Origin of the sequence: Streptomyces sp. Inha503, assembly GCF_047215865.1 — a bacterium.
Classification (GTDB): domain Bacteria; phylum Actinomycetota; class Actinomycetes; order Streptomycetales; family Streptomycetaceae; genus Streptomyces; species Streptomyces lycopersici.
The window spans coordinates 11,978,423-12,200,804 of record NZ_CP178360.1; the positions used below are offsets into that span (position 1 = coordinate 11,978,423).

Consider the following 222,382-nt stretch of genomic DNA (forward strand, 5'->3'; position numbering starts at 1 on the left):
ACGACTTGGCGTCCTGCGCGCTCGCGGAGCTCCGGTTCGTGATCGTGATCTGGATTGAGCGGGCCTGCCACCGGGGCTGCGGACAAGCCTGTCTCGGCCGGCTGACCCTCGTCGAATTCGAGACCATCATGGTTATGCTGGCTCTCCTGGCCGTGTGACCGGACCTGTCACCTAAAGCGGTATCAGGCCTCTGGCACTGCGCGGGGGCTTTCCTGTCACTGAACGACTGTCGGCTTGAGTCCCGGCCGGAGGAGGTTGTGGCTGTGGTGCGCCGGGGGGCGGGGGAGGGGGTGGGCTCACCGCCGTGGCCGCCGGCCCGGCATGTGCCGGGCCGTGGCTTGCCTCAACTCCGGCCGCACGATCAGCTGCTGACGGCAGGCAGCGGCTGGGCCGAACATGTCTGGTCTCCCGTCACCCGTCGGCTCGTCAGTCCGGCGGTGCCGTCTCGTCTCGGGGGTCCGGCGGCTAGACCTGAGCCATTCCGCCGTCGATGCAGAGTTCTGTGCCGGTCATGAAGCTGCTCTCGTCTGAGGCGAGGAACAATGCGCCGTTGGCGATCTCTTCGGGGCGTCCCAGACGACGCATCGGGACGAGGGTGCTCATCGTGGTTCGGAGGGCTGCCGGGTCCTGTCCGAAGTAGTCGGCTTGTCCGTCGATGATGGGCGTGTCGATCGGCCCCGGGCTCAGGACGTTGACTCGAAGGCCGCGGTCGGCGAACTCTGCCGCCCATGTGCGGGCGTAGGAGCGTACGGCGGCCTTGGCCGCGCTGTATGTTCCTGCTCCGGGGTCTCCCTTGAAGGCGATGATCGAGCCCAACAGAACGATTGAGCCGCCCGTGCGCAGCAGCGGTAGCGCCTTCTGGACGGTGAAGAGTGTGCCGCGGGCGTTGAGGTCGAAGGTGCGGTCGAAGTGATCCTCGGTCACCTCCCCGAAGTTCATCCGCTCGATGTTTCCCGCATTTGCGACCACCACGTCGAGGTGTCCGCTCTCTCGGCGGATGGTTTCGGCCAGATCATCGAGATCATCCGACGAAGTGGCGTCGGCAGCGACGGCGGTGACGCGTCCTTCGATAGATGCTTTCGCCGTCTCGAGTGCATCCTTGCGTCGGCCCGTGATGTAGACGTGGGCGCCCTCAGCGGCGAATCTTTCGGCGATCGCCAGACCGAGGCCCGTGCTCGCGCCTGTGACGAGGGCTACTTTGTTCGCGAGACGCATGTCCTTCTCCTTGGGTCGGAACGGCTGGAGCCGGATGTGGGCTCCGCGGCTTCCTGGATCCGCACCGAGCGTCACAGGACTGTGCAGGCCGGTGTGATGAGACTGCCGGCTCGCGCCCGCCCGCTCCTGGTCGCCGTCGGTGCGTGCGCATTACGGTAGGACGGATCGGCTATAGAGAAAAATAGTGAGCCTGCATATACTGCATTGATATTCTCTATGTCCATCGAAGGTCGATGTGTATGAATCTGCGACAGTACGAATACGCTCTCGCCGTTGCCGAGGAGGGCTCCATGACCGCGGCAGCGGAGCGCCTGCGGGTCACACAGCCGTCTTTGTCGCAGCAGATCGGCGCCCTGGAAAAGCACCTGGGGGTAAGACTGTTTACCCGTACCCCGAGCGGGGTCACGGTGACGATGGCCGGGCGAGCCTTCCTCGCGGAAGCGGAGATCGCGACGACAGCGTCCCGGCGGGCCTTCGCAGCCGCCCGCGCCGCCGACGGCGAGTTGGCAGGCGAGCTCGTCATCGCTGTCCACATGGGCCTGGGCGCACGTCAGTTGCCGCAAGCGCTGGGGCAGCTACGCCACCGACACCCCAAGCTACAGGTGACTCTCCACGAGGAGCCCGACCCCGCAGACATGGAACGCCTGGCCCGCCAGGGTGCCCTCGACATGGTTCTGGTGCACCGCATTCCCGACGGCTGCTCATTCGACATCCGCGTTCTGGGCGAGGAGGCCTACGTAGCCGTCCTGCCGGAAGGACACCCCCTTCTGGAAGACGGCTCGCCCCTGCGCTTGGAGGATCTGGCGGCAGAGGGTTGGGTCAGGTTCCGGCGCGCCAGCCTCCTCGATGAGTACCTGGCTCGCAAGCTCGCCGACGCGGACCTGAGCCCTCGCACAGTGGCCCGGGCCTCACAGATTTCCACCGCGGTACGACTGGCGGCGCAGGGCCTGGGGGTTACTGTCGCCCCGGCTTCGGCCCTCCCCGAGGGCTTCGAGAAACTGGCCCGCCCGCTTCTGCCTGCACTGGCCGAACCTGTCATTGCCGGGGTACGACGCCATCCGAGTCCGGCGGAGACGGCCGTACTCGATCACCTGAACCAACAGAATTGGTGCGGCATAGGTCTTCTGACCTCGACTGCTTGTGCCTGAGTGCTGAGTCGTTTCCAGCTTGAGGGGGTGGGCGGGTGACCCCGGCGCTGGGCATGAAGGAAGGCTCTGGTAGGTGGGTTCAGGGCCGAGACCACGCGTCTGCCAGGAGTTTTCGCGTGCTTGTCTGCTCGTTCGGTGTCGACCTGCCCAGCCGAGCCCTGCCGCACCTCTCCGGTCTCCTCGCGGGTCGCCGCCGTCATATCGGCTGCCGGTGGTGTGGCCTGATCTGTGGTCGGCAGGTTTTACTCGTGCTGGCCCCTCTTCGCTGCGGCGACGCCTACGCCTGCCTTGCGGCAGGGTTCGGTGTCGGGGTCACGGCGGTCTGCCGGTGTATACGCGAGGCTGTCGACCTTCTGGCCGCTCGGGCGCCCGCGCTGGAACAGGTCGCCGATCGACCGCATCACCGCCGGCCAGCCCTGCTACTTGGGAGAGAAGAAGCACCACGGTATGAGCGCGCAGGTCCTCGCGGATGCAGTCGGCCGTCTTATCCGGGCCTTGGGCGCGCTACCCCCAGCCGTGCGCGGTCTGACCGCGGCTCGGACCCATGGCTTCGTTCACTTCAAGTGGTTCTGGCTCGGCTTCCGGATGCTGTTGGTGATCTCTATGTCGTGAGTCTTTGGCAGATTCGCAGGAAGTGGCTCGTCGGTCGAGGCTCGCGGGACGGGGCCGTGCTGGGTGGGAAGCACTCGCTGAGGCGGATGATGTTGGCTCCGGCGGCCGTCAGCACGTGCTGGACATGAGTCTTGGCCAACCCTCCGTAGCGGCAGCGGCGGAGTCCATGAGCATGGACGGTCTCTGAGACAGTGGCCTCGCAGCCCGCACGGATGGCAAAGCGCCGACGCCACTGATCGGTCTTCTGCTCCTTCCGGACCGTCGTCGTCTGGATCTTCTGCTGGGGCTCTGGCAGAAGGAAGATGTGGCGTCCTTTGCCGTTGACGTTGCCGGTGCACTGAAGCCTGTCCTCGCACTCGACGAGAGCGGATTTCCACGGCGGGCTGGTCACACCGCGCGGACAGGTCAGGGTGCGGGCGGTCGCAGGTTTCACTCTGGTGGTCGCGGTAGCCGATCCAGTCGCGCTGTCCGGCTGCTGTGACCTTCTGGCTGTAATGAGCCTCGGGATCATGCGGGGTAACGATCTCCATACTGGACCATGGCACTCGTGCCGAGGCGGGATCAGGCCGACCGTCTGCCTTGGTCTTGCCGGTGTTCCTCTTCTCGGTTGCCCGTCGGCTGGCCCGGTCGCGAGTGGACTTCGGTCCGCGCCAGCGCAGTTGGCCATCGCCGTCGTACCAGTATTGCTGAACCCAGACCTGCCGCAATACCCGCACGGCGGGCAGGTCCCGCACTCCGGGCGGCGCGTCGTCCTGGTAGGCGGCCCGCAGGATGTGCATGCCGTCCTCGCCGACCTTCAGGACGTAGGCGATCAGCGCGTCCCCGCCGCGAGGCAGCCGGTCATAACGCACCGGCCGGCCATAGCAGTCTGCCCAGTCCCGGGTGACGAGCCGGGCCAGCCATTCCTCACCGTGCTCCGAGAACTCCTCCAGCGCGGTCCGTAGGGTCTCGGCGACCAGCTCTCCCCGGTTCAGGCGACGGACCGCGGCGAGCACATGGGTGGAGTCCGTCCGTACACGGCCGCGGCGTTTGACCGGCCCGGCCGCCACAAGAGGGTCGACCATAACGGCCAGCAGCCGGTCGGCCCGGTCGCCCTGGGCCATCCGGTCCCTGAACTCGCTGAGTACTGAGAAGTCGAACCCCGGATCGTCCAGCTCCAGGCCCAGGCAGTACTTCCCATCGAGACGGCACCGCACGGCCTCAGCGGCCTGCCGGTCGGTCAGGTTCTCGGCGCACTGCAAGCACGGACACCAACGCGAGCCGGCCTGGTGACAGCCCCTTTCTCCCGTCAGCCGGATACCAGCCCGTGAAGTCCTCATCGGCGAACAGTTCATCCAGCCGGTCCCGCACCCACATCGCGGGCGTGCCTCCCGGATTGCTCGCCCGAGCCATCCGCACCGTCAACGGCGGAACCACCCGCCCCGCACCCGAGCCCATCGCCATCGCGGCCCTCCGAGCGCTCGATCCGCCCCGCTCAGACAAGAGCGGCACACCCGAACCAAGCGAGAACGGAAGACCGCACAGCTTCACCCCAACGAGCGAAGATCACCAACAGCATCCTTTCAGTGAGCCATGGAGGGTCATCACACCGGGCTGCGTGTCCTGCCTGCGGAACCGTCTCGGCTCGGGTGCACAGCCGGTACGTACGCCGACTTGCCGACACCGCGGTCACCGGGCGTCCGATCGTGATCGAGTTACAGGTCCGGCGGTTCCGCTGCCGCGAAAGTGCCTGCTCGCAGGCGAGATTTGCTGAGCAGGTCGACGGACTGACCTTCCGGCACCGGCGGCGGCGCAGTGCTGGGCTGCACACCGACCTTGGCGCCACTCGGCGTTGTGCTGCTGGGCGCGGTGTCCGGCGTCTGCTGACCGCCGGACGTGGCGGCGCCGCTGGAACCGGCGCTCTTCGTGGCCGCGGCCTTGCCGCTGTCCCCGTCCGAACCACCGCACGCCACAAGGGTGGCGGCGAGCACGACGGCTGCGGCGGCGGACGCGATGGAGCGGTGCATGGAATTCCCCCGTAGTTGCCAGTGAGTCTGGCGGGTGTGGCGACACAGGAATTCTGAGGGCTTGTATGGGCGTGAGGTGTCTTTCCTGTCACCAAACGGCATCAGAGGGCTGCGGCAGGCGGCGGCACGGCGCGGGCCCGGGCGGCCCGCCGCATAGGGCGCGCCGACGCCGTCCTGCCTCGTTGGACTGAACGAGTGAATCCGGCGCTGATAGGGGCGCTGCGAATGCTCGACGGGTCAAGTGTTCTGGACCTGTTGGGCGCGGGCGGCGATCAGCGAGGCCAACTGCTCGAACTCCGTGTTCCATCCCGGGTCATCCGGCACTGGGTGGTATTCCACGTGTGCGAGGACGGTGCCGACACGGAGCTGCGCGTCGGCTGTCGTCTCGTCGAGGTCGACGTCGTAGTGGGTGATCGCGGCGCGCTGGTCGCCGAGCTCCGGGAAGGAGATCTCCGTCGCCTTGTTGTTGTCCGCGACGTTCGACCGGAGTTCCTCGAAAAACTTCGCGGTCAGCGCCGCGGTGGGGCAGGACCCCACAGTGAATTCGGCCCAGACTGTCCTCGTGCTGCCGTCGTTCCAGTTGTTCGTGGCGAAGCGCGCCTCGGCCGCTGAGCACCCGTTGTCCCTGTCCTTGCCGGCCGTGACGGACCCGGATCTCTGCCAGCCGGACGGCATGCTCGTCAGGTCCGGTACGACCCGCTTGACCTCACTGACGTTCAGGGCTTTCACGGCATGGCGGGCGCTGTCGTCCTGCGAAGACTCGGGGGAGTCATCGACCACGATCAGGTTTATGCCCCCGTACACGGCCAGCACGACCAGGGCCAGCAACAGAGCGGCCACCAAGGCGATGACGGATCGCCCGCCCCGGGTGTTGTTGACGGTCAGCGGGCCGAGGGCGATGGAGCTGCGCGACACCTGGCTGCCGGTGATCAGCAGACTGCCCGTGGCGTTGCTTCCCGGTGCAGTCAGCTGCAAATGCAGCTGACGCCGCAGTTCCGGGTCCGCCTCGATCTCCGCCTGGACCACGGACCGGGCCGAGCCCTGTGCGGCCGGGTCCTCCGGGGCGTGATCCAGCGTGTCCAGGGCCGCCCGTCCCCGCTCCGTTGAGGCCAGCCGGGTGCGTAAGGCATCGGCGACCGCGGTCCCGGCGCTCTGGCCGACCGCGCCCGCCGCTCCGGTCGCCGTCGCCGCCATGACCGCGACGGCCATGGCCGCCAGTTCAGAAGTCTCCATGCGCTCCCCCTTCCGATGCACGGCGCCCTCGAGGCTCCGTGCCCGGATTCCAGTATCGCCACGCACGCGACATTCAGAGTGGTACTCGGGCAACTTGCCGGGGCGTGGACCAGCCACGCCCCGGGGCCCACTTCCAAGAGGACGGGCTCGACGCACAGCTCGACTCCCTCGCCGAGGCCGGGGCCACCCACGTCTTCTCGCGGTATCACCGCCGTTGGCGCGACGGCATCGGAGCACCTGGTCATGGGGGCGTCACCGAGGGCAGTGGCCTGGTGTCCGGCGGCAGGTGAGCCACCTTCCACGCGTGCAGGCCCTGGTCGCCGCCCGCGAACAGGCGAAGAAGAACGGGTCCACCCGCAAGAGGAAGCTGAAGCGGCGTACCGGCCAGGTCGTACGGCGGGGCGGCCGCGAGCCGCTCGGACTCGGCACCGCGATCACCTCGATGATGACCGAGCGCGGCATGGTCGCCCCGGCCGCCGGTGGCGGCGTCCTCGCGCAGTGGGACGACATCCTCGCTGCGGCCGCGCCCGAACTCACCGGCCACGCCCAGGCGGTGAAGTTCGATATGGACGCCGCCCGCCTGGACGTCGTCCCCGACGCCCCTGTGTACGGAACCAAGCTGCGCTGGAGCGCACCGAAGCTGATCGCGGCCGCCAACACGGAGGTGCCGGGTGCGAACGTGCGCAGCCTGCATGTTCTGCCGCCCGCATCTAGCGACGCTGGCTCCGCCTCGGCGGCCGCCGACCCGGACCTGCGGTCGGCTGCGCCCGAGGTGCCGGTCCGTACGCGGGAAACCGTGTCGCCCGGCTACCAGCAGGCGCTGGCCGCCCACCAGGCCAGCAGGCCGGAGCGTGCCCTCAGCCGTGTTCGCGCGCTGCGGAGGGTCCGTGCTGAGCGAGGTGGCTTCGCGGCTGCGGCCGCGCCTCGAGAGGCCCGTACCGCGTGATGACTGTGCGTGCGGGAGATGTGTACACGCCGGTGATATCGGAGGTGTTGAGGTGATTGGATGGCCGGGTGTCGGCATCGGAGCAGTTGCCGGCGACGCGGACCAATCGGACAGGGGCATCTCGGTGGGTGACCAGCACAGGTAGAAGGCGAGTTCGCCGTTGGACCGGTTGCGTCGGACGGGCAGGTGCCGGTGGCTGCCGGCGCCGATGTGGATCCAGGCCCGGTCGTAGTACCGCGGCCCTTTCGCGCCGTTTCCGGCGCTCTGACGGTGCCAGGCCGCAGCGGGCAGGCGGCCGGCGACGATATCCGCGCGGACCAAGGTGCGGCCGTGGTTGATCCGCCCCCGCATCGGACGGGCAACGGCCAGAACGTAACCGGTGCCGTGTGCCTCGAGGGCGGCGCGGAGCTGGGGGTCCTGGCTGTAGGCTTCCCCGCCGGTCACCCAGGAGGCGGTGAGCCTGGCGTCCAGCGTGGCCTTGATCATCTCCCCGGCCGGACGGGGCTCTGTGGCGAAGCGCACCGTCTCGGGTATCCCGGCCGTGTTGCGGCGTTCGGGATCAGTACACCAGGACTGCTCCGGAAGGTGGAGCCGTCGGTCGATCAGGGCACGTCCCCGGTCGGTGGCCAGGGCGAGGAACACGCCGGCCTGTGCGTTCTCGATGCGTCCTGCGGTGCCGGTGTACTGCCGCTGTACTCCTGCCCAGGAGCGGCCCTTCTTCGGAAAAGCCGGTCTCGTCGACAACGAGAACGCCGTCATCGGCGTCAAGGTGTTCGGCGGCATACGCACGTAAGTCGTCGCGGACCGCATCGGCGTTCCAACTGGCGTAGCGCAGCAGGCGCCGCATGGGCCCGTGCCGCGCAAGGCCCGCCTGCTCGGCCAACTGCCAGCAGTCTCCCGTTGGACATCCGGCAACAGCCCAAGCACGTAAGCGCGGGCAGTGGCCCGGGCTCAACTCGCCCGAACCTGCCTGCGGTCCGGGCCATGGCCTGGTCGGACATGGCCCCCCAGCGGGCAGGGTCTACGCTCTGGCCTGCGGCCACCGCAAGATCTTCAGGAGTCCACACAACCCCCGATGATCACGCGGTGGGCCTTACCCGTTTCCAGCCGGGTTCCCTCCAAGATCGCGAGGTCAGACTGGAGTACTAGGTGGGCGCTGCTCCTCTTAGCGGCAGACTCAGCGGACCGTCGGAGCTGGCGGCTCGACCGCCTCGCACAGCTCAGCGACGGCCTGGGCGACGAGCTCGGAAAGCGTCGCGTCCGGCTCGGCCAGCCAGCGGGACGTGGCGCGCCGGGAAATCGCAATCGCCACGTCGATGATGAAGCGTGCCTTGCCGGGCTCGACGCCGCGGCGCTCGAGCGCCCGCGCCAGCGCGTCGGCGATGTCGGCGAGCTTGATCAGATCGCGCTCGGCCAGTGCCGGGTTGGCGGCGATCACCTTGATGCGGCGCAGCAGAAACTCGCGCGGGCGAAAGATCTCGTCTGCGGTCCCTAGCGCGGTCAGCAGCGCCTCGATCGGCCTGAGACTTCGGTCGGCCGCCTCGACCTGGGCGACGAGGTGAGCCTCTAGCTCGTTGCCGGCGAAGAGGACTTCCCGCTTGTCGGGGAAGTAGCGGTAGAAGGAGCGCTCAGTCAGACCGGCGGTGCGCGCGATCTGCGCGACCGAGGTGCGCTCGAACCCCTGGGTCTCGAACAGCTCGAGCGCCGCGCGCTCGAGCCGGCCTTGCGCGTCGGATTCCCATCGTGGCATGCCCACCAGGATATGACAGCAGACGCTGTCGTCACGGTGCTAGGGTCAATGACAGCAGATGCTGTCATCATGCAGGAGATCATCATGAAGGCTCTTCAGTTCGACCGATTCGGATCCCCGGACGTGATCGTGCTCCGCGATGTCCCGAAGCCGGAGCCGGGCCCCGGCCAGATCCGGATCGCCGTGCGGGCGTGCGGCCTGACCCCGTCCGGCTGGGCGGTGGTCGACGGCCTCTTGGCCGATCAGCTGCCGCCGCTGCCGCGTGGGCTCGGCTTCGAGGTCGCGGGCACCGTCGACGCGCTCGGTGAGGGCGCCGTCGGCGTCGAGATCGGCGACCGTGTGTTCGGCCCGGCGACCTTCGATGGCCCGACGGCCGGGGCCGCCGAGTATGCGCTGATGCCGGCCTGGGCACGCATTCCCGAGAGCGTCACCGCCGAGCAGGCCGCCGCGCTGCCAATGGCGGCCGAGACGGCGTGGCATGCACTCGACGACCTCGGTGTCCAGCCGGGTGAACTGCTGCTCGTCCACGGTGCGGGCACCACCGTGGGTGAGGCGGCGGTGCGCCTTGCGCTGCACCGGGGTGTCCGGGTGATCGCCACCGCCGGGTCGACCCGGGCCGCCGCCCTGGAAGAGATCGGCGCCCAGGTGACCGGCTACGGCGACGGCATGGCCGAACGCGTTGCCGCACTGGCCGGAGGCCGCGTCGACCGCGCCCTGGACGCGGCCCCGACCGGCGGCCGGATCGACCGCGCCGACCAGGCCAGCCCGGCCGGCGGCTCGCTGCCGACCCTGATCGACCTGACCGGGGACCCCGACCGCGTCCTCACCGTCTCGGACTTCGCCGCCGCAGCCGAACTGGGCACCCGGATCACCCAAATCGACATGCGCTACGACCTGATGGATGAGTTTGCCCGGCTGGCCGGCGAAGGCGTCCTGGTCACATCGGTCGCCCGCACCTACACACTCGACCAGATCCAGGAGGCGGCGGAGCTCAGCCTGTCCCGCCGGCCCGGCGGCAAGCTCGTGCTCGTCCTGTGATCGCCTTGCTGGCCTGTTCGGGCGAAAGGAGTCCACACCCCCCGGTGATCACGCGGTGGCCGTACCCGTTCCCGACCGAGGTCCCTACAAGATTGCGAAGTCACACTGGAGTACTAGTACTCCAGTCGCAGATCGCTATCGTCGCTGGTCAGGAGCGTGTCTGTGAGTGTACTTGCCTGACGTTCTGTCAGGTTGTGTGAGTTCGTGACTTCGGGTGCGACGGGCCGTTGTACTGGTCATGCAAGACGATGTGCAGCTCGATGCCTGGGCGGCTGAACTGGAAGAACTGCTCGTGCGTATCGGCCACCGGTTCGGGCGGGTGGACTTACGGCGGCGGATGCGGGCGTATGTGCACGGCTTGCTAGGGCCGGTGGGCCGGAAGAACAGCTGGCAGTTGGCCGAGCATGCTGGTCACCGCACTCCCGCCGGGTTGCAGCATCTGCTGAGCCGGGCCTGCTGGGACCCCGACGAGATACGTGATGACCTGCAAGAATACGTCGCAGAGAAGCTCGGGGCTCCGACGGGGGTGCTCATTGTCGACGACACAGGGTTCCTCAAGAAAGGCACTGTCTCGGCCGGGGTCCAGCGGCAGTATTCCGGCACCGCCGGACGCACCGAGAACTGCCAGATAGGTGTCTTCGCCGCCTACGCATCACCCAAGGGCCGGGCCCTGGTGGACCGGGAGCTGTACCTGCCGAAGTCCTGGACGTCCGACGCGGGCCGCTGCCGGGCGGCGAAGATCCCCGAGGAGCGGGGGTTCGCCACCAAGGGCGAACTGGCCAAGGCGATGGTCGCCCGAGCCCTGGCCTCTCCGCTGCCGATCACGTGGGTGACCGCGGATTCGGCCTACGGCCAGGAATGGCGCTTCCGCCGCATGCTGGAGGAGGCCGGCGTCGGCTATGTCCTGGCCGTGCCGAAGTCGCAGCAGGTACACGCCCTGGGGCGCATTGACTTCGCCATCGCCCAGGCGCCCGAAGAAGCCTGGGAACGCCACTCCTGCGGCAGCGGCGCGAAGGGGCCACGTGTCTATGACTGGGCAGCGGCCCAACTGCCCGCCATCGAGGAATTCGACGGCGATCAGCCCACCCATCAACGATGGGTACTGGCCCGACGCAGCCTGGCCCGCCCGGAGGAGATCGCCTACTACCTCGCCTACGCAGCCGGCGGCACCGCCGTCGCTGAACTGGTGCGCGTCGCCGGAACTCGCTGGGCGATCGAGGAAGCCTTCCAGGCCGCGAAGAACGAGTGTGGGCTGGACCAGTACGAGGTCCGTCGGTATCCGGGCTGGTACCGGCACATCACCCTGGCCATGCTCACCCACGCCTTCCTCGCCGCCATGGCAGCCGCCGCGGGGCCGGAAAGGGGGGCCGCAGAAACGCTTCCGACTTCCTCGCACCGCTCACCGTGGCAGAAATCCGGCGACTCATGGCAGCTGGTCACTCCTCGTCGGCACACCTTCAGCACACCGGCCACGCGATGAGCTGGTCCTGGTGGCGACGCCGACACCAGGCCATCGCCCGCCACTGCCACTACCGCCGTCGCACCCGAAGTCACGAACTCACACAACCTGACAGAACGTCAGGCAAGTACACTCACAGACACGCTCCTGACCAGCGACGATAGCGATCTGCGACTGGAGTACTAGGTCGCCCCTATTGGATCATGGGCCGTGCATCGACATGAACTCACCGACCAGGAGTGGGAATTACTCACTCCGCTGATACCCCGGGCTGGAACCGGCCGCCCCCGAGTAGACGACCGGTGAATCCTCAGCGGCATGGTGTTCAAAATCCGTACCGGGATCACCTGGCGGGATCTGCCCGAACGCTACGGTCCTTGGAAGACGGTCTGCACACGCTTCCGGCGGTACGCCCTACGAGGCGTGTTCACCCGCGTCCTACAGCAGCTCCGGACCCGGGCGGATGCGGTCGGGGAACTTCGACTGGCTGGTACAGATCGACTCCACCATTGTCCGCGCTCACCAGCACGCCGCCGCCACGGGCCGAACAGCCACTCAGCCACAGCACGAAGAACGGGACCATCACGCCCTCGGTCGGTCTCGCGGAGGACTGACCACGAAAATCCATCCAGCCTGCGACGGCCGCGGCCGCCCCCTGGCCGTGCTGCTCAGCCCCGGTCAGCGCAATGACAGCCCGTGCGCTCGCCCTTTGCTGGAACGCATCCGCGTATCGTGAACCGGATACGGCCGCCCACGCTGCCGCCCGGATCACCTGATCGCGGACAGGGCCTACAGCTCCCGCGGTTTCCGAGCCTACCTGCGCCGACGCGGGATCGCTCATACCATCCCCGAACGCTCCGATCAGAAAGGCCATCGTCGGCGCCGTGGCAGCGTCGGCGGTCGCCCGCCGGGCTTCGACCAGGAGATCTACTGTCGCCGCAATACCGTCGAGCGGTGCTTCAACCTGCTCAAAGGCTTCCGTGGCATCGCTACCCGGTACGACAAGACCGCCACCAGCTACGAAGCAGCGGTCTGCCTGGTCTCATGCCTGCTCTGGGCAAGATCCTTTTGAAGACGGACCCGTACTTCGCGGGTCACTCGTTCGTGACGGCCAAAGCCATGATCGACAACCCTGTCTGACTGGGGCTGATCGAAACCCGGTCAGCATGCGAGGCCCGGGCGCGCGGCTCTGTTTGACGCCGGTTGAGCGTATGCGATTGATCTTCACGATCGGGTGACCTGCGGATGACGGGCCTAGTGGGAGCTGCGGGCGTGTCCGCACCGGCCGCAAACCCGGGTCAGGCGGTCACCGCTGGTCTTCAGCATGTTCGTCTGATGGCTGGTGGGGGCCGATGGCAGCGGCATCATCCTGTGCGGGGCCGTTGCGAACGCGCCTCCGCGATCGAGCATCCGCCCGAATGCGGTTCTGCTGTGCGCACTTGAGGGGAGGGGACGGTCAGTGTCCGACGCCGACCAGGCCCGGCGCCAGCATGCTTACCCGGGTCATGCCCCCAGGTCCTCCGTCACGGACAAGCACTCGGCGAGCAGGTCGACGACGTCGCGCCAGGCGCGCTGTGCGTGCCGTGGGTGGTAGCCGACGCCGGGGACTGCGGGGTGGTCGACCGGCGGGTGGTGGAAGGCGTGCAAGGCGCCGCCGTAGACCGCGAGGCGCCAGTCGACGCCCGCGGCCTGCATCTCAGCGGCGAACGCGTCCCGTTGCGCGGGCGGCATGATCGGGTCTTCCGACCCGACCCCGGCCCACACCGGGCAGCGGATGCGCGCCGCCTCGCCCGGTCGGCCCGTGGTCAGTGCGTTGACTGTCCCGATCGCGCGCAGGCTGACGCCATCACGCCCGAGTTCCAGCCCGATGGCGCCCCCGGTGCCGTAACCGACGGCGGCGATCCGGTCGGGGTCGGTCCGCGGTTCGGTGCGCAACACGTCGAGCGCCGCATGGCCGATGCCCCGCATCCGGTCGGGATCAGCGAGCAGTGGCATGCAACGGGCCAGCATCTCCTCGGGGTCACCCAAATAGCGCCCGCCGTGAAGGTCGAAGGCCAGCGCTACATATCCCAGCTCGGCGAGAGCATCGGCCCGGCGGCGCTCGACGTCGCTGAGCCCCATGCCCTCTGGCCCGACCAGCACCGCGGGCCGGCGGTCGACACCGGCCGGGAGCGCGAGGTGCCCGATCATCGTCAAACCGTCGGCCGGGTATTCGACCGTACGCGTCGTAATCGTTGTCATGAGACTGGACTGTAGTGATCGTCAAGCCCGGTCCGGCCGCTGTTCTGCCGCTGGCAGAACAGCGCGGGTGTCCCTCTGAAAGGCTCTGGCTCAACTTGTGTGGTGACACCACTGTGCGTGACGACTGAGATTCCGTATAACAGGCCAAGAGCTTGGCCCACCGCGTTATAGGGCGATCAGTCCGGCTGCCGTCTCCTTGAAGCCACAGGCATTGAAATAGAAGGAACGCAGGTGCTCCTCGAAGTCGACGTGAAGCCACTCGCACTTCGCGGCACGGGCTTCTTTGGCGGCAGTTGCGACGAGCGCGGCTCCGACTCCTCTCGACCGGCAATGCTGCGCGACCACCGTGTCCAGGATGAAGGCATGAGCTCCGCCGTCCCAGACAACGTTGACGAAGCCGATCAGAGAGCCGCCTTCCCCTGCGCAGACCCAGCCGAGGCTGTGGCGCTCAAGTCGTTCTCGCCAGTCGGTCTGAGCGACTGGGTGACCGAAGCCGTCGGCGTGCAGCGCGTTGAGGGAGGCGTTGTCGAAGTCGCCCCGCCATTCGTACTTGATCGTCACGCCCCGATCGTATGTCCGTGCCGAGCCTGGTACTGACCGGATTATGGGGTGAGGAGAACCCGCTTGCGGAGCAGTTGAAATCCGGCGCGGCCGAACATCTGACGCTTGAGCATCGTAAAAGTTACGTGGAATCTGCCGGGGCGATCATGTCTCTCCGGTGCAACCACGGACTTGGGAGATGGCTTGAGCGGCATGACGGTGCTCACGGAGAAGTGGCCGGTGCTCGGCCGGTACGAGCAGGGCGTCACCTGATCTCGCAGTCATTGGTCACGGTCGTCCCCGTGGTCGTCTGGCAGCCACTGGCCTGGGGCCAGGTTGAGCGATCGCCGGATCCCCGGGTCGGCCACCCTGCGCTCTGCCGCTCGCTCAGGCACATGGCTACGCTGCCAGGCATGTCGAAGCGCGACCACCAGGGGCCGGGCCCGAGTCGGCCGCCAGGCGGCACCCGCTAGGCGTGTCGGTGCGGTCACCGCCGAAGGGTAGAGCGGGCGGAAATGGTCTGTTCACCCACGGGGGCGATGTCCTTCGGTGGTGTGTCTGATTTGGCCGAGCCACGCGTGGAAGGTGTAGGTGAGGGCAAGCAGTCCCGGGGTGAAGATGCTGGCCCATGCCGTTGCCATGGCGAGGGGATTGATGTCGATGTCGTGCATGTCGCTGTCGGCCATCCCGAAGGCCACCGTGGACAGGAGTACCAAAGGCGGCAGGGCTATGGCGGTTTCGTCATTCGCCGCGTTGTCCGGCTCATCTTCGCCCGGGTCGTCGGGCCCCTCTTCCAGATCGTCGTCCGTGTCAGGCGGATATGTGTCCGGCTGTCTCAGCGGTGGGCTCGTCACTGGAGTGGCGAAGTAGTCGTCGAGCCCGGTCTCAAGGCAGGTGAGGGAGGTGCTGACCATATCGGCGGCCCAGGCGCAGGCGCCCGCTTCGGCGTCCGGCTGTTGTGCCTGCTCGGTGATTGCGTCTTGCAGGCCGCGCAGCCACGAGCGGGCGACTTCGGGATCGAGTTCGGCGGTGACGGTCTTGGCTGCGAGGGGGGAGGAGCTTTTCCGGGGCGGCGGCTACGGCGCGTGCGGCGCTGGTGGCGAGCGTGGGCTGGGTGGGAGCGGAGCGGGCGAGGACGGTGAGTCCGTGGTGCTGCTGCTCCTGATCGAGGTGGGGATGGGGCAGGAGTTGTTCGACGAACTGCTGGTCGCTGGTGTCTTCGACTTCGGCGAGCAGGGCTGCGGTGAGAAGGTCCGGGTCCATCGCGCCCCAGTGGGATCCGTTACCGGATGGGTAGGCGGTGGTGAGAATGTGCTCGTACGCGGCAAGCAGCCGAGCATCGTGAGGTGCGGTGTCTGGAAAGCCGTGGTGATGGAAGTCGAAGCCGGCGGCGACCGCGTTCTTGGCGTTGCGCTGCTCTTCGGCGCCGGTGACGGCTTGGACGGCGACCATGGTCCGCATCAGTTGTTCGTCGAAGAACTGGCCGCGGGCTTCGACGATCCGGCGCCAGTAGCTCATCTCGTGTGCGAGTAGCACATCCACGGGGTTGTCGTGGCGGGCGAAGTCGTCGTTGAAGCTGGCGAGGACGTCGGAGAGGGCGGCCATGTCCAGGGAGATGATCGCATCGCCCGTCGGCTCGGTATCAAGCGGGAGCGGTCTCGCTGTGCTGGTATCGGGCGAAAGAGGGAAGGTGGCCCATTCATCGCCCAGGCCGGCATGCCGCAGTTCGTGGATGCGGTCGGTGAAAGCGTGCTTGGCGTCCGCAAGAGCGCGCTCGGTGCTGGTGCCGTCCAGAGCGTCGGCTGGGCTGATGTCGACGCTGGTTCCCGTACTCATCACGGCTGTGCCTTGGCGGGGACGGCGCGGGGACGGCCACCAGTTGTCTCGGCCGCGGGCCAGGAGCAGGATCCTTACGCTTTGGCCACCGCGGCGCGCGGCCAGGATGTCAAGGATCTCATCGACTTGGCTGCGGCGGGTCTCCGCGTAGTCGATGGCGAGTGGCAGCGGGTACTTGCTGGTGGCGAGCATGCCGTAGTGGGGCGGCTGCTGGAGAGGGGTTTCTGCGAGGAAGCCGCCGGTCCATCCCCGAGCCGTGGCTTGGCCCGGGCTGGGCTGGGTGAGGCGGCGCGGCAGCTCGGTCACCAAGCGGGTCTTGCCGATACCGCCCGTTCCGGTGATGGCCGTGACTCATCCGCGTGGGTGACCCAGGTCCTCATCCCGCGCTTGAACATCGAAAAAGGAAGACGTTCGACGTTGTGCCAGTTGGCCCTAAGGGCCGCCCCCTCAATCGGAGGGATGGGCCTGGCGTACTACTCGCCTGTCGCCCCGTCGATGAGCTCTCGGGCAACATCGAGTTGGCCGACGTGGCGGGCGTACTCCTGGAGCAGATGGAAGAGGATCCGTCCGAGGGAGGGAGCCTGGCCGGGTGTTCGGAAGCGACCGCCGACGCTGGCCTTGTCGGCCAGGTCAGCAGTCGCGACCAGCGAGGTCGTCGTGGTCACTTCATCCCAATAGGCGGCCATGATCTCCGCGGTAGGTGTGCCGACGGGGATCGCCCATTCGGCCTCATCGCCGCCGGGTGGGTACGCGAGGACGTTCTCGGCGGCGAATCCCCAGCGCATCCAACGGCGTTCGACCCAGCTGAGGTGCTGGACCAAGCCGAGTGGTGACCAGCCCAGCGGCTGCACCGGCGTCCGGAGCTGGGCGTCGGACAGCCCGGAGAGCTTCCGCATCAATGCTTCGCGATACCACGCCAGGTAACCGAGGAGGAGTTCACGGGCATCGGAGACGTTGACGCCGGGCCCGTCAAGGAGCGTGGGGACCTGTTGCGGAGACTGCTGCATCCCTCGAACGTAGCGTGGCAGGCGGACCGCGGAGCACCGGCTGACCACCCAGCTCGCCCGGTTGCGCAATGACCCGTCCGACACCTGCGCCCGTGGCCGATGGTCCGATCTGCGCGGGCTGCGGGAAGGACGTCCGACGGGTCGCCGGACGGGTTGTGTCTGGGCCGTGAGCAGGTTCGTTTCAACCGTGAGGTACGTGGCCGGGGGATGCCGCATGAGGACAGCACAGCCGCGGCCAGCCATGGCCTGGGGCAGCGCTTGGAGCACACCTCGGTGCGCGGGCCGGGCACCGGGTGGGATATGCACGAGTACCGCCATTCCGCCCTCACCCGCCTCGGAGAACAGGGCGCCTCCCTGCTGATGCTGATGGCGAAGTCCCGGCACAAGAGACCGGAGAACGTCCGCCGCCACTTCAAGCCGTCCCCCGGGGCGATCTCGGAGCTGACCAGCCTCCTTGCGCCCGGCGATGCACGCCGCTGACGCCACGGCAGCGAGCAGGGCTCCGGGAGGCCAGGCGAAATCGAAAAGGCACGACGCCACTGGGACGGTCCGTCGAATACCAGGCGGTCTTGCAGGATTTGATTCCCTCGGGCGGGCGACCAGCTTCGACAGCGGCATCTACAAGCGCCGCAGCGATCTGCTTATGGCTCCGACCGTCTTCCGCCGGATGGAACACGGCCGAGCGACTGGACGGCGCGCTTGAGGTGATCGCGCAGCCATTGCGATGCGGGGTCTTCGTCGACCCGCCGGTGCCAGCGGAGTTCCACGTCGGTGGTAGGCAGTGCGAGAGGGACTTCGTGGCGGCGCAGGGGGACGCCTCGTTCGATCAGGTGCGCGGCGGTGAGGTGGGGGATGAGGCAGATGGCGCCGCCTTCGAGGGCCGCGAGGGCTCCGGCGGCGTAGGAGGGGACGACTGCCGCGACGTGGCGCGAGCGGCCGATTTGCTCAAGGACGTCGTCGAGTGGACCTGCGGCGAGGCCGCGTCGTGAGGCAGAGATGTGGGGATGAGCGCACAGGTCGTTGATGGTGAGCTTTGCCGCGCGTCCCAGGTCGGAGTCGGCCGCGACGACGGCCACGAAGCGGGCGGTAAACAGCTTTGCGGTGTGGATGTCCACGGGCGGAGGACCCATCGCACCGACGTCGAGGTCGATGGAACCGTCGCGTAGGAGATCGGGCTCCTTGGAGTTCTGGGCCAGAAAGCGGAGCTGTACTCCGGGCGCGTCCGCGGTGACACGGCGGAGCAGCCGGGGCACAAGGATCGGCACGAGGGCGTCGTTGAGGCGGATGGAAAAGGCGCGCTGCCAGGATCGGGGGTCACGTTCGGCGGTGTCGGCCCGCAGTTCGGCGGCAGCATCGAGCAGGGCTTTGACGCGGGACGCCGAGCGCTGCGCGAACGGCGTGGGGACGAGACCCTGACCGGCCCGGACGAGGATTGGGTCGTTCATCGCGCGTCGCAGTCGGCCGAGTGCCCTGCTGGTTGCCGGCGCGGACAGGTGCAGCCGTACCGCGGCCTCCGCGACGCTGCCGGTGTCCATCAACGCGTCGAAGACGCGCAGGAGGTTGAGATCCAGGTCCTCCGCCACAGGCATCCTCTCCGTGCGTTTGGCGCAATTATTCTCTTACGAGAATGCATTAGGAATTATGCCAAGGGTGACGGAAGCTGGTCCTCGGAGGGGGAAACGTCTCTCCGCAAGCCATCGGTCGCGCCGCCCTCCCTGCGGGTGCGGGCCGGCCTCAATCAGGACCGGAGTTGGAGAACCATGCCCAGGATCGTGCGCCCGACCGCCTACGGCACGCCCGAGGTGCTCGCCGTCTCCAGCGTGGCGGTCCCGCTAGCCGCCGCCGACGGCGTCGTCGTCCGGGTCCGGGCCGCTGGGGTGAACCCCATCGACTGGAAGCTGTACAGCGGCGCGTTCCACGCCGTGGACGACGACCACAAGGACGCCGCCGGAATCGCCGCCTCGATGCCCTCGATCGGTCTGGAGTGCGCCGGCGTCGTTACTGAAGTCGGCGCGGAGGTCGCCGGGGTGGGCATCGGCGACGAGGTCATCGTGTATCCGGTGACGGCCGCCTACGCCGATTATGTGACCGCCCCGGCCACGTCGGTCTTCCGCAAGCCCGCCGGCCTCGGCTGGGCGGAAGCGGGGTCGCTGATGCTGACCGGCACCACTGCGGTTCACGCGCTGGAGGCGGCGGGGGTGGGCACCGGCGACACGGTCCTCGTCCACGGCGGGTCCGGTGGGGTGGGGTTGATGGGGGTGCAACTCGCCGCCGCTCGGGGAGCCACGGTGATCGCCACCGCCGCGGAGCGCAATCATCCGCTGCTGCGCGATCTCGGCGCCACTCCCGTCGTATACGGTGCCGGGCTCGCCGACCGGGTGCGCGCCGCCGCACCGCGGGGCATCAGTGCCGCGGTCGACTTCGCCGGCACCGAAGAGTCACTCGACGTCTCGCTGGAGCTGGTGGCCGACAGGCAGCGGATCGCCTCCATCACCGGTTCCCCGCGACGCGAGGAATCCGGCATCAAGCTGCTCGGCTACGGGCCGGGACAGGACGCCGGCACCGAAGTCCGGGCAGCCGCCCGCCGCGACCTCGTCGAGCGCGCCGGCTCCGGGGAGCTGCGGGTCGTCGTGGCCGCCGTCTACCCGCTCGCCGAGGCCGCACAAGCCCACCGGGCCGGCCTCGCGGGGCACGCACCGGGCAAGCTGGTCCTCACCCCCTGAACATTCGTGGGTCCGCGCGCCGAGCCTCACGATGTGGAGCTTTACCCGGCGGCCGTTGTCCCGCATCTCGATGCTGACTTCAGCGGTCGGGCAAGAACGGCCGTCCTGGGAGCCGGTCCACGGCTACGTCCTGGCCTGTGGCGGTGATCCCGCTGAGTGGCGTGCGCGGTGGCAGCAATTACGGCTGGAATCCGCTGCGGCACCAGACCCGGTGCACGAGGTGATGCGCTACTGGGCTGAAAAGGGAAAGCTCATACCGCCCGCGGGCATCGCCGACTGCGACGCGATGCGCACGCTGGTCCGAGCCCTGCTGGACTTCCAGGGACTGAGCTTGCGAGCGGTAGCCCGTCAGGCACCGGGCTCTCCCACACCAGCTGCACCGCCATGCTGCGGGGTGTTCGACCGCTGACCGCGCAGATGCTCAAGAGTTTCCTGGTGGGCTGCGGAGTGCGCTCGCTGACCTCGCTGGCTGCATGGCTGGAAGAGCTGGGCAACATCGTCCCCGGACAGGGATATACGGGCGCCGAGCTTCTACACGATATGAAGGAAGGAAGCGGTGGCTGGCCGGCGCACCGAGCAGGTCCGCGAGTGCCTGACCCTTGCCAACGCCACCGCCGACCACGATCGCACCGAGGACGAAGACCGGATCGCCCATGCGGCCGCCGACCACCTCGAGGCCCAGGCCAAGGCGGTGGCAAAGAATCTGACTCACCTCCTCACAGAGCTGAGCCGCAGCCGCCGCCCTCTGTCGCCGACCGCACTGCGCCATCGTGTGGAAGCGCTCGTCCAAGCGGCGGCCGAGGCGGGCAACCATGTCAACGCCCGCCAGGCAACGCAGACCAAGCTCTGGTAGGAGCGCGGGGGGCTTCAACAAGCCGGCCACGCCCACCCCAGCGGCACAGCCCCCGACGCCGGCCAACAAGGGCATCGACGACGGGACCGGCACCGGCGAAGTGCGCCCCGTCCCTCACGATGAGCGACTGCTGCCGATCGTGGAAGAACGCAAGATCAAAGCCCGGCAGGCCCCCTGCCCCTGGCGGGTCTACGAGGTCACCTGCCCTGACTGCGGCAAAGCACCCGGCGCGCACTGCGCGTCGCCGAGCGGAGGCGTGCATCGGTCACGCGTCGACCTGGCACGGGAGAATACCCGCAAAGGGCTATGGCGGCCGCCGCCGACGGCAGACGCATCGCTTCAGGCCGATTGCGGTCCGGTGGCAGGCGGGACCTGGTCGGCGGGCTGGTCCAGCTGCTGCTGGCGGCGCCGCTGCTCGCGCCGAGAGCACGGAACGACACCATCCCGGTCGCTGTCTGTGCTTCGACCCTGGCGCAGTACCGGGCGCGGCAGGCGTCCGGCGAGACCACCGGCGTGCCGCATGAGCAGGTGCGTGCCCAGCTCGGGCTGGGGCACGTTTCCTGACCTACGCGATCATCTGGGACGAGGGCGCGGTAAACGCGGCCGCCCGGTTCCTCAAGGACGACCCTGACGGCTTGCGGTAGCTGATGGACGCTGTCGACCTGCTCGCCGACACCCCCCGACCGGCGGGCACCGCGGAGTACGGCTCCCCGGACCTGCGCCGCATGCACGTCGGCCGCTACCGGGTCCTGTACGAGATCACAGAAGCCACCGTCACCGTCGTGGTCATCCACATCGGTCGAACCGGCTTACCGACGCGCCCGGACCGTCTAGTGCTGTGACCGTGATGGTTCACCGTGATCGGAAGGCGGCTCGCGGGACGAGCGCACGCGAACGGCTGGTATTACTGGGGCATGCAGGAAGAGATTGCACGCTCCGCGATTGACACGTTCATCTCCGCGTTCAACGCCTCGGACAACAGCTATGTGACTGCCCTGCTCTCCCAGGCTCTGACCTCAGACGTGGTCTTCTGGGGGCCGTTGGGTCGCAGCGAAGGAATCGCGGCGGTCGAGCGGTTCGTGCTGGACATCCGGCGCCACCCGGCGGGGACCGGCACGATGGTGCGCTGCTCGGCGGTGGACATGCCTGGCGAGTGGGCCCGGTACCAGTGGGTCTTTACCACGCCGGATGGAGGTCCCCGCCTGGCGGGAACGGACGTCGTCCATCTGCGGCGGAGCCTCATCGACCAGGTCATCGTCTTTGCGGGGGAGATCGAACCGTCCGCCTCCTGAGTTTGGTCAGGCTGCGGTGTTGAGGGGCGTCCGCCCCAGCGGACGCCCTTCTCGCTGCGGACGCGGGCGCGTTCCTTGCGTTGGGCGGTGAGTACGTCGGGGTGGCGGGTGTTGGTATTGCGCCGGCGCAGGTCGCGGTGCAGTGCCTGGGTTTGCGCGGGGCCGCTGCGGTGGTGGGAGTTGGCCAGGGTGAACTGCCGCAGCGGGCCGAAGTGGGCCTCGATCGGATTGGCCCAGGAAGCGTAGGTCGGGGTGAAGCACAGCTCGACCTTGTTCTTCTTCGCCCAGCGGCGGATGTCCGCCTTTTCTTCGCGTTCGCCGGGTACGCGCGCATCGCCACCCTGGGTGAGGAGGTCCGCGACACCGCCCGCACCATCCCCCGGGCCATCCCGATCGCACTCGGCATCACTCTGGTCGTCTACGCCGCCGCCGCCGTCGTCGCCGTCGCCGTCGCCGTCCTGACGGTTCTCAGCCCGAAGGGGCCGGCGGATGCCGCCGCGCCGCTGTCGGACACGACCCGGGCGGCGGGAGCCGACTGGCTCGTACCGGTCGTGCGTGTCGGTGCGGCGGTGGCCGCGCTCGGCTCGCTGCTGGCGCATCCTCGGTGTTTCCCGCACCACGCTGGCCATTGCTCGCGACCGGCACCTGCCGCACGCCCTGGCCGCGGTGCACCCGAAGTTCAAGGTGCCGCACCGAGCCGAGCTCGTCGTCGGTGCCGTGGTGGCGGTGGTCGCAGCGACGGCCGATGCGCGCGGGGCGATCGGGTTCTCCTCCTTCGGTGTGCTCGCGTACTACGCCGTCGCCAACGCCTCTGCCTGGATTCTCACCGTGGACGAGGGCCGCCCGGCGCGGGTCATCCCGGCCGTTGGGCTGGCCGGCTGCCTCGCCCTGGCTTTCGCTCTCCCGGCGTCCTCGGTGTTCTGGGGCGCCGCGGTCCTGGCCCTCGGCGCCGCCGCCTACGGGGTCCGGCGTGCAGTGGCCGTATGCACGCTGTGCCCCGGTGGCCGTCAGACGGGCATCCGATCGGCGGGCCGGTCGGCGCGGTGGCATCGGGTCAGCGCCCGGCGGCCGAGGAGCACGGCGCCCAGCCCCAGTGGGATGGCCACGATGGCGCCGACGAGTCCATTGCCGGTGCCGGGACCGCCACTGGAGGTGGCCAGGTGCAACACCGCAAGGGCCATGCCGGCCATGCCCACCGCGCTGGCCGACATCCCGCCGGTGCGCGCGTTGCCGGTGCTGATCCGGCCGCCGGCTCGGGCCAAGGCCAGCCAGCCGATGGCCAGGCCGAGCAGCCCCACCCCGAGGGCCAGGTTGGCCCCGGTCCGTCCGTCGCCGATGATCCCACCCTCGGCGGCCGCCAACAGCGCTGCTGAAGCACTCATGCCGCTCTCCTCCTTCTCCGTCGCTGACTGCGGGGTTCGATGTGCCTTGAGCATGCGAGCCGGACCCCCACCGGTCATCCAGCAGGTGCAGGCACTTTCCGCTGCTGCCGCTGCGGGATGCGGATACCGCGGATGCGGCGGACGGCTCGGTAGTACCGCGCACGCGGTAGCCGACTGCTCGTCCATGAGCTGGACTCGCCCACAACCACATCCGGCTACGGTGGCCCCCATGGGCAAAGGACGGCTTGCTGCCCCGGCCGGGGTCACCGACTGGGCGATCGCGGTGGGCGTGGCGGTGCTGCTGCTGGGTACCGGGCTGTCGGGGACACACCCGTCCGGGGGCCGCGAGCTGCTCGGCTGCGCGCTACTGGCGGGTGGCGGGTTGGCGCTGGCCGCGCACCGCCGGGCGCCGCTCGTGGTCCTGACGATCACCGGGCTGTGTGCGGTGGGCTACCTGGGGGCCGGGTTTGAGGTGCTCTCCGTCGCGTACCTGGTCGCGGTCTACGGCGCGGTACGCGCCGGGCACCGTGCCGTCACGCTGGCTGCCTCTGTGGGCTTGCTGGCCGTGCTCCACCTCACGGCCCTGGTCTTCCATGACGGTCCCGCGCGCGAGGTCGTGGCGCAGGCCCGGAACACCCTTGAGATCGCCTGGCTGATCGCCGCCTTCGCCGCCGGGGAGGCAGTGCGGCAGGCCGAACGGCGGGCGGACGAAGCCGAGCGCACCCGCGAGGAGACCGCCCGGCGCCGGGCGGATGAGGAGCGGCTGCGCATCGCGCGGGAGCTGCACGACTCGCTCACCCATCAGATATCGGTTATCAGGGTGCAGTCCGAGGTCGCGGTCCACGTGGCCCGGCGGCGGGGCGAGCAGGTGCCGGAGGCCCTGCTGGCGATCCAGGAAGCGGGCTGGGAGGCGAGCCGGGAGCTGCGCGCGACCCTTGAGGCGCTGCGTGACGACGACACCACCCCGCCGCACGGACTCGACCACATCCCCAACCTGGTGAAACGGTTCCGAACGACCGGCCTGGAGACGACGCTGACGATCGAGGGAAACCCGCACGCCGTGCCGGCCGCGGTGGGCCGTACCGCTTACCGGATCGTTCAGGAGTCGCTCACCAACGTCACCCGGCACGCCGCCGCAACCACTGCCTCAGTGCTCATCGATTACCGGCCGGACGCCCTCGGTATCCATATCGACGACAACGGAAAGGCCATCTTGCACCCCGCCCCGACGCCCGGCCTCGGACTGCTCGGCATGCGCGAACGCGTTACGGCCTTGGGCGGGCGACTGCGCACCGAGCCGCGCAGCGCAGGTGGCTTCACCGTCCAGGCCGAACTCCCCACGAACGGAGCCTCGTGATCCGGGTCCTGCTGGTCGATGACCAGCCGCTCATCCGCAGCGGTTTCCGCGCGCTACTCGACCTCGAAGACGACATCGAGGTGGTGGCCGAGGCGGCCGATGGCAAAAAGGGCTTGGCGCTCGTCAAGGAGCAGCTGCCCGACGTCGCTCTCATCGACATCCAGATGCCCGTCATGGACGGCATTGAAGCGACCCGGCGCATCGCCGCGGACCCGGCCCTGGCCGGCGTACACGTCGTCATGCTGACCAACTACGGCATGGACGAGTACGTCTTCGACGCGCTGCGCGCCGGCGCCGCTGGTTTCCTCGTCAAGGACATCGTGCCGGAAGACTTCCTGCACGCCGTACGCGTCGCCGCCCGCGGCGACGCCCTGCTCGCGCCCGCGATCACCCGCAAGCTCATCGACCGGTACGTCACCCAGCCGCCCCTCACCCGTACCGGCACCGGGCTGGCGGAGCTGACCGGCCGCGAACGCGAAGCGGTCGCCCTGGTCGCCCAGGGCCTGTCCAACGACGAGATCGCCGACCGCCTGGTCATCAGTCCGTTGACCGCCAAGACCCACATCAACCGGGCCATGGCCAAGCTCCAGGCCCGCGACCGCGCCCAACTCGTGGTCCTCGCCTACGAATCCGGCCTGGTGGCCCCACGCACCTCCTAACCCCCGCGCGCCGTTGACCGGCCAGGGCGCTACGGGGCTTCGTCGCCCAGGACTTCGCGGGCCAGTTCCTTCAGCGGCATGGTGTCCATCACCGCCCGCCCTGCCGAGGTCGAGGACCGCAAGGTCGGGCCACTGGGAGGGCGACCTCGTGATGGGCGCCCGGCCCTCGGCGGTCGCCACGCTCGTCGAGCGCACCAGCCGCTTCACGGCCATCGTTGCGCTGCCCGACGGCATCAAGGCTGAGCGGGTCACTCCGCACCTCACCAGGAGTCTCCTCGGCATCCCGCCCCAGCTCCGGCGGACGCTCACCTGGAACCGGGGCCGGGAGATGGCCGGGCACCAGGCCGTCACCGCCGAAACCGGGATGCCGATCTACCTCTGCAAGCCGCGCGGCCCGTGGCAGCGCGGTACCAACGAGAACACCAACCGACTGCTTCCGCAGTACCTCCCAAGGGCGTGGACCTCCGCACGTTCAGCCAGGCCGACCTGGACGCCATCGCCCACGAACTCAACCATCGTCCGCGTAAGACCCATGGCTATCGCACTCCGGCAGAGGTCTACGCTGGCCTCCTGAACAGCGGTGATGCGCTGACCGCTTGAGCTCGCCATCGTTTGCCGACAGGGTGAGGAGTGGCAGCCGGGACGGTGAAGAGGCGTTGGCCACCGGTACCGGGCCCGGAGGGCGGCTTCCCGAGCGACCACTATCCCGGTCGAGGCCCGCCTTGAGCTCCCCTGGAAGGCCCATGCCGTTGCGCAGGGACTGCGGCCGTGCGGGCATCCGCTGCCCGCACGGCCCACGGTGTGCGCGTCATCCCGGCCCCGAGGCTTGGGCCACCCGGAATCCGTGTCAAATCCTGCTGTGTTGCATGGGTGCCCAGGGCCTGCTTCCGGTACCAGCCCCCATGGCTCGGCTCAACCTTGCTTGAGATCCGCCGTTGCTTGGACGTCGAGGTCGAGAATTGCCCGTCGCATCGCGCGAAGGTCTTGGACCGAAACGTCGAGCCCGATGTGTTGCTCCTCGCTGTCGTCGCTTTTGAAGGGCAGGAGACCTTGGGGAGCGTAGTTGGTGTGGAGCAGATCGACGAAGGCACCGTAGTCGATCACCCAGACGTCAGTCGGTCCGGCTCGGGATACGCGCGGAGAGCACGCGCCTTGTCGGACTGATACCAGGCTCGCGCTGCGTCCTGGACGATCGGAACGGAGATCTTGCGGTCTCGGGCCCGCATTGCGGCTTTCGCTGCGATGTAGATCGCATCGCGAGGAACGCCCTCGGAGGCCCGGACGAGTTCGTCGGAGGCGGGCTCGGACGGGACCCCGGCGCCGGCCTGGCAGGGTCAGGTGCCGGCGCTCAACGCGGGCTGCGCCGGCTCCGGTAGGCCGCGACGCTGGCCCGGTGTGCGCAGGTTCGGGTGCAGTACTGCTTCGAGCCGTTGCGCGAGAGGTCCACGAAAGTGGCCCGGCAGGTCGGCCCGGCACATACGCCGAGACGAGCGGGACCGAGCGTGGCGATCACGGAGGCCAGTGCGCTGAGCGTAGTCGCGGCAAGGTGCGCCGAGCAGCGGTCGGTGTCGGAGGTCACCTCGGTCCACCAGCGGTCGTCCTCGTGGCGCAGTACCGGGGTGGCGCGGCTGCGACGCAGACCGTCGTTGATCAGAGCCGCAGCTTCGACCGCGTCCGCGTTCGCCCGTTCGAGCACCTCACGCACCGTCTCGCGCAATGCGCGGACTTCCGCCAGGTCGGCGCGGGTGAGATGCCGCGGACCGGTCCCTTGGCTCGCGGCCGAACTCGGAGGCTCAGCCGCGGGATGGTCGTCAAGGAAGTCCCGGAGCTGCTCCACGGTCTCGAGCGCGTCCTCTCCCCTGATCGGCCTCAAGGTGTTGGCCAGGTCGACGGCTGTCTGGACCACCAATGGGCTGTAATACGCATCCTGCATTTGACGTGTCTCCTTGCTGCCCCATAATGTTACACCCAAAGGAGCTTTAGCATGTCACAACATACTCGGCAGGGGACGACGCCGCAGACGATCCCGTCTGGAGGGGCCCCGGCACCGGAGCGAACCGACGCCCCGGACGGGCGTCGGCTGGGGCTGACTTTGGGGATGCTGGTGCTGCCGATGTACGTGGCACTGGGAGCGCCGTCGGTGGCCCTGCCGGCCATCGGCCGCGCACTCGCGGTGCCGTTCGGGGCCACCGCATGGATTCTCGCCGCGTGGTCGCTGACCTCCGCGCTCGCGATGCCGGTCGCGGGTCGGCTGCTGGTCCGCTGGAGCCCCTTCCAGGTCCTCGTCGCCGGGGTCATGGCGCTCGCCGCGGGCTCCGTGCTCGCCGGAGCCGGGCCGACACTGTCCGTCGTGATCGTCGGCCGACTGATCGGCGGTGCCGGGGCGGGCGCGACCGTGATCGCCGTCTTTGCCGCGGCCACCGCCCTTCCCGGGCGGCAACGGATCCGCGCCCTGGGAATCATCGCGGCCGCCAGCGCGACGGCGTCGGGGTGCGGAACACTGTTGGGCGGGGCGGTGACCGCATGGCTCGGGTGGCGTGCCGTGCTCGCGATCCCGGCCCTCGCGCTGCCCCTCCTGCTGGCCGCATTGCCGAGTAGGCGCGCGCTGACGCGGAGCGGTAGCGGCGAGCGAAACGGCTCGACCGGGCGACTCGATATCGTCGGCGCGGCCGTGCTGTCTGTATTCGCCGGCTCCTTGATCACGTTGCTTCAGGCACACTCGGTCGGCCTGCCCGCTCCGGTCACGCTCGTCGTGGCTGCCGCCGGGGCGCTCGCCGCCGTGGGACTGTGGTGGCGCATGCGAAGCACGCCCGACGGGTTCGTGCCTCGGCGGGTGATCGCATCCCGCGGCTTCCTGGCGGCCGGGCTCATCGGCGGGACCGTCTTCGCCGGCTACTACGGGGTGCTGTTCCGCGCCCCGTCCCTGATCGAGCAGGCCACGGGCGGTGGCCCCCTGGAAGCCGGCGTGCTCTTGGTCCCGGCCGCCGCCTGCTCGGTGCTGGCCGGGCGGCTGGTCGGTACCTTGACCGACCGGTTCACCGGCTGGCAGGTGTCGGCCGGGCTTGCGGCACTCACCGTCGTCGGCGTGCTCGTGGTCGCGATCTTCACCGGGCCGATCCCGATTGTCGTCGGCACGGCGTTGACCGTGTGCGGGTTCGCCGGCGCCCAAGCCGTACTGGTGAGCCTCGCGCCGGACCTGGTCGCCGCGGACGACCGCGACACCGCACAGGGCCTGCTCAACTTCATGAACGCCCTGGGTGGCGGGATCGGTCCGGCCGCTGTCGCGGGTCTGTCCGGCATCGTGCCGGTGTCGGTGGCCCTCGCCGTGCTCGCGGCACTTCCCCTGGCCGGACTCGTCCTCAGCCTGACCCGGCGCCCCACCGCCGACCGCCGCCCCGAACCCGACGCCACGCGTGGGAACCCGCGATGACGGTCCACCTGCATCTGATCCGATAACGCCGTGACCAGTAAGGAGCCTTGCCATGTCCGCCGAGCCATTCGAGGTCGGCATCACCGAAGCCGAGATCGCGGACCTGCGTGAACGATTGCGACGGACACGGTGGCCCGAGCGCGAGCCGGTGGACGACTGGTCACAGGGTTTGCCGCTGGCGTATGCGCAGGAGCTTTGCCGCAGCTGGGCCGAGGACTACGACTTCGGGTTCGCCGAGCGGCTGAACGTGTTCCCGCAGTACCGCGACACGATCGACGGGCTGGGCATCCACTTCCTGCACGTCCGCTCGCCGGAGCCGGACGCGTTCCCGCTCGTGCTCACGCACGGGTGGCCGGGTTCGGTGCTCGAGTTCCTGGAGGTCCTCGGCCCGCTGACCGACCCGCGCGCGCACGGCGGTGACCCGGCGGACGCGTTCCACGTGGTCGCGCCGTCGTTGCCCGGGTACGGCTGGAGTGACAAGCCGTCGACGACCGGGTGGGGCATCACTCGCACCGCGCGCGCCTGGGACACGTTGATGGTCTCGCTGGGTTACGAACGGTACGGCGCGCAGGGCGGTGACTGGGGTTCGGCGGTGTCCGCGGCGCTGGGCGAGGTGGCGCCCGAGCGGGTCGCCGGCGTGCACCTGAACCTGGGATCCGTGGCGGCGGGCACGTTCGACGACCCGACGCCCGCGGAGCTGGCGAATCTCGAGGCCGAGAAGGAGATGCAGCGCACCGGCCGGGGGTACTCGGCGATCCAGGCGACCCGGCCGCAGACGCTCGGCTACGGCCTCACCGACTCCCCGGCGGGACAGGCCGCTTGGATCGCCGAGAAGTTCTGGGCGTGGACGGACAACGACGGCCATCCCGAGGACGCGTTGCCGCGGCAGACGATCCTCGACGAGATCTCGGTCTATTGGTTCACCGCGTCGGCCACGTCGTCGGCGCGCCTGTACTGGGAGAGCTTCGCCAACTTCCGGGACAAGGTGACCGCGCCATCCGGGCTGTCGGTCTACCCGCGCGACATAACCCGCCCGTCGAGGCGGGAGGCCGAGCTGCGGTTCACCGACCTGCGCTGGTTCGAGGAACTGCCGCATGGTGGCCACTTCGCCGCGCTGGAGCAGCCGGAGTCGCTGGTCAAGCAGGTGCGCGGGTTCTTCCGCCTGTTCCGCTGACTGTCCGTGCCATCCCCTGGGAAGCCCGCCCCCAGGGGATGGTCCTGTCCGTCCCCCCGGGTTACCGGCAAAACGACGGCCGCGCTCGGCGAGCGGACGCCAGCCACGGGTTCAGCCAGATGGGGTAGATCCAACGGCCCGGCACTCACGGCGCTGATGGAGGTCAAAGGACAAGCTGAGAAGCTGTCCTACGTTTTAAAGGTGGAGGCCTGGCGGACATCACCGCCGGTGACGCGATCCAGTTCTCCATCGAGCTTCGGAAGTCGGAGATCGACAACTCGGGTGGCACCCTCTTCTATGCGTGGCTCCGTGAGCTCGGCCATCTGCCGTCCGACGCACCAGCGACCCCGCGTTTCCTGGACCGGGTCACCGGCCAGCTCACCTGCGAGCAACTCGTCGACCGCCACGGCGTGGCCTGCGCACCGATCCGTCGACTCCTGATCGACTACCTGGAAGAACGTCGACCGAAGCTCGACTACAGCACCTTGGACAACCTGGCCCGCGCCCTGACCCGGAACTTCTGGTCGGACCTGGAACGCCACCACCCCGGCATCGACTCCCTCGACCTGCCGCCCGGGGCCGCCAGTGCCTGGAAGGAACGCTTCCGCGCCCGGAACCAGCGGCATGAGCGCCCCCGACGGCACCATCGAGACCGTATCGCCGGGGCCCACCTTCACCCTCAACGATGTCGTCTACACCCGTACCAAGAACCAGACCACCGCCAACGCCCGCGACGCCCGCGGCACCCTGCTCCGCTTCGACCAGGCCGAGCACCGCGCCTTCTGGGCCTGGGCCGCGGCAAAATTCCTCCCCCACACTGGCGCCCGCATCGAGGAGATGCTGGAGACCAGCCACCACGCTCTGATCCAGTACCGGCTCCCGACCACCGGCGAGATCGTCCCCGTTGACCGTTCCTCGGTGGGGTCGGCTGGTGGAGACCGGCGCCCGGTACGAGCCCTACCGGCTCGTCGACGCTGACGGTGCGACCGTGGCGCCGGTCGCGGTGTTCTTCCAGGAGCTGCTCGCAGCCGGGAAGACGGCGGTGACCGTCCGCTCCTACGGCATGGACCTGCTGCGGTGGTGGCGGTTCCTGCACGCGGTCGAAGTGCCTTGGGACCAAGCGACGCGCGTGGACGCTCGGGACTTCAGCTGCTGGATCCAGCTGACGGTCAAGCCACGAGCGACCGCAGCCAGGCGGCGGTCGGTCCGCACAGTCGGCGCCCCGAATCCGGTGACCGGGAAAACGACCCCGGGGCCCGGCTATGCCGCGTCGACCGTCGCCCACAGTGAGACGGTGCTGCGCAGGTTCTAGGACCTGCACCGTGATGCCGATCCGGGCCGGTGCTCAACCCGTTCCCGCTGGACCTGGCTCGTCGTACCGGCCGCGCGCACGGACATCACAACCCGATGGACGCCTGGGCGCCAGAGCGGACGGGCCGCTACCGGCCCACGGTTCCGCGCCGGATTCCCGCTCCACGATCCGCCGCCGCACCGGTACCGGATCCCACGGCGACTGGTTCACGAACTGCCGCAGGTTCTGCTCATTGCCGTCCGGTAGCCGGGCGGCCATGGCCTGGATGGACTTGCGGCGGCCGTCCAGCATCAGTCCCCGCAGATAGCAGTCGCTTAGCAGCCGCTCTTGGCCCGCTGGTCCTTGCGCGGTACCGAGGCGAACACATCCGCCACGAATAACGCCAACGACGCCCGAACACGATTGACTTCATTTGCGTCCATACACCCCGTGTGCCACCGAAGACGGCCGACACACAGACATAACGGAGTCCTACTAGACGGACCCTAGTGCAGTTCGGTTACAGAACGGCCGTTCCCCGCACTACCGATCTGTACAAGGATTCCAGGCATCGACACACTGACCTGGATCAGTCGTCATACTCACCTGGTCCATCGGGAATGTACGGGGGGATTCCATGCGCCGTTCCATCGCGGCTGCCGCCGCGGTCGTCACGCTCACCGCCACCCTTGTGGCATGCGGGGGTTCGGACGGGGGCAGCGACAAGGCCGGGCCCACGGGGCCCACGAAGGGCGCCGGCTCCAGCAGCACCGCCCAGCCGGCCGGCGAGCAGTCGCCCGGCGCCACCACCGGCAGCACGCAGGCGCCGGTCGGCAAGCTCGGGGACACCCTGAAGCTGGTGGGGATGGAAGGCAGCCTGAACGGCACGGGTACGATCGAGGCCGACTTCACGCTGGAGAAGTTCGAGAACCACGCCAAGTCGGCGATCGGCGTACTCGAGCCTGCCGCCGGGAACCGCCTCGTGGCCGCCAAGTTCACCATCGTCGAGACCGGCACCGGCACCTACCAAGACTCCGGATATGCGGAGGCGAACGTCTTCGACGCGAACGGGCAGGGATATCAGGGCAAGCCCGGAACCCCCACCGCCGGCGACTCCCTGGGCCCCAACATGATCATCAAGCCGGGCGAGCGGGTCACCGGCTGGATCGTCTTCGAGGTGCCGAAGGACGCGAAGATCACGTCCGTGACGTACCTGATGGAAAAGGTCGGGCCGGACCCCGAGCGCACGGGCAAGTGGACCCTCGACTAGGCCCGTACTTCGCGGGTCACCGTTTCAGGTGTGTGGCCAGCGGGTTTGCCCGATGTCGGTGTTGAGGAGACCGGGGAGGTGGAGTTGGACGCCGCGTGTGATCTGGACGGTGGGCGGGTCGGTGACGTTGCCGGGCCTCAGGGTGAGTTCGCCGAGGTGGTAGAAGATCATGCGGCCGGTGGGACGGACGCGGCGGTTGTCCGGGTAGAGGCCGGTCATGGTCTGTTCGGGGCCGACGCCGCGGAGACCGCCATGGCCGAGGCCCGGTCCGACACCGAGCGGGAGCGGGCCATATGCGCGCCTACACCAGGGCGCAGGATGAGTTCGATGTCCTTGGGGGATACGCGGCCGAGGCCGGCGCCGCGCAGGTGACCGCCGGCGTCGGACTGCCCGACCGGGCACTGACACAGCGGCTCGGCGAACTGTCCGGCGGGCAGCGCAGACGGGTGGAGTTGGCGCGAATCCTCTTCGTCGAGCAGAACACGCTGCTGCTCGACGAACCAACCATCCACCTCGACGCCGACTCCGTCGCCTGGCTGCGTACCTTCCTTTCGGGCTTCCCCGGGGCCTGCTGATGAGCAGCCATGGCACCGGCCTGATCGCGGCCGTGGCGAACCGGGTCTTCCACGTCGACGCCGAACGGCTCGCGATCGAGGTGTACAACACCGGTTGGCGGCGCTACCAGGCCGACCGCGAGGCCGCCGAGCGCAGGAGGGTCAGGGGGGCGCGCCAACGCCGAACGCAAGGCGGCGGCGCTGCGTGCGCAGGCGGAGAAGATGCGATCACACGTGGCGACCGCGGTGGCCGCGCGGAACATGGTCCGGCGCGCGGACACCATGCTGCGGGGAACCGGAGCCGGCCCGCAGGGCCGAACGCGTGGCCCGGGTGCCTGCCCACCCCGAAGCCCTGCGGTCGCATCCCGCTGGCGGCGGTCGGCCTGGCCAAGTCGTACGGGAGCACGCGGTCTTCGACCGGGGCAGCCGGCTGGTCGTGCTGGGGCTCAACGGTGCGGGCAAGACCACACTGCTGCGCGTCCTGGCAGGCGAGGAACGGCCCGACCGGGGGCGGGCGGTGCCGGGACACGGCCTGCGCCTGGGGTACTTCGCCCAGGAGCACGACGCGCTCGATCCCGCCGCGACGGCGTTCCAGTCGCTGTCGTCCCCGGCCCCGGGGCTGACCAACGGCGAGGTGCGACAGGTGCTCGGCGCGTTCCTGTTCCGGGGCGACGACGCCGACAAGCCCACCGGTGTGCTCTCCGGCGGCGAGAAGACCCGGCTGGCGCTGGCGTGTCTCATCCACTCCGGCGCGAACGTGCTGCTGCTTGACGAACCCACGAACAATCTGGACCCGGTCTCCCGCGACGAGGTCCTGGCCGCCGTGGGCGAGTATCCGGGCGCGGTCATCATGGTCACCCACGACTGCGGCGCGAGGCACTCCGCCCCGACCGGGTCCTCTTGCCGGTGGGCCGCTTCACCCTCACCCGCTCCCGCCGCGCCTGACCCGCCGGCGGGGGCCGGTCCTCCGGCTTGACTTCGAGCGCGCTCCAATTCCTAGTGTCGGAGGCGTTCGTCAGCCCTCGAGGTACCGCCCGGTCCGCCGGGCAGGAGGAGTATCCGCGCATGATCACCCGAACCACGCTCGGCTCGCCCGGTCTCACCGTCAGCGCGATGGGCCTGGGGTGCATGGGGATGAGCGAGAGCTACGGCGCCGCCGACTGGGACGGCGGCCTGGCCACCATCGGCCGGGCCCTGGAGCTGGGCATCACGTTCCTGGACACCGCCGACGCCTACGGCACCGGGCACAACGAGGTGCTGGTGGGCCGAGCCATCCATGGCCGCCGGGACCAGGTGCAGCTGGCCACCAAGTTCGGCATCGACCGCAGCGCCGGCGACCGGGCACGCCGCATCCGCGGTGCCCGGGACTACGTGCTGCGCTCCTGCGACGCCTCTCTGCTGCGGCTGGGCGTCGAGGTGATCGACCTGTACTACGCCCACCGCCCGCCCCAGGACGTGGAGATCGAGGAGACCGTCGGGGCGATGGCCGAGCTGGTCGAGGCGGGCAAGGTCCGCCATCTGGGCCTGTCCGAGGTCGACGGCGAGCTGCTGCGCCGGGCGCATGCGGTGCACCCGATCACCGCGGTGCAGAGCGAGTACTCGCTGTGGACCCGCGACGTCGAGGCGGTCACCCCGGTGATGGCCGAGCTGGGGGTCGGGCTGGTGCCGTACTCGCCGCTGGGGCGGGGGTTCCTGACCGGCACCCTGGACCGCTCCGCGCTGGGCGAGAAGGACTTCCGGCGGACCAACCCCCGCTTCGCCGGCGAGGCGGGCGAGGCCAATGAGAAGATCGCGCAGACCGTGCGCGAGGTGGCCGACCGGCTGGGTGCCACCCCGGCCCAGGTGGCGCTGGCCTGGGTGTACGCCCAGGCCGAGCGGCTCGGGGTGGCGGTGGCGACCATTCCGGGCACCCGCAGCCCGGCCCGGCTGGAGCAGAACGCGGCCGCGCTGGAGCTCACCCTGGACGCCGAGGCGCTGGCCGCGCTGGCCCCGCTGAGCGACCAGGTGATGGGTGAGCGCTACACCCCCGCGCACACCGCTGAGGTCGTTCGGGGTTAGCCGGTGGGCTCGACGCGCACGACGGCAAGCTCGACGACGTCGTTGATGTCGCGCCCACCGGTGACCTCGCCGGTCACGACCAGCCGGGGTCGGGCCGGCGGTGCCCCGTCCTGCTCGACGGCCAGGATCGCGCCCCGGTTGCCGGAGCCCGGGGCGATCTCGCCGTAGGGGACCAGCGCCCGGTACCCGTCCGCGCCTACGGCGAGCACGCCGACGCTCAGCTATGTGTCGTCAACCGATGGCGAGCTCAAGCGGTCAGCGCATCACCGCTGTTCAGGAGGCCAGCGTAGACCTCTGCCGGAGTGCGATAGCCATGGGTCTTATGCGGACGATGGTTGAGTTCGTGGACCACGTGCATCTCCGGCCGGTCGGGAAGCTGGGCGCGCAGCGCCTGGCAGATCTGCTCAGGGCTCCACCGTAGGTCCAGGGGGCGGCGGGCAGCGGCATGGAGGCTCTGGGTGTCGAGTGCCACCAGGCTCGGGTCGGCTAATCGGCCCCTGCGCTCCCTCGTCTGCCAGCGCAGCAGGTCGTGGGGGAGGTAGTCCCACTGGCAGCCCGTGCGGGACTGGTACAGCAAGGCGTTGACGATCTCCCGCATGTCGTAGTTGCCCTCGTGGCCGCTGACCGAGCGGTGCTTCGTCTTCCATGCGGTGATGACGGGCTCGATCAGGCCCCAGCGTTCGTCGGATAAGTCGCCCTTGTAGGACTGACGGTCACTCACGCGGACACTCCAGCACGGCCTGACCCTACGGTCAGCGCGGATGCCACGACCCGATACCTTTCAGCGACGACAGAAGCGGCATCATGTCACATACCGCCCTCTTGGAACTCCTAACGAAATGATCTCTGAGGTGGTTGGATCACTCCGGAACTGGTGTTCTGGGGGTGCGGGGTGGCGCGGCCGAAGCCGTGGGAAGTCGACGACAAGTTGTGGGCGGTGATGACCTGCTGGCGCCGTCTGGCCGAGTGGACTGAGGCCGGGCTATGGCGCCGACTGCACGTGGCGCTCTTGGCCAAGCTCCGCAGCGTGAACGCCCTGGACTTCTCCCGGGCGGCGGTCGACGGCTCGCATATCCGAGCGTTAAAGGGGGCTCCAAGACCGGACGAAGCCCCGTCGACCGGGGCAGGACGGGCACCAAACACCACCTGATCACCGACGCCACCGGAATCCCACTTGCCGTCGCGGCTACGAGCACGACAAGTACCGCCGCCTCGTCTGGGATCTCGGCGTGAAACCGCTGATCGCCCGCCGCAGCACCGAGCACGGCTCCGGTCTGGGTACCCAACGCTGGGTCGTGGAGCGCGCATTCGCCCATCTGCACTGGTTCCACCGCCTTTGGATCCGCCGGGAGATCCGCGATGACATCCACGAACCTCCTCACTCAGGGATGCGGCATCATCTGCTGGCGTCGGCTCAAGAACCATCACCTGTGAGGCCAAGCGACAGCGGCTGTCTACAGCGAGACCTTCCGCTCCTCGGCCTTGAGGCCGCGGAGTGTCCAAAGTCCGTACAGAGCCAACAGCGGTTTGACGACCATCCACTCGCCAGGGCGGTAGTCATCCGCGCGCACCAGCCTCTCTGCAAGATCGGGGCGCTGCCGCCGCAAGTACGCACGGGCCTTGAGCGCATGAGCTGGCTGGGAGGCGATCTTGATGCGATCCACGTCTTCAAGCAGTGGGATTACGTTCGTGATGTTCTCCCACGTCGTCGCGCTTTGGTCTTCGAGGAGCACCGTGCCATCGAACTCGAGCACCGACTTCGCGTAGTCAGCCATCAGCTGGGCCTCCGCAACACCGCCGCCAGCCGCACCGCCGCTGAAGATCACGCAGGTCCCATTCGCACCGTCAGCGGCGATGGAACGGATTCCAGCACGGACTCGCCATCGGTTGATCAAGTTCGCCGTCGCTTGGGGATTCCGGTACCCGCACACCACCACGGCCGTGGAGGCGCCCCCGCTATTCCCCACGAGAGCTCGAGACCAACGCCAGTTCAGCCACTCGCCCCAGGCCAGGGCTGCAACCCCAGCTATCGCCAGTCCCGTCCTTCGCCGCATGCGGCGACTCTAGGACACGGCCGTCCGGGCTGCATGCCCGCTGTCGCCGATGCGGACGCGCGCATCTCGTGCATACCTTCCAGGATCGCGATGACGGCGGCTTCGGTCCGGTCCAGAGCTCGCCGGGATTTCTCGACGTCACCCTGCTCGAACACCAGGTGAACACTGAACATGCGTGCCCGGTGGCACTGTCGCGACCACGAACGCCTGCCTGAGATGAGCGAGTCCCTGATCTCGTGGGCGGCGATCACTCTGATGACGCGACGGCTCACCCTCCGCAAGGAGCCGAAACCCCGCGCGACGCCAGTCCGTAACTACCTGGCACCGAAGGCAGCCTGATCTACCCAGGCGTTCCGCAGTAACCTCGCTGGAAGGCAGACCAGAAGTCCTCGTCGATCCCAGTGTCAGCGAACGAGTTCCAGTTGGTGTGGGCGACGAGTTGGTCGCGCCCGTCGCGGCTGTTGAGGGCGAAGGTCAGGTACCCGAGTGCACTGCCGCCGTGGCCGTACGCACGGCCGCAGCCGGGCCGCCGGCCACCTCGCCACCTACGCCGGACTCGCCCCGGCGACCCGGAGCTCGGGTTCCTCGATCCGCGGCGAACAGCCATCCAGGAGAGGAAACATGCAGCTCAAACGGGCGTTCTTCCTCTCCGCGTTCGCCGTCCTGGGCGACCAGGCATCCCGGGCCTACTACGACGGGATCGGTGCCCAGACCGCTGGATCGTCGACAACGCGACTGAGGTCCGTCATCTGGAGCTTCTCCAGCCAGTGCGACAGCACCAGTGCCTCGTCACTCGTGAGCTTGATCGTGACCTGGCCATCCCCCATGCCCACCCCTACGGCTGGACCCACTCTCGACCACACGAACCTACTGGCCTTCGACCTTGACCAAACGCATAGGGGCACCCCCGGGCGTAGAAGGGGAACCGACGAAATGCGGGGGGTGGGGTGACGAAATGAGCGACGGGCTCAGCACCGAGAGTTCGGCGGTGCTTCTCGGCCGACGCGAAAGCATCGGTCGGCGATTCGGGTGGGAACCTGCGGCCTCCGGGCCGAGTTCTTCTGGGCGTGACTGAATCGCCCGGCCTCCCCAGCCCTGACAACTGCGCGAGCTCTGATGGCGACGAAGCGTCCCTGCGGCCTGGTCCGCTATGGCGCCATGCCTTGTGGGTGGCGGGCGTCACCATTCTCGGGGTCGGCCTGGGCTGGGCCAGCGCGTCGTTCCGTTCCGGCCCCGATGAGTTCGGGATGCCGCTCGCCGCTCCGGGGCAGGTGCGGCCGTATCTGCTGGCCTGGACCGCGACCGGTCTGACGGCGGCAGCCGCGCTGCGGGCTGTCGCCGCCAGGGTTCCGCTCCACGGCCCGGATGCGCTCGTAGCCATACTCACCTTCATGGGCACCCGGCTCTCCCTGGGCTTTCGGCCGGAGCCACCGGTGCTGGCCGCCTCCGCCGCAGCCGCACTGACGGCAGCGTTCATATGGTGCGCCCTTGCGCTGCGCCGCGGCTTTCGTGGCTACGGCGGACGTCGTTGATCCACCGTAACGCCCCGCTGACCCCGACTGGCAGGCTGCGTCTGGCCCGGTGTGTCGTCGACGACGGCTGGCCGCTGCGGCGGGCGGCCGAGCGGTTCTCAGGTCAGCCACACCACCGCCGTCCGCTGGGCCTCCCGCTACCGCCACCACGGGGTCGCGGGCATGAGCGACCGCTCCAGCCGCCCCCACCACTCACCACGCCGGACACCCGCCCTCGTAGAAGAGCGGGTGCTGCGGATGCGCCGTGAACACCACATCGGCCCGCTGCGGCTGGCCGCCCGCACCTCCGTCGCCGCCTCCACCGCCCACCGCGCCGCGGCCTGCCACCGCTGACCGCCTGCGACCGGGCCACCGGCGATCCCATCCGGCGCTACGAACGCTCCCGGCCAGGCGAGCTGGTCCTCATCGATGTGAAGAAGCTCGGCCGTATCCCCGATGGCGGCGGCCACAAAGCCCTGGGCCGCGCGGCCGGCCGCAAGAACAAGAGCGGGACCGGCTATGCTTTCCTCCACACTGCACTGGATGACCACTCCCGCCCGGCCTACACCGAAGACCTGCCCGACGAGAAGGCCGCTACCTGCGGGGCCTTCCTACGACGGGCCGTTGCCTGGTTCACCGCACGCGGCGTGACCGTCGAGCGGGTACTGACCGACAACGCCTGGGCCTACAGCAAGGACACCTGGCGGCAGACCTGCCGAGACCTGGGCATCAGCCCCCGTTTCACCCGCCCCTGGCGGCCCCGGACCAACGGGAAGGTCGAACGCTCCACCGCACCCTGCTGGACGAATGGGCCTACCAACCTCTCCGGACAACACACCTAGCCGGGGACCGGCGCGAGTATCCCGATCGTCCCGCACGCCAGACCCGTGACCGGCAACTTCACGATGCTCGGGTCTCAATGGTGAGCTTCTCGATCCGCCTACCGAGTGAGACGTTGCCGCCCCTAGCGGTATGGTCGGCCCCAAGGGTCGGGGTACCGGATTCCCTGATGCGTTCGACCGCACGCAGGGTTAGGACATTTCAGTGTTTCGGATGCAGGATCCGGAGATGGCCACTCATAGCCGCAGTAGGCGCAGGAGAGCGTATATGCCGGATGCGGCGCTGGCGCGATTTTCCTTCGAGGTCTCTCCGTGGACTCATCCGGGTCACGCACGCGACATACCCATGACCAAAATTCCCATATCAGCAGCATCCCGAAAATGACGCCTAGTACGATCCAGGCGACGGTATCCCCTGCCATGGCCCCGTCCCTTCTCTGTCACCTTCTCGCTGCGAGGGGCTAACCAGCTCAGACGCCAAGAGGCGTGGGTCAGACGTAACTTCCGCGAAGTCGTTAAATGTGCCCGTTCCGTGAGCGTTTCAACAGTGGGCAACGGCGCTGATTCTGGTGGGCCGTCAACCGACCTGTTTCGGTCGGAAGATGCCTCCGCAGCTTTGGTGCTTGGCCGGCCGCCGGCCGTGCCCGGTAACCTTGTCTACGCACACATGGCACATCCAGGAATTGCAGCGATCACACCGCCGTGCGTAGAGCTGGGCGCTGACATCGGCTATCGGCCCAGCCAGATCCTCCCGGGTCAGACCGAGGTTCGCGGCGATGTCCCACAAGCCCCGCTGCCCTATCGGGTCGGGACGCAAGTCCTCAGGATCGACGTATCGTCGGCAACTCACACATCTCGGATGCGGTTCAATGCGGTGGGACTTCTTCGTTCTGACCTTGCCCGACGAAGTTCCTCGTGGGGCGGGCTTCGGCTGCGGTTCTCGCTGCTCTGTGGCCGTCGAGTCAACCCTGGGGTTCCTCCGCTTGTGCCTGGTTCTGGGCGCTCCGCCGCGCCCCGACGCTTGCTTCGGGGCCGGCTCAGGTTCGGACTCCACTTCCGTCGTCGGTTCGGGTTCCGATCCCTCCTCGGGAGCTGCTATCTCCCGCGATTCGCCGGATAGTTGACTCTTCTTGCCTCTCCTGCGGAACCATCGCATGGGCGGATAATAGTGGCGGGGATCGGGACCCCTCCCGAAGCTGGGGCAGGGCGTTCAGTGCGCACGTGACTCAGGGGCCCCACCAGTCCCACGCGCGGCCGGGGTCGCGGTCGGCAGGGGTGCGGACTTCGAGGTCGACCAACGGCGGTCATCACGCATCGGGTCCTCGTCGACCCTGGCATTCAGGGTTTCGCGTTTTCCGTAACGTACTCTTCCAGTCTTTTCACGTAGTCCGATGTCGAAGATGCGGTGATGACATCGTGACTCTTCGTTCCCTCCAGGACTGTACTTTCGCACTTCAACTTGTCCGGGCCGGAAAGCCGGAACTCGTCAACCGGGCGACCGGTTCTCGCCTCGTACACGGTGACGTCCACCTTGCCCGGGTATTGATCGACGGTGACGCTCCCGCTCAAAGCCGGAAGAGTCGGTTTCGCCGCCGACGTATGTACAGGACTCGCTCACATTTTCCGACGCGCGGGCAGGACGCGAGGCACACGCGACCAACTGCACGTCCTTCGGGGCCGGTTCCCCGTTCTGGCCGTCAGTGGCGCGAGCGGGAAAGTCCGTGTCCCCGGCGAAGAGGACCAGCGGATGTGGTCCGCCCCCACCATAGGGTGGCGTTTCGCCGAATCCCTCGTGATTCTTACCGCAAAGGCGATGTAAATCCGACAGCTCTTGCAGCCCCTCGTCGTCATCGAGGACCGACCACACCAGCACCCCCAAACCACCGAGCACGACGACTGGTACGGCCAGCACCATGATCCAAACGCCTGAGAGGGCCAGCCAATCGACTACCGCTTTCCGCATGCCAAGGAGGTGAGTACTCCAGTCTCAACACCGTTGATTTAGCGCTTTGACCTGGCCTTCAAGCCGTCTTCTATCACCGTGACCTCGGTTGCGAGGGTGTAGTGCTGAGCGGTGGCGGGGCGCTGGAGGGAGTTCTTGCTGTACTTGCTGGTCGGGTTCTTTCGGGTTCGGGCCTTGGCCCGCTGCCGGCGGCGGGCTGGCAGGAGGCTGTCCAGGACGGCGTGGCCGATCGCACCGACCAGGGTGACCTCGCCGGGAAGGATCCCAGCGGCAGTGGTGACCTGGTCGCGGGCGGTCTCCAGGGCGATGGTGAAGCTGATCCGGTCCGGGTCGAGAGCCGGTCGGCTGGCGGCGGCGTCGGCGGTGATCCGTATGAGGGCCTGGTAGGCGGTCAGCAGGGCGTACACCTCCTGGTCGACCTCCGGCGGGCGGTGCGAGCGCAGGATGCGGCCGTCCAGCATCGTGGCCTTGACCGAGAAGTACGTGGTCTCGGCCTGCCACCTCTCGTGATAGAGAGCGACGAGTTCGCGGGCGGGGTAGCGGGCGGGGTCCGTGAGGCTGGTGGCCAGGCGCCACTGCTCACGGCGGACGGTGCCGTCGGCGTAGGTCACGGTGATCCAGGCTTCGACGATCCGCACCGGCAGCTTCCCCATGCCGAAGGTCGACAGGTAGGAGCCGTCAGGCAGCCGCTTGATGATCAGCGGGATGCGCCTGGCCCCGGACCGGCACAGGAACTCCGCCCCGGTGGAGTGGAGTTGGAGCAGGAAGGGGTAACCGTCGAAGCCGGTGTCCAGCAGTACAAGCATCCCGCTGGTCAACCGATCGAGCATCCTCTCGGCGTAGGTGGTCTCGCCTGTGGTCTCCGGGCCGAAGGCGGCGGCGAGCACCGCCCGGGTGCCGCACTCGATGAGCACGAGCAGTCGCAACAGCGGGTAGCCGAACTCCACGTCCTCGCCCTTGCGCTTGCGTTTGGCGTGCCGGGCGGCGATCGGTTCGCTGTCGGGAAGGTGCAGGCTGGTGCCGTCGATGGCCACCGTCCGCAGGCCCCGCCAGAACGCGCCGGGAGTACGTGGTCCGGCCACCGGCCCGGCCAGCGTCTCAAACAATGCCTGGAACGGTGCGGCTCCCACCCGGCGACGTGCCCGGCACAGCGCCGAGGTACACGGCCGCACCAAGGCGAGGGCGTCGAGGCTCGCGACGAGTTTGCCCCACACCGCCCGGTAGCTGCACCGCTCGAACAGGGCCAGCGCCAGGACGAAGTACACCACCACCCGCGAGGGCAGCAGCCTGACCCGTTTCTGGACCGTTCCGGTCTCCTCCAGCACCGCATCGACCAGGGCGAAGTCCACCACCTGGGTCAACTCCCCAAGGTGTCCCGGCGCGAACACGCCCTTGGCTACCGCGATCTCGCGGGTGATGACAGACTGCTCCTGCAACGGAACTCCTTGATCAACTCTCTTGGCCGAAAGTTGATCTACCGGAGTTCCGTTGCGCCGTTCAACCCCCTTGACACGTCACTGCCAGGCCAAAGTCAACGGTGTTGGGACTGGAGTACTGAGCGGGCGTCAGCGCCATCCGGGGCACAGGCTGTGCGTTTCCGCCAGAGCGCAGTGACGGACTTCTTGGGGCTGCCGCAGACACAACCCGGTGAACGGGCGTCGTTCAGGACGACTCCTGATGGCGTGTGCATACCGGCCGCGGCAGTGTGCCTTCAGCCGTTGTGGGGCGGCTCCTTCCCCAGTTCGAAGACCCGCTTCTTCACCGCGTCAGATGCCTTGGCCAGCGAGCCGGAGTCGAAGGGGGGCTGTGGGTCGTACTCGATCCACAGCTGAATCGCCTGGGCGGTTACCTCGTCGGTCAGCAAGGCGGCCAGAGTGAGGGCCATGTCGATGCCGGAGGATACGCCGGCCGAGGTGATGACCTTGCCCTGTCGGACCGTACGTTGGGGGGTGTAGACAGCGCCGTACGACGCCAGCGTCTCCGCCCCGCTCCAGTGGGTGGTGGCGGTCAGGCCCTTCAGCAGGCCTGCGGCGCCCAGCACCAGGGACCCGGTGCAGACCGAGGTGGTGAATTGGGTGCGGGCGTGGATGCGGCGCACCCAAGCGAGGAAATCGGCGTCGGCCACCATGGCCTCGACGCTGCTCCCGCCCGGGATCAGCAGGACGTCACAGTGCTCCACCTCGGAGTACGCGGCCGGGACGTACGTCGGCAGGGACCCCAGCGCATCCTTGACCGGGCCCTTCTCTGCCCCGACGAACCGTACGGAGGCGCCGGGCATGTAGGCGAGGACTTCGTAGGGTCCGACCACGTCGAGCGGCTCGTAGTCGTTGTAGAGCGGGATCACGATGTCCATGGCGGCTTCCTCTTTCCCGGATGACCTCACGGTGCGGATGTCGGATTGCGGCGCGGACGCTGCCGCTGCACCGGCGGCGAGCGGCAGCGCGGCCGCAGCGGCCATGCCGGTCCCGAGAACCGTGCGCCGGGACACGGCGACTGTCCGAGCGCGCTTGAGTTTGCTTGTCATGGTTGGGTAGTCGGCCGCGGCTCCCCATCAGTTCCCGTACGCACCTGGCTGAGTCCTCGGATCCCAAAAGTGAAAGGGGACCTGTGGACCACGGTAGTCAGGGCCCTGAGCGGAGGCCGCCCAAGCCGGAGGAGAAAACCACCCGCTGAGGACTCCTGGCGAAATGAGCGGCGGTTGCCTTGGAATGACGGACCGTCAGTCGCCGTTGTGCCTACATCTGATGGATCGGGGTGGGGCATGGAGCAGCGGAGGCCGTGGGAGGTCGATGACGGGCTGTGGGAGCGGATCGCTCCGCCGCTGCCGGTGATCGAGCGTCGGCGACGCTACCCGGGGCGCAGGCGGCTGGCGGACCGGCGGGCGGCCGGGGTATGGCAGGCCCTGCACGAGCTGCTACTCGCCGAGTTGCGGCGGCTGACCTGCTGACTTCTCCCGGCTCGCGGTCGACGGTTCGCACCTGCGGGCGGGTGAAGGGTGGTGGTGCTAGGACCGGGCCTTCTCCGGTGGATCGAGACAGGACCGGCAGCAAGCACCACGTGATCGTGGATGCCCACGGCATCCCACTCGCCGCTACGCCGCCTTCGCCCCACTGCACTGGTTCCGGCGCCTGCGCATCCGGTGGGAGGCCCGCGACGACATCCACCAGGCCTTCATCGCCCTCGGCTGGGCCATCATCCGCTGGCGACGGCTGAAGCCCTCACTCTGACCCCAATCCTTCGGGCTGGGCGTCGTTGTCGCTGCCGAAGTCGGGCACATCGGCGGACAGCAGATGTTCGGCGCCGCCTTCGAGGGCCTTGGCCGTCTCGGTGGAGCGGGGGAGCATGGTCTTCTCGTAGGTGCGGATCGCGTCGTCGACGGTGGCGGCGTTCGCGAGAGCGAGGGCGAGTTCGCTGGCGTCGAGCATGGCGAGGTTGACGCCGACGCCGAGCGGGGGGATGAGGTGGGCGGCGTCACCGAGCAGGGTCACCGTCGGGTTGTGTTCCCAGATATGCGGGACCGGGAGAGCGAAGATCGGGCGGTCGACGTAGGGGCCGTCGTTTTCGGTGATCATCTGGCGCATGCGGGGCGACCAGGAGGCGTACTCGCCCAAGAGCAGGGCGCGGACGCCGTCGGCCCTGGCCGCCCCCAGCCGTCCAGCTGGCCGACTCGGCACCATCCAAGTCATCCCGTACAGACCCGGGCTCTGGACGCCAGTCTGCGCTGGCCCACTGCCCACGCCCGCCATCCCGTCGCGGCTCACCGCACTGCGCATGGAACCCGCCCGCGTGTGCGGCCGGGGGGAAAAGCTACGGGCCGCTGTCGATCCGGCCATGTCCCGTTCGACGCCCTGGTGTGGGGCACCGCGCCACACGAGGATTCGACAGGACTTGACGAGGAAACACATGGATCAGCTGCTGAGAGTCATGAACTTCAACGTCTCAAGTGATGGATTCGGTGCCGGTGAGCACCAGAGCCTCGAGAGCCCGTTCGGCCATGCCAATTCCGAAAGGCTGTTCGCCTGGGCCGGTGCCACGGCGAGCTGGCCCATGCGCACCGACCCCGGAGGGAGCCGCGGCCTCGACGACTACTTCACGCGGGACTTCGCGCGCAACGTCGGCGCCGAGATCATGGGCCGCAACAAGTTCGGCCCCCAGCGCGGACCCTGGCACGATCATGACTGGCGCGGCTGGTGGGGCGAGGAGCCCCCGTTCCACACCCCGGTGTTCGTCATGACCCACCACAAGCGTCCCTCGATCACGCTCTCCGACACCACCTTCCACTTCGTCGACGGGGACCCGATCACGGTCCTGGAACGGGCACGGGCGGCAGCGCAGGGCAAGGACGTCCGACTCGGCGGCGGGGTCACCACCATCCGGCAGTTCCTTGAAGCCGACCTTGTCGACACCATGCACGTGGCGGTCTCGCCGGTGAAGCTCGGATCCGGCCTCCGCTTGTGGGAGTCGCCCGATGAACTGCTCGACCGGTTCCATCTCGAGGCCGTGCCCAGCCCAAACGGCGTGACGCATCACCTGTTCTGGCGAAAATGATGCGGGGGACCCACCTCAAGGGATCTCAGCGCGGTCGATGCGAGTGTTTCGGCACATGAACGCGTAGGTGTGGGCGAGTCACCAGGACGGACCGCGGTACTCGCCCCTGACCACAACAGGAACGCCCCGGGGGCCACTGCCCGCCTGAGCACCCCCGCCGCCGAAAGGCTGACCGGCAGCGGGCCGCTGGAACGGCCCGCTGCCCGGCATCACCGGCCGGACCCGGCACGAGTGCGGTGAAACCTCTCGTCCTGCGGAAGCCGTGGAGCTGGTAGGTCAGGATCGGTCCGGTGTTGCCGGGCAGACTGCGGGACCGGCAGATTCACCCTTCCCGCCCCCGATGCCCGCCCGTCTACAAGCGAAGAGACACGGCCCAGCCGCCAGTCGCCGACCATCAGCCACAAGCCACCGGCCACCCAGCAGCCCTCGCCAGCCGTCAGCCGCGCAACCACGGCCGGTGACCATCGTGCAGACGGTCAGGCGTTAAGTAACGCGACCCGATATACCTGGTGCCGGACGTGGTCGGGGATGCGGAGTACGGCGACGTCTGCGGTTTGTGAGGGCGGACAGGCGTGTCGACACCTGCCCAGCCGTCGTACGGATCGCGGTGGCGCCCGGCCGGGGGCGGAGCGAGAGAGCCGCCGCGTGAGACAGACATAAGAGGTCGCGCGGATAGGTGCTCCGCGACGACCTGCTCCCAGAGGCCATGAAGCGGTGGCGAACGGCGTGCGAGTGACAAGCGATGTCAGGACTTGTGGATCGGCCTGACGGAGGGAGGCTGGGAGGCGTTACCTTCCCTATGGGTCGATCGGTAGGTCATCGAGCAAGGCCGACGTTGCCGCGTCGGCCGGGAAGGGACGCCCGCGCTTACGGGAGTCAACGAGGACGCCAGCACGCCAAGTGGCAGTTCGCTGCTGGACGAGATCGTTCGGGAGGGCGCGCGGCGGATGCTGGCCGCCGCTGTGGAAGCCGAAGTCAACGCCTACCTCGCCGAGTTGACTGGCGAGCTGGACGAGGCCGGGCGGCGGATGGTGGTGCGCAACGGTTACCACCAGGCGAGGGCGGTGACCACAAGGAGCTGATCGCCCTGGCCGATGGCCACCGCGAATCGCCCGAAGCGTGGGGCTGGACCGCTGCGCGGCTGCGCCAGCCGGGGTATGCGCGCTCCAGTGCTGGCCGTCGACGACGGCGCGATCGGCTTCTGGAAGGCTCTGGCCGAGGTGTTCCCCGATACCCGCGAACAATGGTGCTGGGTACACAAAACTGCCAACGTCCTCGGCGCTCTTGCGAAGTCCGCCCAGCCTGCGGCCAAGCGCGTGATCCAGGACATGCCGAGTACTTGATCCATCTGCGGACCGCGAACCCCGTCGAGTCGACCGCGCGGCCAACCCGCCTCACCTCGTCGCCCTGGTCCGCGCCGGAGCCCGGTTCGAGCACGGCCACCTCGTCGAACGACCCGAGACCCTCGCGGCGTGAGCAACCTTACTCAGGTTGAACTCGCCGTGTCCCCAGGCTCGTGACGGTTCTTGATCGTTGCGGTAGGAGGTCGTCGTGCGGTACGCGCATCGAGGTGGGCCGACGCCCAAGGAGGCGCAGCCCCGGCCGCGTGGTTGGGCGTCGGGTGCCGGACACCAGACCCGCAGCACAGGTATTGAGGCGGCCGCTGAAACGGGATCCTGGACCGGAAAAGATCCTCCGCAAGCTACAGGGACAGGGGAGACTGCGGGACAGTCCTCCGCGATGTGATCAGGAGTCCCCAGTGGACGACATGGAATTCGCCGAAACTCTGGAGACGGTCCTGCGGGACCTCCAGGCGCAGTGCGCGGTGCAGCCGCGCATACGTGTGGACGACACGTACGGGATCATGCTCTTTGCCCCGGACGGTTCGGGCCAGGGCCTGACTTCACCACCTGGTGGCACCGCCGCGGAGCGGTTGGCGATCCTGGCAGATCAGGTCCAGGAATGGGCGGTGGAGGCACTGTGGTCCGAAGGCGCATCGGCGGTCTGGCCGCAGTGCCCGACACACCCGGACACGCATCCGCTGACGGCGACAGTCCGCACGGACACGGCGGTGTGGGTATGCCCGAAGAGGGGAACGACGCTGGCGCGGATCGGGGAACTGGAGAGCGGGCGGGGCCCGCGGCCAGCGACAACGGGGGCCAGCGGCGCAGCGGCTGTGGCCCCGGTTCCCGTACGTGGGGTGACTGCCAGTAGAACGTGCCCCCTGTCTCGTCACGCTCGGTGCACCGCTCACCTGGGGACGGTACGGAAGACATGCTGCCAACCTACTGGACGTATCAGACCCTGATCCGCCGGACAGACCCCAATGAGCCCCCGGCTGACCGAAGAAGGAGGTCTCCCTCAGACGCCTCCGACACCGATGACAAGCGCTGTCCTTGGAGGCGAACGAAGCCACCCGTGTCGCGCCGCCCGGCAGCACGGCTCTGTGTGGGATCAGGGCGACTGTCCAGCCGCGTTGTCGGCGTCCTCGACGCGCTGCACCAGGCCGTTGAGGATGAGGGACAGCCCCGCTTCGAACGCTGATCCGTGATCGATGACCGGGACGCCGGCCGGCAGGCCCACGTCGTCACCCGGGCCGGTATCCGCCTGCTCCTCAAGCACGCAGCCGACCGTGAACCGACTGGCGGCCAGCATCGCCATCTGCGCATCACTCTCGGGCACACCGGAGGCGACGAGGAAGGCCATCTTGCGACGGATCCGGTCGAGGTCACCGGTCGGTGCGCTGCCGGCGTGAAGGCGTGCGCCATCGCGACGCGGCAGCAGCGTGCGCCGGAAGCTGCGCGAGTTCTCAAGGAACCACTCGCGCCAGTCGTCCTCGGGCGACGGGAGCGGTGCGCCGGCATGGGGCGCCATGACCGCCTCCGCCATGGCCGCGAGGAGGTCCTTCTTGGTCCGGAAGTAGCAGTACAGTGACGGCTGCTCGACGCCGAGGCGCGGCCGGCCGCCTCGTGTTGACGGTCTCCAGGCCCACGCCGTCGAGCGAGCCGAGCGCCTCGGTGACGACGGTCATCCCGAAGCGCCCACTGCGGGTTCTTGTAGCCGGCCGCGGGTCGCGGGGCAGGCGCCGGCCTACTGGCTCATCCGCGGTGGTCACCACGCGACGGTCGTCGAACGGTTTCCGGCGCTGCCCAACGTTCGTCGTACGGACAAGTCGCTTGGGTACGGCTTGCGCCCACTCACCCCGCCGCTCTCGCCGAATGGAGCAGCCCCGCCAGAGTTGCGTAGGAGCGGTCCCAGGTCCATTCCGTTCGGACCCAGTGGCGGCCCCTCTCGCCCATCTCGTGGGCGAGTTCGGGGCTGCGGAGGAGTCTGGTCAGACGGTCCGCCGTCGCCGCCACCGAGCGGCCGTCGACGACATGCCCGGTCTCGCCGTCGCGCACCGCGTCGGGGGCGCCGCCCGAGTTGCCTGCCAGGACGGGGAGTCCGGACGCGGCGGCCTCGAGGTAGACGATGCCCAGGCCCTCCACCTCGAGGCCGCGTCTGCGGGTGCGGCAGGGCATGGCGAAGGCGTCGGCGGCGGCGTAGAAGGAGGGGAGGGTGTGGTGGGGATGGCCGCCTGCGAAGACAACCGAGTCCAAGACGCCCTCGGCCAGGGCAATTTGGCGTAGTTCGCGGGCGTAAGGGCCGTCGCCGACCAGGAGGAGCATGGCGTCCGGGACCGCCCTCCGGATCCAGGGCAGCGCCCTGATCAGGGTGTCCTGGCCTTTACGCGGGACCAGCCTGGCCGCGCACAGGATCACCGGGCGGCGGCCCAGGCCGTAGCGGGCCCGCATCGGGCCGCCGTCCAGGAAGGGGTGGAAGGCCGTGGTGTCCACGCCGGGGACCATACGTGCGGTGCGGGTCCCGGGAGCGAGGCCCGCCTCGATCGGCCGGCGGGTGCTCGCGCCCAGCCAGGTGAGGGCGTCGACCTCCGTGCCGATGCGGCGCAGCAGGGCCCTGGCCCCGGGGGTGCGGGCCCACCACACCTCGTGGCCGTGCGTGGTGGCGACGGCGGTACGGATGTCCGTCGTCCGCCGCAGTCGGCCCGCCATCAGGCCGAGCGGCGCCGCCGCGCCGAACCACACCCGGTCACAGCCGTACCTGCGGGCCACGGATGCGGCGTGCGCCGTGGCCCGGGGTGTGGGCAGGAGGGTCCGTACCCGGTGACGGATCACCGGGTACGGAAAGGACTCGTCGGGTGCCGGCTCCGCCGTGGCCGGGTTCGACGCCGAGGTGAAGACGACCACCTCGTCGGGTGGGAAACGGTCGGCCAGTTCACGGACGAATGTCTCGATGCCGCCCTGCCTTGGCGGGAAGTCATTGGTGACGATCAGCGTACGAGTGCGGGAGTGGTTCGTCATACGAGGGCCTTCTCCCTGGAAGGGGCGACAGGGGCGACAGCGGTGACAGTGCTGCTGCCGCGCTGCGACCCCCGGTACGCCAGCGCCCCGAGTACCAGCGGATAGACCAGGTAGCCGAAACGGGTCGCGGGCATCAGGGCCATCGCCAGGCCCAGACCCAGCGCGAGCCGGGCGGCCGCCGCCCGTGCCGTCCCCGGCGGCCGCACTACCAGCGACACCGCGGTCAGCAGCGCGCTCACCGCGAGGAGCGCGAGCGCGATCACCCTGCCGCCGGGGACGTACGTCACGAGCAGATGGCCGGGCAGCGGGCTCGCGGCCGGCGAGGTGGTGTCGGTAAGGCCCAGCGGGAAGGCTATGACGCTCCGGTAGAAGCCGGAGGGGTCAGCGAGGGCGAAGGGCAGCACCGCCACCGTCGCGATGGACAGGACCACGGCCGCATACCGCAGCGCGGGGCGGACGCCCCGCCGTACCGCGATCAGCGCCAGCGCCACGGGCGGCGCGGTCCACGCCGTCCACTTGAGCGTGGCGGCGGCGCCGAGCACCAGCCCTGCCCTGCCCGGCCGTCCCTGTCCGGCGAGCACGACGCCAAGGCACATCAGGCCGACGACCGGGAGGTCGATCCCGCCTACCGCGAGGGGCAGCGCGACCAGAGGGCAGGCGAGCAGCCAGGCTCGGTACAGGCCGGCCGCAGTGAGCGCCGCCGCGAAGGCGCCGCCCAGCCACCAGCGCGCATCCCCGGGCAGCACCCCGAAGAGCGCCATCCCGGGCAGGTAGGGGTTGAAGTCGGCGATGGCCGTAGGGTCGGCGATGTATGGGCTGCCGGTCGTGAACAGCAGCTGCCCTGACCGCTCGACCACCGTGACCTCCAGCTGCCCGAGCCCTGCCGTCACCAGCGAGACGAACGGCACCACGACGGCCCCTGCCACCGCGACCACCCGGGCGGCGGGACGGGAGCGCGCACCGCACGCCAGGACCGCCGCGACCGCATAGCCCGCCCCCGCCACCACCCCCCACATCCGGTGCGGCCCCAGATCCGAGGCCAGGGCGAGCCCCAGCGCGACGACCGCGCAGCCAGCCCACGCGTACTGCTCGTGACGTACGTACTGGATGTGTCGCACGTACCGTTCAAGACTCTTCGTCATGTCCATCGACGGTAGGAATCCGCAGGTCGGAGAGCGTCAACCGAGACTCCGGACCTGGGACTCAACCCGTGGCACGACATCCGGCCGCAGGCTCAACCCGTACGGTGACGCGCGCGCCCGCGCCGGCACGGACCATGGATGTATGAGTACGTCCCTTCAACAGGGGTTCCGCGCCTGGATCGCCGCGCCCGCCTACCCCTGGGTCACCGGCGGTGCCCTGACCGTCGGTGCCATGGCGGAGCTGATCGCCTTTCCCGGATCCGTGACCACCACGATCGGGGTCCTCGTCTCCTCCGCCTCGCTGATGTGGCGGCGGTCGTTCCCGCCCGTCGCGGTGCTCACGGTCGCGGCGGGGCTGATCGGGTTCGCCGGGGACGTCAACCTGTACGTCTCGATCACGGCGAGCGGGTTGATCGGCTGCTACACCCTGGGCCGCGACCGGGTACTGCACCCCGCGGTGACCGTCGCGGGCGCCGCGCTCGGGGCCCTGTGTGTGAACCTGGTGCACATCAACACCTGGTCGCGGATGGACCTGCCGGTGCCCGCGCTCTGGGAGAAGGGATCGCTCAGTCTGTTCGCCGAGTCGTTCCTGCTGACCGTGGTCATCTTCGGGGCCGTGATGATGGGTGACGCGGTACGTTCCCGGGAGGAGACCCGCGAGGAACGGAACCTGGCCCAGGCCCAGTTGATCGCCATGGAGCGGCAGCAGGCCGCCGAGGCCGAGCGGGCCGCTATCGCCCGTGAGCTGCACGACATCGTCTCGCACTCGGTGTCGATGATCGCCGTGCAGGCCGAGAGCGCCACATACACCACCCCCGGACTCACCCCCGAGGCCCGCGACGGCTTCCAGCAGATCGCCGGCACCGCCCGCTCCTCGATGGCCGAACTGCGCCGCCTCCTCGGTGTCCTGCGCACCCCCCAGGGCCAGGGAGACACGGCCCTCACCGCTCCGCAGCCGACCCTCGACCATCTCACCGAACTGGTCGAGCAGCACCGGGCGGTGGGCGGCGAGGCCGATCTGAGGGTCACTGGGGAGCGGGTGCCGCTGCCCGCCGCGTGGGAGCTGTCCGCCTACCGGATCACTCAGGAGGCGCTGACCAACGCGCGCAAGCACGCGGCCGGCGCCCGTACCGTTGTGGAGATCGACTACGGCGCCGACCGGCTGCTCACGCTGCGCATCCACGACGACGGCCCGGGCCCGGGTTCCGGTCCAGGCTCCGGCGCGGGCCACGGCCTGGCCGGGATGCGGGAGCGGGCGGCCCTGGTCGGCGGTCGGCTCAGCGCGGGCGCGGGCCCGGACGGAGGTTTCCTGGTGGAGGCGGAGCTTCCCTGGGGGACCGGGTGATCGGCAGGGAGAAGAGAGGGAGTTGGGTGTGATCAGGGCACTGGTCGCCGACGATCAGGCGGTCGTCCGCACCGGCTTTGTGAACCTCCTCAACACTCAGGAGGACATCGAGGTCGTGGGCGAGGCCGAGGACGGTGTGCAGGCGGTACGCATCGCCGCCGAGGTCCGGCCCGATCTCGCGCTCCTCGACATCCGGATGCCGCACAAGAACGGCATCGAGGCGGCCCGCGAGATTCTGGCCGGGGCCGAGGGCACGACGAAGGTCCTGATGCTGACGACCTTCGGCCTCGACGAGTACGTGTACGAGGCGCTCGCGGCCGGGGCGGGCGGCTTTCTGCTCAAGGACGCCACCTTTCCCGAACTGCTGCACGCGGTGCGGGTGGTGGCGGCCGGGAACGCGCTGCTCTCGCCCGAGATCACCAAGCGGGTGATCGACGAGTTCGTGCATGCGCGGACGCCGCGGCTGCCGGTTCACTCCGTGGGCGAGCTCACGGCGCGTGAGGCGGAGGTGCTCACCTTGATCGCTCGGGGGCTGTCCAATGCGGAGATAGCGAGCCGGCTCACGATCACGGATCACACCGTGAAGACCCATATCAACCGGCTGTTCGCGAAGCTGGAGCTGCGGGATCGGGCGCAGGCCGTGATCGCGGCTTATGAGTTGGGGCTGGTCCGGGTGGGAAGCGGGGCCGACTGAGGTGTGGTGGTGAACGGGGGAGTGGTGCGCCTCGGCCGCGCTGTCGCGGTGTGGGGCTTGGTACTGATCGGATGTACGTCCGGCGGAGGCGAACCGCCCGGATCGACCGCCAAGGCCGGTGCCACGAGGACCACCGACCCGTCGCCGACCGCCGTCGTGGACATCGATCCCGCCGAACTGCCCACGACCAGAGACCAGGCCGCCGCGCTGATACGGAACGTCATCGCGGACCCGTCCGACTTCGGCCCCGGGACCGTCCGCCGGACCGTACGAGAGCGACGTGCGGCGCTGGTCGGTCCTCGACGATGACTGTGCCTGGCACCAGCAGCCGCTCCCGAGGGACGTCCTCGCCACGCTGACCCGCTCCTACGAGATACCGGCGAACGGTGCCAAGGGCCCGCTGCGGCTGAGCGCCGTCGTCACGGTGCACCGCACCCCCTAACAGGCCGACTGGGAGAACGCCGAGGTCCTGGAGGAGATGATGCGCTGCCACACGCAGCAGCTGCGTTCGACGAGGTGACCACGAGCCTGAACGACGTCCCGGGCTCCTACAGCGACTCCGGGAACGACTCGCCGATGACTCCCTCACCGAGCTGGGCAGCTACACGGGGGCTGAAGCGGGTGGGCCCCACCCGTACATCTGGGAGCAGACCCGTATCGGCTCGTTCATCCTCGCCCTCTCCGCAAAGGGCCCCAAGGACTGGTCCCGGGCAGACCTCTTCGACCGGCTAGCGGGATCCGCACATCGGCATGCGCACCCGTCTCAGAGCCGCGATCGGACGGAACACGCCGGAGCCCAGCGGCACGAAGGGCGACCGCTGATGACCGAGAAGCTCGCCCCCACCGCCCCGGCCCGCATCGGCGGCCACCGTCTGCTCGCCCGGCTGGGCGCCGGCGGCATGGGAGTCGTCTACCCCGGCCGGGCCGACTCCGGGGAACTGGCCGCCGTCAGGGTGATCCTGCCCGACTACGCCGACCAGCCCGAGTTCCGTGCGCGCTTCCGCCGCGAGGTGGCCGCCGCGCGGCGCGTGGACAGCCCCTGGGCCGTGCCGGTCACCGGCGCCGACCCGGACGCGCCCGCGCCCTGGCTCGCCACCGCCTTCGTTCCCGGCCCCTCGCTCACCGAGGCCGTCGCCACTTGCGGTCCGGTGCCGCCGCGCGGTGTCCGCGTCCTCGGCCGGATGCTGGCCCGCGCACTGACCGCCGTACACGACGCCGGGCTCGTCCACCGCGACGTCAAGCCAGGCAATGTGCTGTTCGCCCGTCGACGGCCCGCGCCTCATCGACTTCGGCATTGCCCGGGCCACCGAGGAGACGGCCCATGCCTCGGCCGACATGGTCATCGGGACACCCGGCTTCCTCGCCCCGGAACAGGTCCGGGCACAGCCCGCCTCACCCGCCAGTGATGTCTTCGCCCTTGGCTGTCTTCCCTCCTACGCCGCCACCGGCCGCCCGCCCTTCGGCACCGGTGCCGTGGACGCTCTCCTGTACCGCACGGTGCACGACGAGTCCGACCTCGACGGCATCCCCGACGACACGCGCGCCTTCCTGGAGCGCTGCCTCGCCAAGGATCCGGCCTCCCGGTTCACTGCCCGCGAGGTGGACGAGACGCTGGTCGAGGACGCACCCAACGACACCGCCGACTGGCTGCCCGACGCCGTCGTACCGCTCATCGCGGACCGCTCCGCCACCATGCTCGCCCTCCCGGACATCGAGGCGACGGCCCTCGATGCGAGGGCGGACGGGTAGCCGGCGGATGTTCCCGAAGGGACGGCCATGTCATGCTCCTCCAGCCGCCGGTTCTTGCTGCTCGGCGGCGCGGTCCTGCTCGTGGCCGGTGGTGGCGGCGCCCTGTGGGCCGCCCGGCACGACGACCGCATCGCGGCCCCCGCTTCGTCCCGTGCCCGCCGCTGGGTCCTCGGCGTCCAAGCCGATCTGGGCCATCGGCTGGTGTTTCGTTGACTTTCTACCGCCCCGGGTGGGCGGCACTTTCGTCTCGTCGCGCGAGGGCTGGATCCCGAGTGTGTCCCGGTGCGGCGTGGTCCGCGGGTGGCCCAGCGTATGGCGATCGTGTCGCCACCCCGGGCGAGGTGTGCTCCGGGCTCGGCCTGCCGTGCTCCGGCTGGGCGGTCACCGGGGTTTGCCGCCGTGATACCGAGTGCCCGGTGCGGACGAAGAGAGCGGACCCGGCAGCATGGCGAAGCCTGCCCGATGTCGGGCTACGCGTTTCGGGCGTGTTTTGAGGCCGTCGGTTGCGGATGTTCGCCGGACCCCACAGCCGGCCGGACGGCCGCTTCCGGCATCCTGACATGACGTCGGTGGGTCAGAGGTCAGATCACGGCGAAGGACTGGCGGTACTCGCGCGGTGTGATTCCTGTGGTGCGGCGGAAATGGTGCCGGAAGTTCGCCGGGGTGCCCAGGCCGTACATCTGGCTGACGTGGCTGATGGTGGCGTCGGTGGTTTCGAGGAGTTCGCGTGCTCGGTCGACACGTGCCGTGTTGAGCCATTTGATCAGGGTGGTGCCGGTCTCGGCCGCGAAGCTGCGCACGAAGGTCCGGGTGGCTTGGCGGGCGTGTGCGGCCAGACCGGCGACCGTCAGTGGCTTGTCGGGGCGGGTCAGGGCCCATTCCAGCGTCGGGCCGAGGCTCGTCCTCTTCGGTGGTGCCGGCGGCCTCCTGATGAATTGCGCCTGTCCGCCTTCCTCGATGCGGTGCGGCGACGATCTCTCGTGCCACCGCGTTCGCGAGGGCGGGTCCGTGGTCGCGGCGCGGGAGGTGCAGGCACAGGTCGATGCCCTGGCCACACCCGCAGAGGTGAGGACGCCCTCAGCGTCGACGCAGAGCACGTCGGGGTCGACTTCGACCGTCGGATGGAGGCGGGCGAGATCGTCGGCGTAGCGCCAGTGTGTCGTCGCGCGCCTCCCGTCGAGCAACCCCGCGGAGGCGAGCGCGAACGCTCCGGTCAGATCGAGGCGATGCGAGCGCCGTTGCGGCGTGCCTGGCGCAGTGCGGCCGCCGCGTCATCCGGTGCGCCACCAAGGTATCCGCGGAAGGTGGGCACGATCACGGTGCCCGCGGCGCGGACCGCGTCGAGACCATGTGTGGCGACCAAAGGCCATCCGTTCTCCGTTTCGACGGGACCCGGGACCCGGGACGCGACCGCAGAGCATCACCTCGTAAGGCAGCTCTGGCAGACCGAGGACGCGGAACGGCATGCCAACCTCCATCGGCAGTACTCGGTCAAGTGCGGGAGCACGGCGACGCGATGCTCCCGGACGGGGCCTTGTGATGTCATCGAAACTGTCACGGCAGAAATCTATCGGCATCCTCACTGGAGCGTTCTCGACGACCTCGCGTCGCGGTATCCGGACGTCGATGTGCTCACCGGGCAGCGATGGGTCGATGCCGGACCCATCGTGACCAGCGCGGGTGTGTCCGCCGGGATCGACATGGCGCTTCACCTCAGTCGACCGCCTTGAACCGGCGCGGAGAAGGCCGCGACCGGCGAGATGACCAGCACGGGGAACGATCACCTTGCCATGTGCCGGCAGGCTCGCGGGGAGCTCGTCTCATGGGGCGTAATCGTCACTACGCTTCAGGCCATCGGCATGGTGGAGCAACTGGCGTCGGACGAATTGCGGGAGCTGTTCCACGGGGTCGTGCCGCCCTCGCCGACCCGCCCCGGTGGACGGGAGTGTTAACCGTAGTATTCGACGTTGTCCCAGAAGTCGGTCCGTGGGTCGACGGCGCGCGGGTCGTCGGTTCGGAGCATCCAGTTCTGGAGCTGTTCCCGGAGCCGGGTCTTCACCGCGGCATATTCGGGATAGTCCGTGAGGTTTTCCAGGCTGTGCGGATCGGATTCGAGGTCGTAGAGCTCTTCCTTCGGCCGCTTGCCGGTGGCCAGCTGGAATGCCATGGCGAATTCCGGCCGGTGCCGGTTCTCCAGGAGCTGTGTCTTGGTGGGGCCCGCGTCGATGTCGCCGAAGACCCCACGGTCGGGCGAGGGGGGCTGCGGGTCGCCGGCGGGCCAGCGCTCCGGGAAGAAGTTGCGGATATACAGCCACCTGTGCGTCCGTAGGGCGCGGATGGGATACGAGAGATTCCCTTCCCGGGCGAAGGAGTGTCGCTCGCGCTCGAGGACGACGAACTCGCGCGGGGCGGCTGTGCCCGAGAGCGCCGGCAGCAGCGACTGCCCGGTCATCGCCGGCGGCGTGGGCAGCCCGGCGGCGTGGAGGAAGGTGGGAGCGAGATCGCTCAGCACCGTCAGGCGATCGATCACTGTTCCCGGGGCGGCCCGGCCCGGCCAGCGGATCGCAAGCGGCACGTGGGTACCGGCGTCGTAGGTGTTGGCCTTGGCCCGCGGCCAGGGCCAGCCGTTGTCGCCGGTCATCACCACGATCGTGTTCTCGGCGAGCCCTCGCTCGTCCAGGAGTCGCAGGGCATCGCCGACCTCGCGGTCGAAGCGTTGCACCTCGGCCAGGTAGTTGACGGCGTCGGCGCGGACCTCCGGCGTGTCCGGGAGATACGGCGGGACATCCACGGCGGCCGGGTCGATGCCGGAGTGCTCGCCCAGCTCGGGGTCGTACGGTCGGTGTGGATCGGAGGAGCCGAACCAGAAGCAGAACGGCGTCCGCTCCGGCTGCTGTTGGAGAAACTCGCCGAACGACGGGAAGCCCGGGCCCGCCGGGTCGTGCGGCCACTGCGGAAACACGCCGGGGCCGTAGCCCTTGCGTATGCGCCCGATACGGTATCCCGCCTGCTCAAGGAGGTCCGGGTACACATCGAACGTGGCCGGGAGCTCGGACCACAGGTTCGCTCCCGCCCCGAGGCGGTGCGGCGCCTGGCCGGTGAGGAGCGCGTTCCGTGACGGCGTGCATGAGGGGGCCGCGCAGAAGGCGCGCGTGAACAGCGCGCCTTCTGCCGCGAGCCGGTCGAACGTCGGCGTCCGCGCGGCGTGGGAACCGTAGGCGCCCGCGTCCGGGAAGCCCCAGTCGTCCGCGATCGCGAACAGGATGTTGACCGGTGGGTCCGGCTCGCCCCTTGCCGCCCCGGCCGGCGTGCCCAGCGCCAGCGCACCGGTGATCCCGGAGATCAGCATCGTGCGCCTGCGCACGTCATTGCCGCCCAGGTGCCTTGAGCTCATCGAAGGCCTCCGCTCCGGTCGTCATCCGCCATCGGCCGCGTCGTGATCGCACCGTCGCCTCGCAAGAGCGGCTCGTCATCCGGTGTGGCTCCACACCGCCTGGGCCGCAGGAGCGGCGAACCGACATCTGTTACGTGTACCTCGCCAGGCCCAGCATGCCCTCAACTGGTCTGAGGAAACACTGAGTGGAGCCAGGCCCGGGTGTGGGCCAAGCTGCACCGTCTGATCTTCGATGAGCTGGGCGCGCGAGGTGAGCTTCACTCCGCCGCCAGCCGCCCGCTGCCGGTCCGGCCGCCCGCTGCCTGCTGTCGGCCCGTGCCCGTCGGCCGTCCAGCCGCTGGCCGTACAGCCGACCAGCACCCACCGCCGGCCGTCAGCCGCGCAACCACGACTGGTGGCCATCGTGCAGACCGGTCAGCCGGTCAGAGGGTCGGGTGTTGGTCTGGTGAACGGTCCCGGTCCGCGTTGCTGGACAGGGTCGGGGCGTGGATCCCACTGCCGGACACCGCGACGATACACACGCTGGGCAACCGCGGGGCGGGCTGGGCACTTCGGTACTCGTTGCCGGCACCGAACACGGCCGACGGTTCCCCGCAGCCGTGGCCGTGGCTCTGGTCCTGGTGCAGACCGGCGCCCTGGGATGGCAGATACGCGTCCCGGTCATGGTCCTGGCCGTGAACGCGGTGACGGGGCTCGTGGTGTGGGTGCTGCTGCCCGCGGTGACCTTGACCGGGGCCCTGCTCGCGGCGCAGGTGACCTTGTGCGTGCTCTCGGCCACCCGGCCGCGCCGGGTCTCGGTTGGGGCACTGGTGGCGATGTGTCTGCCGGCGCCGGCGGCCCCCATGCAGGCCCGTAAGGCATTGCGCGCCATCGAGGCAGCCGCCCGCTCCGCGCTCGGCGAACTACGCCTGCTGCTCCGCGGGTTCGGTCCCGACACGCAGGACGACGGGCCAGAGGCGGAGGGGCCGGAGGCGGACGCTACGGGGGCGGACGGGACAGGGGCGGACGGGCCAGGGGAGCGGCGGGAACCGGAACCCTGACTCGGGCACCTGGAGGAACTGGCCGACACCGTACGCGCCACCGGGATGACCGTCCACATCCACCACGAGGGCACCACCGGCAGCCTGCCGCCCGCGGTGGCCCTGGCCGCCTACCGGATCGTCCAGGAAGCCCTCACCAACACCCTGCGCCACGCGACCGGCGCCGACGAGGTAAGCGTGCACATCACCGCCCAAGCGCAGCACCTGAAGATCACCGTCACCGACAACGGCCCCGCACCACAGCGCGGTCCGGCGCACCGCAGCCCGGCCACGGCGGGCGCCGGACGGCCTGGTGGGCATGAAGGAACGCGCCCGGCTCGTAGGCGGCCACCTCCACGCCGCCGCGCTCCCCGCAGGCGGGTTCGAGGTGGCGGCACAGCTGCCGCATGATCATCGACGCCAGGGACGACCTCGAGGTGGCCGGTGAGGCCTCCGACGGCCAGGAAGCGGTGCGACTGACCCGGGAGGTGGCCCCCGACGTGGCGCTGATGGACGTCGCATGCCCCCGGCCTGGACGGCATCGAGGCCACCCGGCAGATCGCCGAATGCGGCAGCCGGGCGAAAGTGCTGGTACTGACCACCTGGGACGTCGACGCCCACGTCGTCGCCGTCCTGAACGTCACCACACCCGACTACGCACGACCGCCCCGCCCCCGCCCGGTGATCGTGTGGCTGCACGGCGGCGGCTTCACCACCGGAGCGGGCAGTTCCTACGGCGCCACCGCATGGCCACCCGCGGTGACGTCGTGGTCGTCACCGTCAACTACCGCCTCGGCAGCATGGCGACCTGCCTGGTGCCTCGGCTCCAGTAGGGTCCGATCATGACTACGGGACACCCGAACTCGTGGGCTGCCGACGCGATCCGGCGGGTACGGACAGGCGGCCTGCATCTGACACCGACGCCCCTGCGTCCGCTTCCGCTACTCGCGATCCGGGACGTCGAGATCTACATCAAGGACGAGTCCGCGCATCCCACAGGCAGCATGAAGTATCGCCTGGTGCGGGCCATGTTCTGTGAGGCGATCGCCAGCGGCGCTATCAGGTCGGACACACCGGTGATCGCGGCTACGAGCGGAGCGGTTGCTGTCGCCGGAGCCCACTTCGCGAGGCTGCTGGGCCTGGTGTTCACCGCCGTCGTACCGGCGAAGACCTCTGCGGACGTCCTGGCCAGGATCGAAGGGGAGGGCGGACGGTGGCAGGTGGGCGAGCAGCCGCCCGCCGCGGTGCAGGAGGAGGCGAGGGCGTTGGCCGAGCAGCTCGGCGGCCACTTCCTGGACCACTTCAGCGACGCGGAGCGAGCGGTGGCCGGGTGTGGTGAGCCGACGATCGCCGACGAGATCTTCGATCAGATGAGCGGGGAACCGCACCCGATCCCGGAGTGGATCGTCACGGGTGTCGGAACCGGGGCGACTTCGGCAGCGATCGGACGCCACCTGCGGCGGCACGGTCATCCGACTCGGCTGGCCGTGGTGGACCCGGAGAACTCCGCCTACTTCCCCGCGTGGGCGAGCGGGTGTGGCGACTACACCACGGGGATGCCCTCGCGGATACCTGGCATCGGTCGCCCACGCACCGAGCCCGGCTTCCTGCCGACGGTGATCGACTTGATGATCCCGGTACCGGACGCGGCGTCCATTGCGGCCATGCGGTGGCTTCGCACTGCTGCCGGTATCGAAGCCGGACCGGCGACCGGCACCAACTTCTGGGGAACGTGCCACCTCGTGGCACGGATGCACCAAGCGGGGATGCGGGGCAGCGTCGTCACCATCATCGGTGACGTCGCTGATCCGTACCGGAACACCCACCTCAATACGGAGTGGGTGCGTGCGCGGGGACTCGACCCCGCGCCGTACGAGGCCGACATCGAGCTGTTCGCCCGTACCGGGGACTGGCCGGTCGGGTAGCGACCCGCGTGACGGCCGGGCGCGGATGCCCCTCAGACCTCTATCCCGGCTGGAAACTCCGGCTGGTGCCGTCCATGAGCTGGGCCGTCTGAGTCGGGGACATCGTTGCCCTCCAGGCGTTGCTGGCCACTCGCCCAGGCGCACGGCATCGACGTCTCGTCAGACCGCTCCCCGGTGGTGCTCCACCTCAGCGCCAGTCACGGCCCACGCTGGCCGCAGTCGGCCTCGCTCTGGCCGGCCGGGCTGGCGCCCGGCTGGTTGCTCTCCTTGGCGTGTCCGTCAGCCGGCGCACGGTCTGGCGCCTGGTCGACGCGCTGCCCGAGCCGGAGGTGCCCGCACCGCGGGTAGTCGGTGTCGACGAGTACGCCACCCGCAAGGGCCGCCACTACGGCGCTGTCCTGGTGGACGTCGAAACCCGCCGTCCCACCGATCTCCTGCCTGATCGGGAGGCATCGAGCCCGACCGCCTGGCTCGCCCAGCGGCCGGGCGTCGAGGTCGTCTGCCGGGACCGCGCCCCGTTCTTCGCCGAGGGCGCCGCGGCTGGAGCGCCGCAGGCGGTCCAGGTCGCGGACCGATGGCACCTCTGGCACAACCTGAGCGAGGCCGCTGAGCGGAGCGTCGCCCAGCACCGCCGCTGCCTGCACGTTCCGACGCCCGCAGCACCTCGACCCGAGCCCGAGTCAGCCCCGGCTGCGGACCCGTCCGCATCACCTTGGCCACGAGGGCACCGGTTCGCAGACCGGATCCGGGCCCGGCATGCCGCCATCCACGCCTTGCTGAAGGCAGGACACAGCCGACGCGCGGTCCAGCGGCAGCTCGGGATGACCTACCGCACCGACCGCTGGAACAAGGGCTGCACCAACGCGTGGAAGCCGTGGGAGGAGATCGTGCCGCTCGGCTACAAGGGCAGCTACCAGCGCGTTCGCGCCTACCTGCACGACAAACGCACCTCACCACGGCCGGTGACCGCCAGGCCGCCCTCGCGAAGCACGGTCCTCGTCGCACATACTGACCCCCCTGTAGCTATGAGGAGCAGCCCTCCCTTCGCGCAAACCGAACATTCGGTTAGCACGTGGAAAGTTGAAGCAACCAATGGTCGAGGCTGCTTGTCAGCGTGTCCGCAGACAGGGTCCGGGGGATCAGGTGAGGCGGTGGCAAGGGTCGAGGGTCTGCTTAATGCTCCGGACGTGATCGTGGAACGGATCGGCCCTCCCTCATGCGCAGGATCAAGGTGACCGCGTCCTCCGAGTCGGTTCCGGGAGTCAGGACTTCCTGCAAGAGGAGGCCGCGAATCGCGGCAATGGTGACGGTGGCCACATCCCGCGCTTCCTTCGTGTCGAGCCCTTCGCGTTCCGCGAGTGAGGACAGCATCACGGTCAGGTCGCCGATCGACTCTACGAACTCAGGGAAGTCCTCGGGGCCGTACGCGGCCAGTCCGACGACGTAGAAGAAGCCGCGGGCACGCGACAGCTGCTCCGGCCGGGTGTAAGTACGCCAGATCGCCACAACGAAATCGTCGAAGGTGCCCTGCTGGGCGGCCTCCAAGAGTGCCTCGTTGTCACGCGATCGCTGCGCGTTGAGCATGGCGGCCAAGACGCCCGGGAGTGACCCGAAGTGGTATCGCAACAGGGCGTGGCTGGTCTCGATCCGGGCGGCGATCTCACGGAGTGACATCTCCGGCGGGGGAAGGGCCTCGCCGAAGGCGTCGAGAAGCCGTGCCAGGAGTCGCTCGCGCGCGCTGCCCTTGCGTTCCGAGGTTGACAGGATCACTCCCACAGTTTATCCATTGGAAAAGAAAGATGGCGGTTCCGTGTTGCTTCACACATGGTCGCAGTCAGCTCGCAACGGCGGAGGATCGACTATGGGACCTGCTCATGTCGTCGGCGCGGCGGTCATCGACGGATCGGGGCGCGATCCCAGCAACCTCGACATCACTATCGAGAACGGCCGCATCACCCAACTCGGTGCCTCCAGCGCGCACGGCGAGCGTCTCGATGCCGAGGGATTGACGATGACGCCCGGCCTGATCGACGCTCACGTCCACCTGGGCCTGTCGAGCCCGATCCAGCCGCACTTCTCGTTTCAGATGAGCGCCGCCGAGATCGCGGCGGACATCTTCGCCACGGCCGGCGCGACGCTCGACGCCGGCTTCACCACCGTTCGCGACACCGGCGGGATCGACGGCGGTGTCGTCACCGCGATCGCGAAGGGCAAGGTCAGAGGGCCGCGCGTCCTGTCGTGCGGACCTGTTCAGTGCCAGATCGGCGGCCACGGCTACTACGGAGCCGAATGGGAGCCCACCGAGCTGTGGAGCAGCCACCACATCCCGGGCCTGTGCGCCCTGTCCATGATGGCGGGCAACGCGGACGAGCTGCGGCACAACGTCCGCGAAGCCTTCCGTCGCGGAGCCTCCTTCCTGAAGCTCTGCGTGACCGGCGGAGTGGTGGGCGCACATGATCGACTGACCGACACCCAGTTCACCGTCGAAGAGATCGCTGTCGCAGTTCAAGAAGCTGCGGCACGGAACACCTACGTGACAGTCCACGCCCACAACAATCAGGGCATACGCAATGCGGTCGAGGCCGGGGTGCGCTGTGTCGAGCACGGCACCAGCCTCGACGAATCCACAGCGACCCTGATGGCCGCTCGCGAGGTTGCCCTCGTGCCCACGTTCGCTGTCGTCGAGCAACTGCTGCACGACACCGCCGGAGCCGGTCTCGCCGAGTCGACCCGCGACCGAGCCCAGGGCACACACGAGCAGATGACGAAGGCGCTCGCTGTCGCCAAGCACGCAGGAGTACGGATCGGGCTGGGTTCCGATCTCATCGGCCCGGCCCAGGAACGTCGCGGCAGAGAACTCAGCCTGCGCGCAGCCCTCGAGACGCCGATGGAAGCGCTCGTGGCGGCGACCCGGACCAACGCCGGGATCCTCGGCCTGTCCGGCCAGGTGGGTGTCATCACTCCCGGCGCGCAGGCAGACCTCGTTCTCTGGAACGGCAACCCGCTCGAAGACCCAGAACTCTTCTCCGACCCCACCAACGCCGTCCTCGTAATCCAGGCCGGCCAAATCGTAAAGGACCTCAGGTGAGCACCATGTGGCAGGGCTGCCTCGCCCACACCGACTACTTCGAGATGCGCTCCAGGGGTGGGCACGACTACGGCGTCTGGGTCACCACGCCACCGCGCTACGACCCTGCCGCGGCGCAAGCGCCTGTCGTGTACGTGCTCGACGGCAACTGGGCCGTGGGCATGACCGCCCCACTCATCGTCACGCAACTGGACCCCATGCAGTCGATTCAGCCCTACGTGCAAGTCAGCGTGGGTTACGCAGGCGAGGAAGCAGAGCACTGGGACCGGTTGCGCAACCGAGACCTCGTGCCCCCCGGCGAACCCATCGCGAAGGAGTACATCGATGCGGTGGAGATGGGGGTCGAAGCGGGCACGATGACTCGCGAGCAAGCCGACGCCCACCTCGCCGAATTGAGCGACAGCCGCGGGGATATGTTCCTGAACTTCCTTACCGACGACCTGCACCCGCGGATCGAACGCGACTACGGCACAGCCCCGAGCGGTCACGGCCTCTTCGGCTATTCCTACGGCGGACTCTTCAGCCTCTACGCCTGGCTCACCAATAGCACCTTCTTCGAGAGCATCGGCGCGGGCAGCCCCGGCATTGTCAGTGCAGACAGTCAGGTCTTCGCTCGTCTTCAAGCAATGGGTGACACCCTGCCCGCTACCAAGCTTCACGTGACCTTCAACGACCGAGAGATCCTCGGAGACCTGGCGGTCTACCAGAATCTCACGAAGAACACGGCCACGTTCCTTCACCGACTCACCTCACGCAGCGGATCCGTCACCAGCGCACTCATGCACGAAACGCACGTGACTGGGCTCCAGGCATCGTTCCTCAGCTACCTCAGGACCTGCCGTGCCCAGTAAGCCTGGACGCCGCGGCTCTGCCTGACCGCCGCGCTGGGCGGCCGGGCTTGCCTCGGTCGTCCGGCCGGTCGGCCGAGCGATGCGACCTGCCCCGTCTGGTCGCCGAGGAGGTGAAGCTGACCGGGGCGAAGAACGGTGCCGGACGCCGACCATCGGCTGGCTGTCCACTGCCCACGGCGGGCGCGTGCCAGACTTCGTGGACGATGACCACGCCAGTATGGGGAGAACGACCCGTGACCGACGCTCCGGCCCGACGAACGCAGGAACAGCGGCGCGCCGAGACTGAACGCCGGGTACTTGACGCGGCGATGGAGCTCATCGCGCGCTCTGGGTCCCGCGGTGTCACACTCGCGCAGGTGGGGGAGGCCGCGGGGTACAGCCGCGGCATTGTGTACCACCAGTTCGGGAGCCGGGAGCGGTTGCTGGAGGCGGTACTCGACGAGGCGCAGCGGTTCGGCGTACCGGAATATCAGGGCAACGGCCTTGAACACCTTGCGCGGATCGTCGAAGCGTACCTGCGCAACGTCGCCCAGCGGACGCCATCGGCCCGGGCGTTCCTTCAGCTGTGGGGCGAGGCGATCGCTGCGGATCCCGCCCTGATGCCGCTGTTCGCTCAGCGCGACGCGGACTTCCGCCAGTTCCTCGTCACCGTGGTGCGCCAGGGCGTGACCGACGGATCCATCCGGGATGACGTGGACCCGACCGCGGCTGCGGTGCTGATCCTCGCCCTGGTTCGGGGATGCGGGCTGCAACTCATCGCGAATCCGCCCGTCCGGAACCTTCCCGCCCTGGTCCGGGAGGCGAAGCGATCAGTACGCGCGGCGTTTGGCACCACGCCGTAAGCATCCGGCCCCACTGGGCGAGACCACACACAAACAGCCTTGAGGAGTGGCGTATTGGCGGCACTTGCGGCTACATTTACTTGCGTACATGCACGCAAGTAAATAACTGAAGGAGAGCACATGTCGGCACGCGTCCCCCTTGTCCTCGTCCATGGCAATCCGGAGAACGCCACCGTGTGGGGCCCCCTGCTCGCGGAGTTGCGCCGGGACGACGCGTTCGCCCTGTCCCCGCCGGGCTTCGGAGTGCCTGCGCCGGACGGATTCGCGGCAACCGTCGACGGCTATCGTGAGTGGCTCGTCGCACGCCTTGAACAGTTCCGGGAGCCTGTCGATCTCGTCGGGCACGACTGGGGCGGCGCTCATGTCGTCCAGGTCGCGATGGAGCGGCCCGACCTGATTCGGAGTTGGGCCTCTGACGCCCTCGGCCTGTATGCGCCCGACTACGTGTGGCACCAGCGCGCCCAGGTGTGGCAGCAGGAAGGCCCGGGAGAGGAGTCCGTCAAGGAGATCTTCGGCGGTTCACTCGAGCAGCGCCTCGCCGTGGTCGCCGGGCTCGGGATGACCGGGCCGACGGCGGAGCGCGTCGCCGCGAGCATGGACGACGGCATGGGGCAAGCGGTCCTCACGCTGCTGCGGTCGGCCGCCCAGCCCGTCATGGCCGAGGCGGGCCGCCGTCTCGCGAACACACGACAGCGACCCGGTCTTGCGCTCATCGCCTCCAACGACATCGGCCAGGCCAGCGGAACGCCGGCGCAGCACCGGGCCGCAGCCGAGGCGAGCGGCGCCGAGATCGCCGAACTCGCAGACGTGGGGCACTGGTGGCCGGTCGAGAGCCCGCGCCCGGTCGCCCGGGCACTGACCGCCTTCTGGTCCCGGCTCGGCGGGTAGCGACCCGACGCCCCCAGACGGCGCTCGGCACACCCCCGGGCATGACACACGCTGTGTCCGGGGGCAGAGCGAAACTGTCGCGACACCGGCACCAGACGCCTTGGAGAGGCTGTCAGTGCGACATCCGGCTTGAAGTCGGTGGCCAAGGGCCTCCGCAGTGAGCTGCTTGCAGGGAGCCGTTGTGGCGGGGTACCGGTTCCGCAAGCGATTCGGCACCTTGGCCACCTTCGGCATCGCGCTGGTCACCCCGTTACTGGTGGGCACATTCCGCCAGCGGCCACCGGGTTGCGGTTGGTCCAGTGCCTGGACAAGAAAGTGGAGATGCGCCCTGACCTGGGATCTTGCCGACTTTGTCCACGGCGAGCGCCGGTCATCGCGGAAGCCCACCAGAGCGTCACTGGATCCGCCGAGCTTGCCGTCCGGGTCGCCATAGATGTCCACGGGCACCCGCCAGATCAGCTTGCCGTTGTCCGCCCAGGCCGCGAGACCTTCACGTACCGGACTTCTCATCCCGCTCTCCGCGTTCCGTGGTCCTGCACTCCTGATGTCAGCAGATTCGACCACCGGCGGAACGGGACGCGTCCCGTCATCCGAATCAGGGCGTCGTCGGGAGTGAGCCAGGCGGTGTGGGTGAGGTGCGGGACCCGTCCCGTCACAGGGCTGACACAGTGTCTCCGGATTTTGATCACAACCGTCCGGCCCCGACCAGCCGTCTCGGTGGCCCGGGGCTGTCAATCGAAGCGAGGCCCTATGAGACGCATGTTTCATGCGCTGTTAGTGGGTGCGGTCGCCGTCGGAGTCTCGGGTGTGTTCCACCCGGTCGCGTCGGCCGCCGCCACCTCTCCGCTGGAGGTCAAGAGCGTCACGGCGAGTGCCGATGACGGCAACGTTCCCGCCAACACCCTGGACAACAATCTGAGCACTCGTTGGTCGTCGGAGGGCGACGGGGCGTGGATCCGCTACGACTTGGGCTCGGCGCGGACCGTCGGGTCGGTGTCGGTGGCCTGGCACCAGGGGGACAGCAGAAAGAACACCTTCGACGTCCAGCTGTCGGCCGACGGATCGTCGTGGAAGACCGTCCTGGAACGAAAGACCAGCAGTGGCGGCACACGTGAGCAGCAGAAGTACGACTTCGCCGATGCCCCGGCCCGCTATCTGCGGATCGTCGGTCATGGCAACACGGTCAACGACTGGACCAGCATCACCGAGACCGACATCAACGGGGCCGACAGCGGCGGAGACGACGGCGGTGGCGGCTCCTGCGCGTACCCGGCCGATGTGCTGGACCTGACGGACTGGTACATCGGGCTGCCGGTGGGCGAGGAGGAGTCCCCCAACAACGTCTACCAGCCAGAACTCGCCACGTACGCGAACGACCCGTGGTTCACCACGGCCGACGACTGCGCGGCCGTCCGGTTCCGGGCCCCGGTCAACGGGGTCACCACCAGCGGCTCCAAGTATCCCCGCTCGGAGCTGCGGGAGATGACGGACTCGGGGGAGACCAAGGCGAGTTGGTCGTCCACGTCCGGCACTCACACGATGGTGATCGACCAGGCCATCACGGACCTCCCCGAGGAGACCCCGAACGTCGTCGCCGGGCAGATCCACGACGCCTCCGACGACGTCAGCGTCTTCCGCCTGGAAGGCAGCAAGCTCTACATCACCGACGGCGACGAGAAGCACCACAAGCTGGTGACGGACGACTACGTGCTGGGCACGAGGTTCCAGGCGAAGTTCGTGGTCAGCGACGGCAAGATCAAGGCCTACTACAACGGCGAGTTGCAGACCACGCTGTCGAAGGAATTCTCCGGCGCCTACTTCAAGGCGGGCGCGTACACGCAGGCCAACTGCGACAACTCGGAGCCGTGTAGCGACGGCAACTACGGCCAGGTGAAGATCTACGGGCTGAACGTCACGCACGGCGATGATGGGGGAGACGAGGGCGGCAACGGCGGGGGTGACGGGGACTCGACCGAGGCCGCCAAGCGGTACGGCTGGGGCACACCGCTGCCGGTGTCCGACGAGTTCGGCTATACCGGCCCGGTCGACCCCGCGAAGTGGGACGTCCCGTCGGGCAACGTCGGCGGCACGGCCCAATGCTGGGAAGGCCACGACGAAAACGGCCGCCGGTGCGCCAAGAACAGCACCGTCGCCGACGGCATGCTCACCATGCGCGGTGAGGCGAACGGCGACACGGGATGGATCAGGCAGAGCCGTGACACCCAGTACGGCCGGTGGGAAATCCGGTCCCGCTCACGGAACATCGGCTCGGAGGGCGGGCTCTACCATCCGCTGCACCTGATCTGGCCCACCGAGGACAACCGGCTGGAAAACGGGGAGTACGACTGGGTCGAGTACTCGGACCCCGACGCGCAGTGCCTCACGGCGTTCCTGCACTACCCGAAGAGCCCGTCGGACAAGAAGGAACGCCGCGACCTCTGCCCCCTGGACATGACGCAGTGGCACAACTTCGCGTTCGAGTGGACGCCCAAGGCGCTGGTCGGCTACGTCGACGGTGTCGAATGGTTCCGGCTGGCGGACGGCGCGAACGCCGACCGGGGGAACATCCAGGCGATGCCCCTGGGGAACCTCGTCATTCAGCTGGACAACTTCACCGGCGACAGCGGCCTGCGTCCGGCCGTGTTCGAGGTCGACTGGGTCCGGACGTACGACGTCGAGCCCGCGGAAGAGGATCCCACCGATCCCGGCGGGGGTTCTCCGGTCCAGGTCAAGAGCGTCACGGCGAGTGCCGATGACGGCAACGTTCCCGCCAACACCCTGGACAACAATCTGAGCACCCGTTGGTCGTCGGAGGGCGACGGGGCGTGGATCCGCTACGACTTGGGCTCGGCGCGGACAGTCGGGTCGGTGTCGGTCGCCTGGCACCAGGGGGACAGCAGAATGAACACCTTCGACGTCCAGCTGTCGGCCGACGGATCGTCGTGGAAGACCGTCCTGGAACGAAAGACCAGCAGCGGCGGCACACGTGAGCAGCAGAAGTACGACTTCGCCGATACCCCGGCCCGCTATGTGCGGATCGTCGGTCATGGCAACACGGTCAACGACTGGACCAGCATCACCGAGACCGACATCTACGGAGCCGACGGCGGCGACGATGGAGGCGGGGGCGACGACGGAGGTCAGGACCCCGTCCGCACCGTCCGGGTCGCGAACTCGGACCAGTTGAAGAGCGCGTTCGGGGACGCGCGGCCCGGCGACCGCATCGTGCTCGCGGACGGCACGTACTCGATCGGCAAGATGACCGGCAAGAACGGAACGGCCGCCGAGCCCATCACCGTCGTCGCGGAGAACCGCGGCAAGGCGGTGATCGGCGACGGGCAGCTGGAGGTGGCGGGCTCCTCCTACGTCACCTTCGAAGGGCTGAAGTTCACGAACAGCAACACACTGAAGATCACCAGCTCGAACAACGTGCGGCTGACCCGCAACCACTTCCGGCTGACCGAGGAGTCCTCGCTGAAGTGGGTGATCATCCAGGGTGAGAACAGCCACCACAACCGGATCGATCACAACCTGTTCGAGGAGAAGCACCAACAAGGGAACTTCATCACCATCGACGGATCCGATTCCCAGCAGTCACAGCACGACCGCATCGACCACAACCACTTCCGCGACATCGGCCCCCGCGCGGACAACGAGATGGAGGCCATCCGGGTCGGCTGGAGCGGAATCTCCCAGTCGAGCGGATTCACCGTCGTCGAGTCGAACCTCTTCGAGAGGTGCGACGGCGACCCGGAGATCGTCTCCGTGAAGAGCAACGACAACATCGTCCGCTACAACACCTTCCGCGCCTCGCAGGGCGTCCTGTCCCAACGGCACGGGAACCGCGGCGAGTTCTACGGCAACTTCTTCCTCGGCCAGGGCAAGGCGGGAACTGGCGGGATCCGCATCTACGGCCAGGACCACAAGGTCTACAACAACTACTTCGAGGGTCTGACCGGCACCGGCTACGACGCCGCGCTACAGATCGACGGCGGGGACGTGGACACCTCGGGCGCGCTGAGCGCCCACTGGCGTGTCTACCGGGCGACCGTCGTGAACAACACCTTCGTGAACAATGTGTCGAACATCGAGATCGGCGCCAACTACAACCTCGCCCCGGTCGACTCGGTCATCGCTGACAACGTCGTCACGGGCAGCCGGGGCAAGCTGCTCAACGAGGTCAAGAAGCCCGTGGGCATGACCTACGCCGGGAACATCGCGTGGCCGACCGGATCGGCGACCGTCGGCGTGTCCCTGCCCTCCGACTCCGTCAGGGCGGTCGACCCGCTGCTCGCCTCCGACGGATCGCTGTACCGGATCGGTGCGGGCAGCCCGGCGATCGACACCGGCACCGGCGACCACACCTTCGTGACCGATGACATGGACGGCCAGGCTCGAGTCGGCGGCGTCGACGTCGGCGCCGACGAGCGGTCGTCGTCCACGGTCACGCGGGCCCCGCTCAGCGCGACGGACGTCGGCCCCAGCGCCGCGTAAGACGTGCGAAACGGCCGGTGGCGGGTCGGTCCCGCCACCGGTCGTCCAGTTCAGCAGCGGCCTCGCCGATGCCACGACGGCCTGGGCACTCGCCGACCCGGAGCACCGGACACCGATCAACGCGCTCGGCCGACTCGTCGACGCCGACCGGCCCCGGCACCTGCCCGTCGAGGCACTCGACTTCGCGACCGGATATCAGATCGCAGCGGCCGCCATCCGGAGACTGACCCGCCGAGTGACGACCGGCGAAGGCTCGATCTCCCGTCTCTCGCTCGCCCGGACCGCTGCGATGCTGATCGACGAGGGCCACGTGCCCGGGGAACCGGGGATCCGCCTGCCCCTCGACGGGCCGTACGGGGACCGCATCTTCGTCAGCGGCGACGGCCGCCCCGTGAAGCGGCTCGCGTTTCCCGTGACGATCGAGGGGGCCCCGCTCTTTTGGGAGCGGCCGTACGAACCAGCGGGGTCGTCCACGCCCCAATGGGCCACCACGGGCTGATACGGCTCTCCCTCGCCGACCGCCGCGGCAAACCACGCGGCGGCCGGGGCCACTGCCGACCCCGGCCGCCAGTGACGGCGCGCGCGAGATCCGTGTCGTGCCCACCGGGCCAGGTGCCAAGAGCTCAGGATGTGCGCTAGGCGTCCGAGTGACCCTTGACGTTGTCTCGTTGCCGACTGCGGTCACGCCTGGGAGCGCACTGGTTCTGTGGCGGGTGTGTGGTGGCCGGGGTCGGTGCGGGAGTCGAGGGTCAGGCTGAGAGCCGCAGCGGCGAGGTAGAGGCCGACGAAGGTCCAGATGAGGGTGATCATATGGGCGGTTCCGCCGAGCAGGCCGACGAGCGCCGGGCCTACGAAGGCGGAGAGTCCGGCGGCGAGGCTGTAGACGGCGAGTGCGTTGGCGCTGTCGGCGGGGCGGACGAGGCCGGGCATCAGAGCGGTGAGGGGCACGAAACCGGCGAGGCCGATGCCGTATACGCCCCAGCACAGCAGGGTGACCCAGAAGTTGGGGCCGGTGAGCTGCGGCACGTAGTAGAGCAGCAACATACCCGCCGCACACAGTACGCAGCCGAACCAGGTCACGGTGCGCCGCCAGCCCAGCCGGTCGCCGACGATGCCGAAACCGAGGTTGGCGAAGATGTTGGCGGTGTAGACGCAGGTGACGAGGAGGAGGTAGGTGCTCTGCGAGAAGCCGATGGTGCGCGTGAAGTACAAGGGAGCGACCACGAAAAGCGCGAAGTTCGGGGCGGTGTTCACCAGACGCACGAAGGCGCCGACGGCGACGCGCGGCTCGCGCAGGATCGTGATGCCGCGGAGGAGTTCACGCAACGGGGAGGTCGGCTCGTCGCGTGGGGCCGGTCCGGCATGGCTGAGGTCGCGTACGCCGAGCAACGCGGTCAGCGCGCCGAGGGCGACGAGGACGGTGGACACCCAGAACGTGCCGAACTCGCCGACGATCGGGATGGTAGCGCTGGCGACCAAGGAGCCGAGAGTGGGCAGGCCGGCGCCGAAGACGAACCAGAACCAGCCCACGGACGTGCCCCGCTGTTCTTCCGGGGCGGCCTGAGTGACCCAGACCAGGAAGGCGTAGGCGAAGAAGGGGTATCCGATGCCGCGCAGACCGTAGAAGACGGTCACCAGAGCGGCGGAGTGGCCGGGGATCGCCCAGGCGAGCAGGGCGAATTCGAGGATGATCCATGAGACGGCGCCGTAGAGCATGACTCGCCGGGGTCCCAGGACCGCCGAGAGCGTGCCGGAGAGCCATGAGCCGATGGCGACGAACACGCCGTAGACGCTGATGGTGGTGGCGACGTGGCCGGCGGTGAAGCCCTCGTCTTCGAGGAACGGGGAGAGGTAGTTGCTTTCGACCCCGTCGCCGATCATGAAGAGCAGGACGCCGAGGTAGCCGAGCAGCAGGGGAGCGGGCAACCCGATCCGGTCCAGGCTCGGGATCTTGGGGGAGGGCATGGTGTTTCCTTCGCCGTCGAAGGGCATGGTCGGCCGAGGCTCGTGAAGGCCGTGGGCGGGGTGGGTACCCGGGCGGCGCGGAGCGGGTCGAGCCGCCGGGGACGTGGGAGGTAATACGCCGACGAATTGTCCGTACAGCTCGTACCGTCCGGACATTAAGCAGTCCTGCGGTGAAACGTCAACAGTCGTGCGACGTTACAGGGGCTCGAGGAGTGCTTTTGCTTCGAAGAGTCTTGTACGTACAGTCCGTAGTGTATGGACAGTACGGCATGGGCGGCCTACCTTGCTAGGTGTTCGCCGGTGCGCGGAGACCATCGGCGGCCAGTCCGGCTGAGTCTTTTCGCTCAGCACGAACCAGCGAGAGGACGCGACGATGCGCGCGGTTGTCCTGGATGGACGGGGATCACCGGAGATCCACGAGCTGCCTGATCCTGAGCCGGGACCCGGCGATCTGGTGATCGCCCCCGCCGCGGTCGGCATCTGCGGCACGGATCTGCATCTGGCCTGCGGGGACTATCCCACCGGCCGGTTTCCCGTGGTGCCCGGCCACGAGTTCTCGGGCACGGTGGTGTCGGTCGGCCGTGGCGTGGAGGACTTCTCGCCCGGCGACCGGGTCTGTGTGGATCCGAATGTGGCGTGCGGTGCCTGTGAGGAGTGCCGCGCCGGGGCGACGAACCTGTGTCCCGAGCTGGTGCCGATCGGTGTGACGACCGACGGGGCCTGTGCCGAGCTGGTGCGCGTACCGGCGAAAGTCGCCTACCGGCTGCCCGACGGTCTCGACTTCGCGACCGGCGCCCTGGTGGAGCCGCTGGCCTGCGTTCTGCATGCCGCCTCACGCATCCGTCCGGTCAAGGACCAGCGGGTTCTGGTCTACGGAGCCGGATCGATCGGGCTGCTCGCGGTCGCCTGTGCCCGTGCGCGGGGAGCCCGTAGCGTCGATGTGATCGAACCCAGCGCGGTGCGTCGGGGAGCGGCTGTGGAGTTCGGGGCCGACGCCGTGTACGCTCCCGGGCTCCGGCCCTCAGGGCATGACGTCGATCTCGCCGTCGAGGCGAGCGGACATCCCTCCGCGGTGGCCGACGCCCTGGACCGGCTGGCCAAGCGCGGCACTCTGCTCCAGATGGGCGTGGTCAGCCCGGAGTCCTCGGTCGACCTGTTCCCCTACGACCTGTTCGACCGCGAGCTGTCCCTTGTCGGCTCGCAGTCCTTGGCCACCGCCTTTCCGGACGCGGTGCGCGAGGTGCTCGACCTGCCGCGCCTGGCGGAGCGCATGGTCACCCACACCTTCGCGCTGGAGGAGTACCCGGCCGCGCTGGAAGCGGCCCGTTCCGACTCCGCCCGCAAGGTCCACATCCTTCCGCAGCAGTGATGCCGCGTCCGCGTCGACATGATGGGAAAGACAAATGTCCGCATCCGTTCCACCGGCCTCCGGTGAACACGGCCTGATCGATCGCCTCGGCCTGCCCCGCCCCTTGCTGTGGGGGTTCGCCGGTCTGCTGCTGTTCATGATCGGTGACGGTGTCGAGTCCGGCTACATATCCCCCTACCTGCGCGACAACGGTGCGGACACGGCCACGCGGGCCGCTGTCATCATCACCGTCTACGGCGCGGTGGTCACCGCCGGATCCTGGCTGTCCGGCGCCCTGTCGGACGTGTGGGGGCCACGCCGGGTCATGTGGCTGGGCCTGGCCGTCTGGGGCGGTCTGGAGGTCGTCTTCCTCGCCGTGGCGCTGCCCACCGAGAGCTACCCGCTGTTGTTGCTCTCTTATGGGCTGCGCGGTTTCGGCTACCCCTTCTTCGCCTACGGCTTCCTGGTATGGGTGCTGGCCGGTAGCCCTCCACGCCGGCTCGGCTCGGCGGTGGGCTGGTTCTACTTCGCCTTCACCGGCGGCCTGCCGACCCTGGGCTCACTGCTGGCCAGCGGCAGCGAACCGCTGATCGGCGAGTACGCGACGCTGTGGCTCTCCCTGGCGCTCGTGGTGGCGGGTGGGCTCATCGCCCTCGTCGGCATACGCAAGGCCCAGGGCGGGGAGCGCCTGGCGGCGCCGGGAGTGTCGGCAGGCCGTTCCATCGTCAACAGCGTCGCGATCATCTTCGCGCAGCCGCGTATCGCGGTCGGCTGCCTGGTGCGGATCGTGAACACCGCCCCGCAGTTCGGGTTCCTGGTCTTCCTGCCCGACGTCTTCTCGGACGACCTGCACTTCGGCACATCCGGCTGGCTACAGCTGGTGTTCGTGCTCGGTGCGGCGAACATCTTCGCCAACCTGTTCTTCGGGATGCTCAGCGACCGGCTGGGCTGGCACCGCACCCTGCGCTGGTTCGGCTGTGTCGCCTCGGCGATCAGTTCCCTGTGCCTGTACTTCCTGCCCGCGCACGTCAGCGGGGAGTACTGGGTGGCCGTGGTGTGTGCGGCCCTGTACGGAGTCACCCTGGCCGGGTTCACCCCGATCTCCGTGCTGATGTCACTGATGGCGCCCGGGCAGAAGGGCAACGCCATCGCGGTGCTCAATCTGGGCGCCGGCGCGGCCACCTTCGTCGGCCCCCTCATCGTGGCCGTGTTCCTGGACGCGTTGGGTCCGGGTGCTGTGACCGTGATCTTCGCTGCCCTGTATCTGCTGGCCGGGGTGGCGGTCCGCCGGCTGACGATCCCCGAGGAGTCCCAGCAGGCCGTCGAGGAGGACAAGCCCCTCATGGACGTCACGGGCCCCGCCGTGACATGACCCGTCAGGCCCCGACCAGGGAAACGAGGGCGGCCGCCGTGCTCCCACGGCGGCCGCCCTCAAACGTCGGACCGGGTCGATCCCACTGTCAGTGGTCAGGAGCCGGTGGCGTCGACGTTGACCTCCAGCGGCACGACATCGCTGCGTACCCAGGTGTTGTATACGTCGTAGTGCTGCCCGCTCGGGGTCCACGAAGTGGAGCGGATATGGAGCACGGGAGTGGTCGGCCGGATGTCGAGGGCCGCGGCGATCTCAGGTGTGGGGGCGACCGCCCGCACGGAGCGGTGCGCGCCTCCCAGCGTGTACCCGGCCTCCGCCAGCGCCTGGCTGAGGGATGCCCGGCCCTCCAGAACATCGTCGCTGGCGGCGATGACCGGCACCAGCTCGGAGGGGCTGTAGTTGATGCTGTACAGGGCCGGCACCTCGTTGAGGGTGCGCAGCCGCACCAACTCGTAGCCCGCCGTCTTCTCCGGCACCTTCAGCAACTGGCACGCGAATGCCGGGAGAACGGTCGGCCCGTGCCTCAGGACCTGCGTGGTCACCGAACGGTTCTGATGGCTGAGCGCATTTTCCAGGAAGCCCTGCGGCTGCTGGATGGTCCATCCCTCGTCAGCGGCCGGGGTCCGGTTGGCGAAGACTCCGCGGTTGGCGATCCGGGTCACCAGCCCCTGCGATTCGAGGACCTGCAACGCCTGCCGGACCGTGGCCCTGGACAGGCCGAACTCCTTGCACAGCTCGTTCTCGCTGGGCAGGCGGTGGCCTTGCGGGATCTGTCCGCTGGAGAGCCGCTGGTCCAGCGTGTCGACGAGTTGCTGATAGTAAGGCGTCGACGACTGACGGTCGATGGCCCCCGATAGCGTCACCATGCGCTCCTTCCACTGGCCGCGGCGGCCTTCGGCCGCCGGATGTCCATCGTAATCCGTCGTACGTACTGTCCGTACGGAATCGTGGTGCGGCTGGACCGCTGGGCGAAGCGGGGTGCGGCCCCGCGGGCCGCACCCCTGCCGCGCGGGTGTCAGGTGTTGATCCACCCGGTGTCCACATCGGTGGCCGTGCCCGACTGAGCGGCCACGGCCGCCTGGAGCACGATGGCCGCGGCCGCCGCCCCGGGATCGAGCACTCCGCGCGCCACTTCTCCGACGTAACTGGCGCGACCGCGGCGGGCTACCAGCGCGGCGGTGCTGCGCGCACCCTCCACACCCGCCTCCGCCGCACGGCTCAGGGCCTGGGCGGCGTCGGTGGCGTGCGGTGCCAGGTCATGAAGCGTTCGCGCGGCGGGCACGAGCGCGTCGATCATGGTCTTGTGGCCGACTTCGGCCTTTCCGTAGCGCTGCACGGTTGCCACCGCGGCGTCGAGACCCCGCGCCAGCTCGGCGAGGGTGGGCTCACCGTCGCCCGCGCACCGCGCGAGATCGCGGAAGAACATGCCGAACAGCGGGCCGCTGGTCCCGCCGGTCCCCAGGAATCCCCTCGAAACGGCGGTCAGCCAACCCCGGTAGGCGGCCGGGGGATCGATGGCGACCGCCCGCTGGGCGCGGCCCAGCGCTGAGGCGATGTTGTTGCCGAAGTCGCCGTCACCGGCCAGTTGGTCCAGCTTGCCGAGTTCCTGGGCCCGGCCGCCCAGGAAGACTTCGAAGAGCCCCTCGGTCCATCGGCGGCCGAAGCCCTCGGCCAGGGTGAGGTCCATGGTGGTGCCGGTCATCGCAGATCCTTGTCTCGTACCAGGTCGGGGCGGTGTCGTCAGGTCGGGGCGGGTGCTTTCGGTCACCAGGTGAGGGCGGGAGTCCGCACGGAGGCGTCCCACAGGGGCAGAAGGCCGGCGTCGACTGGCAGCAGCGTCACCGATACGCCGTGCATGTCCAGCGAGGTCACATACGAGCCCGCCAGGGACCGGGCGATGGTGACCCCCTGCCCGGCCAGGCGCCGGTGCACCGTGCGGGCGCACACCGACAGTTCCAGCGGGCATGCCCCACCCAGGCCGTTGACGATGGCGATCACCGAGGAGCCGCGGCCCAGCTCCAGTGCCGCGGCCAGCGGGTCGACCAGCTCGGCGATGAGCTGATCGGCATCGGCGAAGGCGATGCGGCCGGTGCCGCGCTCACCGTGAATTCCCACGCCGAGCTCGACCTCGCCCTCGGGCAGGACGAAGGCGGGCTCGTCGGCTCCCGGATGCGTACCGGCCCGCACCGCGAGGCTGAGGGTGCGGGCCCGGCTCGCGAGGCGGCGGCCCAGTGCGGCCACCTCGCCGAGCTCGGCACCCGCCTCGGCGGCCGCACCGCAGATCTTCTCCACCGCCAGCACCGCGGCGGTACCGCGCCGGCCGGGTCCGTCCCCGTCGCCGTCGGTGGCGAGATCGTCGTCGACCAGGATCACTTCGGTCTTGACCGCGTCGTCCCCCGCGAGTTCACCGGCGATCTGGAAGTTCAGGACATCGCCGGTGTAGTTCTTCACGATCTGCACGACGCCGCGTCCCGAGTCGGCCGCGACAGTGCCGTTCAGGACCTGAAGGGCGGTGGGGCTGGCGAACAGCGCCCCGGGGACAGCGGCGTCGAGCATCCCGTGTCCCACGAACCCGGCATGCAGCGGCTCGTGTCCGGAGCCGCCGCCCGAGACCAGCCCCACCTTGTCCCGGGCGGGCTCGGCGCGGGTGACGATGCCCAGTTCACGGTCGTGGGCGACCAGCTGGGGGTGGGTGAGAGCCAGCCCTTCCAAGGCTTCCTCGGCTGCGCTCTCGGGGCGATTGACGATGTGCCGGTGCATGGCGCCGTGCTCCTTCGGCTCGGGTCTTGACCGGCCCCACGCTAACCCCTACTGTTCGGACAGTACAGACTGTACGTACAATTTCCTGGCGTGCGGAACCACTACCCGTTCCGCCCGCGATCACGCGCCCCACAACCGAGAGGGATCAGACAGTCATGTCCATGGAATACCGGATGCGCCGTACACTCCCCAGCGACCGGGTGGCCATCATCATGCCCGTCGACCACGGCCTGATCTTCAACCGGATCGAGGGCCTGGAAACCCCCTCGGCCCCCTTCGCCACCTGGGGCGACAAGGACGTCACCGGCTTCATGATGACGCCCGGCCAGGTCAAGCAGACCGAAGCCTTCTTCGCCCGCAACCCGCACCTGACGCGCGTGCTGACCATCGACACCTACTACGACTACACCCGGCTCGACGGCGGCGGCTCCCACAGCCTCATCACCACCGTCGAAGAAGCCGTCCGCATGGGCGTCGACGCCGTCAAGATGCTCTTCCCCTGGAACATCTCCCGCGCCGAACAGGCCGCTCTGGCCAAGCGGGCCGGGGAAGTCGTCACCGCCTGCGACGACTGGGACATCCCGCTCGTACTCGAACCCGTCCTCATCGGCGCCCCCCGCACCGAAGAGACCATCATCGAAGAGGAGAAGGTCGCCCGCATCGCCTACGACCTCGGCGCCCACATCATCAAGATCGCCTTCCCCGGCGAGGAGCGCACCCAGCGCCTCGTGGAGGAACTGAAGGTCCCCCTGGTCATCGCCGGTGGCCCGCTGGCAGGCGGCCCCGCCGAAACGGTCGACGCGGTCGCCCAGACCATCCGCGCCGGGGCCCGCGGCGTCATCGTCGGCCGCAACATCTGGCAGCGCGAGCCCGACGTCGCAGGAAAGGTCCTTACCGAGATCGCCGATCTCACCCGCAGCGTCAGCTTCGACGACTGACCTCTCAGGAGGGGAACGAGCCGCGTCGATCGAAGGAGATGACAAACGCGTGGGAACCTTGTCGCAGCGGGCGGATGCCGTCCTCGGCATCGACATCGGCAGCACGAACGTGAAAGTGGTGGCGCTCGACCCTGTCGGCCATGTTGTCGCCCGGGTGCGCCGTGCCACCCCGCGGCCCGTCGATGATCCCTCGATCGACGCAGCACGGCTCTTCGACACCATTGAGGAGATGGCGCTCGAAGCGTGTGGCGAGCGCTATGCCGTGGCAGCCGCCTGCGCCGCCGGTGTCGGGGAGGACGGCGTCCTCGTCGACGCCGGCCTCGCCCCACTGACCCGGGCCCTGGCCTGGTTCGACCCCCGCCGCACCGACCTCTTCGAGGTGCTGCGGCCACGGCTCGACGACGCCGACGACGTCGGTACGGCCACCGACGCGGCCCGCACCCTCGTCGGCTGGGCCTGGGCACGGACCCAGCCCCACGCCGAGCGCGCCACCGCGTGGGTCGCCCTGACGGACTACGTCGCCTCCCAGTGGGCCGCCACCACGTTCCTCAGCGACACCCTCGCCGCACGGACCGCCGCATGGCGACCGCTCTCCCGCACCTGGCACTCCCCCCGCGTCCAGGCCACCCTCGGGTCCACGAGCCTGCTGCCCACGGTTCTGCCCACGGGATCGACCGTCGGCGAACTGCGCTCCGAACGCCTGCGCCAGGCCGGTGTCCTGGCGCCCGGTGCCCTCGTGGTGGCAGGAGGGCACGATCACCCCGTCGGCGGCTGGGGCGTTCATCAGCTGCACCCCGGCGCGATCCTCGACTCCATGGGCACGGCCGAAGTGGTCGTCACGCAAACCCCCGCACCGCCCGACGCGGTCCCTGAGTCCGTCGACGTATCGCCCGGGATCCACAACGCTTCCGGCGCCACCGTGCTGCGCGTGGAGGAACTCGCCCGCAACGTTCAGTGGGCTTCCCAAGACCCCGCTGTCGCCCACGCCCTCGGCCAACTCATCTCCGGCGACGCCGCCCCCGACGACCATCTCCTCTCGCGGACCTTCCAGCCCGGTGCGGCCGGCGGCCGACCTCCGTCCTACGCGCCGGGGGCGGCTGCCGACCCCCACTCGCGCGCCTGCGCCGTGCTCGGCGCACTGGCCGAACTCGGCGGCCGGGCCGTCGAGTCGGTCGCTGCCCTCACCGGACCGGGCGCCTCGGTCTACAGCGCAGGAGGTTGGGCCCGTTCCCGGGGCTGGACCGACATCAAGCAGGCCGTCACCGGCAGGACCGTCCAGGCCATCGCCGAACCCGAGGTGACAGCCGTGGGCGCGGCCCTGCTCGCCGCTCGTGCCCTGGACTGGAAGCCCGACGCCGCGACGGGACTGAATCCCCTGCCCTGCTAGATATCAGGGCGGTCAGCTTCGCCGGGCCGCTCGCAGGCTGCACCGTAAACGCTATGCGGGCGATCACCCTCTTCACCTGATGGGTGGTGGGGTCTGCTGGTGACTGGCGTGTTGGGGTGCGGGGCCGGAGGATGCGCGGACCTGTACATGCGCGGGCAGGGTCAGCTTCTGCGGTGGGCCGGGCCGGGTGGTGGCGGTCAGCAGGTCGATGGCCTGACGGCCGGTGGCGTCGAGGGGCGCGGCCAGTGTGGTGAGCGGCGGGACGCAGAAGTCGGCGCCGAAGATGTCGTCGAACCCGGTCACGCTGATGTCGTACGGCACGATCACGCCACGGGCGGTGAGCCGCCGCAGTGTGCCTATGGCGAGCAGGTCGTTGTGTGCGATCAGCGCGGTGGCTTCGGTGCTGAGGGCGGCGTCCGCGGCCGCGGCGCCGCCTTCGACGGCTGCGGGGAACGGGCCGAGCCGGGTGGTGATGATACCGAGGTCGCGCGCCGTGGCGTCGATCGCCGACCATCGACTCGTGGCTGACCACGAGTCGCGAGGGCCGCTGAGGAACGCGAGGTGCCGATGGCCGAGGGAGTACAGGTGCGCGACGATCTGGCGTGGCCCGTCGGTGTGGTCGGTGACGACGCTGCTCAGCCCTTCAGCCTCCCGGTTGACCAGTACGATCGGCTTGATCTGCGCATAGTCGGCGAGCTGCGCCGTTGGCAGTCGGCTTGCCGCGACGACCAGCCCGTCGACGGAGGTCAGCGTCCGTTCGATGACCTGTCCTTCGACTTGCCGGGACAGGCGGGCGTCACCGAGGAGCAGCGTGTAGCCCGCCGTCATGGCCTGGTGCTGGGCGCCGCGGATGAGTGAAGCTTCCCCTTGATCTGCATCAGGTCCGGTGCGGCTTGGTGGGCGAGCCGGTCGATCTGCTGGTCCAGGGTGGATGTCTCCTGGGCGAGTTGCTGGTAGCGGACCGCCAGGCTCTTCAGCGCGAGTTTGGCGGCGGCCTCCAGGGAGGTGACGGTGCCGGGGCGGAACCTGGCCGCGGTTGCCACCAGGTGCGCCAGGGACATGCCCCGCAGCCGGTCGCGGAGTTCCTGCGGGGCGGTGACGACGACGGCGTGGAACTGGTTGGCGGCCTGGGTGCGGGCCTTCATCGCAGACCGGCGGGCCAGTCGCAGAGTTAGGCGCCCGTGCCCTCGACCCCGAAACGGTGAGGTGTGCCCAGCGCGCGTACCCATTCAAGGAGGCGGCGGTGCCCGGGCCCGCGGTGGGGATGCTGAGCATGTCCAGCTTGCGGCCGAACTGGTCCAGCGCGACGGCGACATGCACGTCCACGTGCGTGTCGATGCCCACCGTGACCAAGACCTTCTCGTCGACCTCCGCTACTCCGGCCTTGCCCGTCCTCGCTCCTTGCACCGTGCTGGCAGGAAGGCGGTGCCGGCCGGAGCAGCGCGGGCAAGACTGCGATGGGATGCCTCATGCCCCTATCAGGCCACAGCGCACCCGACCGGAACCGCGAAGCGGTGTCCTCCGGCTGGCCGACGCGTCGCTAACAAGGCACGAAGCCGATCTGTCTTTGGGTCCGACCAGCCGGAGAACACCGCTACCACGATGATGCTCCCAGTCTGTTTTGCCCTGGCCTCGGTAGGCGGCCGATGCCTGGTGGACAGCGAGCCCGGTGAGGTAGACCATCGGCTGGTCGTGGCCGAGCAGCAGGCCGATGAGCAAGGCGGCTCCGCTACGTCGCTGATCAGCTCAATCAGTGCGGACTCGTCGTTCAGGACCCGCCTCGACAAGAGGCGTTCACCTTGCGCGTCGATCACCACGCAGTCGGATGACCGGCTCGCACCCACGCTAAAACGGAACGGTAGGACAAGCTAAAAAGACAACCTCAGAGGGATGCCGGGACCCCTCCCGAACGGCGTGAATATCATCTCGGCCATGTCCGCTCCCGTGTATCCGCCGCGCTGTGTTCTAGCACGTCGCAACCCCGGGCTGGTTGTACGCGACCTCGCGGCGGCCACGGCAGACCTGGACCAGCTCGTCAGCACCCTGGGGGACCCCCGGACGTATGTCAGTGGCAGCCGGACTGACGCGGCCCGCGACCAGGCGAAGACAGTCACGCGCCAGTTGCGCCGCATCAGCCGCCGCCTGTACGTGGGACCGTGCGCACGTGTCCGAGGGCACAGTCGGCTTGGCAGATTCGTCAGCGTCCATGACCGCGATGCTCTCGATGATGGTGGTCTCGGGGCGCTCACCCGAGATGTCGCTTACATCTCCCGGGCGTTGCGGAAGGTGGGTCCCTGGTCCGGCGCCTCCATGTTGGTGCGCGACAGCTCCGGGCAGAACACCGCAACCCGCATGGGCGAAATTGGCCAGTCACTTCAAGCCGTACTCCGCACGACTGTCCTCGACTTGACCGCTGCCGACCTCACCGGCATTGAACCCGGCGAGGTATACGGAATCAGCGCCATCTGGGCATCCGGCACTGTATGGCCCTCCGGCATGGCTCAACGGGTACGCGCGTTGTCTCGCGAGGTTGGCCCCGGTGTCTTCCGGATATGACTCTGGCTGCCGAACCCCCTGACGAGGAGTACAGGGATTGCTGCACGCTCCAGCTAGCCGGTCGCCTGAGCCCGCTGCTGCGCACACTCAGCGGCATCCACATCGGAGACGCCGGCGCCCGCGGCCTGGGCCGCACCCTCACGCGGCGGCTGGCCGCCGCGGGCGAGTACGTGGTGGACGTGCCCTTCACGCTGGCGGCCCGGGCCCGGCTCCTGGCCACCGGCGGCGACCGAAAGACCGACGCGAACGACGCGCGCCACGTCGCCCAGGTCGCCCTGTTCCGCCATGATCTGCGGGTCGTGGAGCCCGAGGACCAGACGACGATCCTGCGGCCGCTGACCGAAACGGCACGACGACCTGGTCCACGAACCCACCCGCGTCCTCGAAGCCCGAGACCTGCTGGCCGACCTGCGGCGCCTGGACCGGCAGGTCAAGGACAACGAGGCCGAGATGCGCGACGCCCTCGCACACCGGCGGCCACCGCGCGCTGAACTCCGTGTTGCACATCATCGCCGTCTGCCAGATCCGCGACGGCGGGCGTGGACAGGAGTACCACCTGCGCAAGATCGCGGAAGGCAGGACACCGCCGGAAGCCCGTCGGGCCCTGAAGCGGCGGCTGTCCAACGTGGTCCACCGGACCACGAAACGAGATCAACAAACCCACCTCGCTCAGGCCACTTGACACACAGAGGCGCTATGAAGGCACAGACGCCCAACCGGCGACGCGCACGGTGGCTCCGCCTATGGGGCGCCCGTTGAGCTGTCTTGCCGTCGAGCGACATGGTTGGTCCTCCGTGCTGGGGGCGGGTCTGTCAGCGGATCCCGTAGCGTCGCAGGCGCTGGTAGAGCGTTCCGCGGGAGATGCCGAGGCGGGCGGCCGCGCTCGACTTGTTGCCGTCGCTCTCGGCCAATGCCTCGAGGATCACCCGCGCCTCGGCCTCCTCCAGTCGCGACAGAGACGCCTTCGTGGATCGCGGGATGCTGCCCGGCACCGTTCCGCGGCCGAGGACGAGCACCACTCCGTCGCCGAGGCTGCCCGGGACAACGGGATAGATCCGGGCGTGGACGTCACCGAGGACGATCTCCTTCGCGGCCGGACCCACCTCGTTCACAGCCGCCCAGAGCGTGGCCCGATCGAGCCCGAGCGGCGCCGCCTCGTCCTCGGTGATCATGTGCCGGGCATCGATGCTGACCACCGTGCCTGCGCGCGCTGCGCAGAACGCGAGGTGCGAGTCGAGGAGCCGGTGCTGGCGTGCGGTCATCCGCCGTCCGATCGCCGTTCCCACATCGGCGGCGAGCCCGCGCGCGACGACGACGAGCAGCCGGTTCGCGTCGGGGGCCGGGCAGGCGATGTTCACACTGCCGGCGACCGTGCGGGTCGCCGGATCGATGACAGGGGTCGCCACACAGGCCCACCCGTGCCACGCCTGCTTGAAGTGCTCCGCACCCACCACGACCGAGGTGCGAGCCGTCGTCGCCGCGACGCCGATGCCGTTGGTGCCGGCGCTGGTCTCACCGACGTCGGAGCCGAGGGCGAAGTCGATGCCGTCGAGGGTCCGGCTCAGCTGGTCGTGGGCCTCCCACCGCCACACCACCGTGCCCGACGGGTCGGCCAGCGCCAGTGCGGTGGACGTGCCCACGAACCGGTCGGTCACGCCCAGCAGGATTGGGGCGCCTGCTCGGACAATCAGCTGCTCGGGATCGATGTCGGTGTGGCCGAGATCGAGCCGTTCGGGATCGATGCCGTTCAACCGAGATCGGCGCCACGACGCGTGGATCTCGGGTCGCACCTGCACCGGGTCCCCGGCCTGAAAGCGCTCCCACATGGCGATCTGATTGCCGGGCGCGGTCACCGCTGCCCCAGTATCGTCGACCCGGCCGCGGCGACGGCCGGGCGCTGCGATATCGGGGTGAAGGCCACGACGGCGTCCGCCGCCGCCACCAGCAGCGGCAAGAGCCCCAACAGCGACCACGGCGACCAGCCGGGCCCCAGCAGCACCCCGGCGAGCACCGGCGCGGTCAGGGCGCCCACGCGGGCGGTCGCCACCGTCCACCCGACCCCGGTCGCCCGGGTCGAGGTGGGGTACAGAGTGGGCGCGAGCGCGTGGAGCACGGTGCCGCCGAGGCACGGCCCAACGGCGACCACCCCTGCCAGTGCCAGTCCGGCAGAACTCACGTGTGAGCTGAGCGCGAGGTAAGCCGCACCCGCCGCGAGCAACACCACGGCGGCCAGCACCCGCGGTGTGATCCGCCGTGCCGGACCCGCGACGCGGAGGGTGCCGCCGTCCATCTCGACGACGTCGCCGGAGTCGAGCTCACGCAGCCGCACGAACGCCGCCCTCTCGTCCTGCTCTCACGACACGAGCTCGCTCCGCCGGTGCATCCGCACGCCCGGACGCGCGGCGAGCTCGTCCGACAGTGCCTCCTCCACCGCCTCCTGGGCGACGATCGCCCGCGGCGGCGGTGTGCGCTGGTTCAACGTGGGTTGCGTGTAGGCCACCATCGGGTCGTGGAGGCTCTCGCACCAACGGGCTACATCCGACTCCCGCGCAAAAGCGGTCTTGCCCACGCATTCCTCGATCCTCCACATCCTGAAGTGCTCCATCGTGCGGGCGTGGCGCCCACGGGACTTGGGAGCCGTGGTCATGGAGGGCCGCGGCGTTGACGTCCTGCTTCGCGCGCTGGGCCTGCGGCGGGCGGGCGCGAGTGACGTCACCGTCCCAGTCGACCTTCAGGTCCATCGCAGTGGTTGCCTTTCTCGGATCCGTCGGGGCTGCTCAGGAAAGTGTGTGGCGCCCGTCGCCCGCTCGGCGGTGCGGTGTTCAGGATTCGGAACATCGCGACGATCAGGACACCGGGTGTCCGCGCCTGCGCGCGCGGTGGGCTCGCAGGTTGGCGGCGTTCCCGCAGGAACGGACGTCGTGCCACACCCGGCTGTTGTTGCGGGACCGGTCGTAGAAGGCGATCCCACAGTGCGGATCACGGCAGGTCTTGAGGCGACGCCAGACGCCGGCGACCTGCGCCTCCCGCGCGGCGGCCAGCACGAGGAACGCGATGCGGCGCCAGCCCGTGCCGTCGGGGACGAGTCGCACCTCGCCGCTCGGCTCCAGCTTCAGCGCGGCCGGGAGTACGGAAGCGGCGCCTGCGCGCCCGTCGCCGCCGATCAGGCCGTGCAGATCGTCGCGGAACCGCCGGAGGTGCTGCACGTCCTCCTCCTCCAGCACGACCGCAGCGACGTCGGCGACCGACCGGGCCCGGTCCAGCCACCGCTGGGCCGATGGCAGATCGGCGAGAAGATCCGGGTGCTCGCGGCGCTCGACCGACCGGGTGTTCAGCAGGTCGTGGACGAACGCGAGACCTCCGGGCGCGGAGCGCATACCGTACCGGTCGCCGGCCCGTTCGGCGCCGTCGGCCGGCTCGTCCAAAGCGGTCGGATCCCGGCGTCGCGGGGCGAGGTCGATGAGGGTCTCGGCGGCGGACCGGGCGTGCCGCCCATAGTGGCAGTCGTTGAGCACCATCGCGCGGCTCGACGCGCCGTCGGCGAGGGAGACCAACTGCTCGGCGAGCACATCCGGATCGGCGACGCCGAGCCGGACCGTCTGCTCACGCACCAGTTCGAACATGCGCACCTTCTGCTGCCGGGCGAAGGCGTGCACCTGGCTCGTCGGTGCCGGGAACTCCGCCGCGGCGTCAATGAACGGGCATCCGCGTGCGATCCCGCCCACGTCCGGCGGCGGATCGAACATCCCCAGCAGCCGTTCCCGCGGCGAGAGCTCCGTGCTGCCCAGGACCTCGAGGAGGGTCTCTCCCGCGTCCAGGACGTGCTGAAGCTGCCCGAGGACGAGGGCGTCCTTGGTCGGGAAGTGCGCGTAGAGGGTCCGTTTCGAGACCGGCGCCTCCCGTGCGACCTCCTCCATGGTGGTGGCCTTGATGCCGCGGACGGCGAAGAGCCGCTGTGCGGTGGCGAGGATCCGTTCCCGCGCTTGCTGGGCTGGCATAATAACAGTGTACGGCACCGTTTACATGAGTTGCATGTTCAAATCTTGCACATACATAGCCAGATCGCTTCTCCGGTGACGACTCTTCATGGGAGTGCGCCCCGATGGCGCACCGACATAGATGTATTAACTACACCTCTTTCGTTACATCGAGAAGGAGAGATCATGAGCTCGACGGGACACGCCACCCGGATCAACCAACTGCTCGGCAGTCCGTTTACCGTCGGCGACCTGGAGCTGCGCAACCGGATCGTGATGGCGCCGATGACCCGCATGGCGTCCCCGAACGGGGTGCCGGGCAGGGACATCGCCGAGTACTACGCGCGGCGGGCCGCCAACGAGGTTGGGTTGATCATCACGGAGGGCGTCCGCTTCAGCCCTGACGGAGCCCGTGAGGACGACGGTGTGCCCCACTTCTACGGTGCCGAGGCCCTGGCTGGTTGGGCGCACGCGGTGCGGCGGGTGCATGAGGAGGGTGGACGTATCATCCCACAGCTGTGGCACCCGGGGACCGGCCGCACCGACGCTGAGCCGCCCGCCGACGGCTCCTCGCTCGCGCCGTCCGGGCACGCGCCGGACGGATCTCCGCTGGGCCGCGCTATGACCCAGCAGGACATCGACGCAGTGATCGCCGATTACGCCACCGCCGCGTCCGACGCGGAGCGGATCGGCTTCGACGGGGTCGAGCTCAACGGGGCGCACGGCTACCTCATCGACACCTTCCTGTGGGACCGCACCAACCGGCGTGTGGACGCCTACGGCGGCACCCCCGCCTCCCGGGCCCGGTTCGCGGCCGAAGTGGTGGCCGCCGTACGGGCAGCCGTGAGCCCCGGCTTCCCGATTTTTCTGCGGTTGTCACAGTGGAAGCTCGGCCACTACCAGGCCAAGCTCGCCGAGAACCCCGCCGAGCTGGACCAACTGCTCGCACCGATCGCCGCCGCGGGCGTTGATGGCTTCCACGCCTCCACCCGCCGTTACTGGGTGCCCGAGTTCGACGGCAGCGACCTCAACCTCGCCGGCTGGCTCAAGAAGCTGACCGGCAAGGCCGTCGTCACTGTCGGATCAGTCGGGCTGGACCAGGAGTTCCTGACCGAGGGCGCCGTCGGCGAACTCGCCGGCAAGGCGAGCATCGACCCGTTGCTGGACCGGCTCGAGCGCGACGAGTTCGATCTGGTCGCCGTGGGCCGCGCTCTGCTGTCCAACCCCGACTGGGCCACAAAGGCCCTGCGGGACAGGCTGGCCGAGACCGTTCCGTTCGACCGCTCCGTTCTCGAGGTGCTGACCTGACGTCATCGACGGGATGATGACGACCCATGCCGCGAAGTCGAGGAGGACAAGGTGGCGAGGTCGCCGGACGCCCGCACCCACAGACCGCGCCAAGCATCACGACGAACAAGCCCTGCACCCCGCTCAGCAGCGCTTGCTGCGGTCTTCTGGCTTCGCGCCTTGAGAGAATCCGGTATAGGCTCAAGGCCGAAATCTGGAGCGTCGCACACCACGCCGAATCATGCCCAGGGTGGCATCGATCACCTGAGGACATGGGTCATCTCACCGATGCCGTCAATGCTTGTGCGGATCTCATCGCCGCTGGCGAGGTAACGGGCCGGGGTCCGTCCCATACCGACCCCGGCCGGAGTACCGGTGAAGACCAGATCTCCCGGGTAGAGCGTGCACACCGAGGAAATCCGTTCGATGAGGACCGGCACGGGCATGATCATCTGCTCTGTGCTGCCGTCCTGGACGAGCTCGTCGTTGACCCAGCATCGCAGCCGGCGCGGGGTATCCGGAGTGATCTCGTCGAGGGACACCAGCGCCGGTCCGGTCGGGCCTCCGACGGCATCGCCTTGGCTGCCGCCAGACCGGTCTCCGCCGCGTGTTCGGCGTAGTTCAGCCCGACGGCGAAGATCTGGCCCGGACGGGGAACCGGCGCGCCCAAGTCCTCGCGTCGATACGCCCGGCCGGGCGGACACCATCGGTGCGGGCCCAGGTACGGAAGGCGTCCCAGTGGGCGAAGAGATCCATCGGGTCGGGACCGAACCGCCCGTCGCGGCCCAGGCGATGTCGATCGCACCCGGGCCGCTCAACAGGTGGGCGCGGCCGTTGAGATTGGCGATGCGCATGAAGCCCTCTTCCTGGGTACGAGAGCGCGGTTGATCAGGTGGCGGTCTCGGCGGTCGCGGTCAGCACCGCGCGGCCCAGGACGTGGCCGGAGATGTGGAAGCCCGGCATGGCGGGTGTGGTGTTCGTTTCCACTCCGATGTCCTCCACGCCGAGGGCCTGCACCACGATGAAGTAGCGGTGCGGGCCATGACCGGCGGGCGGCGCGGCGCCGATGAATCGGGCCGCTCCCGTGTCGCCGGGGAGTCGCACGGCACCCGGCGGGAGGAGTTCGTCCGTGCCGTTGCCCGCGTCACTCGCCAGCTCGGTCACGGAAGCGGGGATGTTCGCCACGGCCCAGTGCCAGAAGCCGGAACCGGTGGGGGCGTCCGGGTCGTACACCGTCACCGCGTAGCCCTTCGTGTCCTCCGGTGCACCGGACCAGGACAGCTGCGGGGACACATCTCCTCCACCGGGGACACCGAAGATGCCTGACCGCTGGGGGAGGGGCAGGGGCTCGCCATCGCTGACGTCCTTGCTGCTGAGTGTGAAGCTCGGGACCTCGGGCAACCGCGCGAAGGGATCGTTGAAGTACATGGGGACCCGCTCTCACGTCGTGGCACCGTACGGCGGGCCGTCCCGCCCCGGCGTGTGGTGGGGGCGGGGTTCAGGGGACCAGGATCGCGCGGCCCCGGACCCGGTCGTGGGCGAGGTCGTCCAGCGCTTGCGCCGCCGCGTCCAATGGGTACTTCTTGGTGTGCAGGGTGACCCTGCCGGACTCCACGAGGGCCATGAGCTCCACGAGGTCGTTGTAGGTGCCGACGATGTTGCCGATAACTTGTTTGCCGCCGGCCACCAGGTCGAGGGTGGGAATGCGCAGTTCGCCGCCGTAGCCGATGACGTACTGGGATCCGGCCGGGGCGGTCATTGCCCAGGCGTCGTTCTCCGCGCCCTGCTCGGCGACGAAGTCGAAGACGACATCGCCGCCCCGGCCCCCGGTGAGGTCCTTGACGGCCTCGACATGGTCGCCGCTGGCCAGCACGGTCGCGTCCGCACCGAGTTTCTCGGCCAGCTTCAGTGCCTCCGGGTTGCGGTCCACCACGACGATCTTCGCGGCGGTGAGCGCGGCCACGGCCTGGATACCGACGTGGCCGAGCCCGCCGGCGCCCTGTAGGACCGCGACCGCGCCCGGGGGGAGTAGCGGTACGGCCTGACGCACCGCGTGATAGGCGGTGATCCCCGCATCGGCCAGCGCCGCCACGTCGGCCGGGTTGGTGTCCGGGCTCAGCTTGACGCAACCACGCGCCGTGGTGCGCAGGTATTCAGCCATGCCGCCGTCATGGTTCGACACCCCGGGGAAGACGGCGTCGGAGCACTGCATGTCCCGGCCGGCCCGGCAGGCCAAACACAATCCGCAGGAAGGCTGCGGATGCAGGATCACTGTGTCGCCGACCTTGACGTTGGTGACCGCCTCGCCGACCTCCTGTACCCAGCCGGCGTTCTCGTGGCCGAGCGTGTAGGGGAGTCGCGGCCCCATCGCCTCGGCCCACTGCCCCTCGATGATGTGCAGATCGGTGCGGCAGACGCCGGCGCCGCCGATCTTCACGATCACATCCATTGGGCTGGAGAGTGTCGGCTCCGGTATGTCCTCAACCGTCGGCGGCTTCTGGTAATCGTGCAGCCGCACAGCTCGCATGAGTTCTCCTTGATCGATATGGGGGGAGTCAGTTGACCGGCGAGAGCGATTCCGCGGGTTCGGCGTAGGTCCGGCTCCGCCTCATGGAACCGACGATCACGGCGATCAGCGCCGCGACCATCATCAGTGGCAGTACGAGCAGACCGAACAGCGAGCGAGCGGACCACCCGTGGTCGAGGAGCAGGCCCGCGAGGGCGGGAGCGCTGAAGGCACCGAGCCGTCCGACCTCCATGGCCCACCCCACGCCGGTGGCGCGAACGGATGCCGGGTAGAGGCCGGGCACGATCGAGTTGAGGCCGTTGCCGCTGGCGTTGACGAACAGCCCGATGGCGACGGCCGGGCCAGCGCGACGCCGGTCGAGCCGAGGAAGAGGCTCATCGCCAGGTACGACAGCCCCGCGCCCACGAACGCCAGGACGGTGAGGGTGCGCGTCGCCACCTTCAGGGCCAGAACGCTGAGCAGCAACGTCCCCGCCAGCCCACCGAGGTTGAGCAGCAGCCCCGCGTCCATGCCCCGCGCGGCGGACGAGCCGTTGTGCTGGAGAAGCAGAGGCGTCCAGCTTTCGGCGAAGTAGAAGCTCGTCATCATGAAGAAGTACGCGGTCCACAGCGCGACGGTGCGAACGGCCTCACGACCGCGCAGGACGTTCGCCAGCACACCGCGCTCCTCCTTGGGCGGGACGGGCGGCAGTGCCTCCACCGCGGGCAGCCGCATCCGGCCCAGCAGCTTGTTGACCTACTCCAGCGCGCCTTCCGGTCGTCGGCTGATCAGGTAGTCCAGCGACTCGGGCAGGGCCAGGGAGACGACCACGAGAATGGCGAGGGTGAGCACGGCGCCGACGAGGAAGGTGGCTCGCCAGCCGTATTCGGACGTCATCAGTACGGCGACCGAGCCGCCCAGGATCCCGCCGACCGGCAACCCGCTCCCGTACAGGGCGATCATCGTGCCCCGGAGGCGCCGTGGTGAGTACTCAGTGATGATCACGGGGAGACCGGCGACCATGCCGCCGACACCGAGCCCGGTCAGCAGGCGGCACACCCCGAGGAACCAGAAGCCGGTGCTCACCGTCGCGAGCAGCATGCCCACCGCGCAGACGGCCAGGCAGATCAGCGTGTGCGGTCGCCGGCCGATGCGGTCGGAGAGCGGGGCGACGAGGGCCGAGCCGAGCGCCATACCGACAAGGCCGCTGCTCAGCAGCAGCCCGACCATCGATCTATCGATTCCGTGATCGACGACATGGCGCCTCGTCTCTCACTGGCGACAGGCTGTGGCGTCGAGCTCGACCAGCAGGTCCGGACGGACCAGTCCCTTGACGATCAGCAAGGTGTTCGGCGGGTACTCACCGCCCGGGTAGTGCTCGGCGAAGTACTCCTCGCGTGCCGCGTAGAACTCGGCCACATGGTCCGAGGACGTCAGGTAGGTCACGAAGCGCACCACCTCGCGCAGCGACGCGCCCTGGGACTCCAGCGCGGTGCGCACGTTGGCATAGGCGCGCAGGGTCTGGCTGCGCACATCCGGCCCGGCCACGGAGTTGTCCTCGACAAACCCACATTGTCCGGCGACGAAGATCAGATCCCCGGTACGGGCCACATGTGCATAGGCACTCAGAGGATCTGAGAGACCCTTCGGGTTCTCATACGTCGGCAAGGGAGACATGGTTCCGCCTTTCTGACTTACTGAATGAGGTGGCAGCCGCAGGAGCGGTGCGTGGCGGCCCGGCCGGGGCGCACGGCATCCACGCGGTGGCGTCAAGCGGCGAGGCCGGTCACCGACGGGGCACGCGTGCCGCCCGCCAGGACACGGGTGAGCGCGTCGTGCAGCAGCTCGGGGTCACCGGCATGGGTGGCCCGCCAGGCGACATGGCCGTCCGGCCGGACGAGTACCGCGCCATCGCGCCCGATCGACACGGGCCCCAGGAGATGGGGCAGCCTTCTGACCTCCAGCGGCACCGCGCCGTCCGCGCGCAGTTCCTCGCCGGCCTGCTGCCAGCCTTTGCCGTCGGGTCCGCAGACGAGCACGAATGAGGTGTCGAACCAGTCGATGGACGATTCCGTCTTTTCGACGTCCATCCAGAAGTGCGGGAACCGGGCACCGGGCCGGTCGGTGGGCCAGTAGTGGCGCGAGTCGTAGGGCGGCAGGAACGAGCCGTCATCCACGATCGCGCCGTCGGTGTAGATGTAGCCCATCGACTGGCCCTCGCTGTGCAGCTGGTTGTCCATGTCGAGGAGTAGGTCACGCCAGGCTTGGGGATCCTCATGGCGGTGGCGGATCGCCTCGTCCATGGTGTCCATGCGTTCCTGGTTCCGTATCGCGAAGTCGGTGTTGGAACGCGCGACCGGCCGGCGCTCGGACTCGTAGGTGTCGAGCAGCGCGTCCCGGCCCCGGTGCGACAGCGCCATGACGAGTTTCCACGCGAGGTTGTGTACGTCCTGAACTCCGGAGTTGAGTCCGTTGCCGCCCGCCGGGGGAAAGCGGTGGGCGGCATCCCCGGCGAGGAGCACCCGCCCTTTGCGGAAACATTTCGCCACTTGGGCGCTCATCCGCCAGTTCATGACGTTGATCCGCTCGACTGGGAGATCGGGAATCTCCCAGTATTCGCGAACGAGCTCGATCAGCCGCTCCTCGCTGATGGGTTCCTCGCCGTTCTCCAACTTCTGGACCGCGAGCCAGCGATCGCCGTCCGGGCCGGTCGCCAGCACATTGACGTCCGGCCGTGACCGGTCACTGGGACGCACCAGGAAACCGATGGCGCTGCGCACGTGCGGAAGGTGACTGACGTCCGCGCGGTAGTAGTGGTTCGCCATGAGGTGCAGGAGCTCCGGACCGTCCATCTCGACGCCCAGCAGGCCGCGAACCCTGCTGTTCGCCCCGTCACAGCCGACGAGATACTGAGCGCGTACCTCGAACTCGTCGCCATCGGCGAGGGATCGGACGAGCGCCGTCACACCGTCGTCGTCCTGGACGAACGACAGCAGCTCGGTCAACCGGCGCACCTGAGCCCCCGGCCGAGTGGACAGCGCGTGATCGAGCGCCTCCTCCACGGCGTCCTGCGGCACGATCGAGCGGGGTGCCGGGGTGTTCACGCTCGGCGCGGGCTGCGTATAGGCCACCAGCGGCCCGTTCAGGCTCTCGCACCAACACGCCACGTCGGATTCCTGAGGGAGACCGGCCCGACGGATTCGATCCTCGATGCCCCATACGCGGAACTGCTCCATCGTACGGGCGTGGCAGCCGCGGGCCTTGGGATGTGTCGTGGTCGACGCACGCCGCTCGACCAGCAGGCTCGGTACCCCGAAGCGATCGAGAAGCAGCGCCAGACTCATTCCGACCGGTCCGCCGCCGACGACGAGAACGGGGACATTAATCATAGGGGATCTCCATTTCACCTGACGCGTATGGGACCGAATTCAGTCGACGTACGAGACGCGGTCCGCAACCCGGTCGTCGAGCTCAGGCAGAAGGAAAACGCGTTCCTGTTCCAGCGCGTCGGTTCGCGCGGTGGCGAACGAGGCGGTGACCGTCCGACTGCGGTTGTAGGAAACGTGCGGGCAGAACGGCGGGATGTACAGGAAGTCGCCCTCGCCCACGATCGCCTGATATTCCAGGTCCTTGCCCCAGAAGAAATGCACGCTGCCACTGATCCCGTAGAGGGCCGACTCGTGGTCGATGTGGTAGTGCGCGGCCGACTTCTCGCCCGGCCGGAGGGAGGTCACGATCAGGCAGAGATGCTTCGACGGAGTGGTGATGCCATTCACCCCGAAGAGCGCGTTGACGTGCTGCTTCGCCAATTCCTCCTGTTCCGGGCGGACCAGGGTCACATCGCCGTCCCAGCTAACCTTAAGGTCCATGCCTAACCTTCCCTTCCATCGATCGGTGAACATTGCGCTATCGGGACATCCGGGGCCGGTCGGCAAACATGGCCGGCGCGGGGGAAATCGCGTGGTCGAGCTCGGGAATTCAGGCAGCAGTCGATTCCACAGGGTCACGCCCTCTTGTTCGCTGGAGCGGTTCGGCCTCCCGGCCCGAGAGGGTCGGATCACATCTCGGGTTCACCGGATTTACCTCAGAACTCCCTCTATCGGATGCATTCGATATCCTGCATCATCGCTCTCAACCCCGACAAGGGTGGTGTGCAAAAGCTGCACAGCTCTCACGTCACGGAGCAGCTCAGCACGCCGACGGCACGCATGGGAAGCGCGATGAGACCACAGAGCACCAGGGACGCCTGGGAAAGCTTCCAGTCAGGGGAGGCCGCGACCGTCCGTCCGCAGATCCTCACGTCGTGGCGCCGGGCACGGAGTAACGGCGTTGATCCACAACGGCTGGAACTCACCCGCGCGGACATCGACGCGCAGTCCCCGTTCGTACGGGCCGCGCGGCCGGTGCTCCTCAAGATGGCCGACCTGCTGGTCGGGAGCTCGACCTCACTGGCGCTCGCGGACGCCGACGGAACCCTGACCTGGCGGTGGGAGTCCGAAAGCGCCCTGTCGCGGGCCCTGGAACGGGCCGAGTTCGAGCCCGGTTCGCGGGTGGGCGAGCCGACGGCCGGGACCAATGGGATCGGGATGGCACAGATGACCAACCGCACTTCGCTCGTCATCGGTGCCGAGCACTACAAAGAGCCATGGCACGAATGGGCCTGCGTCGCCTCGCCCGTGGTGGAGCCGATCAGCCGCCGCGTCATCGGCACGGTCAACGTGGCCTGCCATGCCGAGGACGCCAATCACCTGCTTCAGGTCGCCGCCCGGACCCTCGTTGACGGGATCACCGCCACGCTGCGCGCGGCGGCCACCGCGCGCCAGCTACGTATGCTCAATACGCACCTCTCGTTTTGCGGCGCCGCCGGCCCAGTGGTCACCGTCGGCCAGAGGACCATGATCGTCGACAACGCGCCGACGGAACTCCGGCTGAACCGGGCCGGGTTGTGGTCGATCGTGGTGGCCGCGGGTCCGTCGGCCACCGAGGTCACCCTGCACGACGGCTGGAGCGCCCGCCTCCACCCGGTCACCCGGGGACGCCTCCACGACGGAGTCGTGCTCGTCCTCGAGCGCGACCGGCGGGGCAGTTGCGCCGAGCAACACGGGATCTCGCCCTTGGCCACGCTTAGCCCCCTCGAGCAGGCGGAGTTCAAGGTCATCAACGAGACCCTCGCGGATTGCGGCGGCAACAAGTCCGAGGCCGCGGCCCGCCTCGGAATCTCCAGGGGCACGCTCTACCACCGCGTCCGGCGCTACCGCCTCGGCTGACCGACCAGCGCCCTATCGGATTCCCTGCCCCTATACGATTCCCCTACCGCGGATCGTTTGTGGTGTTGGAGATGGTCGAGCATGGCCTCCACCGCACGTTCGGGGTCCCCGCTCGCGAAGCTGTCGACCAGATGCGCTTGTCCGGCGTCGATCCAGGGTCTGCTGGACGCGTCTTCCCTGAGGGACAGGACGATCTGCGGGGTGGCCGCGTCGGACAGGCTGGTGACGATCGACAGCAGTCCGAGACGAGCGGGCGGTGCCGAACAGGAGAAGGTGAAAGGCACGGTGGAGGAATACCCGGCCGGCGACGTCATCGGTGTCGGCCATTTCGCTGGCCAGCGAGCGGGCCTGCTCCAGTTCCACCTCGGTGATCCGCTCGGCGGCCCTGCGTGCCGCCATCGGGGCGAGTCCGACGATCACGCTCACCTATCACGGCGCCGGGGCCTTCGACACCGAGTATTCGGGCAGGCCGCAGGTGGAGTAAGTGCCTGATTGCCAAGTGCCACAGGCCGCTCAGCGGCCGTACTCCCTACTTCGGCCAGTCCCAACTTCGGCCAGTCCCAGCTGGGGCCACTGACGGCCCAGGACGAAAGCCTGTTCCTCGATGGAGAGCGGGCTGACCTCGTTTTACCTGTGCAGTCGGGTCCGCAGCAGCTTCTTGTCCGGCTTGCCTGCGTCCGTCAGCGGCAGTTGGTCGGCGAAGGTGATGCGCGTCGGTTCGTACATGGCTCCGCGCTGTTTGCGGACCATGGCCCGCAGTTCGCCTGCGTCCACCTCGGCCTCCGGGGCCCGCACCACCACCGCGTGCACCTGTTCCGTCCGGTCGCTGTCGGGCACGCCGAAGACCGCGCTCTGGAGTACCTGGGGGTGGGAGTTGAGGAGGTCCTCCAGTTCGGTGGTGTAGACGTGGCCGCCGACCACGACGATCATGTCCTTGATCCGGTCGACGATGGTCAAGTAGCCCTCGTTGTCCAGGAATCCGACGTCGCCGGTGTGCAGCCAGCCGTCCCGCAGTACCTCGGCTGTGAGTTCGGGCTGCTTCCAGTAGCCCTGCATGACGTGCTGGGAACGGACGCAGATCTCGCCGTGTTCGCCGTGGGGCAGGTCGTGGCCGTCCGGGTCGCGGATGGCCACCTCGACGCCGTCGAGGACCCTGCCCGCGGAGCGCAGCCGCTCGGGGCGGTCCGGGTCGTGGTCCTGGGGCCCGAGGACGCTGATGCTGCCGGACTCGGTCTGGCCGTAGCCCTGCTGGAGGACGGGGCCGAAGCGGCGTATCGCATCGGCGATGCGGGCCGGGGACGCCTGGCAGCCGCCGTACATCAGCTGACGCAGGCTTGAGGTGTCGGTACGGCCCGCGTCCGGGTGATCCATGAGCCGGTACAGGAGCGGCGGCAGCAAGTAGAGGTGGGTGATGCGCTCGCGTTCGATCGCCGCGAGCACCTGGCCCGGGTCGAAGTCCTCCAGCAGGACCACGGTGCCGCCTTTGGCCAGCAGGTGGTCAGCGATCAGCCCGGCACCGTGCGCGAGGGTGGTGGCCACCAACTGCCGGGGCAGGGCGGCCTCTTCCCCGCCGGGCGTGCGGGGCATCCGGCCGGCCCTCTCGAAGCTGGTGCAGATGCCCTTGGGGTGGCCGGTGGTGCCGCCGGTGTGGCGGATGGAACAGATGTCCCCGGGGCGGGCCAGGCCCGATATCGGCTCAGCGGACTCGGCGGCAGCCAGCTCCAGCAGGTCGGTGCCCAGCTTGCTGACGCCGAGCGTCAGGACGTGCGGCACCGGGGCCTGGGCGATGACCTCGGCGGCCTGCTCGGCGTAAGCGGGATCGACGATCAGCGCCTGGGTCTCCACGTCGCGCACGATGGCGGCCTGGGCGTCGGCGGAGAGCTTGTTGTAGAGGTGGTTGACCTGGCAGCCGACCAAATTGGCGGCATAGCGGGCGGCCAGGGCCTCGGGGAGATTGCCGCTGAGCAGCGTCACGGTCTGCCCGCGCCCAAGGCCCTGGGCGCGCAGTGCGTGTGCCAACCGGTGGACCAGGTCGCGGAGTTGCCCGGCGGTGATTCGTCGGCCTTGGTGAACCAGCGCCTCGTGTGCGGGTGCGGCCCCGAGCGAATCCAGGATGTCATCCACGAACGAGCGGAAGGGCAGGGAAGTTACGGACATATCAATTTCCTCCTGATGTGCGTTGTACTGTTCTTGCGCACTCACCCGACACGACGGCGAGCAGGGCGGGCGAGTGGCTGTGCTGGTGCATCACATCCGTCACTGCTCTGCTTGGCGAAGACCGAAGAGCTCCTGATTCTCGGCCCGGTACAGGGCTCGCGGGCCGGGTGCTCCAGGAAGCGACGACCCGGGGCGGCGGGCTTGCCCGTGGTCTGCGCCGCCGAGGCCCCGAGCGACAGCGACGGTCGCCGCGACTGCGGTGGTGACAACGGCACTGGTGGTAACCGTGCGCCGGACGTTCGTTCTTGTCGTTGCTTCCCTCATGCTCTGTGAGCCCTGCCCACCCCCGGCGGGGGATGGGAGCAGCGGTCAGGCGGTGGTCCAGGTACGGAGAAGGCGGTCGAGGGAATCGATGGTCCAGGTCCACGACTCGCCGGGATCGGGGCTGCTGTGGGCGTAAGATCCGGCGAGCTCCAGGTCGGTGAAGCCATGGAGGACGGCCCCGAGCAGGCGGACCGCATGGGTCTGCTCGGGCTCGGGCAGGCCGTAGCCGCGCAGGACGGCCCGCATCATCTGCGAGTGCCGCACCGCGGCGCTGGAGGCCGCGGTCTGCGAGTCGAGCTGGAAGCGGGAGGCTTGATACCGGCCTGGGTGCTGCCGGGCGTAGTCGCGGTACACGGCAGTGAGTGCGGCCAAGGCGTCCCTTCCGGAGCGCCCCGCCACCGCGTCGGCGGCCCGGTCGGCCATCTCCTCCAGGGTAAGCAGGCAGATGCGGGTCTTCAGATCCTGCGCGTTCGCCACATGGGCGTACAGACTCTGGACCTTCACGCCGACATGCCGGGCGAGGGCCGACGGGGTCACCTGGCCGAAGCCGATCTCGTCGGCCAGTTCGGCGCCGACCTGGGCCAGTCTGTCCAGGTTCAGTCCTGCTCGGGCCATGATGTGCTCCTCCGCTCCAACGAAGGCCATCATGCAATTACCTGAAGTCTTCAGGCAAGTCGGTTCCCGGCTCCGCCTCCGCACCGCCGACGCCACCGGGACCGTCGACTCGCCCGAGGGGTGCAGCCATCCAACCTGGCGACGCCATCCAGAGGTGGCCTCCGGGTTCTCGCACCTGACCACATGAGAAACCGCCACACCGGCCCCGCCCGGTGTCCGGTTTGTGTGGCCCGCGTCACCCTTCAATTCGAGAAGGACGGCCCGTCCTCCAGCGGCTGGTGGACCAGCGCTATCCACACTCGTCCGCAACCCGCATGGTCCCAGGCAGCGAACGGAATTCCTGGTCAGCCGTCCCTGCCGCTGCTGCACCGCCCGACGCAGCCCCACCGCTTCCGTGGTCATCACCCTCTCGCTCGCCCACGTCCACCTCTGCATGCGACATCAGCTCTGGATCCGCTCCACTCATGACATCCCGCTCGGCGTCCTACCGGAAGTCATCGAGGCCCAACGACGACTCGACCAGCTCGCCCGACGTCACCGGCAGACGAGGCGAGCCCTCGACCTGGCGCGGAAGATCGTCGAGGACTGGTCCGCTTCCGGAATGCCAATCAACCTCGGGAAAGAGTGGACCGATCGCCTTGACCGGGTCGAAGCACTCGCTGTCAGCAAGAAGATCTCGGCTGAGGACCGCAGCCACCTCGCGGCGTTCCCCGAGATCGTGGTGCTCACGCACCTGATCCTCGACCCACCCACAACCGCCTTCGGCCCCAAAGAGCTCTACCTGGCGACGACCGCCGAGCTGAGCCGACGATTCGCGCGGGTCTACACCACCCTCGGAACCCAGGACCCCCTCTACCGGAGGTTCTGCCTCTACCGAGATCGCGACTTCCGCGAAAGCCAGGTCGCCTGAGAACCCCGGGGCGCCGTCTTCTCAATCGACCTGGCATCCCAGCAGGCCAACGGCTCGCTATCTGACACATGCACTTCGACAGGACACACGTCATCTGCCACGATCATGGGACCGTCCCGGGGCCGCCGTAGCATCCGTCGAAAACCGGGCGGATTGGCTGATCGCCTGGTCAGGGACCGATGAGGGCTTGGTCGAATGCACGGGCGCGGTCGGCTTCCGAGGACCGGGTGTACGAGCGAGTGGTGTCCAACGTCGCGTGTTCCATCAAGTCGGCGACCACGACGATGTCCACGCCGTTGCGCGACAGTACCGTGCGCCGCGCGGCGCGGACATCAGGTGACGTGCCTGTGTAGTCCGGCGAGTGCCGCGTCAAGGATCGGCTGTCGGTATTCCGGGGTGCCGGGGATCTTTGCGATGGCTACGACGAGGTCGAGGATCTGGTCGAGGTCAAGGTCGCTGGCGATCTGGTGTGCGTCCTGGGCGGCGGAGAGCAGCGGCTGGCCGGCTGCGAGCATCCTGCCCCGGCTTTGGAAGACGGGGTCGGTTCTGTCGGTGTGCTCGAGGAGCCCGATGACGACCGGTCGCTTGGTGGTGACGTAGTGAAAGAACCGTTGCAGCCAGGTCGTGAGCCGGTCCGCTGGGCTGCCACCCTCGACTGTCGCGGCGGCGGCGCAGACCTCATCGACCTCGTCGACCAGTAGTGCCTCCAGGAGTTCGTGGCGGGTCGCGAAGTTGCGGTACAGGGTTGCCGAGCCGACCCCGGATCTCCGGGCGATCTCGGCCATTGACGTCTCGGCTCCGGTGGCGGCGAAGGCGGCGCGTGCCGCTGCGAGGATCCGCTGGCGGTTGCGGGTCGCGTCTGCCCTCTTCGGGGGCGGATTGTCAGCCATTCAAGTGTCCTTGCGTAAGTGGGGAGGGTCCCCGTATAGTGATGTGGGCACCCTCTCCGTTTCTATCGGAGACTCTACCGAATCTGGTCAAGGATCCGCCATGAGCACAGCAGACGCCCCTGGGGCGACCGGCCCATCATGTCCCGTTCACCGCCGGCTGGTGCTGGCGATCTGCTGTCTCAGCGTGGGCGTGACCGGCATCAACCTCACCATCGTGAACGTGGCGCTCCCATCGATCGGCAAGGACCTGCACGCCTCGGTCAGCAGTCTGCAGTGGACGGTCTCCGCCTACGCACTGGTCATGGCCTGCCTGCTCATGCTGTCCGGGTCGATGGCTGACCGCTTCGGCCGTAAGCGGATCTTCCAGCTCGGGCTGTCGCTGTTCGCCCTCGGCTCCCTCCTGTCCGGCCTGGCGCCCAGCGCCGGCTGGCTGATCGCCTTCGTCAGCGTGCAAGCGGTGGGCGGCTCGATGCTCAACCCGGTCGCGATGTCGATCATCGTCAGCGTATTCACCGACCGCGGCGAACGGGCACGGGCGATCGGCGTGTGGGGTTCGGTCATCGGGATCACGATGGCGGTCGGGCCCGTGCTCGGCGGCCTGCTGGTCAGCGGCATCGACTGGCGGGCGGTGTTCTGGATCAGCGTCCCGATCGGGATCGCTGCTCTTGTGCTCACCCAGAGGTTTGTCCCCGAATCGAAGGCCGCCCGGGCCCGCGCGTTCGACCTGCCCGGCCAGGTGCTGATCGTCGCCCTGTTCGCCTCGATCATCGCTGCGACGATCGAGGGCCCCCGCCTCGGCTGGGCAGACCCGTGGATCATCGGGCTGATCGTCCTCGCGGTCCTGGCGCTGGCCGGGATACTCGTCGTCGAGCCCCGGCGCGCCGAGCCACTGATCGACCTGCGGTACTTCCGCAGCCCTCCGTTCTCCGGCGCGAACCTGATCTCCGTGGTGATGACGGCCGGTCTCGGTGGGTTCCTGTTCCTCAACACCCTCTACCTTCAGGACATCCGCGGCTTCAGCCCCCTGCGCGCCGGACTGATGATCATCCCGATGGCCGCGGGCCAGGCCGTCGCCGCGAATCTCTCCGCACGGCTCGTCGCGTCCCGGCGCGACCGGCTCCCCCTCACGCTGGGCGGCGCGCTACTGGCCGTCGGCGCCTTCCTCCTCGTCCCCCTGACCGAGCACACCGAGAGCGTCTACCTGCTGGCCACGTACGCCATCTTCGGCCTCGGCGCGGGCATGGTCAGCCCACCGGTCAACCACACCGCCGTCTCCGGACTGCCGCCCGACCAGGTCGGTGTCGCCGGCGCGCTCGCCGCCAGCGCCCGCCAGTTCGGCAGCGGCATCGGCGTCGCCGTCACCGGCTCCATCGTGGCCGGCACCGGCACCGGCACCGGCACCGGCACCGGCTTCGTCCACTCAAGCCACACCGCCTGGGCCGTCCTCGGAGCCTGCGGACTCGCCACGCTCGCGCTCGGCGTCATCTCCACCAGCAGCTGGGCCAAGGCCGCCGCGGTGCGCAACGGCCAGCAGCTCGCTGCCGCATCGATCCCCGAATCTCGGGGCCACCCCGCGCCCAGCCGATTCGCGGACCCCATCGAAGCGAGGAAAGAGTAACGCGGTGCCAGTCACGACCAGTGGCCCCGAATCCGCCTGGTCGAGGAAGTCGCCGCCACCCTCGGGAATCCCGGACTCGATGCGGCGACCTGAACACGAGCGAGCACGCCCTCCAAGACCGCGGACCGTGGGCGCCTAACCGGGCGTCCGCGCATAGATGCCTGGTTCCTCCGTATCCGGTTAGCTACAGCCCATCCTAAGTGGACGGAATTCGTCCAACCGTACTGTGAGGTGGTCTTATGACGGAAACTGTTTCCAGCGAACTCCCCGGCCAGGAATTCCCGGTCGCCCGCGGCTGCCCGTTCGCCGAGCCCGAGGAATACACGCGGTTGCGCGAGCGGAAACCGGTCAGCAAGGTCCGTCTGCACGGCGGCGAACAGGCCTGGTGGGTGTCCGGGCACACCGAAGCCCGGGCCATCCTCGCCGATCGCCGGTTCTCCTCGGACCGCCGAAAGGACAACTACCCAAACCCCAGCGGCGACCCCCGGTTCCGGGAACGGTTCCGCAACCAGCCGCCGCCCATGGTCAGCCTGGACGGCGCGGAACACGCCGCGGTCCGGCGGTCGGTGCTCAGCGAGTTCACCGCGAAGCGCCTGGCCGCGCTCCGGCCCCGCATCCAGCAGATCGTCGACGGGTTCATCGACGACATGCTGGCCTCCGACTCCCGCCCCGTCGACCTGGTGCAGACACTGTCCCTGCCGGTACCGTCGCTGGTGATCTGCGAAATGCTCGGCGTGCCCTACCGCGACCACGACTACTTCCAGAGCCGCACGGCCGCGATGATCCGCCGGACCGCGCCTCCGGAGGAACGGCTACGAGCCTTCGACGAATTGCAGGCCTACCTCGCCGACCTGCTGGCCCGCAAGGAATCCGAACCCGGCGACGATCTTTACAGCCGGCAGATCGCCCAGCAGCGCGAGCAGGGCGCACCCGACCACGAGAGGCTGGTGAGCACGGCCACCGGGCTGCTCGTCGCCGGCCACGAGACCACCGCGAACATGATCTCCCTCGGCGTGCTGGCACTGCTGGAGCACCCCGGGCAACTGGCCCTGATCAAGGCCGACCCAGGCAACACGCCCCTGGCGGTCGAGGAACTGTTGCGGTACTTCACCATTGTGGAAACGGCCATCTCGCGGGTCGCGACCGAGGACGTGGAGATCGGCGGGGTCACCATCAAGGCGGACGAGGGAGTCATCGTCTCCGGACTGTCCGCCAACCGGGACCCGGCGGTTTTCGAGAACCCCGCCGAACTGGACCTCACGCGCGGAGCCCGCCACCACATTGCCTTCGGCTACGGCCCGCACCAGTGCCTCGGCCAGAACCTGGCCCGCGTCGAGCTGCAAATCGTGTTCGACACGCTGTTCCGCCGCATCCCGGGCCTGCGGCTCGCCGCGCCGACCGATGATATCCCCTTCAAGACCAACGCCCCCGTCTACGGCGCTTACGAGTTGCCGGTCACCTGGTAAGGAGAATGCGATGCGGATCAAAGCCGATGCCGGAGTCTGTGTCGGGTCCGGGCAGTGCGTGCTGGCCGAGCCGGCCGTGTTCGACCAGGACGACGACGGCATCGTCGTTCTGCTGACCGACCAGCCCAACAACCAGGTCGCCGCCCGGGCACGGGAGGCAGTAACCCTATGCCCGTCCGGCGCCCTGTCGCTCGTGGAGGACTAGTTCCAAGGCCGTGAGCTGCGGAACCGCGCCGGATATCCGGGCTGGGAACCACGCTCACCGGTACCCCGCTGGCCTGGCCTCCGGCCGCGACGGGCGACACGGAGTCCAGGCCACCGCCGCTGGCGTCGAGTCCCCAGACCGCGATGGCGAAGGTGTTAGGGCCGTGGTCGTTAAGGATGCCGCGGGCACTCAGAACTGGTGCTGCGACCCGACGTTGTTGATGTAGCGCCCGATCAGCCAGCCGTTCACGCTCGACGAAAATCCGCGAACGCGGCCTGCAAGTCGTCGACTGCGGTGGTCCAGGCTGGGCCGCGGACATCTTCGGCGTGGACTATCCGGAGTTCCTCCGTCTCCTGAGCATCGGCGCCGACGACGCGGTCGCAGCCCTTCTTGTCGGCCTCGGCCTTGTCGACGATGCCGACCATGATCAAGCCGCCGTAGGTGTTGGCCATGGCCGCGATGGTCTCAGCAAGCTGGTGGAGTACTCGCGCTTGAACTCCGGCGTCAGGCTTTCCACCTGCTCCGGCCGCTCTGCGAAGGCGCGTATAACGTCGGAATATACCCCCGGCTGGATCACCATCTGTAGTGCCGGGTTCAACGTGCAGAACGACAGCGGTAAGAAGTACATGATCACAGCCGGGCATTGTATGCGGAACGGCGCGGTCAACTGGCACCGTAGAAGCGGTGACATTCCCATCGGAAGGGCCATCGACTGGGCCTACGGCAACAACACGGACCAGTCCGACTACGGGGTAGTGGAGTACAGCAACAGCAACGTCACCCCGTACGGGACCATCCAGTACAAGGACGGCTCGACAGGGCAGATCTCGCGCTCCGCCTCTGTATTCAAGGGGGAGAAGGTGAAGCGCTTAGGGACCATGAGCCAGGACCTGGAGGGCATGGTGCTCGCGACGAACGCGACGGTCACCTATGACGACGGCACCACTCTCCGCCACATGATCGAGGCGAGTAACTACAGCATGCATGGCGACAGCGGAGGGCCCCTCTTCAGCGGCGAGACGGCACTGGGCATCGATTCAGGCGGCAACTATAGCGACGAGCCCTGCGGAATTCGGACCCCCCAACAGGATCGCTCCAGTTGGTACCAGCCGCTGTACACGGTGCTCCTCTGGTAGGGACTGAAGGTCTATTAGGTCACGCACCATCCCTCGCCGCCTGCGGCATGGACGCAGATGCAGCAGGCGGCGCGGGAGGCCGTGAGTGAATCCGGACGCGCCCCTGCGCGTCGAAGGTGTCGATCTCGGTCAGCACCAGGCGTTGAGAATCTCCGCGTCATGCATTCAGCAGGGAATCCGTCGTCGCCCCCAAGAAAGGGGACTCCATGCACACGTACGCGAAGCGCCTCGCCAGCCTGCTGCTGGCACCTCTCCTGAGCACCTTCCTCCTCGTCGGCTGCGGCAACGATCCGAGCGCCGACGACGACTATGCGAAGAGTCAGTCGCCGCGGGAGCAGCAGGAGCGCGCCCGTCAGGTGGCCGACGCCTGGAAGGGGTCCACAGCCGCCGCTGCCTGGAACCGGGGCTACTACACGATGGCCAACGTGATACAGAAGCCGGAATCCGGGTGGCACAGCACGGCGGATCAGCGGGCCTTCGAGACAGAGAACTTCGTCCTGCGTGGCAATCCGCCGACCATTGCCACCGGGGACGGGAAGGTGGACTGGGGAAACGGCAATACTCTTACCCGCCCTTGTGGGGAGCGAAGAAGGCGTATCAGTCGTCCGCCCGCAATCGCAGTAAAGGAGCCCGGCTGACCGTGACGGGGGCGAAGCTCGGCACGACGACGATCACGACGAGCCGAGGCAGGGCGTCCGTGCCCGCTTGGCTCTTCACGCTGGAGGGCTATGACACCCCGCTCAAGCGTGTCGCCGTCACCCCGTCCAAGCTTCCGAGCTCGCCGATCGGACAAGCTCGGCAAGGGGCTGCGGGCGGTTGACCTGTCCACCAGGCCGTCTTGCCGCGATGCAGAACAGTACGGCGGTCGGCGCAACAGCACGACCGGTGCCCACCGTGCGATATCCCCTTCGGACAGCCGCTGCCCGGCCTGGCAGCCACACCAGGTACAGGTCGGCGATCGCAGTCCGCGTAACGCTCGCCGCCCGCCTATCGGCCACCCCTGACCTCCGTCCGGCCGCGGCCTAGCGGCCCGACGACCAAGGCGCCGTCACCCGCAAGGGTGGAGATCAGCCACGAAACTCAAGCTCAGGGCCCCTGCGGCGGGCCAGGGCCGCTCGGTGCCGGGACTTGCCCTGGGAGCGGGGGGCGAGTACCCCGTCAACCGCCAGGTCAGGGCGCTGCGGGTAGCACGGGTTGCGGGCTGGGTGGGGAGTGTTTGCATGGTGGTGGCCCTCATGGTCTTGCGTGCCGAGGGCTGTTCTCGGAAGGAGAGCGCACGATGACGAAGGTTATTCGTCACCCGCCGGGCAAGGGGCGACCGCGCAGTGCACCGATGGCCACCTTGGATCTGAGTCGGGCGGGGAAACGGTTCAGGCACGCCTTTCTTGGCTATTGGCACATTTTGGCTATGCGTCTGGAAGCGCGCCGCGCAACCACCCGCCCTAATGAGTGCTTTCAAAACGCTGGGAGTCTGCGGGCGAGGATCATGCACTGAGCGAGTTAGAGGAAAGCGTCGTACATGTCGTCCCGGGACTCCCAGGGCACACGTAAGCGACGCGGGGCAGTTCTTCGCCCACCGCCACTCTCGTCCCCCTTGGACACGCCCTTATGAACACGATCTCCCGCATCGCCGTGCTCGGTTGCGGCCTCATGGGTTCCGGCATAGCCGAGACCGCGGCCCGCCGCAGACTGGATGTCCTGGTCGTCGAAGCCGGTGCGGCCGCCGCCGAGAAAGGTCGACGCAGGCTGCTCGCGTCCCGCGTCTGGACACGATCGAGCGCGTCCTGCTCGCCCTTGCCCGCGCGCAGGGCATCGACCCCGACACCGCTCCCTGACCCAGCCGAACGAGGTCATCGCCTGGCGGGCCGTTAGGTCGCGGCGGCGCAGCTCGTCGGCCAGGATCCGAACGCCGGCTGGGGAAGCTGACGGGAGTCAAGATCGACACGGTGCGCACGGAGTACCTGGATCCGATCCGGCGCGAGTTGGGCGAAGGTGGGTCCTGAGGACAACGGCACAGGGCCGCGATCAGCGTCGCCGCGGCGTTCACACGCCGGTACAGTCACGCGGAGGTGCCGGAGCCACTGGCATTGGCTCCGGCACCTCCGCGTACGGGACGGTGTCAGTCGGTGTTCTCATGCATTCGAGCAGTGCGAAGTACGTCTGCCGCTGCTGCTCGGTCAGCTCGCCGTCGAGCGAGAGTGCTGAGCGCAGTGCAGCGTAGCGTGTCTGCGGCGGGCGCGTTCCACGTGGTGTGGGCCTGCCGCTGGAACTCCCCGATGGCGGAGTACGCGTCGCTGGGGAAGTGGCGGGCGTACCAGTCGAGCATCTTGGCCGCCGACGGGGTCAGGTTGAAATGCCACCAGGGCTGCTGCCCCTGATTCTTGGCCTCGTCGGCGAACGGCGCCCCGCACAACGTGCGGGGCGCTTGTGGTGCACCGCGTTACTTGTTGCTGATTTCGTCCAGCGCGATCGGGTACTTCCAGGAGTCCGTGAACTGCCAGCCGGGCTTCAGGGTCTCCCAGTAGTCCGAGGAGTAGTCCAACTTCACGTGGTACTTGACCTTGTAGCCGCAGTTGTTCCACACCTTGAGGTGGTCGGTGACCCCGGAGGTGGACAGCTTGCCGTGGCGCGCGCACTTGGGCAGGCCGGACCAGGCGATACCCTTCATGGTCTCCGCGCCGCCCCCTGCGTGTGGCTGACTGTGGCTGCTGGCCGTCCTTGCGGCCGGGGGGTGTCCTTCTGCGGTTGCAGTCGGTGCGGCGAGCCCCGCGAGCATGAGCGCGGCGCCTGCGCCTGCGGCCACCTTGGCGACCGTGAAAATCTTCTTTGTGCGAGTCATTTCAACTCCTCAAGGTGAGACGAGGTTGAATGTCCGGGCTGCGGTGCGGCACGCCCCCCGTCGTGCCGCACCACAGCCGGAACGTCATCGAGTTCACCCGCCGCGGAGTTGTTTGGCAGCCGGTCTGAGCTGCTCTAATCAATCCGGCCGTTCTTGGCCCTTCACTGGTGGCGGCATTGCCGTGGCCGCGAACCGATCTTTACGGTGGTTGAAGGGACAGGCGGGCTGTGCCGGGGAGGGACGGGACGAGTGGGGCGTCCGGAGAAGCCGATCGATCCGCAGGACGGGCCCATCGCGCGGTTCGCCTTCGAGTTGCGCAAGCTCCGTGACGAGGCGGGTGCTCCGGGCTACCGGGCCATGGCGCGGCGTGCGGGGTATTCGGCCGCGCCCCTGTCGCAGGCGGCGGCAGGTGAGCGTCTGCCGACCCTGCCGGTTGCTCTGGCTTACGTGCGGGCCTGCCACGGAGACGCCGAGGAGTGGCGGCACCGGTGGGAGCATGCGGACGCGGAGTCCACGGCGGTGCCACGCCCGCCCGAGGAGGACAATGAGTCGCCCTACCGGGGGCTCGCGCGTTTCGACCCGGGCGATGCGGAACTGTTCTTCGGCCGCGAGGAGACCACGGCGCGACTGGAGGCGATGGCCCGCCGACATCGGTTAAGCGCCGTGGTGGGCGCGTCGGGCAGCGGCAAATCCTCCCTGCTGCGTGCCGGCCTCATCCCACGGCTGCGCCGTTCCGGTCAGGACGCGGACGACACGCCTGCCGCAGTGCGGGTCCTCACCCCCGGCGCTCAGCCGATGGACCGTGCCGATCTGCTCGCACCGGCCGAGGGCGCGGGGGATACCTGGGTGCTGGTGGACCAGTTCGAAGAATTGTTCACCCTCTGTGCCGATCCCGCCGACCGTGATGCCTTCCTGGAGCGTTTACTGGCTGCCCGGGAGCCCGGAAGCCGGTTACGGGTAGTCCTTGCGCTACGCGCCGACTTCTTCGCCCGGTGCGCCGAGAACCACGCCCTGGCCGCCGCTCTCAACGACGCCACCCTCCTGGTCGGCCCGATGACCACCGAGCAACTGCGCACGGCCATCGTGCGCCCGGCACAGGTACGTGGGCTGAACGTGGAACGCGGCCTGACCGCCCACATCATCGACGAGGTCACAGACGAGCCCGGCGCGCTGCCGCTGATGTCCCACGCGCTGCTGGAGACCTGGCGCCGCCGCCGCGGCCACATCCTCACCCATGACGCTTATGAGGCGGCCGGAGGGCTGCGCGGCGCCATCGCCCGCACCGCCGAGCACGCCTACCACCAACTCACCCCCGCCCAGGCCACCCTCGCCCGACGCATCCTGCTGCGCCTGATCGCCCCCGGCGACGGCACCGAGGACACCCACCGCCCCACCCCCCGCACCGAATTCACCGCCGCCGACCCCAGCACCAGGGCCGACACCGAGGCCGTCCTGGACCGGCTGGTCCGGGCCCGCCTGCTCACCGTCGACGACGGGCAGGTCTTCCTTGCCCACGAAAAGCTGATCACCGCATGGCCCCGTCTACAGGGCTGGATCAACGACGAGCGCGACCGCATCCGCCTTCACCGCCAGCTCACCCACGACGCCCTCGCCTGGCACAAGCTCGACCGCGATGCAGGGGCTCTCTACCGCGGCGCCCGACTGGTCCAGGCCGACGAAGCTTTCACCGGCCGGTCGCACGAGGTACTCAACCCGCTGGAAGCCGCTTTCCTCGACGCCTCGGTCACCGCCGGACGCCGTAATGAGCGCCGTACCCGCCGCGCCGTGATCACCCTTGCCACACTGCTCGTCCTTGCCCTCACCGCGGGCGTGGTTGCTTGGGACCAGTACCGGACCAGTGAGCAGCAGCGGCACAAAGCGGTGACTGCGCAGCGGGTGGCAATCTCCCGTCAGTACGCCGCCCAATCGGGGGAGCTGCGAGACCAGCAGCCCGAGGCAGCCGCACTCATGGCACTGAAGGGTTACCAGATGGCTCACACCGCTGCGGCCAGGGGCAGCCTGCTCAGCGCCGATGCCGCCTTCAGGGCGAACCAGCTCACCGGACATACCGGATTCGTGGATGCGGTGGCCTACTCGCCCGACGGCCGGACCATCGCCACCGGGAGCGAGGACCGCACGATCAAACTGTGGGATGCGCGCACCCATGGGCTGCGCGGCACACTCATCGGACACACTGAGGGAGTCTCCGCGCTCGCCTTCAGCCGAGACGGCCGCACCCTGGCCAGCGGTGGAAAGGACCGGACCGTGCGGCTGTGGAATCTGCGCACCCAGCGAACCACCGCCATCCTTCAGGGCCCCACGGACGCGGTGATGTCGGTGGCGGTCTCCGCGGACGGCCATACCGTGGCTGCGGCCACCGGCTCGGCTGTCCGTCTGTGGGATGCGCAGTCCGGGCGTGTAATGGCCGACCTGACCGGCCACTCCGCCTACGTGGCTGCCGTGGCCTTCTCGCGCGACGGACGGACATTGGCCAGCGCCGGCGGTGACAGCACCGTCCGCCTGTGGGACGTGGCCGAGCGGCGGACCACGGCCGTCCTCCGCGGCCACAACGGACCCGTCAACGCCCTTGCCTTCACCTCTGACGGACGCACTCTCGCCAGCGGGAGCGCCGACCGCACCGTGCGGATCTGGGACGTCGGAGCTCGCCGCACATCCGCCGTCCTCACCGGCACGCGTGCTGCGACGCTGGCGATCTCTCCGGACGGCCGCACCTTGGCCACCGGCGGCGCCGATCAGATACGGATCTGGGATGTCAAGACCCGTCGCAGCACTGCACTCACCAGTGCGCGCCTCGGCTGGACCAGCCTGCTTGCGTTCTCCCCGGACGGCCGCACCCTGGTCATCCCCGACGGCGAAGAAGAGGGAAGGGTACTGCTGTGGAACACCCGCTCCCACCGCACAGCCGCCACCCTCGGCGGTCGCCGCGACGCGGTGAGATCGGCGGCACTCTCCTCCGACGGCCGAGTGATGGCCACCGTCGACCACTCACTGCGCCTGTGGACGGCCAGGAACCCACGACCGCTGCGCACTCTCACCACTTCCGCCGAGCGCACCAATAGTCTTGTGTTCTCCCCGGGCGGTCGGAGACTCGCCTCCGTACAGAACGACGGCACCGTGCGGCTTTGGGACGTGGCCACCGGTCACGCGGTGGCCACGTTCAAGGGGCACACCAGAGATTTCGACGCCGCGGCCTTCTCACCGGACGGAAAGACACTCGCCACACTTTCCGACGACCGTACGGTGCGGCTGTGGGACGTCGAGACCCACCAGGAGAAGGGGGTGCTGAGAGGGAAGACCGGCGGGCTGTCTGCCATCGCCTACTCGCCCGACGGCCGGACGTTGGCCGCCACGTACAACGGAAGCGACTACGGAACCCGCAGCACGGTGCGCCTGTGGGATGTTGCCAAGCAGCATCCCGTGGCCACCTTCTCCGGCCGTGCTCCCGCCCTGTTCACGGCCGCGTTCTCACCGGACGGCAAGACCCTCGCCACCGCGGGAGCGGGCTTCGTGGTGCGCCTGTGGGACGTGCCCTCCCGCCGACCGGCCGGCACCCTGGAAGGCCACTCCAACAACATCCCCTCAATCGCCTTCAGCCCAGACGGGCGGAAACTGGCCAGCGCCAGCTACGACAACACCGTCCGCCTGTGGGACGTGACAACGCGGCGGACCACAGCCGTCCTCAGCGGCCACAAAGACTGGCTGGAGTACGTGGGATTCAGCTCGGACGGACGCAGCATCGTGACCACAAGCGACGACGGTTCGGCCCGGCTGTGGGACACCAACGCGGACCGGGCCGCAGCGGACATCTGCGCCCTCAGCCGCACCAACCGCTGGAGAGACCTCAACCCGGAGCTGCTAGAGAAATCCCTCTGCGGCCGCGCCTAATCCCTTGCTAGGGCGTGTTTCGAAAGTGCTGGTCACAGCCATTCGTTGATGGCCGCGACCAGCACGGTCGCCTCATAGCGGACGGCGAGCTTGTCGTACCTCGTCGCCACCGCGAAGAATGGCCGCATCACGGCCTGCCGAGGCTACTGGTGCCGTGGGAGAGCCTGTGCCTTCTGCGCCGAAAGCGTCTTGTAGACGGTACCGGCGAGGTCGGGCAGCGTGTCCCCTTCGCCAACGGCGCTGTTGACAGCAATTGCGATGATCATGCCAGTCTTCGGGAAGTACATGTGCAGCACCCGGTTTCCAAAAGTGGCCCCCTCATAGGCCCAGACCGTCCCGGCCACAGGATGGACGAACTTCACGACACCGAGCCCGAAACCGATGGGATCGTCGGCCGTGACGCTCTTGATGGGCTTACTCGTCTTCGCCGAGACCAGGGACTCCAGCTCGCGCTGCTGCGCTGAGGGCAGCAGTCGACCGCTGTACAGCGCCCTGTCCCAAGCCGTCATGTCTCTCAGTGAACTCACCAGGCCACCCGCCCCCTGCGCCCAGGACAGGCGGAGCCGAGGAAGTGACTTGTTGAGATGCTTCGGCAGGACGGAATGGGTGGAGTACGGCGTCGGCATGCGCGAGGCCGTGTCCGGAGGGCAGTCCGGGGGGAGGCAGGTGTCGTTCATTCCGAGAGGTTCGATGATGCGCTCGGCGAGCCGCTCATGGTAAGTATCGTGCGACGCTCGTTCGACAATCATCTGCGCGAGGAGGTAGTTCGTATTCGAGTACTCGTACTTCGCGGGACCCAGTGGCAGGCCCTCCACATAGGACATCAGGCGATCCAGCGTGAAGCGCGTGGAGGGATTGGCGTCGAAATCCTTCAGGAACGCATTCTGCTCGGTGTAGCTGGGGATGCCGCTGGTCATCGACAGCAGTTGCTTGATGGTGACATCGCGCCACGCCGGATACTGGGGAAGCCACTTTCCCAGCTTGTCCCGTATGGACAGCTTTCCTTCGGCCTCCAGTTGAAGCAGCAGCACGGACGTGAACGCCTTGGTGTTGCTGCCTATCTGCCACAGCGCCTTGTTGTTCACCGGTCGACCACCGCCGTAGCGGGACGTCCCCGCATCGACCGAGATATCAGGTCGCTGATCGGCATAGGTCACCCGAAGGGAGACCGCTGAGAAATGATCCTTAGTGCCCTGAGCGTCCAGATATTTCTCGAGGTCACTTCGCAGTGACGCGGTGGCACTGCGAACGGATGGCTCCACCACTGCGTGCGCGACGGCCGGCCCACTTCCCGCCACCATCATCCCCGAAACAATCGCCGCGGTGACCGTCGCCAGGGCCACGAGGCGCTTCCCTTGCTGACCACCCCGCCGACGAAGCCTGTACCTCACTGTCGCTATTCCTCCATCGAATCGAACAGAACTGGGAACGACGATCACGCTACGCGGTGGAGGCACGGCAGGTAATGGGGGTAACCCCCCGCTTGGTAGTGGTGCTGACCCCCTGAGTGAGGCCAATTACAGCTTCGAAGGCAGCCATCTGCCCGTCGGAAGAGGAGAGACCGCGACGGTCATTGACTCATAACTGAGGTGCGACAACTGACTCCTCAGAAGACATAGAGCCCTTTAGCTCTGGTGGATCTCGTGTTTCAGGAACCTCCCTATGCGATTGTCAAGCCGCGGACGCGGCTGGTTGTGCGGCTTAGGGCGTTTTCAGAAGTGGATCTTGATGTGTCAAGATCCACTTCATGGAGAGGCACGATCTGACGAATGCGCAGTGGGCGAAGCTGGAGCCCCTGCTCCCTGCTGGGAAGAAGTCCGGACGACCGCCGGTACACACCAAGCGGCAGCTGACAGACGGCATACGCTGGCGCACCCGCGCCGGTGCTCCGTGGCGGGACGTGCCCGAGCGGTACGGCCCATGGGGGACGGCGTACGGACTGTTCCGCCGTTGGCAGCGGGACGGCACCTGGCACCGCATCTTCGAGCAACTGCAGGCCCGGGCCGATGCCGAGGGACTGATCACCTGGGACGTCTCGGTGGACTCCACCATCGCCCGCGCCCACCAGCATGCGGCCGGTGCCCGCAAAAAGGGGATCTGCAGATCGAGCCGCCCGGTGGTCTGTTCACCGAGCCGGACGACCATGGTCTCGGACGCTCCCGGGGTGGGCTGACCACCAAGTTGCACCTGGCGGTCGAGCAGGCCCAGAAGCCGATGTCGCTGGTGATCACGGTCGGACAGCGCGGTGACTCCCCGCAGTTCCAGGTGGTCCTGGGCCGTATCCGGGTGCCTCGGCTCGGGCCGGGCCGTCCGCGTACCCGGCCGGACAAGGTTCGCGCCGACAAGGCGTACGGCTCCCGCGCGAACCGCGCCTACCTGCGCAAGCGCGGCATCCGCTGCACGATCCCGGAGAAGCGCGACCAGACCGCCAACCGCAAGAAGCGCGGTTCCGGCGGTGGCCGGCCACCGCAGTTCGACGCTGCCGACTACAAAGAGCGCCACGCGGTGGAGTGCGGAATCAATCGCCTCAAGCGCCACCGCGCGGTGGCGACGAGGTACGACAAGCTCGCCGTCCGCTATGAGGCGACCGTGCTGGTCGCGGCCATCAACGAATGGCTGTGACCAGCACTTTCGAAACACGCCCTAGGCCATCGCCCCCGTCGGCACCGGCTGTGCCGCCGTCGAGGGTCGACGCCGACGCGGGCGGGAGGCGCTCAGCGGTGCTCGAGGTTCTTACGAAGAGGTGACGTGGACTGCGAATCCCCCGTGGCCACCCTGGCGGCTTCGGAGGATGGGCCCTGTCGTAACCCTACGAGGAGGCAACAGATATGAGCACGCGCCGCAGGACCCGTACGAAGAGCCGTGTGATCGGCCTATCCGCAGCCGTGACCACGGTGGCCGCTGCCGTGGCGACGTTCAGTCTGGCCAACGCCAGCGAGGAAACCGCCCCGGCCGCAGCCGGGGCGGACCACGCGGTGTTCGTGCAGGGCAACGAGGTGTCCGGGAACACCATTCATGCCTTCAAGCGCTCTGATAACGGCGAACTGACCGCCGCCGGCACGTACAAGACCGGAGGAAAGGGGGCGGTTGCCACGGGCGCGCCCACGGACGCGCTCGCCTCCCAGGGGTCCTTGGTGTACGACGCGCGCCACCAGATGCTCATCGGTGTCAACGCGGGCAGTGGGTCGGTCACCTCGTTCAGCGTGTCCGGCCAAAAGCTCTCCGACCGCCACTCGGTCTCCTCGGGTGGTGACTTCCCGTTGTCGGTCGCGGTGTACGGCGATACCGCCTATGTGCTCAATGGCGGTGGCGAGGCGTCGGTGCAGGGCTTCACCATCACCGAAAAGGGCCTGAAGCCCATGCCCGGATCGAAGCGGTCGCTGAGTGTCAAGGGTCCTGCGGTGCCGGTTTTCAGCGACAATCCCGCGCAGGTCTCGTTCACGCCCGACGGCAAGAACCTGGCGGTGACTGTCAAGTCGACCAACTCGATCGAGGTCTTCCCCGTCGGGTCCGATGGCTCGCTCGCCCGGAAGGCGGTCTCGAACAAGTCGGAGGGCAACGTCCCCTTCGGCTTCGTCTTCGACCAGGGGGGCCGGATGGTCGTCACCGAGGCGGAGAAGTCGACGGTCAGCAGCTACGAGGTCGGGGCCGACGGCAAGCTGACCACCGTATCGGCTGCGGTGCCGAACGGACAGAACACGCTGTGCTGGATCCAGGCCGCGGGGGGCTTTTTCTACGGCTCCAGCACCGGCAACTCCGCGGTGTCCGCCTACCGCGTGGACTCCGCCGGAAAGGTTGAGGTGGTGGCCAAACAGGCGGTGCCGCAGTCGGCCGACTCCCGTGGGGCGATTGACATGGCAGCCTCTGCCGATGGCGCGTTCCTCTACGTCCAGAACGGCACGACGGGCAACATCGACGGGTTCCGGGTCGAGGCCAACGGGAAGTTGACGCTGGTCACCAAGGCCACCGACGGTCTGCCCCGTTTCTCCGCCGAGACCGGTGGCATGGAGGGCATCGTCGCGGCGTGACCCTCTCCGCTGTCCGATCGCGCCACGTCCCCACAGACGGCCGCCAGCGGCGTCCGCCAGGGTTGAGCCGCTTGAGCCCGATGTCGGCTTCGATTGCTTGGCAGTCGGCCTGGGCGCGGGGGAAGCCGTTGTACGGCACGCCTGAACGGGCAGGTCGAGCCGGTCGGAGCGCCGGTAGGTGCTATGCGGCGTGCTCGCCGGATCTGTTGACGTCGGACGGGCCGCCGACCGCCGCAGTGATCTTTCGCCGCAGCGGGCCACCGGTGATGTGCGGGAGTGGCGGGGGCCTGGCGCCCTCCGGCCCGTGGAACTCCGCCCAGTCCGGCGGTGTGTCCCCGTCCACCATGAACTCCAGCAGCACCGGCCCCTCGACGGCGAGCACGTTCTCCCAGGCGGCACCCACCTCGTCCGGTCGCGCACAGCGGGCGCCGGGCCGTCGCGATGATCGGCGGACCGCTGGTCGGCGGCACCATCACCGACAACTGGGGCTGGCGCTGGGCGTTCTACATCAACCTGCCGCTCGGTGGGGTGGTTCGCAGTACGCCTGGACATCGGCGCGGATCACGGAGCTCATCGCCGTCGGCGTGGCCGCGCTCGCCGGGCTCGTGTACTGGCAGACCAGGGCCGCGGAGCCGGTGGTGCCGCTGCCCACGGTCGCCGTGATCGCGCTGGTGGCGGCGGTACTCGTGAAGGAGGTCGCGCTGCGGGAGGCAGAGGCGGACGCGGAGGGGTCTTCCGTACAGCCGGCGTTCGCCGAACCCTTCTGACCTTCATTCCGGTACAGAACGAACGATCCAGGGCCGGCGTATGCAGGCGGCGCCGGCCCCGATCACTCATCGGACACCCACGGAGGTACCCCCGCCATGAAGCTGCTCATCCTCGGTGGGACCGGCCCGACCGGCCGCCACCTCGCCGACCTTGCTGCGCTCCGGCGACTCGGTCACGGCCCTCGCACGCAACCCGGCAGCCCTCGCCGATCTGGCGGACCGGATCACCGTCGTCGCGGAGACGCCACCTCGCAACGTGATGTCTCGGCCGCCGTGCTCGGGCAGGACGCCATCATCTCCGCGCTTGGTCAGGGCAGGTCCCTCAACCACCACGCACTCTTCGACCGTGCGTCGGCCACGGTGATCGGCGCGGCCAAGGCGACTGGTGCCGGATGAGCTGTGGGAGTTGTTCCAACGGGTGGTGCCGGGCGCCGACACGGCCTCAAGGAGGCGGCCGAAAATACTCATACCCCGACTCCCGCACGGTCGCGGGAGTCGGGACCTTCCTTGACAGCTTGCTCCGTTACGGGTCCCGCACCGCTCCCGCGCGGCCGCGAGAGCGGTGCGGAGAGCACGGCAGCAGGAGCGATCAGTAGAAGCGGCGGACGAAGACGTCCGACTTGCCGTTGGTGTCTCCGGGCACGATGTCGTCGGCCGTGGACTGGAAGACCACGTCGCGCCCACCGGCGCTGACCGCGTCGGTCCCGGCCGAGGCGGGCTGGTTCGAGACGATCTCGTCGGTGCCCGTCTTCAGGTCGCGCAGCGTGAGTGACGGTCCGTTCGTGTCGTGCGGAGCGTACAGCAGATAGCGACCGGTGGGATCAATGGCCACGCCCCGCACGTTCGGCACCAGTTGGTCGGTGCCCGAGCTCACGTCGTGGACGTAGGTGTCGGAGTCCGAGAGGTAGACGACCTTGCTGCCGTCCTCGCTGAGCTGGACGAGAGTCGCCGCCTTGGACGGGCCCTCGATCGGGTCGGAGGTGGTGCCGTCGGTCCGGTTCCATATGAAGACGTCCTCAGCCTTGCCGTCCTGGTAGGCGAGATAGCGGCCGTCACCGCTGATGGACGGCCAGGACGGGAGGGTGTGGTCGAAGTTGGCGATGGTCTCCTTGGTGTTGTAGTTGTCATAGTCCAGAAGCTCGATGCTCTGGCTGGACGACTGTGGCTTGTAGCGGCGTTCGACGAGGGCGATGTAGCGGCCGTCCGCGCTCAGCGACGGCTGGTTGCAGTTGTACCAGCAGTTGGCGGATATCTCGGATGTCGTCCTCACCTGAACCTGGCGAATCCGATTGTTGTTGAACCACACGTGCGGATAGGCGAGATATTCCCCGTTCCCGCTGATCACCGGGGGCTGGAGTGGGCTCTGGGCCCCCATCTGCTTGGTCTGCCTCGTCCGCTGGTCGCGGAGGAACACCCTGTCGCCTACCGTCGTGTCGCCGGGTATCAGGTTCTTTGCCGACGACGTGAAGACGATACGGTGGCCGTCGGTCGTGATCGAGGCGCCCGCGGAGTTGTCGTCGGCCTGGGTGCCGTCGGCCGCGACACTGATCCTCTCGACACCGGCACCGCCGTCGCCCGCGATGCCCGTGGACTCGGCTGAGGCCGCTCCGTGCGGCACCGCCGTGACCGCGCAAACCGCGACCGCCGCGGTCAGGCCGGCCCGCACACGTCTGGTGGTGCTCCAGTTCGCGTTTCCCCTCATCTTCCCCCCATACAGGACACGGTCTCTCCTCCAGTTCCCCACCGGAGGCCCACAAGCATGCAACCGTGATGGCGCTGTGGGGTCAAGGTGTCACATGACGTATTGAGAGGCGTGGTTTCGGTCATGTGAGAGCGGTCCGCTTCGCAACGGCCCATAAGGACCCTCGCAGGCCCATGGGGCCCGAATCAGACGCCGGACGGGAAGGCCGGGCAGGGGCGCATCGAGCGACGAGCGGAGACGACACGACGAGCCGGGTTGGCGCTGGCACCTGGGCCCTCGGGCGAAGCGGCCGCGGCCGTTGAAACTCCTCACTCAGTTGAACTCCAGACCAAGTGGGGCGACGAGCAGCCCTGGTGATTTTCAAGGCTCTGCCCGCGGTTCCGTGAATCCCCAGGTCAGGGACCGGAACGGGGGATCGTTTCAGCAGGGTGTTTCCTGCCATGGCGAGCAAGACGGTCGAGCATGTGCTGTTTCCCGGGATCGATGTGCGAGTGGAGCGTGTCAGCGACTCCTCCGGCGGCCTGGTGGTGGAGGCAGTGTCCACCGCGCGCCCGAGCCGCTGCCCGGACTGCCGGAAGCAGGCGCGACGCGTGCACAGCTCGTACCAACGCACCCTGGCAGAAGGACCGTTGGGATCCCGCCAGGTCATGGTCAGGCTCCGGGCGCACCGGTACTTCTGCGACCGTAAGAGCTGTTCCCGCAGGACGTTCGTCCAGGAGGTCGGCGGTCTGACTGAGCGGCACCGCCGGTCGAGCGTCGGCCTGACGGACTGGCTGCGGGCGATCGCGGTCGAACTTGGCGCCGTGCGGCCGCGCGGTTGTGTCACCGCCTGCGGCTGGCCCGCGGCCTGGCTGGCCGGGCATCCCGGCGCCGAGATCATCTGCCGTGACCGGGCCACCGCCTACACCACGGCGGTCAAGGAGGCCGCCCCGGACGCCCTCGAAGTCGCCCCGCTGGCATTTGCTTCAGAACCTGTCCGCCGCGGTGGAGAAGACCTGCCACCAGCACCGCAACTGCCTGCGCATACATACTGAAGAGGAGGTGGCGGAGACGGTGACCGACGTGCCGGAGCCGCAACCGATGCTGTCACCGCCCGCCGAGCTGCCCCGCACGCAGATCATCGAACGCACCCGCCACCGCTACGAGGACGTCCACCGGCTGCTGGAGACGGGCTGGACGATCAGCGCCATCGCCCGGAGGCTGAACCTGGATCGCAAGACCGTGCGCCGCTTCCGCGACACCGACCTCGACCAGCTGCTGGCCTCCGCCCGCGACCGTCGCCCGAATGGCGTTCTGGAACCCTTCAAGGCATACCTCAATGCCCGCTTCACCGAGGCACAGGCCAGGTCAGCGGCACCCGCCTCTTCCTGGAGATCCGTGAGCGCGGCTACCGAGGCAGCCGCCAGGTCGTCCGCAAACACCTCGCCGCCCTGCGCGCGGGCACCGCCGAACCGGTCCGGCCGACATCCCCAGCCCGCGCAAGATCACCTCCTGGATCATGCGGCCCCGCGACACGCTCACCGAGAGCCAGGAGGAGCGGCTGCTTCAGACCCGGCTCGCCTGCCCGGACATCACCCGGGCCTGCGACCTCGCCCGAGCTTTCGCCGATCTGGTGCGTCACCAGCGCGGATACCTGCTGCCGCAGTGGATCCGTCAGGCAGAGCAAGCCATGACCTTCACGGAACTGCGGACAGAGTCCCGCAATCGGCCAGGGACGCTCTGCCCTCCACTCGAGTCGATCGCCAAGCTGCTCGGCGTCATGCCGGGCACGCTGCGCAACCACATCCCGGACCTGAGGGAACTGCGCTCCGGCGCCATCCCTCGCCAGCTTGAAGCGCCGGTAACCGGACGGGTTCAGCGAGATACGCGGGCATCACTTCGTGCTCTGCCACCACGGAAGGCCGGGGCGTTGGTCATCACGACCCCGCCGAGCACGACCGCGCCTCCCATCGCTTCCGCGACGGTGAACGACTTCCCGAGCGCGACGGAGATGAGCACGGTGAAGACCGTGATCAAGTTCAGGAACACCCCAGCGCGCGCGGGCGGGATCGTCGTCAGGGCTCGGTTCCACAGTGCGGTGGAGATGACCGACGGGCACAACCCAATGAACAGCAGCGCCGTGGTCGCGTTCGAGGTCACCGGCAAGTGCGGTCCTCCGGTGAGGAGGACGACAGGTGTGAGCGCGATCAGTGACACAAGCGCTTGTATGGCGGTACTCGTGACCGGCGGGATGCCGGTGCGGCGGCGGCCGCTCAGGGTGTAGGCGGTCCATACGACGATTGCGCCGAGCATGAACACGTCGCCGAGGCCGAACCCGTTGGACAGCAGCGCGGTGGGGTGCCCGTCGCACAGGACCCACAGCACACCGACGAGTGCGACGATGACTCCCGTGACAGCCGTCGGGGTCATGCGTTGCCGGAGGAAGATCGCGGCGGCAACACCGATGAGTGCGGGGTTGAACGCGTTGATGAGGGAGGCGTTCACCGCGTCGGTGTACTGCAATGCCGTGTACAGCAGGTAGTTGTATGCGACGAGCCCGAACAGGGCCGGGAAGAGTACGCGGTGCCACGAGCGGGCGACGTGCCGCCAGTCGGGGCGTTCGACCAGTTGTGCAAGGGCCAGAAGCGGTATCACGGCGATGGCCCATCGAAGTGCCACGAGATCGAGCGGTGGTATCGCGGACACGGCGGCACCGCCGACGACGTAGTTCCCGGCCCAGAACAGTGTCGCGGTCAGCAGCGCGCCGAACGCGGCGGTGGTGCCGGTGAGCGCGGCGGTCACCCCTTGCCCCGGCCGTGCGCGCCGGGCGTCGCCAGGTCCGTGTTCGAGCCGCACACGATGACCGGCCGCGGCCTCCTCCGCGCTCATGGGCCGGTGACGGCTGACACGGGGGTCTGTCCGCGTAGGCACCAGGCGAGTGCGGCCGGCCATGGGCCGTATCCGTCTGCCGGTGTGATGTGGCCTGCGGCGGGGAGGACGTCGCACTCCAGGCCGTGCGCGGCGCTCCACGCGTGCGGGTCGGCGGGCGCGTAGGGATCGGTCGCCGAGACGACCACATGCGGCGGCTTGCCCGACGCGGCGGCGAGGAGCTCACGGTCGATGCGCTCGAGCTTGAACTCTTCATTGCCGTTGGCCACGGTGAACGCTTGGTCACCGAGCGGGGACACCATCAGCACCCGGGTGACGCGCAGGTCCTCCGGCAGGGTCTGGGCGGCGCGCAGCCACAGGGCGCAGCCGAGGGAGTGACACACCACGACGCGTTCTTCGTCGCCGAGTTGGGCCAGCTCGGCGTGCAGCAGATCGATCCATTCGCTCATCGACGGCTGCTCGGGCGTGGGGAACTGAGGATAGAGCACCTGCTCGCCCCGCTGACGCAGGGCCTCGGTCAGCCACCACAGCCAGTGCTGCCGCGGGCGACGGTGCTGCACTCCGTGGACCATGAGAAAGCGCCGCGCCGGCGGAGGGGAGCTGGGCATCTCAGTCATCTGTCTCTTTCGTCCTGGTCCTGATCATCAGGATGTCGGTGAACTGGTATAGCCACTTAGTACACATGGTGTCCAACGGTGTTCTGGCCTGTCAGTCGGGCTCATGGGTGGGGCCGGATGGGTGCGGGCGAGGTGCCTCGGTGCCGGCGAGGGTCCAGCTGACCAGGAGGTCGAGTGCCCGCTTGGATGGCGATTCCGGTTGTGTGGTGTAGACGTACAGGCTTGTGTCGGGGTCTCCCGGCAGGGTCAGCGTTTCGTATTGCACGGTCAGTTCGCCGACCAGCTGATGATGGAGGCGCTTAAAGCCATGGGTGCGCTGGTGGACGCGGTGCTGACTCCACCAGTGGTCGAAGTCCGAGCTCTGCCCGCGCAGTTCCGCGATGAGAGCGGTCGTGGCCTGGTCGTCCGGGTCCCGACTGACCTCGAGGCGCAGGCTCTCCACGGCTGCCCGGGCTTGGTCTTCCCAGTCGACGAACAGCGAGCGTGCCTTTTCGCTGAGAAGTATCCAGCGGGCGTAATTGCGCTGCCGCGGCGGGATCTTGTCGAAGTCGGCGAAGAGTGCCTTGGCCATGCGGTTGGCGGCCAGGACGTCGCTGCGGCGGCCCAGTACGAGGGCGGGTTCACCATCGAATGCATCGATGAGTTGGCGCAGGCCGGGGCGGAGGCGCTGGACACTGTGGCTGCGCTGCCGTGATGGAGCAGCTCTCACCCCGGTGAGCTGTTCCAGATACGCGCGTCCTGCGGAGTCGAGATTCAAAGCACGGCACAGTGCGTCGACGACGCCGGGGGAGGGAGCGATGGGGCGTCCCTGTTCGAGCCGGGCGTAGTAGTCGCTCGACACGCCGGCCAGCAGGGCGACTTCCTCCCGGCGCAGACCCGGCACGCGGCGTACGCGGTTGTCGGGAGGGAGACCGGCCTGCTCCGGATCGACCTGGCTGCGTGCCTGGCGCAAGAAGTCTCTCAGTTCACGGTTGATGTCAGCCACGCTACTCAGTCTTGCGTGCGTCGGTGTTTCCCGCATGGACCTGCGAGTCCTAGTCTCCCGGTTCCTTGGTCCCACAGGGCGCGATATGCGCGCCAATGACGGCCTGCGGCGGGCCAGTCTTGATGCAGGTCCTCCCGACGAACGGTCGAGGACGAGGAAGGAAAACACGTATGAGCAAGCGCAAGGTCCTGATCGTCATGTCGGCTGCCAGTGTCTGGGAGCGCACTGACGGGTCGCAGTACCCGACGGGCTACTGGGCCGAGGAACTGGCCGCCCCGCACGCGAAGTTCGTGGAAGCCGGTTACACGGTCGACTTCGCTTCCCCGGGCGGGGTGCTGCAACCGCTGGACGAGCACAGCGCGGACCCGGCGGTCGCCGGAGAGGACTGTAGCCGCCACGTGGAGCACGCCCAGCAGGCACTGAAGGCATTCGGTCCGCTGCTGAAGCTCCACGAGGTCGACATCGACGACTACGCTGCGGTGGTTCTGCCCGGTGGCCACGGCCCGGTCGTCGACCTCTTCGAGGACGCCGACCTGGGCGGGCTGCTGGCCCAGGCGGACAAGGACGGCAAGCTCATCGGTGCTGTCTGCCACGGTCCGGCCGCACTGCTGAGTGCCAAGGACGCGGAAGGCAACTGGCTCTTCGCCGGCCGCAGGATGACGGCGTTCACCGACGAGGAGGAGCAACTGTTCGGCACCGCCGAAGGAGCCCCGTGGCTGCTCGCCTCCCGCCTGCGGGAGATGGGCGCGATTCACACCGGTGGTACGGCCTACCAGCAGCACAACGTCACCGACGGCAACCTGTTCACCGGCCAGAATCCCGCCTCCAGCGCCAAGATGGCCGAGGACATGATCGCCGCACTCCGCTGACACAGCTCCGCATCAGCCGTCCGCACTCGCCCCACCTGAGATGCCCGGACACACGAGTGGGCCCTTGCCCCCACGAGGGCCCATTCTCCAAGCATCACCGGCGGAATCACGCTCTCGATTCCAGAAAGAAGCGTTCCATGGAGACAACCGCACCGCATGACGTCATCGGTCGTGTGGAGAAGGGGCTGCTCGTCGCCGGCCAGTGGCGGCCGGCAGCGGGAGACCCGAAGTTCGCGGTGGAGGACCCCGCGACGGGCCAGACGCTGTGCGAGGTGGCTGACGCCTCACCGGTCGATGCGGCAGCCGCCCTCGATGCCGCCCATGCGGCGCAGTCCGCATGGGCTCGCGTTCCGCCGCATCGCCGCGGGCAGATACTGCGCCGGGCTCACGACCTCCTGCTGGCGCGCAAGGAGGAGTTCGCGCTGCTGATCACCCTGGAGATGGGCAAGTCACTGGCCGAGTCCCGGGCGGAAGTCCAGTACGGCGCGGACTACCTGCGCTGGTTCGGCGAGGAAGCCGTCCGTATCGACGGCACCTGGAAGGTCAGCGAAGACGGCACGGCCCGGGTCCTGGTCACCCGGCAACCGGTGGGCCCCTGCCTGCTGATAACACCGTGGAACGCACCGCTGGCCATGCCCGCCCGCAAGATCGGGCCGGCGGTGGCGGCCGGCTGCACCATGATCGTCAAACCCGCCCCGCAGACACCGCTCACGACGGCCGCACTCGCCGGTGTGCTCACCGACGCGGGCCTGCCCGACGGCGTCCTCAACGTCCTCCCCACCACCCGTGCCGCCGCCGTCACCGAGCCCCTCATCCAGGACCGCAGGCTGCGCAAACTGTCCTTCACCGGGTCCACGCCCGTCGGGCGCCTGCTGCTCGCGCAGGCTGCCGGTACCGTGCTGCGCACCTCGATGGAGCTGGGCGGCAACGCGCCGTTCGTCATATGCGAGGACGCCGACCTGGACGCCGCGGTCGACGGCGCAATGACCGCCAAGCTGCGCAACATCGGTGAAGCCTGCATCGCAGCCAACCGCTTCCTCGTCCATGCCGACATCGCCGACGAATTCACCGACAAGCTCGCCGCGCGCATGGACACACTGACCCTCGGCGCAGGCACCGACTCCGCCTGCGACCTCGGGCCACTGATCGACCAACGCCAGCGCCGACGCGTCGCCAGCCTGGTCAACGAGACGGTCGCCGCCGGCGCCCGCGTACGGACCGGAGCGGTGCTGCCGGACGGCCCCGGTTACTTCTATCCCCCCACCGTCCTCACGGACGTCCCCGCCGGCGCGCGGATCACCCGTGAGGAGATCTTCGGCCCGGTCGCGGCGATCCAGACCTTCACCACCGAGGACGAGGCTCTTCACGCGGCCAACGACACAGAATTCGGCCTCGTCAGCTACCTCTACACCCGGGACCTGAACCGGGCTCTACGGATGACTGAGCAACTGGAGACCGGGATGGTGGGTCTGAACCGCGGGTACGTGTCCGATCCCAGCGCCCCATTCGGGGGCATGAAGCAGTCCGGCATCGGCCGCGAGGGCGGCAACACCGGCATCGACGAATACCTGGAACAGAAATACATCGCCATCGATATGACACCCCCCGCACACACGAGCGGCGCCCGCGAGGACCGGGCGAGGCCGGAGCGCAGTCAATGAGCAGCACCGCATTCGACTCCATCCTGTTCCGTGACATGTTCGGAACGCCCCGGATGCGGACCGTCTTCAGTGATGAGACGTATCTGGAGACGGCGACCCGCGTCGAGGTGGCACTGGCACAGGCTCAAGCCCGCGTCGGAATCATTCCCCGGGGTGCCGCGGATGCCATCGCCGCGGCCTGCGACCCTCATGGGCTCGACCGTGAGCGGTTGCGCCGCGAGGCGGACAACGTCGGGTATCCGATACTTCCGCTCGTCGCTCAGCTCGCCGAGCAGTGCGGCGATGCCGGCGGATATCTGCACTGGGGTGCCACCACCCAGGACATCATGGACACCACGACCATGCTGCAATGCGCGCGTGGACTGTCCCTCATCAGCACCGCACTCGACGAACTCCGTGATCGACTGCGCCGCTTGGCGGCCACGCATGTCGATACCGTCGCCGTCGGACGGACCCACCTGCAGCACGCCGTGCCCATCACCTTCGGATACCGCGTCGCGGTCTGGCTGTCCGCGCTGGACCGGCATGCGCGACGCCTCGCCGACGTTCAACGTCGCGACCTGATGGTGCAGCTCGGCGGCGCCGCCGGCACTCTGGCATCCCTCGGGCCCGGCCCCGAGGCCCTGCGCGTACGCGCCGAACTCGCCGCGCAACTCGGCCTGAGAGATCCGGAGATCACCTGGCACGTCGCACGTGATGGCCTCACCGAGATCGTCGGACTCCTGGCCGCCGTCGGCGCGACCATCGCCAAAATCGGCACCGATATCGCCCTCATGTGTTCGAGCGAGTTCGCAGAAGTGGCGGAGCCCTACACCACCGGGCGTGGCGCGAGCTCCACCATGCCGCAGAAACGCAACCCCATCTCCAGTGAGCTCATCATCGCCGCTGCCAGGCTTCTGCGCGACAAGTCCTCGGCGATGCTGGACGCGGCAGTGCAGGACTTCGAGCGCGCCACAGGGCCCTGGCACATGGAATGGGTCGTCATCCCGGAAGCATTCCTCCTTCTGTCCTCCTCTCTCGCGCAAGCCGTCCATGCGGTGTCCGGCCTGGAGGTCGACACCGCGCGCATGCGCTCCAACGTCCACCTGACCGGCGGGCTCGTCCTCGCCGAGGCCGTCATGATGGCGCTCGCGCCCCGTCTCGGCCGCCAGCGAGCCCACAGCCTCGTCTACGAGGTCTGCGCTCAGGCCGCGGAGAGCGGAACCCCCCTCGTCGACGAACTGCTGAAGAACCCGGACATCGTCGCCGACCTTGGCGAACAGCGCATACGTCGGCTGGGCGACCCCACCGCCTACCTCGGTAGCGCACAAACCATGACCCACGCCGTCATAACCCACGTCCCGGAAGCCGCCAGCACACCAGGATCAGCACGGTGAGCCCACTCCAACCTGACCGCAGCGTCCGCCAGTTGGTCGGATCAGCGACGCCATGAAGCTCCGGGTAGGAGGCGTCACGACCAAGATCCACCATGCCCCACCAGGAGCTTCGCGGGCTTGTCCTCCGTCAGGGATCGATCTGTCCACCGCGGCACCTGCGCTGCCTCAGCCGTGAACTGGCGGCGCGGCGTCAGAAGATCGGGACCCGGTGGCAGCGACTGAATCCGGGACGTCAAGCCCCACTCGCCCTGGCTCACCTGCGGTGCGGTGACACCTACGCCCAGCTCGCGGCAGAGTTCGACGTCGGGATCACCATTGTCTGCCGCTACCTACGCGAAACGATCGAGACGCCGGCCACGCAAGCCCCGACGCTGCCGTTGTACCGTCGCTGGACACCACGGCATGCGTGCCCTTCTTCAAGTCCCCGGTCTCGTCGGCCACCAGCACCGCATCCTTGTCGCGCAGATGCTCCAGCACGTACTCGCGCACGTCATCACGCACCCGGTCAGCATCTCCCCTGGCCCGGCCGAGCAAGTGCTGCATGCCGTCCGGACTCGCCTCCCCGGCCCACTCGGCAATCGACCATCAGTTCTTGAGCGGCAGGTCCGACAATAGCCCCCGCGCCAGGTCCCTCACCCGGCGCCGGGGTTTTCACCCGTGCGAACCGGCCCGCTGTCCGGCTCATCAGGGCCTCGAATGCCTTCTGCCAGCGAGCGGTGTCTACGCTGTGACCTGTGGCCACCGCATGACCTTCAGTCTTCACACACCGATGATCAGCGGTGGCCGTCGTGGTCCCTCAGCCGCCCCTGTCGGGGCTCGGTGAGGATCCGACCCTCGTCCTCACCTGGTGGCGGGCGCAATGAGAGAGTCAGGTCCTGGGCTTCAGAGTGCTTCCGGTCTTGGGCTTGAGAGTGCTCCCGGGGCGGAGTTTGCCGTCCTCGTCCAGATCGTTCAGCACGGCGGACAGGCCGACGCGCAGCATCTTCCGCCGGACGTGACCCAGGATCTGGGTCATCAGGAGCCCGCCTACACCGGTGAAGCCCGTGTGGTCGTAGGTGAAGCGCGTTCCTGTGCCATGAGGTTCGATGTGGTAGGCGACCTCGGTGGTCTCGCTGCCGCCATGGTCGGTCCACGAGTAGCGCAGCAGCCGGGGCTTGTCCACCTCCAGTACGACGCAGTCGACGATGCCGCTCCAGCCGGGCTTGGGTTTGGCGATGAACTGGAACTGGGAGCCGACGGTGGTGGTGAATCCTTCTGGGCGTGCCCCGGCCCCGGTGGCTGTCCATAACGGTATGAGCCGGGGGTCGGTGACGGCGTGCCAGACCTTGGTGGGGGAGTGCGGGTAGTCGCGGACGACGTGGATGGCGCTCATGGGGCTCCTGAAGTAGTCAAGTGACCGACAGAATATACAGTCACTGAAAATTTACAGTAGCAGTAAATGTTCTGCTGCTGTACTACTCTGTCGTCATGAGCACGGTGGACTGGACGGCATGGCGCCCGCAGGCCGCGGCGCCCGAGGCCGAAGGGCTGCGGGAGCGGAAGAAGCGCCTGTTGCGGCAACGCCTGTCCGATACCGCGACCGAGATGTTCCTGGAGCGCGGCTTCGACGCTGTTCGCGTATCGGAGATCGCCCAGGCATGCGGAGTCTCGGAGAAGACGGTCTTCAACTACTTCCCCACCAAGGAATCGCTCATCCTGGACCGAGGCGAGTCCACGATGGCTGCCCTGCGTGCCGGCCTGGCCGACACGGACCACTCCGCGGTCGAAGCGGCGCTGCGGATCCTCTCCGATGAGTTGCGAGCCCTAACCTCCTGGATCGCCGCGCAGGACGACTCCAACCAGGCCGTCGCCATGATCAGGCGCTTCGGCGCGCTGACCAGGTCCACGCCCTCACTGAGGGCCTACCACCGGGACATGACCGACCGGCTCGTCACCGCGGCGGCCGAGGCGCTGGCCCAGCGCACCCGCGGCAGCCCGGACGACCCGGAACCGCAGATCGCAGCGACTGCCCTTCTTGGACTGTGGTTCATCCAGTTCCAAAGCCTTGAGAGACATCTGGACAGCGCCCGCACGGCGACACAGATTCATGAGGCAGTGACCACCGATGTCCGCCGCGCGGCCAAGCTCATCGACACCGGCCTGACCTCATTCGAAGGCGCCGCTCCGACCCGCTGACGTGCTCAGCCACAGATCGCGTGAGAACCCCAGCAAGATCACGATCTACGGCTGGCGAACTGCCTGCCGCCTGGCTGGTGGCTTTGTTTGTGCGGCACCGTCTGGTTCTGGATTGTAACTATGTGATGACTGTGCGTTTTCGGTCATTGTGGCTTGCAGGGGTCCGCGTGAGCATTGCGGAGAGCGGATGAGTCTCGGGGCGGTCTCGGATTGCGACTCGCTCGCGCGTGCGACCTGGATGGATGCGGCATCCAGCTCTTCGGTAGAGCGAGGCGGTCGCTTACGAGTGGATTCGAGCGATGCGAAAAGTGGTGCGACACTCGCACGCTTTTGGTCGTTATTCAGCGTGATCATCGCTGTGAATCGGTGATGTGGATATATGTTCGTGTGGCGATCGTGAGCACGACAGCGCTGCATCCGGGGGGATGCGAAAGGTGCTTCGTCCGTCATGCCTGCATGACTGATGTCATGCGCAGGACACATGAGCAAAGAATGCACATGCACCGGAAAGCCGTTGGTCTCGTCGCTGGGGCCGTGTTGCTGGGATTCGCCGGCGCGGTCCCGGCCCACGCCGAGGGCAGCCGCACCACGTACTTCACCGGCTGGCACCCCGGCAACGAGTCCTCCCGCTGGACTGACAACAACACCGATGGTGTCAGCACCTCGGTGACCCTCAGCGGCTGCCACACCGACGGGGCCAACGGGTTCCAGAAGGCCAACCTGAAGCTGTGGAAGAACCGCGACCTGCTGCCCGACGACGACAAGGGCACCCGCAGCAACAGCTGCGGCAAGTCCGCCTGGGGTGACCAGTCGTCTGGTAAGTACTACTTCGAGCTCTTCAGCTTCACCACGGGCGGCACCATGAGCGCCAACAAGGTGGTCATCGCCTACCAGAACCCGAAGACAGTACGGCACGTCTTCACAGGTGCCCGGGCGCAGGCGTGTTCTGCCTGCGCCCGGGCACCTCCCTGCTCCGCTCCTCTACAGCCTCCTCGGGACCACCCTGGCGGCGGATTGTGCGGCTCATGGCCCTGGAATTCCGCGGTGTCTCCTTCCGGTACAACCGGAAGACGACCGTTCTCGACAGCTTCGACCTTCGCGTCAGCAGCCCGGCAACGGTGCTGCTCGGCCCGAACGGGGCGGGGAAGTCCACGCTGATGGCGCTGGCCGCCTCCCAGCTCAGGCCCCTGGACGGCACCGTCACCTGGAGGGGCCGCAACCCCGCGGCCCGCAAGGACGTGACGGCGTACCGGAAGGCAGTGGCCTGGCTGCCGCAGCACATCACGCCCGTACCGGGCCTGACCGTACGGGAGCAAGTCGCATACGCCGGGTGGCTCAAAGGCATGAACCGCACCGACGCCTGGAAGGCATCGGCCACCACGCTCGGCCGGGTCGGCCTGGACAAGCTCGCCGACCGCCGCAGCCACCAGGTCTCCGGCGGTCAACTGCGCCGGATGGGCATCGCCGGCGCCCTCACCCACCACAGCGAGCTCATCCTCATGGACGAGCCGACCGCAGGCCTGGACCCCACCCAGCGCAAGGTCTTCCGGTCCTTACTCGAACAGCTCGCCGACGACGTGCACATCGTCGTCTCCACCCACCAGACCGAAGACCTCGCCGACCTCTACCAGCACGTGATCGTCCTGGACCGCGGCACGGTGCGCTTCCACGGCACCACCGCCGAATTCCACGCCATGGCCGACAACGCCGACAACGCTCACGGCCGCCGCGAGCGCGCGGAAGCCGCCTACACCCAACTCGTAGGCGAGGAGATCTGACCCGTGCTGCTCCGTACCATCGTCCGCGTCTCCTCCGGCACCCGTCTCCTGCCGTTTCTGGCCGGCTTCATCGTCATCGCCCTCAGCGACAACCTCTCCGAGTGGGGCACACCCCACTACTGGCTCTCCGCCACCGGCACCGCGAGCCTGGCCCTGTCCTTCGTGGGCCCCGCGTGCGCCGGAGCCGGCGCCTGGGAGGGAAGCCGGCTCAGGCGCGCACGCATCTCCGAGCAGAACGCGGTCCGCTCACCGCTGGCCATCGCCTTCCCCCTCCTGCTGCCGGTGTTCGTGATGGGCGTGGCCGGCATGACCGCAGCCCTGCTCGTTTCCGCGGCCGCCGCCGACGTCGGCTTCGGCATGCCGAACCCCGGCATCCTCGCGGTCGAAGCAGTGCTTCTCACGGCCAACACCCTGGTCGGCTTCGTCCTGGGCCGTCTGTGGGCTCCGATCGTCGCGGTGCCGGTCACGCTGGTCGCGAGCTTCGTCGCCAACGCCTACCCGGTCTCCTGGAGCATTGTGTGGATCCGCCACCTCGTGGGCGGAGGGCTCCAGGACTGCTGTGTGCTCGACCAGAGCCTGGACGGATGGGCGCTGGTCAGTGCGGGAGCATTCGGTACGGGGGTCTGTCTGTCCGCCGCCGTACTGATCCAGTATCGGAAGGCCGCTCCCGCCGTCGTCGCCGCGGCCGCGCTGCTCGCCGGAGGGTTCGCGGGCGGTGCCGCCTCCGCCCATGGCATGGGGGCCGACCCGGTGACCTCCCGTCCGGCCGGCGACCTGGTGTGCGACCACGGCTGACCCCGCATCTGCCTGTGGCCCGAGATGGACGACCAAGCGGGCACGGTCCGCACAGAGTCGCGCAAGGCCGTCGCACGGCTTCGCCGGGTCGGCGTCGCGGTGCCCGCCACACCGACCATGGCCGACCGGCCAGGCCCTGACCAGACCAAGCTCGCCATCGGGCCCGGCATCAGTGCCGCCGGTGTGCCCACAGGCGTAGCAGCAGGGCTCCTTCCGCAGTCTCCTGCCTGCGCGGACAACGGAGAGCGCTACCCGGCCGCCGACGCCTACGGCCCCGTCGGAGCGTGGCTCTCCCTGACCGCCGGCGCCTCGCCCCGGACCCTCACCAACCGGGTGGCACCGCCAGAACTGGCCTTGGCCCAGCACGTCCTCAAACAATCCCGACAGGCCCAACTCGCCTGGTACGAGCGCAACACCCGCGCCATGCGATCCTGCGACGTACGCCCCCAGCTGGGCATCGACGGGAGGCATGGATGAACTGGTGGCTGAAGGCCCGCGCCGTTCCCGCGCTGAGCGTGTCCGTTGTCGCCACCAACGCGGTGGGACTCCTCATGGGCGACGCCGAACTCCCTGTGCCCGTGCTGACCGGCCAGTCCGGACACCTCCTCGTCGGCCACCTCATCACACTGCTGCCGGCGGTGATGCTGCTCCACGGCATGGGACGTGGCGACCTGCGCACCGAAAGCATCGCCTGCCGGCCCGTTCGGAGGTGGGACGCCGCACTCGGCTCGGCGGTCGCCGCCACCGGGGCGGGGATGGCAGCCCTCTGCTACGCCATGGGGGCTGACAACATCGCCTTGGTGCTGGGGCGCAACATCGCCGGATATGTCGGCCTGGCGCTCCTGCTGTTTCCCTTCCTCGGCCACCGCATCGCGGCTGTCACCGTCGCCATCGTGCCTCTTCTTTGCGCGGCGGCCGGCTGGCGAAGCGGCGGCCGCCCCGAGCCATGGGCCTGGATCCTGTACCCGGCGAACTCCCTGGTCGCCCCGCTCATCACGGCAGCCATCGTCCTCGTGGGCATTTTCGTTTGTCTCACCCGACAGGACCCGTTGCGGTCCGCTCACTGAGGAAGCCGTCAGTTACGGCCCAAAGGTTGCCCAGCCCACAGGCTGGGCGACAGGAGGCGATGGAGGAGGAGTGGGTGCCTCCGTCCGGGCGGCGAGTCTTATCGTCCGGCCTCGCGCCGGGCGAGCTCCTTGAGTTCCATGCGCGCGGCGGGTGTGCCCGACGGTCCACACCAGTACGGGTGCCCGGCGATCTGTTTCGACAGTTGTTGCAGGCGTCGACGGTCCGTGGTGGTGCTGGCTGTCGGGCCGGATTCGGCGAGCTGCCAGTATGTGCGGTACCAGGCGGTCTGCGCCTCCACGAGGTCGAGGGGGAAGTCACACTGGCCCATGCCCCGCATTAGATCGTTTGTTTGAATTCTGAGGCAACCGCAGAAGGTACCAGGAGTTCCAGGCGGGAGGTCCCCGGTTGATATTGCCTGCGGGCTCGAGGACAGCCGGAGCACTGGTGCTGCGTAGCCCCTTTCGGGTGACAGCCCTGGGAAATGAGCGTTCGGCCCGGTGGGGCGGTCCGCGGTGACAGTCATGATGATTCGACGCCGGGCTGCTGCGGCGGCCGCCATGCTGGCAACCGCTGGACTCGTGGATTCCGCCACTTCCAGCTGGGCTGTGCCGAGCGCGACGGGTACGGCGTTCTCCGCCGCCCTACCTGTATCGACGCCCGTATCGACGATGGAGCTCCCGGAGCCTCCGACGGCCGAGGAGGCTCGGGCAGAGCTGGACGAGCTGACCGTCGCGCCCGAGGACGATGTCCCCGGCTACAGCCGGGCGAAGTTCCCCACTGGGCCACCCAGTACGGCACCTGTGACACCCGCGAGATCGCCCTCGCCCGGGACGGCGATGAGGTCGCCCAGGACGGGCAGTGCCGGGCCGCGGTCGGCAGCTGGCGCTCGGCGTACGACGGCGCGGTGCTCGACGCGGCATCCAAGGTGGACATCGACCACGTCGTGCCGCTGAAAGAGGCGTGGCGGTCCGGCGCCTCGCAGCGGACGACCGCGGACCGCCGGGCTTTCGCGAACGATCTTGCCCATTCCCAGCTCATCGCCGTCTCAGCCCGCTCCAACCGGGCAAAGAGCGATAAAGACCCCTCCGATTGGCAGCCGGACCTGGTCAGTTACCACTGCACGTACTCTGACCAGCTCGCGCACCATGGCCCTGACGTCGGCCGTGCCCCGCTCAGCGATCTCGTCTGCGGTGACGATGGTGACGCCGTGGCCGCGGGCGAACGCAAGCGAATTGGGGGCCGGAGTGTGCCCCCGGATTCCGACCTGTACCAGGCGTGCGGGGTCGATCAGTCCTTCCTCGATAGCGTGCCGGAACGGCGTGCCGTGGTGGTAGGTGCCGCCGTACACGGGCGGGAACGTGTCACTGTGCGCGTCGAGATGGAGGACTGCTACGCGCCCGTGGCGCGCGGCCACGGCCCGCAGGGCCGCCAGCGTCAGCGAGTGGTCTCCGCCCAGCACGAGAAATGCGTCGTTCGCGGCGATCACCTCGCCAAGCCCCTCGGTGGCCTGACGCATCGCTAGGTTCATCGAGAAGGGCGATAGGCCCAAGTCCCCGCCGTCGGCTACGTCGACGAGGTCGAAGGTGCCGGGGCCACGTTCGACGCCGGTACCGTGGATGAGGCTGGACTCGGCACGGATCGCCCGTGGTCCGAAGCGGGCGCCGGGCCGGTAGCTTGTGCCGCCGTCGTAGGGCACGCCGATGATGACGACTGGGGCCGGCAGGGACAGACGGCCCTGGCGGTGCGCCGGGTCAGCTCTTTGACGTCGTCAGACAGGTGCCGGACTCTGCGGGCGGGCAGGCGCATCGTGAAGACAGCCTCGCTCTGGTCATCGGCATCGAGGGCCGCGCAGGTGGCGACCAGCGCAGGATTGCTCAGGCCAGTGAGCAGTTCCCGCAGAGGGCAAGCGGCTACGCCTGCCCAAAGCCGAATTTTCTTCGGTTTTTGTATTGACGGCCACCCAGGCGCCCTTTAGGTTCATCCCCGCTCCCCGAAGATGAATCGTTTCACCAGGAGTCGACATGACCCCCATTTCCCGCAGGCGCCTGTGCGCGGACGTCGCAGCGCTGTCGATCGCCCCGCCCGTACTCCTTTCCGCAGCCGGGACTGCTGCCGCAGGTACGACCGGTTCGGCCGTGACCGCGGACCACCCCACAGTCCCGGCGATCGCTCGGGAATTCGCCTCAATCAGCGAATCCGTCCGGCCCAAGATCCGGTACTGGTGGCCGTGCGGTGAGATCTCCGCGGAGGCCGTCGAGACAGAGATTCGTCAGATTGCCGGCCGGGGCTTCGCTGCCGCCGAGATCCAGTGCATCTTCACTGCCGACCCGGGCCGGTTCGGATGGGGCAGCGCGATTCTGACCGAGCGGCTCGAGCAGGCTGTCGCAACGGGTCGGCGGCATGGGCTGCGCATCGATCTGACCGTCGGTCCGGCCTGGCCATTGGTAGTGCCAGGGCTGGGCCCGGACAGTCGGCAGGCCGCACAGGAACTGACGTACGGCAAATCGGTCGTCGCGGGCGGCAGCACGTACTCCGGTCCGGTACCGGCCGCTCCCGAACCGCACACGGGCGTGACCAAGCAGACGCTCGTGGCAGTACAGGCGTTCCGCTGCACCGGGTCCGCCGAGGCGAAGCCCGTTCGGCTGGAGCGGAGTTCACGGGCGGACCTGACCAATTCTGTGCACGATGGGGTCCTTTCCTGGACGGCTCCGGCCGACGGGCAGTGGCTGGTCCTTGCCTTCTGGCAGCGCGGCACCGGACAGGCGGCCGTAACCGGGCAGACCATCTCTGCTCGACCGGCCTACGTGCCAGACCACTTCGCCTCCGCGGGCGTCCGTGCCGCAACGGGCTATTGGGACGACCATGTACTCACTCCCCGGCTCCGACGTCTGCTTCGGGACAACGGCGGTGACCTGTTCGAGGACTCCCTGGAACTGGACTCCGCTCTGCACTGGACCTGGGACCTGCCGGAGCGATTCGAGAAGCTGCGCGGCTACTCGCTGCGCCCCAACCTGCCGGTTCTGTTCATCGACGGCATCCACCGGCAATACACGTCAGTGACCCTCGATGCCACACCGGACTTCGAGTTCACCGACGGCAGCGGCGCCCGCGTCCGCGAGGACTACTGCCAGACCTTGACGGACCTCTACATCGGCAACCACGTCGAGCCGCTGAAAAACTGGGCGCACACCCTCGGCCTGCGATTCCGTGCCCAGCCCTACGGGACGACCATCGACACACCCACCGTCGCTGCCGCGCTGGACGTGAACGAAACCGAGTCGCTCGGCACCAGCGCCGGCTACAACGACGATCCCTCCCGGTGGATCTCCTCCGGCTCCGTACACCTGTCGGGCCAAAAGATCTTTTCACTGGAGGGCTGCGCGACCCTGAACGAGGCGTACGCGCAGACCTGGCCAGACATGCTGAAGCACTTCAACACCGCCTTCGCGCACGGCGTCAACCAGATCGTCTACCACGGGTTCGCCACCGGAACGGGTATGGGTGTGACGGGCTGGCCCGGATTCTCACCGTTCACCATGGAGGACGGTAACGGCTTCTCCGAAGCGTGGGGGCCGCGCCAGCCCACCTGGGCCGACACCAACATCATCACGGACTGGACCGCACGCATGCAGTGGGTTCTGCGACAGGGGCGCCCCTCGGTAGACCTCGCGGTCTACCGGCAGAGCTACGGCCCCGATGTGCGCGTGCCTGACGGTGCGGCCGGGTACACCTACGACTTCACCGGCCCCGCGCAACTGGAGGGCACCCGGGTCAGTGGCGGCCGCCTCGCCCCGGACGGGCCCGCCTACCGAGCGCTGATCCTGGACCGCCAGCCCACGCTTCCCGTGGCCACTGCACGGCTCCTCCTTTCCCACGCCCGAGCCGGACTGCCCGTGGTCATCGTCGGGAACCTACCGACGCGAACCCCCGGTGCCCATTTGGCCGACCAGCAGACCGCCCGGCTCATCCGCCTGCTGGACCAGTTGCTCGACGAGCCCTCGGTCCGCCGGGTCGCCGACCAGCGTGACCTTGCCGACGCACTGAAGGCCCTCGGTGTCAGGCCCAGCGTTGACGTCAGTGCCGCTCGAGGGCTGCTGACCGTGCGTCGTACTCTCCCGAGGGGGGAGCGGTACTACCTGTACAACCCCACGTCCTCCTCCGTCACCGCCGATATCCGGGTGGAAGGAACTGGCCGACCGTACGAACTCGACGCGTGGTCCGGGAGGGCCACGCCGCTTGGCCTCTACCGCACCACTCGCAGCCACATCACCGTGCCCCTCCACCTTGCCCCCGGAGGCTCCACGGTGATCGCTCTCGACGGCCACCATGCCCGTCACGCCACCGCCACCACGGGCGGGACGGTGACCGTGAGCGAGAGCGGACGTCTGCGGCTGCGGGCGACCGCCTCCGGTAGCTACACCGTCACCCTTCACGATGGCCGCAAGCAGCACGTTGTCATACCGTCCATGGGCGAAGAACAGCGGCTGGACTCCTGGCATCTCACCGTCGAGGACTGGCGCCGCGGCCCCGACGGCGAGCGCGCGGTCACCACGCGCGAGCTCGACCTGAACGGGCTCAAACCCTGGTCGGACATCCCTGGCTTGCAAGACGTCTCCGGCATCGGCACCTACATCACAACCGTCCGCCTGGGCCGGTTGGACGGGGCCTACCTCGATCTCGGCCGGGTCACGGACACCTTCGAGGTGACGGTCAATGGCCGCCGCCTGCCTCCGCCGGACCAGATCAGCCACAGGCTCGACCTCACAGATCGCCTCCGAGAGGGCGCCAACACGATCACCATCCGTGTCGCGACCCCGCTCCGCAACCGGCTGCGGGCAACCGACGGCTTCTCCGGGCAGGCCGGGATGCCCCGTCAGGAATACGGCCTCATCGGCCCGGTCAGCCTCGTCCCCTATCGCGAGGTACCGATCGCGGACTGACTCGCCCTCGCCGTCGGGAGCGAGCTCGGTCCAACGCTCATCATCACCGCCCCGGCCATGTCCGGCTGCCCAGACCAGGGGCTGGCCGGGCCTGGGCAGCACTCCGGGCGACTGCCCGCGTCGGAGGGCACCAGGCGGTCTGTGCTGCTCGCGCACGCCAAGGCCGCTCTCGACTACGACTACGCCGAGTCGACGCGCAGTGGCCGGCAGACGATTGCTGCCGTCGATGTGGACAGTGCGGTGGGGCGGTGGCGGCCCTCGGACGAGACGTCTGAACTGGATGCATCCCTGGACGAGTTAGCCCGCCCCCATCCCCGTATCTGTCGAAGGAGCGGCATCACCCGCACGGTTGCCAAGCCGTCTTGGGGATGAATCAGAAGTTCCGTTACGGCCACGGCGAGGGGCGACACACTTGACGAGATCAGCCTGCGCTCGACCGACGGGCAGAGCCCCTCGCTGGTCCGGCTGCACTACCCGCACCGGCCCAATTCTGCGCCCGGCGAGGCCGTCCTCGGTTTTTGCGTGCCCGATCTCAAGGACGCCGTGCGCCGCGCGCGACAGGCGAGCGGAACCGTTGTCCACCCGGTCTTTGAGTGACCGAGCTGTCCCTCACGCCCGTACTGCGGCGGGTGGCGCGTCGTCGGCACAGCGGGGCTCCCGATCAGTGGGCGTTTCGCTGGAGCGGACGTTCGGACGTTCGCACGTCGCGAGGAAACCGGCGTCCCGCCCGTGTGGAGCGGCAGGCGGGCAGCCAGGCGGTAGTCCGCCCCGGAGGGGGCAGGCCCGTCCCGCACACCGGGACCGGCGCTTTCCGACCCGGCCGTCCCGTACGACACTCACCGCACCGTGCAGGAGCACCACGAGGAGACCGTCATGCCCGACAACGCACTCGCCCCCGTTCCTGCCGTCGACGGCACCACCATCGACCTGTTGGTCATCGGAGCGGGCACAGGCATGGCCGCCGCCCTCGCCGGGCACGAGGCGGGCTTGAAGACTCTGATGGTGGAGAAGACCGAGTACGTCGGCGGTTCCACGGCCCGCTCCGGCGGCGCTTTCTGGATCCCGGCCAGCTCCCTGCTGACCGCCGAGGGCGCCGGCGACACGGCCGAACGCGCCCGCACCTACCTTCAGGCCGTGGTCGGTGTGAGCACTACGGAGGAGCGGTGGCGCAGCTTCCTCGAGCATGGCGAGGAAACCCTGCAGATGCTGCGGCGAACCACCCCGATGCGCTACTTCTGGGCCCGTGGCTACGCCGACTACCATCCGGAACTACCCGGCGGCTCCGCCGTCGGCCGTACCTGTGAATGTCGGCCCTTCAATCTGTCCGTACTCGGCAAGGAACGGACCCGGTTGCGCCCCTCCGTCATGGGAGCGCCCGTGCCGATGCCGATCACCGGCGCGGACTACAGGTGGATGAACCTGGTGGCCCGCCTGCCCCGCTCCGGCGTCCCGCGCATCGCGAAGCGCGCGGTGCAGGGTCTCGGAGGCAAACTGATCGGCCGTGAGTACGCCGCCGGTGGACAGGCCCTGGCCGCTGGCCTGTACGCCGGGGTGCTGCGCGCCGGAATCCCGGTGTGGACGCGGACCGCGCTGCGTCACCTGATCATCGACGGCGGCCATGTCACCGGCGCTGTGCTGGAGCAGGACGGCCACGAGGTGACAGTGACGGCTCGACGGGGCGTGATACTGGCCGCCGGCGGGTTCGACCATGACATCGAGCAGCGCCGCACGCATCAGTCCAAACACCTCGAGCCGGGCTGGAGCCTCGGCAGCGCGGGCAACACCGGCGATGCCATCCGCGCGGCGCAGGACATCGGGGCCGCCACCGACCTGCTGGAGCAGGCCTGGTGGTTCCCCGCGGTCGCCCCGCTGCCCGGCGGTTCCCCGCAGGTCCTGCTCGCCGAGCGTGCCCTGCCCGGCTCCTTCATCGTCGACGCCAGCGGCCGACGCTTCATCAACGAGGCCACCGACTACATGAGTTTTGGGCAGCGCCTGCTGGAGCGGGAACGCGCCGGTGACCCGGCCGGCCCCCTGTGGCTGGTGTTCGACCAGCGGTACCGCAACAGCTATGTCTTCGCCGGTGCCAGCTTCCCGCGGATGGCGCTCCCCAAGGAGTGGTACGAGGCGGGCATCGCTCACCGGGCCGGCGACGTCGCCGCTCTCGCCCGCGGTGCCGGACTGCCCGAGGACGCCCTCACCGCGACGCTGCGCCGCTTCAACGTCCTGGCCGCAGCGGGAAACGACGAGGACTTCGGCCGCGGCACCAGTGCCTACGACCGGTACTACGGCGATCCGACAGTCACCCCCAACCCCAACCTGCGCCCGCTGGAAGGACAGTTGTACGCCGTCCGTGTCGTCCTGAGCGACCTGGGCACCTGCGGCGGACTGCGGGCCGACGGCGACGCCCGTGTCCTGCGGCCGGACGGCGCCCCCATCGAGGGCCTGTACGCCATCGGCAACACCGCGGCCAACGCCTTCGGCACGGTCTATCCCGGTGCTGGAGCCACCATCGGTCAGGGACTGGTGTACGCGACCGTGGCCGCCCGGCACGCCGCCGGACGGAAATGAACGGCCCGACGGCGGGCAAGGACAGCGACGAACCGGATCCGGGCACGCATCGGAAGGCCGCTGTGAGCACGGGCTCAGGGCCGGGGTTGGGGACCAGCACGCCGCTGTCGCCCTCCATACGCCCGGAGTCCCAACTGCCGGTGCGGATCCGGTAGGCGGACTTGCAGGGTGCTCCCGGTGGGCAGCCACCAGGACAGGCGGGGCCGGAGCCGGTCCGTGCCCAGGACAGCGCCGTCTAGATGAATGAGTCCGATGTTTGTGCTGGCCGCGGCTATGGCGAAGGGCGCCCGTTGGCTTGGTTGTGACTCCTTGCCTGGACGCCCTTCTGGCGGCACTGTACGTGTTCATCGACGGCCATGTGGCTCCCCGTCGCCGGATCGGGCGACCTCCAAAACTGACGGACGCCGAACTGCTGTGCCTGGCGGTTCCCCAGGTCCTGCTGGGCTTCCCTTCCGCACGGCACTGGATTCGCTTCGCCCACGCCCGGCTCGGGCACTTGTTCCGCTACCTGCCCCAGCAGTCCGCCTACAACAAGCGGCTCAACGCCGCCGGACCGCTGATCAGCAGGACCCGGAGCTGACCGGCATGACCCGCCAGCAACTCAGCGACCTCATCGACACGCTGACTCCCGCGATGGAACTTCAACGCGAGCACGTGCTTCGCACACGCCGCGGTCGCGAACGCTTGGCGGCTCCCGGCACAGGCGCCAAAGCCAAACTCACCCCAGCCGAGCGAGTCCTGGTCACCGTGCTCCACCTGCGCAAGATCGCCCCCATGGACCTCCTCGCCCAGCTCTTCGGCGTCACCACCCCAACCATCAGCCGCGCGAGCCAGGAAGTCCGCCCCCTCTTGGAAGCACACGACCATCCCATCAGCGCCTCCACCGCTCGCTTTCGCACACCATCCGACATCGCGGCATTCCTGAACCACAGCAAGATCAAGAAAGCATGTTAATGATCTGCACGCCCTAAGGGTCGTCTCAGGTTCGCTCGTTAGGAAGTAGGCATCAGATAAGCGATGTAACCCGTATGTAGGAGGCTAGTGATGGCAGTCAACGCAGCGCCGTCCGGGGAAGCGCCGGCCGGTCGGTTGGCAGGCCGGTGGGTGCCGTGGTTAGTGATTGGCTTGTGGTTGGTGCTGGCGGCGTTCATGGTGCCGCTGAGCGGAAAGTTGAGTTCGGTCACCACCGACAGCGCCGCGGACACCCTGCCGGCCAGCGCCGAGTCCACCAAGGTCGCGGTACTGGAGGACAGTCTCCCCGACGGTGACGACAACACGTTCGTCTTCGTGTACCACCGCGCCGGCGGCATGACCGACGCCGACCGCGCGACAGTCGAGCGCCACTACAACACCCTTGCCAAGCGGTACCCGCCGAAGGTGGCGGCCCCGGCCGGCGACGATGAGGGCCCACCGACGAGCCCCTCCACCGACGGCAAGGCGATGATGTTCACCCTCGAGGTGAGCACGACCTACGGCGCACCGGAGGACATCGTCGGCCCGTTGCGTGACGCCGCGAAGGACCGCCCCGCCGGCCTGGAACTCGACGTGACCGGCCCGGGCGCGATCGACGGCGACATGGACGCCGTCTTCGACGGCATCGACGTGCAGGTCCTCCTCACCACCATCGTCGTCGTCACGCTCCTGCTCATCCTCACCTACCGCAGCCCGGTGTTGTGGATCATCCCGCTGGTGGCCGTTGGCGCGGCCGCACTGACCTCGATGGGGACCGTCTACCTGCTCGTCAAGGGCTTCGGCATCGTGGTCAACGACCAGAACTCGGCGCTGCTGACGATCCTGGTATTCGGCGTCGGCACGGACTACGCGCTGTTGCTCATCGCTCGATATCGGGAGGCACTGCATCACCACGAGAACGTCCGGGTCGCGATGGTCCACGCGCTGCGCTCCGCGGCGCCGGCCATCGTCGCGTCCGCGGCCACCGTGGTCGCCGGCCTGCTCTGCCTGCTCGTCGCGGACCTGAACAGCACCAGCGGGTTGGGCCCGATCGGTGCGGCCGGCATCCTGTGCGCGCTGGTGGCCATGCTGACGCTGTTCCCGGCGGTGCTCATGGTGCTCGGCAGGCGGATCTTCTGGCCGGCCATCCCGCGGTTCAGCACGGCCGTGGAGGAGAAACCGGGGCTGTGGGGACGGCTTGGCGCCGCCATCAGCCGCCGCCGGTGGGTGGCGACGCTCGGCTCGCTCGGAGTCCTCGGCGTGCTCGCCATCGGGCTGGCGGGCAACACCGGCGCCCTGCGGGAGCAGGACCAGTTCCTGTCCGCGCCGGAGTCGGTCACCGGCTTCACCGTTCTCCGCCAGCACTTCCCGGAGCTCGGCGGCCAGCCGATGACGATCTTCACGCGGCCGGCGCACCAGGAGCGGGTGCTCGACATCGTCAAGGACACTCGCGGTGTGGCCCTGGCCATCCCGGAGCAGACCAGCGGTGGCTGGGCCAACATCTCCGTGTTCCCGACGGACGCGCCGGACACCGTCGCAGAGTACGACACGATCAAGCGGGTGCGCACCGCCGTGCACGCGGTGAGCGGGGCGGAGGCGATCGTCGGCGGGCCGAGTGCGGAGAACCTCGACACCGAGGTGACCACCAAGCGCGACGAGAAGCTGGTGATCCCGCTGGTGCTCGCCGTCGTCCTGATCGTCCTCGGGCTGCTGCTGCGCGCGATCGTGGCCCCGCTGGTCCTGATGGCCACCGTGATCGTCTCATTCGCCGCGGCCTTCGGCGGCAGCGTGTTCGTCTTCGACACGATCCTCGGGTTCAAGGGCGTCGACTATTCGGTGCCGCTGCTGGCCTTCCTGTTCCTGGTGGCGCTCGGCGTCGACTACAACATCTTCCTGGCCAGCCGGGCCCGGGAGGAGACCGTGCGCCTCGGCACCAGAGAGGGCATGCTCAAAGCCCTCTCCGCTACCGGTGGCGTCATCACCTCGGCAGGCCTGGTCCTGGCGGCCACGTTCGCGGTCCTCGCCTCACTTCCGCTGGTGATGCTGATCGAGGTCGGGTTCCTGGTCGCCTTCGGCGTGCTGCTCGACGCCCTGCTGGTGCGGTCGGTCCTGGTGCCCGCCCTCACTCTGCTGATCGGCCGGCGGATCTGGTGGCCGAGCCGGCTGTCCCGTTCAGCGGCGGAGCTGCCGGACGGTCAACAGTCGCTCGCCGACGACGAGGAGCCCGCGCTGCAACGGTGAGCGCAGCGGCACGGACGAGATCCGGGACGGGGACCCAGGCCCGTCCCGGATCTTTTCATGGGCCCGACGGTCGCCGCCCTTTGGCCCTGAGCCACGCGCCGGGGCTGGGGTCGGCGCGGTGTCCTGCCCCGACGGTGAGCCGCGCGGGGCCATGCCCGAGGGCCGCCGTCCCTTGTCCTGCGCCGCGCCGCCGGGGCGGGTCAGCGCACCGCGGTGTCCTCCCCGGCGGCGAGCCGCGCGATCGGGGCGGGCGGGGCCGCGGCCGGAAGGTCGACCCGAAGCAGCGCGCCACCGCGTGCGGAGCGGGCGACGGTGGCCCGGCCGCCGTGGGCGTCGACGACCCGCTGCACGATCGACAGCCCCAGACCGGATCCCGGCAACGCCCGGGCGCTGTCGGCACGGTAGAACCGGTCGAACACCCGCGGTACGTCGGCGGCGTCGATGCCCGGCCCGGCGTCGTCGACCTCGAGCACCGCCGACGCGCCCTCGGCACGGAGCCGGACCTGGACCGGCTGGTCCGCGGGGGACCACTTGCCGGCGTTGTCGATGAGGTTGAGCACCGCCCGCTGGAGCGCAGCGGGACGCCCGCTCACCCACACGGAGGTCACGTCGAGCGCGACCTCGATGTCGGGCACGCGGGAACGCGCCCGGGTCGCGGCGGCCACCACCACGTCGGCGAGGTCGAGCAGCTCGGTGTTCTCGTCGCTGACGTCACCGCGCGCCAGGTCGGTCAGCTCGGCGGCAAGGGTGCTCAACTCGGCAACCTGGGCGCCGAGATCGTTGAGCAGCCGGGTCCGACTCTCCGCCGGCAGTGCGCTGTCCAGGGTGCCGCGCCGATCGAGCCGGATCAGCAGCTCGACGTTGAGGCGCAGGCTGGTGAGCGGGGTCTTGAGCTCGTGGGCGGCGTCCTCGGCGAGCAGCCGCTGGGCCCGCCGGGAGTCCCGGAGCGCGGCGAGCATGTCGTTGATCGACTGGATCAGCCGCCGGATCTCCCCACCGCCCTCATCCGGGATGTCGGCGTCGAGCTCCCGGGTGTGCGCGACACGTACCGCGGCGGCGGTCAGCCGGTCGATCGGTGCCAGCCCGGTCCGCGCCACGGTCCGCCCGACAAGGGCGCCGCCAACCACGCAGAGCAGCCCGATCAGCAGCATGCCCAACCCGAACTGGTTGATCGGGCTGTCGTCGGCGACGCGGGCCACCTGGACCGCGCCGTCGCCCGCCCGCAGCGTGTAGATGAGGTAGCCGTCGTCGTCGCTGTCGTTCGACTCCATCAGGTCGGCCGACGCGCCCCGCGCCACGCGCCCGGCGTGCTCGCTGACGGGGGGCAGCGCGGGTTGGCCGGCCGGCGTCCGGGTCGAGCCGTCGGGCAGGATGACCCGCACCAGCCGACCGGATCCGGGATACGGCGGTAGCTGGACCTGCGCCAGACCGGCGCGCTGCGCGTTCGTCGCCAGGACGCGGGAGTCGGCGCGTAGCTGATTCTCGGCAGTGTCCTGCAGCTCCCAGCCCAGTAGCTCGCTGGCCACCTGGAAAGCAACGAACACGCTGACCGCGATGGCCGTCGCCGCGATCACCGTCAGCCTGGTCCGCAGGGACCGCCGGCGCCACCATCGGGTCAGCCGGCGCGGTTCCCGGCCGGCGGGCCTGCTCACGGAGGAGTCTCCCGCAACGTGTATCCCAGGCCGCGCAGCGTGTAGATCAATCGCGGCTCACCCTCGGCCTCCATCTTGCGGCGCAGGTAGCTCACGTATACCTGGAGGTTGTTGGCGGTGGCGCTCATGTCGAAGCCCCAGATCGCCTCGAACAGCGCGTCGCGGGTCAAGACCCGGGTCGCGTTGCGCACGAGGACCTGTAGGAGGGAGAACTCGGTCCGGGTCAGGCGCAGCGGCCGCCCGCCCCGCCACGCCTCGAACCTGTCGGGATCGAGCCGGACGTCGGCGAACGACAGGATCTGCGACTCCCCTTCGATCGGCGTGCGCCGGCGCAGCAGGGCCCGCACCCGGGCCAGCAACTCCTCGGTGGCGAACGGCTTGGGCAGGTAGTCGTCGGCGCCCGCGTCCAGCCCCGTGACCCGGTGGGAGACCTGGTCACGGGCGGTCAGCATCAGCACCGGCAGATCCCGACCCGCGGCCCGCAACCGCCGGCAGGTCTCCAACCCGCCGAGGCGGGGCATCATCACGTCGAGGATCAGCAGATCCAGCGTGTCACCGCCGACCCCACCGACCCCGTCGAGCACGGCGAGACCGTTGGCGACGGTGCTGGTGTCATAACCCTCGACCTGGAGCACCCGCTCCAGCGACTCACGGATGGCCGCTTCATCATCCGCGATCATGATTCGCACGCCGGCCCGCCCCCTTCCAGTCGATGCTTTTGCCGCTCATTGTCCCCGATCAACCTGAGGCCAGGATTAGAGGGACTCCGTTAGGTTCGTCTCGATCTTGGTGTGGTGTGTGCCCTGCTGGACAGGGGTTTGGTGGAGGTGGTGCAGATGCCGGTCCAGCACCTCAGGGTGTCCTGGAGGGCGTCGAGGATCTGGTAGAGAGTGAGCCCGGTCCGGGGAGTTTTGGGGCCAGTCGTTGTTCGGTGAGGAAGGCGTGGGCGGCGGCCTTCGAAGTGGTCCAGGCCCAGGCCGTGTTTGAGTTCGCGGTAGTCGTGCTCGATGCGCCAGCGGACTTTGGCCAGACGGACCAGGTCGGTGATCGGGGTGTCGGCGGGCAGGTTGGACAGCCAGTAATCGGTAGGTGCCTCGGCCTCTTCGGGCCATTCGATCAGTAGCCAGCAGTCGGGCAGGATCCCGTCCCACCATCCCTGTTCGGCCGAGGCAGCGGCCCGGACAGGGCGCTCGACAGCTGTGCCGGCGGGCCGCACGCGCAAGGCGGCGAAGCGGGAGCGTAATTCGCCTCGTGAGCCTTGCCGCCAGGTGAGGGGCGTGAACGCCTCCCGTCCGAGACCGGTGGCCAGGGCTGCCACTGAAGGTGCGGGACGGCGGTAGCGGGGCTGGGGCCAGCAGCCGATGTCCCCCTTACGGTCCGGCGCCTCGGGCTGGGCGTCAAAGGGGTGGGCGGTCACATTCGCCCGGATGGCGAGTACGTAGGCGATGTGGCGGTCGTCCAGGGCGGCCCGCAGGCGTGCGTTGGTGCCGTAGGCGGCATCAGCGACCACGGCCGGCGGTGTCATGCCCCATGCGGCGAGCGTGTCGAGCATGTCTGCTGCCAGGCGCCATTTCTCCCGGTGCGTGACGTCGGACGGGATGTGGGTTGCGGCCCGGCGGCCGGTGTCCGAGGCCCACTCTTCGGGCAGGAACAGGCGCCATTGCAGCGGGCAGGAGGCGGTGTCGGTCGCGGCGCGGACGCTGACCGCGACCTGGCAGTTCGCCCGTTTCCCCAGTGCCCCGCGGTACTGCGGGGCACCCCAACCGACATCCGGCCGTCCTTGGGCACCGAAACATCATTGATCACCCAGGCCGTCGGCCCGATCAACGGCAGTACCCGCTCGCAGATCCGCCGCTGCACCGGCACCGGATCCCACGTGGACTGGTTCACGAACTGCTGCAGGTTCTGCTCATTGCCGTCCGGCAACCGAGACGCCATGGCCTGGATGGACTTACGGCGACCATCCAGCATCAGTCCCCGCAGATAGCAGTCACCCTTGGCCCGCTGATCCTTCCGCGGAACTCAGTCGAACACATCCGCCACGTATAACGCCAACCTGGCCCGTACACGGTTCACTTCGTGTGCATCCACACATCCAACATGCCCTGGAACAGCACGAACCGGAAGACCTAACGGAGTCCTACTAGTGCTGCGTTCCTCAAAGGGTGTACACAAATCGGCGTCGTCGTGGGCGAGTTGGTAGCGGCGGTCTGCGTCAGATCCAGGGTTTGGCGCGGGAGTTGAGCTGGTCGGTGGCCAGGGTCGTGGCGTGCGTGATGTCGTCGCGGTTGGCGAATGACCGGCCGGCGAGGGCGGCTTTGCGGAAGATGCGCCACCAGCCTTCCTGGAGGTTGAGCCAGCAGGCGCCGACGGGGATGAAGGCGTGGTGGATGCGGGGGTGGTCCTCCAGCCGGGTCCGGGTGGACAGGCTGTTGTGGGAGGACGGGTTGTCGGTGACGATCCAGATCTGCCCGTGCGGGTTGGCGTCCTCGAGCTGTTGGAGGAGCTGCCTGGTAGAAGACGCTGTTGCGGGAGGAAGCGGTCATGGTGACGGCCTGGCCGTCGAAAGGGGCGCAGACCACCGTGGACCCAGGTCTTCTCCGGTCCGCGGGTGTAGTCGAGTTCCGCTTTGATCCGGTGCCCGTCGGGTGACCAGGCAGGTGCGGGCGGGAAGGTCCGCGGGACCCCGGCCCCAGCTTGGTCGGCACAGATCACCGTCGCGTCGTCGGGTGGGTGGGTGTAGAGGCCGATGATCCGTGTCTTTTTGGGACGAAGTCCGGGTCCTTCGACCTCGTCCAGGACCGGGTGCGACGCCAGCGCACGCGTTCGGCGAGCAGGATACGGCGGACCTGACTGCGCCCCACCTCGATCCCCTGGGCCCGTGCTGCCGTGGTCAGGGAGTCCAGGGTCTACTCGGGTGGCCCGGGCTCGTCGCAGGCCCACAGCTCTCCGACCGGTTCCCACCTCAGCCGTCCCGGCGGCATGGTTTTCACCAGAGACAGGCCTTGCAGACATGAGCGATTGAAGCGGTGCAGCCAGCACCGCACGGTCTTCTGGCTGCAGCTCAGCTCAACGGTGATCGCCGGCACCCGCAGGCCCAACCAGCTCAGCTCGATCATCCGGGCCCGCATCACTGCATCACTGGGAGCCTTCCGTGCCTGCGACAACCGGCGAACGACGGCTCGTTCGTCCTCATCACGCCCCGGCCGTGCCCGTAAAACCATCGGCAAACACCCGCCCCCGAGCTTCACCAACTACCCCGCCATCAGGACATATACCCAGCAAAAGCGGAACGCAGCACTAGTACTGCAACGGTGCTTGCCGTGACTGCTGGCCAGCTCAGTCGTTGGTCTGGTTATGGGTGGGGACCTTGCTGATGTCAGGTTGTGGGCCGGTGAGCTGAGTGCGGTCCACGAGCGGTTCGTGCACCGGTTCAGCCGGGAGGAGCCGCGCCAGTCGGCGCTCGCCTATATGCGGGGGTTGATTGCTCCGCTGGAGCGGGAGAACGGCTGGGCGCGCGAGCCATGCTCAAGACCTGTGGATCGAGCTCGGGGAGCACGCGAAGGGCGTACCTTCCCGAGTGATCGACTGATGGTCATCGAGTAGGCCGGTGTTCGCAGCACCGGTCGGGAAGGCACGCCCGTGCTCAGCGTAGTCAACGACGACGGCACCACCGCCAACGGCTCCTCCTTGACCGACGAGATCGTCCGGGAGGGTGCGAGGCGGATGCTCGCGGCAGCCCTGGAGGCCGGAGTCAACGCGTACATAGCCGAGTTGGCCGACCAGCGGGACGAGACCGGCCGGCGGCTCGTGGTCCGCAACGGCTACCACCAGCCCAGGAAGGTCACCACAGTGGCCGGGTCGGTCGAGGTGAAGGCCCCTCGAGTGATGACAAGCGCGTTGACGAGGCCACGGGCGAGCGCAAGCGGTTCTCCTGCGCGATCCTGCCGCCGTGGTGCCGCAAATCCCCGAAGATCAGCGAGGTGCTGCCGCTGCTCTACCTGCACGGCCTGTCCTCGGGCGATTTCGTCCCGGCCCTGGAGCAGTTCCTCGGCAACACGGCTGGGCTCTCGCCCGCCACCGTCACCCGGCTCACCCAGCAGTGGCAGGCCGACCACACCTCGTTCATGGACCGCGACCTCGCAGGCGTCGACTACGTGTACGTGTGGGCCGACGGTATCCACCTCAACGTCCGCCTGGAGGAGGCCAAAGCCTGCGTCCTGGTGCTCATCGGAGTCCGCGCCGACGGCTCCAAGGAACTGGTCGCGCTCAAGGACGGATACCGCGAGTCCGCCGAGTCGTGGGCCGATCTGATGCGCGACTGCGCCCGCCGGGGCATGCGTGCCCCCATCCCGGCGGTCGGCGACGGCGCCCTGGGCTTCTGGAAGGCCCTGGCCGAGGTGTTCCCCGCTACCCGCGAGCAGAGGTGCTGGGTTCACAAAACGGCCAATGTCCTCGACTCAATGCCGAAGTCCGCGCAGCTGGGCGCGAAGAAGGCCATCCAGGACATCTACAACGCCGAGGACCACGACCACGCCGAGGCGGCGGTCAAGACGTTCGCCAAGCTCTACAGCGCGAAGTTCCCCAAGGCCGTCAAGAAGATCACCGATGACCAGGAGCAGCTCCTGGCGTTCTTCGACTTCCCGGCCGAGCACTGGATTCACCTGCGGACCACGAATCCGATCGAGTCCACGTTCGCCACCGTCCGGCTGCGGACCAAGGTCACCCGAGGCGCCGGCTCCCGCACCGCCGCCCTGGCCATGGTCTTCAAACTCGTCGAGTCCGCCCAGCAGCGGTGGCGGGCCGTGAACGCACCCCACCTCGTCGCCCTCGTCCGCGCCGGAGCACGCTTCGAACGCGGTCACTTTATCGAGTGGCCCCAGGAGAGGGCGGCATGACGGCCATCGGCCTGCGGCTGGCCACCGCCGCGGACAGCGAGTACTGCTTCCGGCTACACAAAGCGGCCATGGGCGCCTACGTCACGGCCATCTGGGGCTGGGACGAGCAGGTCCAACGCGACGTCCACGCCCGCGTGTTCAGCCCCGGCCAGTGGCAGATCATCACCACCGAAGGCGCCGATGCGGGCATGCTCCACGTCGAGCACCGGCCGACGGAGATCTACCTGGCGCGGATCGAGCTCCACCCCGACCACCAGGGACGCGGAATCGGCAGCCAGCTCATCCGCAGCCTCCTGCTCCAGGCCCGCCAGCAGGGCCGAGACCTCGCCTTGGACGTCCTCGTCGTCAACCAGCGGGCCCAGGCCCTCTACCAGCGACTGGGCCTGCACGAAGTCACTCGCCACGGCGCCAACGACATCAAGATCAGGATGTCCACCAAGCCGCCTCAGCCTGGCCCGATCCACAGATCTTGACAATGACTCTCTCCACCCCAAGGATCCGTACAACGAGGCCGTTGCCGCGTTCTGCGTCCAGGCATCCGGGGGTCTGGGCATCCTCTACGCCCCGGTGCTCTCCCTCACGGTCGGCGACACCGAGCAGACCGGCCTCCTCGCCTACATCCACGGACTGCGGTTCATCACGATCGAGCCCTTCGACACACAGGCCGCGCTCACCGCCACCGAACTGCTGCATGCCGGGCACTCCTGGGCAGCCGTCCACGCCATCCACGCCGCCCGCCCCTCCGCCGACTTCCCCGCCGGGCGCTTCCTGCTCACCCTGGCGCCCGAACTGTGCGAAGGGACCGGCGTCCAGGCGGTCCACCCCGACCAGTAGCAGGCCGCTTCCGTCGGACTCGGAGCGATAGAGCGTCTTGACGCCGATCCGGTCGACGGGATGGTCCGGGGCGCGGCAAACTCGGGACAGATGGAAGGGGCAGCATGAGTGCACAGCCGATTCACTCGCATCCGGAGCCTGACCGGGTGCCGCGGAACGCCGAGGGCATCGCGGCCGCGCTCGAGGGCGAGCGGCGGATGGAGTTCTACCGCGAGCTCCTGGCGGCCGCGCCGGAGGACGCCGAGGGGGTCCTGCGCCGCTGGTGGTGCGAGGCGATGCTGGACACCGACCCGTCCGGTGGGCGGTTCACCGATGCCGCGCTGAACGGCACCCTGCCCACGAAAAGCGTCGCGGCGGCCATCGCGCGCCGCCGAGCGGCCGGGCTGCCGTTGAGTGAGTCGCACGGCCAGGAGCCGGAAGGCTGGCCTTGTGAACTGTCCGAAGAGGTCGACGCGCTCCTGGCGGACTTATCCCTGCCGGGTGAGGTCTTCGGAGCGATCATCGCGGCGACCGTTCAGATCAACGAGACGCGACGCATGCCGCTCGGCCGGGATGGAGTGCTGGGCGTCGCCGAGTACGTCATCGTTGCTGACGCCGACCCGCCGTACATCGTCCTCACCCGTATCCAGCTGTACTGACCGTCTCTGAGGTTGAGTTTTAACCTCTGCCGGGCGCGAGAGAACTACGCGGAGTTCGGCGTAGCAGGCCCTGGGTGCCGCTCATATGCTCGGTCCTTCGCGCACGGAGGTTTCGTCACATCGGCGACGAGACCCGTGGTAGGAGTTTGTGTTCCGAAACCCCCTCACCCGCGTTGCGACGGTTCACTCGCCTTGATCGGATGGGGCTTTCCCGGCGAAGGACTGGGAATCCTAGCAAGGTGTCTCACCCCGGAGTCCCACCGCTGGCAGTCGACGATCACGGTAACGCCCTGGTCTCCTTCGGACACGGGCCGGAAGGCTCGCCACCGTCTGACGCGCCGTTGCCAGCGGCGTTGGTCGCCATCTGGCGCGGCGATCGTGTCCTCATGGTTTTCGATCGTTTCCGCCAGTCGTGGGAGCTACCCGGTGGCCGTATCGAGGCAGGCGAATCCCCTCGTCAGGCAGCCGCACGCGAACTGCTGGAGGAGACTGGCCAGGAGCCCGACGGACCTTTAGGCTTCGTCGGCTACGCAGCGTTCGTGCTCGCCCCCGATCGGCGAGCTGAGTACGCGGCGCTGTTCGCCGGTCATGCCATCACCGTCCGCGGCTTCCAAACCAACGAGGAGATCGCGGCCATCCGCTGGTGGAACCTCCAGGAAGCCCTGCCTGGACGTGTCCAACCCCTGGACGTCCACCTCGCCCGACTCACACGAGAGCTGGGCACTGGCCTCTCCCACCATCCACAGGAAGGTTAAAACTCAAGCTGAGAGGTCGTTTCCTCCCGATGTTTCATCCCGGAATTGTCGTTTGATCCCGTTGTATCGGGTCGCGCCAGGAGATGGTGGCTTCGCCGGTGAGGCGGCGGGCCATCAGGTCGGTCATGGCGAGGTGGATCATGGCTTCGGAGCGGGCGGGCAAGGTCTCGTAGTCGCGTGTGAGGCGGCGGTGGAACATCCGCCACCCGTAGGTCCGCTCGACGGTCCAGCGCTTGGGCAGCGGGTGAATCCCCTGCTCCCGTGGGCGCGTCGGACGATTTCCATGTCGATGCCGAGGGTGGCGGCGTGCTCGACGAGGTGCTGGCGGTAGCCGCCGTCCACCCAGACTTTGCGGATGGTGGGGTGGGCGGCGGCGATCTGGTCGACCAGGTGGGCACCGGCGACGGAGTCCTGCACGCTCGCGGCCGTGACCAGCACAGAACACGCATGCGGACGGCTCCGCTTCCTTGCCCTCCTGCCGCCGTAAAACGCCGGTGAGCTGGGCGAACACGCCGTCCTTCTGCCACTTGGCGAAGTAGCCGTACACGGTTTCCCAGGGCGGGAAGTCGTGCGGCAGGTAGCGCCACTGCACCCCGGTGCGGTCTACGTACAGGATCGCGTTCATGATCTCGCGCAGATCGTGCTCGGGCGGACGTCCGATGCTCAGCGCATGCCGACGCCGCTCGGCCCGCCAGGCGCTGAGCACCGGCTCGATCAACTCCCAGCGGGCATCGGACAGATCACTCGGATACGGACGACGTTCGGCCATGACCTGGACGTACCGCCGGTCAGGGGCGTGCGCCCAGGCGTGCACCGCAAGCGGTGGAAGCACGGACCATGCGACGGGCCTCTTGGGATGAGACAGGCGCAAGCCGCATCCCACCCCAGCCGTCACCCCATGCGGCGCATCCGCCACAGCCACTCCACCAGGCCCGCCGAGACGATGACACCCGACCCAAAGGTTCAGGATAAAGCGCGCTTCATAGACGAAAACGACCTCTGAGCTTGTTCCTTAACATCGGGCCCGGCTGTGTGGTCACTCTTTGGAGTGATCGCAGGGTATGAGGGCGGCCTTCCTCGTGATCCTGAACTCTGCGACGAGATTCCGGAGTTCACCAGGAAGGCCGTGAGGATGCGTGTGCTGGCATCGGCCGGCGAGCGGAACGTGCTTGAGGAACTGTCACGCTTTCGGAGGGCCTTCTACGGGTGCTTGTCCGCGCGAGCGGATGCGTTCTTCGAACTTTCCGACGCGCTGCTGTGCGCAGATGGGCCGACGCGGACGCCGGTCGAGCTGTCCCTGCTCGCCGAGCACCGGCGCGGCTACGGTTCGTTGTACGGTGCTCTGAACCATGGTCGGCTTGACCTGAATGCCCTGCGTGACCTGCTGGTTTCCTTGCCGCTTCCGCGGTTCGACGGGCGGATCGTGCTCACGGTGGACGTCTCGCCGTGGCTGCGGTCGGACGCCGCCTGCTCGCCGGAGCGGTTGTTCTGCCTGGTCCACGGCCGCAACGGCCGCTCATCGGACCACGTGGTGCCGGGCTGGCCGTACTCGTTCGTCGCCGCGCTCACCCCGGACCGCACGTCGTGGACCCAGGTTCTGGACGCGGTCCGGCTCGGGCCCACCGACGACGCCGCGGCCGTCACCGCCGACCAGCTGCGGGCCGTGGTCGAGCGCCTGGTCGCTCTGCGTAATGGCCGATGTTAAGGAACAAGGTCAGAAGCTGTGTCAGAACCGGTGATCTGCGACGTTCCGTGACTGATCGGCGGAGCGGTCGGGCCGGACGTCGCCCAGGCCGTCCGTGCTCAGCGACAGTGTCGTCCGGCACGCCCCGGCGGTGTCAGCTGGTCGGGCGCGCGATCAACGGCGTCGAGCTGCCCGACTACGCGGGGGTGCCGGACTCCGCAGTCCCGGCCGGATCGCCGATCACCTCGTCGGCCAAGCCGTAGGTGTCACATAACGTGTCGAGAGGGGCCACGCTTCGGTAGGACACCGCCGGACCACCTCCGCTCATGCCGCATGGTGCGCGTTGGAGCGCCTGTTCGGCGGCCAGGCCTCGTTCCGATGAGGCGGTGTTGCCTTGAAAACTGGCAAGATCAGCGGTGCGTTCTGAGAGGCGGCGTTACGTCGTTCGTGGATGCTCACATCTTGACGAGCTGCTGTGGGACGTCCCCCTGAGCACAGGCGCATTCCAGGTTGGTACGGGCGGGTCCCGCCCGGTGACCGGCTCGTGGAACGACGTGAAGCATGCAGAGCCGAGGCCAATTCTCTGAAGCTCTCGGCTACTTCGGGCGGCGGGAGAAGCGGCAGGAAGGCGACCCACGTCACCATGGGGGGGGTGGGCCGCGCTCGCAGTGGGCCATCACCGCTCGTCACGTACGGTGCGGTGACGGTGACGGCCCACGTGGACACCGATCCGGGCCCCCAACGTGACGAGGCCCGCCACACAGGCCCCGACCAGCCACGACAGCTGCCCGGCCGTCATCTGCACCTCGCGCCGGGCAGTCACCCGCCCCTCCGGATCCTGGTAGACGGTCAGCCGGTCGCCGATCCGGCTGTCCTCGTCGCACCTCGAACCGACGACGTCCGCCTCGGTCCCATCCGGCAGACGAACCCCGCAGACATGGCTGGTGGTACCACTGGGCTGCGAGACGGACACGCGGAGCTCTGAAACCACGGCCGTCACCTGCTCCCCCCGCCGGTCGAGGACGGCGTCACCGTAGAACGCGAGCGGCATCACCATCAGGACGGTCAACACCGCCACCGCGATCGAGTAAGGCCAGGGGAGGCCCAGGATCCCCACGGTGATCATGCCGACGAGGCCCGTCATGAAGATCACGACGCCCAGGATGGCCGGGCCTTCCGCGCCGGATGAGTGGCCAATCGCCAACGCGCTCGAGCCGATCCACAGCGCGGCCAGCCCCAGGCCGCCAGCCGCTCCCAGCAGTCCCTGGCCGACCTTCCCCCGGCTCATCGTGAACCGCGACATCCGTGTCGCTGCCACAGGCCCTCCCCACGCGTCCGTGCCCGGATTCCGATGCCCGAGCGGCCTTGGCGGAACCGTATCCAGGCGAGCTCGGGAGGGGTCCGGTCGATGGCGGACGCCTACGGCACGAGCGAACCCTTCTGGGCGTACGCACCTGTCCGCTCTCGTTCTGCCTTGCCGGGCCGCTCGGCCCGGCCGTGTCGATGTGTCGCGGCTGCCGGTCCCGCCCTCACCGCCCTGGGAAACTAAGCGGCGTGGTGTATGCGGTCGCTCGTACCGGGACTGCCGTCATCTGCCTTGTGAAGAGCGCATGGCCACGCACGGTGGAGACCCGCCGCGTGGAAACTGTCTACCCAAGCGCGATTTCCGCGAGAGCCGGGTAGGTTGAGAACGCCGAGCGCTGGCGTTCTCAAACGACCTGACACCTCCGCAGGCCAGCGAGCCGCTATCTGACAGATTCACTTCGACAGGACAGCCGAGGGCCACAGGTCCGGTGATGCCGGTCGTGTCCCGTCTCTGTCGATCTGGCCTCTGTCTCAGGTGATCTGGTCCGATTCGCCTGCGGTCTCAGGTGATGTGGTTCGCCTACGTGGTTTGGTCAGGGGCTGGTCGGCGGTTCTGCGATGCCGATGAAGTTCCCGGCCGTGGTCCGGATGTGGACCGACCACCCCAGCGTTGTGAGGTCGTCCGTGAGGGTCTGGGCATCGTGGAATACCTTCACGATGCGGTACTGGCTGCCGTCATCGAGCCGACGCAACGCCGCCGGGGATGGCTGGTTCGCGAGGACTTCCTCGTATGCCGCTGCGGCGGGGCCGTCGTCAATGAAGATCGCTTTGCCGCCCGGCGCGAGCGCGGCGGCGACAGTGTTCCAGAAGTGGGGGAGCCGTGCCGGCGGGACATGAGAGAGCCAGAAGGCGAAGAACACGGTGTCGTAGCGTCGTGGCGGCTGCCACTGGAACAGGTCGGCCTGGAGGAATTGGACGGTGGGGGATGCTGTGCGCGCACGAGCCAGGGCCAACACCTCGGCTGACGCATCGACAGCCATCACCGACTGCGCCCGCGCCGCGAGCCTCGGGGTCCACTGGCCCGTTCCGCAGGCCAACTCCAGCACATCTCCGGCAATCGGGAGGTCATCGACGACAGTCAGTAACTCCTGCAGGGCTTCGTACTCTGCATAGGGCCGGTCGTATTGGGCCGCGCCGGCCCGGTAGTAAGCCATCTGCTCTGTCAGCAGAGCGTCGTCGTCCATGCGGGTTCCCCTCGTCCGGGTTCGGGCAGAGCCGAACGCACTCAGTTCGTCGGCTTGGTCGCCACAGACACTGTCGGCCTTCACCTCTGGGCAAGGTCAAGTGTCTTGAGGGCCTGGAAACGTCCCTGCCGAGCGGCGGGCGTCGCTCGTTGAGGTGACGTCTTCCGCGTTCGGGTCATGGGGCTCTCCGGGGTGCCCCACTCTCACAGTGCAGGGCCGAGCGTGGTGGGGAGGTGTTCGTGGGCGAGCCTGCGGAGGCGGTACCTGGCTGGGGATACGCATCGGCCGTCCACGTGGGGTTCGTTGGGGTCGACGGCGTTGAGCAGTTCGGTTCACTGGCCCGCTATTGGAACGAGCCCTTCGAGCGTGCCTCCCCGGCCCGGAAGTTCATCGCGTTCAAGGGGCAGAAGAACTTCACTGGTGACTACTGGGCAGCGACCTCGCGTGACCTGGTGGGTTACGAGTCGTGGGTGGAGCGGGACGCCGCGATGGCCCTGGACTTCGATCCCGCCGTCATCGCTCTGGCCTCCCAACCCTTCCATCTGGTCTGGGCGGATGGCGACCGGGATCGTGAACACAGCCCGGACTACTTCGCCAGGTTGTCCGACGGCACCGGTGTGGTGGTCGATGTCCGGCCTGAGAGCCTCGTCGATGAGGAGGCTGCCGAGGTCTTCGCGTTCACCGCGCGAATCTGCGCGACGGTGGGGTGGAAGTTCCGGCTGGTCGGGGACTTGGATCAGCCGTTCCGGGCGAATCTGCGCTGGCTGGCGCGTTACCGCCATCCGCGCTGCCACCGGGCGTCGGTGGCAGCGCTGTTGCGAGAGGTGTTCGTCGAACCGCAGTTGCTGTTTGCGGGGGCCGATCGGATCGGAGATCGGATGGCGGTGCTGCCGGTGCTCTATCACCTGCTCTGGCGGCACGAGCTGACGGCGGACCTGGTCTCGGGTCCGCTCGGTGGGGGGACGGTCGTCAGCCTGGCGGCGAGGGGGTGGTCGTGAGCTCCGCGCGTCCGGGGCGGCTGTGTCTGGGGGACCGGGTCAGGTTCGAGGAACGTACGTACACGGTCGTCGCGCTGACCGGGATGCGGGTCCGCCTGGCCGACATCCACGGCACGGGCATGCTCATCGACCAGGTCCATCTTCAGGCGGCCGAGGACTTCGCTGTCCTCGGCACCGGCGAGCGGGCCGTGCTGGGCTCGGCCGCGCTGCTGGATCACCTGCCCGAGAAGGCCGCGGAGCGGGCACTGTGGTGGCAGCAGCACGTGATCGAGATCCTGACCGGCCTGCCGCCGGATGCTCCGGCGGGGATGCGGCCCCGGCCGGAATACGACCCCGGCTGCCGGTCGCTGGCTGAGCGCGAGCGGGCCAAGGCAGCAGAATTGGCCGCGCTGGGTGAGGAGATCAGCGCGCGGACCGTCAAGCGCAAGCGGCAGCGCTACGAGGCCGGCGGTGTCGAGGCGGTGGTGGACCACCGACTCGCCCCGCACGCCACGCTGCTGGGCCAGGCCGACCCACACGTCGTGGCGGCGATCCGCCAGGCCATCGCCGAGAGCGTGGAGGCATCCACCCGCACGATCGAGTACGCGCGCTGGCGGACCGAGCAGATCCTGGCCGCCGAGCACCGCAAGGACGTGGTGGAGATGCCGTCGCGGGCCACGTTCTACCGGCTCTTCGGCAAACTGTCCCGCGGTGTCCACGTGACCGGCTCGGCCCGAACCCGCCGGTCCCTCGCCAACCAGCCCGAGGGGCCGTTCCGCTACGAACAGGTCGCGGTGCCGGGTGAACTGATGCAGATCGACTCCACGCCACTGGACGTGCTGGTCCGGCTCGACGAGGGGATGCCCGGCCGGGTCGAGCTCTGCGGCCTCGTCGACGTCGCCACCCGGACCATCACCGCCGTGGTGGTCCGGCCGACCACCAAGTCGGTGGACGCCTCCCCTCCTGCTGGCCCGCGCCCTGACGCCGGAGCCGATGAGGCCCGGCTGGGTGGACGCGCTGAAGATGTCCCGGTCGGTCTTGCCGCACCGCAGGCTGCTGTCCCTGGATGAGCGCCTGGAACACGCTGCCGCGCGGCCGCTGATCATCCCCGAGACCATTGTCTGTGACCGGGGCAAGGCGTTCATCTCGGAAAACTTTCGCTCCGCCTGCCGCACTCTGGAGATCAACTTCCAGCCCTGCCACCTCCGCTCGCCCGCAGAGAAACCCCACATCGAACGCTCACTCGAATCGGTGGCCACGCTGTTCTGCCAGTTCCTCCCCGGCTATCTGGGCCGCACGGCCGAACACCGCGGCCGGCGTATCGAGGACGAGCCGCTGTGGTCGATGCAGGAGATCCAGGAATTTCTGGACGAATGGCTTGTCGCGAAGTGGCAAAACAGGCGCCACGACGGGCTCAGGGACCCCGGCAGCCCCGGCCGGACTTTCACACCGAACGAGAAGTACGCCAGCCTCGTCGAAAGCGCCGGCTACATCCCCCTCGCGTTCGCCGGGGACGAGTACGTCGAACTGCTGCCCGCGACCTGGCGGGCCGTCAACTCCTACGGTGTCAAGATCAACCACCGCATCTACGACTGCCCGGAGCTGGGACCTTTGCGGCGCCAGCCCTCCGGCGTCACCCGCAAGCGGGATCTATGGGAGGTTCACCGCGACCCCTATGACGCCAACTGGATCTGGGTCCGCAACCACCGGGAGGGCGGCTGGATCCCGGTTCCCTGGAAACACCTCGGCTCCGTCTCGCAGCCCTTCGGCGACCTGGCCTGGGACCACGCCGCAGCTGACCTGCGCCAACGGGGCGAGAGCGACCCGACCGAGGAACAGATCGCCCAAGCGGTCACGGAACTCCTGACCAGAGCCAGTCAGGGCCCCAGCGGCGACGGGAAGGCTCGCCCCTCCCGTCGCGACCGGCGGGTCGCCGCCCGGACTCGCGCCGCCGCCGAGAACCCCGGTCCTCGGCCGCCCCAGCCCGAGACCGCACCGGCCGGCACAGACGGCCCGCCGCCCCACGACGAGGAGGGCGGCGACGCCCGGGACGAACCGGTCGCGAAGGTCATCCCGCTCGGCGTTTTCGACCCCTTCAAGGAGGCTGACAAGCGATGGTGACCGCGACCGGACCCACCCCGGCGGGCAGCCTGACCCGGGTCGGCAGCACGGCTGGCGACGGGCTCTGGACCGGGAGGAACTGCACCGCTACCTCACCACCCTGGAAGGCTGGAGGGAGTTCGCCGTCCGGGATCCGGCCCCGCCCGACCTGCTGCCCGACCGCGTCCTGGACGGCCTGGACGCCGACGAACGGCTGGACTACGACGACGGCCGCATCGACTACCACACCCGGCTGACCGTGGCCGAGACCTCCACCCTGCGCACCGTCGTCCGCACCGGCAGACGCCTGACCCTGCTCAACCGGCATGCGATCAGCGCCCGCCGGGGCCTGATCCTGTCCGGCCCGGCCGGCACCGGCAAGACCACCGCACTCACCCAGTTCGGCAAGACCATCGAGGCCATCGACCGACGCCGACCCCCCGGTGTCGACGGCCGGATCCCGGTGGTCTACGTCACCGTCCCGCCCGCCGCGACCTCGCGCATGCTAGCCGTGGAGTTCGCCCGCTTCCTGGGCCTGCCCGTCACCCGAGCCAACATCACCGACGTCATCGAAGCCGTCTGCGGTGTCCTCATCGACGCAAGGGTCAGCGTCGTGTGTGTCGACGAACTGCACAATCTCTCCCTCGCGACCCGCAACGGCGCTGAGGTCTCGGACACCTTGAAGTACTTCTCCGAGCGCATCCCGGCGACCTTCGTCTACGCCGGCGTCGACCTTGAGGCAGGCGGGCTGTTCGACGGCACCCGGGGCCGACAGATCGCCGGACGGTTCGGCGTCATCGAGACCGTCCCCTTCCCCCGCACCGAGGAATGGACCGGACTGGTCACCACCCTCGAACAGGCCCTGCGGCTGCACCACCACCGATCCGGAACCCTGGAAGGACTGGCCCACTACCTCCACGACCGCACCGGCAGGATGATCGGCTCCCTGTCCCACCTCATCCGCGGCGCGGCCATCGACGCCATCCTGGACGGCACCGAGAAGATCACCCGCAAATCCCTGCAGAGCGTGAAACTCGACCGCGCAGCCCAGAACCGCAGAGCCCGACCAGCCTCATGACCACCGGCGCGAACGACGACGGCCGACTCCGCCTGCTACCGGTCCGCCCCCGGCCAAAACCCGGAGAAAGCACGGACTCCTACGTCCGCCGCCTGGCCCGCGCCAACCACCTCAAACCCAGCTACCTGCGCGGATACCTCGTCGGCCCGCCGGACTACGGACGCGGCAAACGCCCGCGAGCCGACCGGCTCGCAGCGGTCATCGGACGACGGCAAGACGCGCTGGAACGAGCTCTACCCGACCTGGTCAGACAGAACCCCGCGAAACCCGACAAGCCCAGGCGCCGCGTCACGAGGGCTGAAGACAAGCCCGCGCTCTTCGCGGCGATCCGCAAGGACGCTCAAGCCGAACAACTGCCGGTCTCTCATCTGGCGAGGCGTCACCACGTCAGCCACGCCACCGTCCGGCAGGCCCTCAAGTCGCCAACGCCGCCGCCCCGAAAGAAACGACCCCCCATCGTGGGCCCTGCCAAGGAACGCGTCGCCCCCACCATCGACGCGATCCTCGACGAGTACGCCGCCACGCACGCCGGCCAGCTCCCCACCGTGAGAGAGGTCTGGGAGAAGCTGCTGGACGACCACGACGCCACCGTTTCCTACGGAACGGTTCACCGCTACATGTCCAGCCACCCGCTCAAGAACCCGGACACGTTGACCAGCCACACTGAACTCACCGCAGGGAACTACCTCGCCGCCACCCAGCAGACCTTCCACGCCGCCGTGTTCAAGCAGTACCGGGCACTATTGACCGCAGTCCGCCGCGAGCCCGCCCGGCACGGCCTCGACGGCACCTTCACCACGACCACCGCCTTCGTCCTCGGCCTGGACGCCGGGAGTAACTGGAACATGCTCGCAGGCTTCCAGGAATGGCTCGTCGTCCGCCGCAGTGCAGGACACGACCTGACCTGGCCCATCCTCATCCGCCACCTCGCGCCCGGGGGATGGACCCACCCCCTTACCCAGCAGGCCGACACCGCAGCCGTGACCACGCTCCACCGCCTCATCGGCGAGTTCTTTGACGCACGAGAGCAGCCCGACGGCCTCGGAAAGATCTTCAGGGGCTACCAATCGTGGCTGACGACCCAGGCGTGGTATCAGTTCGAAACGGCGGAGCCGGACCAGATCAGCTGAGACAACATCCGGCATCCATCCAGCCAGGACCACATCACCCGAGATTCCCGGCATCCCCACGTCTCAACTGAACTGGTCGCCGCACGTCAGCGGCCCGATGCCGAACCAGATCATTTGAGACGGAACAGGTCGGGTGCCCAAGGGTCGCCGCAGCCGTCGCCGGAGTCGGGGAACGGGCGGACGAGTCAACCACGGTCACGCGATGGCTCTCACCGGTCCACGCCTCCCATCACCGGGTCGATGCCGGCCACGGCGACGATGACGTCCGCGACCTGCCCGCCCTCGCACATCGCGGCCATCGTCTGCAGGTTGGTGAAGCTCGGGTCGCGGAAGTGCACCCGGTAGGGGCGCGTGCCGCCGTCGGAGACTACGTGCACGCCCAGCTCGCCCCTGGGGGACTCGACCGCCGTGTAGGTCTGCCCCGGCGGGACGCGGAAGCCCTCCGTCACCAGCTTGAAGTGGTAGATCAGCGCCTCCATGGACTCGCCCATGATCTTGCGAATGTGGTCCAGCGAGTTGCCGAGCCCGTCCGCGCCGAGCGCCAGCTGGGCCGGCCACGCGATCTTCTTGTCCGCGACCATTACCTCGCCGCCGCCGCCCGTGAGCTGTTCCAGGCACTGCTCGACGATCCGCAGCGACTGCTCCATCTCGTGCAGCCGGATCAGGAACCGCCCGTAGGAGTCGCAGGTGTCGGCGGTCTCGACCTCGAAGTCGTAGCCCTCGTAGCCACAGTACGGCTGCGACTTGCGCAGGTCGTGCGGCAGGCCGGTGGCCCGCAGGATCGGGCCGGTCGCGCCCAGCGCCATGCAGCCCGCCAGGTTCAGATAGCCGACGTCCATCAGCCGGGCCTTGAAGACCGGGTTGTTGGTGGCGAGCTTGTCGTACTCGGGCAGCCGCGAGCGCAGCAGCCTCACGCCCTCACGGATATCGTCCAGCGCGCCGGGCGGCAGGTCCTGCGCCAGCCCGCCGGGCCGCACGTAGCCGTGGTTCATGCGCAGGCCGGTGACCAGCTCGAAGATGTCGAGGATGACCTCGCGGTCACGGAAGCCGTAGACCATCAGCGTGGTGGAGCCGATCTCCATCCCGCCTGCGGCCACGGCGACCAGATGGGAGGAGATCCGGTTGAGCTCCATCATCATCACGCGGATGACGCTCGCCCGCTCCGGGATGTGGTCGGTGATGCCCAGCAGCTTCTCCACCGCCAGGCAGTAGGCCGTCTCGTTGAACAGCGGCATCAGGTAGTCCATGCGGGTCACGAACGTCGTGCCCTGGACCCAGTTGCGGAACTCCATGTTCTTCTCGATGCCGGTGTGCAGGTAGCCGATGCCGCAGCGGGCCTCCTTCACCGTCTCGCCGTCGATCTCCAGGATCAGCCGCAGCACACCGTGCGTGGACGGGTGCTGCGGACCCATGTTGACGATGATCCGCTCGTCGTCCGCCTTCTCCGTCGCGGAGAAGATCTCGTCCCAGTCGCCGCCGGTGATCGTGTAGGTGTGACCCTCGGTGGTGTCGCGGGCGCCTGCCGGTTCATGCTCGGGGCTGCTCATTGGCCGTAGAACCTCCGGTGTGGTCGCCGATCGCGTCCGCGTGTGCGGGCTGCGCGCGACCAGACATATTATCCAGAATTGCGCATCTTCGGCAGGAATGCCCACCCGTCCTGGACCTGGCCCACAACGCCGCCCCCGGCACCCTGTACGCGATCTTCCAGCTCCTCACCGCGCTGCTGCTGCTCTCGGCCGCGTCCTCGTCCTTCCAGGCCGGGCCCGGCCTGCTGAAAGCACTGGCCTGCCACCACGGCCATGGCGGCACCGATGCCGGAATCCTGCCCGCCGTGTAGGGACGTACCAACTGCACCACGCCCCGTACTGCTCTTCCTGGCCGTCTCCGCGGTCTTGATCATCGCGGCCGGCGGTGACGACCAGCGGCTGGTCCTGTTCTACGCCGTTTCGGTGTTCATGGCCTTCCTGGCCAGACTGATCGCCATGTCCCGCTTCTCGCTGCGCGAACGCCGCTTCGGACACGCGGCGGTCAACCCCGTGGGCGCGGTCGCCGTCGCCTTCGTGCTGGTGGTCAACCTCTCCCGGGGCGAGCCGATCGCCTCCCTGGTCGCCGCGGTCGCGATCGCCGCGGTCCTGCACCGGATGTGGGGCAAGGCCGGACGCCCGCGCGGCATCCGCGACGTCACGGCCGAGGCCGAAGCCGGCCACTGAGCCCGCCCGGTCGCGTCAGGTCAGGGGATTCGGAGCGAATACCTAGCCGCCCATGACGGGGTGCAGCATCCGGCCTTGGCGCCACTCCTCGCCTGTCCCACACGCACGGCGCGTTCACGATCGAAGCAATCCACTGACACTTCCTGGCAGTACCACTGACGTTCTCGTGGCAGACGACACCAGTCGCGCCGACCGGCGGCTGCCGCCGCGCATTGAGGCCAGGCCCATGGGCCGGAGCGGTGACCCGGATGAGGATTTGCAAGCGCGGCTTCTGGGGCTCGTGTCCCAGCGCGATCACGAACTACCGCAAGCCGCTTGCGCTCCACGGCCGCCGCCGGGTGACGGAGCACAGCGGCCCTCTCCGGGGTGGCCGGCCCGCGCGTCGAGCGGCTGGAGGCGGCGGGGTCCGCGCGTACCGCACCCGTCGCCAGCTGCTGCGGACCTACCGCGGCCTCGGGGATGTCTCGTCAGGGAGCACCCTGCGGCCGGTGGCGCGGGCAGTTTCCAGCACGGTGCGGAAGTGCTGGACGATTCCGGCGGCGTCCTCGCTCATGTCCTGGATCTCCGCCAGTGCGAGGTCGTCGGCGACTCCTCGCGCGGCAAGGCCGAGGAGAGCATCGTCGCCGCCGTCGGCGAGTTTCGTCAGTCGGGCGTGCTCGGCGAGCAGTGCGTCGGCCTTTACCGCCGTGGTGGCGTACTGCTCCAGCCCCGTGACCCGCTCCTCCTCCCCGTCCAGGGTCGCGGCCAACTGCGCCTTCCTGGTCGCGAGTGCCTCGGCGTGTCGTCCGGCACGCCGAGGCGGTGTCGGCTGGATCGAGGACCGTCACACCCTGCCCAGCAGGTCGACACCAGTCTGGCGACGCCTGCGCTGGGGGGTTATCCCCCGTTCCGATCTTGGGGTGCGCCGGATCGCGCCCCGTTGGGGGCGAAACTAGCTTTCAGCCATGATTTCGACTCTGCGAAAACCCCTCGCCGTGGCACTCGGTGTCGCTACGCTGCTCACCGCCGATGCGGCCACTGCCGTCGCCCAGCCCGCCGGTTCCTCCCCTGTGCAGCAGTTACGCCGGGACACCGCGGCGATCCACGCCCTCGGTGTCAGCGGTGTGCAGGCCCGCGTGATCGCGTCTGACGATCGGCAGTCAGTCGCCACCAGCGGCACCGCCGACCTGGACACCGGTCGCCCGGTCCCTTACGACGGCCACTTCCGCATGGCCAGCACGTCCAAGACGCTGGTCGCCACCGTGGTCCTCCAACTGGAGGACGAGGGGGAGCTGTTCCTGGACGACACGGTCGACCACTGGCTGCCAGGAGTAGTCCAGGGCAACGGCAACGACGGCAGCCGGATCACCATCCGCCAACTGCTCCAGCACACCAGCGGCATCCACGACGACCTGCCCGGATACACCACACCGGAGGAGTACTACCAGCAGCGCCACGACGTCTACGGCTCCGAGCAACTGGTCGCCCGCGCCATGGCCCACGCGCCGGACTTCCCACCCGGCGAGGGCTGGGCGTACTCCAACACCGGCTATGTCCTGCTCGACATGATCATCCAGAAGGCCACCGGTCAACCCGCCCATCAGGAGATCGAAGACCGCATCCTGCGCCCGCTTGGCCTCGACCAAACCCGGTGGATGAGCACCTCACCCACCCTGCCCCGGCCCCACGCCCATGCCTACCAGTTCTTCGGCCCCGGTTCACGGGTGGACGTCACCGACCAGATACCGGTGGACTACGAGAACCTTTCGTGGGTCACGACCACGCAGGACGAGAACGACTTCTTCCGCGCGCTGCTCGCGGGCCGCCTGCTACCGGCTCGGCAGATGGCCGAGATGAAGCAGACCGTCCCCGTGAGCGCGGAGGTCCAATAGCTGTGGCCTGGCGGCCGATACGGGCTCGGCCTGGTCGAACGCCCTCTGGGCTGCGGAGGAACCTACTGGAGCCACGAGGGCGGGGACGGGGGCTACATCACGCTCAACGGCGTCACCGACGACGGCAGGCGAAGCGCCGTGGTCTCCATGTCCGAGGCACGCGGCGACACCCTAGGGCACATCCTGGCCCAGGAGAATGCGGCCAGTGCCCTGATCGACCATGCACTGTGCGCCGGGGGCCCAGCACCCCGTGAACGAAAGCGTCACCGCGGTGGCCGGTGAGCTCGGTGCCATGAGCGCCGGCGCTTGGGACCCCTACCAGAGGCGTAAACACCTCGTGAGATAGCACATCTAGGACAAGGCGGTGGTGGCGAGGCGGATGGCGTTCGGCTGCTGCATTCGGATGCGTATGGGCTTGGGTTTGTCGGCCGCACTCCAATGTCCGGGACGGTCAGCCCTCTAACGTGCGGCTATGGAAGACACTCCGATGCCCGAACCGCTGTGGCGCGCGGTTCACCAGCTCGTATCCGAGACGGTCCAGCAGTGCCAGGAGGTGCTGCGGTACACAGAGCCCGACCAGGCATACGACTGGCAGCGCATGACGTTGTACCGGGCTACGGACGCGGCGGACACGATGGACATGGCGTCCATGCTGATCGCGGCGTACTGCCAGCACGCCGGCATGTCGAAGGACAAATTGGAGTCGTACCTTCAGCTCAGTCAGCAGCACACCCGGGCGGCTGGGCCGACGGGCGCCGACCGGGCCCATGTGGCGGGCCTGCTGAGCGAAGATCCCCCTGCGGGCGCAGACCGGCCGGGACTGGTACGGATGCGGTACGGCCGCGGGGAGCGCCAGGCTGAGAAGGCGCACCGGCCGGAGGATGACCCGTAAAAGCTGTTCACCGAGGCATGCCTGCATGGGCTGCGGGCCAAGCTGTGCGACGATGTCGAGGCTCTGGACAGCTACCTGCCGCCCCACGTCGCAGAGCTGGCCCGAAAGGTCGCCAGCGTCCTGGAGGAGCCGCAGCCAGCACCCGCGTGACGTCTAAGGCCATGTCCTACGTGGTGAGGCGGTCGTTGATTCGGTATGGGGCGGGGAACGTGGAGTTGGATCGTGCCGGACGGGCTGTGGGAGATCGCCGAGCCGCTGATCCCGGAGCAACGGGCACGGCCGCAGGGTGGCGGGACGTCCAACACGCCTGATGAGACGCTGTTCGCGGCCATCATCTACGTACTGGTCAGCGGCTGTGCGTGGCGGTCGTTGCCGCCCTGCTTCGGCGTCTCGAAGTCCACGGTCCACCGCCGGTTCCTCATCTGGTCCAGAGCCGGAGTATGGGGCCGCCTCCACGAAGCGGTCCTGCACCGGCTCGACGACGCCGGCCTCGTCGACGTCACCCGCGTCGTCCTCGATACTGCCCACGTCAGGGCGAAAAAGGGGGCGAACACACAGGCCCGAGCCCCGTGGACCGAGGCAAGCCGGGTTCCAAGATGCACATCCTGTCGGACGCGAACGGACTGCCCCTGGTCGTCGGCGTCTCGGGCGGCAACACCCACGACAGCGAAGGGCTGAAGCCCATGGTGACGGGTCACCAATCGAGACACGACCCGGACCGCGGCCGCTGCTTCAAGCCCCAGCGCCTGCACGCGGACAAAGCCTATGACCGGCCCGACCTGCGCAAATGGTTACGCGGCAAGCGCATCGGAGTCCGTATCGCCCGCGAAGGCATCGAGTCCAGCGAACGGCTGGGCCGTCGCAGGTGGGTGATCGAGCGGACGATGTCATGGCTGTCCGGCTACCGCAGGCTCAGTCCCCGCTACGAGCGCAATCCCCGCAACTACCTGGCCTTTCTCGGACTTGCCGCAGCCATCTGCTGCTACAAGCGACTCGTCCGCCTCACCACGTAGGACACGGTCTAATACTGCAACGGTGTTTGCGGTGACTGCTGACCAGCTCAGGGGCTGCTGCTGGCGTCGGCGGCCCATGTCGACCAGTGCAGGATGTGGTCGGGGTGGGGTGGCGGTTTGTGAGTCGGGCGATCAGGCGTCGGATCTCGGCGAGGCTGAGGTGGATGAGCTGGGAGGATCCGTTTCTGCTTTCCCGGCATCCAGCGCGCGGGCGCGCAGGATGGTAAGGCAGGCGTGGGCGGCCATGGCCAGGGTCATGTGGCGGTGCCAGCCGGGGTAGCGGCGGACCTGGTAGTCGTCCAGGCCGCATTCCTGCTTCGCGGTCTGGAAGCATTCCTCCACGGCCCATCGGCTGCCCGCGATGCGGATCAGCTCATCCAGGGTGGTCCCGGCCGGGCAGTAAGCGATGTAGTAGGAGATCTCCTCGGGCCTGCTGACGCTGCGGCGGGCGATGACCCAGTGCCGGCGGTCCTCGCGGTGCCAGGGCCGGACCTCGACCCGGGCCCAGTCATAGATCCGCCGGCCGTGAGCTCCTTCACCGCATGAGCGGCGTTTCCACTTCTGCCGTGGGAGGCCGGGGAACAGGTCATGGACGGGGTGGTCGATGGCCCAGCGGGTGACGACGGTGTCGTGCCGGGTGGTGGCCATGACATGGAAGACATCGGCCTGCTCCAGCTCGGAACGCCAGCCCTTGCTGAAGCCGTAGGCGGCATCTGCCGTCACCCACCCGAACGGGATCTTGTCCCTGATCGCTCGTCTGATCATCTCCTTGGCCATGGCCACCTTCGTGGCGAAGGCGACGCTGTCGTCGATGCCGGCCCGCCGGCACCTTTCCCGGTCCTCCGTCCATGACGTGGGCAGATACAAGCGGCGGTCGATCAGCGTGCGTCCGCGGTCGGTGGCGTACGCGAGGAACACACCGATCTGACTGTTCTCGGTGCGTCCGGCAGTGCCGGAGTACTGCCTTTGCACCCCGGCCGAGCGGATGCCCTTCTTCAGGAAGCCGGTGTCATCGACGATCAGAACGGCATCCCGGTCTCCGAGGTGCTCGACGACGTAGTCACGCACGTCGTCCAGGACTCCGTCGGCGTCCCACTCGATCCGGTTCAGCAAACGGTGGATGCGGTCGGGCCCCGCGTGTCCGGCTTCTTCCGCGAGTGTCCAGCCGTTCTTCCGCTCCAGCGGAGCGATGAGTCCCCGCATATAGGCCAGCGCCGACTGGCGCGGCTCCTCCCGGCTGAACCGGTGCACGAACCGCTCGTGGACCGCACTCAGCTCACCGGCCCACAACCTGACATCAGCAAGGTCCCCACCCATAACCAGACCAACGACTGAGCTGGCCAGCAGTCACGGCAAGCACCGTTGCAGTACTAGTACTCCAGTCGCAGATCGCTATCGTCGCTGGTCAGGAGCGTGTCTGTGAGTGTACTTGCCTGACGTTCTGTCAGGTTGTGTGAGTTCGTGACTTCGGGTGCGACGGCGGTAGTGGCAGTGGCGGGCGATGGCCTGGTGTCGGCGTCGCCACCAGGACCAGCTCATCGCGTGGCCGGTGTGCTGAAGGTGCGCCGACGAGGAGTGACCAGCTGCCATGAGTCGCCGGATTTCTGCCACGGTGAGCGGTGCGAGGAAGTCGGAAGCGTTTCTGCGGCCCCCCTTTCCGGCCCCGCGGCGGCTGCCATGGCGGCGAGGAAGGCGTGGGTGAGCATGGCCAGGGTGATGTGCCGGTACCAGCCCGGATACCGACGGACCTCGTACTGGTCCAGCCCACACTCGTTCTTCGCGGCCTGGAAGGCTTCCTCGATCGCCCAGCGAGTTCCGGCGACGCGCACCAGTTCAGCGACGGCGGTGCCGCCGGCTGCGTAGGCGAGGTAGTAGGCGATCTCCTCCGGGCGGGCCAGGCTGCGTCGGGCCAGTACCCATCGTTGATGGGTGGGCTGATCGCCGTCGAATTCCTCGATGGCGGGCAGTTGGGCCGCTGCCCAGTCATAGACACGTGGCCCCTTCGCGCCGCTGCCGCAGGAGTGGCGTTCCCAGGCTTCTTCGGGCGCCTGGGCGATGGCGAAGTCAATGCGCCCCAGGGCGTGTACCTGCTGCGACTTCGGCACGGCCAGGACATAGCCGACGCCGGCCTCCTCCAGCATGCGGCGGAAGCGCCATTCCTGGCCGTAGGCCGAATCCGCGGTCACCCACGTGATCGGCAGCGGAGAGGCCAGGGCTCGGGCGACCATCGCCTTGGCCAGTTCGCCCTTGGTGGCGAACCCCCGCTCCTCGGGGATCTTCGCCGCCCGGCAGCGGCCCGCGTCGGACGTCCAGGACTTCGGCAGGTACAGCTCCCGGTCCACCAGGGCCCGGCCCTTGGGTGATGCGTAGGCGGCGAAGACACCTATCTGGCAGTTCTCGGTGCGTCCGGCGGTGCCGGAATACTGCCGCTGGACCCCGGCCGAGACAGTGCCTTTCTTGAGGAACCCTGTGTCGTCGACAATGAGCACCCCCGTCGGAGCCCCGAGCTTCTCTGCGACGTATTCTTGCAGGTCATCACGTATCTCGTCGGGGTCCCAGCAGGCCCGGCTCAGCAGATGCTGCAACCCGGCGGGAGTGCGGTGACCAGCATGCTCGGCCAACTGCCAGCTGTTCTTCCGGCCCACCGGCCCTAGCAAGCCGTGCACATACGCCCGCATCCGCCGCCGTAAGTCCACCCGCCCGAACCGGTGGCCGATACGCACGAGCAGTTCTTCCAGTTCAGCCGCCCAGGCATCGAGCTGCACATCGTCTTGCATGACCAGTACAACGGCCCGTCGCACCCGAAGTCACGAACTCACACAACCTGACAGAACGTCAGGCAAGTACACTCACAGACACGCTCCTGACCAGCGACGATAGAGATCTGCGACTGGAGTATTAGGACGACGTCGGCCTTCTTGCCCGGGGTGAGGCTGCCGATCACGTTCTCGAGGCCCACGCAGGCTGCTCCGCCGAGCGTCGCATATTCCAGCATCTTCGCCGCCGGGAACCGGGCGCTGCTGGGCAGCCCACCCGGGGCGGTCAGCTCGTTGTCCCGGAACCGGATAGCCTGCAACATCAGGCGCATCTGCGTGAACATATCGCCGCTGAAGGCTGAGACGATGTCGACGCCGAGGGATGGCAGACGTCCAGACTTCACGACCCGCTCCAGGACCGGGAACGCGCCGGACATCGACAGGCTCTGGATGACGTTGACGTCGTCGTTGATGCCGATGGCCGCGTGGAAGGTGATCCGGGCGGGCTCCAGGGTCCGGCTCCAGGCGAGCTCTTCGAGGACTGGCTCCATGCTCGGGAAGGTGAAGAACTCGCTGCTAGCGATGCCGAAGCGCAGGAGGCCGTCATTGCTCGGGTAGTGTTCCTCCCGCACCCGCGCGGCGTTGTCCCGGTGGAACTTCTCGATGGGGCCGGCAATCTCCTCGATGATCGAGGAGGGGTCGATAGCCTCGCCTGGGGTGTAGCGCGGGTTGCGGTAGACACCGTAGCCGAAGATGCCGCGGATCCCAGAGTCCTTGAGCCCCTTGACCAAGGTGTCCGAGTGCTCCGCGGAGACCTGCAAGTGCGAGTGGTCCACCAGAGTGGTGACGCCGGCGTTGATTGCCTCCAGTGCGCCGTAGTGATTGCCAAGGTAGGCGTCCTCGACCTGGTAGCAGACGGGGTACATGGTCCGCATCTCGACCATATATTCGAACAAGCTCCAGTTGACGGCGACACCGCGCAGCAGCGACTGCCACACGTGGCGGTGGGTGTCGACGAAACCCGGGCTGGCGATCGTCCCGGCCGCGTCGACGATCTCGGCCTCGTCGGCCTCGATCACCGGCGCGATGCGCTCGATGCGGTCGTCAACGATGAGGATGTCGCCGCTTGTGAGGTCGTGGGTCGACGGGTCCATCGTCGCCAGCATGGCGTTTTTGATCAAGGTCTTCTTCATCGCGCCGTGGTGCCTTTCGTTCATCATGGAGTGCGGTCGTGGCGTGGCCGCGTGGCGTCCACGCGCAACGGGGCCAGGGGTGAGGAGTCGGGCTTGACTAACCTCTCGCGGACCGGGGCGCGTCCCAGGGACGGGGTCGCCGGCTCGTCGTTCGGGCCGGGGGCAGGTCGACCGGCTCGACCCCGGGCACGACTCGGTTGGACAGCGATCCGATGCCCTCGGCCACGAGCGTCACGACGTCCCCGGGACGCAGCGGCGGCGGTTCGTCTCGGCCGGTTCTGGCCCAGTACTCCAGCAGGCACCCGCCGCCGCACGTGCCCGCCGCCAGGACGTCGCCGGGCACGAGCTCGGCGCCTCGGGAGGCGTGGGCGACGATCTCTTCGAACGACCACGACATGCTGGCTGAGTTGTCACCCCCGCCCGGCAACGGGGTGCCGTTGATCTCGGCGTGCATTTCGAGGGCCAGGCGGTCGCCGCGGCGATAGGGCTCGAGCTCGTCTGCGGTCACGATCCACGGCCCGAGGGTGTTGGCGAAGTCCTTGCCCTTCACCGGCCCCGCGCCGATGGGCAGGACCGCGGCCATCAAGTCACGGGCCGACCAGTCGTTGAACAGTGTGTAACCCGCGATATGCTCGCCGGCCTGCTCGGGCGTGAGGTCCTTTCCGCGCTTGCCGATGACGGCCGCCAGCTCGAGCTCGAAGTCCAATCGGTGACATCCCGGGGGCACCTCCACCGGGTCGTCGGGGCCGTTCACGGCGTTGGTGTTGGAGAAGAAGACCGGCTGTTCATACCACCCCGGGTGAACGGTAATCCCGATCCCTTTGAGACTGCCCTCGACGTGCTCCTCGAAGGTGACGTAGTCGCGCAGGGTCTTCGGCTGGACGGGGGACAGCAGCCTGACCGAGGAGAGGTCAAGCCACTGCCCCGTCGCCTGGCGCTCCACCATCTGCGTGCGCTCGGACGGAGTAGCTGTCAAGAACTCGTCAAGATCTTGAGTCGGCGCCAGGGGCTGCACTTGATCCCCATCGACAATTGCGATGGCGGTACCCTCATCGCGCTGGATCCGGGCGATCTTCATGCTGCTCCTCCGACACTGCCGTGCGGACGGGTGCCAGCCGCCTTGTGCAGGTGAGCCATGTGTGTGAACTGCGCCAGGCGGTCGGCGCGCGGGCGCGCGGGGTCGAGCTCCTCGTAGACGTTCAGCACGTTGGCCGCGATGCGCTCGTGCTCAGCCATGTCGGCAAAGCGGCTGAGGTCGATGGAGGCGATCGCCTCCTCCAGGCTGAGGCCATCCTCGAAACGCGCAACGGACTCCGCCTCGACGTACGTCAGGTAGTCGCGGACTCGCTGTACACCGGCCTTGTCGGTGACCGGGCCGTGGCCCGGCACGATGGTGACGACGTCGAGGTCCAGGACGAGGTCGCACGCGGCGGCGCAGCGCGACACCGGGCCCTCCCACACCAGTGGCGCGGCTCCGATGAACAAGATGTCGCCTGTGAACAGCACCCGTGCGTCCGGCACGTGGACGATGACGTCGCCCGGGGTGTGCGCCGGGCCCACCTCCGTCAGCCGTACCTGCCTACCACCGACATCTAGGTCCAGCGACCCGGAGAACGTGCGCGTCGGCGGGGTGGCGGTGATTCCCGACGGGTCGAAGCTGGAGGCCACGGCGCGGACGAAGTCGCCGACCTCATCTTCCCGGTGCCACAGGTTCGCCAGCTCCATTGCGCCGGCCGGGGTCATCAGTTCCGCTGCGGCAGCGGAGGCGACAATGTCGACACCCGGCGTGGCGACAAGCTGGTTGCCGAACCAGTGGTCGCCGTCGGAATGAGTGTTGACCACCGTCCGGATCGGGCAGTCCTCGGTGAGCGCGCTGAATGCCTGGAGCATCTGCGCGGTGTGGGCCAGGTCGAGGTGGGTGTCCACGAGTAGCGACTCACCGTCACCTCGAATGAGTCCTGTGTTGCTCTCCCCCCAGTGCCCCTCGGGCAGCAGCCAGGCATGACAGTCGCCGCCCAGGTCGTGGGGGCCGTTCGAGTAGCTGTTCATCGCGTCCCATCTGGCGAAAAGAGTGGGCTGGCGCGCGCTCGGGTACAGACAACGGGTCCCGCGCGCCCAGGTGCTGGCGACGCCGGGGTCAGTGCGGCTCACATGAAGTTGCACCCAAGTGCAACATGTCGCGTGGACTCTGCAATCAAGTGCAGGCAGTGTCAAGTGTCGCGTCGCGATGGATTCCGCAGCCCATGCTTCGCCGGCCTGACTCGCACGTGGGGGCGGCTCGACGGCTGGGACCAATCGGGGTTGCCACCAGACTGCACTTGAGTGCAGCATGGCCACCGCAGGGCGACCCGAAAGACCACACCGTGGTCCCGGAGGGGCTCAAGGAGGCAAGTGATGCGTGCGGTGGTGTGCGACGGCTTCGGCGGACCCGACCGGTTCGACGAGCGTGAGGTGGACCGGCCGCCGCTCGGGCCCAACAGCGTGCTGGTCAGGCTGACCCACGCAGGGGTCAACCCCGGCGACTCCCGAATCCGGCAGGGCCAGTTCGCGCCTCGGGCGCGGCACCACTTCCCGCTCGTGCTCGGGCTAGAGGGTGCGGGGTTCGTGGAGGAGATCGGCGTGTCCGGCTCGCCGTTCAAGCCAGGTCAGGCGGTGTTTGGTTTCTTCCTACACGACTATGCGGGCGACGGGACGTACGCCGAGCTGGCGCCGGCCCGCTCGACGCAGCTGGCGCCGGTGCCGCCCGGGGTGTCCATGCGCGACGCCGCGGCGGTCGCGTGCGCGGGCGGCACAGCCATGGTCCTGGTGGAGGAGCTTTTGGAGATACGCTCCGGGGACACGGTCGTGGTCCTGGGTGCAGCGGGTGGCGTGGGGCACTTCGCCGTCCAAGTGGCGGTCGCACTGGGCGCGGAGGTCATCGCGGTGGCCCGGGCATCGAACCACGACTTCGTCCGCGAGCTGGGTGCCGCCCACACGATCGACTACCGCACCGAGGACGTCGCTTCGGCCGTCGCGCGCCTGGCTCCTACCGGCGTCGATGCCGCCGTCGACACGGTCGGTGGAAACGCCCAGGCGCAGTTGTCCAGGATCGTTCGTCCGGGTGGGCGGGTGGCCTCGTGCGTCCACGCACCCAAGACCGACGACTTTCGCGCCCGCGGCCAGCAGTTTCAGTACCGATTCTTCGAGGCGACCCCCGCCCGTATGGCCCGGCTCAGCGAGTACCTTGTCGGCGGCGGCATCCGTCCGCGGATCACTCGCGAGCTGCCGCTGTCCGAGGTCGCCGCCGCGCACCGCGCGATCGACGCCGCCGAGGTGCGCGGCAAGATCGTCCTGCGAATCGATGACTCCCGGTGAAGCACGGGCTCCAGCTCCGCGTGCGTCCGGCCCCGAGCACGTGCCCACCGTCGACGACGGGATGCCGTCCAGCACTCGCAGGAGGTTCTCCATGTCCGTGATCATCACCGTGGCACCGACCGGCCCCATCGCCACCAAGCGAGACAACCCCAGCCTGCCGACCAGCCCCGAAGAAATCGCCACCGCCGTCGCCGAGGCGTACGCCGAGGGCGCAGCAGTCGCGCACCTTCACTTCCGCGACGTCGGGGGCCGCCCAACCGCCGACCTGGCCACCGCGGAGCGCACGGTGAGGCTGATCCGCGATGCCTGCCCGATTCTCATCCAGATCTCGACCGGGGTCGGCTTGGGCGTGGAGTTTGAGGACCGCGCCCGCCTGGTCGAACTGCGACCGCAGATGGCGACGCTCAATCCGTGAAGTATGAGTTTCGGGGCCGGAGAGTTTCGCAATCCTCCGGCCGACGTACGTCGGCTCGCGGCTCGGATGCAGGAGCTCGGCGTCAAACCGGAGATGGAGATCTACGACACCGGCCACCTCGACGCCTGCCTGCGGCTCATCGACGAGGGGCTCATCTCCGGCGACCCCCAGTTCAGCATCGTCCTCGGAGTACGCGGCGGCGCCGCGGCGACCCCGGCGAACCTGCACACGCTCGTCGGGCGACTGCCAGACAATGCGGTGTGGCGGATCATCGCAATCGGCAAGGCGAACCTGCGACTCACTGCCATCGGGCTGGCCATGGGTGGCAACGCCCGCGCCGGTCTCGAGGATACGTTGTTCCTCCGCAAGGGCGAACTCAGCCCCGGCAACACCCCTCTGGTCCGCCGCGCCGCCGACCTCGCACAAGCCCTCGACCTGCCGATCGCCTCAGTCGAGGAGGCCGCCCAGCGGCTGCGGCTGGCCGTACCTGCGAACACCTGAGGCGGCAGGACAGGGCCAGGACTCTTCACCTGGCCTTCGTAACCCGTCCTCTCACGGGCGTGGCCGGGTTGGCTCGAGTGACTCGTTGGTGCCGCAGTGAGTGATCGGGCCGTGCGCTCGGGCGAGGCCGACCTGGCGCCCCATGCACGGCGCCGCAAGCCCGTCACCCACCCACCTGTCAGCAACCTGCCGCTCAGCAGCCAGGTCGGGTTGGCATCGCTGGAGGACGACGACGACGCGGCGCGCAACAGGGACCTGAGAACGCACGAAGACGTCGCGGACGAGCGAACTCGGTGAGGCGACCGACGCACGCCGGCCAGGCGTTCGTAGAACTCGGTCGAGGCCACGGCACGCGAAGTCGGCGGTCCAGCCGCGCGCACGCGGGACTGGCCCGGGCACAGGTCACCGGAAGTGCATTCCACGCCGCCACGACAGCGGTCGCCCGGCCAAGTCGTCGCCCACCCTTTCCTTCGGGGTGAGCGACCCGCGGCTGAAGCGGAACGTCTGCGCGGGCCGCCGACAGTCACGTAGCCCTCGGCAAGCTCGGCAGGTCGATCCGACAGCGGAACCAAGTGTCCATCAAGACCGCGGACGCACTGCGGCGAGGACCAGTTCGACGCCTTCGTCGACCGTGTCCTGGAGCAGGCGGTCGCGCTCGCGGACCCATCGGAGGGTCGCGCCCATGAACATGTCGCTGAGGGTACGGGCTGCCACATCAACGTCGATGCCTCGGTCTACCTGGCCCCGCGCCTGGCCCTCCCTCAGAAGGGGGGTGAGGTCCGCCAGCAGCTGGGACTCGTAGCGGATCGGCCCGAGCGCCGCGGTCCAGCCCAACATCATCTGCCGCGAGAGCTCAGGCTCGGCCTGCACCATCTCGCAGATCAGGTGCAGGTAGGCACGAATCCGCTCGGGCACCTCGTCGGAGGCGCCTGTTGCCTCGACCACGGCGATGTCGGCCATACGGCGTGTCCACAGCATCGGAATGTCGCTCTTGCTGGGGAAATGGTTGAACGCGGTGCGGCGTGAGGCACCGGCGCGCTCGGCGATGTCAGCCATTGTGGTGGCCTCATAGCCACGCTCGACAAACAGCGCGGCCGCCGCCTCGTAGAGCCGGTCGCGAGTCTGAGTGCCGCGGTGCCGCGCACCCCCCTGCACGGTCTCCGGCACGTTCGCCACCTCACGGCCCCTGCACTCGGATGCATTGTGTGTGGCTCATCGTATCTGGCGGCGCGCCCAGCAGCAGGACCGCCCGCACTCCTGATGACTGGCAAAAGGCGAAGGCCGAGGCCAGCAGTCGGCTCTGCCTGCCTGCTGTGGACGCTCGCGAGGTAAGGAGCTGTTGTCTTTCCGGAGTTGAAGACTGCGTTTCCGCTGGTCGGGCGTAGGGTCGGCGGCCTCGTGGGAGTAGTGACCTGTCGTGCTGTCGCTGCCCGGGAGGTCGTGGAAGCCGTCGGCGGTTGGGTTGTTGGAACAGCGTGAGCTGGGTGCTCGCCGTCGCGTGGACGAGCTGCGAGAGGAGGCCGACCGCATCGAGGCCGAGCTGGATTGGAAGGAGTGGATCATCGCCCGCTCTCGGGTCGGCGAGGTGCTGGCCCCCGGCGGACGAACCCACGCAGGACCACGCCCGGGCCGTGCAGGCCACCGAGGCATTCGTGCTAAGGGTGGAGGGCTTTTCGTTGGCCTGTGGCGGCGGACCGTACGATCGCGTCAAGGAGTCTGTGGCGCTTGACGGCGTGGGTGAAGTCCGGGGCAGCGGCTGTTCCGTGGATGAGGTCGTCCCGAATCGCGGCGTAGGCGTGCACCAGCGTGTGGATCACTGTTCCGGCCAGGCCGGGATAGTCGTCGTAGCCGCTGGGCAGCGTGACCTTCGTAGGCCGACCGCCGCTGCGTGTGCCACACACCGTGACCGGACCGATGTGCGGGAACTCGGCCGCAGTAATCTCTAGTCTGCCCTCCGTGCCGTCGATGATCAGAGAGAACCCTGCACCCGATGCCGCGCCTCCACGGTGGTGGACGGACAGGATCGCCCCGCCCGCCACGGTGCCCGAGATCGCGATCTGGTCCTCGGCGGTCATCGGAACGACCTGCCCGGTGCGCCCGAGGGGAACCTGGCGGCGCCGGGTCGCGGTCGTAGCAACCACTTCCTGAAGCTCTCCGACGACCATCGACACCAGGTCGATCGCGTGTCCGAACGCGATGGTCAGCATCGTGGCCCCGAGCTTGCGGTCGAGCGTGTAGACCATGTTCTGAGACACCGGAGTGCCCCATTCGGTCGAAGACGCCACGACGGTGGCGGAAAGCACTTCCCCCACGAATCCTTCGGACACGAGGTCGGCCAGCCAGCGGAAGGTAGGCGAGGAGCGTCCCTGAAGACCGACGAAGGTGCGCGTCGTCCCGGCGGCACGCTCCATCTCCTCGGCCTCGCGCAGGTCGACGGCGAGCGGCCACTCGGAGAGCACCGGCACTCCCGCCTTCAGCACGGGCAACACGAGTTCGCGATGCTGAGGCACTTTGACGGCGACAACAACGAGGTCGACGTTCTCGTCGCTGGCGAGCTGCTCGACCGACGTGTACGCGGGTACGCCATACGCCGCTCCCGCGGCCTGGGCCGAGGCTTCGGAACTCGTCGCCAGCGCGCGAAGCTCGATCCCGTCGAGGGCGTTCAGCGCGGGCAGGTGAGCCCCGGCCGCCCAGCCTCCTGTGGCGCTCAGGCCGACGATGCCGACGCCGATCGGCTTACGGGGGTCAGGCATCGAGCTGCCGCCTTAGGGTCTCGGTGTCGTGCAGGGCCGTCATGTGCACGAACCGCCCGTCACGAACCTGATGGATGGCGTACTCGTCGATCTCGAACGAGGCGCCGGTGGGAGCCACGCCGAGCCACTCCTTGGCGGGCGTGCCCGTGTTGGTCAGACGGGCGGCCAGGCGATCACCATCGACCGCGATCTCCCGGGGCTCCCAGTGGAAGTCCGGGACCGCGTCGATGGCGCCGTTCAGCACAGCGATGACCTGGTCCCGAGTGCCCGGCTCGCCATTCAGGGTGGTCTCGTCGTTGACGAACTCGTCCATGCGGTAGATCTCGTGGGCGTTGAGCGCCCCGATGTAGCGCAGGTAGAACTCGCGCAGGTCGGTGTCGGACATGATCCACTTCTTCGACCCCCGGAGCGGAGGTCATGCTCGGTGTTTCGCTACGGCCCTTGACGGTTCCGTCGCGCTGATCGTCGGCAGGGGGAGGAACCACAGCTCGAAACTTCTGCACCGAACGGTACCGAAGTTTTGCCGCACCGTCACGGCCCTCATGCGCGGAGAATGTCTCACCGGGGCGAGCGAAGGGGTGCAGCCGCTATGCAGGCCGGCCGAGCAACGCCGTGTCGACGATCTCATCGAGCTCAGCAGGACCGAGGCCGTTGGCGGCCTGCACTGCGATGCCGAAACCCATCGTCATGATGAACCGGGCAAGACGCCGAGGGTCGGCGTTGCGCGGAAGATCACCCTCGTTGACGGCACGCCGGAAGCGCTGCTCAAGGCGGACCCCCGCGTCGTTGCGCCAGTCGACAAGCAGGTCGTGGACGGCCCGGCTCTCGTTGCTCGACGCCAGCGCACCCTGGACGGTCAGGCACCCGGAGGGGCCGTCGGGAGGGGTCGGCGTTGGAGGGCCTTGCGGAAGAACTGCTCCTTGTTGCCGAAGGCCGCGTACATGCTCGTCTTGGTGATCCCCATGGCGCCGGTCAGTTCAGCGAGGCTTGCACCTTCGTAACCTCGCGCCCAGAACACCCGCATCGCGCGTTCCAGCGCCTGGTCGATGTCGAATTCTCGAGGCCGACCCATGACGGCCCTACGGGAGTTACCTATGCCACAAGCGTACCTCTCGGTACAGATCTACGCTGACCAGTAGTTTCACCCTACCCAGTTGGCGAGCGCAGTTCAGTACCGGTCGGTCTTGATGTACTAGGGTTGCGGTTCTGCACCGACCGGTACTTAATTGATGGGAAGGGAAGTCCGCGCCGTGAAAACCGTTTCGCTCGGCAGCCTCAAGGTCTCGCGCATCGGTCTCGGAGCCATGGGAATGTCGGCGTTCTACATCGGCGCCGGCCAGTTCGACGACGAGTCGATCCGCACGATCCACCGCGCTCTGGACCTCGGGGTCACCCACATCGACACCGCTGAGGGGTACGGCCCCTTCATCAACGAGGGGCTGGTCGGCCGGGCCGTGCAGGGGCGCCGAGACGAGGTTGTGCTGGCGACCAAGTTCGGACTGATCTCCCACATCGGTGGCACGGCTCCGGACAGCACCCCGGCCAACATCCGCCTGGCCGTGGAGGGATCGCTGAAGCGCCTGGGTGCCGACTACATCGACCTCTACTACCAGCACCGGGTGGACCCCGGCACGCCCATCGAAGAGACCGTTGGCGCGCTGGCCGAACTGGTGGCCGAAGGCAAGATCCGCCACATCGGCCTGTCGGAGGCCGGCCCCGCCGCGCTCACGCCGTGGCGGTGACCGGTGAACGTGGCGATGGCGTGCAGTTCCCAGCCCATCCGGGCCAGGTCGGTCAAGCAGAGGTGCCGCGTGGTGTGGGTGGAGAACCGCCTGAACCTTCCCCAAGGCCAGGTAGTTAAGGGATTTCCGCCGCTGTCAAGGGGGGGAGGGTGTAGGCCGCAGGGCTGACCTTGGTGATGAGACGGCGGTCGGCCAGGCGGCTGAGCTGGCGGTAGATGGACTGGACGGTGATGTCACCGAGGAGGCGTGAGAGCTCCTTGGCACTCCAGGTTCGGTCGGGTTCGGAGTGCAGGAAGGCGATGATTTTCTCGCTGCGACGCTGGGGTGAAGCCCTGGGCAGGGTGCGCTCGTCCGTGGTGGTCTCGGGGTACTGGCTCCGTTCTGAAGGGGGCAGGACTTCCGTGGTGAGAGGGGTGATCGGGGTGGAGCGGTCGGGGCGACCGTCGTTGAGGCGCTCCGCGTTGCGGACGGTGGTGGACTTGACCTTGCGAGTGCTGACGCGTGGGCGACGGGCCGGGAGCAGGGAGTCCAGGGACGCGGCGTCCGATCTCGGTGGCTCGTCCGAGGCCGCCCGTGGCGGGTGCGGCGAGGATGAGCTGGTCGCGAGCTGCCTGGAGGGCGATGGTGAAACCGGCCCGGTCAGGATCGATGTCCGGACGGGTCTGGACGGCGTCGACCGTGGCGGTGCGCAGGAGCTGGTAGAGGGTGAGGGTGGCCCACACCTCCTGTTCGACGCCGGCGGGGTCCTTCGAGCGCAGGACGCGGCTGTTCATCAGGGTGTGACGCAACGCGTAGTACGCGGATTGATGTTCCCGGCGTTCGTGGTAGAGGGAGACGAGGGTGCGGGCGGGGTGGTGCCAGGGGGTCGGTGAGCGTGGTGATCAGCCGGTAGGAGCCCGTGAAGGTGGTCTTGTCTGCGCAGGTCACGGTAATCCGAGCCTCGATGACGCGGACTGTCACGGTGCCGAGCCGGGAGAGGTGGGAGTTGTCGTCGAGGCGGGCCTGGACCGGGGTGATCCGGCTGGACTTGAGTCTTCCCAGTACCTTCGCGCCGGTGGCGCAGGTCTCGGCGAGGAAGTCGTTGCCATCGAAGCCTTTGTCCCACAGCAGGAGCGTGTCCGGCGTCAACAGGTGCAGCAGGCGGCGGGCGTAGGCCGCCTCGCCCTCGCTGGGTGGACCGAAGCACGAGCCGATCAGTGCCCGGGTGCCGGTCTCGACCAGGGTCATCAGCCGGAGCATCGGCCAGCCGCCGTGCCGGTTCGAAGGCCGCCCGGTTCGCACCGCTGTCGGGGAGCCTGATCGCGGAGCAGCCGTCGAAGGACACGGTGCGGTACCGACCGTGACGTACTCCCGGGGTGGAAGGCTGGGCGAGCGGTCCCGCCACGGTCTCGTACAAGGCTCGCATCGGGGCGATGCCGATGCGCCGGCGTAGATCGCGCAGGGCCTTCGCCGTCGGACCCACCATGGACAACGAGCCCAGAGCGGCGGTGAGCTTGCGCCACACAAGGCCGTAGCCGACCTCAGGGAACAGGCACATCGCGGGAACGAAGTACACCCCACAGCGCGAGGGAAGATCGCGGAGCCGTGAGTGCCGGCCTCCGTGCTCCTCCAGTACCGCATCGACCAACTCCGGCGGCAGCAACGCACCCAACTCGCCCAGGTGCGCGGGCGCGTATCGCCCGCGTGACGAAGCGATCAGCCCCTCCGGAACACCGTCTGCCACAGGTGGTACGCAATATGGGGCCAACGGGACTCTCCTGTCCGCTGTCTTAGACGACGAGCAGTACAACGAGAGCCCCGTTGCTTCAGGCCTCAGACTTGCACCAACCCCCTTGACAGCGGCGGAAATCCCTTAACTACCTGGCCTTGGGGAAGGTTCAGTGAAGAGCTTCACCGAGCACGGATACAACGGCGCCTCGATGCGGCAGATCGCCGCGGACGTCGGCGTCTCGCCAGCGGCTCTGCTACGTCACTTCGACGGCAAGGAAGAACTCCTGACCGCCGTCCCGGAGTGGTGGTCGAAGCAGACCACGAGCATCACCGGTGACGCCGAGGGCGGCCTGGCGTATATCGACCAACTCCGCGCCGTGATGCGCTACCACGTCGAACACCGGGGCTTGCTGGAACTGTTCATCCGCCTGACCGGCGAGTCCTCCGACGAGAAGCACCCGGCGCGACCCTTCATCCAGCAGCGGTACGCCACCCTGGTGCGCACCCTCGTCCAGCGACTGCTCGACGTCGCGGCCACCGGCCAGATCCCGCCGCTCACCGACGCCCAGGCGGAAGCGGAGATCCGCACTCTTTTCGCCACCATGGACGGCCTGGAGATCCAGTGGCTCCTCGACCGACGGTCGATCTTGTCGGCCGCTTCGACCGGCACCTCGACCAGGCTCTGGAACGCTGGTCCGCGGGGCGCTACTACCCTTGAGCCCGGCCCGCCCTCGCAGCCCGGAAACAGGTCGCGAGCGACACCGCCCTCGACAATAGACCGGCGGTCCCATACGTTGTGGCGGTCGATGCCCCCGTACGGGAACCTGTACCGCTCTGAGCACATGGCCGACCAGTGGCGGCAGCCGGGCGCCGTAACGGTCCGTGAGCACCCCGCCCCAGATGCTGGGCAGCGGCCCCACGACACAGGTGAGCACGGAGGCCAGCAGCGACAGCGAGGTGGGGAATCCGGCGGTGATCAGGGCAGTGCTTCCGGTTTCTCATCCGCACTACAACGCGGGACGGGCCCACCGTAGCCTCGGCCTACGTGCTCCTGACGACGACCCGAACGTCGTTCCTCTTCCCGCTGCCGGGGTCCGGCGCCGCCGGCTACTTGGTGGACTGCTCAACGAGTACCGCGCCATGGCACCCCGGCTGCCTTAACATCCACAGGGAACGCCCAGCTCAGTAGCCTGATCGCGTGCTACGTCCGGCCGGGCACCCCGAACACGCCGAGGTGATCTCCACCGTCGACCCGGCCACGCTTGCACCGCAACGATGAACGGGCGGGTGGCCGACGTGGACGCCGCTCCGGCGCCGGGACCGATTCTTGACGCGCGCGAGCCGACGTTTGTATCCTCTTTATGAATCGAAGTCACTTCACCCGTTGGGCGTCGGGTGTGCGAGCGGGGACGATCCGGTCCGTTATGTGGGGAGGCTCGCGATGGCGACACTCAAACGGAGGCGCTTCTTCGGGGTTGCTTCGTCGGCTGGAGTCGCTGCGGCGGCGTCGCAGGGTGTCGCTCTGGCGAGCGGCCGCGATGCGCGAGGTCCGAACCTGGTTGGAGTCCAGGCCGAAATTGGCGCGAGCGTGATCGCGCAGGACTATCTTGATCCGTGCACGGTGGACGTTGCGATCGACTCGGTCGCGCTTGGCCACACCGCGTCGGTACGCATCAACCTTCCGCATCGGTTCGGGTCGAGGCCCCGAGCCTCATGGCCGGTCCTCTACCTCCTCCATGGCGGTTGCGGCGACTATCTGGACTGGACGCGGCACCATGACATCGTGCGCCTCTCGCGTGAGCGCGACGTGCTGGTCGTCATGCCGGACGGCGGAGAGCTCGGTTTCTACACGGACTGGTGGGCCCGTGGCGTGGGAAACAAGCCGGGCTGGGAGACGTTCCACCTGGTGGAGCTCTCGCAGATCCTTGTGCGGGGGCTCCGTGCCGCCGACCGACGCGCGATTGCCGGCCTGTCGATGGGGGCTTCGGCGCGATGTCGTACGCCGCTCGCCATCCCGGTCTCTTCCGGGCGGCGGCGTCCTTCAGCGGCACGCTCGATACGCTCCACCCGACCGTCGAGCCAGTCTCCTCCGGCCGGTATGCTCCTTGGCTTTTGCGGACGCATATCGCGCCGAACGGGTATGACCCGCTCGGCCTCTTCGGCGATCCAACGGCGCAGCGCGCCGTGTGGGCAGCGCACAACCCGGCGGATCTGGTCAAGAACCTGCGTGACACGAAGTTGTTCGTGTCCTGCGGCAACGGACGGATCGGACCGTTGGATCCACCTGGAGCCGACCCTTCTGACGTCTCCGTCCGATTCGAGGCCTCTCAACTGCTGCAAAACCGGGAGTTCGTCAAGCGGGCATCCAGCCTCGCATTCGACGTGACCTTCGAGACCTACACCGGTTCCCACACGTGGCCCTACTGGGCGCGCGAGTTCGACAAGGCGGGCGTTCCCGCTCCTCATGGAGGCGATCGAGGCGGGGTGAGCCCGCGGCTGTGCCGTTCGGACGGCTCGATCTTCTGCCGTTGTGCGTCCGTGCCCTCGTCTTGCCACACGATGAAGCGCACCTGCCCGGCCCGAGAACTGATCCGCCCATCACAGCAAGGGCCATCAGAAACTATAGGCTGCTGATATGAATTCAGTTAAGCTCCCTGTCGTGGCTTAGGAGGTCGCGCATGTCTTTCGTTCTCATTCACGGCGCCGGCTTCGGCGCGGACTGCTGGGACGAGCTGATCCCACACCTGAACGCGGAAGCGCTGGCAGTCGACCTTCCTGGCCGCGGGATGAGGGCTGACGTCCCACTGGGTACGGTCACGCTCTCGGACTGCGCCGATGCGGTCCGAGAGGACGTCGAGGCGAGGGACCTCCGGGACCTGGTGCTGGTCGGCCACTCCTTCGCGGGGGTTACGGTACCGCGCGTCCTGGACCTCATATCCGAACGGATCCGTCAGGTCGTCCTCGTGTCGGCAGTCGTACCTCCCGACGGATCCCGGGTGCTCGATCAGATTGATCCCGGCGTGCGGGATCTGGTCGAGCAGTCCATCACCGCCGGGGTCTACCAGCAGACCCGTGAGGGCGCTGCCACGATGCTGTGCAACGACATGGACGAGGCGACTGCCGCCTCCGCTCTGGACCGGCTGGCCGACGATTCGGCCGCGCTGCTGAGCGAGACCGTGGACCTGAGCGGCTACCGGAGGGATATCCCACGGACCTACGTCCACCTCACCCGGGACCAGTGTTACGTCGAGGAGCTACAGCAGCGATCCATCGCGCTGCTCCGGGCGGAGGTTATCGATCTCGACACTGGTCATATGGCAATGATCAGCGCGCCGGGAAAGCTCGCCGCCGTCCTCAACGCCGTTCACGGCTGAGTATTGTGTCCACACGGAGATCCACCAGTGGCGCCTTGGGCCGTTTCGTTCGGATCACGCCTTGCTGCACGCCGGGCACGTTGTAAGGCCACGGCTCTCATGGGCTGATCGTGCCGTGCTCTCCGCTCTCGCACGGCACCTGCCATCCGCCTTGCGCCGCTATCGGCTGGTCACCCCGGGGACGCTGCCGGCCTGGCACCGCCGTCTGGTGCGCTGGAAGTGGCGTCAGACAGCGGTCGGACCGGGTCGGCCACCGCTGGCAGAAGAGATTGCGGCGCTCATCCAGCGCCTGGCGTGAGAGAACCCGACCTGGGGATACGTCAGGATCCAAGGTGAGCTGCGACGGCTTGGCCATCGGGTGGCCGCCGCTACGATCCGGCGCGTCCTGCGCCGCTCCGGTCTGCCGCCCGCACCGCAGCGAGCAAGCCAGCAGACCTGGCGTTCCTTCCTGCGCTCTCAGGCTCACGCACTGCTCGCTTGCGATTTCATGCACGTGGACACCGTCTTCTTCAAGCGTCTTTACGTCTTCTTCGTTATGGAGATCGCCACCCGGCGTGTCCATGTCCTGGGCGTCACCGCCCGCCCGACCGGCGGGTGGGTCACGCAACTCGCCCGCAACCTGCTCATGGACCTCGGCGACAGGGCCGGATGCTTCCGGTTCCTCATCCGGGACCGGGACAGCAAGTTCACCGCCGCCTTCGACGCCGTCTTCTCCGGCAACGGCACAGCCGTCATCCCGACTCCGCCGCAGAGCCCACGGTCCAACGCGTTCGCCGAACGATGGATACGCACAGTCCGTACCGAGTGCCCCGACCGACTCCTGATCACCGGTGAACGGCACCTGCGTACTGTCCTCAACCAGTACGCCGAGCACTACAACGCGGGGCGGGCCCACCGCAGCCTGGACCTATGTGCCCCCGACGACGACCCGAATGTCATTCCTCTTCCCGCTGCCACGGTCAGACGCCGCCAGGTACTTGGCGGGCTGCTCAACGAGTACCGCAACCACGTCGCCCCGGTTGCCTCATCATCCGCAGAAAACGCCCAGCTCAGCAGCCTGATCGGAATATTGACACCCTTCACGGGTAGCCGGAGCCCATTGCTGGGCCCCGGCCCCCTCAGAACCGGCCGTGCGGGCTTTCCCCGCAGCTCGGCTCAAGCAAGCCCCATGGGCTTCGCAGGTCAGCAGGGTGTGGTCCGTTTGCCGTCGCTCGCATGGTGCTGGCGATGGCATTCGGAGTGCACGAGGCGGAGATTCGTTCGCTCTCCGAGCCGCCGTCGCGCCGGTAGGTGAAGTGATGCTTGTGGAGCATCTTCCTCGTGGCCGCGAACCAGGCCATCCACTCACGTAGATTGTCCGGCTCGTATTCGGCCCCGGCGATCAGCGCCTGCTTGCAGAGAGGGCACAGCCCTCGCTGTCGTGCCGCCAGATAGAGACTGGTCCTGTCCATCGGCGGCGGCGCCTTTGTTCGGCGGCGGTTGTCCCAGTAGTCGGTCAGGGACGGACCATCCGGGGATGCCGCTCCTTTGACCATCCGGTGTCGGACGATGCCTGTCCAGGCCAGCTTGGGGAGGAAGGCGCCGGTGTCGCGGTCGCCGAACACCCAGCCGTCGTTTCTGGACGGGTTGAACTTGTCGAAGTAGCGGGCCTTGACCCACGACCTTGACTTCCTCGGATGGCGTCGCCTTCCCCACTTAAACGTGAGGTGCCACGTGTAGTGGTCGAGAGACGCGAAGGTCTCCGTGGACACCACCGTCCGGTAGTAGGCCGCCCAGCCCCGCACGAGGGGGACGACTCTGCGCAGTACGGCCTCGGTGTTGTCCCCTTGCAGGGACCTCATCTCGGTCCGTAACCGCTCCCGGAACCTCATGACGGCTGCCTTGCTGGGTTTGATGATCAGTTTCTCTCCGAAACGGCGCACGGTGAAGCCCAGGAAGTCGAAGCCCTCACGGAGGTGCACGACTTGGGTTTTCGCGTCGTTGAAGCGAAGACCCCTGGGCTCCAGCCATTCGTCTAGCCGCGTCCTGACCAGGTGCGCTTGATCTTCGTCGTGGCAGAGCACGACGAAGTCGTCGGCGTAACGGATCAGGACTGGAGAGTCCGGCATCGACCAGGACTCGCGCCCCTTTTCGGTCGAGTACCGGCATCCGGCAGCCTTCTCCAGCCCATGCAGAGCAATGTTCAGCAGCAGGGGGCTGATCACGCCGCCTTGAGGGGTTCCCTCGTCGGTCGGCGCGAATCGGCCGCGATCCATCACTCCCGCCTTCAGCCATCCCCGGACCTGTTCCCTGGCGGGGAACTGCCCGATGGACGACATCAGGTGTTCGTGATCGATGCGGTCGAACGCCGCTGCCAGGTCTGCGTCGAGAGCCCACAGGCGTCTCGCAGCCTTCCCTTTCGCCGTGGCGAAGATGGCGGCTATCGCGTCATGACAGCCGCGGCCGGGCCTGAAGCCGTAGGACTTCCGTTCGAACCGCGCTTCCCACTCGGGTTCCAGGGCATTCTTCACCCGGGCCTGGAGGACCCGGTCACGGATAACCGGAATGCCGAGCGGTCGTTGCTTCCCCGTTGCTCTTGGGGATGAACACTCGCTTGACCGGCCTGGCCTTCCAGGGCGTGGACGACCGGTGGACCTCGGTCGCCAGCTTGCCCCTCTCCGCTGGGGTGAGGGCTCGCTTCCCGTCGATGCCGGCGGTCTTGCGACCACGGCTCTGCTGCGTCACCCGCCGCACGCTGACCAGCGTGTTGCTTCGGCTTCGCAGCATGAGCTTCTGCGGGCTGCGGACCTTCTTCCAGTCCTCTTCCTGCGTCGCCTTGAAGATCCTCCGCCTCAGCCGCCGTACATTTTCCTCGGTCTGGCCCCAGTCGATGCCGTGCCAGTCGAGTGCTTCGTCCTCCGGTCCGTTCACCGCGGCCGCGTGGGATGCGGCCAAGGCCGTCTCCTGCATCTGCGGCTTCGGCATCCAACTTGCCCTTCGGTTCAGACGTCTTCGCTTCGGAGCTTCATAGGCTCACCTGATCCACGTGGGCACCCTTTCGGGCCGGGCCACCGGGGCCCGTATCCGGCGGGTTATACGAGGGCGGGTGAAGCGCCCGCCTCCCGGTTTCCCCTGGCCTTTCGGCCTACCGGCCTTCGCTTCTTGGATCATCCTGTCCCGCCGGGGAGATCGGCTCTCCTTGCGGTCGGCTCACCAGGCCGCAGCCTGGTCCCCGACGGGGTTTCCACGTTCCGCAATAGGAAGGTGCGGCTGGGGTGGGCGCCCTCTCTACCCCGGGACCAGCGGTATCCGCCTCCTGGAACGAGATCCCCAGGAGTCGCTTTACGCTTCCCAGCGTCAGGTCCTGCGACTGCCGTCTGCATGCCATCGCACAGCCTCAACCTCACTGGGCGTCGTCAAGGGTTCACTTGCGTTCGCCCGTCCAGCCTTCCCCTCACCTGTGGTTCCTCGATGGCCGAGTCGCCCTTGGGCTTGAACGCTCAGCTTCATACCCCGCCGTTGCCAGCGACGCATGTGAGCGCGGGAACGAGCCTGGACACTGGCTCGAAGGCCAGCCGTTCTATCTCTGCTTCATTGGCTGTCCTTACTTCTCTACTGCGACTTCGTGTCGCACTCCCGGGACCTTGGTTACACGAAGTCCTCGAACGTGAGCTGCTGCGGGATGTCCGGGATCGGTTCAGGCGGCTGGTCGAACCTGGCCAAGTGGCACGCCCGCTGGCGGGCGCACGGCGAGAACGGCCTGCTCGACCACTCCTCCCGGCCTGCCACGTGCCCGGCCCGCACCGCAGAGGACGTCGCGGACCTGGTCGAGGCGCTGCGGCGGCAGACCAAGCACGGGCCAGCCCGGCTCACAGCCGACCTGAAGCGGCTGCACAGCATCACGGTCGGCCGTACTTCGCACAGCGCTCCTACGGCGGCAACGGCGAAGACCTCCCGGGACAGATCGGCTGCGAGGACTCGCCGGAGGCGTATCTGGAGGCGATGTGGGCGTGCACCACGGAGTACGGCGGTGAGGTGACGATCAGGTCCACCGACGCATCCGGCAGCGGCAGGCGTCGGGCGTCGGCGAGCACCAGGTGCGCGCCCGCCATCGCGGGCAGCGCCCGTCGGCGCCCCGGCCTTACGCGCCCGGTAGGCATCAGCGCTTGAGACCTGTCCTCTGAGCGTGTGACGGATGCCCGGAACCCCCGCGGTTGGTGGTCATCGTGGTCCCGGCTGCTGAGGGCGCGCGGCTCAGGTGCGAGGAGCGTCCCCACGAAGCCGGAGCCGGTCTGCGCCCGGGGGCCGCGTCGTGACGGACGCCCGTGGGCAATGCGACAGCACCGGACAACCGGGACCACCTCGCTGCTCGCCGACCAAGACCGAGTGCTTGGCCAACCGGGCCTTCGGGGGTGCCGCCCCACGGGTCTATCGGAGAGCAGCTGGCCACTTTGTCTCCTCATCGGCCATGACAAGCTTGAGCTGTGCCTTTGAAAGGTTCTTCACGCCTTTCAGGTTCGCGCCTCTCAGGTCCGAGTGCCTCTCAGGTCCGCGCCGGCGAGGTTCGCGTCTTCTAGGTTCGCGTGGGTCAGGTTCGCGTGTCTGAGGTTCGCGCCGCTCAGGTCCGCGGCGATCAGGCGCGCGAAGGTCAAATCCACATTCCACAGGCGTGCGCCCTTCAGGTCTGCGTGCATGAGGTCCACGAGCTCCAGGTCTGCGTATGTCAGGTCCGCGCCTTTCAGGTCCGCGCTTTTCAGTTGCGCGCCCTTCAGGTGAGCGCCTGCCAGGTAAGCGTGGGCTAGGTGCGCGCCCTGGGCGGGTGCTGAGCCGTCGACTTCGGCTGCGGGGAGCCAGGCGCTGCTGAGGTCGGGGACGAAGCCTTGGTCGTGTGCGGTGTTGCGGGTGGTGAGGACGGTGAAGGCTGCCTGGACGTCAGCGGGAATGTCCTGGCGTTTTGCTGGTGGTTTGTTGGCGTGGGTGCGTATGTAGGTGCTGAGGACGTTGGCGATAGTGGGGTGGTCGCGGGTGGAGTCCTGCATGATGCGTTGGAGGGCGTAGACGCCGCCCAGGCGTACGTCCATCTTGTCGTCGCCGAGGTTGGTCACTGCTGCGGTGTATCGGTCGGTGACCTGGGCGTCCTTCGCCAGGGTCCTGTCCTGCCGGGCTTGCTCGGTAGCCTGTTGCGTCTGGACGTTGGAGTACCAGAGCCCGGCTACCGCCGCCAGGGACGTCAGGAGGACCGACGCCAGTTCGATCTGCCGTGCCCGGTCCAGGCCTCCAGCTCTGCCTTGTGAACCTCGGCTGGCTGTTCGTGTTCGGCTGGCTCGAGTGGTGGCAGTGCGGGTGCTGCGGCGTACCCGCGAGCTCCGTGAGGACCTAGGCGTAGAAGGCATACCGGCATTCTCGCGGCACTGGGCCTGCCCGCGGCTCGCGCTCCGGGTCGGGCGCCGGAGTTACTGGCGGATGCCCAGGTCCAAGCCATCCGGACTGGCTCGACAAAGGCCCCGCCTGACCAGCGGCTAGTCGGTGGGCATGCTTGATTCATTTGAGCAGTAACTGGTCTATTTCCGGAGGCAGTTGGGAAAGCTCTCCGTAGTGCCAGCTCGGCGGCGGTCAGGCGGCTCCGAGCATCACGTAGTCGTGGGCGACGTCGCGGCGTTCGGCGGGATAGCTGCGGCGTCGGGCGAGTCGCCTGGCCATGAGAACGTCGCGGGCCGTGGGTGACAGGCGCGCGTTCGGCAGAACCTCGAAGATCTCCGGGTTGTGGAAACCGGGGACCTCGCCGCTCCTTCCAGGTCAAGTTGTGCTTGCTCAGCTGCCCGATCGCCCGGGAGATCTTGGACTGCGAGCAGCCGAACTTCACAGCCAGGCTGGCCTGAGTCATCTCCACCAGCGCCTGGTCATCGTGGTGCACCGTCAGGTGGTCCACCACGTTGCGAGCCGTGTCAGCGCTGCGACTTCCCCGACGTCGCCGAACTCGTTGTAGGGGCCGATGCCGAGGGTGACGGCGTTGGCCTCCCGTGCCACGGGCGGGTCAGCCGGTGAACGCTTCGGCCAGGCGCATGCTGGAGCCGTCTTCTTCGGCCGGGGTGAGGGCGAAGTTCACTGCGGCCTGGATTGGCGCCACCAGTTCGCTGCCGGGCGACGGCGCCGCTTGCGCCGCTACGGGTTGCGGTAGCGGTCGTGAAGGATCTTGACGGTGCCGGTCCATGTGCTGTCGGCCTGCTGAGGCTGGTGGCCGGCGTGGTCGGCCAGCCGCCGGTAGATCGGGTGCATAGTCCCTGTTTCAGTGGTGATCAGTGCGGTGAGCAGAGCTGGACGCTGAGGCTTCGGAATGCGAGGGCGCGCAGTGGGCTTGACCCGCCGAAGCACCTGCACCTGATCAGATTCCGTCAGTTCCCCCAGGCCCTTGATCTGGGCACACAGATCGGCGAGTGTCACGGTCTTCCCCAACCGGGCTGTGTGCTCCAGGACGTCCCGGACGGCGTCAGCAAGCCGGCCGCGTCGATGCGCTGCTCAGAGCGGGGGGCGGCAGGAGGGTTGCGCGGCGATCGGCCGGGCAACGGCCGCTGAGGGGCACGCGGCACGGGCGCGGACTCCGTCGGAGCTGTCTGCCATGTGTGTACCTGGGCGTGCTGGTCGACGGTGAGCCAGGCGGAAGCCTGCTTCGCGGCCTGAGCAAGCTGGCGGCGCTGGCGGGGCGCGATAGTCCGAATCCCGCGGTCCTTCTGCCGCGCGAGATCGCCCAGCATCCGCTCGACCTTCTGTATGGCCTTGCGCTCCTGAAAGGTCGGCTCACGTGGTGTCGGCAGGCCGACGGCTCGTTCCAGCCTCAACAGCGCGTCAGCGGCAGCCTTGATCAGGTCGTTCTCTTCGGCGGTGGCCCCGCCGTGCGTCACCTCTTCCGCCCTGTTCAGCCACCGGCGGATCTCATGCGGCTGCGTCCCTCGTTGACCGCCTGTTCGAGGGCCGCTATGACGGTTGCACGATCTGGCGACGGGATGCCGTGTGTCTCCTCGCTGGCGGCCTGTATGGTCGGCCGGGTCCGCGGTGGCGCGGCCTTGGGTGCTTGCACGCCGATGGGCCGCCGTGTGGTGCGCAGTCGGCGGACTTCTTCGACCGCAGGGGTGGTCAGTCCCGAGGCAGTGAACTCCACATCGTGCAGGTCGAACCACTCGGTGGTGCCGCCATGGCGTTCGGTTCCGACCTGGATCCGGCGGCCGGTGCCGTCGGGGATGAGCTGGATGCGGTTGATGTATCCCTGCCGCAGCAGCACGCTCGGGTCGGATGCCATCTCGGGGCCGAGTACCAGCTGGGCAGAGTCCCCTTCTGCTGGTGCGGGTGAGTCGGCCGACTCGGAGAGCAGGACCCGCAGGCTGGCATGCCCGGCGGGGCGAAGAGCACTTCCCCTCCGATCGAACCGTCCGCATCGCGCGGGATGGTGGCCGTGGCGTTGACGTCCTGCTCCGCGAGCCAGCTCAGCAGACCGTGCTTGATGTACAGGTGGTCCGCGCTGGAGACCCGGCCGCCTTCCGGGCACAGGTGGAGGTGTGCTCGGGATCCGGCATGTGCGCGAAGTGGCATGCGCGATCGGTGTACAGCTTGGTGACGAGCTGGTGTCCGCAGCCCGAGGACGACGCGCCTGAGGCGGAGCAGACGGCCGCCAAGCACGCCGCGCTCGAGGCGCGCACCGTTGTCGGCGAGGCCCTGACCGAACTCCAGCTGCTGACCGACGACCCGCGAGTCCTGTCGCTCGCGGCCCGCGTCGTCGACGTCACCTTCACCCTGCACGAGGCCCCCGACCGGGCCGACCGCGACCGGCGCGGCGACCTCGCCCGGACCGCGCACAACGCCTTCGTCGCCGCGGCCGGCCCGCTCGTACGGGCCTGGGAGCGCGCCGGAGCCGGAGTACCGGCGGTGCGCCCTGGCAATGCTGGGCCGGACTGAGGAAGCCGAAGCCGAGGCGCGCCGGGCGTACGCGACCGAGCAGAAACGCCGCTGGTTCCGCGCGAACCCGAACGGCGCGGACGCGGTGGCCGCCGCGACGAAGGCCGCCGACACCGCCCGAAAGCGCACCGCCAAGTACCTCTTGGCGACGCGGCTGGAGCAGCTGCGCAAGCAGACCGCAGCCTGCACGGAGACAGCCGCGCCCGCGCCGTGGACGGTCCAGCTGTCCGAGCTCGCCGCCCAGTCCCTAGACGGGGACACCGCCGGAACGATGACCGCATGACCACCGAGGCTCAGCTGGTGCGCCTGATTCCTCCAGACCGTCGGCTCACCTCCGCAAGCGCGGAGAGCACGCCTTGTACTCCTTCTGCGCGGCTGCGGCCTGCGGCTTACCTCCGCTCGCGCGGAGAGCACCCTTCGCGACCTGCGATGTTAGAGGGGCTTTGCGTTTTCTTGAGTCAAGGAGCAGTGGTCGTGCCACACGCCACAACGTATCGCTTGCCTCTGTCAGTAAGGATGGGCTGCTGGCCATTACCACGATGACGGTAGGCCCAGGACACGCCCCGGCCGGACCCGCTCCAGCCCCAGCACACCGGGACGGTTCACTTCCCCTCACCCAGGAAGGACCGCCCAACGGTCGGCACTGGAGGAGAGGATCAGAACCGCCGTGCGCGGGGACACCAGCGCGCACCCCGCCGATGCCGTGTCCACCGCGCCGGAACGGGCCAGCCGGGTCGGCGCACCCCGCCTGCCCCGCTACCGCGACCCCGCCCGCCCGGTGAAAGACCTGGTTATGGCAGCCGGGTGCGGGTCGCTGCGGCGGTGCACCTGGCGGCGGGGCAGCCGCGGTGCGATGACCGGCCGCTTCATCGTGATGGAAGCGCGTCCCGCCGGTGTCGCGGCCCGCACAGTGGCCCGTGAGCAGGCCGGCGGACGCGCTGCCTGGGACGGCACCCTGCCCGTCGAGACCCTCCTCGCCGAGTGGCCACCCCACCAGGATGAGCCCACCGACTACTGGCTGACCAGCCTGCCCGCCGGTACTGCCCTGCGCCGCCTGGTGCGGCTGGCCAAGATCCGCTGGCGGATCGAGCACGATTACCGCGAACTCAAGCGCGGCCTGGGCCTGGACCACTTCGAAGGATGCTCCTTCAACGGCTGGCACCACCACATCACCCTGGTCACCGCCGCCCACGCCTTCCTCACCGAGCAGCGACTGGCCCCAAAAGCCGACACACCGGACTCACCCTCTACCAGATCCTCGACGCCTTTCAGGACCTGCTGAACTGCTGGACCGGTATCTGCACCACCTGCCACCAACCCCTGCCCATCAGAACACGCACAACACCAAGATCGAGACAGACATAACGGAGTCCTACTAGGGTTTTGTCCTGAAGGTGAGAACGACAGTCTCGGGTCTTCGTGCCGGGGCCCGAAGACAGGACCTCTGGTGACCCGCGTGCCAAGGGCCGGCTTCCTCCGGCAGGAGATCCAGGTCGGACACGCAGCAGGCCCGACACTGGCCTGTCCTTCCGCCTGGAGGGCGACTGGACCCCGCCCTGCGAGGTCACCGACCCCAGGGCATGACCGAATCCCCGATCAAGGAGTGACCGCATGATCGGCTTGTTCGGAACGTGGCGGAAGCGGTGGCCGGTCGGTCAGTGGGTGTCGCGCTGTGGCTTATGCCCTGCTCCATGCCTTGAGCGGCCCCAGCTCGCCATGATGTGCAGCTTTTCCTCGTCGGCCGAGCCACGTTGCGGTGTGTACACGATAAGACTCTGGTCCTCGGCGTCGGAGAGAGCGAGGGTCTCATATTCGAGCGTCAGCGTTCCGACGAGGTCGTTGCGGAACGTCTTGATGCCGTGGCCATGCTCGTAGAGATCGTATTCGGACCAGAACTGTGCGAACTCGGGTGAGGCGATGGTGATTTCACCGATCAGCCGCTCCAGGATCCGGTCCCTGACCCGGTTCGCCGCGATATGCCGAAGCCCCGCCGCGACCTGCGGTGCGACCGTTGGCCAGTCCGCGTACACCTGCTTCGCGCGCGGATTGAGGAAGGTCCAGCGGGCGAGATTGCGGCTGCGGAGCGGCATCGACTCGAAGTCGTCGATCAGCAGGGCGGCCGTACGGTTCAGCGCCAGGACTTCCAGCCGGGGTCCGTGGACCACCGCCGGCAGTGGATCCATCGCGTGCACCATCGAGGCGACCGAGGGACGGGCCTTGACCGTGCCTGCAGGCGTCCCGACGTCTGGAGAGTGGCGCTGCTCCCGCAACAGCGCGGTGAGGTGGGCCCTCTCGAGTGCGTTCAGGCGCAGGGCGCGGGCGACGGCGGAGATCACCTGCCCGGACACATGCCCCGCGCGGCCTTGTTCGAGCTTTTTGTAGTACGCGGCGCTGATGCCCGCCAAGGCGGCGACCTCCTCGCGCCGCAGACCGGGCACCCGCCGCGTGTCGCCCGCGGCGGGCAGTCCCACGCCCTCGGGGCCGATGGCGGCACGCCGGGAGGTGAGGAAGGCCCGGAGAGCGTCTTCGCGTGTCATGTCCTCCGGTGTAACAGCACTCGTCGCCCCCTCGGAAGTGGCTGGGGGATCCTGCGAGTGCCCGTCCTGGTCCCGCCGGCGGCCACCCCGCTTCGGCGTCCGATCCGGGAGTACGGCTCAATCCGTGCGACCAGTATCCCGGGGCACCGTCCGGGCTGGACAGATCTGTAACTGGATGTGTTACTTTTTGGAGGGCGGGTGCTTCGCGGCGTCGCCAGAGGGGCCTCTTGCCGCCATTTCGAAACCGCGCAACCCGATTGGTTAACAGGGTCGGCCCGCAATGGCTGGTCACGAAGGAGAACACATGGAATCGGCGACACCACGCACCTGGTTCGTCACGGGAACGTCTTCCGGTCTGGGACGGGCGCTCATCGAGGCGCTCCTGGGTGACGGGCACCGGGTGGCGGCGACGGTGCGCGGGCGCTCGCGCCTGGACGACCTGAAGGACGTGTACGGCGATCGACTCTGGGTCGGTGACCTCGACGTCACCGACACGGTGGCGCTGCGCCGGGTCGTCGACGATGCCTTCGGCGAACTCGGGCGCATCGACCACGTGGTGTCCAACGCGGCGTACGGCCTCTACGGCGCTGCCGAGGAGTTCACGGACGACGACATCGGCCGGCTCCTCGCCGTCAACCTGATCGCCCCGATACAGCTGCTGCGCGCCGCGGTGCCCCACCTGCGACGGCAGGGCGGCGGACACTACGTACAGATCTCCAGCCTCGCTGGCCAGACCGGCATCGCGGGAGCCAGCATCTACCACGCGAGCAAGTGGGGCGTGGAAGGGTTCGTCGAGTCCCTGCACGAGGAGCTCGCCCCGTTCGGGGTCGGTCTCACCGTGGTCGAGCCCGGCAGCATCGACTCCGACTTCTTCGCCCGGCTCGACGTCGCCTCGGCGATCGAGGCATACCGGGACGGGCCGGTGGGTGCCCTGCGCGACTACCTCTCCGACCGTGCGGCGGTCAAGCGTGACGCGATCGGTGACCCGCGCCGGATGGCGCGAGCCATCATCGAGGCCGCCGAGGCCGCCGAGCCCCCGCGTCGGCTCGTTCTGGGGAGCGACGCCTACGAGTGGATCGAGAAGGCGCTGCATTCGCGTCTGTCGGCCCTGCGATCGCAGGAAGCGGCGGCGCGCTCGACGAACCGCTGATTTCACGTCGCAGACCACATATCAACACCCCTGTTCACTTCACATTGGAATCGAGGAACCCATGTCACATGACACTCCGGCCCTGAGCGCCCAGGATCAGACCGAGATCCTGAAGCTGCTGGTCGACTACGCATTCAGCCTCGACGCACGGGACTTCACCCGCGTGGCAGCCGTCTTCACCGACGACGCGGAGATCCAGTCCGTCTTCGACGAGTACCTCCCGGAGGGAGAGAAATTCGCCGGGGTGACGACCGGCGGAGCCGCCTTGGCGGCCGGGGTCGACCAGGCCTTCCAGCGGCTCGACGCGACGCAGCACCTGTTGGGCGCCACCGTGTTCGAGAGCACCGACGACGGAGTGCACGCCCGGACGCAGATCGTCGCGCACCACCACCGGGGCGATGCCTTCTACCACACCGGCGGCACCTACGACGACCTGCTCGTTCGGACGCCGAGTGGTTGGCGGATAGCCCGCCGCGCCCTGCGCATCAGCTGGACCACCGGCGACCCCCGGCTCATGCTGCCGTCCTGATCCCGCCCGATCACCCCGGTCTTGTGAACGCCGACCGTGCCTGCGGGCATCATGGTTGCTGCCCGCCCATGGCCGCGAGATAGGTGAATGCCTCGGCGCTGCGGCTGCCCGGAACGGGCGTCGCCAGCAGCAGGTGCTGCCCCGGGGCGGTCGGCACACTGAGCAGGCGGTAGGCGAGCGCGACGCGTCCGGCCGTGGGGTGGACAACGGTCCCGTACTGGCAGTCGGGGTCGGCTGCCGCGCCGTTCTGCCACATTCTTGCGAAGTCGGTCGACGCGGCGGACATCTCGGCGACGAGGTCCAAGATCTCGGTGTCTCGTGGCAGCCGGACGGCGTTGAGACACAGCATGTGCAGCGAGGCAGTCATGGCCAGGGGCCACTCGGCGAAGAACGTCCTTGCCTCCGGACGCGTGAAGAGGATCCGGATCATGTTCCCTTCGCCGCCGAAGGGAGAAAGCAGTGCCCGCGCGTGCGCGTTGGCGGCCAGGATGTCGAGGCAAGGGCTCAATGCAAAGGCCGCTGCCTGGTGGGAGTCCTTGAGCAGGCGCAACAGGTCGGGGTCGACATGCTCGTCGGTGGTGTCGGGGCACAGTCGCACGTTGAGTCCGGCGAGATGGAACAGCTGACTCAGTGATTCCGAGTCCAAGCGCAGTGCCCGGCCGATGGCTTCGAGGGTCCGGGCCGAGGGGGTTCGCTCCCGCCCTTGCTCCAGCCGGCTGTAGTAATCGACGCTGATCCCTGTCAGGACGGAGATCTCCTGTCGGCGCAGTCCTTCGACCCGGCGGTTACGACCTTCGGACCTCAGACCGACGTCCGAGGGGGCCAGCCGGGACCGGCAAGCGCGCAGGAACTCCCCGAGCATGTTCTCCCGTGAGTCCTCACTGTTCCGGCCGGTTCGAGCGGGGCCCTTGGGCGGCACTGCCAGCACCTGCATACGCATCCGCGTTCCTTCCAGTTGTGCGGCACACCGAGCGGGAAGCAGCGTCTGCTTCTGCTTTAGATCCTGCTGGCAGTTGTCGTACGTGGAAAGGGTGTGACTTCCTAGGTGCACCGCACCCAGGGGGCGCGTTCGGCGGTGGTGTCGAGACTTGCCAGACGCGACCCCATATGGGCGGGCAGAGGGTAGCGATCACGGAAAGAAAAGATGCGGGACGCCCAGCGTCCCAGCGTGGCCGCGCCGATGGGCATCACGAGGTGACCGCGCCCTGCTCGACTGCCGCCTGGAGGGATGCGATCGCTTCGGCGCTCGCGCTGCCGGGCTGGGGGGTGCCGACCAGCAGCTGCTGCCCGGGAGCGTCATGGACGTCGAAGGTCTGGTAGGTCAGTTCGATGCGGCCGATCTCGGGAAGCATGAAGACCTTGTACGCACGAACCATCTTCTGCACCTCGTTCTCCTGCCACAGGCGCCGGAAGTCCGGTGACGTCTCCAGCATCTCGGACACGAGGTTGTCGATGCCGGGATCATCGGGGAAACGGCCTGCGTGCAGCCGCAGCGCGTGCACCGTGGCGCGAGCCACCACGGGCCACTCGACGAAGACCTCTCGTGCGCGGGAGTGCTGGAACAGCACTCGGATCATGTTCGACGTGCCCTCGAAGGGTGAGAGGAGCGCGGTGGCGACAGCGTTCTTCGCGAGTACGTCGAAGGCGGGACTCAGTACGTAGGCGGCAGCCGTGGGGAAGGCGGCGAGCAGGTGCAGCAGGGAGGGGTGGACCAGCTCACGGCTGCCGGCCGAAGTGAGCGCGGGATGCAGGCCGGCCAGCCGGAAGAGGTGTGTCCGCGCGTCTGGCGTCAGCCGCATCGCCCGCCCGACCGCGCCGATGACCTGCGGCGAGGGATGGCGCTCACGCCCCTGCTCCAAGCGCGCGTAATAGTCGGCGCTCACACCGGCCAAGACGGCAACCTCCTCACGCCGCAGGCCCTTCACTCTGCGACTACCGCCGCCGGTGGGCAGACCCACGTCGGTCGGTTCGGTGCGGGCGCGGTTCGCACGTAGAAAGGCGCCGAGTTCATTCTGTGGCTGCTTCATCTTCCGACCTACTGGATCAGGCGAACGGCGGGCAGTGATGACGGGAACCGTCCGTTGTCCGTGCAGCATCCCTACCGATGTAATCGTAGCTGTTACAGATAATTATGTGCCTGACATGATGGCAGTCAAGCGGCGGGGCGACACGCGGGCCGGCGATCAGAGCGGGTCGGCATTGTCCTCCGCCAGTGTCATCGCCCGACGGCGCACGGCGGCACGGACGCTGTCCGGGGACAGCACACGAAGCGGCACCGCGAGGCGCAGGAGGCGGTCGGCGATGGACTCCGCGTCCGCGCCACGGATCTCAACGATCGTGGCGTCCGACCCGTCCGGCCGATGGGCGCCCTCGGCGGCGGGAACGGCCCGGATCGCGTCCTCCAGCGGCAGCGACACACGCACGGTTGCATACAGCGGGGAGCCGTCGGTGACCGTCCGGGCGACAAGCTGCGCCGCGTCCGGCGGGTCGTCCAGCTGGACCTGGCGCCCGGTTCGGTGCATCTCCACCACTCGGTCGGCGCGAAAGGTTCCCCATTCGCCGCGTGCGACATCCCGAGCGACGATGTACCACCGCAGTCCTGTGAAGACCAGGCGATGTGGATCCACCTCGAGCACGGACTCGCCACCTTCTCCGTCTCGGTAGGTGAGCTTGATCCGTTCGTTGCCACCGCACACGTTGGCCAGCTCGGCCAGCAGCCCGGAAGCCACCAGCGGCCCGCACGACCTCGAGGTGTACTCGAACGTGCCGTCCAAGGCGCCGAGACGAGTCGCGGCCCGCGTCGGCAACAGTCGCCGGAGCTTCAGCAACGCGGAGAGTGCCGCCTGATCGTCTCCGAGAACACCGGTCTGCGCCGCCTCCCGCAACGCGACGGCCACTGCGAGTGACTCCTTGTCGTCGAGTACGAGGGGCAGCTGTCGCCCGCCCTCACCGAGCCGGTAACCACCCCACCGACCTGGGTCGGACTCGACCGTGTAGCCCAATTCCCTAAGACGGGATATATCGCGGCGCACCGTGCGCTCAGTGATCGCCAACCGGTCCGCCAGCTCGCTCGCCGTCCACGAAGGGCGCGACGGCAGGAGCGAGACCAACCTCAGAAGACGTGAGGAGGCGCTGACATCGCTCACGGAGTTCCCGCCCCGGCACCCGCTCCAACGCCACGCTGAACCGGCTCACCGGCCCACGGTTCCTCGGTCGACATCGTCACTCTCCTTCGGCGGTCCACCTGGTGGGCTCTGGGAGACAGGCGATGACCATCGGCCAGGTACGGACGCGCGCGCATGTTCGGCATCGCTGAAAACGTAATTCGAACATAGTCGATACGCGCGGCGCACCGCGACTGAGCAGGCACAGATGTACTGCCGCCCCTTCTTCGACAACGTCGGGATCGATCCGGTTCATGCCGCGGTCCGTCGTGATCCCTCTTGCTGTCCATCACGTCATGGCGCCCGCCCCGATATCCGGACCGCTGGTGTCCTGGATCGTCCCTAGCATCGCTGGCGATATCCCTTCGGACGAGGAGCCGGGAATGAGTGGACGACTGCTGATCTACGGGGCGAACGGCTACACCGGACGCCTCGCCGTCGAGCGGGCGATGGAGGCGGGCCTCGACATCGTCGTCGCCGGTCGGGATGGCGACAAGGTCGCGATGCTGGGTGACGAGTTCGGCGTCGAGTCGCGCTCCTTCCCCCTGGACGACCCGGACGCCGTGCGCGGGGGGCTGAAGGACGTGGACTGTGTGCTGCACGGCGCGGGCCCGTTCCAGGTGACCGCGCGGCCGATGATGCAGGCATGCCTCGCCGCCGGGGTGCACTACGTCGACCTGACCGCGGAATTTCCGACGTTCGCGCTGGCTGAGTCGATGGACGAGGCCGCCCGACGAGCCGGTGTCATGGTGCTCTCGGGAGGCGGTTGGCAGTGCGTCCCCAGCGACTGCCTGGTGATGCACACGGCCCGGCGGGTGGCGGAACCGCGGCGGTTGGCGATCGGCCTGCGCGTCACGGGTGGGTTCTCCCGCGGCTCGATCGCCGGCTCGTCGATCATCGCCGGTCTCGGTGTCCTTGTCCGGCGCGGTGGCGAGGTCGTCAGTGTGGGCAGCCCGCAGCCGCGGACGTTCGATTTCGGGGACGGCCCGGTGGACTGCATGCCGGCGGCGATGGGCGAACTGGTCACCGGCTGGCGCTCGACCGGGATCGGCGACATCGAGTGCTATCTGGGTACCGATGCGGGCTTCCCCGACGAGATCGCCGGGGACGGTCCGACGGCACGGGAGCGTGCCGCGAACCGTTACCGGGTGCTCGCCGAGGTGACCGACCGCGACGGGCAGATTGCACGCTCGATGATCGAGACACCGAACGGGTACACCTACACCCCGCTGGCCGGGATCGAGATCGCCTGTCGGGTACTCGGCGGACACGCGCCGGTCGGCTATCAGACCCCGGCGTCGGCGTACGGCGTGGACCTGGCGCTCGCCATCGGCGACACGACGATCACCAACCTCTGAGCAGAGGGACCGGGGGCGTCTCAGGATCCGACAAGGCCGGGGCGCAGTGCCTCGCCGACGTTCCGGGCGATGTCCGCCGAGCGGCTCCTGGATCAGATCCTCGTCTTCATGCCCGGCAATCTCACCGGCTGTCGGCATGCCAAAAGTACGCATTGAACAGAGGAGTCAACATGACGGAAAACCAGCCCCACAGGGGTTACGGACTCTCCCAGGCGGACGCCCGCGCGGTGGAGGTGCGAGCCCTCTACGAGCGGCTCGAGCAAGGCCTGTTGGGACGGACCTGGACCGTTCCCGAGCTCGCGGTCGGCTTTACCAACGACGCTGCCTACGTCGGACGACTGGTGCTGGCGGCCGAGCGCACCTGGGACATCGAGGGGGATGTGAACGCCGAGCTGCGACACAAGCTGGCCGAGTGCCTGTGGTGGGTATTCGTGCTCGCCGACAAGCTCGGCGTCGACATGCCGGACGCCTACGAGGCGACGATGGACAAGATCGCGAACAACCTCGAGCAGACGCTTGCGCACCGGGGCATGAGCCCGGACCAGCCGTAAGTCGGCTCCAGCGCCCGCCCGCATCGAAGCGGTGTGCAGGAACTGGCAACATCCAAAACACAGATAAGGCAGAGGTCATGACATCCGATATCCAGCGTCTGCAGGACATCGAGGATATTCGTCAACTCAAGGCTCGCTACACCCGTTACAGCGACACACACGACTGGGACAATTGGCGGAAGCTGTTCGTCGACGATTTCGTGCTCGATGTCGAGGGGCAGCCGAGGCCCAGCAAGGACCTTCCCGAGCGTGGCTGGGCGCAGGGCATAGATGCCATCGCCAACGCCGCGGCCGAACTCCTCGACGGTGTGGTCACCGCGCACCAGGTACTCCTGCCCGACATCACCATAACCGGCCCGGACACCGCAACCGGCGTATGGGCCGTAAAGGATGAGATCTGGTTCCCGACCTGCCATTTCAAGGGGTGGGGGCACTACCACGAGAAGTACCTCCGGACCCACGACGGATGGCGGATCGTCTCGACCCGGGTGACCCGAACCCGCGTCGAGGAGCACTGGCTGTGAGTTACGTCCGTTGGAATGGGGCGGGGTCGGTCAGCAGGGCTACGCTGTGGCCGAGGGCCTGGCGTTCGTCGTCGGACCACGCGCAGGGGTTTCCGGCGATGTTGCCGAGGGTGAGGGCGAGGATGTGGTCGAGCAGCCGGTCGGCCGGAAGCTGTGCGCTGACCATGCCGGCGGCCTGCGCCGCCTCGATCGCGGCGACCTTGTCCGCGACTGCCCGGCCGACGCCCGGCAAGCTGCGCGTCAGGTCGGGGCGTTCGAGGAATTGCCACAGCATCAGCCGAACGAAATACGGGTTGGACCGGTAGACGTCGAAGACCTGCTGGGCATAGCCGGGCAGGTCGGTGGCGTCGAGGGCCACGGCGTTTTGTGCCGCCAGGATGTGGTGTTCCAGGACCGCGTCGAACAGGCCGTCCTTGTTGCCGTAGTAGGCGTAGATCATGCGTTGGTTGGACTGGGCTCGCTCGGCGATGGTGGCGATGCGTCCGCCGGCAAGGCCCTTCGCGGAAAACTCCTCGGTGGCGGCGTCCAGAATGCGCCGCCGAGTCGCCTCCGCGTCACGTCCGGTGCTCCGGGTCGGGTCTTTCTCCTGCCGCTGCCCCATCGTTCGTCCTGCTCCCCGCTCACATCGGCCACCCGGCGAGGAAGTAAGTATACGCCTACTTATGGGGCGGTCGCTGCTTGACTGTAACTGCTTCAGTTTCATATTGTTTGGTGAAACAAGCTTGGTTACAAAAAGGAGCAGCGATGGGCCGCATAGTGACGATTGACCAGGTGGGTGGGCCTGACGTGCTCGAGGTACGGGAGGTGGAGCCGCCCGAGCCGGGCATCGGTGAGGTCCGCATCCGCGTTCAGTACATCGGCGTCAACCGGCCCGACCTGTTGTTCCGGGCGGGGCACTACCCGGTGAAGCCCACGCTGCCGGGCTCGCGCCTGGGTATCGAGGCCGCCGGGGTCATCGAATCCGTCGGGCCCGAGGTGACGGGCTTCGCCGTCGGGGACCGTGTCGTCGCGGGACCGATCGTTGACCAGAGCAGCCATGGCGTCTACGGCGACTTCGCGATCGTTCCCGCCGTTGAGACGGTCCTCGCCTTCGACGACGTGGACGCGAGGCTCACGGTCGCATCCTGGATCCCCTACCTCACCGCCTACTCCGGCATGGCCTCCAGCGGCGGGCTGAAGGCGGGCGACCATGTCCTCATCACCGCGGCATCGAGCAGTGTGGGGCTCGCCGCCATCGATGTCGCCAACCACCTGGGGGCGGTGCCCCTCGCCTCGACCAGCTCGGAGGCGAAGGCCGGCAGGCTCCTGGCCGCGGGAGCACGGCATGTCATCGTCGGCCGGGACGGTCTGGCGGACACAGTGCGGTCCATGACCGGCGGGCGTGGTGCCGACCTGGTTTTCGACGCCACCGGAGGCCGTGACTTCCCCGCGACCGCCGCGGCCGCGTCCGACGCTGGCACCGTCGTCCGTTACGGCTGGTTCGACGACCAGCCCGCGATCCTGCCCACGCGGTGGCCCATGAAGATCATCGGGCATATCAACTTCACCACGACCCAGGACCCCGCCCGACTGACCCAGGTCCGCAACCTCATCGCCGCCGGCCTGCGGTCGGGCGCTTTCACACCTCATATCGACAAGGAGTTCACCGGCCTCGGCCAAGTGGCCGCCGCCCACGCCCACGCCGCCTCGGGAGGTCAGTTCGGCAAGATACTCGTGGCTGTCGAGTGATGAATGGTTCACGCGTGCCCGACGTCACCGGACGATCAGCGGCAGGCATTCCTGGGTGTGGCACACCCACCCTCGTACAGCCTTCTTCGCCGGCGCCGAGGCCGCGATCGTGGTGGGTGGAACAACCGACCCGCACTATGCGAAGGAATGCCATGTCTCTCACTGCCTACCGCACCCTCGGCCGCTCCGGTCTGCGCGTCAGCCCGCTGGCCTTCGGCGCGATGAACTTCGACGACGGCAGCTGGGGGTCCGGGCCCGAGACCTCGTTTGCGATGCTGGACCACTACCTCGAGGCGGGGGGTAACTTCGTGGACACCGCCAACATGTACAACGGCGGTGCCTCGGAGGAGACCCTGGGACGCTACTTCGCCCAGCGCCCCGGCCACCGCGACCGCGTCGTCCTGGCCACCAAGTTCGGCGGCAGCATGGCACCCGCCGACCCGAACTCCGGTGGCGCGGGCCGCAAGGCGATCCGTGCCCAGCTCGACGCCTCACTGCGTCGGCTGGGCACCGACTACGTGGATCTGTACTGGATGCACCAGTGGGACCGGCACACCCCCGTCGAGGAGACCCTGTCCACCCTCACCGAGCTGGTGCGCGCAGGGAAGATCCACACAATCGGCCTGTCCAACGTGCCGGCCTGGTGGGTCGCGGAGGCCGTCACCACCGCACGGCTGCGGGACTGGGAGCCCGTTTCCGCTCTGCAGGTCGAGTACTCCCTGCTCGCCCGAGGCGTCGAGGGAGAGATCTTCGGTGCCGCCCGCCGATTCGGTCTTGGCATCACACCCTGGAGCCCGCTGGCCAGCGGCGCCCTGTCCGGCAAGTATTCGCGCACCACCACCGAGGTCGCCGGATCCGGGCGCGCCACCTACGCCGCCCCGCACCTGACCGAGTCGACCTTCGTCCTCCTCGACGCCCTCAAGAAGATCGCCGACAGCCTCGGCACGACCGTGGCCGCGGTGGCCCTCGCCTGGGTCCGCCAGCGCTCCGAGGTGACCTCCACGCTCATCGGCGCCCGGACGCAGGAGCAACTGGTGGCCAATCTCGCCTCCCTCGAGGTCACGCTCTCCGACGAACAGATCACCGAGCTCGACGGCCTCACGGCGCCCAGCCTCAACTACCCCTACAACCTCATCGATTCCATGGTCGGCTTCCAGCAGGGCGACACCACCATCAACGGCTTGACCTCCGAGGCCTTCGTCCGCTGATCCGCACTCACCACCCACTCCGGCTGGGACGGCCAGGCGCGCCCAGCCGGAGTCAGGGCCGTCCGACGGCCGAGGGCTCCGGGAAACCCCGCGGTACATCCCGGCCCGCCGCCCCGAGGCCCGTAACACCAGCACAGCCGACGCCGAACAGTGATCCCTCCCGACCGCAACGGAACCCACCATGACCGAGACGCTTGAAGTGACCGTCCTGCGCCCTGCCCCCGAATACACCGCACAGGATTTCGTCACGGCGAACGCCGACATCGACGCATACCTCCAACGCACGCCCGGCTTCCTGTGGCGGCGCATCGTCGAGACCGACGACGGACGCGTCATCGACATCGTCGCCTACGACAACCTGGCACACGCGCGCGCTGGTGCCGCCGGCATCACCGGCGAGATGGCAGACTCTCCCGTCCATGCCACCATCGACCACGCCAGTGTCGACTGGCAGTTCACCACCGCGCTGCACCACCTCGTGTGAAGGAAGAGACCCGCATGCCATTCGCCGACGAGGTCATCGGCCGCCACACCGTGCAGAGCCTCACACGAGCCATTCAGGCCGCCGCTCCGGAGGCCGACCTCGCCGCACTGCGCGCCGCGCCACGGCAGATCGCCTCCCTGTCCCTCAGGGAACGCGCCGACCTGCTGCGGGACGCCCTGCTCACGGACCTGTCCGGCGACTACGCCGCACTGGCCCGGACCATACGCTCCGCCCGTGACGACGCCCCGCACTTCACTGGGTGGCTGATCTGGCCGGTCACCAGCGCTCTTGCCACCCGCGCCGTCCAGGATGGCAGCACCGCCTCCTTCGACGATGCGATGGCTCTGCTCGCGGACCTCACTGGGCGTCTCTCCTCGGAGTTCGCCATCAGGACACTGTTGCGGCACGACCTCGACCGGGCCCTGAGCGTCATCAGCGGCTGGGCCGGATCGGCCGACGTCGACGTGCGCAGGCTCGCTTCCGAAGGCACCCGCCCCTACCTTCCCTGGGCGGTTCGGGTACCGGACATCATGGCTTGCCCTGGAGTGACCGTGCCCATCCTGGACGCCCTCTACCGGGACGAGAGCGAATACGTGCGCCGCTCGGTCGCCAACCACCTCAACGACCTCAGCCGCGACCACCCCGACGTCGTCATCGGCACGGCCCGCCGCTGGCTCGACGATCCCGACGCGGCCACTGAGCGCCTCGTGCGCCACGGGCTGCGCACCCTCGTCAAGCGTGGCCACCCCGGGGCGCTGGAACTGCTCGGCTTCGCCCCCGCGATCCTGGAGGTCGACGGACCTCATCTGGAGCTGAAGACCGTGCCGTTCGGCGGCAGCATCCGTTTCGCCGCCTCGATCCACAACACCGGGGACGCCCAGGCGCGGCTCACGATCGACTACATCGTCCACCACCGCAAGGCCAACGGGACCCAGACCGGCAAGACCTTCAAACTCACCACCCGCACCCTCGCACCGGGCGAACGGATCCAGGTGGCGCGGGAGCACTCGTTCCGGCCGATCACGACTCGCCGCTACTATCCCGGGCTGCACGCGATCTCCCTGCAGATCAACGGAGTTGAGTCGGCCCGCGCCTACTTCGAACTGGCCGCCGCGAACACATCGTGACGCGGAGCACGGGGAACGTGCGGAGCACGGGGAACGTGCGGCCACGGCTGGGAATGCTGCCGGCCGCCAGCCGTGGCGCACGTTCCCCGTCGCCGACCGTGGGCACGGAATGGCTACGCGGGGCGCTCGCAGACCGCCTCGACGTTGTTGCCGTCGGGATCCCGAACGAAGACGGCGTAATAGGTGTCGTGATATTGCGGCCATACCTTGGGGGCGTGCAGAACCTCCGCGCCCAGTGCGACAGCGGCCTGGTGGAAGGCGTCGACCGCGGACCGGTCGGGCGCGGTGAAGGCCAGGTGGCTCTCGCGGGCGCGGGGGCTCGTCGGCCCCGGGACGGGGCCGATCCAGAACTCGGGGCGTTCAACGCCGTATCCGATGCGGCCTTGGTGCTCGATTCGGCGCCCGGCGCCCAGGGGGGCGAGGACGGCGTCGTAGAACGCGGCGCTGGCCGTTACGTCTGCGGTCTGGATTTCCACGTGGTTCAGCATGGGCCTTCCGGCTTCGTATGAGGCGTCGACGATCGACGAGGAGCAGCGGGCATCAGACGTGGTACCTGAAGAAGGTCTTGATCTCGTGGAGGACACGTCCGGGAGCCTCGTGCAGCATCCAGTGTCCGCTCTCGATCGCTGCCCCGGTCGCATGCGGGGCAGCGCTGCGGATACCGGAGAACAGTCCCTCGAACAGCCGTGCCTGGGCGATGTAGTGAACGGGGAGGGTGAGCGGATCGGCCATGAAACGCCGGTTGTCCTCTTCATCCTGTGGCCAGGCCTGGTAGAGACGGGACCCGTTGTGCATGACACCGGGGCGGGAGTAGGCGCGGGTGTACTCCTCGACGGCATGCGGTGGGACCGGCTCTTCGACACCGGGTGAGTTGGCCCGGTAGAAGTACTCGAGGTACAGCCGTTCCCGGCCCGCCACGAGCTGCTCGAACAGCGGCTCCTGGGAGTGGAACGAGAAGTGGTACGAGAGGGGCTTGACCTGTTCGTAGGTCAGCTCTCCACCGGTCACGGGAAAGTCCATCATGAAAAGACCGGAGAACTGTTCACGCCACTGTGCGACGAGCGCGTACGCGACGGCGCCGCCCGCGTCATGGGCGACGAGCTGGACCCCGCTGGTGTGTCCGAGCTTCTCCAGGAGGCGGTGGACGTAGCGTGCCAGAGTCGCCTTGTCGTGCGACACCACGTCCCCGCTGGAGTCACCGAAGCCAGGCAGGTCGATGGCGATCACGGTATGCCCGGGCAGCAGGTCGGCCATGATCGGGCGGTAGGCGTACCAGGTCTCGGGGAATCCGTGCAGTAGCACGATCGGCCGGGGTCCGTCGCCACCCATGACGTAGTGCATCTGCAGGTTGTCGACGGTGGTGAAACGGTGCTCGAAGTGCCTGCCGAATTCGGGGTCGTCGCGCGTCGCGGCGTCGTACCCCTCGCTCAGTGGGGTTTCCGAGGCGGGAAGGTCGGTGGGGGTCATGGGGATGCTCCTTGTGCTGGCGGGACGGGATGAGGGCGGTCAGGAAATGGTCCTGGGCACCCGGGCGGAACGGCGTAGGGCGAGGGCCACGAGACCGGTGACTACGGCCAGTGCGGAAATGGCGCCGGCGAGGTAGAACGCCGGGGCGAGGCCCGGGACCACCTGCCCGGGCTCGCCCGCGCCGACGTAGACGGCCACGATCACGGCGATGCCCAGGGAGCCGGAGACCTGCTGGACCATCTGCAGGAAGCCGGACATGGATCCGATGTGCTCGGGCGGGACGCCGTCCATGATCATGACCGTGGCTGGAGTGAACACCAGAGCGGCCCCGATGCTGTGGATGAGCAGAGGCGTCAACACGCCACCGGCGTATGTGCTTCCGCTGTCGAGCTGGGCGAACCAGACGAAGCTGACGGCCACGAACAGGCTCCCGGCCACGAGCGGCTTGGCGGGTCCGACGCGCCGGATGAACGCGGGAACGAACTGGGTCAGCGTGAGAATCGCGCCGGTGAGGGGAAGGAAGGCGAGACCGGCGGCGAGCGCGCCCATGCCGAGGTCGTGCTGGAGGTACTGGACCAGTATGAACAGCATCGCGAAGTGGACGCCGACGATCAATCCCATGACCGCGAGAGCCGTGGCGCGGCCGGTGTGCCGAAGCAACGCCAAGTCGAGCAGGGGATGTGCGGCACGCCGTTCGATCAGCACGAAGGCGACGAGGAAGACGGTGGCGAGGATGTAAGCGAGCACCGTCTGCATGGTGCCCCAGCCCGCTTCGGCAGCATGGATGAACCCGTATACCAGGAACAGCGAGCCCAGGGTCGCGGTGACGGCACCCGCTACGTCAACGCGTCCGCGGACCGGTGCGCTCGCGTGCACCAGTCGGTGGACCACTGCCACGACCGCGATGCCGACAGGAACATTGATGAGCAGTCCCCACCGCCAGGAGGCGAACGCGGACAGCGCACCGCCCAGGATGAGGCCGAAGGACGAGCCGACGGCTGACGCCGCGGTGAACATGGCCATGCTGCGGCGCCGCGCGGCCTCGTCCCTGGCCATGGCCGTCAGGAGAGAGAGAACGCTGGGCGCGGCAATGGCGGCGCCCAGGCCCTGGGCGACCCTTGCGATGATCATGATGGGCGCGTTCGGAGCCAGCCCGGCGGCGAGGGAGGCCGCGGCGAACAGCGCGGTGCCGATCTCGAAGACCCGCACCCGGCCGAAGGTGTCGCCGAGCCGGCCGCCGAGGAGCATCAGGCCGCCGAAGGCCAGGGCGTAGGCATTGGGAACCCAGGACAGCCCAGCGGCGGAGAAACCGAGCGCGGTCTGCACCTGCGGGAGGGCGACCGTGACCACCTGTGCGTCGAGTTGCAGCATCAACTGAGCGGCGAGCACGGCGACCACGGCCAGTGTGGCGCGCGGCGGCACCTCGACCCGGGGAGCGATAACGGGGGGTGGGATAGGCACCGGTTCTGTCTCGGGTCTGGTGTCGTCATGGACGGACATGGCCACCTCGGCGTGTGTCGGGGGAGTGGGCCTACTGGCGAGGTTCGAGTCGCCGATCAGGCTTCGCGTGTCTGCTGCTGGGCTGTAAGTGTAACAACCTTGACTACGGCGTAATAAACTTTGTTACAGTTCCGCTTGTAGGTCGCCCGTGTCACCGGGCCCTCGCCCGCCCTTCGCTCTCCGACTGATCTTCGGCCTGCCGACACCCCCGCTTCCGGGGCTCATGCCTCTTCGGCGGCCTGCCCGTGCCCCGGCCCGCCCGCATCCGAAAGGACCAGACACCATGGGACAACTGACAGACAGGGTCGCCCTTGTCACCGGAGGTACCTCCGGCATCGGACTGGCCACCGCTCGCCGTTTCATCGACGAAGGCGCCTTCGTCTACATCACCGGCAGGCGAGCCAAGGAGCTCAAAACGGCCGCCGACAGCCTGGGCGGGCGAGCTGTCGGTGTTCAGGGAGACGTCGCGGACCCCGACGACATCGACCGGGTCATCGGTGCGGTCAAGCAGCGGCACGGACGCCTCGACGTCGTCTTCGCCAACGCGGGTGGCGGCGATGTGATCCCTCTCGAGAAGATCACCGCCGAGGACTACGAACGGCACTTCAACGTGAACGTCGCAGGAACGCTGTTCACGGTGCAGAAGGCATTGCCGCTCATGACGAACGGGGGCTCGATCATCCTGGTCGGATCCACCAGCGCCTCCCGCAATGCCCCGCATATGAGCCTGTACGGCGCCACCAAGGCGGCCCTGCGCAGCTTCGGGCGTTCATGGGCCGCCGAGCTCACACAGCGCGGCATCCGTGTCAACACTCTCAGCCCCGGCCCCATCGAGACGCCGGCCTTCTTCACATCCGCGGGAGCGAATGACGACGCCGCCATGCGCCAGGTCAAGGACCAGGTAGGCAGTCGGATCCCGATCGGCCGGATGGGGCGCCCGGAGGAAGTGGCCGCCGCGGCGGTCTTCCTGGCCTCCGACCAGGGCTCGTTCACCACCGGCGCCGAACTCTTCGTCGACGGAGGAGTGGGTCAGATGTGACCCGCAAGTGGAACTGTAATAGTTGCACCGAATCCGAGTCAGTTACACTTTGGTGGGGCGGAGGCTGTATCCGACCCCACGGACGACGGGGAGGAGGAGCCGGCATGAGCGCGAACAGCCGTATGAGTCTGGCGGTGCACGTCCTGACCTGGCTGGCCTATGACCGACGCGGTACGGAGAAGGAGAACGCGACGTCGCAGCAGATCGCCACCAGCGTCAACACCAACCCGGTCGTCATCCGGCGCTGCCTCGGCCAGCTCCGGGAGGCCGGCCTGGTTACCGTCAGTCACGGCAGGAACGGGGGGTGGGACCTGGCCCGGGACGCAGCGTCGATCACTTTGCTGGACATCTACCGTGCGATCCCGGACGGGCCCGTCTTCGGGCTGCATGCCTCGGAACCGGATGCGGAATGCTATGTCGGCTATGGCATTCAGCCCGTCCTCACCCAGGTCTACGACCGCGCGACCAAAGCCCTGAGCGACTCCCTCGCGCAGACCACCGTTGCCGACGTGCTGCGTGACACGCTGGCCCTGTTCCCCTCGGACGACAACCCGCAGAAGGTGCCACAAAGCCAGGTGGCGAGCTGAGAGCCCTCACATGTCCGGCCGATGCACCGCCTGATCCAGCTTGATGGAGCAGGCGGTGCTGATGTGAGGAAGCCTCCAGAGGATTGCCGCTCGGTGTTCAGGAAACGGGCGGCGGCTTGAGGTGGTAGCGGGTGTCACCGGTGAAGTCGATGGTGACCTCGCGGCGCGCGAAGCACCATGTTCCGTCGCGGCGTGCGAAGCGGTCGCGGTACCTGCCACTGCCCACGGGCTGCAGCGGAAGGAGGCCGGGCACTGACTGGAACACCGTGTAGTACGACCGGGCTTCGGCGCTGTCGTTCTCCTCGTCCACATCGATGAGGATGTTCGTCGTGACGTGTCGGGTCCGAAGAGTGCCGTCTTCGTGGACGACGAGCGTCGAGCGGATCAGGTCCTCGATCTGTGTGCTGCCACGGAGCGTCACATCGCCGAACACGAAATCGCCGTCGTCGAAGAGGGCCCCGAACTCGCCGAACTTGGCGTCGTCCACGAGATGGGAGTACCTGACGATCAGGTTCTCGATGTCGCGTGCACTCGAACCGTGGGGGAGGGACATGCGTTTGCCTCTCAAGCGGGAGCCTGTCCGCCCCGTCCGGGCGAACAACCTGAGTCTGGTTGTCTCCTGCACCCGTTGGAAGGCTGTGTCTACCTGGGTGCCGCACACCCAGGCTCGGCCCGGATGGGGCAGTCGGCGTGGTGGCCGTCAGGCGGGTCCGGCGGAACCACATGCGGTGGTCTGCCTTCAGTGAAGGATCGTCGCGGCCTGGGCGCGGGCGATGGCAGCGTCGTGCCACAGTGAGCTGTCCCAGACCGATGTCACGCGGCTGACCCGGCCGTCCTCTCCCAGTTCCAGACCGGTGACGCCGCGTGGCGCCGGTGAGGCGGGGTTCGTCCATTCGTAGCCGCCACCCCTGGCGCTGCCGACGACATGGCGCAGGGCAGACCCCGCTCCGTAGGGGAGTGTCGGCAGCATGGTGGTCAGGAAGGACCGGATCGAGCGTCGTCCTGTCAGCGTGATGTGCAGGGCCAGGTCCTCCAGTACGACGTCCTCGCTCAGCAGCGATGACGCGGCCTGGGCATCACCGGCGGCAAGAGCGCGGGAGAGATGGTGCGCGGCGGACCGGATGATCGGCGCCGCCGGTTCCCCCACGTAGCTTTCGGCGAAGTCCGTGGGGAACTGGGCCGCTGGCGTGCGCTGTTCGGCGATGTCGTCGAGAGTGAAGGCCCGGCCGTCCCAGTAGTCGATCCACCGTACGATCCTGCCTTCTTCGAAGTTCACCGCTCCCATGATGCGGAGTTCATGGCCGAACAACTCGGGCGTGTCCGTGAAGAAGACGAGGGCGCTGACCTCGTCTCCGACGATCCTGGTGGGGTAGGAGGCGGAGGACTGGGGCCAGGTGGGCATCAGCTCCGCGAACAGACTGTGCAGCGATTCCCAGCTGTAGTGCGGCCAGCCCAGGATGGCGTCGATGTACGTCGTGCTGGTGCGTGAGAAGTGCGCCATGGTGGCTTCCACGTCTCGCGCGGTCTTGTCCTCGAAGTACCTCTTGAGGAGCCGCACGACCTCAGGTGTCGCCCTGCTGGTGTCGACTTCCCGTCCCAGGATCCGGGTCACCGGCGGGTTGCCCGCGGTAGGGGTGGCAGAAGCCCTACTGGCCGGGAGGACCGCCGTCGCGGCTCCTGCGCCCAGGGACATGCTCAACACCGTCCTGCGGCGGGGCTTTCGCGTCCTGTCGTACGTCATTCGGATTCCGTTCTCGATCCGGTCCCGCACTCGCCCGGGTGCGGGACCGTGCAACTGGGATGGTGGCCGGAGCCTTGGTGCCGGACCTCGTCAGGTCGCCGTGGGAAACGTCGCGTTGTCGATGACGAACCGGTAGCGCACGTCTCCCTTCTCCAGGCGCTCCAGCGCGTCGTTGACTTGGCGGGCGGCGACGGTCTCGACCTCGGCGGAAATGCCATGCTGTGCGCAGAAGTCCAGCATGTCCTGGGCCTGGGCGATGCTGCCGTTCTTGGTGGAGGTGATGACGAGTCGCCCGTTGCCCAGCAGGGGGACGTGGAACGAGCTGGCGTCCGCGCTGATGCCCGCGTTGACCAGGACTCCGTCCAGGCGGAGCAGGGTGAGACAGGCGTCGATGTTCACGCCGGCCGACACGGTGTTGATGATCAGGTCGAAGGTCCCGGCGAGTTCCTGGAACGTGGCCGGGTCTTCGGTGATGCGGTACTCGCGGGCTCCGAAGCGCAACGTGTCTTCACGCTTGGACAGACTACGGCCCAGGACGGTGACCTCGGCGCCCATGGCGTGCGCGAGCTTCACTCCCAGGTGGCCCAGCCCGCCCGGACCGAGGATGGCCACCCTTGTGCCGGGCCCGGCCTTCCAGCGCCGTAGCGGCGCGTACATGGTGATGCCCGCGCACAGCAGCGGGGCCGTGGTCTCCAAGTTCAGCGCGTCGGGAATGCGCAGGACGTAGTTCTCGTCCACGACGATGCGCTGGCTGTAGCCACCGTAGGTGGGCCGTCCTTCGTAGTCGACACCGCCGTAGGTGAGCACCTCGCCCTCGAGACAGTGCTGTTCCTCCCCGGCGAGGCAGTTCTCACACGTACGGCAGGAGTCGACATAGCAGCCCACTCCGACGCGGTCTCCCACCGTGTGACGGGACACGGCGGATCCGGCTTCGCTGACGACACCAGTGATCTCGTGTCCCGGCACCATGGGGAAGAGACCTTCCGCCCAGTGGTTGCGCAGCATGGCGACGTCGGTGTGGCAGATGCCGGTGTACGCGATGTCGATGACCACGTCGTGCGGGCCGGGGGTACGGCGCTCGATCGTCCTGAGAGCAAGCGGTTCTGCCGGGCCGATCGCGGAGAGAGCGGAAACGTGAGAGGTCATGGCTACCTTTTCGTGTGGCATGTGCTGGCTGGTCCGGATCGGGGTATGGCATGTACGCATGACTCAGGGGCGCTCGCGTCCTGAGCCTCGGGCGTGTCATGTGTGGCGACCGGGACTTCTTCAGGAGAGCACGCACGACAGGGGCGCGGACAGGAGGAGAGAGACCTTGTCGTTGCTGGTACTCGCGGGGTCACTCACGCGGTAGCCGCCGGGCGGCGGCGGGCGGTACAAGGGACTGTGCCATCGTCATCTCAGCTGTTCTGCCAGCACCTCGTTCGCGTGAATCGTGTCGAGGTATTCCCGGACCGACCGAATCTTGCCGTCACGCACCTCGCATGAGAACGCCACGCGGTTGTCATAGGTTTTGCCCGTCGCGGACACGCCGCGCGCAGCGGTCTCGATGACCACCCGACTTTCCTCCGCGACAGCGCTCAAGATGTCGACTCGGACACCGTCGGGCATCGTTGCGCCGATTGTGGTGAGTACTTCCACAAAGCCCTGCTTGGAGTGAGTTCCCGCCAGAGGAAACCGCTTGGGATTGCCCGCTATGCAATACTCAAGGTCCTCATCCAGACGGCTCAGGGCACTCTCCAGCCTTCCAGTCGAGAGGTCTTCGAAGAATGCCAACACCAGGGCCTTGCTCTCTGAAGATACGTTCATGCGCTTTTCCTTGCTCTGAATTTCGAACGCAACGGGCAGGTCGACCCGCACGTCACGCAGGCTTCATCATGCGGCCGGAGTGGAGTCAGGGAAGTCGATCGACTTGCTGATGTGGCTCCACCTGTCATCGGAGTCGGCCAACTCCCGGGCCGCTTCCTGGGCGAAGTTCAGCGCGTCGCTCCCGAGGACTACCCGCTTCGGGGGTTCGGGCATCCCGGCGAGCCGGATGATCGCCGCGGCGGCGCGCACCGGATCGCCGGGCTGCTTGCCGTTCTGGCTCGACAGCTGGCCGCGGAAGGCACCGACGGTCTGTTCGTAGGGCTCACTGATGGGCAGCATCGTCATGGACCGCGCTGTGAGGATGTCCGTGCGCAGATTGCCGGGTTCGACGATGGTGACCTTGATGCCGAGCGGGCCGACCTCCTTGGTGAGCGACATGGAGAAGACGTTTACCGCTGCCTTGGCACTCTGGTATGCGGCCAGTCCGGGGGTGCCCATCCGTGCGCCGAGCGACGAGACCTGGATGAAGTGCCCGGACCCTTGTTCGCGCAGGATGGGGAGCGCGGCTCGGGTCACGTGGACGACGCCCCAGAAATTGGTCGCGATCTGTGCGGAGAACGACTCCGCTGGTGTGTCCTCGATCGGTGCGAAGTCCGCCTGACCCGCGTTGTTCACCACCACATCGAGGGCGCCGAAGTGTTCCGTGGTGCGCGCGACGACCTGCTGGACGGTTACCGGATCGGCAACGTCGAGCGACGCTGTAAGCACACGCTCACCGTGCGCGTCGGCCAGATCGGCCAGTCGATCGGCGTCGCGTGCCGTTGCCGCAACCCGGTGGCCCGCCGCCAAGGCCGCTTCGGCGATCCGACGGCCGAGGCCACGGGATGCGCCCGTGATCAACCACACCTGTGACATGCACTCTCACTCCTCAGTAAGTATGTATCTACTTACTTACTGTGCCACAGTCGGCGATGCGGGTCCAGGAGAGGGCCTCCCTTGTGGTCGGGGCGACGGAAGCGCGTCGGGGCGCCGGTCAGTCAGGCAAGCAGCTTGTCGAGGGCGGCGGGGACGGCGGAGTTCGCCCATCGCGGCGCCGTCCTGCTGCGCCCGCTGCCCGAGGACCCGGCCCGGGGGCGCTGGCTCGGATACAAGGACACGGTGCGGGGGCCGGCACTGGACTGGCGTACCGACCTCGGTGTCATCCGCCTCGTGCACTGCGACGACTCCAAGGCCGCCACCGACGTCGCCTCCGCCATCACCAGTAACGGCAACGAGGACGGCGTCATCACCGTCTGCGCCCTGTACGGGGACATGGGCTTCACGGGGCCAGCACTGGTGGCCGCCGACCGGCATTCAACGAGGCCGCGCCGCTGACCGCGCTCGAGATTGAGGCGCTGCGCGCCCTGCACGTCACGCTGCAGGACCTGCGGCACGAGTACGAATCCGCGCTCGCCGTGACCCACCGCTCCTACCGGTTGGAGGAGAACGCGGAGGTGTACACCCACGGCCGGGCCCTGACCCACCACCCCGACGCCTTGCACGAGCTCAGCCGTCTGGCCGACCACTACGAGCGCGGCGTCGGGCTGCTCACCTGGCGCTACGCCAGCGCGGCCGCGGTGCTCGGCACCAGCATCCTGGCCCGCGTCGTGGGCAGCCGGCCCGCGCTGACGGCATCTGCGGTGACGGCACTGTGCGAGGAGCCCACCCTCGGCCAGCTGCGGGATGCCTTGTCAATCCCGTCCACTGACCTGCTGATCGCGCGTGAACCCGCGTTCCGGGACCGGCACGACGAAGAGCGCCAAGCACTGCTTCATGCGGTGGAGGGTGTCATCGAGTTTGCCGCCGAGCTCGGCGACGGCGTGCCGGCGGACGCGGCTGCCCTGTGGGCCGGGCGGCTCACCGCGTTCGACCGCCTGGGCACGGACCCGCTGTACGAAGGCGTCCTGGCACGGCTCCTGCCCTTCGCCCAGCAGTTCCCCCACGAGTTCAGCTGGTACCTGAAGCAGTCCCGGGCGGGCACACTGCCCCGTCAGATCCGCGCCTGACGACACAGCACCAGGTTGGGATGCCGACGCGGACTTATCCTTGCCGGGTGACGGTGAACGCGCCGCGGGTACCGGACAGTTGCAGGATGCGGGAGAGGAACGGCGGGACGGCGCATAGCCGCAGCTCGACGTCACCGGCTCGAGCGGTGCGGGCGGCGGCCAGCAGCGCGTTCAGTCCGGTGCAGTCGCAGAATGTCAGCCCGCCGAGGTCGATGACCACGACACGGTTCTCGCCGACGGCCGTCTGGAGTGCCTGGCGCACGTCGCCGGCGGTGACAAGGTCAAGCTCTCCCGACACCGCGACCCGGCAGCTATCGGGTCCGGTGGCCATCTGGTCCACCCTGATCGTCTCGTGCACCGGCATGCCTCCTCGCCGCGCGCAGGCTCCTCAGAGCTGATATCCAGGAAACCCCAGGTCAGCGGTTGCGTCCACCGTCACCTGTGCAGCGCCTGCGCCTGCCTGATCCCTCGGGTGGTCGTTGGCACGGGTGGGGCACGCCGCCCCGACACTGCGGTCGACGTCTGACCTCGCTGGTGAGCAGCCGCTGCGGTCGGCGCCCGCTCGAGAAGAACGGCGGCGCGGTCGGCCCGTGTGGGGACATACGATCAGCTGCTATGAGGATCATGCGTCGGCCGCTTGGCCACGGTCCGCGGCCGCAGTCTCCTGCTGTTGCCCAGTTCGAGACGGGTGGTGTCCGTCGGATGAGAGCTGTCGAGGCTGACATCGATGCAGCGCCGCTGTACCGGCCCGGCGGGGTAGAGCACCTCGCCCAACTGCGCGAGCGTGGCGTGCTCGGCTCATCGGATCGGCCCGCCTGACTGTCGGCACGGGCGGCTGGGATGCCCGGTGACTTCTGGCCAGTCGGCTGCACCCAGCCCTCTACTCGCAGTAGAGTCGAGGGCATGGCAGATGAGACGAGTATCAAGGTGAGCTCGGCCGCGCGTGACCGGCTTGCCCTTCTGGCGGCCGAGGGCAACACGACGATCCGGCAGCTTGTCGAGGATCTCGCCGAGGGCCGGCCGACCCAGGCCGAGTACGCGGAGCGCGCCGCACAGGCCCGCGCCGAGCTCGCCTCCGTCCTGGGCAGCGCGCCCAGCGAGGAGGCCGAGGCGAAGGCCCGCGGTCTCCTCGAGCGCCTCGCCGCCGGCCAGGGCTCGGCGGCCGCGTAGTGGCACCGATCGCGGTCGTCCTGGACCACACGACCACCGCCGCCCTCCACAACCCCAAAGACCCGCACAACGAGGCCGTCGCCGCCTTCTACGTCCAGGCATCCGGGGGCCTGGGCACCCTCTACGCCCCGGTGCTCTCCCTCACGGCCGGCGACACCGAGCAGACCGGCCTCCTCGCCTACATCCACGGGCTGCGGTTCATCACGATCGAGCCCTTCGGCACGCAGGCCGCGCTCACCGCCGCCGCGTTACTGCATGCCGGGCACTCCTGGGCAGCCGTCCACGCCATCCACGCCGCCCGCCCCTCCGCCGACTTCCCTGCCGGGCGCTTCCTGCTCACCTTGACGCCCGAGCTGTACGAAGGGACCGGAGTCCAGGCGGTCCACCCCGACCAGTAGGCCGCACCGAGGAAGTCTTCCGTGAAAACAGGCCAGAGGCTGAGGACGGACGCGCAGAGCATCATCACCTCCTCATTGCCGCTGCCCCCGGGGAGGCCGAGGGCATCCGGCCCAAACGCGGGGAACGCCAGCTCCCGGAGACCACCTGCCGGATGATCATCAACACGACCGACCGGCCGCCGACTGGTCGAAGCACTATCGACTGACTGACCGTCAGCAACAGGCGGCCTCAGAGCCCCTTGAGCGGTCATATAACCGCAGGTCAGACACCCCTTAAGGTCAAGTCCACCAGCAAGCCCCGGTCGCAACTCCCTTGCCACGAACCGAGGTCGCCCCCAGCCCGGGACCATTCGGAGCACTGGGAATGGGTACGGAACCTCGCGAACACCTGCCCTGACCTGCGGAAACATCGCGAAGCAGGCTCCCGGCAACCATGCAGGAACGGCAATTATGAGCTTGTTTCTTCACGGTTCGACAATTATTTAAACCCCGCGATAATTTAGCGTTTCGGGCATTCGTCGAAATAGTGCGGGAGTAATTTTGTGGCGACCGGGCGATATGTGCGATGTGTATTTGGCGAGATAATTTGACGTTTGGTGGGCGCCGTTAGTCTCGGTTGAGCACTTCGCTGTAATTGCTTAATTGGAATTATTGCTGTGCTACCGTAGCGGTCAGCAGTCCACACAGGGGTGTGGGCCCCACGCCATTCGATCACGCGCACGGGGCCCACACGCAGGACGTGGACGGAGGGCTCATCCCGGACCAGGGGATGAGCCCTCAGCGCATGTCCGCAGGTCAGTCCATCAGTTCGCGCACTACGCGTACCGCGTAGTAGACGCCCTTCAGGACTACGGCCACGGGCCGCAGCACGCGGATGATCCGCGCGAAGCGGCGACGCTTCGTCCGCGCCCGCCTGGCCCCGTCAGGGTCAGGTTCGGGCATACGTCTTGCACCTCCCTTCAGTGCCAGGACTGCCAATCGGCAGCCAGCCCATCGGGAATGTGAATACGGTACGCCAAGGAGCCTGCCTCGAAAGGCGTCCCGATGGGGCCGCCCATTTCGGAGTCAGAGGGCTTCCCGATATCGGGAACCCTCTTTCTGGCGCCCAAGTCGCTAATCCGCAGGTCAGGGCAGGTTGGCGACTTAGTTGGCAATTAAGTGGCCAACTATCTGTGCGGGGCGACGGGCGCCCTTGGGTTAGGGGAGTGTGGGCTGCGTCACTCTCCCGTGAGGTGGCAGCTCCTTATCGCGTGCCGCCTTCAGGACGCCGGGAGATGGCGGGCTTCACAGGCGGTGCACGGTTCGCTGCCCGGCCGGGTGAGCTCGTGCAGTGCCTGGTCGAGGGTGAGGTCGGGGTCGCTGGTCGGTAGCCAGCACGATTCATGGTGAATGACCCGGCGCCAGGGGCTGCCGGCGGGCGCCGGCAGATGCTGCACGCTCCACCGGCCAGCCGGGGCAGCGGGAGAGGAGCGCGGCGCCCGGGCCGACGGAGTCCGCTGGGTCGGCACGGGGAGTAGTCGGTGCCCTCGATGGAGGTGGCCAGACGGGCGGGGACGCGCATCACGATCGAGTCGGGCTCGACCGTGACACCGCCTGGCAGCTGCACCTCGGCCCATGCGGCCAGACGGACCTCGTACCACCAGCCGCCCCCGGAGCGGCGGCGGC

General features: G+C 68.3%; 205 protein-coding genes, 41 pseudogenes and 1 riboswitch (1 of these 247 only partly in view). Of the genes and pseudogenes, 130 read left to right on the top strand and 116 right to left on the bottom strand.

The genetic code is table 11. From position 1 onward, the window contains the following. Together ACJX2R_RS49580 and ACJX2R_RS49585 are read right to left on the bottom strand one after the other, a co-directional pair. A pseudogene (locus ACJX2R_RS49580) lies at positions 1-26 on the bottom strand (transposase) (its annotated part extends 205 nt beyond the left edge of the window); the annotation flags it as partial. 439 nt (positions 27-465) lie between these two features. Then, entirely contained in the window at positions 466-1,215 is a 750-nt protein-coding gene (locus ACJX2R_RS49585; RefSeq protein ID WP_413105540.1) for an SDR family NAD(P)-dependent oxidoreductase, read from the bottom strand. A gap of 239 nt (positions 1,216-1,454) precedes the next feature. On the opposite strand from ACJX2R_RS49585, the gene ACJX2R_RS49590 reads away from it, so the two are divergent. Together ACJX2R_RS49590 and ACJX2R_RS49595 are read left to right on the top strand one after the other, a co-directional pair. Beyond that, positions 1,455-2,363 (top strand): LysR family transcriptional regulator, encoded by a 909-nt coding sequence (locus ACJX2R_RS49590; RefSeq protein ID WP_413105541.1) that lies wholly within the window; start codon positions 1,455-1,457, stop codon positions 2,361-2,363. A 53-nt stretch (positions 2,364-2,416) separates the two neighbouring features. Beyond that, positions 2,417-3,103: a helix-turn-helix domain-containing protein gene (locus tag ACJX2R_RS49595; RefSeq protein WP_413106156.1), complete on the top strand. Its 687-nt coding sequence runs from the start codon at positions 2,417-2,419 to the stop codon at positions 3,101-3,103. Between the two features lie 11 nt (positions 3,104-3,114). On the opposite strand, the pseudogene ACJX2R_RS49600 reads toward ACJX2R_RS49595, so the two are convergent. Together ACJX2R_RS49600 and ACJX2R_RS49605 are read right to left on the bottom strand one after the other, a co-directional pair. Next, positions 3,115-3,642, bottom strand: a pseudogene (locus tag ACJX2R_RS49600) (transposase); the annotation flags it as partial. 415 nt (positions 3,643-4,057) lie between these two features. After that, positions 4,058-4,309, bottom strand: a pseudogene (locus ACJX2R_RS49605) (transposase); the annotation flags it as partial. Positions 4,310-4,603: 294 nt separating this feature from the next. On the opposite strand from ACJX2R_RS49605, the pseudogene ACJX2R_RS49610 reads away from it, so the two are divergent. Beyond that, positions 4,604-4,648: pseudogene (locus ACJX2R_RS49610) on the top strand (hypothetical protein); the annotation flags it as partial. Positions 4,649-4,669: 21 nt separating this feature from the next. Here the strand turns inward: ACJX2R_RS49610 and ACJX2R_RS49615 are convergent. Together ACJX2R_RS49615 and ACJX2R_RS49620 are read right to left on the bottom strand one after the other, a co-directional pair. Then, on the bottom strand, positions 4,670-4,981 hold the full coding sequence (locus tag ACJX2R_RS49615; protein WP_413106203.1) for a hypothetical protein: 312 nt from the start codon (positions 4,979-4,981) through the stop codon (positions 4,670-4,672). Between the two features lie 237 nt (positions 4,982-5,218). Next, entirely contained in the window at positions 5,219-6,214 is a 996-nt protein-coding gene (locus ACJX2R_RS49620; RefSeq protein ID WP_413105542.1) for a hypothetical protein, read from the bottom strand. Positions 6,215-6,318: 104 nt separating this feature from the next. Here ACJX2R_RS49620 and ACJX2R_RS49625 point away from each other — a divergent pair, with 104 nt between their 5' ends. Both ACJX2R_RS49625 and ACJX2R_RS49630 read left to right on the top strand, forming a co-directional pair. Beyond that, a complete protein-coding gene (locus ACJX2R_RS49625) occupies positions 6,319-6,504 on the top strand; it encodes a hypothetical protein (protein WP_413105543.1) in 186 nt (61 codons plus the stop codon). Between the two features lie 14 nt (positions 6,505-6,518). Continuing rightward, positions 6,519-7,160, top strand: a complete 642-nt coding sequence (locus tag ACJX2R_RS49630) for a DUF721 domain-containing protein (protein ID WP_413105544.1) — start codon at positions 6,519-6,521, stop codon at positions 7,158-7,160. A gap of 414 nt (positions 7,161-7,574) precedes the next feature. Here ACJX2R_RS49630 and ACJX2R_RS49635 read toward each other — a convergent pair. Both ACJX2R_RS49635 and ACJX2R_RS49640 read right to left on the bottom strand, forming a co-directional pair. After that, positions 7,575-7,970: pseudogene (locus ACJX2R_RS49635) on the bottom strand (transposase); the annotation flags it as partial. A gap of 367 nt (positions 7,971-8,337) precedes the next feature. Further along, complete coding sequence (locus ACJX2R_RS49640) at positions 8,338-8,910, bottom strand: TetR/AcrR family transcriptional regulator (protein ID WP_413105545.1); 573 nt, start codon at positions 8,908-8,910, stop codon at positions 8,338-8,340. Between the two features lie 69 nt (positions 8,911-8,979). Between ACJX2R_RS49640 and ACJX2R_RS49645 the strand changes: the two genes are divergently transcribed. The 3 genes and pseudogenes from ACJX2R_RS49645 to ACJX2R_RS49655 all read left to right on the top strand — a co-directional run bounded on the left by ACJX2R_RS49645 (position 8,980) and on the right by ACJX2R_RS49655 (position 12,479). Then, the gene (locus ACJX2R_RS49645; protein WP_413105546.1) at positions 8,980-9,948 is read left to right on the top strand and encodes an NADP-dependent oxidoreductase; all 969 of its coding nucleotides are present in this window, start codon (positions 8,980-8,982) and stop codon (positions 9,946-9,948) included. Between the two features lie 238 nt (positions 9,949-10,186). Further along, positions 10,187-11,428 (top strand): IS701 family transposase, encoded by a 1,242-nt coding sequence (locus ACJX2R_RS49650; RefSeq protein WP_413098204.1) that lies wholly within the window; start codon positions 10,187-10,189, stop codon positions 11,426-11,428. A 189-nt stretch (positions 11,429-11,617) separates the two neighbouring features. After that, positions 11,618-12,479: pseudogene (locus ACJX2R_RS49655) on the top strand (IS5 family transposase). Between the two features lie 431 nt (positions 12,480-12,910). On the opposite strand, the gene ACJX2R_RS49660 reads toward ACJX2R_RS49655, so the two are convergent. From ACJX2R_RS49660 to ACJX2R_RS49680, 5 genes are all read right to left on the bottom strand, one after another. Next, complete coding sequence (locus tag ACJX2R_RS49660; protein WP_413105547.1) at positions 12,911-13,648, bottom strand: dienelactone hydrolase family protein; 738 nt, start codon at positions 13,646-13,648, stop codon at positions 12,911-12,913. A 165-nt stretch (positions 13,649-13,813) separates the two neighbouring features. Beyond that, on the bottom strand, positions 13,814-14,209 hold the full coding sequence (locus ACJX2R_RS49665) for a GNAT family N-acetyltransferase (protein WP_413105548.1): 396 nt from the start codon (positions 14,207-14,209) through the stop codon (positions 13,814-13,816). 503 nt (positions 14,210-14,712) lie between these two features. Beyond that, positions 14,713-15,102, bottom strand: a complete 390-nt coding sequence (locus ACJX2R_RS49670; protein WP_413105549.1) for a hypothetical protein — start codon at positions 15,100-15,102, stop codon at positions 14,713-14,715. Then, entirely contained in the window at positions 15,074-16,330 is a 1,257-nt protein-coding gene (locus ACJX2R_RS49675) for a hypothetical protein (protein WP_413105550.1), read from the bottom strand. The genes ACJX2R_RS49670 and ACJX2R_RS49675 overlap by 29 nt, the downstream gene beginning before the upstream one ends. 167 nt (positions 16,331-16,497) lie before the next feature. Then, positions 16,498-17,031, bottom strand: a complete 534-nt coding sequence (locus ACJX2R_RS49680; protein ID WP_413105551.1) for a DinB family protein — start codon at positions 17,029-17,031, stop codon at positions 16,498-16,500. A gap of 258 nt (positions 17,032-17,289) precedes the next feature. Between ACJX2R_RS49680 and ACJX2R_RS49685 the strand changes: the two are divergent. Beyond that, positions 17,290-17,511: pseudogene (locus ACJX2R_RS49685) on the top strand (site-specific integrase); the annotation flags it as partial. 161 nt (positions 17,512-17,672) lie between these two features. Here ACJX2R_RS49685 and ACJX2R_RS49690 read toward each other — a convergent pair. Then, a complete protein-coding gene (locus ACJX2R_RS49690) occupies positions 17,673-18,620 on the bottom strand; it encodes a LysR family transcriptional regulator (protein ID WP_413105552.1) in 948 nt (315 codons plus the stop codon). Between the two features lie 171 nt (positions 18,621-18,791). On the opposite strand from ACJX2R_RS49690, the gene ACJX2R_RS49695 reads away from it, so the two are divergent. From ACJX2R_RS49695 to ACJX2R_RS49715, 5 genes and pseudogenes are all read left to right on the top strand, one after another. Beyond that, the gene (locus tag ACJX2R_RS49695) at positions 18,792-19,754 is read left to right on the top strand and encodes an NADP-dependent oxidoreductase (RefSeq protein WP_413105553.1); all 963 of its coding nucleotides are present in this window, start codon (positions 18,792-18,794) and stop codon (positions 19,752-19,754) included. A 556-nt stretch (positions 19,755-20,310) separates the two neighbouring features. Beyond that, positions 20,311-20,607: a hypothetical protein gene (locus ACJX2R_RS49700; protein WP_413105554.1), complete on the top strand. Its 297-nt coding sequence runs from the start codon at positions 20,311-20,313 to the stop codon at positions 20,605-20,607. Between the two features lie 306 nt (positions 20,608-20,913). Further along, the gene (locus tag ACJX2R_RS49705; RefSeq protein ID WP_413105555.1) at positions 20,914-21,171 is read left to right on the top strand and encodes a hypothetical protein; all 258 of its coding nucleotides are present in this window, start codon (positions 20,914-20,916) and stop codon (positions 21,169-21,171) included. Next, positions 21,168-21,449, top strand: a pseudogene (locus ACJX2R_RS49710) (type II toxin-antitoxin system RelE family toxin). Before ACJX2R_RS49705 ends, ACJX2R_RS49710 begins: the two are co-directional and overlap by 4 nt. A 72-nt stretch (positions 21,450-21,521) precedes the next feature. After that, positions 21,522-21,899 (top strand): nuclear transport factor 2 family protein, encoded by a 378-nt coding sequence (locus tag ACJX2R_RS49715; protein ID WP_413105556.1) that lies wholly within the window; start codon positions 21,522-21,524, stop codon positions 21,897-21,899. Between the two features lie 20 nt (positions 21,900-21,919). Here ACJX2R_RS49715 and ACJX2R_RS49720 read toward each other — a convergent pair. After that, a pseudogene (locus ACJX2R_RS49720) lies at positions 21,920-22,201 on the bottom strand (IS630 family transposase); the annotation flags it as partial. On the opposite strand from ACJX2R_RS49720, the pseudogene ACJX2R_RS49725 reads away from it, so the two are divergent. Further along, positions 22,202-22,877: pseudogene (locus ACJX2R_RS49725) on the top strand (APC family permease); the annotation flags it as partial. Positions 22,878-22,906: 29 nt separating this feature from the next. Here ACJX2R_RS49725 and ACJX2R_RS49730 read toward each other — a convergent pair. Then, entirely contained in the window at positions 22,907-23,281 is a 375-nt protein-coding gene (locus ACJX2R_RS49730) for a DUF6223 family protein (protein ID WP_413106157.1), read from the bottom strand. 229 nt (positions 23,282-23,510) lie between these two features. Between ACJX2R_RS49730 and ACJX2R_RS49735 the strand changes: the two genes are divergently transcribed. The 3 genes from ACJX2R_RS49735 (at position 23,511) to ACJX2R_RS49745 (ending at position 25,871) form a co-directional block, all read left to right on the top strand. Then, positions 23,511-24,638 (top strand): sensor histidine kinase, encoded by a 1,128-nt coding sequence (locus ACJX2R_RS49735; RefSeq protein ID WP_413106158.1) that lies wholly within the window; start codon positions 23,511-23,513, stop codon positions 24,636-24,638. Then, on the top strand, positions 24,635-25,297 hold the full coding sequence (locus ACJX2R_RS49740; RefSeq protein ID WP_413105557.1) for a response regulator: 663 nt from the start codon (positions 24,635-24,637) through the stop codon (positions 25,295-25,297). Before ACJX2R_RS49735 ends, ACJX2R_RS49740 begins: the two co-directional genes overlap by 4 nt. A 151-nt stretch (positions 25,298-25,448) precedes the next feature. After that, a complete protein-coding gene (locus tag ACJX2R_RS49745; protein WP_413105558.1) occupies positions 25,449-25,871 on the top strand; it encodes an IS30 family transposase in 423 nt (140 codons plus the stop codon). Between the two features lie 338 nt (positions 25,872-26,209). On the opposite strand, the gene ACJX2R_RS49750 is transcribed toward ACJX2R_RS49745, so the two are convergent. Both ACJX2R_RS49750 and ACJX2R_RS49755 read right to left on the bottom strand, forming a co-directional pair. Continuing rightward, complete coding sequence (locus ACJX2R_RS49750) at positions 26,210-26,401, bottom strand: hypothetical protein (RefSeq protein WP_413105559.1); 192 nt, start codon at positions 26,399-26,401, stop codon at positions 26,210-26,212. Between the two features lie 244 nt (positions 26,402-26,645). Then, positions 26,646-27,230 (bottom strand): CGNR zinc finger domain-containing protein, encoded by a 585-nt coding sequence (locus tag ACJX2R_RS49755; RefSeq protein WP_413105560.1) that lies wholly within the window; start codon positions 27,228-27,230, stop codon positions 26,646-26,648. Between the two features lie 51 nt (positions 27,231-27,281). Here ACJX2R_RS49755 and ACJX2R_RS49760 point away from each other — a divergent pair, with 51 nt between their 5' ends. Beyond that, positions 27,282-28,727: an MFS transporter gene (locus ACJX2R_RS49760; RefSeq protein ID WP_413105561.1), complete on the top strand. Its 1,446-nt coding sequence runs from the start codon at positions 27,282-27,284 to the stop codon at positions 28,725-28,727. A gap of 52 nt (positions 28,728-28,779) precedes the next feature. Beyond that, the gene (locus ACJX2R_RS49765) at positions 28,780-29,901 is read left to right on the top strand and encodes an epoxide hydrolase family protein (RefSeq protein ID WP_413105562.1); all 1,122 of its coding nucleotides are present in this window, start codon (positions 28,780-28,782) and stop codon (positions 29,899-29,901) included. Between the two features lie 188 nt (positions 29,902-30,089). Here ACJX2R_RS49765 and ACJX2R_RS49770 read toward each other — a convergent pair whose 3' ends face one another. Continuing rightward, the gene (locus ACJX2R_RS49770) at positions 30,090-30,527 is read right to left on the bottom strand and encodes a hypothetical protein (protein ID WP_413105563.1); all 438 of its coding nucleotides are present in this window, start codon (positions 30,525-30,527) and stop codon (positions 30,090-30,092) included. Here ACJX2R_RS49770 and ACJX2R_RS49775 point away from each other — a divergent pair. Further along, positions 30,526-30,879 carry a hypothetical protein gene (locus tag ACJX2R_RS49775; protein ID WP_413105564.1) on the top strand — a complete coding sequence of 118 codons (354 nt, stop codon included), beginning with the start codon at positions 30,526-30,528 and terminating at the stop codon, positions 30,877-30,879. The two genes, ACJX2R_RS49770 and ACJX2R_RS49775, sit on opposite strands and share 2 nt — an antisense overlap. After that, positions 30,833-31,213 carry a site-specific integrase gene (locus tag ACJX2R_RS49780; protein WP_413105565.1) on the top strand — a complete coding sequence of 127 codons (381 nt, stop codon included), beginning with the start codon at positions 30,833-30,835 and terminating at the stop codon, positions 31,211-31,213. The genes ACJX2R_RS49775 and ACJX2R_RS49780 overlap by 47 nt, the downstream gene beginning before the upstream one ends. A gap of 132 nt (positions 31,214-31,345) precedes the next feature. Here ACJX2R_RS49780 and ACJX2R_RS49785 read toward each other — a convergent pair. Next, positions 31,346-31,635, bottom strand: a pseudogene (locus ACJX2R_RS49785) (transposase); the annotation flags it as partial. Between the two features lie 194 nt (positions 31,636-31,829). Between ACJX2R_RS49785 and ACJX2R_RS49790 the strand changes: the two are divergent. The 3 genes and pseudogenes from ACJX2R_RS49790 to ACJX2R_RS49800 all read left to right on the top strand — a co-directional run bounded on the left by ACJX2R_RS49790 (position 31,830) and on the right by ACJX2R_RS49800 (position 35,074). After that, positions 31,830-32,462 (top strand): DUF4352 domain-containing protein, encoded by a 633-nt coding sequence (locus ACJX2R_RS49790; protein WP_413105566.1) that lies wholly within the window; start codon positions 31,830-31,832, stop codon positions 32,460-32,462. Positions 32,463-32,564: 102 nt separating this feature from the next. Further along, positions 32,565-33,961, top strand: a pseudogene (locus tag ACJX2R_RS49795) (ABC-F family ATP-binding cassette domain-containing protein). 120 nt (positions 33,962-34,081) lie between these two features. Next, positions 34,082-35,074, top strand: coding sequence for an aldo/keto reductase (locus ACJX2R_RS49800; protein WP_413105567.1), 993 nt, complete (start codon positions 34,082-34,084; stop codon positions 35,072-35,074). Here ACJX2R_RS49800 and ACJX2R_RS49805 read toward each other — a convergent pair. Next, on the bottom strand, positions 35,071-35,283 hold the full coding sequence (locus tag ACJX2R_RS49805) for a hypothetical protein (RefSeq protein ID WP_413105568.1): 213 nt from the start codon (positions 35,281-35,283) through the stop codon (positions 35,071-35,073). The genes ACJX2R_RS49800 and ACJX2R_RS49805 overlap by 4 nt on opposite strands. 218 nt (positions 35,284-35,501) lie before the next feature. After that, positions 35,502-35,795 (bottom strand): annotated as a pseudogene (locus ACJX2R_RS49810) (transposase); the annotation flags it as partial. Between the two features lie 219 nt (positions 35,796-36,014). Between ACJX2R_RS49810 and ACJX2R_RS49815 the strand changes: the two are divergent. Beyond that, a pseudogene (locus tag ACJX2R_RS49815) lies at positions 36,015-36,508 on the top strand (IS5/IS1182 family transposase); the annotation flags it as partial. 20 nt (positions 36,509-36,528) lie between these two features. Here the strand turns inward: ACJX2R_RS49815 and ACJX2R_RS49820 are convergent. Further along, positions 36,529-37,128 carry a YdcF family protein gene (locus tag ACJX2R_RS49820; RefSeq protein WP_413105569.1) on the bottom strand — a complete coding sequence of 200 codons (600 nt, stop codon included), beginning with the start codon at positions 37,126-37,128 and terminating at the stop codon, positions 36,529-36,531. A 171-nt stretch (positions 37,129-37,299) separates the two neighbouring features. Here ACJX2R_RS49820 and ACJX2R_RS49825 point away from each other — a divergent pair. After that, positions 37,300-37,431: pseudogene (locus ACJX2R_RS49825) on the top strand (IS5/IS1182 family transposase); the annotation flags it as partial. 222 nt (positions 37,432-37,653) lie between these two features. Beyond that, a pseudogene (locus tag ACJX2R_RS49830) lies at positions 37,654-37,824 on the top strand (transposase); the annotation flags it as partial. Here the strand turns inward: ACJX2R_RS49830 and ACJX2R_RS49835 are convergent. Continuing rightward, on the bottom strand, positions 37,818-37,955 hold the full coding sequence (locus tag ACJX2R_RS49835) for a hypothetical protein (protein ID WP_413106204.1): 138 nt from the start codon (positions 37,953-37,955) through the stop codon (positions 37,818-37,820). The pseudogene ACJX2R_RS49830 and the gene ACJX2R_RS49835 overlap by 7 nt on opposite strands. A 342-nt stretch (positions 37,956-38,297) precedes the next feature. Between ACJX2R_RS49835 and ACJX2R_RS49840 the strand changes: the two genes are divergently transcribed. Both ACJX2R_RS49840 and ACJX2R_RS49845 read left to right on the top strand, forming a co-directional pair. Beyond that, entirely contained in the window at positions 38,298-38,660 is a 363-nt protein-coding gene (locus tag ACJX2R_RS49840; RefSeq protein ID WP_413105570.1) for a hypothetical protein, read from the top strand. Continuing rightward, a pseudogene (locus tag ACJX2R_RS49845) lies at positions 38,657-39,498 on the top strand (IS481 family transposase); the annotation flags it as partial. The gene ACJX2R_RS49840 and the pseudogene ACJX2R_RS49845, both read left to right, overlap by 4 nt. A gap of 1,318 nt (positions 39,499-40,816) precedes the next feature. Here the strand turns inward: ACJX2R_RS49845 and ACJX2R_RS49850 are convergent. The 3 genes from ACJX2R_RS49850 to ACJX2R_RS49860 all read right to left on the bottom strand — a co-directional run bounded on the left by ACJX2R_RS49850 (position 40,817) and on the right by ACJX2R_RS49860 (position 43,794). Further along, entirely contained in the window at positions 40,817-41,047 is a 231-nt protein-coding gene (locus tag ACJX2R_RS49850) for a hypothetical protein (protein ID WP_413105571.1), read from the bottom strand. A 432-nt stretch (positions 41,048-41,479) separates the two neighbouring features. Beyond that, positions 41,480-42,877, bottom strand: a complete 1,398-nt coding sequence (locus tag ACJX2R_RS49855; protein ID WP_413098523.1) for an IS4 family transposase — start codon at positions 42,875-42,877, stop codon at positions 41,480-41,482. Between the two features lie 275 nt (positions 42,878-43,152). Beyond that, positions 43,153-43,794 (bottom strand): DJ-1/PfpI family protein, encoded by a 642-nt coding sequence (locus tag ACJX2R_RS49860; protein ID WP_413105572.1) that lies wholly within the window; start codon positions 43,792-43,794, stop codon positions 43,153-43,155. 408 nt (positions 43,795-44,202) lie between these two features. Here ACJX2R_RS49860 and ACJX2R_RS49865 point away from each other — a divergent pair. Continuing rightward, positions 44,203-44,534, top strand: a pseudogene (locus ACJX2R_RS49865) (IS5/IS1182 family transposase); the annotation flags it as partial. Between the two features lie 125 nt (positions 44,535-44,659). Here the strand turns inward: ACJX2R_RS49865 and ACJX2R_RS49870 are convergent. Next, a pseudogene (locus ACJX2R_RS49870) lies at positions 44,660-45,073 on the bottom strand (FAD-dependent monooxygenase); the annotation flags it as partial. A 271-nt stretch (positions 45,074-45,344) separates the two neighbouring features. Here ACJX2R_RS49870 and ACJX2R_RS49875 point away from each other — a divergent pair. Together ACJX2R_RS49875 and ACJX2R_RS49880 are read left to right on the top strand one after the other, a co-directional pair. After that, a complete protein-coding gene (locus ACJX2R_RS49875) occupies positions 45,345-45,989 on the top strand; it encodes a dihydrofolate reductase family protein (protein WP_413105573.1) in 645 nt (214 codons plus the stop codon). Positions 45,990-46,807: 818 nt separating this feature from the next. Beyond that, positions 46,808-47,465: pseudogene (locus tag ACJX2R_RS49880) on the top strand (transposase). Between the two features lie 978 nt (positions 47,466-48,443). On the opposite strand, the gene ACJX2R_RS49885 reads toward ACJX2R_RS49880, so the two are convergent. The 3 genes from ACJX2R_RS49885 to ACJX2R_RS49895 form a co-directional block, all read right to left on the bottom strand. Next, positions 48,444-48,878 carry a TetR/AcrR family transcriptional regulator C-terminal domain-containing protein gene (locus tag ACJX2R_RS49885; protein ID WP_413105574.1) on the bottom strand — a complete coding sequence of 145 codons (435 nt, stop codon included), beginning with the start codon at positions 48,876-48,878 and terminating at the stop codon, positions 48,444-48,446. Between the two features lie 308 nt (positions 48,879-49,186). After that, positions 49,187-50,350, bottom strand: a complete 1,164-nt coding sequence (locus tag ACJX2R_RS49890) for a glycosyltransferase family 4 protein (protein WP_413105575.1) — start codon at positions 50,348-50,350, stop codon at positions 49,187-49,189. Beyond that, entirely contained in the window at positions 50,347-51,492 is a 1,146-nt protein-coding gene (locus tag ACJX2R_RS49895) for a glycosyltransferase 87 family protein (RefSeq protein WP_413105576.1), read from the bottom strand. Before ACJX2R_RS49895 ends, ACJX2R_RS49890 begins: the two co-directional genes overlap by 4 nt. A gap of 142 nt (positions 51,493-51,634) precedes the next feature. Here ACJX2R_RS49895 and ACJX2R_RS49900 point away from each other — a divergent pair, with 142 nt between their 5' ends. The 5 genes and pseudogenes from ACJX2R_RS49900 to ACJX2R_RS49920 form a co-directional block, all read left to right on the top strand. Next, a complete protein-coding gene (locus tag ACJX2R_RS49900) occupies positions 51,635-52,837 on the top strand; it encodes a sensor histidine kinase (RefSeq protein ID WP_413105577.1) in 1,203 nt (400 codons plus the stop codon). A gap of 28 nt (positions 52,838-52,865) precedes the next feature. Then, positions 52,866-53,531, top strand: coding sequence for a response regulator (locus ACJX2R_RS49905; RefSeq protein WP_413105578.1), 666 nt, complete (start codon positions 52,866-52,868; stop codon positions 53,529-53,531). Between the two features lie 9 nt (positions 53,532-53,540). Then, positions 53,541-53,840, top strand: a complete 300-nt coding sequence (locus ACJX2R_RS49910; protein WP_413105579.1) for a hypothetical protein — start codon at positions 53,541-53,543, stop codon at positions 53,838-53,840. Beyond that, positions 53,812-53,973, top strand: a complete 162-nt coding sequence (locus ACJX2R_RS49915) for a hypothetical protein (protein ID WP_413105580.1) — start codon at positions 53,812-53,814, stop codon at positions 53,971-53,973. The genes ACJX2R_RS49910 and ACJX2R_RS49915 overlap by 29 nt, the downstream gene beginning before the upstream one ends. Positions 53,974-54,352: 379 nt before the next feature. Then, positions 54,353-55,469, top strand: a pseudogene (locus tag ACJX2R_RS49920) (serine/threonine-protein kinase); the annotation flags it as partial. Positions 55,470-55,861: 392 nt separating this feature from the next. On the opposite strand, the gene ACJX2R_RS49925 reads toward ACJX2R_RS49920, so the two are convergent. From ACJX2R_RS49925 to ACJX2R_RS49935, 3 genes are all read right to left on the bottom strand, one after another. Next, complete coding sequence (locus ACJX2R_RS49925) at positions 55,862-56,464, bottom strand: GlxA family transcriptional regulator (RefSeq protein ID WP_413105581.1); 603 nt, start codon at positions 56,462-56,464, stop codon at positions 55,862-55,864. 29 nt (positions 56,465-56,493) lie between these two features. Next, positions 56,494-56,643 carry a hypothetical protein gene (locus ACJX2R_RS49930; RefSeq protein WP_413105582.1) on the bottom strand — a complete coding sequence of 50 codons (150 nt, stop codon included), beginning with the start codon at positions 56,641-56,643 and terminating at the stop codon, positions 56,494-56,496. Between the two features lie 585 nt (positions 56,644-57,228). Next, positions 57,229-58,674, bottom strand: a complete 1,446-nt coding sequence (locus ACJX2R_RS49935; protein WP_413105583.1) for a sulfatase — start codon at positions 58,672-58,674, stop codon at positions 57,229-57,231. 542 nt (positions 58,675-59,216) lie between these two features. On the opposite strand from ACJX2R_RS49935, the pseudogene ACJX2R_RS49940 reads away from it, so the two are divergent. The 4 genes and pseudogenes from ACJX2R_RS49940 to ACJX2R_RS49955 all read left to right on the top strand — a co-directional run bounded on the left by ACJX2R_RS49940 (position 59,217) and on the right by ACJX2R_RS49955 (position 62,853). After that, positions 59,217-60,141: pseudogene (locus ACJX2R_RS49940) on the top strand (sensor histidine kinase). A gap of 241 nt (positions 60,142-60,382) precedes the next feature. After that, complete coding sequence (locus ACJX2R_RS49945) at positions 60,383-60,526, top strand: hypothetical protein (protein WP_413106205.1); 144 nt, start codon at positions 60,383-60,385, stop codon at positions 60,524-60,526. 9 nt (positions 60,527-60,535) lie between these two features. Then, positions 60,536-61,618, top strand: a complete 1,083-nt coding sequence (locus ACJX2R_RS49950) for a PLP-dependent cysteine synthase family protein (RefSeq protein ID WP_413105584.1) — start codon at positions 60,536-60,538, stop codon at positions 61,616-61,618. 125 nt (positions 61,619-61,743) lie between these two features. Further along, a riboswitch (ZMP/ZTP riboswitch) is annotated at positions 61,744-61,829 on the bottom strand. Positions 61,830-62,019: 190 nt separating this feature from the next. Next, the gene (locus ACJX2R_RS49955) at positions 62,020-62,853 is read left to right on the top strand and encodes a transposase (protein WP_413106159.1); all 834 of its coding nucleotides are present in this window, start codon (positions 62,020-62,022) and stop codon (positions 62,851-62,853) included. Here the strand turns inward: ACJX2R_RS49955 and ACJX2R_RS49960 are convergent. Next, positions 62,792-63,394: a TetR/AcrR family transcriptional regulator gene (locus tag ACJX2R_RS49960; RefSeq protein WP_413105585.1), complete on the bottom strand. Its 603-nt coding sequence runs from the start codon at positions 63,392-63,394 to the stop codon at positions 62,792-62,794. The genes ACJX2R_RS49955 and ACJX2R_RS49960 overlap by 62 nt on opposite strands. An 85-nt stretch (positions 63,395-63,479) precedes the next feature. Between ACJX2R_RS49960 and ACJX2R_RS49965 the strand changes: the two genes are divergently transcribed. From ACJX2R_RS49965 to ACJX2R_RS49990, 6 genes are all read left to right on the top strand, one after another. After that, on the top strand, positions 63,480-64,706 hold the full coding sequence (locus ACJX2R_RS49965) for an amidohydrolase family protein (protein WP_413105586.1): 1,227 nt from the start codon (positions 63,480-63,482) through the stop codon (positions 64,704-64,706). 5 nt (positions 64,707-64,711) lie between these two features. Next, complete coding sequence (locus ACJX2R_RS49970; RefSeq protein WP_413106160.1) at positions 64,712-65,557, top strand: alpha/beta hydrolase; 846 nt, start codon at positions 64,712-64,714, stop codon at positions 65,555-65,557. 233 nt (positions 65,558-65,790) lie between these two features. Beyond that, positions 65,791-66,399, top strand: coding sequence for a TetR/AcrR family transcriptional regulator (locus tag ACJX2R_RS49975; protein ID WP_413105587.1), 609 nt, complete (start codon positions 65,791-65,793; stop codon positions 66,397-66,399). Between the two features lie 120 nt (positions 66,400-66,519). Next, the gene (locus tag ACJX2R_RS49980) at positions 66,520-67,287 is read left to right on the top strand and encodes an alpha/beta fold hydrolase (RefSeq protein ID WP_413105588.1); all 768 of its coding nucleotides are present in this window, start codon (positions 66,520-66,522) and stop codon (positions 67,285-67,287) included. Between the two features lie 750 nt (positions 67,288-68,037). Next, positions 68,038-71,781 carry a chondroitinase-B domain-containing protein gene (locus ACJX2R_RS49985; RefSeq protein ID WP_413105589.1) on the top strand — a complete coding sequence of 1,248 codons (3,744 nt, stop codon included), beginning with the start codon at positions 68,038-68,040 and terminating at the stop codon, positions 71,779-71,781. A 235-nt stretch (positions 71,782-72,016) separates the two neighbouring features. Continuing rightward, a complete protein-coding gene (locus ACJX2R_RS49990) occupies positions 72,017-72,280 on the top strand; it encodes a hypothetical protein (protein ID WP_413105590.1) in 264 nt (87 codons plus the stop codon). A 182-nt stretch (positions 72,281-72,462) separates the two neighbouring features. Here the strand turns inward: ACJX2R_RS49990 and ACJX2R_RS49995 are convergent, their stop codons facing one another. Next, entirely contained in the window at positions 72,463-73,746 is a 1,284-nt protein-coding gene (locus tag ACJX2R_RS49995; RefSeq protein WP_413105591.1) for an MFS transporter, read from the bottom strand. A gap of 373 nt (positions 73,747-74,119) precedes the next feature. Between ACJX2R_RS49995 and ACJX2R_RS50000 the strand changes: the two genes are divergently transcribed. Together ACJX2R_RS50000 and ACJX2R_RS50005 are read left to right on the top strand one after the other, a co-directional pair. Then, entirely contained in the window at positions 74,120-75,115 is a 996-nt protein-coding gene (locus tag ACJX2R_RS50000; RefSeq protein WP_413105592.1) for an alcohol dehydrogenase catalytic domain-containing protein, read from the top strand. A 34-nt stretch (positions 75,116-75,149) separates the two neighbouring features. After that, positions 75,150-76,466: an MFS transporter gene (locus tag ACJX2R_RS50005; RefSeq protein WP_413105593.1), complete on the top strand. Its 1,317-nt coding sequence runs from the start codon at positions 75,150-75,152 to the stop codon at positions 76,464-76,466. A gap of 95 nt (positions 76,467-76,561) precedes the next feature. On the opposite strand, the gene ACJX2R_RS50010 is transcribed toward ACJX2R_RS50005, so the two are convergent. From ACJX2R_RS50010 to ACJX2R_RS50020, 3 genes are all read right to left on the bottom strand, one after another. Further along, on the bottom strand, positions 76,562-77,332 hold the full coding sequence (locus ACJX2R_RS50010) for a GntR family transcriptional regulator (protein ID WP_413105594.1): 771 nt from the start codon (positions 77,330-77,332) through the stop codon (positions 76,562-76,564). Positions 77,333-77,481: 149 nt separating this feature from the next. Then, positions 77,482-78,168, bottom strand: a complete 687-nt coding sequence (locus ACJX2R_RS50015) for a DAK2 domain-containing protein (RefSeq protein ID WP_413105595.1) — start codon at positions 78,166-78,168, stop codon at positions 77,482-77,484. A gap of 62 nt (positions 78,169-78,230) precedes the next feature. Then, positions 78,231-79,226, bottom strand: a complete 996-nt coding sequence (locus ACJX2R_RS50020) for a dihydroxyacetone kinase subunit DhaK (protein ID WP_413105596.1) — start codon at positions 79,224-79,226, stop codon at positions 78,231-78,233. A gap of 173 nt (positions 79,227-79,399) precedes the next feature. On the opposite strand from ACJX2R_RS50020, the gene ACJX2R_RS50025 reads away from it, so the two are divergent. Both ACJX2R_RS50025 and ACJX2R_RS50030 read left to right on the top strand, forming a co-directional pair. Next, positions 79,400-80,164 carry a class I fructose-bisphosphate aldolase gene (locus tag ACJX2R_RS50025; RefSeq protein WP_413105597.1) on the top strand — a complete coding sequence of 255 codons (765 nt, stop codon included), beginning with the start codon at positions 79,400-79,402 and terminating at the stop codon, positions 80,162-80,164. A 49-nt stretch (positions 80,165-80,213) separates the two neighbouring features. After that, on the top strand, positions 80,214-81,551 hold the full coding sequence (locus ACJX2R_RS50030) for an FGGY family carbohydrate kinase (protein WP_413105598.1): 1,338 nt from the start codon (positions 80,214-80,216) through the stop codon (positions 81,549-81,551). A gap of 72 nt (positions 81,552-81,623) precedes the next feature. Here the strand turns inward: ACJX2R_RS50030 and ACJX2R_RS50035 are convergent, their stop codons facing one another. The 4 genes and pseudogenes from ACJX2R_RS50035 to ACJX2R_RS50050 all read right to left on the bottom strand — a co-directional run bounded on the left by ACJX2R_RS50035 (position 81,624) and on the right by ACJX2R_RS50050 (position 84,481). Beyond that, positions 81,624-82,379 (bottom strand): LacI family DNA-binding transcriptional regulator, encoded by a 756-nt coding sequence (locus ACJX2R_RS50035; RefSeq protein WP_413105599.1) that lies wholly within the window; start codon positions 82,377-82,379, stop codon positions 81,624-81,626. Beyond that, on the bottom strand, positions 82,376-82,696 hold the full coding sequence (locus ACJX2R_RS50040; protein WP_413105600.1) for a hypothetical protein: 321 nt from the start codon (positions 82,694-82,696) through the stop codon (positions 82,376-82,378). Before ACJX2R_RS50040 ends, ACJX2R_RS50035 begins: the two co-directional genes overlap by 4 nt. 469 nt (positions 82,697-83,165) lie before the next feature. Next, positions 83,166-83,395, bottom strand: a pseudogene (locus ACJX2R_RS50045) (hypothetical protein); the annotation flags it as partial. A 765-nt stretch (positions 83,396-84,160) separates the two neighbouring features. Then, on the bottom strand, positions 84,161-84,481 hold the full coding sequence (locus ACJX2R_RS50050) for a hypothetical protein (RefSeq protein ID WP_413105601.1): 321 nt from the start codon (positions 84,479-84,481) through the stop codon (positions 84,161-84,163). 122 nt (positions 84,482-84,603) lie between these two features. Here ACJX2R_RS50050 and ACJX2R_RS50055 point away from each other — a divergent pair, with 122 nt between their 5' ends. Beyond that, positions 84,604-84,789 carry a hypothetical protein gene (locus ACJX2R_RS50055; protein ID WP_413105602.1) on the top strand — a complete coding sequence of 62 codons (186 nt, stop codon included), beginning with the start codon at positions 84,604-84,606 and terminating at the stop codon, positions 84,787-84,789. A gap of 130 nt (positions 84,790-84,919) precedes the next feature. Here ACJX2R_RS50055 and ACJX2R_RS50060 read toward each other — a convergent pair whose 3' ends face one another. From ACJX2R_RS50060 to ACJX2R_RS50075, 4 genes are all read right to left on the bottom strand, one after another. Next, complete coding sequence (locus ACJX2R_RS50060) at positions 84,920-85,960, bottom strand: helix-turn-helix domain-containing protein (protein WP_413105603.1); 1,041 nt, start codon at positions 85,958-85,960, stop codon at positions 84,920-84,922. Further along, positions 85,957-86,436, bottom strand: a complete 480-nt coding sequence (locus ACJX2R_RS50065) for a hypothetical protein (protein ID WP_413105604.1) — start codon at positions 86,434-86,436, stop codon at positions 85,957-85,959. Before ACJX2R_RS50065 ends, ACJX2R_RS50060 begins: the two co-directional genes overlap by 4 nt. A gap of 24 nt (positions 86,437-86,460) precedes the next feature. Continuing rightward, positions 86,461-86,754, bottom strand: a complete 294-nt coding sequence (locus ACJX2R_RS50070) for an FAD-dependent monooxygenase (protein ID WP_413105605.1) — start codon at positions 86,752-86,754, stop codon at positions 86,461-86,463. 199 nt (positions 86,755-86,953) lie between these two features. After that, positions 86,954-88,105 (bottom strand): TetR family transcriptional regulator, encoded by a 1,152-nt coding sequence (locus ACJX2R_RS50075; RefSeq protein WP_413105606.1) that lies wholly within the window; start codon positions 88,103-88,105, stop codon positions 86,954-86,956. 165 nt (positions 88,106-88,270) lie between these two features. On the opposite strand from ACJX2R_RS50075, the gene ACJX2R_RS50080 reads away from it, so the two are divergent. Continuing rightward, complete coding sequence (locus ACJX2R_RS50080; protein WP_413105607.1) at positions 88,271-89,392, top strand: NADH:flavin oxidoreductase; 1,122 nt, start codon at positions 88,271-88,273, stop codon at positions 89,390-89,392. Positions 89,393-89,631: 239 nt separating this feature from the next. Here ACJX2R_RS50080 and ACJX2R_RS50085 read toward each other — a convergent pair whose 3' ends face one another. The 7 genes and pseudogenes from ACJX2R_RS50085 to ACJX2R_RS50115 all read right to left on the bottom strand — a co-directional run bounded on the left by ACJX2R_RS50085 (position 89,632) and on the right by ACJX2R_RS50115 (position 95,746). Further along, positions 89,632-90,225 (bottom strand): fumarylacetoacetate hydrolase family protein, encoded by a 594-nt coding sequence (locus tag ACJX2R_RS50085; RefSeq protein WP_413105608.1) that lies wholly within the window; start codon positions 90,223-90,225, stop codon positions 89,632-89,634. Between the two features lie 34 nt (positions 90,226-90,259). Continuing rightward, positions 90,260-90,799: a YbhB/YbcL family Raf kinase inhibitor-like protein gene (locus ACJX2R_RS50090; RefSeq protein WP_413105609.1), complete on the bottom strand. Its 540-nt coding sequence runs from the start codon at positions 90,797-90,799 to the stop codon at positions 90,260-90,262. Positions 90,800-90,869: 70 nt separating this feature from the next. Further along, entirely contained in the window at positions 90,870-91,898 is a 1,029-nt protein-coding gene (locus tag ACJX2R_RS50095; RefSeq protein ID WP_413105610.1) for an NAD(P)-dependent alcohol dehydrogenase, read from the bottom strand. A gap of 123 nt (positions 91,899-92,021) precedes the next feature. Beyond that, positions 92,022-93,107, bottom strand: a pseudogene (locus ACJX2R_RS50100) (MFS transporter). Positions 93,108-93,149: 42 nt separating this feature from the next. Then, complete coding sequence (locus tag ACJX2R_RS50105) at positions 93,150-93,554, bottom strand: RidA family protein (protein ID WP_413105611.1); 405 nt, start codon at positions 93,552-93,554, stop codon at positions 93,150-93,152. A 92-nt stretch (positions 93,555-93,646) separates the two neighbouring features. After that, positions 93,647-95,266, bottom strand: coding sequence for an FAD-dependent monooxygenase (locus ACJX2R_RS50110; RefSeq protein WP_413105612.1), 1,620 nt, complete (start codon positions 95,264-95,266; stop codon positions 93,647-93,649). A gap of 39 nt (positions 95,267-95,305) precedes the next feature. Then, positions 95,306-95,746, bottom strand: coding sequence for a cupin domain-containing protein (locus tag ACJX2R_RS50115; RefSeq protein WP_413105613.1), 441 nt, complete (start codon positions 95,744-95,746; stop codon positions 95,306-95,308). A 351-nt stretch (positions 95,747-96,097) separates the two neighbouring features. Here ACJX2R_RS50115 and ACJX2R_RS50120 point away from each other — a divergent pair, with 351 nt between their 5' ends. Next, positions 96,098-97,144, top strand: coding sequence for a helix-turn-helix domain-containing protein (locus ACJX2R_RS50120; RefSeq protein ID WP_413105614.1), 1,047 nt, complete (start codon positions 96,098-96,100; stop codon positions 97,142-97,144). 30 nt (positions 97,145-97,174) lie between these two features. On the opposite strand, the gene ACJX2R_RS50125 is transcribed toward ACJX2R_RS50120, so the two are convergent. After that, positions 97,175-97,543: an FCD domain-containing protein gene (locus ACJX2R_RS50125; RefSeq protein ID WP_413106161.1), complete on the bottom strand. Its 369-nt coding sequence runs from the start codon at positions 97,541-97,543 to the stop codon at positions 97,175-97,177. On the opposite strand from ACJX2R_RS50125, the gene ACJX2R_RS50130 reads away from it, so the two are divergent. Further along, positions 97,461-97,628, top strand: coding sequence for a hypothetical protein (locus ACJX2R_RS50130; protein WP_413106206.1), 168 nt, complete (start codon positions 97,461-97,463; stop codon positions 97,626-97,628). The two genes, ACJX2R_RS50125 and ACJX2R_RS50130, sit on opposite strands and share 83 nt — an antisense overlap. 143 nt (positions 97,629-97,771) lie before the next feature. Here ACJX2R_RS50130 and ACJX2R_RS50135 read toward each other — a convergent pair whose 3' ends face one another. Together ACJX2R_RS50135 and ACJX2R_RS50140 are read right to left on the bottom strand one after the other, a co-directional pair. Next, positions 97,772-99,301 (bottom strand): AMP-binding protein, encoded by a 1,530-nt coding sequence (locus tag ACJX2R_RS50135; protein ID WP_413105615.1) that lies wholly within the window; start codon positions 99,299-99,301, stop codon positions 97,772-97,774. A 369-nt stretch (positions 99,302-99,670) separates the two neighbouring features. Beyond that, positions 99,671-100,240, bottom strand: a complete 570-nt coding sequence (locus ACJX2R_RS50140) for a TetR/AcrR family transcriptional regulator (RefSeq protein ID WP_413105616.1) — start codon at positions 100,238-100,240, stop codon at positions 99,671-99,673. A 394-nt stretch (positions 100,241-100,634) separates the two neighbouring features. Here ACJX2R_RS50140 and ACJX2R_RS50145 point away from each other — a divergent pair, with 394 nt between their 5' ends. After that, positions 100,635-101,150: a hypothetical protein gene (locus tag ACJX2R_RS50145; RefSeq protein WP_413105617.1), complete on the top strand. Its 516-nt coding sequence runs from the start codon at positions 100,635-100,637 to the stop codon at positions 101,148-101,150. A 332-nt stretch (positions 101,151-101,482) separates the two neighbouring features. On the opposite strand, the gene ACJX2R_RS50150 is transcribed toward ACJX2R_RS50145, so the two are convergent. Then, on the bottom strand, positions 101,483-102,040 hold the full coding sequence (locus ACJX2R_RS50150) for a TetR/AcrR family transcriptional regulator (protein ID WP_413105618.1): 558 nt from the start codon (positions 102,038-102,040) through the stop codon (positions 101,483-101,485). Between the two features lie 100 nt (positions 102,041-102,140). Between ACJX2R_RS50150 and ACJX2R_RS50155 the strand changes: the two genes are divergently transcribed. The 3 genes from ACJX2R_RS50155 (at position 102,141) to ACJX2R_RS50165 (ending at position 105,329) form a co-directional block, all read left to right on the top strand. After that, positions 102,141-103,658 (top strand): MFS transporter, encoded by a 1,518-nt coding sequence (locus ACJX2R_RS50155; protein ID WP_413105619.1) that lies wholly within the window; start codon positions 102,141-102,143, stop codon positions 103,656-103,658. A 239-nt stretch (positions 103,659-103,897) separates the two neighbouring features. Then, positions 103,898-105,124 carry a cytochrome P450 gene (locus tag ACJX2R_RS50160; protein WP_413105620.1) on the top strand — a complete coding sequence of 409 codons (1,227 nt, stop codon included), beginning with the start codon at positions 103,898-103,900 and terminating at the stop codon, positions 105,122-105,124. A 10-nt stretch (positions 105,125-105,134) separates the two neighbouring features. Next, positions 105,135-105,329, top strand: a complete 195-nt coding sequence (locus tag ACJX2R_RS50165) for a ferredoxin (RefSeq protein ID WP_413105621.1) — start codon at positions 105,135-105,137, stop codon at positions 105,327-105,329. 245 nt (positions 105,330-105,574) lie between these two features. On the opposite strand, the gene ACJX2R_RS50170 is transcribed toward ACJX2R_RS50165, so the two are convergent. Next, positions 105,575-105,781, bottom strand: coding sequence for a hypothetical protein (locus ACJX2R_RS50170; RefSeq protein WP_413105622.1), 207 nt, complete (start codon positions 105,779-105,781; stop codon positions 105,575-105,577). Between the two features lie 39 nt (positions 105,782-105,820). Here ACJX2R_RS50170 and ACJX2R_RS50175 point away from each other — a divergent pair, with 39 nt between their 5' ends. The 3 genes and pseudogenes from ACJX2R_RS50175 to ACJX2R_RS50185 form a co-directional block, all read left to right on the top strand. Further along, positions 105,821-106,465 carry a S1 family peptidase gene (locus ACJX2R_RS50175; RefSeq protein WP_413105623.1) on the top strand — a complete coding sequence of 215 codons (645 nt, stop codon included), beginning with the start codon at positions 105,821-105,823 and terminating at the stop codon, positions 106,463-106,465. A gap of 206 nt (positions 106,466-106,671) precedes the next feature. After that, entirely contained in the window at positions 106,672-107,103 is a 432-nt protein-coding gene (locus ACJX2R_RS50180) for a hypothetical protein (protein ID WP_413105624.1), read from the top strand. Positions 107,104-108,073: 970 nt separating this feature from the next. Next, positions 108,074-108,223 (top strand): annotated as a pseudogene (locus ACJX2R_RS50185) (3-hydroxyacyl-CoA dehydrogenase NAD-binding domain-containing protein); the annotation flags it as partial. A 682-nt stretch (positions 108,224-108,905) separates the two neighbouring features. Here ACJX2R_RS50185 and ACJX2R_RS50190 read toward each other — a convergent pair. Beyond that, the gene (locus tag ACJX2R_RS50190) at positions 108,906-109,133 is read right to left on the bottom strand and encodes a hypothetical protein (RefSeq protein WP_413105625.1); all 228 of its coding nucleotides are present in this window, start codon (positions 109,131-109,133) and stop codon (positions 108,906-108,908) included. Between the two features lie 420 nt (positions 109,134-109,553). On the opposite strand from ACJX2R_RS50190, the gene ACJX2R_RS50195 reads away from it, so the two are divergent. Beyond that, the gene (locus ACJX2R_RS50195) at positions 109,554-113,210 is read left to right on the top strand and encodes an eIF2A-related protein (protein ID WP_413105626.1); all 3,657 of its coding nucleotides are present in this window, start codon (positions 109,554-109,556) and stop codon (positions 113,208-113,210) included. 143 nt (positions 113,211-113,353) lie between these two features. On the opposite strand, the gene ACJX2R_RS50200 is transcribed toward ACJX2R_RS50195, so the two are convergent. After that, on the bottom strand, positions 113,354-114,553 hold the full coding sequence (locus ACJX2R_RS50200; protein WP_413105627.1) for a serine hydrolase domain-containing protein: 1,200 nt from the start codon (positions 114,551-114,553) through the stop codon (positions 113,354-113,356). 404 nt (positions 114,554-114,957) lie between these two features. Here ACJX2R_RS50200 and ACJX2R_RS50205 point away from each other — a divergent pair. Together ACJX2R_RS50205 and ACJX2R_RS50210 are read left to right on the top strand one after the other, a co-directional pair. Continuing rightward, positions 114,958-115,832, top strand: a protein-coding gene (locus ACJX2R_RS50205; protein WP_413105628.1) for an IS5 family transposase whose coding sequence is annotated in 2 segments (ribosomal slippage) — positions 114,958-115,348 and positions 115,348-115,832 — 876 coding nt in all. Because the reading frame shifts where the segments join, the coding sequence is not laid out codon by codon here. A 263-nt stretch (positions 115,833-116,095) separates the two neighbouring features. Further along, positions 116,096-117,238 (top strand): lactonase family protein, encoded by a 1,143-nt coding sequence (locus ACJX2R_RS50210; RefSeq protein WP_413105629.1) that lies wholly within the window; start codon positions 116,096-116,098, stop codon positions 117,236-117,238. A gap of 181 nt (positions 117,239-117,419) precedes the next feature. Here the strand turns inward: ACJX2R_RS50210 and ACJX2R_RS50215 are convergent, their stop codons facing one another. Beyond that, positions 117,420-117,641, bottom strand: a complete 222-nt coding sequence (locus ACJX2R_RS50215) for a hypothetical protein (protein ID WP_413105630.1) — start codon at positions 117,639-117,641, stop codon at positions 117,420-117,422. A 17-nt stretch (positions 117,642-117,658) separates the two neighbouring features. Here ACJX2R_RS50215 and ACJX2R_RS50220 point away from each other — a divergent pair. Both ACJX2R_RS50220 and ACJX2R_RS50225 read left to right on the top strand, forming a co-directional pair. Beyond that, positions 117,659-117,885, top strand: a pseudogene (locus ACJX2R_RS50220) (MFS transporter); the annotation flags it as partial. 216 nt (positions 117,886-118,101) lie between these two features. Beyond that, on the top strand, positions 118,102-118,401 hold the full coding sequence (locus tag ACJX2R_RS50225; RefSeq protein ID WP_413105631.1) for an NAD(P)H-binding protein: 300 nt from the start codon (positions 118,102-118,104) through the stop codon (positions 118,399-118,401). A gap of 193 nt (positions 118,402-118,594) precedes the next feature. Here the strand turns inward: ACJX2R_RS50225 and ACJX2R_RS50230 are convergent, their stop codons facing one another. Further along, positions 118,595-119,707 (bottom strand): hypothetical protein, encoded by a 1,113-nt coding sequence (locus ACJX2R_RS50230; protein WP_413105632.1) that lies wholly within the window; start codon positions 119,705-119,707, stop codon positions 118,595-118,597. 440 nt (positions 119,708-120,147) lie between these two features. Between ACJX2R_RS50230 and ACJX2R_RS50235 the strand changes: the two genes are divergently transcribed. Beyond that, on the top strand, positions 120,148-120,741 hold the full coding sequence (locus ACJX2R_RS50235) for a transposase family protein (RefSeq protein ID WP_413105633.1): 594 nt from the start codon (positions 120,148-120,150) through the stop codon (positions 120,739-120,741). 820 nt (positions 120,742-121,561) lie between these two features. Here the strand turns inward: ACJX2R_RS50235 and ACJX2R_RS50240 are convergent. The 3 genes from ACJX2R_RS50240 to ACJX2R_RS50250 all read right to left on the bottom strand — a co-directional run bounded on the left by ACJX2R_RS50240 (position 121,562) and on the right by ACJX2R_RS50250 (position 124,177). Continuing rightward, positions 121,562-122,488 carry a DMT family transporter gene (locus ACJX2R_RS50240; protein ID WP_413105634.1) on the bottom strand — a complete coding sequence of 309 codons (927 nt, stop codon included), beginning with the start codon at positions 122,486-122,488 and terminating at the stop codon, positions 121,562-121,564. A gap of 83 nt (positions 122,489-122,571) precedes the next feature. Beyond that, positions 122,572-123,192: an RBBP9/YdeN family alpha/beta hydrolase gene (locus tag ACJX2R_RS50245; RefSeq protein WP_413105635.1), complete on the bottom strand. Its 621-nt coding sequence runs from the start codon at positions 123,190-123,192 to the stop codon at positions 122,572-122,574. Between the two features lie 91 nt (positions 123,193-123,283). Continuing rightward, complete coding sequence (locus tag ACJX2R_RS50250) at positions 123,284-124,177, bottom strand: helix-turn-helix transcriptional regulator (protein WP_413105636.1); 894 nt, start codon at positions 124,175-124,177, stop codon at positions 123,284-123,286. Between the two features lie 170 nt (positions 124,178-124,347). Here ACJX2R_RS50250 and ACJX2R_RS50255 point away from each other — a divergent pair, with 170 nt between their 5' ends. From ACJX2R_RS50255 to ACJX2R_RS50270, 4 genes and pseudogenes are all read left to right on the top strand, one after another. Next, the gene (locus ACJX2R_RS50255; RefSeq protein ID WP_413105637.1) at positions 124,348-125,046 is read left to right on the top strand and encodes a type 1 glutamine amidotransferase domain-containing protein; all 699 of its coding nucleotides are present in this window, start codon (positions 124,348-124,350) and stop codon (positions 125,044-125,046) included. A gap of 137 nt (positions 125,047-125,183) precedes the next feature. Beyond that, a complete protein-coding gene (locus tag ACJX2R_RS50260) occupies positions 125,184-126,707 on the top strand; it encodes an NAD-dependent succinate-semialdehyde dehydrogenase (protein ID WP_413105638.1) in 1,524 nt (507 codons plus the stop codon). A 53-nt stretch (positions 126,708-126,760) separates the two neighbouring features. After that, positions 126,761-128,083 carry an adenylosuccinate lyase family protein gene (locus ACJX2R_RS50265; protein ID WP_413105639.1) on the top strand — a complete coding sequence of 441 codons (1,323 nt, stop codon included), beginning with the start codon at positions 126,761-126,763 and terminating at the stop codon, positions 128,081-128,083. An 85-nt stretch (positions 128,084-128,168) separates the two neighbouring features. Next, positions 128,169-128,457 (top strand): annotated as a pseudogene (locus ACJX2R_RS50270) (helix-turn-helix domain-containing protein); the annotation flags it as partial. Here the strand turns inward: ACJX2R_RS50270 and ACJX2R_RS50275 are convergent. Next, positions 128,448-128,768, bottom strand: a pseudogene (locus tag ACJX2R_RS50275) (transposase); the annotation flags it as partial. The pseudogenes ACJX2R_RS50270 and ACJX2R_RS50275 sit on opposite strands and share 10 nt — an antisense overlap. Before the next feature lie 183 nt (positions 128,769-128,951). Beyond that, on the bottom strand, positions 128,952-129,455 hold the full coding sequence (locus tag ACJX2R_RS50280) for an SRPBCC family protein (protein WP_413105640.1): 504 nt from the start codon (positions 129,453-129,455) through the stop codon (positions 128,952-128,954). A 95-nt stretch (positions 129,456-129,550) separates the two neighbouring features. Here ACJX2R_RS50280 and ACJX2R_RS50285 point away from each other — a divergent pair, with 95 nt between their 5' ends. The 5 genes from ACJX2R_RS50285 (at position 129,551) to ACJX2R_RS50305 (ending at position 133,898) form a co-directional block, all read left to right on the top strand. Then, positions 129,551-130,258: a TetR family transcriptional regulator gene (locus ACJX2R_RS50285; protein WP_413105641.1), complete on the top strand. Its 708-nt coding sequence runs from the start codon at positions 129,551-129,553 to the stop codon at positions 130,256-130,258. Between the two features lie 1,025 nt (positions 130,259-131,283). Continuing rightward, positions 131,284-132,036 carry an ATP-binding cassette domain-containing protein gene (locus ACJX2R_RS50290; RefSeq protein ID WP_413105642.1) on the top strand — a complete coding sequence of 251 codons (753 nt, stop codon included), beginning with the start codon at positions 131,284-131,286 and terminating at the stop codon, positions 132,034-132,036. A 3-nt stretch (positions 132,037-132,039) separates the two neighbouring features. Beyond that, positions 132,040-132,831, top strand: coding sequence for a hypothetical protein (locus ACJX2R_RS50295; protein WP_413105643.1), 792 nt, complete (start codon positions 132,040-132,042; stop codon positions 132,829-132,831). Between the two features lie 24 nt (positions 132,832-132,855). Then, positions 132,856-133,308: a hypothetical protein gene (locus ACJX2R_RS50300; RefSeq protein WP_413105644.1), complete on the top strand. Its 453-nt coding sequence runs from the start codon at positions 132,856-132,858 to the stop codon at positions 133,306-133,308. Continuing rightward, the gene (locus ACJX2R_RS50305) at positions 133,305-133,898 is read left to right on the top strand and encodes a hypothetical protein (protein WP_413105645.1); all 594 of its coding nucleotides are present in this window, start codon (positions 133,305-133,307) and stop codon (positions 133,896-133,898) included. Before ACJX2R_RS50300 ends, ACJX2R_RS50305 begins: the two co-directional genes overlap by 4 nt. A gap of 98 nt (positions 133,899-133,996) precedes the next feature. Here the strand turns inward: ACJX2R_RS50305 and ACJX2R_RS50310 are convergent, their stop codons facing one another. Then, positions 133,997-134,227: a hypothetical protein gene (locus ACJX2R_RS50310; RefSeq protein ID WP_413105646.1), complete on the bottom strand. Its 231-nt coding sequence runs from the start codon at positions 134,225-134,227 to the stop codon at positions 133,997-133,999. A 153-nt stretch (positions 134,228-134,380) separates the two neighbouring features. Between ACJX2R_RS50310 and ACJX2R_RS50315 the strand changes: the two are divergent. Then, positions 134,381-134,932 (top strand): annotated as a pseudogene (locus ACJX2R_RS50315) (hypothetical protein); the annotation flags it as partial. Positions 134,933-135,013: 81 nt separating this feature from the next. Here the strand turns inward: ACJX2R_RS50315 and ACJX2R_RS50320 are convergent. Continuing rightward, positions 135,014-135,610 (bottom strand): annotated as a pseudogene (locus ACJX2R_RS50320) (arginase family protein); the annotation flags it as partial. 310 nt (positions 135,611-135,920) lie between these two features. Here ACJX2R_RS50320 and ACJX2R_RS50325 point away from each other — a divergent pair. The 5 genes from ACJX2R_RS50325 (at position 135,921) to ACJX2R_RS50345 (ending at position 144,599) form a co-directional block, all read left to right on the top strand. Continuing rightward, positions 135,921-138,839: a glycosyl hydrolase gene (locus tag ACJX2R_RS50325; protein ID WP_413105647.1), complete on the top strand. Its 2,919-nt coding sequence runs from the start codon at positions 135,921-135,923 to the stop codon at positions 138,837-138,839. A gap of 873 nt (positions 138,840-139,712) precedes the next feature. After that, positions 139,713-141,407 (top strand): 3-ketosteroid-delta-1-dehydrogenase, encoded by a 1,695-nt coding sequence (locus ACJX2R_RS50330; RefSeq protein ID WP_413105648.1) that lies wholly within the window; start codon positions 139,713-139,715, stop codon positions 141,405-141,407. A 295-nt stretch (positions 141,408-141,702) separates the two neighbouring features. Then, complete coding sequence (locus ACJX2R_RS50335; protein WP_413105649.1) at positions 141,703-141,987, top strand: hypothetical protein; 285 nt, start codon at positions 141,703-141,705, stop codon at positions 141,985-141,987. A gap of 5 nt (positions 141,988-141,992) precedes the next feature. Continuing rightward, positions 141,993-142,361 (top strand): helix-turn-helix domain-containing protein, encoded by a 369-nt coding sequence (locus tag ACJX2R_RS50340; protein WP_413105650.1) that lies wholly within the window; start codon positions 141,993-141,995, stop codon positions 142,359-142,361. Positions 142,362-142,451: 90 nt separating this feature from the next. Further along, positions 142,452-144,599: an MMPL family transporter gene (locus ACJX2R_RS50345; RefSeq protein WP_413105651.1), complete on the top strand. Its 2,148-nt coding sequence runs from the start codon at positions 142,452-142,454 to the stop codon at positions 144,597-144,599. A gap of 200 nt (positions 144,600-144,799) precedes the next feature. Here the strand turns inward: ACJX2R_RS50345 and ACJX2R_RS50350 are convergent, their stop codons facing one another. The 5 genes and pseudogenes from ACJX2R_RS50350 to ACJX2R_RS50370 form a co-directional block, all read right to left on the bottom strand. After that, entirely contained in the window at positions 144,800-146,251 is a 1,452-nt protein-coding gene (locus tag ACJX2R_RS50350; RefSeq protein ID WP_413105652.1) for an ATP-binding protein, read from the bottom strand. Continuing rightward, positions 146,248-146,940, bottom strand: a complete 693-nt coding sequence (locus tag ACJX2R_RS50355; protein WP_413105653.1) for a response regulator transcription factor — start codon at positions 146,938-146,940, stop codon at positions 146,248-146,250. The genes ACJX2R_RS50350 and ACJX2R_RS50355 overlap by 4 nt, the downstream gene beginning before the upstream one ends. Positions 146,941-147,020: 80 nt before the next feature. After that, positions 147,021-148,222: pseudogene (locus tag ACJX2R_RS50360) on the bottom strand (IS701 family transposase). Between the two features lie 244 nt (positions 148,223-148,466). Further along, entirely contained in the window at positions 148,467-148,718 is a 252-nt protein-coding gene (locus ACJX2R_RS50365) for a transposase (protein WP_413106162.1), read from the bottom strand. A gap of 442 nt (positions 148,719-149,160) precedes the next feature. Continuing rightward, complete coding sequence (locus ACJX2R_RS50370; protein ID WP_413106163.1) at positions 149,161-149,475, bottom strand: helix-turn-helix domain-containing protein; 315 nt, start codon at positions 149,473-149,475, stop codon at positions 149,161-149,163. Positions 149,476-149,608: 133 nt separating this feature from the next. Between ACJX2R_RS50370 and ACJX2R_RS50375 the strand changes: the two are divergent. The 6 genes and pseudogenes from ACJX2R_RS50375 to ACJX2R_RS50400 form a co-directional block, all read left to right on the top strand. Further along, a pseudogene (locus ACJX2R_RS50375) lies at positions 149,609-149,764 on the top strand (IS701 family transposase); the annotation flags it as partial. 129 nt (positions 149,765-149,893) lie between these two features. After that, positions 149,894-151,149, top strand: a pseudogene (locus ACJX2R_RS50380) (IS256 family transposase). Next, positions 151,146-151,622: a GNAT family N-acetyltransferase gene (locus tag ACJX2R_RS50385; protein WP_413105654.1), complete on the top strand. Its 477-nt coding sequence runs from the start codon at positions 151,146-151,148 to the stop codon at positions 151,620-151,622. Before ACJX2R_RS50380 ends, ACJX2R_RS50385 begins: the two are co-directional and overlap by 4 nt. A gap of 94 nt (positions 151,623-151,716) precedes the next feature. Beyond that, entirely contained in the window at positions 151,717-151,983 is a 267-nt protein-coding gene (locus ACJX2R_RS50390) for a hypothetical protein (RefSeq protein WP_413105655.1), read from the top strand. Between the two features lie 104 nt (positions 151,984-152,087). Continuing rightward, a complete protein-coding gene (locus tag ACJX2R_RS50395; protein ID WP_413105656.1) occupies positions 152,088-152,621 on the top strand; it encodes a hypothetical protein in 534 nt (177 codons plus the stop codon). 200 nt (positions 152,622-152,821) lie between these two features. Continuing rightward, positions 152,822-153,376 carry an NUDIX hydrolase gene (locus tag ACJX2R_RS50400; RefSeq protein ID WP_413105657.1) on the top strand — a complete coding sequence of 185 codons (555 nt, stop codon included), beginning with the start codon at positions 152,822-152,824 and terminating at the stop codon, positions 153,374-153,376. Positions 153,377-153,410: 34 nt separating this feature from the next. On the opposite strand, the pseudogene ACJX2R_RS50405 reads toward ACJX2R_RS50400, so the two are convergent. Continuing rightward, positions 153,411-154,145, bottom strand: a pseudogene (locus tag ACJX2R_RS50405) (transposase). Between the two features lie 363 nt (positions 154,146-154,508). Between ACJX2R_RS50405 and ACJX2R_RS50410 the strand changes: the two are divergent. Together ACJX2R_RS50410 and ACJX2R_RS50415 are read left to right on the top strand one after the other, a co-directional pair. Then, positions 154,509-155,060, top strand: a pseudogene (locus tag ACJX2R_RS50410) (transposase); the annotation flags it as partial. 128 nt (positions 155,061-155,188) lie between these two features. Further along, positions 155,189-155,323, top strand: coding sequence for a hypothetical protein (locus tag ACJX2R_RS50415; protein ID WP_413105658.1), 135 nt, complete (start codon positions 155,189-155,191; stop codon positions 155,321-155,323). Between the two features lie 413 nt (positions 155,324-155,736). Here the strand turns inward: ACJX2R_RS50415 and ACJX2R_RS50420 are convergent, their stop codons facing one another. Then, positions 155,737-156,378 carry a hypothetical protein gene (locus ACJX2R_RS50420; RefSeq protein WP_413105659.1) on the bottom strand — a complete coding sequence of 214 codons (642 nt, stop codon included), beginning with the start codon at positions 156,376-156,378 and terminating at the stop codon, positions 155,737-155,739. A 580-nt stretch (positions 156,379-156,958) separates the two neighbouring features. After that, entirely contained in the window at positions 156,959-157,609 is a 651-nt protein-coding gene (locus ACJX2R_RS50425; RefSeq protein ID WP_413105660.1) for a class I SAM-dependent methyltransferase, read from the bottom strand. Positions 157,610-157,842: 233 nt separating this feature from the next. Here ACJX2R_RS50425 and ACJX2R_RS50430 point away from each other — a divergent pair, with 233 nt between their 5' ends. From ACJX2R_RS50430 to ACJX2R_RS50440, 3 genes are read left to right on the top strand one after another with little or no spacing between them, the layout of a single operon-like run. After that, positions 157,843-158,607, top strand: a complete 765-nt coding sequence (locus tag ACJX2R_RS50430) for a TnsA-like heteromeric transposase endonuclease subunit (protein WP_413105661.1) — start codon at positions 157,843-157,845, stop codon at positions 158,605-158,607. Beyond that, positions 158,604-159,656 carry a hypothetical protein gene (locus ACJX2R_RS50435; RefSeq protein ID WP_413105662.1) on the top strand — a complete coding sequence of 351 codons (1,053 nt, stop codon included), beginning with the start codon at positions 158,604-158,606 and terminating at the stop codon, positions 159,654-159,656. The genes ACJX2R_RS50430 and ACJX2R_RS50435 overlap by 4 nt, the downstream gene beginning before the upstream one ends. Next, a complete protein-coding gene (locus ACJX2R_RS50440; RefSeq protein ID WP_413105663.1) occupies positions 159,595-160,707 on the top strand; it encodes a Mu transposase C-terminal domain-containing protein in 1,113 nt (370 codons plus the stop codon). The genes ACJX2R_RS50435 and ACJX2R_RS50440 overlap by 62 nt, the downstream gene beginning before the upstream one ends. Here ACJX2R_RS50440 and ACJX2R_RS50445 read toward each other — a convergent pair. Then, positions 160,682-160,933: a hypothetical protein gene (locus ACJX2R_RS50445; RefSeq protein WP_413105664.1), complete on the bottom strand. Its 252-nt coding sequence runs from the start codon at positions 160,931-160,933 to the stop codon at positions 160,682-160,684. The two genes, ACJX2R_RS50440 and ACJX2R_RS50445, sit on opposite strands and share 26 nt — an antisense overlap. 6 nt (positions 160,934-160,939) lie before the next feature. Here ACJX2R_RS50445 and ACJX2R_RS50450 point away from each other — a divergent pair, with 6 nt between their 5' ends. Both ACJX2R_RS50450 and ACJX2R_RS50455 read left to right on the top strand, forming a co-directional pair. Then, the gene (locus tag ACJX2R_RS50450; RefSeq protein ID WP_413106164.1) at positions 160,940-161,764 is read left to right on the top strand and encodes an AAA family ATPase; all 825 of its coding nucleotides are present in this window, start codon (positions 160,940-160,942) and stop codon (positions 161,762-161,764) included. Beyond that, positions 161,761-162,894, top strand: a complete 1,134-nt coding sequence (locus tag ACJX2R_RS50455) for a TniQ family protein (protein WP_413105665.1) — start codon at positions 161,761-161,763, stop codon at positions 162,892-162,894. The genes ACJX2R_RS50450 and ACJX2R_RS50455 overlap by 4 nt, the downstream gene beginning before the upstream one ends. A 209-nt stretch (positions 162,895-163,103) precedes the next feature. Here ACJX2R_RS50455 and ACJX2R_RS50460 read toward each other — a convergent pair whose 3' ends face one another. Then, entirely contained in the window at positions 163,104-164,441 is a 1,338-nt protein-coding gene (locus tag ACJX2R_RS50460; RefSeq protein WP_413105666.1) for an NADH-quinone oxidoreductase subunit D, read from the bottom strand. A 17-nt stretch (positions 164,442-164,458) separates the two neighbouring features. Here ACJX2R_RS50460 and ACJX2R_RS50465 point away from each other — a divergent pair, with 17 nt between their 5' ends. Beyond that, entirely contained in the window at positions 164,459-164,731 is a 273-nt protein-coding gene (locus ACJX2R_RS50465) for a hypothetical protein (RefSeq protein WP_413105667.1), read from the top strand. 55 nt (positions 164,732-164,786) lie between these two features. Further along, complete coding sequence (locus ACJX2R_RS50470) at positions 164,787-165,104, top strand: hypothetical protein (protein ID WP_413105668.1); 318 nt, start codon at positions 164,787-164,789, stop codon at positions 165,102-165,104. 442 nt (positions 165,105-165,546) lie between these two features. Here the strand turns inward: ACJX2R_RS50470 and ACJX2R_RS50475 are convergent, their stop codons facing one another. Continuing rightward, a complete protein-coding gene (locus ACJX2R_RS50475; protein WP_413105669.1) occupies positions 165,547-165,852 on the bottom strand; it encodes a hypothetical protein in 306 nt (101 codons plus the stop codon). A 196-nt stretch (positions 165,853-166,048) separates the two neighbouring features. Between ACJX2R_RS50475 and ACJX2R_RS50480 the strand changes: the two genes are divergently transcribed. The 3 genes from ACJX2R_RS50480 to ACJX2R_RS50490 all read left to right on the top strand — a co-directional run bounded on the left by ACJX2R_RS50480 (position 166,049) and on the right by ACJX2R_RS50490 (position 168,880). Beyond that, positions 166,049-166,975 (top strand): serine hydrolase domain-containing protein, encoded by a 927-nt coding sequence (locus ACJX2R_RS50480; protein WP_413105670.1) that lies wholly within the window; start codon positions 166,049-166,051, stop codon positions 166,973-166,975. Between the two features lie 472 nt (positions 166,976-167,447). Next, a complete protein-coding gene (locus ACJX2R_RS50485; protein ID WP_413105671.1) occupies positions 167,448-167,867 on the top strand; it encodes a hypothetical protein in 420 nt (139 codons plus the stop codon). Between the two features lie 195 nt (positions 167,868-168,062). After that, positions 168,063-168,880, top strand: a protein-coding gene (locus ACJX2R_RS50490; RefSeq protein WP_413105672.1) for an IS5 family transposase whose coding sequence is annotated in 2 segments (ribosomal slippage) — positions 168,063-168,405 and positions 168,405-168,880 — 819 coding nt in all. Because the reading frame shifts where the segments join, the coding sequence is not laid out codon by codon here. 132 nt (positions 168,881-169,012) lie between these two features. Here the strand turns inward: ACJX2R_RS50490 and ACJX2R_RS50495 are convergent. The 5 genes from ACJX2R_RS50495 to ACJX2R_RS50515 all read right to left on the bottom strand — a co-directional run bounded on the left by ACJX2R_RS50495 (position 169,013) and on the right by ACJX2R_RS50515 (position 174,878). After that, entirely contained in the window at positions 169,013-170,197 is a 1,185-nt protein-coding gene (locus ACJX2R_RS50495; protein ID WP_413105673.1) for an IS701 family transposase, read from the bottom strand. A gap of 218 nt (positions 170,198-170,415) precedes the next feature. Beyond that, positions 170,416-171,657, bottom strand: coding sequence for an IS701 family transposase (locus ACJX2R_RS50500; protein ID WP_413105674.1), 1,242 nt, complete (start codon positions 171,655-171,657; stop codon positions 170,416-170,418). A gap of 38 nt (positions 171,658-171,695) precedes the next feature. Further along, positions 171,696-172,829: an amidohydrolase family protein gene (locus ACJX2R_RS50505; RefSeq protein WP_413105675.1), complete on the bottom strand. Its 1,134-nt coding sequence runs from the start codon at positions 172,827-172,829 to the stop codon at positions 171,696-171,698. 97 nt (positions 172,830-172,926) lie between these two features. Continuing rightward, the gene (locus ACJX2R_RS50510) at positions 172,927-173,907 is read right to left on the bottom strand and encodes a fumarylacetoacetate hydrolase family protein (protein WP_413105676.1); all 981 of its coding nucleotides are present in this window, start codon (positions 173,905-173,907) and stop codon (positions 172,927-172,929) included. After that, positions 173,904-174,878 carry an MBL fold metallo-hydrolase gene (locus ACJX2R_RS50515; protein WP_413105677.1) on the bottom strand — a complete coding sequence of 325 codons (975 nt, stop codon included), beginning with the start codon at positions 174,876-174,878 and terminating at the stop codon, positions 173,904-173,906. Before ACJX2R_RS50515 ends, ACJX2R_RS50510 begins: the two co-directional genes overlap by 4 nt. Positions 174,879-175,223: 345 nt before the next feature. On the opposite strand from ACJX2R_RS50515, the gene ACJX2R_RS50520 reads away from it, so the two are divergent. The 3 genes and pseudogenes from ACJX2R_RS50520 (at position 175,224) to ACJX2R_RS50530 (ending at position 177,396) form a co-directional block, all read left to right on the top strand. Beyond that, positions 175,224-176,183: an NADP-dependent oxidoreductase gene (locus ACJX2R_RS50520; RefSeq protein ID WP_413105678.1), complete on the top strand. Its 960-nt coding sequence runs from the start codon at positions 175,224-175,226 to the stop codon at positions 176,181-176,183. Positions 176,184-176,274: 91 nt separating this feature from the next. Further along, positions 176,275-177,099 (top strand): annotated as a pseudogene (locus tag ACJX2R_RS50525) (3-keto-5-aminohexanoate cleavage protein). Positions 177,100-177,195: 96 nt separating this feature from the next. Continuing rightward, positions 177,196-177,396 carry a hypothetical protein gene (locus tag ACJX2R_RS50530; protein WP_413105679.1) on the top strand — a complete coding sequence of 67 codons (201 nt, stop codon included), beginning with the start codon at positions 177,196-177,198 and terminating at the stop codon, positions 177,394-177,396. Positions 177,397-177,678: 282 nt separating this feature from the next. Here the strand turns inward: ACJX2R_RS50530 and ACJX2R_RS50535 are convergent, their stop codons facing one another. The 4 genes and pseudogenes from ACJX2R_RS50535 to ACJX2R_RS50550 all read right to left on the bottom strand — a co-directional run bounded on the left by ACJX2R_RS50535 (position 177,679) and on the right by ACJX2R_RS50550 (position 180,948). Beyond that, positions 177,679-178,266 (bottom strand): TetR/AcrR family transcriptional regulator, encoded by a 588-nt coding sequence (locus tag ACJX2R_RS50535; RefSeq protein WP_413105680.1) that lies wholly within the window; start codon positions 178,264-178,266, stop codon positions 177,679-177,681. 488 nt (positions 178,267-178,754) lie between these two features. Then, complete coding sequence (locus ACJX2R_RS50540) at positions 178,755-179,852, bottom strand: Gfo/Idh/MocA family protein (protein WP_413105681.1); 1,098 nt, start codon at positions 179,850-179,852, stop codon at positions 178,755-178,757. Continuing rightward, the gene (locus ACJX2R_RS50545; RefSeq protein WP_413105682.1) at positions 179,845-180,237 is read right to left on the bottom strand and encodes an ester cyclase; all 393 of its coding nucleotides are present in this window, start codon (positions 180,235-180,237) and stop codon (positions 179,845-179,847) included. The genes ACJX2R_RS50540 and ACJX2R_RS50545 overlap by 8 nt, the downstream gene beginning before the upstream one ends. A 202-nt stretch (positions 180,238-180,439) precedes the next feature. Next, positions 180,440-180,948 (bottom strand): annotated as a pseudogene (locus ACJX2R_RS50550) (TetR/AcrR family transcriptional regulator). A gap of 154 nt (positions 180,949-181,102) precedes the next feature. On the opposite strand from ACJX2R_RS50550, the pseudogene ACJX2R_RS50555 reads away from it, so the two are divergent. Both ACJX2R_RS50555 and ACJX2R_RS50560 read left to right on the top strand, forming a co-directional pair. Then, positions 181,103-181,579 (top strand): annotated as a pseudogene (locus ACJX2R_RS50555) (aldo/keto reductase); the annotation flags it as partial. Positions 181,580-181,809: 230 nt separating this feature from the next. Further along, positions 181,810-182,466, top strand: coding sequence for a hypothetical protein (locus ACJX2R_RS50560; protein WP_413106207.1), 657 nt, complete (start codon positions 181,810-181,812; stop codon positions 182,464-182,466). Here the strand turns inward: ACJX2R_RS50560 and ACJX2R_RS50565 are convergent. Then, the gene (locus ACJX2R_RS50565) at positions 182,367-183,221 is read right to left on the bottom strand and encodes a transposase domain-containing protein (RefSeq protein WP_413106165.1); all 855 of its coding nucleotides are present in this window, start codon (positions 183,219-183,221) and stop codon (positions 182,367-182,369) included. The two genes, ACJX2R_RS50560 and ACJX2R_RS50565, sit on opposite strands and share 100 nt — an antisense overlap. A 253-nt stretch (positions 183,222-183,474) precedes the next feature. On the opposite strand from ACJX2R_RS50565, the gene ACJX2R_RS50570 reads away from it, so the two are divergent. From ACJX2R_RS50570 to ACJX2R_RS50580, 3 genes and pseudogenes are all read left to right on the top strand, one after another. Then, complete coding sequence (locus ACJX2R_RS50570; protein WP_413105683.1) at positions 183,475-184,338, top strand: TetR/AcrR family transcriptional regulator; 864 nt, start codon at positions 183,475-183,477, stop codon at positions 184,336-184,338. 407 nt (positions 184,339-184,745) lie between these two features. Continuing rightward, positions 184,746-185,938, top strand: a pseudogene (locus ACJX2R_RS50575) (alpha/beta hydrolase). A gap of 44 nt (positions 185,939-185,982) precedes the next feature. Beyond that, entirely contained in the window at positions 185,983-186,678 is a 696-nt protein-coding gene (locus ACJX2R_RS50580) for an alpha/beta fold hydrolase (protein WP_413105684.1), read from the top strand. A 97-nt stretch (positions 186,679-186,775) separates the two neighbouring features. Here the strand turns inward: ACJX2R_RS50580 and ACJX2R_RS50585 are convergent, their stop codons facing one another. Then, positions 186,776-187,519: a hypothetical protein gene (locus tag ACJX2R_RS50585; RefSeq protein ID WP_413106208.1), complete on the bottom strand. Its 744-nt coding sequence runs from the start codon at positions 187,517-187,519 to the stop codon at positions 186,776-186,778. Between ACJX2R_RS50585 and ACJX2R_RS50590 the strand changes: the two genes are divergently transcribed. Then, positions 187,463-187,972 (top strand): hypothetical protein, encoded by a 510-nt coding sequence (locus ACJX2R_RS50590; RefSeq protein ID WP_413106166.1) that lies wholly within the window; start codon positions 187,463-187,465, stop codon positions 187,970-187,972. The two genes, ACJX2R_RS50585 and ACJX2R_RS50590, sit on opposite strands and share 57 nt — an antisense overlap. A gap of 403 nt (positions 187,973-188,375) precedes the next feature. On the opposite strand, the pseudogene ACJX2R_RS50595 reads toward ACJX2R_RS50590, so the two are convergent. Continuing rightward, positions 188,376-189,188, bottom strand: a pseudogene (locus ACJX2R_RS50595) (reverse transcriptase domain-containing protein); the annotation flags it as partial. Positions 189,189-189,207: 19 nt separating this feature from the next. Continuing rightward, positions 189,208-189,642, bottom strand: a complete 435-nt coding sequence (locus ACJX2R_RS50600; protein WP_413105685.1) for a reverse transcriptase N-terminal domain-containing protein — start codon at positions 189,640-189,642, stop codon at positions 189,208-189,210. Positions 189,643-190,339: 697 nt separating this feature from the next. On the opposite strand from ACJX2R_RS50600, the gene ACJX2R_RS50605 reads away from it, so the two are divergent. After that, positions 190,340-190,696, top strand: a complete 357-nt coding sequence (locus tag ACJX2R_RS50605; protein ID WP_413105686.1) for a helix-turn-helix domain-containing protein — start codon at positions 190,340-190,342, stop codon at positions 190,694-190,696. On the opposite strand, the gene ACJX2R_RS50610 is transcribed toward ACJX2R_RS50605, so the two are convergent. From ACJX2R_RS50610 to ACJX2R_RS50630, 5 genes are all read right to left on the bottom strand, one after another. After that, positions 190,587-190,817, bottom strand: coding sequence for a hypothetical protein (locus ACJX2R_RS50610; protein WP_413106209.1), 231 nt, complete (start codon positions 190,815-190,817; stop codon positions 190,587-190,589). The genes ACJX2R_RS50605 and ACJX2R_RS50610 overlap by 110 nt on opposite strands. A gap of 366 nt (positions 190,818-191,183) precedes the next feature. Then, positions 191,184-191,762, bottom strand: coding sequence for a pentapeptide repeat-containing protein (locus tag ACJX2R_RS50615; RefSeq protein ID WP_413105687.1), 579 nt, complete (start codon positions 191,760-191,762; stop codon positions 191,184-191,186). A gap of 1,057 nt (positions 191,763-192,819) precedes the next feature. Continuing rightward, positions 192,820-193,098: a hypothetical protein gene (locus ACJX2R_RS50620; RefSeq protein ID WP_413105688.1), complete on the bottom strand. Its 279-nt coding sequence runs from the start codon at positions 193,096-193,098 to the stop codon at positions 192,820-192,822. Next, positions 193,095-193,556: a hypothetical protein gene (locus ACJX2R_RS50625; RefSeq protein ID WP_413105689.1), complete on the bottom strand. Its 462-nt coding sequence runs from the start codon at positions 193,554-193,556 to the stop codon at positions 193,095-193,097. The genes ACJX2R_RS50620 and ACJX2R_RS50625 overlap by 4 nt, the downstream gene beginning before the upstream one ends. Before the next feature lie 14 nt (positions 193,557-193,570). After that, positions 193,571-193,951 (bottom strand): hypothetical protein, encoded by a 381-nt coding sequence (locus ACJX2R_RS50630; RefSeq protein ID WP_413105690.1) that lies wholly within the window; start codon positions 193,949-193,951, stop codon positions 193,571-193,573. Positions 193,952-194,250: 299 nt separating this feature from the next. Here ACJX2R_RS50630 and ACJX2R_RS50635 point away from each other — a divergent pair, with 299 nt between their 5' ends. The 3 genes from ACJX2R_RS50635 (at position 194,251) to ACJX2R_RS50645 (ending at position 195,886) form a co-directional block, all read left to right on the top strand. Beyond that, entirely contained in the window at positions 194,251-194,604 is a 354-nt protein-coding gene (locus ACJX2R_RS50635; protein WP_413105691.1) for a hypothetical protein, read from the top strand. Continuing rightward, positions 194,588-194,887: a hypothetical protein gene (locus tag ACJX2R_RS50640; protein WP_413105692.1), complete on the top strand. Its 300-nt coding sequence runs from the start codon at positions 194,588-194,590 to the stop codon at positions 194,885-194,887. The genes ACJX2R_RS50635 and ACJX2R_RS50640 overlap by 17 nt, the downstream gene beginning before the upstream one ends. A gap of 360 nt (positions 194,888-195,247) precedes the next feature. Continuing rightward, entirely contained in the window at positions 195,248-195,886 is a 639-nt protein-coding gene (locus tag ACJX2R_RS50645) for a transposase (protein WP_413106167.1), read from the top strand. Between the two features lie 373 nt (positions 195,887-196,259). Here ACJX2R_RS50645 and ACJX2R_RS50650 read toward each other — a convergent pair whose 3' ends face one another. Further along, positions 196,260-197,141: a helix-turn-helix transcriptional regulator gene (locus ACJX2R_RS50650; RefSeq protein ID WP_413105693.1), complete on the bottom strand. Its 882-nt coding sequence runs from the start codon at positions 197,139-197,141 to the stop codon at positions 196,260-196,262. Between the two features lie 304 nt (positions 197,142-197,445). Between ACJX2R_RS50650 and ACJX2R_RS50655 the strand changes: the two genes are divergently transcribed. Together ACJX2R_RS50655 and ACJX2R_RS50660 are read left to right on the top strand one after the other, a co-directional pair. After that, a complete protein-coding gene (locus ACJX2R_RS50655) occupies positions 197,446-198,291 on the top strand; it encodes an SDR family oxidoreductase (RefSeq protein WP_413105694.1) in 846 nt (281 codons plus the stop codon). 61 nt (positions 198,292-198,352) lie between these two features. Beyond that, positions 198,353-198,820, top strand: a complete 468-nt coding sequence (locus tag ACJX2R_RS50660; protein ID WP_413105695.1) for a nuclear transport factor 2 family protein — start codon at positions 198,353-198,355, stop codon at positions 198,818-198,820. 49 nt (positions 198,821-198,869) lie between these two features. On the opposite strand, the gene ACJX2R_RS50665 is transcribed toward ACJX2R_RS50660, so the two are convergent. From ACJX2R_RS50665 to ACJX2R_RS50680, 4 genes and pseudogenes are all read right to left on the bottom strand, one after another. Beyond that, positions 198,870-199,760 carry a helix-turn-helix domain-containing protein gene (locus ACJX2R_RS50665; protein ID WP_413105696.1) on the bottom strand — a complete coding sequence of 297 codons (891 nt, stop codon included), beginning with the start codon at positions 199,758-199,760 and terminating at the stop codon, positions 198,870-198,872. A gap of 247 nt (positions 199,761-200,007) precedes the next feature. Further along, the gene (locus tag ACJX2R_RS50670) at positions 200,008-200,847 is read right to left on the bottom strand and encodes a helix-turn-helix transcriptional regulator (RefSeq protein WP_413105697.1); all 840 of its coding nucleotides are present in this window, start codon (positions 200,845-200,847) and stop codon (positions 200,008-200,010) included. A gap of 156 nt (positions 200,848-201,003) precedes the next feature. Continuing rightward, positions 201,004-201,717: a helix-turn-helix transcriptional regulator gene (locus tag ACJX2R_RS50675; protein WP_413106168.1), complete on the bottom strand. Its 714-nt coding sequence runs from the start codon at positions 201,715-201,717 to the stop codon at positions 201,004-201,006. Positions 201,718-201,786: 69 nt separating this feature from the next. Beyond that, positions 201,787-201,966 (bottom strand): annotated as a pseudogene (locus ACJX2R_RS50680) (helix-turn-helix domain-containing protein); the annotation flags it as partial. Between the two features lie 401 nt (positions 201,967-202,367). Here ACJX2R_RS50680 and ACJX2R_RS50685 point away from each other — a divergent pair. The 3 genes from ACJX2R_RS50685 (at position 202,368) to ACJX2R_RS50695 (ending at position 204,417) form a co-directional block, all read left to right on the top strand. Continuing rightward, positions 202,368-203,342, top strand: a complete 975-nt coding sequence (locus ACJX2R_RS50685) for a saccharopine dehydrogenase family protein (protein WP_413105698.1) — start codon at positions 202,368-202,370, stop codon at positions 203,340-203,342. A gap of 170 nt (positions 203,343-203,512) precedes the next feature. Then, the gene (locus ACJX2R_RS50690) at positions 203,513-203,893 is read left to right on the top strand and encodes a hypothetical protein (protein ID WP_413105699.1); all 381 of its coding nucleotides are present in this window, start codon (positions 203,513-203,515) and stop codon (positions 203,891-203,893) included. 77 nt (positions 203,894-203,970) lie between these two features. Beyond that, positions 203,971-204,417, top strand: coding sequence for a nuclear transport factor 2 family protein (locus ACJX2R_RS50695; protein WP_413105700.1), 447 nt, complete (start codon positions 203,971-203,973; stop codon positions 204,415-204,417). Between the two features lies 1 nt (position 204,418). Here ACJX2R_RS50695 and ACJX2R_RS50700 read toward each other — a convergent pair whose 3' ends face one another. Then, entirely contained in the window at positions 204,419-205,018 is a 600-nt protein-coding gene (locus tag ACJX2R_RS50700; RefSeq protein ID WP_413105701.1) for a TetR/AcrR family transcriptional regulator, read from the bottom strand. A 143-nt stretch (positions 205,019-205,161) separates the two neighbouring features. Here ACJX2R_RS50700 and ACJX2R_RS50705 point away from each other — a divergent pair, with 143 nt between their 5' ends. From ACJX2R_RS50705 to ACJX2R_RS50720, 4 genes are all read left to right on the top strand, one after another. Then, positions 205,162-206,145, top strand: a complete 984-nt coding sequence (locus tag ACJX2R_RS50705; protein ID WP_413105702.1) for a zinc-dependent alcohol dehydrogenase family protein — start codon at positions 205,162-205,164, stop codon at positions 206,143-206,145. Between the two features lie 152 nt (positions 206,146-206,297). Continuing rightward, positions 206,298-207,353, top strand: a complete 1,056-nt coding sequence (locus ACJX2R_RS50710) for an aldo/keto reductase (protein WP_413105703.1) — start codon at positions 206,298-206,300, stop codon at positions 207,351-207,353. Between the two features lie 181 nt (positions 207,354-207,534). Then, positions 207,535-207,837: a hypothetical protein gene (locus ACJX2R_RS50715; RefSeq protein ID WP_413105704.1), complete on the top strand. Its 303-nt coding sequence runs from the start codon at positions 207,535-207,537 to the stop codon at positions 207,835-207,837. Between the two features lie 14 nt (positions 207,838-207,851). Beyond that, positions 207,852-208,964: a DNA alkylation repair protein gene (locus tag ACJX2R_RS50720; RefSeq protein WP_413105705.1), complete on the top strand. Its 1,113-nt coding sequence runs from the start codon at positions 207,852-207,854 to the stop codon at positions 208,962-208,964. 113 nt (positions 208,965-209,077) lie between these two features. On the opposite strand, the gene ACJX2R_RS50725 is transcribed toward ACJX2R_RS50720, so the two are convergent. From ACJX2R_RS50725 to ACJX2R_RS50735, 3 genes are all read right to left on the bottom strand, one after another. After that, entirely contained in the window at positions 209,078-209,440 is a 363-nt protein-coding gene (locus ACJX2R_RS50725; protein ID WP_413105706.1) for a VOC family protein, read from the bottom strand. Positions 209,441-209,504: 64 nt separating this feature from the next. Then, on the bottom strand, positions 209,505-210,431 hold the full coding sequence (locus ACJX2R_RS50730) for an alpha/beta hydrolase (protein ID WP_413105707.1): 927 nt from the start codon (positions 210,429-210,431) through the stop codon (positions 209,505-209,507). A gap of 39 nt (positions 210,432-210,470) precedes the next feature. Next, the gene (locus ACJX2R_RS50735; protein WP_413105708.1) at positions 210,471-211,892 is read right to left on the bottom strand and encodes an MFS transporter; all 1,422 of its coding nucleotides are present in this window, start codon (positions 211,890-211,892) and stop codon (positions 210,471-210,473) included. 322 nt (positions 211,893-212,214) lie between these two features. Between ACJX2R_RS50735 and ACJX2R_RS50740 the strand changes: the two genes are divergently transcribed. Further along, positions 212,215-212,970, top strand: a complete 756-nt coding sequence (locus ACJX2R_RS50740; RefSeq protein ID WP_413105709.1) for an SDR family NAD(P)-dependent oxidoreductase — start codon at positions 212,215-212,217, stop codon at positions 212,968-212,970. A gap of 104 nt (positions 212,971-213,074) precedes the next feature. Beyond that, a complete protein-coding gene (locus ACJX2R_RS50745; RefSeq protein ID WP_413105710.1) occupies positions 213,075-213,557 on the top strand; it encodes an Rrf2 family transcriptional regulator in 483 nt (160 codons plus the stop codon). A gap of 97 nt (positions 213,558-213,654) precedes the next feature. On the opposite strand, the gene ACJX2R_RS50750 is transcribed toward ACJX2R_RS50745, so the two are convergent. The 5 genes from ACJX2R_RS50750 to ACJX2R_RS50770 all read right to left on the bottom strand — a co-directional run bounded on the left by ACJX2R_RS50750 (position 213,655) and on the right by ACJX2R_RS50770 (position 218,019). Beyond that, positions 213,655-214,182 carry a nuclear transport factor 2 family protein gene (locus ACJX2R_RS50750; RefSeq protein WP_413105711.1) on the bottom strand — a complete coding sequence of 176 codons (528 nt, stop codon included), beginning with the start codon at positions 214,180-214,182 and terminating at the stop codon, positions 213,655-213,657. 114 nt (positions 214,183-214,296) lie between these two features. Further along, entirely contained in the window at positions 214,297-215,250 is a 954-nt protein-coding gene (locus tag ACJX2R_RS50755) for a hypothetical protein (protein ID WP_413105712.1), read from the bottom strand. 138 nt (positions 215,251-215,388) lie between these two features. After that, entirely contained in the window at positions 215,389-216,444 is a 1,056-nt protein-coding gene (locus ACJX2R_RS50760) for an NAD(P)-dependent alcohol dehydrogenase (RefSeq protein WP_413105713.1), read from the bottom strand. A 246-nt stretch (positions 216,445-216,690) separates the two neighbouring features. After that, positions 216,691-217,155, bottom strand: coding sequence for a nuclear transport factor 2 family protein (locus ACJX2R_RS50765; protein ID WP_413105714.1), 465 nt, complete (start codon positions 217,153-217,155; stop codon positions 216,691-216,693). Between the two features lie 15 nt (positions 217,156-217,170). Then, entirely contained in the window at positions 217,171-218,019 is an 849-nt protein-coding gene (locus tag ACJX2R_RS50770; RefSeq protein WP_413105715.1) for an SDR family NAD(P)-dependent oxidoreductase, read from the bottom strand. Between the two features lie 135 nt (positions 218,020-218,154). Between ACJX2R_RS50770 and ACJX2R_RS50775 the strand changes: the two genes are divergently transcribed. Both ACJX2R_RS50775 and ACJX2R_RS50780 read left to right on the top strand, forming a co-directional pair. Next, the gene (locus ACJX2R_RS50775) at positions 218,155-218,478 is read left to right on the top strand and encodes a hypothetical protein (protein ID WP_413105716.1); all 324 of its coding nucleotides are present in this window, start codon (positions 218,155-218,157) and stop codon (positions 218,476-218,478) included. 80 nt (positions 218,479-218,558) lie between these two features. Next, positions 218,559-219,149, top strand: coding sequence for a hypothetical protein (locus ACJX2R_RS50780; protein ID WP_413105717.1), 591 nt, complete (start codon positions 218,559-218,561; stop codon positions 219,147-219,149). Between the two features lie 34 nt (positions 219,150-219,183). Here the strand turns inward: ACJX2R_RS50780 and ACJX2R_RS50785 are convergent, their stop codons facing one another. Beyond that, entirely contained in the window at positions 219,184-219,513 is a 330-nt protein-coding gene (locus tag ACJX2R_RS50785) for an STAS domain-containing protein (protein ID WP_413105718.1), read from the bottom strand. A 539-nt stretch (positions 219,514-220,052) separates the two neighbouring features. Here ACJX2R_RS50785 and ACJX2R_RS50790 point away from each other — a divergent pair. Together ACJX2R_RS50790 and ACJX2R_RS50795 are read left to right on the top strand one after the other, a co-directional pair. Beyond that, positions 220,053-220,319: a hypothetical protein gene (locus tag ACJX2R_RS50790; protein ID WP_413105719.1), complete on the top strand. Its 267-nt coding sequence runs from the start codon at positions 220,053-220,055 to the stop codon at positions 220,317-220,319. After that, positions 220,319-220,717, top strand: coding sequence for a hypothetical protein (locus ACJX2R_RS50795; RefSeq protein WP_413105720.1), 399 nt, complete (start codon positions 220,319-220,321; stop codon positions 220,715-220,717). Before ACJX2R_RS50790 ends, ACJX2R_RS50795 begins: the two co-directional genes overlap by 1 nt. Positions 220,718-221,512: 795 nt before the next feature. Here ACJX2R_RS50795 and ACJX2R_RS50800 read toward each other — a convergent pair. Next, positions 221,513-221,659 (bottom strand): hypothetical protein, encoded by a 147-nt coding sequence (locus ACJX2R_RS50800; protein WP_413105721.1) that lies wholly within the window; start codon positions 221,657-221,659, stop codon positions 221,513-221,515. A 317-nt stretch (positions 221,660-221,976) separates the two neighbouring features. Next, positions 221,977-222,333: a DUF6233 domain-containing protein gene (locus ACJX2R_RS50805; RefSeq protein ID WP_413105722.1), complete on the bottom strand. Its 357-nt coding sequence runs from the start codon at positions 222,331-222,333 to the stop codon at positions 221,977-221,979. Positions 222,334-222,382: the final 49 nt, after the last annotated feature.

What these genes read in the sequence shown, in the direction of transcription:
- ACJX2R_RS49585 (WP_413105540.1), bottom strand. Translation starts at nt 1,215, where the DNA reads ATGCGTCTCGCGAACAAAGTAGCCCTCGTCACAGGCGCGAGCACGGGC.
- ACJX2R_RS49590 (WP_413105541.1), top strand. Translation starts at nt 1,455, where the DNA reads ATGAATCTGCGACAGTACGAATACGCTCTCGCCGTTGCCGAGGAGGGC.
- ACJX2R_RS49595 (WP_413106156.1), top strand. Translation starts at nt 2,417, where the DNA reads ATGAAGGAAGGCTCTGGTAGGTGGGTTCAGGGCCGAGACCACGCGTCT.
- ACJX2R_RS49615 (WP_413106203.1), bottom strand. Translation starts at nt 4,981, where the DNA reads ATGCACCGCTCCATCGCGTCCGCCGCCGCAGCCGTCGTGCTCGCCGCC.
- ACJX2R_RS49620 (WP_413105542.1), bottom strand. Translation starts at nt 6,214, where the DNA reads ATGGAGACTTCTGAACTGGCGGCCATGGCCGTCGCGGTCATGGCGGCG.
- ACJX2R_RS49640 (WP_413105545.1), bottom strand. Translation starts at nt 8,910, where the DNA reads ATGCCACGATGGGAATCCGACGCGCAAGGCCGGCTCGAGCGCGCGGCG.
- ACJX2R_RS49645 (WP_413105546.1), top strand. Translation starts at nt 8,980, where the DNA reads ATGCAGGAGATCATCATGAAGGCTCTTCAGTTCGACCGATTCGGATCC.
- ACJX2R_RS49650 (WP_413098204.1), top strand. Translation starts at nt 10,187, where the DNA reads ATGCAAGACGATGTGCAGCTCGATGCCTGGGCGGCTGAACTGGAAGAA.
- ACJX2R_RS49660 (WP_413105547.1), bottom strand. Translation starts at nt 13,648, where the DNA reads ATGACAACGATTACGACGCGTACGGTCGAATACCCGGCCGACGGTTTG.
- ACJX2R_RS49670 (WP_413105549.1), bottom strand. Translation starts at nt 15,102, where the DNA reads ATGGTCAGCACCTCCCTCACCTGCCTTGAGACCGGGCTCGACGACTAC.
- ACJX2R_RS49680 (WP_413105551.1), bottom strand. Translation starts at nt 17,031, where the DNA reads ATGCAGCAGTCTCCGCAACAGGTCCCCACGCTCCTTGACGGGCCCGGC.
- ACJX2R_RS49690 (WP_413105552.1), bottom strand. Translation starts at nt 18,620, where the DNA reads ATGCCTGTGGCGGAGGACCTGGATCTCAACCTCCTGCGCGTCTTCGAC.
- ACJX2R_RS49695 (WP_413105553.1), top strand. Translation starts at nt 18,792, where the DNA reads ATGCCCAGGATCGTGCGCCCGACCGCCTACGGCACGCCCGAGGTGCTC.
- ACJX2R_RS49705 (WP_413105555.1), top strand. Translation starts at nt 20,914, where the DNA reads ATGGCGGCCGCCGCCGACGGCAGACGCATCGCTTCAGGCCGATTGCGG.
- ACJX2R_RS49715 (WP_413105556.1), top strand. Translation starts at nt 21,522, where the DNA reads ATGCAGGAAGAGATTGCACGCTCCGCGATTGACACGTTCATCTCCGCG.
- ACJX2R_RS49730 (WP_413106157.1), bottom strand. Translation starts at nt 23,281, where the DNA reads ATGAGTGCTTCAGCAGCGCTGTTGGCGGCCGCCGAGGGTGGGATCATC.
- ACJX2R_RS49735 (WP_413106158.1), top strand. Translation starts at nt 23,511, where the DNA reads ATGGGCAAAGGACGGCTTGCTGCCCCGGCCGGGGTCACCGACTGGGCG.
- ACJX2R_RS49745 (WP_413105558.1), top strand. Translation starts at nt 25,449, where the DNA reads ATGGGCGCCCGGCCCTCGGCGGTCGCCACGCTCGTCGAGCGCACCAGC.
- ACJX2R_RS49755 (WP_413105560.1), bottom strand. Translation starts at nt 27,230, where the DNA reads ATGCAGGATGCGTATTACAGCCCATTGGTGGTCCAGACAGCCGTCGAC.
- ACJX2R_RS49760 (WP_413105561.1), top strand. Translation starts at nt 27,282, where the DNA reads ATGTCACAACATACTCGGCAGGGGACGACGCCGCAGACGATCCCGTCT.
- ACJX2R_RS49765 (WP_413105562.1), top strand. Translation starts at nt 28,780, where the DNA reads ATGTCCGCCGAGCCATTCGAGGTCGGCATCACCGAAGCCGAGATCGCG.
- ACJX2R_RS49775 (WP_413105564.1), top strand. Translation starts at nt 30,526, where the DNA reads ATGAGCGCCCCCGACGGCACCATCGAGACCGTATCGCCGGGGCCCACC.
- ACJX2R_RS49770 (WP_413105563.1), bottom strand. Translation starts at nt 30,527, where the DNA reads ATGCCGCTGGTTCCGGGCGCGGAAGCGTTCCTTCCAGGCACTGGCGGC.
- ACJX2R_RS49790 (WP_413105566.1), top strand. Translation starts at nt 31,830, where the DNA reads ATGCGCCGTTCCATCGCGGCTGCCGCCGCGGTCGTCACGCTCACCGCC.
- ACJX2R_RS49800 (WP_413105567.1), top strand. Translation starts at nt 34,082, where the DNA reads ATGATCACCCGAACCACGCTCGGCTCGCCCGGTCTCACCGTCAGCGCG.
- ACJX2R_RS49820 (WP_413105569.1), bottom strand. Translation starts at nt 37,128, where the DNA reads ATGCGGCGAAGGACGGGACTGGCGATAGCTGGGGTTGCAGCCCTGGCC.
- ACJX2R_RS49835 (WP_413106204.1), bottom strand. Translation starts at nt 37,955, where the DNA reads ATGGGGGATGGCCAGGTCACGATCAAGCTCACGAGTGACGAGGCACTG.
- ACJX2R_RS49860 (WP_413105572.1), bottom strand. Translation starts at nt 43,794, where the DNA reads ATGGACATCGTGATCCCGCTCTACAACGACTACGAGCCGCTCGACGTG.
- ACJX2R_RS49875 (WP_413105573.1), top strand. Translation starts at nt 45,345, where the DNA reads ATGGATCAGCTGCTGAGAGTCATGAACTTCAACGTCTCAAGTGATGGA.
- ACJX2R_RS49885 (WP_413105574.1), bottom strand. Translation starts at nt 48,878, where the DNA reads ATGGCGGAGGCGGTCATGGCGCCCCATGCCGGCGCACCGCTCCCGTCG.
- ACJX2R_RS49890 (WP_413105575.1), bottom strand. Translation starts at nt 50,350, where the DNA reads ATGACGAACCACTCCCGCACTCGTACGCTGATCGTCACCAATGACTTC.
- ACJX2R_RS49895 (WP_413105576.1), bottom strand. Translation starts at nt 51,492, where the DNA reads ATGACGAAGAGTCTTGAACGGTACGTGCGACACATCCAGTACGTACGT.
- ACJX2R_RS49900 (WP_413105577.1), top strand. Translation starts at nt 51,635, where the DNA reads ATGAGTACGTCCCTTCAACAGGGGTTCCGCGCCTGGATCGCCGCGCCC.
- ACJX2R_RS49935 (WP_413105583.1), bottom strand. Translation starts at nt 58,674, where the DNA reads ATGAGCTCAAGGCACCTGGGCGGCAATGACGTGCGCAGGCGCACGATG.
- ACJX2R_RS49950 (WP_413105584.1), top strand. Translation starts at nt 60,536, where the DNA reads ATGACTACGGGACACCCGAACTCGTGGGCTGCCGACGCGATCCGGCGG.
- ACJX2R_RS49965 (WP_413105586.1), top strand. Translation starts at nt 63,480, where the DNA reads ATGGGACCTGCTCATGTCGTCGGCGCGGCGGTCATCGACGGATCGGGG.
- ACJX2R_RS49970 (WP_413106160.1), top strand. Translation starts at nt 64,712, where the DNA reads ATGTGGCAGGGCTGCCTCGCCCACACCGACTACTTCGAGATGCGCTCC.
- ACJX2R_RS49980 (WP_413105588.1), top strand. Translation starts at nt 66,520, where the DNA reads ATGTCGGCACGCGTCCCCCTTGTCCTCGTCCATGGCAATCCGGAGAAC.
- ACJX2R_RS49985 (WP_413105589.1), top strand. Translation starts at nt 68,038, where the DNA reads ATGAGACGCATGTTTCATGCGCTGTTAGTGGGTGCGGTCGCCGTCGGA.
- ACJX2R_RS49995 (WP_413105591.1), bottom strand. Translation starts at nt 73,746, where the DNA reads ATGCCCTCCCCCAAGATCCCGAGCCTGGACCGGATCGGGTTGCCCGCT.
- ACJX2R_RS50000 (WP_413105592.1), top strand. Translation starts at nt 74,120, where the DNA reads ATGCGCGCGGTTGTCCTGGATGGACGGGGATCACCGGAGATCCACGAG.
- ACJX2R_RS50005 (WP_413105593.1), top strand. Translation starts at nt 75,150, where the DNA reads ATGTCCGCATCCGTTCCACCGGCCTCCGGTGAACACGGCCTGATCGAT.
- ACJX2R_RS50010 (WP_413105594.1), bottom strand. Translation starts at nt 77,332, where the DNA reads ATGGTGACGCTATCGGGGGCCATCGACCGTCAGTCGTCGACGCCTTAC.
- ACJX2R_RS50015 (WP_413105595.1), bottom strand. Translation starts at nt 78,168, where the DNA reads ATGACCGGCACCACCATGGACCTCACCCTGGCCGAGGGCTTCGGCCGC.
- ACJX2R_RS50020 (WP_413105596.1), bottom strand. Translation starts at nt 79,226, where the DNA reads ATGCACCGGCACATCGTCAATCGCCCCGAGAGCGCAGCCGAGGAAGCC.
- ACJX2R_RS50025 (WP_413105597.1), top strand. Translation starts at nt 79,400, where the DNA reads ATGCGCCGTACACTCCCCAGCGACCGGGTGGCCATCATCATGCCCGTC.
- ACJX2R_RS50035 (WP_413105599.1), bottom strand. Translation starts at nt 82,379, where the DNA reads ATGACGGCGGGCTACACGCTGCTCCTCGGTGACGCCCGCCTGTCCCGG.
- ACJX2R_RS50040 (WP_413105600.1), bottom strand. Translation starts at nt 82,696, where the DNA reads ATGAAGGCCCGCACCCAGGCCGCCAACCAGTTCCACGCCGTCGTCGTC.
- ACJX2R_RS50070 (WP_413105605.1), bottom strand. Translation starts at nt 86,754, where the DNA reads ATGACCACGGCTCCCAAGTCCCGTGGGCGCCACGCCCGCACGATGGAG.
- ACJX2R_RS50075 (WP_413105606.1), bottom strand. Translation starts at nt 88,105, where the DNA reads ATGCCAGCCCAGCAAGCGCGGGAACGGATCCTCGCCACCGCACAGCGG.
- ACJX2R_RS50080 (WP_413105607.1), top strand. Translation starts at nt 88,271, where the DNA reads ATGAGCTCGACGGGACACGCCACCCGGATCAACCAACTGCTCGGCAGT.
- ACJX2R_RS50085 (WP_413105608.1), bottom strand. Translation starts at nt 90,225, where the DNA reads ATGCGCATCGCCAATCTCAACGGCCGCGCCCACCTGTTGAGCGGCCCG.
- ACJX2R_RS50090 (WP_413105609.1), bottom strand. Translation starts at nt 90,799, where the DNA reads ATGTACTTCAACGATCCCTTCGCGCGGTTGCCCGAGGTCCCGAGCTTC.
- ACJX2R_RS50095 (WP_413105610.1), bottom strand. Translation starts at nt 91,898, where the DNA reads ATGCGAGCTGTGCGGCTGCACGATTACCAGAAGCCGCCGACGGTTGAG.
- ACJX2R_RS50105 (WP_413105611.1), bottom strand. Translation starts at nt 93,554, where the DNA reads ATGTCTCCCTTGCCGACGTATGAGAACCCGAAGGGTCTCTCAGATCCT.
- ACJX2R_RS50110 (WP_413105612.1), bottom strand. Translation starts at nt 95,266, where the DNA reads ATGATTAATGTCCCCGTTCTCGTCGTCGGCGGCGGACCGGTCGGAATG.
- ACJX2R_RS50115 (WP_413105613.1), bottom strand. Translation starts at nt 95,746, where the DNA reads ATGGACCTTAAGGTTAGCTGGGACGGCGATGTGACCCTGGTCCGCCCG.
- ACJX2R_RS50120 (WP_413105614.1), top strand. Translation starts at nt 96,098, where the DNA reads ATGAGACCACAGAGCACCAGGGACGCCTGGGAAAGCTTCCAGTCAGGG.
- ACJX2R_RS50125 (WP_413106161.1), bottom strand. Translation starts at nt 97,543, where the DNA reads ATGGCGGCACGCAGGGCCGCCGAGCGGATCACCGAGGTGGAACTGGAG.
- ACJX2R_RS50135 (WP_413105615.1), bottom strand. Translation starts at nt 99,301, where the DNA reads ATGTCCGTAACTTCCCTGCCCTTCCGCTCGTTCGTGGATGACATCCTG.
- ACJX2R_RS50140 (WP_413105616.1), bottom strand. Translation starts at nt 100,240, where the DNA reads ATGGCCCGAGCAGGACTGAACCTGGACAGACTGGCCCAGGTCGGCGCC.
- ACJX2R_RS50150 (WP_413105618.1), bottom strand. Translation starts at nt 102,040, where the DNA reads ATGGCTGACAATCCGCCCCCGAAGAGGGCAGACGCGACCCGCAACCGC.
- ACJX2R_RS50155 (WP_413105619.1), top strand. Translation starts at nt 102,141, where the DNA reads ATGAGCACAGCAGACGCCCCTGGGGCGACCGGCCCATCATGTCCCGTT.
- ACJX2R_RS50160 (WP_413105620.1), top strand. Translation starts at nt 103,898, where the DNA reads ATGACGGAAACTGTTTCCAGCGAACTCCCCGGCCAGGAATTCCCGGTC.
- ACJX2R_RS50165 (WP_413105621.1), top strand. Translation starts at nt 105,135, where the DNA reads ATGCGGATCAAAGCCGATGCCGGAGTCTGTGTCGGGTCCGGGCAGTGC.
- ACJX2R_RS50170 (WP_413105622.1), bottom strand. Translation starts at nt 105,781, where the DNA reads ATGGCCAACACCTACGGCGGCTTGATCATGGTCGGCATCGTCGACAAG.
- ACJX2R_RS50180 (WP_413105624.1), top strand. Translation starts at nt 106,672, where the DNA reads ATGCACACGTACGCGAAGCGCCTCGCCAGCCTGCTGCTGGCACCTCTC.
- ACJX2R_RS50190 (WP_413105625.1), bottom strand. Translation starts at nt 109,133, where the DNA reads ATGAAGGGTATCGCCTGGTCCGGCCTGCCCAAGTGCGCGCGCCACGGC.
- ACJX2R_RS50225 (WP_413105631.1), top strand. Translation starts at nt 118,102, where the DNA reads ATGAAGCTGCTCATCCTCGGTGGGACCGGCCCGACCGGCCGCCACCTC.
- ACJX2R_RS50230 (WP_413105632.1), bottom strand. Translation starts at nt 119,707, where the DNA reads ATGAGGGGAAACGCGAACTGGAGCACCACCAGACGTGTGCGGGCCGGC.
- ACJX2R_RS50235 (WP_413105633.1), top strand. Translation starts at nt 120,148, where the DNA reads ATGGCGAGCAAGACGGTCGAGCATGTGCTGTTTCCCGGGATCGATGTG.
- ACJX2R_RS50245 (WP_413105635.1), bottom strand. Translation starts at nt 123,192, where the DNA reads ATGACTGAGATGCCCAGCTCCCCTCCGCCGGCGCGGCGCTTTCTCATG.
- ACJX2R_RS50255 (WP_413105637.1), top strand. Translation starts at nt 124,348, where the DNA reads ATGAGCAAGCGCAAGGTCCTGATCGTCATGTCGGCTGCCAGTGTCTGG.
- ACJX2R_RS50260 (WP_413105638.1), top strand. Translation starts at nt 125,184, where the DNA reads ATGGAGACAACCGCACCGCATGACGTCATCGGTCGTGTGGAGAAGGGG.
- ACJX2R_RS50265 (WP_413105639.1), top strand. Translation starts at nt 126,761, where the DNA reads ATGCGGACCGTCTTCAGTGATGAGACGTATCTGGAGACGGCGACCCGC.
- ACJX2R_RS50280 (WP_413105640.1), bottom strand. Translation starts at nt 129,455, where the DNA reads ATGAGCGCCATCCACGTCGTCCGCGACTACCCGCACTCCCCCACCAAG.
- ACJX2R_RS50285 (WP_413105641.1), top strand. Translation starts at nt 129,551, where the DNA reads ATGAGCACGGTGGACTGGACGGCATGGCGCCCGCAGGCCGCGGCGCCC.
- ACJX2R_RS50290 (WP_413105642.1), top strand. Translation starts at nt 131,284, where the DNA reads ATGGCCCTGGAATTCCGCGGTGTCTCCTTCCGGTACAACCGGAAGACG.
- ACJX2R_RS50300 (WP_413105644.1), top strand. Translation starts at nt 132,856, where the DNA reads ATGGACGACCAAGCGGGCACGGTCCGCACAGAGTCGCGCAAGGCCGTC.
- ACJX2R_RS50305 (WP_413105645.1), top strand. Translation starts at nt 133,305, where the DNA reads ATGAACTGGTGGCTGAAGGCCCGCGCCGTTCCCGCGCTGAGCGTGTCC.
- ACJX2R_RS50310 (WP_413105646.1), bottom strand. Translation starts at nt 134,227, where the DNA reads ATGGGCCAGTGTGACTTCCCCCTCGACCTCGTGGAGGCGCAGACCGCC.
- ACJX2R_RS50325 (WP_413105647.1), top strand. Translation starts at nt 135,921, where the DNA reads ATGACCCCCATTTCCCGCAGGCGCCTGTGCGCGGACGTCGCAGCGCTG.
- ACJX2R_RS50330 (WP_413105648.1), top strand. Translation starts at nt 139,713, where the DNA reads ATGCCCGACAACGCACTCGCCCCCGTTCCTGCCGTCGACGGCACCACC.
- ACJX2R_RS50340 (WP_413105650.1), top strand. Translation starts at nt 141,993, where the DNA reads ATGACCCGCCAGCAACTCAGCGACCTCATCGACACGCTGACTCCCGCG.
- ACJX2R_RS50345 (WP_413105651.1), top strand. Translation starts at nt 142,452, where the DNA reads ATGGCAGTCAACGCAGCGCCGTCCGGGGAAGCGCCGGCCGGTCGGTTG.
- ACJX2R_RS50370 (WP_413106163.1), bottom strand. Translation starts at nt 149,475, where the DNA reads ATGGTTTTACGGGCACGGCCGGGGCGTGATGAGGACGAACGAGCCGTC.
- ACJX2R_RS50385 (WP_413105654.1), top strand. Translation starts at nt 151,146, where the DNA reads ATGACGGCCATCGGCCTGCGGCTGGCCACCGCCGCGGACAGCGAGTAC.
- ACJX2R_RS50395 (WP_413105656.1), top strand. Translation starts at nt 152,088, where the DNA reads ATGAGTGCACAGCCGATTCACTCGCATCCGGAGCCTGACCGGGTGCCG.
- ACJX2R_RS50400 (WP_413105657.1), top strand. Translation starts at nt 152,822, where the DNA reads ATGGGGCTTTCCCGGCGAAGGACTGGGAATCCTAGCAAGGTGTCTCAC.
- ACJX2R_RS50425 (WP_413105660.1), bottom strand. Translation starts at nt 157,609, where the DNA reads ATGGACGACGACGCTCTGCTGACAGAGCAGATGGCTTACTACCGGGCC.
- ACJX2R_RS50455 (WP_413105665.1), top strand. Translation starts at nt 161,761, where the DNA reads ATGACCACCGGCGCGAACGACGACGGCCGACTCCGCCTGCTACCGGTC.
- ACJX2R_RS50460 (WP_413105666.1), bottom strand. Translation starts at nt 164,441, where the DNA reads ATGAGCAGCCCCGAGCATGAACCGGCAGGCGCCCGCGACACCACCGAG.
- ACJX2R_RS50480 (WP_413105670.1), top strand. Translation starts at nt 166,049, where the DNA reads ATGATTTCGACTCTGCGAAAACCCCTCGCCGTGGCACTCGGTGTCGCT.
- ACJX2R_RS50485 (WP_413105671.1), top strand. Translation starts at nt 167,448, where the DNA reads ATGGAAGACACTCCGATGCCCGAACCGCTGTGGCGCGCGGTTCACCAG.
- ACJX2R_RS50495 (WP_413105673.1), bottom strand. Translation starts at nt 170,197, where the DNA reads ATGGGTGGGGACCTTGCTGATGTCAGGTTGTGGGCCGGTGAGCTGAGT.
- ACJX2R_RS50500 (WP_413105674.1), bottom strand. Translation starts at nt 171,657, where the DNA reads ATGCAAGACGATGTGCAGCTCGATGCCTGGGCGGCTGAACTGGAAGAA.
- ACJX2R_RS50505 (WP_413105675.1), bottom strand. Translation starts at nt 172,829, where the DNA reads ATGAAGAAGACCTTGATCAAAAACGCCATGCTGGCGACGATGGACCCG.
- ACJX2R_RS50510 (WP_413105676.1), bottom strand. Translation starts at nt 173,907, where the DNA reads ATGAAGATCGCCCGGATCCAGCGCGATGAGGGTACCGCCATCGCAATT.
- ACJX2R_RS50515 (WP_413105677.1), bottom strand. Translation starts at nt 174,878, where the DNA reads ATGAACAGCTACTCGAACGGCCCCCACGACCTGGGCGGCGACTGTCAT.
- ACJX2R_RS50520 (WP_413105678.1), top strand. Translation starts at nt 175,224, where the DNA reads ATGCGTGCGGTGGTGTGCGACGGCTTCGGCGGACCCGACCGGTTCGAC.
- ACJX2R_RS50540 (WP_413105681.1), bottom strand. Translation starts at nt 179,852, where the DNA reads ATGCCTGACCCCCGTAAGCCGATCGGCGTCGGCATCGTCGGCCTGAGC.
- ACJX2R_RS50545 (WP_413105682.1), bottom strand. Translation starts at nt 180,237, where the DNA reads ATGTCCGACACCGACCTGCGCGAGTTCTACCTGCGCTACATCGGGGCG.
- ACJX2R_RS50560 (WP_413106207.1), top strand. Translation starts at nt 181,810, where the DNA reads ATGGACTGGACGGTGATGTCACCGAGGAGGCGTGAGAGCTCCTTGGCA.
- ACJX2R_RS50580 (WP_413105684.1), top strand. Translation starts at nt 185,983, where the DNA reads ATGTCTTTCGTTCTCATTCACGGCGCCGGCTTCGGCGCGGACTGCTGG.
- ACJX2R_RS50600 (WP_413105685.1), bottom strand. Translation starts at nt 189,642, where the DNA reads ATGCCGAAGCCGCAGATGCAGGAGACGGCCTTGGCCGCATCCCACGCG.
- ACJX2R_RS50605 (WP_413105686.1), top strand. Translation starts at nt 190,340, where the DNA reads ATGTCCGGGATCGGTTCAGGCGGCTGGTCGAACCTGGCCAAGTGGCAC.
- ACJX2R_RS50610 (WP_413106209.1), bottom strand. Translation starts at nt 190,817, where the DNA reads ATGCCTACCGGGCGCGTAAGGCCGGGGCGCCGACGGGCGCTGCCCGCG.
- ACJX2R_RS50630 (WP_413105690.1), bottom strand. Translation starts at nt 193,951, where the DNA reads ATGGCATCCGACCCGAGCGTGCTGCTGCGGCAGGGATACATCAACCGC.
- ACJX2R_RS50640 (WP_413105692.1), top strand. Translation starts at nt 194,588, where the DNA reads ATGCTGGGCCGGACTGAGGAAGCCGAAGCCGAGGCGCGCCGGGCGTAC.
- ACJX2R_RS50650 (WP_413105693.1), bottom strand. Translation starts at nt 197,141, where the DNA reads ATGACACGCGAAGACGCTCTCCGGGCCTTCCTCACCTCCCGGCGTGCC.
- ACJX2R_RS50655 (WP_413105694.1), top strand. Translation starts at nt 197,446, where the DNA reads ATGGAATCGGCGACACCACGCACCTGGTTCGTCACGGGAACGTCTTCC.
- ACJX2R_RS50660 (WP_413105695.1), top strand. Translation starts at nt 198,353, where the DNA reads ATGTCACATGACACTCCGGCCCTGAGCGCCCAGGATCAGACCGAGATC.
- ACJX2R_RS50665 (WP_413105696.1), bottom strand. Translation starts at nt 199,760, where the DNA reads ATGCGTATGCAGGTGCTGGCAGTGCCGCCCAAGGGCCCCGCTCGAACC.
- ACJX2R_RS50670 (WP_413105697.1), bottom strand. Translation starts at nt 200,847, where the DNA reads ATGAAGCAGCCACAGAATGAACTCGGCGCCTTTCTACGTGCGAACCGC.
- ACJX2R_RS50685 (WP_413105698.1), top strand. Translation starts at nt 202,368, where the DNA reads ATGAGTGGACGACTGCTGATCTACGGGGCGAACGGCTACACCGGACGC.
- ACJX2R_RS50690 (WP_413105699.1), top strand. Translation starts at nt 203,513, where the DNA reads ATGACGGAAAACCAGCCCCACAGGGGTTACGGACTCTCCCAGGCGGAC.
- ACJX2R_RS50695 (WP_413105700.1), top strand. Translation starts at nt 203,971, where the DNA reads ATGACATCCGATATCCAGCGTCTGCAGGACATCGAGGATATTCGTCAA.
- ACJX2R_RS50700 (WP_413105701.1), bottom strand. Translation starts at nt 205,018, where the DNA reads ATGGGGCAGCGGCAGGAGAAAGACCCGACCCGGAGCACCGGACGTGAC.
- ACJX2R_RS50705 (WP_413105702.1), top strand. Translation starts at nt 205,162, where the DNA reads ATGGGCCGCATAGTGACGATTGACCAGGTGGGTGGGCCTGACGTGCTC.
- ACJX2R_RS50710 (WP_413105703.1), top strand. Translation starts at nt 206,298, where the DNA reads ATGTCTCTCACTGCCTACCGCACCCTCGGCCGCTCCGGTCTGCGCGTC.
- ACJX2R_RS50715 (WP_413105704.1), top strand. Translation starts at nt 207,535, where the DNA reads ATGACCGAGACGCTTGAAGTGACCGTCCTGCGCCCTGCCCCCGAATAC.
- ACJX2R_RS50720 (WP_413105705.1), top strand. Translation starts at nt 207,852, where the DNA reads ATGCCATTCGCCGACGAGGTCATCGGCCGCCACACCGTGCAGAGCCTC.
- ACJX2R_RS50730 (WP_413105707.1), bottom strand. Translation starts at nt 210,431, where the DNA reads ATGACCCCCACCGACCTTCCCGCCTCGGAAACCCCACTGAGCGAGGGG.
- ACJX2R_RS50740 (WP_413105709.1), top strand. Translation starts at nt 212,215, where the DNA reads ATGGGACAACTGACAGACAGGGTCGCCCTTGTCACCGGAGGTACCTCC.
- ACJX2R_RS50745 (WP_413105710.1), top strand. Translation starts at nt 213,075, where the DNA reads ATGAGCGCGAACAGCCGTATGAGTCTGGCGGTGCACGTCCTGACCTGG.
- ACJX2R_RS50755 (WP_413105712.1), bottom strand. Translation starts at nt 215,250, where the DNA reads ATGTCCCTGGGCGCAGGAGCCGCGACGGCGGTCCTCCCGGCCAGTAGG.
- ACJX2R_RS50760 (WP_413105713.1), bottom strand. Translation starts at nt 216,444, where the DNA reads ATGACCTCTCACGTTTCCGCTCTCTCCGCGATCGGCCCGGCAGAACCG.
- ACJX2R_RS50770 (WP_413105715.1), bottom strand. Translation starts at nt 218,019, where the DNA reads ATGTCACAGGTGTGGTTGATCACGGGCGCATCCCGTGGCCTCGGCCGT.
- ACJX2R_RS50785 (WP_413105718.1), bottom strand. Translation starts at nt 219,513, where the DNA reads ATGCCGGTGCACGAGACGATCAGGGTGGACCAGATGGCCACCGGACCC.
- ACJX2R_RS50790 (WP_413105719.1), top strand. Translation starts at nt 220,053, where the DNA reads ATGGCAGATGAGACGAGTATCAAGGTGAGCTCGGCCGCGCGTGACCGG.
- ACJX2R_RS50800 (WP_413105721.1), bottom strand. Translation starts at nt 221,659, where the DNA reads ATGCCCGAACCTGACCCTGACGGGGCCAGGCGGGCGCGGACGAAGCGT.
- ACJX2R_RS50805 (WP_413105722.1), bottom strand. Translation starts at nt 222,333, where the DNA reads ATGGGCCGAGGTGCAGCTGCCAGGCGGTGTCACGGTCGAGCCCGACTC.